This is a genomic window from Rhizobium sp. BK512, assembly GCF_014194915.1.
Taxonomy (GTDB): Bacteria; Pseudomonadota; Alphaproteobacteria; order Rhizobiales; family Rhizobiaceae; genus Rhizobium.
The window spans coordinates 1-224,335 of the sequence record NZ_JACIAS010000011.1 but is presented as its reverse complement, the minus strand read 5'-3'; the positions used below and the strand labels follow the sequence as shown (position 1 = coordinate 224,335).

The following is a 224,335-nucleotide window of genomic DNA, read 5'->3' as shown; positions in this document are numbered from 1 at the left end:
TCGAAAGCGCTCCGCGCCTCTTCCGGCTGACCCGCCTGCTCCATGCTCAGGGCAATGTAGAAACGTGCACGCGGATTGTTCGGCTCTAGGGAGAGAACCTGTTTGAGTTCATCGAGCACCTCTGCCGTCACCGTGCCATTTGAGGTGGCCATGAGCGTTTCCGACAGCCCTTCAAGACGGCGAACATTGGCTCCGTCCAGGCGAAGCGCGGTTCGATACGCCTTTGCCGCGTCATCCACCCGGCCCATCTTCAGGTAAACCGGAGCGATGATGTCCCATCCCCGCCCGTCCTCGGGGCGCTCGGCGAGATGATTCTCCATCTTCTTCACGAGGATTGCGAGATCCTCGCCCGGCTCCGCGAGCCTCGTCGCCAAAGGACGCGAGGGGATATCAGGAGAACCGAGAGAGACATAAAGAGCGATACTGAGTACGGGCAGGAACACGGCTATCCCGTGTTTGAGCCATCTGTCGGAGCGTTGCGGGGTCTGCGCCGGCCGGTCGTTATCGGCCGCCTTGAACAGCCGGCGCGCCGTCTCTGCTTTGGCCAGTTCGTATTGGTCCGGCGAGATACGCCCGAAGGCGATATCCTCGTCGAGTTCCAAAAGCTGGTCGCGATAGACCTTGCCGGCATCCGCTTTGCTGCTCGCTGTCTTCCTCCCCGTTGAAAGCGGATGAAGCAGGATGGCAGTCGCTGCGGTTGTGATTACCGCGAAAAGAACCCAGATCGTCATTGTTGCAGCCATAATGGCTGAACTCATAGCGTCAGCAGCGGACCGGACATTGACGAGGATCAATTATCTCGATGTTCGTCCCGGTCGACCGGTGAAGACATAACCGACGCCGCGGACAGACTGAATGAGATCCGGGCTCTTCGGATCATCCTCGATCTTCTTGCGCAAGCGGACGATCTGGGCGTCGATTGCGCGATCAAAGGCTTCGAAATTGCGGTTTCTCGTCAGATCCATGAGCGTTTCGCGCGAAAGAACCCGGCCGGGATTGCGCACGAAAACAAGAAGCATATCGAACTCGCCCGTCGTCAAGGCAACGTCGTCGCCCTGGGGTGAGGTCAGCCGCCTGCGCGACACATCGAGGGACCAGCCTTCGAAGGCGAGCGTTTCGTCTTCTCCCTTGGCAGCACGGGTCGCATCCGAGGAGGTGCGGCGTCGCAGGATTGTCCTCAGACGAGCCAGCAGTTCTCTCAGATGAAAGGGCTTGGCGATGTAATCATCGGCGCCGACTTCAAGGCCGACGACCTTGTCCGTGACATCGTCCTGACCGGTCAGCATGAGTACCGGCACATCGGATGTGCTTCGAAGCTCCCGGAGCAGTTCGAGACCATTCTCGCCGTTCGGGAGCACTAGATCGAGAAAAATTGCCGCGAAAGAGCTCTTGGCAAGTTCGGAACGCATCGCCGCACCGTTTGCGACCGCGTTCACCTTAAATCCGTTGTCTTCGAAGTAACGCATCAGCATCTGCCTGATCCGCGCGTCATCATCGACCACCAGAATCCTGTCCGGTTCCATTGTCCTCGTTGAGCTTGTTTCGACTTGCCAATCAGATAGCGCAGGAATTCGGCCAGCGCCACCGCTCTCAGCGCCGCATGCGATAGTTGCCAAAGAAACCTGGTGATGACCGCCTGGTAGGATTTGTCGCCACAACCTCCAACGTCATGACTTCGGACAGCTGACGCGATTGTCGCTAACAGACCTGACGCAGGAGAACGACGTTTTCAATGCGCACAGTTCGACCCTTCACGTCGACCCCGCATCTTGCCAGAGCGGCAAATGCCCTGGAAAGGGCCTCCGGCCCAAGCCCGAGTTTTCCAGCCAGAATCTGCTTCTTGTACGGAAGATGGAATGTCGCCTGAAGAGCCGCTTCCGGGCACTGCCGCAACAGGAAATTCGCCACACGTTGGATCGCAGTATGCAAACGGTCGCCAGCAATGCCATCGAAAGCTTCAAGAAGGTGGCGGGCCGATATCTTCAGCAGGTTGCGCTGGAGTTGCGGGCATTTGTCGGCCAATGCCCGCAGCGTCGCAGCTTCGAACAGCACGAGATCGCTCAGGGCGCCGGCACATGCGCCGTGCGCATAGTTACCGCCGAGCACAATGACATATTCGGCGATGAAGTCGCCTGGTTCGCAGACGCGGATATCCGCATCACGCCCGCTCGATTCGGTTCGCGTCAGCCTGACAACGCCGCTTGCGACATAGACGACATAGATGCCGGGCTCACCTTCCGAGAGAATCTCTTCGCCCAGCACATAGGTGCGCCGGCGAGCGAGGGCCGCAAGTCGTCTCGCGGTATCCTCGTTCAGCCCATGAAACAGGTCTGACCGCAAAAGCCGTTCGTTGTTAGAAAGCATCGGTCCTTTTCCGGCTGATGCTATCATGTAGCGGTCGGATCGGAATCATCATCGGAAATCACCCGCCAGGAAGCGCCCTCCAGATCGTCATACTGACCGCTCTTCAGGGACCAGAGGAACGCCGCCAACCCGAGGCCGCCCATGAAAAGTGCAATCGGAATCAGATAGATGAGCATATTCATGCGGCTTTGACCTCCTGATCGTGGATCGGCCTCTGCAAAGCCGGCGAAGAAGCGTTTCGTGCCGTAAAAGCGTTGAGACGCAGGGCATTGGTGACGACGATGATCGAAGAGGTTGACATCGCCACGGCAGCAATCAGCGGCGTGGCGAGGCCGGCGATCGCGATCGGTACGGCCAGGACGTTATAGCCGATCGCGAGTGCGAAATTCTGCCGGATGAGCGCTGCCGAGCGTCGGGCGATCCGGATCGCATCGGGCACGGCATCGAGTCTCTCGTTGAAGAAGACGAGGTCGGCCGCCTGGCGTCCTATGTCGGAAGCGCTGGACGGCGCCATCGAAACATGGGCTGCGGCGAGCGCAGGCGCGTCATTAATGCCGTCGCCGACCATCAGGACACGCCGTCCCGCCTCTCGCAGGGCCTCGCAGGCCTCCACTTTCTGCTTCGGGGTCAATGCGCCAAGGGCGCGATCGACGCCGAGGCTGCGCGCCGTGCTTTCGACGACGGATTGGCGGTCCCCGGAAAAAATCAGCGTCTGGAAACCGGCCGATTCCAGATCGGCGACCGCCTCGGCCGCGCCCGGACGAAGCGTGTCATCGAAGAAGAAGCGGGCCAGCACCACCCCGTTTGCCGAAAGCACGACTTCGGACAGCGGGCTGTCTGATGTCGCGATCTCGGCCTCGCCGCAGGCGAAGGGTGCGTTTCCGAGCCTGTAGACGATATCGCCGCGTGAGGCTTCGAGACCGCCGCCTGCGACCTCTGTCACGCGATCGAATTGCTCCGCCATGACCGCCTGGCGGGCGAGCGACTGCGAGAGCGGATGCCTGGAATGCAGAGCAAGTCCCGCGGCGATCGCAATGTTCTTAACATTGTCGGCCTCGGTCCGCATGAGCCTCGGTTGCCCGAGCGTCAGCGTGCCCGTCTTGTCGAAGGCGACGGCGTCGACCTCGGCGAGCCGCTCGAGCGCCGAACCGTCCTTGAGCATGACGCCCCTGCGAAAAAGCTCGCCGGCTGCGACGACCTGCACGACCGGAACGGCCAGTCCGAGGGCGCATGGGCAGGTAATGATGAGCACGGCAACGCCGACGAGCATCGCCTGCTTCCAGTCCCCGCCGATGATGCCCCAGCCCAGAAATGACACCAGCGCGAGCAGGTGCACGGCGGGCGAATAAAGTGCTGCGGCCCTGTCGGCGATCCGCCGGTAACGCGCCCGTCCGCCTTCCGCAGCCTCCATCAGGCCGATGATCTCGGCAAGCAGCGAGTTGCGTGCCAGCTTCGTTGTGCGCACGATGAGCGAGCCTGTCAGGTTCATGGCCCCGGAATGGACTTCCGTTCCCGGTTTTACGGCTACCGGGCTGCTCTCACCCGTCACGATCGACAGGTCGAGATCGCTCTCGCCGCTGGCGACGATACCGTCGACCGGGATGCGGTCGCCGGCCGCCACGGCAAACTCGTCGCCGACGGCGATCTCCTCAACCGCCACGAAGCGTCTCGACCCATCGGCCGCCAGCACCAACGCCCCGCGCGGAGCAAGCCGCGCCAGCCCGTTGATCGCTGCGCGCGCCTTCTCGCGCATGACGTGGTCGAGGGTCCGGCCGATCAGAAGGAAGAACAGCAGTGATACGGTCGCATCGAACCAGGCATGCTCGCCATGATGCATCGTCTCCCAGAGCGAAACCGCATAGGAGAGCGTCACGGCGAGTGAGATAGGCACATCCATGTTCGTGCGCCCGCGCTTCAACGCGTTCCAGGCCGATTGAAAGAAGAACCGGCCGGAATAGACGAGCGCAGGCGCTGCGATCATCGCCGAGATCCAATGGAACATGTCACGCGTCGCGGCATCCGCGCCCGACCAGACAGATACGGAGAGAAGCATGATGTTTGTCGCGGCAAAACCCGCGACCCCGACCGCAAGGAGAAGCTGGTTCCGTGTCTTGTCGCTTTCCGGCGCAAGCGGCGTGAAGAGATGGGCCCTGTATCCGGTCGCGCTGATCGCGGCAGTGATGCCGGTCGGATCGACCGGTTTGTTGTCCATCTCCTCGGCATAGACGCAGCTCACACGCCTGGAGGTGAGGTTCACCCTAGCCTTGCGCACATAGGGCAGGCCCGACAGAGCCCGCTCGATGGTCGATATGCAGGCGCCGCAATGGACGTCAGGCACGCTGAGATCGAGCTGACGAAGGCCTCCGCCGAGCGCATGGCTTACAAGTCCGATCTCCTCGGCGCTGAAGGCGGTCGTGCTCATCGCCAGGACGCCGTCCGCATTCATGGTGCAGCAGGTCATTGGCCGAACTCCGCAGTGTCGATGCGCACGGCCTCGTGCATGACGATCTCGCCGCTGCGGCGCGAGGTGACCTCGACGATCCAGTCGCCTTCGGCGATTACGTGATCCGCCTCGAACCGCCCTTCCGAAAGTTTGATCAGCGCAACGCGAAAATCTTCATGATCGCCGACCGGCCGCTTGAAGTTGGCCACGACGTCGTCGACAACAGCCGGCGAGCCGTCCCTGTTGCTGATGTCATAATGGATTTCGCCGCTCTTCAGCGAAAGCCTGCCCGCGATCCCGGAGGCAGCCATCGCCTTCATGGCGGCGGCCTTCTCATTGAATTCCTGGCTGGCGACATAGGTGTTTTCGACCACGAGCCCGCTCCAGCTCGATGAGGCGTACCAGGCCATCGTAAAGTTGACGGCGATGATTACGCCGAAGAAAGCACAGGTCGTCAGCAACATATGCCTGCCGGTGAATCCTTGCGCGCGGGTGCTCATCTGACATCTCCTGGGGCGTTGAATGCGGCGCGATAGGTCGCGCGGTCGGCGTGACCGGCATCTTCGATCGAAAAGAGGAATTCGTTGATCGCGTCGCCCGTCGGCTTGCGGGTGACGAATACCTTGAGTGTCGTGGCTGCGTCGGGCGCGGCGTCGATCGTGAACCGACGTCCTTCCTCCTTGCCGAGTTCAGGAATCCGCATCGTCGCGCCATCGATGCCCGACAGGGTCAGCTCGATCGTTCGCGGTTTGGGTACCATGTTGAGGACGCGCAGCGTATATCCGTTGCGGATCGATCCGTCGCTTTCCAGCACGTATTGCGGATTGCGGTCATGGACGACATTGAGCTCCAGCCGTTCGCGCATCGACAGGTGCACGAGCATGGCAATGCCGATGCAGGTCCAGACGCCCGCGTAAAAGACGACGCGCGGTCGGAAGATGATACGCCAGTTGAAGTGGCGAATGCCGTCGACAAAGGAACCGTCCGGATTTCTGACGCGCGCCGGCTGGACCGGCGTCCTGCCTGCGTCGGTGGCGATGTTCATGTTGCTCGCATATTCGCTGAGCGTCGCATAGGCTATCAGGCCGCGCGGTTTGCCGATCTTGTCCATGACATTGTCGCAAGCATCGATGCAGAGCGCGCAGGTGATGCACTCCATCTGCTGGCCATCGCGGATGTCGATGCCCATCGGACAGACCGCAACGCAGGCATTGCAGTCGACGCAGTCACCGACGGCCTGTCCCTCCGCCTGCGTCTTCTTGGCATGGCGCGAGCGCTGCTCACCCCGCCAGTCGTTATAGGTCACGACCAGCGAGTTCTCATCGAGCATGGCGCCCTGTATGCGCGGCCAGGGGCACATGTAGGTGCAGACCTGTTCGCGCAGGAGCCCGCCAAAGACGTAGGTGGTCGACGTCAGAATGGCGACCGTGGCGTAGGCGACGGCCGGAGCCTGCCCGGTGAAGAGCCCTTTGACGAGCGTCGGCGCGTCGGCGAAATAGAATACCCACGCGCCGCCGGTGAGAACGCCGATGACAAGCCAGGTCGCATGCTTGAGCAGGCGCTTGCGAAGCTTGTCGAACGTCCACGGCCCGGCGTCCAGTTTCATTCTGGCATTGCGGTCGCCTTCGATGACGCGCTCGACGACAAGAAAGAGGTCGACCCAGACCGTCTGCGGACAGGCATAACCGCACCAGGCGCGGCCGACTGCCGAGGTGACCAGAAACAGGCCGAACCCAGCCATGACCAGTAACCCGGCGACATAGTAGAACTCCTGCGGCCAGATCTCGATGAAGAAGAAAAAAAAGCGGCGCGACGACAGGTCGATCAGGATAGCCTGGTCGGACGCATAAGGTCCGCGATCCCAGCGGATCCAGGGCGCAAGATAGTAGATCGCGAGCGTGATCAGCATCACGATCCACTTGAACCGGCGAAAATGTCCTTGAACCCTCTTGGGAAAGACCTTCTTACGAGCCGCATAAAGCGGCTGACGGTTGAGCCGGGCGTTGACCGGCTCCGCATTGACGCGTTCCACTAATTTGGGATCGGGTGCTGTGTAGAGGTTCATGGGCCTGTTCCGATTTGTGACTGCCCTTCTCCTCCGTTTCCAGCTGACCATCCTTGATTCATATCAAGAACGTGGTTTGCACGGCACATACGCTGCGCAGGCAGGATGCGGCCCTGAAGGAGCCCGGCAATCGACAGGCATAGGCGGTTGCGTCCGATCGCTCCTTGCGCTTGGTCAAAGAAAAAGGGCCGCGCCCGGGAGAGAGGGCACGGCCTGGAGGACAACGGGGAGAAGCCGCTGGGACGTCCTCGTTTGCAGATTTAGCGGCTGGTCGGGTTGTGATCTTTGAGGCAGATCAAACTTACGATCGAACTGCCGATCTTTGCGGGATCTTCCTGTTCGCAGGACGGTGGTGCGGACCTTGCCCGCATCGACACACGCGAGCGGATCACCGCACGCGGGGTGCCATAGAGTTCAAGGAGCGCATTATGGTCATGGTTCGTCATCGTGCAGGTTCCTTATTGGCCGCCGCCGAGCGAGTGGACGAAGACGGTGAGTTCCTTGACGGTCGTGTCTCCAAGGCGCGCGGACCAGGCCGGCATGACGCCATGTTTTGGAGCTGCTACCTGTCTGATGATGGCGTCCTCACCCCTGCCCTTCAGCCAGATGGCATCGGCAAGATCCGGTGCGCCCATCTCCGCCTTGCCCCTGGCTTCCTCGCCGTGACAGGCCGCACAATTGTCCAGGAATACCTGCTTGCCGGGTTCCACAAGCCCTTCGTCGGATGGCTTGTTCGTCAGGCTCCATACATAGGCTGCGACCTGGCGGATCTGATCCTTGTCGATCATGTCTGCGAAAGCAGGCATTTCGGAGACATGCGTGTCCGTGTCGCCGTCGAAGCGAATGCCATGGGCGATCGTCGTCTGGATGGAATCAAGGTCACCACCCCAGAGCCAATCGTCGTCGTTAAGGTTTGGGAAACCCGGTCCACCGCTCGCACCGGAACCGTGGCACGGCGCGCAATTCACCTTGAAGGCGGAAGCGCCGCCGGCGATCGCGAATTCGCGAAGCGCCGGGTCGGCATCGATTTCCTGCACGGTCTTGGCGGCGATCATGTCGTGAAACTTCGTCTGCGAGGCCTTGGCCAGATCAAGTTCTTGCTGCAGTTCGGCGCGGCTCGAAAAACCAAAATAGCCTTTGGTGGCTGACGTGATCATGGGAATGGCCGGATAGGCGATCGCATAGCCTATTGCCCACAGGATCGTCGCATAGAAGGTCCAGACCCACCACCGTGGCATTGGATTGTTCAATTCACGGATCCCGTCCCATTCATGGCCGGTGGTTTCGACGCCGCTGATTTCATCGATATGTTTTTCCGACATCTCAATCGTCCTTCAAAGGAATATTGGCGGCATCCTTGGCGGCCTGTTTGCCGCCGGGACGGAGCGTGAAAATCACCGCTCCGATAAAGAAGGCCGTCATTGCCAGCAGGCCCCAGCTGTCGGCGAAGTGCCGCATTGCGGTGTAGGTTTCCATGTTTCACCTCATCGGTAGCCGGTGGCGTCGTCATAGGTCGAGAAGTCGACGAGCGTGCCGAGCATCTGCAGGTAGGCCACAAGGGCATCCATCTCGGTGAGCTTCTTGGGATCGCCGTCGAAGTCGCCGACCTTGGCCTTGGGATATCGCGCGAGAAGCGCCGTCGTATCGGCGTTCGGGTCGGCCTGCAGCTTCATGTCCGCCTCCGCATTGGCGATCATGTCGTCGCTATAGGGTACGCCGACATCAACATTCGCTTTCAGGTCCATGCCGACGTCCTTGACGGTGATCTCGTGCTCCTTGAGGAAGGCATAGCTCGGCATGATCGATTCCGGCACGACGGCCCTCGGGTTCGACAAGTGCTGGACATGCCACTCGTTGGAATAGCGGCCGCCCACGCGCGCGAGATCCGGGCCAGTGCGTTTCGAGCCCCATTGGAAGGGGTGATCGTACATGGATTCGGCTGCCAACGAGTAATGGCCGTAGCGCTCCACCTCGTCGCGGAACGGCCTGATCATCTGGCTATGGCAAAGATAGCAGCCCTCACGGATATAGATGTTGCGGCCTGCCAGTTCGAGCGGCGTATAGGGACGCATCCCCTCCACCTTCTCGATCGTGTTCTGCAGGTAGAACAGCGGGGCGATTTCGACGATACCGCCGATGCTGACGACGAGCAGCGAGCCGACCAGAAGGAGGGTCGCGTTTTTCTCGAGGATCTGATGTTTGTCCAGGATTGATGCCATGTGTCACCTCACTCGGCAGCCTGTGCCTGCGGCACATAGGCAGTAGGAATTTCGGCTTCGTCGCGCTGATGGCCCCGAATTGTCATGAAGACGTTCCAGGCCATCACGAGACCGCCGGCGAGGTAGAGACCACCGCCAAGCGTGCGCAATACGTAGTATGGGAACATCGCCGCCACGGTCTCGGCGAAGGAGTAGACGAGGAAGCCCTGGGAATTATATTCGCGCCACATCAGGCCCTGCTGGATGCCGGCGACCCACAGGACCGCCGCATAGACGACGATGCCGAGCGTTGCGAGCCAGAAGTGCCAGTTGACCATGCGCAGGCTGTAGAGGCGTTCGCGGCCCCAGAGCTTCGGCGTCATGTAATAGATCGCACCGAAGGTGATCATGCCGACCCAGCCGAGCGCACCCGAATGCACGTGACCGATGGTCCACTCGGTGTAGTGGCTTAGCGAGTTCACCGTTTTGATCGACATCATCGGGCCTTCGAAGGTCGACATGCCGTAAAAGGCGATGGCGACGATCATCATGCGGATAATAGGATCGGTACGGATCTTGTCCCAGGCGCCCGACAGCGTCATCAGACCATTGATCATGCCGCCCCAGGAGGGCATCCAGAGCATGACCGAGAAGACCATGCCCAGCGTCTGCGCCCAGTCCGGGAGCGCGGTGTAGTGCAGGTGATGCGGCCCGGCCCAGATATACATGAAGATCAGCGCCCAGAAGTGGATGATCGACAGCCGGTAGGAATAGACGGGGCGGTTCGCCTGCTTGGGCACGAAATAATACATCATCCCGAGGAAACCGGCCGTCAGGAAGAAACCGACGGCGTTGTGGCCGTACCACCATTGCGTCAGGGCGTCCTGAACCCCCGAAAACAGCGAGTAGCTCTTCGAGCCGAGGAAGGAAACCGGCACGGCAAGATTGTTGACGACGTGCAGCATCGCGATCGTCACGATGAAACCGAGATAAAACCAGTTCGCCACATAGATATGCGGCTCCTTGCGCTTCAGTATGGTGCCGAGGAAGACGGCGAGATAGGCGACCCAGACGATCGTCAGCCACAGGTCGACATACCATTCAGGCTCGGCATATTCGCGCGCCTGATTGATGCCGAGGACATAGCCTGTCGCCGCCATGACGATGAAGAGCTGATAGCCCCAGAAGACGAACCAGGCGAGGCTGCCGCCAAAGAGGCGCGCATGACAGGTGCGCTGGACGACGTAGAAGGACGTCATGATCAGCGCATTGCCGCCGAAGGCGAAGATCACCGCCGAGGTGTGGACGGGCCGGAGCCTGCCGAAATTCAGATAGGGAGCGAAATTGAGATCGGGGAACGCCAATTGCGCCGCAATGACGACGCCAACGAGGAAACCGACGACGCCCCAGAACACGGTGGCGATCAAGCCATAGCGGATGACCTCGTCGAAATAACCCGTTGGGTCCGCTTTCGGCAGCCGCCCTGCCGGCGAGAAATCCACGTTCCTGACGAGAAGTAGCGTTCCCGCAAAAAGGCAGAAGCTCAATATCCCCATGTGGATTGAAAATAGATGGTCGTGGGCGAAAGCAGCGCCAAGCAATGCCAGGAATGCTCCCACGGCGACCACCATGGTTTCCGTAGTATAGTTCATGATGACGTCCCCAGTGCGCAGACGACCACAGCGCGGTCGCCTTTCTCGTACTTTGAGGAACGACTGTCATGGAGACCTCGTCTGTTCCTTGATCCAGGTCAACGAAGGCGTAGCTTTGCCCGTTGTTACAGACTGTTACAGGGTCTTACCCTTTGGCACCGTCTGCTCATTCCGCTGTGACCGAACGCCTTTCTATTGGCCTCACATTCAATCAGGGCACGGGGATCATTGGGATGTTGATGCAGGGCCAGCAGGCATTCGAGAACGTCGATCTTGGCGTAAAGGCGGTTCAGGGCAATTCGTTGTCGTTGCTTTTCCAGATGTCGGCGACCGAAACGGTCGAGGCGGGAAAGGCGATCTGCTGGGAGGGTGATGCCGCACGGCATCTGTTCCAGATCACCGAAGGCGTCGTTCGGCTTCATCGCATCATCGGCGACGGGCGCCGGGTCATCACCGCCTTTCACTTCGCCGGCGATGTCGTCGGCTCTTTCCTGCAGGGCGATTTCCTGTTTACCGCCGAAGCCGTGACGGATTGCAAGATTCGCCGCCTCTCGCGCAAACAGTTCCAGGAAGAGATCGAGCGTTCCGACCTTCTGCGGCCGGCCTATATCAGCCTGCTCTGCAGGGAGACCGCGTCGGCCCACGACCAGCTCGTGCTCCTGTCCAGGAAAAATGCCGAGGAACGCCTCTGCACCTTTCTCATGAAGCTTGCGACCCGTGATGGCGAAACGCTCCATCAGGGGCTGCTCGAGGTGCCGATGAGCCGGCAGGACATCGCCGATTATCTCGGCCTGACCATCGAAACCGTTTCGCGCTCGATCAGCAAGCTCGCCCAGAGGAAGATCGTCATTCCGGACGGCCGGCACAATCTGCGCATCGTCAATCTGGCCCGCCTCGCCCAGTTGTCGGGCAACGTGGATGATTTTTCGGACAGAACCTGCCATAGGGGTAGCGTCCACTGACTCCGGAACGAATGTCTATGCCTCACCGTCTGATCTCGCCGCGCATCGCATCGCCCCAGGAACTGGACGCGCTCGTACATGTGCTCGACGGGGCCGACATCATCGTGCACCGGCTCGAAGGCACGATCACCCATTGGTCGATCGGCAGCGAGAACATGTATGGCTGGTCTCGTGAAGAGGCCGTGGGCGAATCCGTCTATACTTTGCTCGATGCGCGCTTTCCCGAGCCTATGGACACCATACGCGCGCATCTGACGACGCGGGGCTTCTGGCAAGGCGAGGTCGTTCATCGTCACAAGAACGGTCGCGACATGTACGTGACGACACGCTGCGTTCTCGTCAATCTTCCAGACGGCGATCCCGTCGTCATCGAGGCGAACAGCGATATCAGTGCCCTGCGCAAGGCGGAAGAGGCAGTGCTGGCGCGCGAGGCACACCTGTCATCAATCCTCGACACAGTACCCGATGCGATGGTTGTCATCGACCAGAACGGCAATGTCATGTCGTTCAGCAAAGCGGCTGAGATGCTCTTCGGCTTCAGCTCCGAAGAAATCTGCGGCCAGAACGTCAAAAAGCTGATGCCCGAACCCTATCGCGCAGCCCATGACGGATATATCGACCATTACATGCAGACGGGCGAGAAGCGGATCATCGGTTACGGTCGCGTCGTCACGGGCCAGCGCGCTGACGGCACCCAGTTCCCGATGGAACTTCACGTCGGCGAGGCAACGGCAAATGGCGAACGGATCTTCACCGGCTTCGTTCGCGATCTGACCAGCAGGTTCAAGATCGAGGAGGACCTTCGCCAGGCCCAAAAGATGGAAGCCGTGGGTCAGTTGACCGGCGGGCTGGCGCACGACTTCAACAATCTTCTCACCGTCATCAGCGGCAATCTGGAAATGATCGAGGACAAGCTCCCGTCAGGCCCGCTGCGCGACATGCTGCAGGAAGCGCAGGATGCCGCGGCCGACGGCGCAAAGCTCACCGGACAATTGCTGGCCTTCGGAAGACGTCAACCGTTGAACCCGAAGCAGGCCGATCTCGGCCGGCTCGTCACCGGCTTTTCCGACCTGTTGCGAAGGACGCTCGGTGAAAACATCAAATTGTCAACGGTCCTTTCGGGATCCGATTTCAACGTGCTGGTCGACAGTTCCCAGTTGCAGAACGCGATCCTCAACATCGCTCTGAACGCGCGCGACGCCATGCCGAAAGGCGGCACTCTGACCACCGAGGTTTCGCGTGTGCAGCTCGATGCGGACTACGCGAAAATGTATCCGGAAGTTCGCAGCGGCAATTTCGTCCTCGTCTCCATGAGCGATACCGGGGACGGCATGACCGAAGAGGTCAAGAAGCGTGCGATCGAGCCCTTCTTCACCACCAAGGAAGTCGGATCGGGAACCGGACTGGGCCTCAGCATGGTCTACGGCTTCGTCAAGCAATCGGGCGGCCACCTGCAAATCTACAGCGAGGTCGGTCGCGGCTCGACGATCCGTATCTACCTGCCCGCGCTTTCGAGCGCCGGCGCAAGGGATGAAGCGACGGCTGGCGGCAAGGCCGAAGCGGCACTGCCGGGTGGCGATGAACGCATTCTCGTAGTCGAGGATGATTCACGCGTCCGCAGGGTTGCGGTCGCCAGATTGGCCGGGATGGGATATTCGGTGATCGAGGCGGATAACGGCCGCCGCGCCCTTCAATTGCTCAAGGACCAGCCCGACGTGGCGCTTTTGTTCACCGACATCGTTATGCCCGGAGGCATGACCGGCGACGAGCTGGCAAGGGCTGCCCGCGTGGAACGGCCACACCTCGCTGTACTCTTCACCTCGGGATATTCCGAGCCAGCACTGGCGGCAAACGAGGTCATCACCGGAGCGCAATGGCTTCGAAAGCCGTACACTGCGCGTGACCTTGCCCTGAAGATACGCGAGCTCATCGACGCCCGGTGAGGCGGACGCGCGTAAACTCTCTCAAAAACCCAGCAACCTGCTCGCCCACCGGGACCCCCGACGGCTCCGGGAGGGCAAACCTGCACTCGCGTTGGCCCTGAAGTCAGTCTTCCCAGCAGTTGGGAGGATGCCCAACGGTCAGGAGATTGATGCCGTCATCAGCGATGATCTGCGGCCGCTCAAACGTTCTGTTACCTGTCGTCGAAAACACACCGGTGAGAGCCGCCGGTCGCTGAATTGGCACAGCCAATTTGACGGGCATCAAAGAGCGAGCCGCCTGCATGTCCTAAACCCTAGCCGAGGCCAAGGTCGGCCCCGAACGATAGGAGAAATGCAATGCGTCTGAATTTTGGACTGATCGCTGCCGCAGCGGTTCTGATGGCATCGGCAGCGCCGCTCATGGCCGCCGACCATCAGATCCAGATGCTCAACAAGGGCGCCGACGGCGCGATGGTCTTCGAGCCGGGATTCGTCAAGATCGCTCCCGGCGACACTGTCACCTTCGTGCCCACCGACAAGAGCCACAATGCCGAGACCTACAAGGGTCTTATTCCGGATGGGGCTGCGGAGTTCAAATCCAAGGCGAGCGAGCAGTACCAAGCCAAATTCGACGTGCCCGGCGCCTATGTGATCAAGTGCACACCGCATGCAGGCATGGGTATGGTGGCGCTGATCCAGGTTGGCGAAAACCCCACCAACCTCGAAGTCATCAAGACTGCCAAGCTTCCGAACATGGTGCGTAAGCGCCTTGACGCCGATCTCGCACAGATCGCGCAGGTCACCCAATAACGCAGGAGCGATCACAGGTGGCGCGCGATGCGCCCCACCTGTGGACCAGGAGACATGTGATGATCAGACACTTGGCCCTCACCGTGGCGGGCATGTTTTGCATTGCCGGATCGGCGCAGGCCCATATCACTCTCGAGCAGACCGAAGCGGTATCCGGCAAGGCCTACAAGGCCGTGCTGCGCGTGGGCCACGGCTGCGAAGGCAAGGCAACCGTCAGGATCCGGGTAAAAATCCCCGAAGGATTGCTGTCTGCCAAACCGATGCCCAAGGTGGGCTGGACGGTGGAAAAAATCCGCGGAACCTACGAAAAGAGCTATGATCTCTACGGCAAGCCGGTCAAGGAAGGCCTGACCGAGATCGTATGGCAGGGCGGCCAGCTTGCCGACGACGAATATGATGAATTCGTGTTTCGCGCCACCGTGGCGAAGGAACTGCCGGCAGCGACACGGATTTACGTCCCTGTCGTCCAGGAATGCACCGAAGGCGCGGTCGAGCGCTGGATTGACATTCCCGCTGCAGGCAAGACGTCGGATGATTATGAGACGCCTGCGCCGTTTTTCGACGTCGTCGTTCAGCCGCGTTCCTGAGATGGGTCGCCCATGGCGTGGAATTTTCCCCTATGGGCCACCCTTTGCATGCTCGCGCGTGTCGCGGGGCTGTTTCTTCTGCTGGCAGCCGGGGCAGACGCCCATGCTGTCCTGATTGCATCATCGCCCGCGAATAATGATATTCTTGCCGCCGCGCCGGAAAAAATCCTGTTGCGCTTCAACGAAGCCGTCAGGGTCGTTCGCTTCAGCGTGGCCGCAGCCGATGGCGTTGCCAGAGAGATTTCAGCGAGCTCTACGGGCGCCGAAGTCGAAGCGCCCCTTCCCCGCCCGCTTGCAGAAGGCACAGTGATCTTCAGCTACAGGGTGGTCTCTGAGGACGGTCATCCGGTCGGCGGATCCGTCGTCTTTCATGTCGGCAAGCCCTCGGCCCCCGCCAGCAGTGTTTCCGATAGACCGTCGAAGGCGTTGCATGGCGCCCTCTGGCTCGTCACCATCGGTTCGACACTCGGTCTCGCCATCATTGTCGGCGGCTCGTTTTTCAATTGCTGGCTTTCTCCGGCAGGCAGGCGCGCGGAATCTCCCGCCCTCGCTGCGGCAGCAATCGTGTTTATCCTGGCGGGGCTTTATCTTCAGGGACTGGACGACATTGGCCTGGGTCCTGGCTGGGCCGGATTAGAGCCGCTTGCCCAGGCTTTTTCCGACAGAACGGGGATCGCCCAATGCCTCAAGCTGGTGGCAATTGTGCTTGCTCTTTTGCCGTTTGTCCGTCGTCCGCAGTCCGCACGCATAGTCTCGGCTACCGCACTTGCCGTTGCCTCACTTGCCTTCGCGCTGACCGGCCACAGTTCGATTGCGCAACCGCGCTTCATCGCACAGGCGTCAATCCTCCTGCATGCCGCTATCTTGATTTTCTGGATCGGAAGCCTGCTGCCACTGCTGCGTCTCAGCCGATCTGCTGACGATCAGCATTCGCTGCGCTTCTTCTCTCGCCTGATACCGGTCCCCTTCGTCCTTATGTTGCTGGCGGGACTTGTGCTTGCCGTGATGGAAATACCCCGCATCGACATCGCATGGTCGTCGCTGTTTGCGCGCGTGCTGGCCGTCAAGATAGCCCTCGTTGCGGTCCTCTGCGGGGTCGCCCTCTACAATCGTTTCTGGCTGACTGCTCCGGCGCTGGCGGGAGAGGCTGTCGCCCGGCGCAGGCTGCGCTTGAGCATTGGCGGCGAGATCGGGCTTGCGCTTTTGATCGTCGCTGCCGCCTCGCTATGGCGTTTCGCCGGTCCTGAACAATATCAATACGCGTATGCCAAACCGCCCGTGTCACTCCATCTCCATGGGCAGAAGGCAATGGCGGAACTCGAAATGTCGCCGCAGCCTGACGGTATGGTCGATGTCCGCGTTTCGATCCTGACACCGGAATTCGATCCGATGCAGCCACGGAGCGTATCTCTGGGCCTAAGGAACAGCTTGCGAGGGATCGAGCCTCTCAAATACGGACTGACAAATGCTGCCGATGGCACATGGGCCGTGAGAAACCTGCCGCTTTCAGATACTGCGGGCTGGAGCGTGGACCTTCAGGTCCTGATCGACGACTTCAACCTCGTCCATCTCGAAGGCGACCTTCCGGCAGGAACCGAATAGACCACAGGTATGTCTCAATCACGCCACGTCGAGCTCGACCCTGGATGCCGCGTCTATCCGTCTGATGATTTGACGCTGGGCAGCGATATGCCGACGCAAGCCAGAGAAGAACGATCTGAGCAGGTAGTTGACAGCGTCGAAGGACAGCGAGCAGCGGCGACCTTGCAGCGCCTGCAGCACCTCCACAACATCCTCCCCCGACTCCAGATTGACCCGTCGGCCAGCCTCGAGGTGGTTCTCCGTCTCGGATCGCTCGCTGCCGCTCATGATCGCTCCCAGCCAGTCGGAACCGATCTGTTCCTCCAGTCGATGACTGGTCAGAAGCAGAGGAAGGAGCCCATCGGCGACCGCGCCGCAAAGGCGTTCATTGACGCGACATGGCAGGAAATCAGCGATCGCCTCAAGAAGATCGCACCAGGACAGGAGCTCGCCGTAACGCGCTTCAAGCTCGTGAAATGCCGATGTCGGGCGGTTCATCGCTTACCTCTGGAGAAAAAGGCTTGCGGCGATAGCGATCGCGGCAATGACCGCAGTCACGACACCTGTCCGTTGCAGCACGCCCATCCGGTAAAGCATGATCGCGAAGATCACGATGACAGGTGTTACTATCGAAAGTCCGATTTGCGCGTCGCTCATAAGGTCTCCTTTGCGACCGCAACATAGCTAGCCGCAACGATCGCTTCTTTGAGATCGGTCAAAGAAAGTTCTCGCTTGGCGAGCGGCCTGTCCGCGGGGGACGCGTAGCTGTTTGCGGTTTCACAAAGACGAGCACTCAGCCTCGTCATAGGCTTGGGAACATGACCTCGATGATCTCAAGCCGCGATACACGCGATACTGATAATGGCGATCTGCTGGTATGGATCCTCGCCTGGAGCGAGCTGGTCGCTTTCGGGGCGCTGCTGACGGCCTTCGTCGTCGCCTCCGTGCTGCATCCGGAAACATTCGCAGCCGGCAAGGCAAGGCTTGATCATGCCTTGCCGATCGCCAACACGGTCGTGCTTCTGGCAAGCGGCTGGCTTGCCGCCAAGGCGGCCGAACAGAGCGCAATCTCTCGCCGGCGTTTGATGCTGCTTGCGGCGGCACTGGGCGGGGTCGTTTTCGGCGTGCTCAAAGGCCTGGAATATGCATTCGAAGGCGCGTCCCTTCTGTCCGGCGATCCCTTCTCGCAGCTCTATCTTCTCATCACCGGATTTCATCTGACGCATGTGGCTTTCGGATCGATGATCCTCGTCCTCGTGGCATTTTTTCCGACGCGGGAAAACGTCCACCTGATCACCACGCTCTGGCATGTGATCGACATCGTCTGGCTCGTCATGTTTCCGGTGATCTATCTGCTATGAAGCACTCCGGTCGTCCGAACTGCTCGCGCGCTTTGCTGCTGCTTTTTGCTCTGACAGGCTCGACGTTCATCCTGACACACGCTCTGCCGAATAGCGTACCTCCGGTTCTGGTCGCTGTGACGATCGCTGTCATTGCCGTCACCAAGGTCGGGCTCGTTGTGCTGGATTTTCTCGGACTTCGTGGAGCTCAGACGCCCTTGATCGCGGCCTTGTGGTCCTGGGCGGCATTCGTGCTGTTGATCGCGGTCACGCGCGCCGCCTTGCAACTGTCCGTCTGACATTTCGCTCTGCTCTTCAAAAAGCTACCCGCGTGAGTGCCGACTGTCCGCGGCGTGCAGCTTCTCCGGCATGCCGCACATTCGTCGGCTTGCTTGCGAATGAGCAAAGAGCCCCCGGTCGAATTCCGCCATTCCCTTCCAGCGAGCCCGCTGGCTCGATTTCCGACGTCACGGCGGCACCGCCACTGACATGAAAGGATGATCAATGGCTGAACGCCTGACAAAAACCGCGGCCCGAAACGTGTTCTACGGCGGGTCGGCATTTTTCTTCGCCATATTCGTGGGCCTGACGGCCCACAGTCACTACTACATCCGCACGGTTTCCACCAATGAGGCCACGCTGACGGAAGGCGTCGCCCGCGGGAAACATATCTGGGAAAAGAACGCCTGCATCAACTGCCACACACTCGATGGCGAAGGCGCCTATTTCGCGCCGGAACTGTCGAATGTCTGGATCCGCTGGGGTGGGGACAAGGATCCGGCGAATGCCCGCGAGGCGCTCCACGCGTGGATGGCGGCGCAACCTTCCGGCATCGAGGGTCGCCGGCAGATGCCGCAATTCAACCTGACGGACCAGGAGGTCAATGACCTCGCCGATTTCCTCGAATGGGTCAGCAAGACCAACACTCAGAACTGGCCCCCGAACCAGGCCGGCTGACAGCGAGAGGCTATAGAAATGAAGTACAAGACCCAGAGCGTCGCAATGCTCTACTTTTACGGAGCTCTCGGCCTGTTCATGGCCCAGCTCCTGTTCGGCGTGCTCGCCGGCACCATCTACGTGCTGCCCAATACGCTATCGGTCGAACTGCCCTTCAACATCGTGCGCATGATCCACACCAATGCACTGATCGTCTGGTTGCTTATGGGCTTCATGGGAACGACCTATTTCCTGTTGCCGGAGGAATGCGAAACCGAACTCTACAGCACCAGGATCGCGATCGCGCAGTTCTGGATCTTTTTGATCGCGGCGGCAATCGCCGTTGTCGGCTATCTCTTCCATATTCATGAGGGCCGCGAGTTCCTGGAACAGCCCTTCGCGATCAAGGTCGGGATCGTGATCGTGGCGCTGATGTTCCTCTTCAACGTCACCATGACCGCGCTCAAGGGACGAAAGACGACAATCACCAACATCCTGCTCTTCGGCCTGTGGGGTGTAGCGATCTTCTTCCTCTTCGCCTTCTACAACCCCGTCAATCTCGCGCTCGACAAGATGTACTGGTGGTATGTCGTCCATCTGTGGGTCGAGGGCGTCTGGGAACTGATCATGGCGTCGGTGCTCGCCTTCCTGATGATCAAGCTGAACGGCATCGACCGGGAAGTGGTCGAGAAGTGGCTCTACGTCATCATCGGACTGGCGCTTTTTTCCGGCATCCTCGGCACCGGCCACCATTATTACTGGATCGGCGCCCCCGGCTACTGGCAGTGGATCGGATCGCTTTTCTCGACGCTCGAAGTGGCGCCCTTCTTCACCATGGTCGTATTCACCTTCGTCATGACCTGGCGCGCCGGTCGAAAGCACGAAAACAAAGCCGCCCTCCTCTGGTCGATCGGTTGCTCGGTCATGGCCTTCTTTGGGGCAGGCGTCTGGGGTTTCCTGCACACGCTGTCGTCGGTCAACTATTATACCCATGGCACGCAGGTCACCGCAGCTCATGGGCATCTGGCCTTCTTCGGCGCCTATGTGATGCTCAATCTCGCGGCGATGGCCTATGCCGTCCCACAGATCCGCGGCCGCGCGCCCTATAATCAATGGCTGTCGATCGCCAGTTTCTGGATCATGTGCACCGCAATGTCGGTCATGACCTTCGCGCTCACATTCGCTGGCATCATCCAGGTGCACCTGCAGCGGGTTCTCGGCCAGTCCTACATGGACGTCCAGGATCAGCTCGCCCTCTTCTACTGGGTGAGACTCGGCTCCGGCATCTTCGTATTCATCAGCGCCCTGATGTTCATCTGGTCGGTGCTCGTTCCCGGACGGACGCGCGTCGCAAGCCTAGTCGTTCAGCCCGCCGAATGAGGCGGGCCATTTTCCTGGAGAACAAAGATGACAATAGCCTTCAACCACCCGCTCAATCCTGATGTGGAGATACCGCACTACGCGCCTCAGGGGAACGAATGCGCACTCTTCGAACACGCCTGGACGCGACAGCTCCCGATCCTGCTGAAAGGACCGACCGGCTGCGGCAAGACACGCTTCGTGCAGCACATGGCCGCCCGTCTCGGCCTGCCTTTATCGACAGTCTCCTGCCACGACGACCTCACGGCTGCCGACCTCACCGGCCGATACCTCCTCAAGGGCGGCGAAACGGTCTGGATGGATGGCCCGTTAACCAAGGCCGTTCGGGACGGCGGTATCTGCTACCTCGATGAAATCGTCGAGGCGCGCAAGGACGTGACGGTGGTTCTCCATCCGTTGACGGACGACCGCCGCATCCTTCCGCTCGAGCGGACCGGCGAAGTCCTGGAAGCCGGCCCCGGTTTCATGGTCGTCGTCTCCTATAATCCCGGCTACCAGAACCTGATGAAAGCGCTGAAGCCCAGTACGCGTCAGCGCTTCGTCTCGATCGAATTCGATTTCCTGCCGCGCGAGCGGGAAATCGCCACAGTGTCCCTGGAAAGCGGCCTTGCCGAGGGCAAGGTTGCACCGCTCGTCGAGCTTGCCCGGCGCCTGCGCGCGCTCAAGGGCCAGGATCTGGAGGAAGGCGTTTCGACCCGCCTCCTGATCTACTGCGCTTCGCTTATCGACGCCGGCCTGCCGACGATCGACGCCGTGCGGGCGGCCATCATCGAGCCGCTGACAGACGAGCCGGACGTCAAGGCCGCCCTCGTCGAGGTCGCCAGGGCCGCGATCGGATAGGTGAAACATGCTGGAATTTCTGGAACTCGAGGAGACGGTAGGCCGCGCCTGGCATCGGCTGGTCGGCGATACCAGTTCATGGCCGCACCATCCGGCTGCGGCCGTTCACCTTGCCGCGCTCAGACAGCAGCTCGCCGTCTGCTTCAGGGCTTTCGGCGGGGACGCCACGCTGCAGATCCAGAGGGCACGGCAGAAAACCTCGATGCACAGGCTGCGGCTGAGACAAGTCATCGGCCTCGGCGAGGAGAGATCGGACCACCCGAGCTGGGACGGCACGGCGATCCACCTGCCGGCGGCTATCGACCTTTTCGACGACCGTTCGCTCAATCGGGATCTTTACTTCTGGCTGGCCGCCTATGTGGCGACCGCGCCGTCCGCTTTGTCCCCTGCCGATCCGGCTCTCGCCGATCTCTGGCGGATCGAAACGGGTCGGGAAAATTCCGCCCTGGTCATCCAGAGATTCCCAGGAATGGCGGCACGCTATGTGCGGCTCACCCGGGCGCTGCTTGGCTGCCGCAGGCGCGGAACGCTTCCTCAGGCCGAACGGTGGATCGAGGAATTCGCGCAACTGGCACTCACCGTTCCCTTGCATCATTCCCTTCCCGACGCCGTCCGCCCAAAGGTAACCGCCGCCCCTGCCGGCTATCTGCCTATGCTGCCTTTGCCGATCTGGCCGGATTTCAGGGGCCGCAGTGAGACGAACTCGTCAGAGCGCGATGACCTTCCGTCGGATCAGGCGGGTAACGACCAACAGGCGCGGCCATCGCATGAGGCAACACGCAAACGCGACGCCGACGATCGCAAGCGCGATCCCTTCATATTGAACCGCTTCGAGAAAATCCTCGCCATGGCGGAAATGGTCAACGTCGATCGCCCAAGCGATGACAGCGAGGAGAACGATCCGGCGGCGGCCGATGAACTTGAGGAGATCGCACTCAGCGAAACGCGCGAACGGCCGAAGTCCAAATTTCACTTCGACCTGGACCTCTCCCCGGAGGCCGCCGACCCGGCGACGATAGACGGCGAATTCACCTATCCGGAATGGGATTTCCGGAAGAGCCAATATCTTGCCGACCACTGCCGCGTGGTGATCGGCTCACCCTCCGACAAGACAGATCAGGCAATCGTCAGCGACGCCGCACTCGTGCGCAAGGTCAGGCGCCAGTTCGAGACGCTGCGCCCGAAGTGGGAACTGCGAAGGGCACAACTGGACGGAGATCAGATCGATCTCGAAGCGGCCATCCGCTCCCGCATCGACTTCATCGCCACCGGCCAGCCGGATGATCGCATCTACGGATGCGCCCGCCCTGCCAGCCACGAGCTTGCGACCTCAATCCTCGTCGATGTCTCACTGTCGACGGACTCTTGGGTCGACAATCGCAGGGTTCTCGACGTCGAAATGCAGGCGCTCGACATCCTTGCCCGCGGCCTGCAATCCTGCGGCGACCGCTTTGCCATCAAGACTTTCACGTCGCGTCGGCGCGACTGGGTTCGCGTCGAGACCATCAAGGATTTCGAAGAGACATTCTCAGCCAGGACCGCCAGTCGCATCGCAAGCCTCAGACCCGGTTACTACACGCGCATGGGAGCGGCCATCCGGCATATATCCAGGCAGCTGGAGAGCGACGGCGCAAGAAAGAAGCTGCTGCTTATTCTGACGGACGGCAAACCCAACGACGTCGATCACTACGAGGGTCGCTTTGCCCTCGAAGACAGCCGCAAGGCCGTCATGGAGGCACGCACGAAAGGACAAGCGGTCTTCGCCGTCACGGTCGACCGCAGCGCCGGTGACTATCTCCCGGCGATCTTCGGCAGATCCGGCTTTGCCCTCGTGTCGAACATCTCGAAATTGCCGAGCGCACTGCCGGCGATCTACCGGAACTTGACGGCATAGCGAGGCAAAAAGCCGAGCCTTTCACACGTAGAAACCAGGCGGAATCGCTTCCAGCGTGGTTTTTCTAACTAAAGGAGGGATGGCCGGCAGGCATATCGCTGTTGTCACCTGCCGCTTGTCAAAAAGTGGCGCTCGGACGGCGATCATGCCGCCTTGCTGTGCGTCCGGCCGAACGAGCCGAAATAGGCGTCGAAGGCCGCCGCGACGGCGCGGACCATGAAGCGATGCTCCTTCGAGACGGTGATGCGGCCATTCTCGATCGTCACCACACCATCCGACGCAAGGCTGTCTAGCCGGTCGTTCCGCTCGAGGAGAAAGCCGGCATCGTAGCCGGCCTCCGCGCCAAGCTTTGCGAGATCGACCTTGAAGTCGCACATCAGCCGTTCGATCACCCTGGCGCGAAATTTGTCCTCGTCGGTCAGCCCATAGCCCTTGGCCGTCGCGAGGATTCCGGAAGCGATCCGCTCGGCATAGCGGCCAAGCGCGACATGGTTCTGGACGTAGCCATCAGGCAGCCGGCCGATCGCTGAAGCGCCGAGCCCGATCAAGGTTTCACATTCATCCGTCGTGTAGCCCTGGAAGTTCCGCCGCAGGCTTCCCGAAAGAGAGGCGACGGCAAGTTGATCGTCGGGCAACGCGAAATGGTCCAGGCCGACACGAACATATCCGGCGCTCTCCAGCTCCCTGGCAATCGCCTCGGCCTGTTCGTTGCGTTGCGTTGCATCAGGCAGTGCGGCTTCGTCGATCAGCCGCTGATGCTTCTTGAAGGCCGGCACATGGGCATATCCGAAAACGGCGAAACGCTCCGGTCGCAGCTCGACCGCCGTCCTCACCGTTTCAATACAGGATTGGATGGTCTGATACGGAAGTCCGTAGATGAGATCAAAATTGATGCTCGTCACACCATAGCCTCGTAGCCCCGTCACGGCGGCTTGGGTCTGCTCGAAGCTCTGTATCCGGTTGATCGCCTTTTGGACCACCGGGTCGAAGCTCTGGACGCCAAGACTTGCGCGGTCGACGCCGTTCTCGCCGAGTGCGGCAATCATTGCACCCGATAGCGTCCGCGGATCGATCTCCACCGCAACGCTGCAGTCGCTCGTAAACTGGAATGCGCTCTTGAGCTTGTCCATTAGGCTTGTAAATTCGTCCGGCTTCATGATCGTCGGCGTGCCGCCACCGAAATGAACGTTTTTGACCGGAACCTCGTTTCGAGCTGCCTGCGATACGAGTTCGATCTCCTGGCTCAGGACGTCGAGATATTCCAGCACGGGCGCATCCTGGCGCGTGATCGTCGTGTGGCAGCCGCAATACCAGCACATGGAGCGACAGAAGGGAACGTGCAGATAGACGGAGACAGGTCCGGCAGCTGCGACCTCTGCGAGACCCTGCGCATATTGCTCCGGCCCGACGGCTGGCGAAAACGCAGGCGCGGTCGGATAGCTGGTGTAACGCGGCAGGCGGGCCTCGCCATATTTGGCGACCAGGGCATCGGACATTTCGGCTTCCTTCATGAGACAATCATGATGTTCATAGGCCGACGAAGGGGCAGGCTTCCTTGTCCTGGATCAACAACGACCCGTGTAAAGTTGACAATAGCAAGTTCGGCGGTGGCCAGCGTCGAGGACAACCAACAATCGCCCGGCTGTTTGCTCACTGTCAAAGTCGCCTGACCTGCATCCGGCTATCTTCCGCCTCGACACAGGATGCGTCGCGGTCCGGTCATCAGTTATCCCGCGGCAGAAGGAAACAGCCATAATGACAGATGCGCCAGCCACGCAGACCGCGATTGCGCATATCGACGTCCGGATCCTGCCACCCGTCGAACGCCATCCCCGGATCTTCGGCACGCTGAACTCGCTGACACCGGGCCAGAGCCTCCACATTACCAGCGACCACGAACCTCGTCCGCTGCAGTACCAGCTCGACACTGCCCTTCCCGGAAAATTCGCCTGGGAATATCTGGAACAGGGGCCGGATGTCTGGCGCGTGGAGATCACCCGCCTCGATGCGGGTTGCGACTGCTGCTGCGGCAGCCACTAGCGCCGGAGACGCGCCATGATGCCAGTAGGCACGACCCTGTCGCGGTGGACGATGTCGTATTTCGGCGCGGCGCTGTCTTACCTGCTGCTGGCGGAGTGCCTGCTGGCAGCAGGCGTCTGGACGCCTTCCCTTGGTATCGCCGAGCCTGGAGCGCTTGCCATCGTGCACGCCGTGACACTCGGATGGCTTTTGCTTCTGATGATCGGATCGTTGCTTCAGTTCGCGCCGGTCCTGACAGGCAATGACAGACCGGCCAGCCGCGTCGATCCGATCGTTTTCGCCGGCATGGTCGTCGGTCCGGCACTTCTCATGCTGGGATTTTATCTGATCGACCTCGGTTCCTCCGCGGCCGGTTCGGTGATGATTGCAGCGTCCGCCGCGATTTCAACCTCCATTGCTGCTGTTTCGCTATCCTTGTCTGCCTTACTCTGGCGGGGAAGACGCGTGCATGCCGCGTCCCTTATCGTCCTCGTTGGTATCGGATGCCTGCTCGTCACAACGGCCTTCGGCGCCCTTTTCGCGCTGACGATCTCCGGTCAGATGGAAACACCGGCAATCGTTGCCTATGGCATGGAAGCCGTGGCTTACCATGCGAGTTTCGGCCTTGGCGGATGGATGACCCTTGCGGCGATCGGCGTCAGTTATAAGCTGCTTCCGATGTTCCTGCTGTCCGACGATATGCGCAAGGTCCAGTTCGTTCGCCGGTCGAGCATGCTGGCGGTTCTGCTCCTGTCGGTGGCAGCGATCGCTGCCATCGGCGAACCCGATTTTGCGCGCGCCGTTTTCCTGTCGGCCGCGGTGCTGTTTGGGCTGATCGTAGCCGCCTATCTCTTCGAAATTTACGGAACATATCGCGCCAGGCGCCGCCCCACGCTCGAGCTGAATACGCTGGGATCGCTGCCGGCCTTCGCAATGCTCGGTCTCTCCGTCTCCCTTCTTGCGTTGTCCCTTTTCCTCGACGCCGAGACGCGTATCGTATCGGCGATCGTCTATCTTTTCGTGTTCGGCTGGCTCACCGGCTTCGGTCTCGCCCAGCTCCTGAAGATCGTTCCATTCCTGACCTGGATCGAAGCCTTCGGTCCGCTTCTTGGCCGCAGACCGACGCCGAAGCTTGGCGAACTGATCAACGGGCGCCGCGCCGGCGTCTGGCTTGGCATCTTCTACGTTTCGGTATTCGGCGCCGCGGCCGCGCTCTGCGCTGGATGGGACTTGGGTTTTCGTGTGTTCGCGATCGTTCAAACCGCATCGACGCTCGCTCTTATCGTCGAGCTGGTGCTCGCCCGCGCGCTCGCGAATGTAGAACCCCAGATCAAGACCGCACCCTTTCACAAACCGGCGCTGTTCGTCGCCGCAAACCACAGAGGTAACGCCAATGGTTCAGTTTCGTGAACTCGACGTCCGACAGATCCTGCGCGATGGCGGCATGCCATTCCAGCTCATCATGGACACGTTCGCCGGCCTCGATCCCGATGAGGGTCTGAAGCTGCGCGCAATATTCGAGCCCGTCCCTTTGATCCGCCAGCTCGAAAAGAGCGGCTATTCACATGTCGCAAAGCGTCTGGCAGACGATGACTGGGAAATCGATTTCGTCCCGAACAAGCCCATTCAGCGATCGGAACCCGCTATCGCCGCGACGGAAGCGGTCTGGCCCGAGCCAGTCTGGAACCTCGACCTGACCGATCTCGCCCCACCCGAGCCGATGGAGCGCATTCTGTCCCGGCTGGAGACAATGGACGACGGCGAGGTTCTGTTTGCTCTTCTCAACCGGGAACCCGTCTTCCTCTTCAACGAATTGAAAGCACGGGGTCACGAATGGATCGGCAACTTCGATTCGTCCGGCAAGACCTACCGAATCATGATCAGGACGACCACGGGAGACCAGAACAATGCTGGTGCCTGAGTTGACGCAACAGGACGTGCGCAATGCGCTGCGCGAGATAGAAGACCCCGAAATGGGAACGAGCATCGTCGATCTCGGCCTTATCTACGAAATCGATGTCACCGAGCCTGCGGTCGTGAAGATCAAGATGACCACGACCACCCGCTTCTGTCCTGCGTCCGGCTATATCGCCGACGCGGCGCGTCAGCGCGTCGAGGATATTGCCGGCGTAAGCCGAGCCGTCGTCGATCTTGTCTACGAACCGGCCTGGTCGCCTGACATGGTATCGCTCTTCGGCCTGCCGAAGGCCTGAGGCTTTGCAATCACGTTTTCCCATGGCGGACCGATCGCCCGACGAGCAGGATTGCACATCGAGTAGGGACGGCCAGTCTGCCCTCCCATTTGATTGGAAAGGCCATGAGCGAAGACTTTGCGGATAGGACGAGCCTATTTGGATTGCTGACAGACGGCAGCCCCATTGTCGAGGCTGCCGTGCTCGCAGGGCGCTTCGGCCTTACGCCCGACCTCCTGCTGGATCATCTGCGCCGGGGTTTTGTCCGTTCGAGAGTGGAGATCGGCGCCGGTGAGGACGCCGGCAAGCGGCGTCTTTCCGTCCGTATCGGCAATCGGGTCTGGATTGCGATCGTCAACGAGGACGGCTGCGTGCTCAGCGAAGAAATGCAGTTTTCGGGTGTGGTGGCGGGAGGCCGGCGCGGCTGAACGAAAAAAGGCCGCTCGTGCGGCCTTTTCGATGCCGGCAAGGTCAACCTCCCCTCATCGTCAGAGGCTTGCGCCCCGACCATAGGAGCGGCGCATGTTCCAGTGCAAACAATCCGAAAGCCGCCGTCCAGCCGATCGCCGCCACAGCAAGTATCTCGGTGCTCAGCGCCGGGATGAGTTCGGCAAGCGGTCGAACGAGGGCAACACAGCCAAGCAGGACATAGGAGACATTGGTCATCCGGCTCGATTTCAGTTTCCGCCCGGTATGGCCGCGTGTTGCCCTTGTCATCACTGCGAGCATCATCATCGAAATCGTGCCGATCGCGAAGACATGCAGCACGGCCACTTCGGGCAGCCACCCTGCGGCTTGAAGCGAAATGGCGGCAAAACCGAACGGTACGAATAGGAAAGTGGCGTGCAGGACGAACAGGATGGGTTCCCGCCAGGTGGTCCAGCCGCGCCAGCGAACAAGCCTGATCATGTTGAGGACCGCCGCGACACCCGCCGTCCCGCACGCTGCCGTCGAATCCGGCGCGCACGCCCACAGGACAAACGCGACAGCACCGATGATGATGGTTGCCGCATCGAAGCTGTTATACGGCACCGGAAAGTCCGTACGGCCGAACTGATTGATCCAGTTGCGGGTGAAACTCGGCAGGATTCGCCCCCCGACAATCGTCACGAGCAGCACGTAGGCACCGATCCCGAAACGTATGGCCAGTTCCGGACCTGCGCCGGCGATGACCTCGATGTGGAAAAGCACATTTGCGAGCGAAAGGGTGAAAAGCCCGGCGATGACCTTCAAATCCTTCCATTTTTTTCCAGCCACAACCTCTCTCGCGCAGATGAGGAGCATCACCGGCAGGAACAGGCTGTCGACGGCGGCGGCCGGCACGATCCCGATCGAGCCGCTGAGCAACATGGTGATACGGCCGGCGCACCAGATCGCAAACAGCACCGCCAGCGGCCTGCCGGCAATCGGCAGGCGTCCGGTCCAGTTCGGGATCGCTGTCAGCAGGAAGCCGGCCAGAACGGCTGGCGCGAAACCGAACAGCATCTCATGCGCATGCCAGTACAATGTCCCATAGTCCGATGCGACGGGAACGCCGAAGCTGAGATAGGCCATCCATAGGGCTATGCTTACGATGGCCCAAAGCGCCGATGCCAGAAAGAAGGGCCGGAAGCCGTAGGAGAAGAGCACCGGTCCGGTTCGCGACATGCCGCGCGGAAGATCTCGCGTGGCATCCGATGTGTTTTTCATTTCCGTGTCTCCAGATTGACGACACAGCAATGCAAAAGTTTCTTGGGGTAGTCGTTGAGATTACGCAAATAGCGGCAGCAGAACTTTGCGCTGACACAAACAGTCAGTTTGCTCCAAATCAAAGAGTCCATCGGAGTTTCTACTACCTTCCTTCTCGACCGGGCGGCATTCGCTCGCTCTTCGACTACGGGAGATTAGAAATGACGAATACTCTGCAAATGACCCGTCGCACGATGCTTGCGGGCGCTGCTGTCGCAGGAGCGCTGACGCCCATCATCATCGCGAATAACGCTGCCCATGCCGACGAGGTAGTGGCAGCGAACACGCCCAAGAAGGCGCCGACCGTCGACTTCACCAAGCTTCAGCGCGAGAAGGTCGAATTGGTCAAGCCACCCTTCGTCCACCCCCACAGGCAGAAAGCCGAGGGTGGGCCGAAGATCAAGGAATTCACGCTGACCATCCAGGAAAAGAAGATGTTGCTCGACAAGGACGGGACCGAGGTGAACGCGATGACGTTCGACGGTTCGGTGCCTGGTCCGATGATGGTCGTGCACCAGGACGATTATGTGGAACTGACACTGGTCAATCCTGAAACGAACACGATGCAGCACAATATCGACTTCCACGCTGCAACTGGCGGGCTTGGCGGCGGCGCATTGACGGTCGTCGGCCCCGGCGAAAGCACCGTCCTGCGCTTCAAGGCGACGAAGGCAGGCGTCTTCGTCTACCACTGCGCGCCTCCCGGCATGGTGCCCTGGCATGTCACGTCGGGGATGAACGGCGCAATCATGGTGCTTCCACGTGAAGGTCTCACCGACGGTCACGGAAAACCCCTCGTCTACGACAAGATCTACTATGTCGGCGAGCAGGACTTCTACATCCCGCGCGATGAGGACGGCAAATTTAAGAAATATGACAGTCCCGGCGAGGCCTACGAGGATACGCTTGCCGTCATGAAGACGCTGACCCCCACCCATATCGTTTTCAACGGCGCCGTCGGCGCGCTGACGGGCGACAATGCCATGACCGCCAAGGTCGGTGAGACCGTGCTCATCGTCCATTCGCAGGCCAATCGCGATACGCGGCCACACCTCATCGGCGGCCATGGCGAATATGTCTGGGCGACCGGCAAATTTGCGAACGTGCCCGACGTGGACCAGGAGACCTGGTTCATCCCGGGCGGCACGGCGGGTGCTGCGCTCTACACCTTCGCGCAGCCGGGCATCTACGCCTATGTCAACCACAACCTCATCGAGGCATTCGAACTCGGTGCGGCTGCCCACTTCAAGGTCACCGGGGACTGGAACGACGATCTGATGACTTCGGTGAAGTCGCCGTCGGCCAGCTGACCTTGATGGGACTGTGCAGGCCGTGAGGGCGGCCTGCACAGTTTGTTTTCTCTAAAAAGGGGGCGCATGTTGCGAAAAGGACATGACACCGCACGCCGAGACTGCAGGAGTTTCCGGCATTTCGATCGCACTTCCGCTTGTGCTTCTTGCGGTCCTTTCCGCAACGCTTGCGGTTGAGGCGGGGCTCGTGAACATCGGGCGGCGCGACGCTGCATTTGCTGCTCCCGAGGTGGTCACAATTGTACCCCACGAATTCCAGTACCGCGACGCGACCGAGTATTTCCGCAGCGGCCTGGCGGTCGACGCGCCGAAGCATAAGGTCCGTGTCCGGATGCCTCTGACGATCATGAGATATCAGACCAGCCTTTCCGAATATGACCGTTGCGTGGCCGGCGGCGCCTGCCCTGAGCCGGAGGGACGAAGCGCGACCGCCGGCAACGACACGCCGGTCACCGGTGTCAGTTACGAGGATGCGCTGCGCTATGCGAGCTGGCTGTCGCAGAAGACGGGCGAACATTGGCAACTTCCGACCGACTTCGATCTCGCCTATGCTGCCGCCGATCGTTATCCCGACGATGCACTCGGCGTCGATGCGGACAGCAAAAACCCTGCGTTGCGCTGGCTTGCAGACTATGAACGCGAGGCACGGCGCACCGCTTCGAGCGACCCGGCTCCGCAGCCAAGAGGATCGTTCGGCGTGAGCCAGACCGGCCTTGCCGATTTCGGCGGGAACATCTGGGAATGGACCTCGACCTGCAACAGGCGCATCGACCTCGACAAGCAAGCCATCGTCGACGAGCCTGATCCGGTGAATTGCGGCATCATGATCGCCGCCGGCAGGCACCGCGCTCCGATGAGCACCTTTGTGAGAAATCCCAAAGGCGGCGGATGCTCGGTCGGCAGCCCCCCGGACAATCTCGGTTTCCGGCTCGCCCGTCGACCAGGCCTCCTTGAGAGTATCGAAGACTTCACCCGCAGCGCCATGACCGATATGATCGGCGGTGCCATTTTCAGAGGAGTTCAGCGGGGCGACGATGAAAGTTGACCGTATAGTTTTGAAGTCACTGCCGCTTTTCGAGCGCATGACGGATGCCGATCTCGACGCCATGCTCGAGCATGCCACACCGCGCCGTATCGCCCAGGGCGATGCGGTATTCGAGCAGGGAGCACCCGCAAAATCGTTCTTCCTGCTGTTGCACGGCAGGCTCAAGGTCACGCAGGTCACGCATGACGGCCAGCAGATCATCGTCAGGATGGTGCATCCGGGCGACCTGTTCGGCTTCGCCATGGCATTGCGCCGACAGGACTATCCGGGCACCGCCACTGCCGCGGCCGAAAGTCTCATCCTCGGATGGCCGACCGACATGTGGTCGCGGTTCGTCGAGCAGAACCCTCGCCTGGCAATGACTGCGATGCAGACGATCGGCCAGCGGCTTGAGGAGGCGCACACGCGCATCCGCGAGATGTCGACCGAAGAAGTGGAAAAGCGGGTTGCCCATGCCGTGCTGCGTCTGTCCAAACAGGCCGGCAAGGCGGTCGGAACCGCGATCAAAATCGATTTCCCGATTTCGCGGCAGGATATTGCTGAAATGACGGGCACGACGCTGCATACAGTGTCGCGAATCCTGAGTGCCTGGGAAGGCAAGGGCATCGTCGAGGGTGGCAGGCAGAAGCTGACGGTCACCGATCCGCAGCGTCTTCTAAGACTTGCTGAAGGCGAAGACGACTAACGGCCACGCGGCACACTGCCCGGAAGGATTTGAACCGAGCCCGGTCCCGTCGTGGCTTGGCTTGCCCTAGTGGAAGGTGTCGTGCGACGCCTTCCACGCCTCGATATCGTCCTTCGATACCCTTATCCGGGAAAATGACGGGTGCGGCTGCAGGCGCATCTTGGAGGCGGCGATTTCGCATATCGTTCCGACATGCTCCTGCAGTCTTGTCTCATCGGCGCGCGGCGGATTGCTGATCTCCCGCAAGGCATCGCGATCGATGATGACCACGCGCTGTGCGCCCTCGTGCTCCATCAGCACGACACCTGTTTCTCCGGTAGATTTCAGAAATGCAGTGATGAACCTCGGCAACATCCAGGCTTCCTCCTCTTTCGTCCACGATGGACCAGAGCATAGCGGCTGGTGTTTCGACGTCTTTGATGTCCATCAAAGAGAAAGAAGGCCGAACACCGTAAAACTCAGCCGATGGTTCGCGGCGAGTGGTCGCGTTTCGGACATAAGGAAAGGAATGCCGGTGCCTACATCGCAAAAGCCCTTCATCGTCGAAATCAAAAGACGCCGACGCCGTCGTCCGGCTCGCCACGTTGACCTCACCAAGAGCCCGCCTGACAAGATATCCGACACGGTCAGGCCCGCCGGTTTTGCCTCGCGCAGCTTGCACACTCCAGGTCTGGCATCGTGACCGGTGCAGCACGTCAACTCAGAAAGGCTGCAATCCAGGCGATCGAGAAAGACGTAATCGGAACGGCCATGATCAGTGTCGCCCACACTCTGTTGGCAAGACGCGTGTCGTAAAAGGCACCGATCCGGAAGACCAAGGCTGCGGACCAGGCGGCCGCAGCAAGAACAATACCGCCGCGAAACTGATCCGAATAGGGTATGACGACGCCGTCGGAGCGCAACTGCGAGACGGTCAGCGAAAGCAGCCCGCTGAAGAGACAGGCCGCAGCAAGCGGAATGAGCGCCTGGACAATATGGTGAGGAAAACGTCCCCTCACCCGAAGGATTCTTGCGCATACCACAGCGGGAATGCCGAACATCAGCGTAGCCGCGGCGATCGAAACCGACAGAAGGATCAGAAGCGTCAAGGCATCCACCGGTGTCATGACGTCATTCGCCAAGGGATAGTCGGTCAGCATCCACCAAGGCAAACGCTGCGAAAGCGGCCAGGCCAGATGCAGATCGAGGCATCGCTCGACTAGCCACAGGCGGATCACTTGGAAGAGGCCGCTATCGGACCAATGCAAGGCGGCTGGAACCAGCCCGAGCAGAACCGGCACGATCAGAATTGTCTCCCACATGGTCGCAAGCCGGCCCGACCCGTGGACGATGTCGCTCGCCGGATTGCGCCAGCAAAGCCGGATCGCTCCGCGATAACCGGAGCACCGGCCGCACATGTGGCAAGCGCTAGCGCCTTGCATGGTCTTGATGGGGATGAGCGGCGCGCAATTGACGGCGTTCGACCGTCCCTGCTGCCCGATGCGCCAGCTGTCGGGGTCAACACGGAAATGCAAAGGCGCGATTTTCGAAACGGTCCCGAATACGCCGTTGACCGGGCACAGAAACCGGCACCAGACCCTTTTTGCCTTTCCATAGCGCGCGCCGATGACAATGGCTGCGAAGGTCGAGCCGCCAAGCAGCAGTGCGGCGGGCCTCGGATACTGGTAGATGCTTGTCAGCTGCCCATAGACCGTAGTCGAGACGAAGGACACGACCGGCCAGCCGGACCATCTCATCCATCCCGGAATTGCCCGCCCGGCGCCGCGCTGGCTGGCAAATTCCGAAAGCGCACCTTCCGGGCACAGGATCCCGCACCAGAAGCGGCCCACCAACGCGGTGGCAAGGATGATGAACGGCCACCAGACACCCCAGAAGACAAACTGTGCGAAGCGCACGGCATTGCTCCACACATAATCGGTGTGCGTGGGAAGCGGCAGCAGGAGCGGAACCGTCAGAAGCACCGCATAGAGTGCCACCATTACCCATTGAAGACGCCGGATAGCCGCCTGATGGCGGAGAAGGACATCACCGAACCTGGCAACAAGTGCCGGTGCGGCGCGAAGAGAAGACGTCATGCAGGCGCCTTGCCGGGCAGAGGAGGTGCATAGGCCAGAGACGCGATCATCCAGTAGAAGCCGATGCTCAGAAGAGGAAGAAGCTCCGGCCGGGCGCGATAGCCCACCAGACCGGCGAGAAAGGCGCCGAAACCGCTGCCATCATTGAGCAACCGGCTTGAATCCCACAGTGGTTCCGTCATCGGCGAAAGAATTCCAAGCGAAATCACCTTGTCGACGACAAGCATGGTCAGCCCGCTTCCAAGGATCAGGAGCAGCACCTCGCTGACGCGCGAAAGCACCGTCCTGGAGATCAATTTCGACCCGGCTTTAAACGCCCAGAAGCTGATCGAGGCAAGCACGAAGCCAGACAGGCCCGCGGCGACGACGAAACCGGCCTGCCAGCCTTGCGACGAAGCCATCAGTCCGAACAGGAAGACAACCGTCTCCGCACCCTCCCGGGCCACCGCAAGCGCTGCCAGCGTGGCAAGCCCGAGCCAGTTACCGGTCTTTGCGTGCCGGACGGCCCTGTTTGCGAGATCTCCGGTCTGGCCACGTTCCATCGCGCGCATCCAGAATACCATTCTGAGCATGAGGACAGCGGCGAATGCTGCCATGATCATCTGCAGGATATCCTCGCCATCCCCTTCCAGGATATCGCTCGCCCTGCTCACGATCAGCGCCAGCATCAGGGCGAGCGCGAGGCCGGCGCCAGCGCCGGCAAGGATCCAACTGGTTGCCCGTCCACGTGTCGCCGGCGCCGCCCTCGCGGACCACGTCAACAGTATCCCCACAACCAGCAAGGCTTCGAAGCTTTCCCGCCAGACCACCGAAGCGATCTCGAATGTCTGCAGAGTGAGATCCGCGCTCATCGGGCGACCAGCGCTGCAGGAGGCATGTCGAGATGGAAATCATCGAAGAAGGCATAGTTCCCTTCGCGCAATGAGCGGAACACGAGGAAACTCGATGCACCGGGTGCGAGAACCTTCTCTTTGCGCAGCGGAATGCTCTCGAACTCGATCGGGGTCGAACCGTCATTGTGGAGTTCGAGCTTGAAACGGGTGTTCGCAGGCACCTCGATGACCGATGGTGAGACGACGCCATTGCTGAAATGAACCTCGAAAACCGGATCTTCCTCTTCGGCGAAGGCGGTCTGACAAGGTGCCATCAGCGCGGCTGCAGCCAGCAGCCGCATCAACCAGCCGATGGCGCGCATCAATAACCGCCCTTCTTGCCAATGCCGGCGAAAACGAAGTCGAATTTCAGCGTAAAAGCGCCGGGCCAGGGAGCAACGCCTGTCTCCTTGTCGACGTGGCGTCCGAAAGACATCTCGCCGTGACCGCCCGGATGAACGTTGAGCTCCAGCTGATAGCGGCCCGGTCCCGACAGCTTGACGTTGTCGCCGTAATGCGGCCCGTCGCTCGCGACCATGGGCTCCAGCGATCCGACTTGCTCCTCACCATTGTCGAGGTTCCTGACCGTGTATTCCACATGCAGGTTGGGAAGCCAGTCGCCTTCCGCAAAGCCATTTGCATTTTCGGCAGTCGCGTGGATGTCCGCCTCCAGATGAATGTCGGACTCCGCTGCAGCACGCATCATGCCGGGCGGATCCATCTCGATCGGCTGCAGGTAGACCGCTGCGACTTCCATGCCCGCTGCGATCTGAGGTGAGCCGATCGGATATTCGGCAGCCTTCAGGGCAAGCGGCATTGCGATGAGAACGAGAGGAGCGGCGAATAGGCTGGCAGCGCGGAGCATGATGGCAATCCCTAAAGATGAGTGTTGCCGTCACGTTTAACAGCGCGATCGCCCTGCTCTTTGCGCTGGCGCAAAGATGCGCGGTTTAGCGTCGGGCAGGCCTTTGCCGGCCGCACGCGACCCAAATCTCATCAACGGGTCGCCCATTGCTTGACTCTGGTCAAAGCTGTGGCGGGCCGTGACCGATACATCACCTTCGCCAAAGGGGGAAAATCACGTGATCCAGTTCGTCAGCGCGTTTGGTGTCTTTCTCATGCTGCATTCGATCCCGGCGATCCCGAACATTCGCCTTCGTATCATCCGGTCGATCGGCAAGCCGACCTATATCCTTGGCTATTCCGTTGTCTCGCTCGCGGCGCTGGTCTGGCTTTTTTCCGCAGCACTTGCCCTCGACTATGTCCCGCTGTGGGAGCTGCGTCCCTGGCATGCGGCGATGACCTTCCTGCTCGCGCCGGTCGGGTGTTTTCTCGTGCTTGCCGGTCTGATGAGCGCAAATCCCCTGTCCATATCGATCCGCTCGGCGGGGCCGGCCGGAGCGGTTTCGCAAATCACCCGACATCCCGTGCAATGGGGATTTGCTCTCTGGGCACTCGGCCATGTCGTCGCCAACGGGGACTTGCGTTCGCTTCTCTTGTTCGGAGGTCTCGGGCTTTTCGCACTCGCCGGCATTCCGATGGCCGAGCGCCGGGCGAGAAAGCGTCTCGGCGCTCACTGGGAGGTCTACGCCGCGCAGACATCCGTCTGGCCCCTGGCGGCGTTTGTTTCCGGGGTCCGGCCGAAATCGGACACGGCGCTTGTGGCAGCAGCGGTGGCCACGATCGCGCTGGTCGCCTGGCTGCTCCTTGCGGGCGGTCACGCCCTGCTCTTTGGCGCCGACCCGATTTCCATCTTCGGCTGATTGAAGTCCGCCTCGCCGGACCAGGCGCTTGCCAGCGGCGCGACCGGCAGGCCCAGGAGATCGACGGCGCGACGGGCAAGGTGATCTACGATCTCCTGCACCGACTGCGGGCGATTGTAGAAGGCGGGGACCGGCGGCATCACGATCCCGCCCATTTCGGTAACTGATGTCATGTTGCGCAGATGCCCGAGATGCAGGGGCGTCTCTCGCGTCATCAGCACAAGCCGTCGCCTCTCCTTGAGTTGGACATCGGCGGCACGCGCGACAAGGCTTGTAGAAAGGCCGGTTGAAATTGCGGCCAGCGTCTTCATCGAGCAAGGCGCAACGATCATTCCTGCAACAGGAAACGAGCCGCTGGCGATGGTCGCGCCGATATCGCCATTGTCGTAGCTTCTGTAGGCCTTTGGCAGCATCCCGTCATGGGCGTCGGCCCCAGCCTCGTGCAAAAGGGTCCGCTTACCGCTTTGCGTGACGACGAGATGGACCCGCACGCCGAGCCCGCACAAGAGATCGAGGACAGCAAGGCCAATAGCCGCGCCTGAGGCTCCAGTAACCGCCAGTACGACGTCGCGCTGCTCATGAAACGATGTCACGTTTGATCCTTTCCCATGTTGTTGCTGCGTGCGCCGCGATGTCTGACGGCATGCGCAGTTCGCGACCCCATTCGCGGTCGCTCTCCGGCCCGATCTTGCGGGTGGCGTCGAGGCCCATCTTCGTTCCGAGACCCGCTCGAGGTGACGCGAAATCGAGATAGTCGATCGGCGTGTTTTCGAGGACCGTCAGGTCACGCGACGCGTCGAACCGCGTGGACACGGCCCACATGACATCCTCCCAGCTCCTCACGCCGATGTCGGCATCGACCACGATGATCAGCTTGGTGTAGTTGAACTGCGGCAGCATCGACCAGAGCCCCATCATCACCCTGCGCGCCTGTCCCGGATACCGCTTGTCGATGGAGACGACCGCCGTGCGGTAGGAACAGGCCTCTGGCGGCAGCCAGAGATCGCAGATTTCGGGAAATTGTCGCCGCAGGATCGGGACGAACAGCTCTGTCATCGCCTCCCCGAGCCTGGAAGGCTCGTCCGGCGGGCGGCCGGTATAGGTCGACAGGTAAACCGGCGAGCGGCGGGTGGTGATGGCGCTCAACCGGACGATCGGAAAGGGTTCGACGCTGTTGTAATAACCGGTGTGGTCGCCGTAGGGGCCTTCAGGCGCAGTCTCATCGATCGACACGTGCCCCTCCAGAATGATCTCGGCGCAGGCCGGCACGTCGAGCGGCACGGTCAGAGCGCTGACGACCTGCGTGCGCGCGCCACGCAGAAGACCGGCGAAGTTCAGTTCGCTCACGCCTTCGGGCAGGGGCATGACAGCGGCAAGCAGCGTCGCAGGGTCGGCGCCGATTGCGATCGCCACTGGCATGTCCTGACCGCGTCGCTGCCATTGGCGGAAGTGCTTTGCGCCGCCGCGATGGGCAAGCCAGCGCATAATCAGGGAGGAGCGGTCGCGAACCTGCATCCGGTAGATGCCGACGTTGACGTCGTCAGGATCGTCGGGATCGCAGGTTATCACCAACGGCCATGTCACCAGGGGGGCCGGCTCACCTGGCCAGCACCATTGGACCGGAAGCATGCGGGTATCGATCTCAGCTCCTCGGTAGATCACCTCCTGCGACAGGGCTGTGCGTCGATGCCTCGGCCGCATGCGACTTGCGGCCGTTAGCAGCGACAGCTTGCTCAAGGCGTCTGCAAGCGACTTTGGCGCAGAAGGGTTTCGAAGATCGGCGAGATCCTCTGCCAGTCTCCCGAGGCTACCCTGTCCGACCCCGAAACCAAGCTCTATGCGTTCCCGGGTACCGAACAGATTGACGAGAACAGGGATAGGGCTGCGCCGTCCATCGGCGTCTATCGGTGCCTTTATGAGAAGGGCCGGCCCGTTTTCCTCAAGGACATGCTGATGCAGGGCTGTCAGTTCGTGGACGAGCGACACGGGTTCGTCGATCGACAGAAGCAGCCGGCGCTGCTCGAGCTCGCGAATGAAGGATTGCAGGTCGGCATGACGTTTGATCTTGGGCGCATCGTTTAGCATGGGGATGCAATCGGCGAGGAAACCGCTCCTGTCTTTGTCTCAAAACAAACAGGGCGAATGCGACAGGCCCTAGGGTGCCACTCTCACGAGAAGAGGCCTCAATGCTTGTTCCATCCCGCTTGATGACCGCGGCCGGTATTGTGCCGTTGCCGATCGCGGCCCGCGCCGCATCCCTGCTGTTCGAGCAGGTGCTCAAATCCCACCCCCGGCTCTTCGACCGGCTCGGGGATTATCGTTATTCGTGTTTTGGCTTTGCCCCCACCGACCTTGCCTTCGAGTTCGTGATCCGGCCTGCCGGAGATAGTATCCGAACCTTCCGGCGCGGGCGCGCACCGGAAACGGACGCCAAGATCAGTGGGCCCCTGCTCCTGATGCTCGGGCTTGCCGAGGGCCGCCTGGATGGTGATGCCGTCTTCTTTGCCCGCAAGCTTGCCGTGACAGGCAATATGGAAGCTGTGCTCGCACTTCGAAATGCGCTCGACGACAGCGGAATCGATCTGGTGAAACTGGCCGGAGACATGTCGGGGCCAATTCGCCGTCCCGTGATGGCGGCACTCTCATCCATCCGGCGCCGTGCACTCAAAGCCGAAGGTGCCGGATGGAACTGATATGCCCAGCCGGAACCCCCTCGTCCTTCAGGGAGGCCGTCGATGCAGGTGCGGACGCGGTTTATTGCGGCTTTCGCGACGAAACGAACGCCAGAAACTTCCCAGGTTTGAATTTTGATCTGCAGGAGCTTCGAGAGGCCGTTTCCTATGCCGGCACCCGAGGCGTCAAGACGTTCGTGGCACTGAACACATTCATGACGGCGGGGCGGGAAGATCTCTGGTATCGCCGGGCGCAGGAAGCAACCGATGCCGGGGCCGACGCGCTGATCGTCGCCGATTTTGGCCTGATGGCCCATGTCGCCGAACGTCACCCGCATCAGCGCCTGCATATTTCCGTGCAGGCTTCGGCCTCCAATCCGGACGCGCTTGCCTACCTGGTCGAAAGTTTTGGCGCAGCGCGTGTTGTCCTTCCGCGAACGCTGACGGTTGCCGACATTGCCCGCATCGCTCGTCGCGTAGCTTGCGAGCTTGAAGTCTTCGTCTTCGGCGGCCTCTGCGTCATGGCGGAGGGGCGCTGCTCGCTTTCCTCCTACGCCACCGGAAAATCACCCAACATGAACGGCGTCTGCTCGCCGGCAAGCCACGTCCGCTACCGGCAGGAGGGTACCGACATGGTATCGGAACTGGGCGGGTTTACGATCAACAGGTTCTCCGAGAAGGAACCGGCCGGCTATCCAACCCTCTGCAAGGGGCGCTTCGAAATCGGCAAGAGCAAGACCTACGCCTTCGAGGACCCGGTTTCTCTCGATGTCATGGACCAGCTGGACGAACTCGAGGCAGCCGGTGTCACAGCGCTGAAGGTAGAGGGGCGCCAACGCGGCAAGGCTTATATCTCGCAGGTCGTTTCGACGCTCCGCGCCACGATGGAAGCCGCACCCGCCGATCGTCCCGCACTCATGGCCCGTCTCAAGGCCCTCAGCGAGGGACTGGAGACGACGCATGGCGCCTATGAGAAGCGGTGGAGGTAAGAGATGAAGCTGACACTTGGCCCGCTCCAATATCTCTGGCCGAGCGACCGATGGCGCGACTTCTATTTCGCGATCGCCGACGAAGCGCCTGTGGATGTCGTCGTCATCGGCGAGACGATCTGCTCGAAGCGTCTGCATTTCATGGAGGCCGAACTTGCTGTCGTCATCGAGCGGTTGGAGGCCGCAGGAAAAGAGGTCAGGCTTTCGACACTGGCGCTTGTTACGCTCGATCGCGAGGCGAATTATCAAAGGGCACTCGCTCAGGAGGATGTCAGGCTCGTCGAGGCCAATGATCTCTCCGCCCTCTATCTTCTGAAGGGCCGGCCGCACACCGTTGGACCGTTCATCAATGTCTATAATGCAGCGACCGCACGCGTTCTGGCATCCAATGGTGCGACGGCGATCTGCCTGCCGCCGGAACTTCCGGCCTCTTCCATCGCCGCCATTGCCCGGACCTGTCCCGATCTGGATCTAGAAGTCTTCGCCTTCGGCCGCATGCCGCTCGCCATCTCCGCGCGCTGCGCTCACGCCCGCTCGAAAGGGCGAACCAAGGACAATTGCCAGTTCGTCTGCCAGGAGGATCCTGATGGCATCACGGTCAACACCATTTCAGGCCAGCCCTTTCTCGCCCTGAACGGCGTGCAGACGCTGTCGCATACCTGTCAGGCGCTGCTCGAGCGATCCGACGAATGGACGGCACAGGGTGTCAGTTCGCTTCGGCTGTCGCCGCAGACCTGCGACATGGTCGAAGTATCCTCGACTTTTCGCGGGATGCTGAATGGAGCAATCGAGCCCGGGCAGGCGCTGACCAGGCTGCGCGATCTCTATCCGGACATTCCGCTATCGAACGGGTTTCACCACGGCAAGAGCGGCGCGGAATGGGTCGCGCGCCTGAGAAACGCAAAGGATTTGGCACAATGAAGATGAGACTGTCGGAAAGCGACGCTCCCGGCGACAGACGGATCTTCTCTGCTCTGCGTCAGATAAAGGCTTTTGCGAAGGACCCGGATTCCGACTGCAACTGCACCCTCATCATCGGTGAATTGCTCGCGCATCTGGTTCCAAGACAAAGAGCCGCCGTCGTGCAGGAGCTGTTCATGTCGGCGCTGCGCCAAAAAACGAAGGTCGGCACGCTCCTGGAACTTCTGAAGGAACTCGAGCAGTTTGGACCTGCCTCCGAAATCGGCGAGATCGAGGAAGCGGCTCTGATTTTCGACGATGTGGCAAAGCAGGCAAGAATGGGCTCTCAGCTGCTCAGAGCCTTCGTCGCCAATCGGCGAGACATTCTTGGTGCCCAGCAAACCCTTCTCGCGAAAGAGGCCGGGGAAATTCCATCATGAAGGCAGAAAACCGCCGGGATCGGCACGTCGACGTGCTCGAGGTCATAAGCTGTGGCGGCTCGCCCGGCGGGGAATCGCGCGCAGCTCTCGAAATGTTTCTCCTGCAGACACGGCCGACCTTCGCGCCGGAGCCGACTGCCGGCGACCAACTGAACGGTCTGCGTATTGGCGTCAATGAGGCGGGCGGGAGGCCACGTCCGTGAAAGCCAGCCAGTGGTCGACCGGTATTGTCACCGACATCATCGCATTTGCGCCAGATCAATCACGGTCGAGGCTAATGGTTTATGCTCGTCATATTGCAAGGAGTGATCGGAATGGGAAGTTTTAGCACCTGGCATTGGCTAATCGTCCTTGCCATCGTCCTCATCCTGTTTGGACGCGGCAGGATCCCAGAACTCATGGGCGAGGTGGCACATGGCATCCGGGCCTTCAGGAAGGGATTCGACGACGAGCAGGTCAGCGGAAAGGACAGGCACGGCGATGCAGATCGGCCTTGATCCTGACCGACACAACTGTGCTGGATGCCGGGGAGCGCATGATGGACTACGCGATCATCTCGGCTCGGTTCGACGACGCAGAAAAATGCGGTCGAATCGATCTTCAAATCGCGAACCAGATCAGGCAGTTGATCGTCACCAGGCGATCGCTGCTGAGTGTTGCATCGCCACCGCGCGCGACCGAGGCGCGGCTTTTCCAGTTCCAGCATAACTTTTGCGAAATTGCGCTCGCCTATGGCAAATGCGACCGGAGGCGGACGGAAACGCTGGTCGTCACAGCAACCGACGTAAGGCGCTGGCGCCGCGGTCATTCACAGTCAGAACCGCTGTGGACGTGGCATGATGTCGGCACCATCACCCCCGTTCCCCGCCCGACCGAACCTACACCCCGGCTACGCGCTTCGGCCGAAAAGCGCGAACGCTTCGTGGGCGCATAGTTTCCCGAGACGGCCTCGTCCTGATCGCGCGATATCGCGAAGCTCGGTCTCGAGCAGTTCTCATTCGTTCGCGCGGTTGCGATTGAGACATGGCGCCTTTGAAAGATCGTCAGAGATGCAGAACGTGTCTTCGGGTGCTTGATAGATCTCTCTTAGGAGCATCGCTGGAGAAGCTGCTCGGCAAAACGGGGAGCGCATGTGCCTGCATGACCGGCGAAATGCTATCGCCCTCTGGGAGCTCGTCCTCGATCAACCTCGATCCACCCGGAGCGGTCCTCGAACTGATACAGATCAAAACGATCCGTCAGAATCCATGAGAAAGGGTTTAGACAATCGAGGACCGGATCTGATGAACCTGCCTACATTCGCACTCGCCGTCTTATCGCTGTTGATCCTCCCCGGCCCAACCAATGCGGTTCTCGCCTTGGCGTCGACAGCCCTAACGCTCCGGCGGTTCCTATCGCTTATCTTTGCAGTCTTGCTCGCTTACCTCGCAATCATCGTTCCGGTGTCAGGGATCGCCGCTCCGCTCCTTCATGGCCATCCGACCATTGCCAGCATCGTCAAGCTGATTTCGGCGATCTGGGTTCTTTATCTTGCGCTCAAGCTATGGGCTCCGGCACGATCGGGCGGCCGTAACAGGCTCAGCCTCGGTCCATTCTTCATCACCACGCTGCTCAATCCGAAGGCCGTCATTATCGGCCTCTCCCTCGTGCCCGCTGTCCAAGCCGGCGTACCTGCCGTAATGGCAACATTCGCCTGCTGCGTGGTGGTGACCTCAGCGATCTGGCTAGGCCTTGGCAGTCTCATTGTTGGACACCATGCGCAGATGCCAACACTTGCGCGGCAGTGTGGTTGCGCAGCATTGGTTGCCTTCGCCGTGATCCTTGCCGTCGGCGCCTTATTGGACCTGAGAGCGATCTGAGTTTTTCAGGGCGATATCAGAAACACCGCAGTCGGTTGCGAGGTTTGACATCTTGGTCGGCGATTAGACGGACTGCCCTATCCTGTCATCAGCGGCGAAGAGCAGCAGGACTTCTTGCGCAAATGGCAGAAGGGACAAGCTGACGGCAATCGGCCCATCCTATCCGACCTGCCAGTGGCGGACAGCGATCCTCGGCGCTCTTGATGTGCTCGACGGCAAACAGGTGCCGGGTCCAGAATGGATCCTGCCTCAGCCGGCGATCACGCAGGAGACGCTGGCAAGCTATATCGACGAGCGCATGCCGCCGTTAGATTCCAGGCTTTGCGGCTGCCAGGACCTGCCTGGCTATCCGGAGCTTTGGGGTGGCAAGAAATAGGTTGTGAACGACAGCAGCCCCGGCGGAAACGCCGGGGTATCCCGCATTGGCCGGCGTCGCCGGCGGTAATGAGGAGTTTTCCATGCGGCAACCGACAATTGCGCCAGTCAGAGGTTCTGGGGTTGTGGCTGAAAGAATCGGCTCCAGGTCGTCCACCTCTGCGGCCAAAAGCGGAACCCGGCACAAAACGGCCCGGAGCTGAAGCTGCGCGCCTGCCCGCCTCCAACAATCAATCGCTGTCCACCAGACGATGCACGGCCTGTCATTTCGCCGGTTGAGACCTCGCACTCAGCTTGTTGCCGTCAGGATCGCGAAGATATGCCACGAATGCCCCGTTCGGACGCTCCGAAGGTGGGCTCTCTATTGCCGTGCCTCCATGCGCGGTACCGGCAGCATGCCACGCTAGAACGTGGTCGCGGCTCGCGGCGACGATACCGATCGTTCCACCATTGGCCGCGGTCGCAGGCTTCCCATCGATCGGTTTCGTGATCATCAGCCGGCCGCCTTCGTGTGCATAGATCAGCCGCCCTCTCGCATCCATCTCGCCGGGCTTGCCGCCTAACGCCGCGAACGTCGCGTCGTAGAAGCTTCTGGCCCGCTCCAAGTCGTTGCTGCCGATCATGACGTGCGTGAACATGCTTCATCTCCTGTGGGATGCTTGTGTAATCTGATTCCTGCCTGTTATCGGTCCAAGTTTCTTAAATATTTTGCTGGCGACGCGCCGAGCGCTTTCTTGACCGTGGTGATAAACGCAGAGATGGATTCGTACCCGAGGTCGGCAGATACCTGCTGAACCGTCGAAGGCGCCTTCTTCTGCGGCAAATTCAGCTTCGACCTTGTAGGGTGGCAGGCTCTCCTGATTGCGGACTTGATAAGCGTTAACCTTTCATTAACCATAGCTCCCTAGCTTCCGGAAAGAGAAGCAAGAATGTCCGGCAATTTTCGAGGAGGACGCCATGTCGCTCGTGACGGTGCCAGGTAAAATTCGCTTGTATGGCGGTCATGCCATTCTGATCATGACGGAAGGAAATCTACATCAGGCCGTTTGCATCACCGACGATGCTATGCCTGCCGGTGAAGGCGACATCATGCAAGGCCTCCTTCAGTGCCTTCAAGTCTATGAGGGCATCGCCGATCGCAAGTTCTCGGACGGTGAACTGGCCTATGATGGACGGGTGTGGATTACTTCATCCGATATCACCCCACATTGAGCAATCGTAACACCCGTGGCTATGCCGAACGCTTCGTCAGAGCCGCAGCGTCCACGTGGTTGGCAGCTTTAGGCCGATAGCGCGATGGTCGACAACCTGTTACGTGGGCGCTCTCATGAATTAGGTAACCAGTGGATCGTCCAGATGAGTAAGGGGAAGCCGGAGCTTCGCCGCCAGCTCTCCGGCTAGTCAGGTCTTGCCGCTTCCGCCATTGCTGCGACGAAAATCGTTCCATCACCCTTTCTCCACCGAAAGTCAGGTCAACGACCCCCGGTCGTTTTGTTCGACGATTTCCTCACGACAATGCCGAGTTTCCGTGCAAGCTTACTTCGAAAAGCATCGATGGCGGATCCACTTCACCCAGGATCCGGATAACCCGCTCGCAATAGCTCGGCCCTGCGAGCGTCAGCTCTATCCGCCTTGGGCCGGCGTCATTATCGGCGGCGCGCGTTGGACCCGGTACCGGCCTGTCGCGCGAAATCTCTGTCTTCGGCGTGATAGTGAGCGAGCTGCCGGCAAGCACGGCATCAAAACCCGTCGCTTCGGCTGCCGCGCCGGTGAACTTTGCAGTCAGCGCATCATCACTCCCCGGAAATTTTACAGACACTGTACCGCCATCGTTTTTCGCAACTGAGATGTCACTTTCGCTGAGCGCAGCACCGTCAATGAACTGGTATTCCGTTGATTCACGGAAGCTGTCTCCCGCTCCGCCATGGTATCCAGCAACGCCGACACCCCCCTCAATTGCGCTCGATAGGCGGGAGCAACCTCGTCCTTTTCGATCTTCGACATGGTGATGATCGGGACGACCAGGCTGAAATCATACATCGCTTCGCTGGCAAAGACGCTTGTCGCCGTTTCGACAGCGACCGAAAATCCTTCACCTTCCAACATGTCCTTGACGATTGCAGCGCATTGCTCCGGCTCATGCCCGATCCAGCCGTCCCAAACGATAAGTGCTTCGCGCATCGTAGAACTCCTCAGTGAGCGGCCCGGCCGATGTCTTGCATTGCTTCCGCGGTCGCGTCCCCAGCCCCATCTTCCAGCCACCGCACTTCTTCGGGGGACAGTTGGATGGCAGAGGCTGCAAGACTGTGGCGAAGCTCTGCGAGGCTTGCCGGCCCAATCAGGGGAATGACCGGCCAGGGTTGACTGAGGACATAGGCGAGCGCGATCTGGATCGGATCCTTGCCAAGGCGCCTGCCGAGCTCTTCTGCGCGGCCCTTACGCTGAAAATTCAGGTCGGAATACCAGGCGCGAGCGAGGTCCCGATCGTCGAATTTCCGTGGCCCGGACCTGTCCGTAAAGAAGCCGCGCGCCTGGCTCGACCAGGCAAAGTTTGTGACCCGTCGCTCCCTCAACCAGCTCTTCCAGCCGGCGTCGGAAGAAGCGATGCAACCCGCCCAGACCGGATCGACCATCTCGGCCAGCGAGAAGTTGTTGGACAGCACGCTTGGTCTGGTCCTGCCTGTGCGTTCGGCATAGGCGATCGCCTCGTCCATGCGTTCCCGCGTCCAGTTCGATCCGCCGATCGGTCCGCGAATGCGCCCGGCCTTCACCTCCGCATCCATGGCATCAACGAACTCGCCGACAGGCACGTCGGGATTGTCGCGATGCATGAAATAGACGTCGACATGGTCGGTCTGCATCCGCTCCAGGCTGGTCGCCAGCTGCTTGGCGATCACGTCGGGATAGCAGAGCGGCGAATGCGCCCCCTTTTCGATGATCACTACCTCATCCCTCACGCCTCTGCTGCGAACCCATTCGCCAATCAGCCGGTCCTGCGTGCCGCCGCCATACTGGAAGGCGGAGTCGATGAGATTGCCGCCGGCTTCGAAGAATGCATCGAGAGCGATCGAGGCTGCCGGGAAGGTCGAAAACAGCATCATGCCGAGAGCCAGCATCGATGTCTCCTTTTCCACCCCCTGAATATGTCCCCTTGGAACGATCACATCCTTGCGGCGGAGCTGTTCCCCGGTCAGTGTCCTCGTTCTGACGGCCGGCGTTTCCAGCGCATATTCAAGCCCGATGGCGGCGCGCCACTTGTCCATGACCTTGAGATTACCAAGCGTGTCGGCAGCTGACATGCCTGGATAGGCAAATTCCTGGCGTCCTGCACGGATCGCCTCGGCCGCCGCATCCACTTCGAAACTGTAGACGTGCCGCGGCTCGTCGACGTCGATGTCCTGCCGTTTGCCGGCCGCATCGAAGAGCCTGATGACCGCAGTGCCGCCCTGTTTGCCAGCGGCAAACCAGAAATGATCGATCTCGATCGATCCGGCAGTCCCGAAGATCCGCAGCACGTTGTCCTGGACAAGTGAGACCGAGCAGGCGACTTCAGCAATGATGCCGTTCGGGAAACGCAGGATGGCCGCACTCCATTCGTCGATGCCGGTTGAGCCGAGATGCCCGACGCCGAAGACCTGGTCCGGCTCGAGGATGCCGCCCGCCTCGTGGATGCCGGCGATCAGCCTTGCCATCGAGACGGGATAGCCGCCGACATCGAGAATGCCGCCACCGGCAAGATCATTGGCAAACAGCCGGTGCTCCTGTTCAAACGGCTTGGCAAAACCGAAGCTCGACTTGATCATGCGGACATCGCCGATCGCCTTGGCCTCGAGAAGCTCGATCAGCTTCAGCGTCAACGGGTGCAGCCTGTACATATAGGCTTCGCCGAGGAAGGTGCCGGCCTCGCGCGCGGCCGTCTGCATGGCTTCCGCCTCTGCTGCCGACAGGCCGATCGGCTTCTCGCAGAGCACATGTTTTCCGGCCTTTGCTGCCTTGATTGCCCATTCCGCATGCGTCGGATGCGGCGTCGCAATATAGACCGCATCGATTTCCCCGTCTGCTAGGAGCGCCTCGTAGCCCTCGAGTATCCGTGCACCGGGGAAGCGCTCGGCAAGGCCTGCTCGGCCCGGGTCGCGAGTGGCAATTGCATCCACCCGGCCTGTCCTCGATTGCGTGACACCTGCAAAGAAGTCGCCAGCGATCCTGCCGGGGCCAAGGATGCCCCAGCGAATTCTATCCATATCGGTCATGTCGTTTTCCTACCCTTCAGGTCGGTCGGCGTTCTCAGCCACAGTATGTCTAGGAAAGCTGGACCACGGCGCAGCCGTAGCCCTCGAGTGAGAGGTGACCATCGACCGGCTTGCCGGCATCGAGCAGATCGACCCCGGCCGCAACATGTGACAGGACGGTCGGCTTGTCCGTGTAATTCTGGATGAAGAGGAGCCGGCGATCTGCGTTCATCCGCATCGTGACTTCGACGCCCTCCGGCAGGTCGGCGATTAGCGGTTCGATACCGGCCTCGCCAAACAGGCGCTCCGATAGTGCCTCCGTCAGGTCCGGCGTGAGATAGGTGCCGAGATAGACGACCCGGCCTTTGCCGACGGTGTTTGAGGTTGCCATCGCCATTCCGTCGGCGTAGCGGTTGGACCAGACCGCGATCGTCTCGACGCCGGCGTCGACGGTCAGGTTTTCGTAGAAATAACCGGCCGTCAGTTCACGATTGCCGATTTTGAAGCGACGTTCGCGGCGATGGGATTCCGCGGGTCTGTTCGGAGGCACGACCAGACCGCCGGAGCGCTCCATGACGTCGAAGAGGCCCTTCGCTCCGGGTGCGGCAAGCCGTCCGAAATCCTCCACCTGCACACCCGTCAGTTTCGAAAGCGAAGTTCCAGGTGCGGTCTGCCTGATGACGTGATTGTTCTCGTCGCGGGTTCCCGTGCGGGCGCCGACCACGACGGTACCGCCCTTCTCCGCGAAGGCCTTCAGCCGCTCGGTCCATTCGTCCTTCCACATCACCCAGTGCGGCACATAGAGAAGCTTCAGCTTCGAAAGATCGTCTTCCGGATGGATGAAGCCGCAGGCAATGCCGCGATCATAGCAATACTGGTGAAGCAGGACCGCATCGTCCTGCGGGCTCGGCAAACCGATCGGATAGGTCTTGTGGGCCTCCTGGTTGTCGAAATCCGACCCGGCGATGCCAACGTCCATGCGCACATAGGTGCCGAGGATCTTGTCCTGCAGCGCCGTCATCTCGATGGCGAACTGTTTCGCCTCCTCGTAGCGGTGGCGAGGGACGTCGTCGTGATCGATGATACCCATCCAGTAGATCTCAGCGCCGAAATGGGCGGGACGCCAGCGGAAGAACATCAAACCGTCCGCACCGCGGGCAACCGAAGACATCGCCATGCGCCGCATCTCTCCAGGTTCCGGCGTCAGCGTGCAGAAGCCCGGCTGGCTGCCGAAGTTCGACTGCTGTTCGGGCACGATGTAGTTGCCCGAAAATCCGCGGCAGATGTCGAGATGAAGCGCCTGGACCTTGGCGTGATTGCCGATGCGCTGGAACTCGTCATAGAGTAGCGGATAGATGTCGTAGCCGACGAAATCGAGATCAGTGGTGAACTGTCCGCGGAAATCGATGTCGCGCAGGCCTCCAAGGTTGTGGAAGACGAACCAGGACGATTTGACGGCGCGTAGGATCTCGACCTGGTCGTGCTGGAAGCGGGCCGTCGAAAAGGCCAGGAAGCGATGGTAGTCCTGGAGATGGCCGGGGCTTGGAAAGGTCGGCCCGAATTCGATCGGCAGAACGACCTGGTCGAAACCCTGATAGGCGGTTGCCCAGAAATCTCCGCCCCAGGCGTGATTGAGCTTGTCGATCGTGCCGTATTTGTCGGAAAGATATGCTTGGAATTCGCTGAGTGTCGCCTTTGAGAAACTCTCCGGCATGCTCGTGTTAAGCTCGTTGTCGGTCTGCCAGCCGACGACATGGGGATTGTCGCGATAGTGTTCGGACATTGCCCTCGTAATGCGGCGGCTATGCTCGCGAAACACCGGGCTTGCCGTATCGCAATGCTGGCGCGACCCGTGGCTCATTGACCGCCCCTTCCCGTCCACGCGCAGGATTTCGGGATGGGCGGCCGTCAGCCAGCGTGGCGGGGTCGCCGTCGGCGTGCACATGATCGTATCGATGCCGTGGCGAGCAAGAACGGCGATCGCCCGGTCGAACAGGTCGAAATCGAAGCGCCCGAGTTCGGGTTCGAGAATATGCCAGGCGAATTCGGCCATTCGCACGACATTGAAGCCGGCCTTGGCCATGCGCTCGGCGTCGCGCTCCCAGTAGCTCTCGTCGACATGCTCGGGATAGTGAGGGGCGCCAACGAGGAATCGATCGGTCTTGACCGGGTTCCAGGCGGAAATTGTCGCAGATTTCTGTTCAGACACGGCGAGGATCCTGATTGCTATTTGTCGATGATTGCCTTGCGGGCGCTGATCGTGCGTCCGCCATCCGGCGCGAAGAGATAGAGTTCGGTCGGATCGAGCTTGAGCGTCACCGGCTGATCGGCCTTGAAGGGCGCGACATAGCTCAACTGAACCGTGATATTTCCCGTCCCGCTTTCCGAAGCGACGGTCCTGAGTTCGCCGGCATCCACGTAGAGGATCGTCTCCCGACCCAGATGCTCGACGAGACGCACCACGCCGTTCAAGGCCCCCGGCTGCCCGTCGGAGACCACGGAGATGGTTTCGGGACGTACACCGAGCGTCAGTTCCGTACCTTTCGCGAGCGCTGAGGGTTCCGACAGTTCGACTGTCAATGGTGCAAGGCCCGGCGCGGAAACGCGGATCTCGTGGCCCGATACGCGGTCGACCGTGACGGAAAGAAAGTTCATGCGCGGCGCCCCGAGGAAGCCCGCGACGAACAGATTGTCGGGATTGCGATAAAGCTCGAGAGGCGAGCCCACCTGCTCGATGATGCCCTGGTTCAGGACGACGATCCGGCTTGCCATCGTCATGGCCTCGACCTGGTCGTGGGTGACATAGACCATCGTTGCACCGAGCTCGGCATGCAGGCTCGAAAGCTCTACACGCATCTGCGTGCGCAGCGCCGCATCGAGATTCGACAGCGGCTCGTCGAACAGGAAGACCTCGGGCGAACGGGTGATCGCCCGTCCGATTGCAACACGCTGGCGCTGGCCGCCGGAGAGCTGCTTGGGGCGTTTGTCGAGCTGGTCGGTGATGCGCAGGATCCTGGCGGCGCGGGCCACCGCCGCGTCGATCTCCGCTTTCGGCCGCTTGGCCATGCGGAGGCCGAAACCCATATTCTCGGCGACCGTCATATGCGGATAGAGCGCATAAGACTGGAAGACCATGGCAATGCCGCGGTCGCCAGGTTCCTTGCGGCTGACGTCGCGTCCGTTGATGCGGATCTCGCCGGAGGTGATGCCTTCGAGACCGGCGATCGTCTTCAAGAGGGTCGACTTGCCGCAGCCCGACGGGCCGACCATGACGATGAACTCGCCTTCCTCCACCGAAAGATTGATGCCGCGCAAGGCGTGATAGGCGCCGTAATTCTTGTTTATCTGTCGCAGTTCGAGGCTGGTCATGCTTCCTGGCTCTCTGCTTTTCGAGATCTAAGGTGCGGGTTCGTGGAGGCAATCATCCCTTGACCGCTCCCATCGTCAGGCCCGCGATGAAGTGGCGCTGCATCAGGAAGAACATCACGACCGGTGGCACGGCGACGACGATCGTTCCGGCCGAGATGAGGTTCCAGGCCGAGACCCATTCGCCGCGAAGATTGGCAAGGCCCGCCGTCACCGGCTTGACGGAATCGCTGACCGTCAGCACGACGGCCCAGAAATAATCGTTCCAGATGAAGGTGAAGAGCAGGATCGCGAGTGCTGCAAGTGCTGGGCGCACCAGCGGCACTGCGACGTGGATGAGGGTCTGGAAGGGACTTGCGCCTTCAGCCCTTGCAGCCTGGAAGAGTTCATCGGGCAATGCGGCGATGAAATTGCGCATGAAGAGGGTGGCAAAACCCGTCTGGAAGGCGACGTGAAAGATGATCAGGGCCGTCGTCGTGTCGATCAGATCGAGCCTGACCATCAGATCGCGCACCGGGATCATCATGATCTGATGCGGCAGGAAGTTGCCACCGACGAAGAGCGCGAAGATCAGCATGTTGCCGGGAAATCGATATCGGGAAAGCACGAAGCCAGAAAGCGTGCTCAGGACGAGGACGCCGATAACCGAGGGGATCGTGATCGTCAGGCTGTTGATGAAATACTGTGCCATCGGCGTCTGGGTGAAGACGGCTTTATAGTTGTCGATCAGGCCGAACTCCGTCGGCCAGCCCCACAGGTTGCCGCCCATGACATCGCTCGTCGAGCGGAACGACGTCAGGATGATCGCAAAGAGCGGGCAGAGCCAGAGCAGGAGCACGACCAGGACGGCGAGGAAGTAGAAGCGGCGCTGCCAGACGGCCGTCTCGGGAATTGGACGAGGATACATCAGCCGCCCCTTTCTTCCGTGCGGACGATCCGCGACAGATACCAGATGATGAAGGCCGCCATGATCACGAAAAGGACCGATGCGATCGCCGCGCCATAGCCGAAACGGTAGGAAAAGATCGATTGCTCGAACATCTGATAGGCAAGCACCGATGAGGAGCCGAACGGTCCGCCGCGCGTCATCACCGACACCATGTCGAAGGAGCGAAGTGCGCCGACGACAGTGACCGCAATGGCGATGAAGGTCACCTGGGTCAGTTGCGGCAGGACGATATGCCAAAGCATGTTCCAGCCTCGGGCGCCATCGACGCGCCCCGCACCGATCAGCTCTTCGCTCAGATTGTTGAGGCCGGCGAGATAGAGCACCATGCAGAAGGTGACCTGCGGCCAGAGCGCCGCGATGACGATCGCGAAGGTGACGAAATGTTCGTCGGAAAGCACGGCGGGTGCGGTCGCTCCAAACGCCTTGAAGATCAAGGCAAGCAGCCCGAATTCTGGTGTATAGACCCACGTAAAGACGACGCCGACCGTCACCGAGGCGAGCACCAGCGGGATGAAGAACAACGACTTCAGGAAGCGCATGCCGCGGATCTTCTGATTGACGAGCAGCGCGATGGCCAGCCCCAGCGGCGGTGCCGCCATGAACATGAGGAGCCAGATCAGATTGTTCTTCAGCGACGTGTAGAATTGCGGATCGTTGTAGAGCTCGACGTAATTGCCAAAACCGATCCACGTCATCGGCCCCATCCCGTCCCAGTCATGCAGACTGATCCAGAGACTGCGGACGGCCGACAGAAGAATGACCGTAAAAAACAGGAGGATCGCGGGAGCGATCAGCAAAGTCGGGGTGAGCCACCATCGCTGGCGGCGCCATAACATCAACATTGTCCAGAACCTCTAGAGGAAATGAGGGAGCGGAACCGCAATTCCGCTCCCCGGTCGTCGGGAGGAGAACTAGATCTTGTAGATACGCTTGCGCGTGCCTTCTAGGCGCTGCAGGATCGCCTGCCGACGCTCAGGCTTGGCCATGAATTCCTGGAAGCCGACGAGACCGGCCTGGGCCATATCAGGATCGCTGTCGCGGTCGTAATATTGCGAAGTGCCCTTCACCTGCTTCAGGGATTCCACTGCTGCATTGACCAGCGGATCCTTGCTTGGCGGCAGGTCGCTGCGCGGCGGCACATTGCCGCCCGGCTCCAGATAGGTCGCGAGATTTTCCGGCTTGTAGAAATAGGCGAGGAATTCACGCGCGCCCTGCTTGTTCTTGCCGTTTGCCGGGATGTGGACAGAGTTCAGCGAGAATTCCTCAAAGCGCGGAACGCTGGCGTCAAGCGTCGGGAATGGTGCGAAAGACAGCTGCGGCAGATCCGCCTCGGTGAAGGCCGCCCTCAGGAACGCTCCGAGATTCATCATCCCGGCCTTCTTCTGGGCAAGCAGGGCCGCAGCCTCCTGCCAGCCGAAGGACGTGTGATTCGGCGTGAACACTTCCTTCTTGATCATCGCTTCCCACTGGTCAAAGACAGGCGTCAAGGCCGGATCGAGATAGCTCATCTGGCCGTCCATCAGCGCCATGTGCTTGTCGAGACCATTGATGCGCAGGTTCATCTGGTCGAACCAGCCGGCGGCAGGCCAGAGCTCCTTCGTACCGATGGCGATCGGCGTTAGGCCGGCACCCTTCGCCTTATCGCAATAGGCGGCAAATTCATCTGCCGTCGTCGGCACCGTCAGCCCGTTCTGGTCGAAGACGTCCTTGCGATAGAACTGCCCCCAGAGCGTGCCACCGGTCGGCAGGCCGTATTGCTTGTTGTCGACTGTGACGGCGCCGGTGCTGGCACCGAGCACGTCCTTGTACTTTTCCTTCTCGAACAGATCAGAAATGTCGTCGAAGAGGCCGCGCTTGACGAAGGCGCGCATGCGATTGCCTGAAAACCAGAAGCAGACATCAGGCGCGCCGGCAGTCAGATAGTTGCGGATCGCGGTCTTGTGGGCCTCGTGGTCCATATTGTTGATGACGACCTTGGTCCCGGCCTGCTTGCCGAAGTCTTCTGCGATCTTTTTCAGTGCTTCGAGCGCCTTGCCGTTGCTTTCGGCCGAAATCACATTGATTTCCTGGGCCTGGGCAATGGCCGGAATCGGAAAACTGCCTGCGACCGCGGCAGCGGACATGACGCCGGCGCTCTTCAAGAATGTTCGTCTTGTGGTCGATGTAAAATGCTTGGAAAATGCCATTGAATTCCTCCCAGTTGAGCTGATCAACACGTCCCGGCGTCCGTCCTCCAAAACGGAGACGCCGGGCATTCAACGTGCCGACCGCTTCATTCCGAGTTGATCGACGGGGCAAATTTATGCATAGATCAGACAGGGTCGCAATAGTTTATTTAAAAAATAAAGGAACTCTGCCGTGAAGCTCAAAAGTGACCAGACGACCGCCAGGGCCATGAACCGCCGTCTGATCCTGAACCTGCTCAGACAAGATGGGCCAAAGAGCCGCGCAGAACTCGCGACGATAACTCAGCTCAGTCCTGCCGCCGTTACGTTTGTTGTCGCAGATCTTATGGGAGAAGGTGTTGTCATCGAGGGAAAGGCAGTCTCCGGTTCTACCGGCCGTCGACCGACACCGGTGCAAATTGACTACGATCATGGAGTGGCGATCGGCTTCAAGCTGATGGCCGATACAGTGGAGTGCGTTGCAACTGATCTCGCGACAAATCCCATCGCTGCGATCCGCATCCCGATGCCAAGCAAGGCACCCGATGATGTCGCCGATCTACTGGCGGTGACGGTGCCGCGGCTGATCGGGCTTGCCGAACGCCCGCAAGCAAAAATCGCCGGCATCGGCATATCGATGCCGGGTGTCATCAATCACGAACAGACGATCTGCGTCAGAAGCCATCGGTTCAACTGGGACAACGTCCCCCTCGCCTCGCTGCTTGCCCGGCGAGTCAACGTCCCCGTCTGGCTGGAGGACGACACGAATGCCTATGCGATCGCCCAGCAGCTTTTCGGTCTTGGACGCCAGCATCGCAACATGGCGGTGCTGGCAGTCGGCGTCGGCATAAGCTGCGCCCTCGTCATCGAGGGAAAGCTCTATCGCGGTGCCAATGGCGCGGCCGGCAAATTTGGCCACACGCTTTTTGAAGAAAACGGACGTCTTTGCGAGTGCGGCAAGCGCGGCTGTCTGATGGCCTATCATTCCGAAGCATCGATCCTGCGACGATGGAAAGAGGCAAGAGGCGGAGGCGAGGACCTCGGCGCACCCGAATTGCGCCAGGCACTGGTTGCCGAGGATCCGGCCGCGGTTGCCATTGTCGGGGAGGCTGGCCGCGGGATCGGCACGGCGCTCGCAAACCTCGTCAACGTCACCGACCCGGAAGTGATTGTCGCTGGAGGCGAAGCGGTTTCGCTCGGAGAATATTTCCTGGCGCCGTTACGTGAAGCCTTTTCGCTGCGCACCTTTCGCAGTCCCCCTCCAATCCTTCCGGACTGGGAGGATAATTCGTGGGCGAGAGGTGCCGCTGCGCTCGTCACGCAGCGAATGTTCGACTTCGAGTCGTCCGGCGGCATTACTGGTATCGGCGAGAATGGATACGGACCAGCGCGGGCATCGTAGGGGAAAGTTCCCGAATGAGGACGGGCGGTGATGCCCGTCTACATCTGCTGGAAGGCAAGCTCAGGAACAGGCATCCGTATATTTTGCGGTCTCATTGGTATCAGACAATGCCGGCCTCTGTCTTCGGCGTGATAATGAGCGAGCTGCCGGCAAGCTCGACATCAAAACCCGTCGCTTCGGCTGCCGCGCCGGTGAACTTTACAGTCACCGCATCATCACTCCCCGGAAATTTTACAGACACTGTACCGTCATCGTTTTTCGCAACCGAGATGTCACTTTCGCTCAGCGCAGCACCGTCAATCCCGTTACGTCGTATTTCGAGTGTCCCGTTGATTTCGACGAGGTCATGGCCATCGCCTTCGAACATATCGACGGTGGCCCGCCCTCCGGGTGTGTCAAGAATAAGATGATCGTTTCCTTTCCCCCCGGAGATATAGGTGGCAGTAGCAGCGATGTGTATCGTGTCGTCGCCGTGGCCGCCGTCGATGAATGCGGCGCTCAGGGATCGAATCGTCATGTCGTCGTCCCCTTCCCCGCCATCGACGTACCAAACCGTGTCCTGGGCCTCGACGAAGACTTTGTCATTGCCATCACCACCATCTGCGATGAACACATCGTTTTCGCTTCGAAGGTAGATCTCATCGTCGCCGTCTCCGCCTTCAGTGCGATTGATCCCGGACATGCCCCAGTCGATGCCTGATGCGTTCGATATGAAGATCCTATCGTTGCCCGATCCGCCTTCGGTGCGATCGACGCTTCCGTTACCGGAAATGACGAGGACGTCATCGCCCTCGCCACCTTCCGTTCGGTCAATCAGGCCATGACTACTGACGTTGATGATGTCCTTGCCCGCTTCGCCCCGAACGAGGTCCACGGACGACACCAACATGCCGTCAGAAAAAGCGTATAGGCCCGACGTCTTGACGGTGATGCGATCGTCGCCGGCACCGGCCTGCACCGTGGCCCAGGCCGCCTCTACCGATATCGTGTCATTGCCGGAGCCGGTCTGGACCGACGCCTTTCCGTCATCGATACGCACTGTAACGTCGGCATTGCCGAGGGCATCGAGGATGATGCGCAAGAATCGTGTCTTGGTGTCGCCGATGGCGAGATCCAGCGCCAGATTCGGCAATGTTGTCGTCGACACGGCGATAGAGTCAGGGTCGCGATCGGTCGATGCCTGCAGGAGTTTCAAGGCATATTCCTGTTGGCTCGCAATCTTCGCATCAATCCGGTTGTCCATCATGTGTCGGCTCCATGTGCGATCAATCTGAAGGTGTGGTGCTTCTTCCGAAGAATAAACCCCAGGTCGCTTGCTTGAAGCTGAATTCAACGACCGTTTGCGGCACGACGAACAGGCGCGTCTGCCAATCTTCTGACACCCCTCACCTGCCCGGCCGTGCGAGCGACCGGGCAATATCAATGATATCGTCGCGGCCGGCGGTCGGGTCCTCCCGGTTCCAGGCGACCCCGAGCCCGATCTTGAAATCGATGCCCCTCACCTTTTTGAACTCGCCCCCGGTTCGGCACATCCTGCGTCCATTCCGGCACCAAGCCGATGCCAAGACCGACCGAGACCAGCGACACCAGCGAGAAGGTGTCGTCGCAGGTGTAAGCGACATTGTCGGTCAGATCGTGTTCCTCGAACACTTCCGCAAAATAGCGCTCGCTGTAGGAGAGGTTCTGACGGGAAAAGGAGATGATCTTCTCACCAGATCCTCGAGATCGATCTCGCTCTTAAATGACAGCGGGCTCTCCTTGGCGACAGCCAACAGATAGCGCTCATGGGCAATCGAGAAGAAACGCAACGAGCCGATATTCTCCACCGGCCGGAAGAAGCCGAGATTGATGCGGCGCTCCTCGATATGGCGGATGAGCCTCTAGATGCGATTGGCAAAAAATCGATCGTCCTTGTCGATAACGAATTTTGTCGTACGTCTATGGATGTGAGGCGAACAAGCAGTTCAAGGGAGAAATCACATGGACATGGGCGAATTGAGACCGGCAACGGAGCTAGCCGCGAAACGCGCAAGCAGGTTCGCAAACGAAACAGCCGACTACGCCAAGGCAAGAATGGCGCTTTTGGCAGAAGAGATCGAAGTTCGGCGGCATCTGACGAGGCTTGCGGAGCAACGCAGGCGGCTGCCTCCCGGCCCGGTCGTCGAAAAGAACTATCGCTTCAAGGACGAGAACGGCAGCGAGACCGGTCTGGCCGAAATGTTCGGACATCACGATACGCTCGTGACTTATTTCTGGATGTTCGGTCCGCAGCGCGAACGACCCTGCCCGATGTGCACAAATTTCCTGGGCGGAGCGAACGGCAACGGCGCCGATGTCAAGCAGCGGGTCGCGTTCAAAATCATCGGTCGCAGCCCGGTCGAGAGGCAGCGCGCGTTCGCAATGGAGCGCGGCTGGCGCGACCTCGATTTCGCTCAGACCGTCGGCGACGACTATGCGAGAGATCTGGGTCTGCTCGACGCCAAAGGCAACGAGTATCCGGGGCTTACCGTCTATCAGAAGGACGGAAACGAGGTCCGCGTGTTCTATAGTGCCGAAATGCCTGCCGAGGCGGCAGATCCCGGACAGGATCCGAGAGGAGCCGTCGACATCGCGCCGCTCTGGAACATTCTGGACATGACACCAGCCGGTCGCGGTACGAACTGGTATCCGAAGCTCACCTATTAAGTACTCGCAGTTTGCGCAGTGCGAGCTTCGGCTACGACCCGGCGCGCCTGTCGGCCCGAACCGGATCAGCGTGCGAGGGTTCTTTGCCCCCACATAGAGGCAAACCCGTAACGGTCTCGCCACCGTCGCTTACCGACGCAACGGCCCGACGTTTTTCCATTCATACGGCCCACTGGCGTTGCGCTGGCTGGCCTGGTGTGTTGGATGCTTCTTATCGTTCCTGCCGTTTATTTCGCACTCCCGGTTGGGCTTGATCCCGCATGCCAGCATCACTGCGACAGCAGCGCACGCGCCCTCGCGACGACAGGCGCGTCGATCATCTTTCCGTCGAGCGAAATGGCACCCTTGCCGGCTGACCCGGCGATCTCGGCAGCCTCGATGACACGGCGCGCCCAGTCAAGCCTTTCCGGGCTCGGCGAAAAAGCGGCGTTGAGAATGGCAACCGCGGAAGGATGGACGCAGCTCGCTCCATCGAAACCATGGCGCCTGGCCTCCTGCGCCGCGGCGTCGAGCGCTTCGAGATCACCGTAGTCGGCGACCGTCGTAAGCGTGCCGAAGGAGAGCTTGCCCTCGGCCTTTGCCGCCATATGCACCATCAGCTTCGGCAGGCGCAGCACGTCCGGCGACGGTTCGCCCCCCATGCTGGCGGCCAGATCCTCGCCGCCCGCGGCAAGGGCAAGAACCCGCTGACAGCCGGCAAAGGAGCGCGCATCGAGCACGGCGGCGGCATCCTCGATGAGCGGCACGAACCACGTCTGCTCGCGGCCGAGTTCGCGCTCCAGCGTCTGCAGGTGATAGGCAAGAAGGTGCAGGCGGCTGAGCGAGCGCGTCTTGGCGACGTAAAGGCCGAAGGCGCCGGCCCGGCAGGCGGCCTCGGCGTCCGGCATCTGCAACTCGGGTTCGGAATTGATGCGGACGAAGACAACAGCGCCATTGCGCCCGACGGAGGCGACGGCCTCGGTCAGCCTCGCGCGGGCGGCCTCCTTCTCGGCGGGGGCTACTGAATCCTCCAGATCAAGAATGATCGCGTCCGCCCCCCGCTCATGCGCCTTGGCGATGAACCGGTCGGAGGAGGCGGGCACATAGAGGAGCGAACGAAATCTCATGCACCGCTTCCCTTCACGATGGCGTCGATCGCAGCGGCATCAAGGCCGGCTTCGGCAAGCACTTCCGCCGTATGCTGACCAAGTGACGGTGCCGGCCGGCGCCAGACGCCCGGCGTAGCGGAAAGACGGGGGACGATATTGTGCATCGGCAGGCTGCCGAATTCACCGTCCTCGGCATCGACGATGATCTCGCGCCCGGAAAAATGCGCGTCTTCGGCGGCATCGGCGATGCTGTAGATCGGGCCGACGGTGGCGCCGGCATCGCGCATGATCTGCAGTGCCTCGTCATGATCATGCCCTGCAAACCAGCCACCCACGGCTTCGTCCACCAGCGCGCGATTGTTCACGCGCGCCGAATTGGTGGCAAAGCGCGGATCGTCATTCATGTCGCTGCGGCCGATGATGTCGAAGATGCGGCGGGCGACCTGCGGTGTCGATCCCGACAGCGCCACATATTTACCGTCGCGACAGCGGTAGACATTGCGGGGAGCGGCGGTGTTCGAGGCGCTGCCGACGCGTTCCTTGACCTTGCCGGTGACCTTGTAGATCGCCGCTTCCGGCCCGAGCACCGAAAACATCGGCTCCAGCAGCGAGAGATCGATCACCTGGCCGCGCGACAGGCCGCGGTCGCGGGCAAACAGCGCCGTGACGGTCGCCGAACTGCCGTAGACGCCGGCGATCATGTCGGCAAGTGCGAGCGGCGGCAGCACCGGCTCGCGATCGGGAAAGCCGGTGCGATAGGCAAAGCCGCTCATGCCCTCGACGATCGTTCCGAAGCCGGGAAACTGCGCATAAGGCCCGGTCTGGCCGAAGCCGGAAATGCGCACGATGACGAGATCGGGATTGCGGGCATGGAGGACGTCAGGGGCAAGCCCCATTTCTTCCAGCGTGCCGGGACGATAATTCTCAATGAAGACGTCGGCCGTTTCGATCAGCGCCCAGAGCGCGTCCATCGCCGGTCTCTCGCGCAGGTTCAGCATGACCGAGCGCTTGTTGCGGCTATAGGTCTTCCAGTAGAGCGAGTGGCCGTCATCCTTCCAGTCGCGCAGCGGATCGCCTGAAGGTGGCTCGATCTTCACCACATCCGCGCCGAAATCGGCAAGCTGCAGCGACAGCATGTTGCCGGCGACGAGACGGGAGAGGTCGAGCACCCGGATGCCGGCAAGCGGGCCTTTCGCTGCAGGGTCGAACTGTCTTTGGGAATGTCCTGTCATCGGATGCGCTCGCCGGTCGCCCTGTCGAACAGCAGCACCTTGTCGATATCGATCGACAGCTTCACGTCCTGCCCGGCCGAGAGCAGCCGACCGCCGTGAACGACGACGGAAATGTCTTCGCCCCCCATGTCGACCACGAGTTCCTGGTCCTCGCCAGTCGGCTCGACGAGGCTGATCCGGCCGGGCACCCCATCCGTGGCAAGCGTGATATGTTGCGGGCGGATACCGTAGACGATGTCCGAGCCCGGCCGCAGCGGGTTGGTGAGCGGCAGGGCGACGCCGCTTGCCGTCATGGCCGCCCCTTGTCCCATCGTCGCCGGGATCAGGTTGATCTCCGGAGAGCCGATGAAGCCGGCTACGAAGAGATTGGCGGGGTCGTTGTAGAGCGTCAGCGGCGCGCCGACCTGTTCCACCTTGCCGCCGTTCAGCACAACGATCTTGTCGGCCATGGTCATTGCCTCGGTCTGGTCGTGGGTGACGTAGACCGTGGTCTTGCCGAGGCGCTGGTGCAGCTTCTTGATTTCGCTGCGCATCTTGACGCGCAGCTTGGCATCGAGATTGGAGAGCGGTTCGTCGAACAGGAAGGCGCGCGGATCGCGCACGATGGCGCGACCCATGGCGACACGCTGGCGCTGACCGCCCGAAAGCTCGCGCGGCAGGCGGTCCAGCAGTTTTTCAAGGCCGAGGATGCCGGCAGCCTCCTCGACCCGTTTGCGGATTTCCGCCTTCGGGGCGCCGGCAAGCTTCAGGGCGAAGCTCATGTTTTCGGCGACCTTCATGTGCGGATAGAGCGCATAGGACTGGAAGACCATGGCGATATCGCGCTCTTTTGCCGGCATGTCGTTGACGACCTTGCCGCCGATGGTGATCTCGCCGGCGGAAATATCCTCCAGCCCGGCAATCATGCGCAGCAGCGTGGACTTGCCGCAGCCCGAGGGGCCGACGAGGACGACGAATTCGCCGTCGCCCATATCGAGCGAGATATCGTTGAGCACGGCGACGCTGCCATAGCTCTTGCCGACATTCCTGAGTTCGATCTCCGACATGTTCTTCCTCCCCTTGGCGCTACAGCTCGACGATCTCGAGCCGGCCGATCGACATGCGGCCGGCCGAGGCCATGCGCAGCCCCGCCATGCCGTAGCCGAACGCCTGATCCTCGGCTTCGAGAACCAGGCTGCCGTCGATCGACAGGGCGAGCCTGTCGCCGGTGACCGTCAGATTGACCTGATAGTCGCGACCGTATTCCGCCTTGAATGGCGCCCGCGCCAGGATGGTCGTGCCGTGGTTTTCGGCCAGGATCACCGCTTCACCGTTCTGGAAGCCGCCGGCGTAGAAACGACTGGTCCCTTGCGCGCGGGCGACGACGAGATGCGAGGCGCCGGAGAGCGGTCTCAAATCCGCGTTGACGCGCACATCCCGCAGATAGGCATTGCCGGTCCAGGCATCGGCGTCGCTTGCCGTATGGGCATGGATGCGGCCCTGCTGCAGGCTCCAGTGGCCGCGGTTCCAGGTGAAGCGGGTGATGCCGCCCCATTCCAGCACTTCCTTGGCCGGGTCGATCACCGTGCGGCCCTTGCCGGAGACGGAGAATTCCGAGAGGAAGAGACGGCCGAGGAATTTCAGGCGGCCGAAATACTCGACGAGGATGCCGATTTCGTCGATCGCCTCGCCCTTGCCGTCGGGAATGGTGAATTCATAGTCCTGCCAGCCCTCGGAGGAGGGAACGTGCCAGGCGCCGGTCTCCTCGATCGCGCCGGTCATGGCGCGGCGGATATAGGGGGCGACGCGCAGATGGCCGTCGCCGTTCCACGGGTCGAGCCAGAGCTTGAACCTGACCGTCTGGCCGTCATCGGCAAGCGGCGTGAACATCGGCCGGTAGCGCTCATCGTCGAAATCGGCGCGGCGATAGAAGGGCTTCCAGAAGATGCGGCCGCCCTGCCCGCGCTCCAGCCGATCGAGCAGGATTTCGAGCGAGCCTCTCGCATCGTCCGTTTGGCGCTCGTTCGAAGCCTTGACGGCGATCTGGTTGAAGGGCTCGGTGCGGAAAGCGTGTGTGGCACCCGGCGCATCGAAATCGAAGCGCACGCCGCGGCGCTCGAAATCCTCGACCCAGAGCGCCGGCGGCTCCTTGCCCTGCAGGCGCAGTGCAAGCACGGTGAGTTCGCGGGCGAAGGAGGGAATATCGACGACGTTGATCGTGCCGGTCACGCCGGAGGCGACGACGAAATCGTTGATCGGCTTGCGGTACTTGTCCCAGCCCGGCTGGACCTGCTGAAAGGTGCCGACGATCGCGCCGGCATTGCCGGCATTGCAGTCGGTATCCCAGCCGGCCATGGTGGCGATCTCGGCGGTGCGCGGCAGGTCGCCCTGGCCGTAGATCAGCGCCATGAAGACGACGCCGGCATTCGGAATGATGTGGCAGACGCCGGGATAGCGGTCATAGCCCCATTCGGCCGTCAGCATGTCGCGGCAGGCGCGCCAATCACCGGGATTGTCCTTGTGGAAGGCGAGGACAGCGCGGGCAACCCGGGCATAGAGCGAGCTTGCCGGGATCGTCGAAAGACCCGTTTCGATGATCTCCTCGATACTCTTGGCGACAAAGGCCTGGGCGATCGCGGCAGCGCAGAAACGGGCGCCGTTCAGCCCCTCGCCGTCATGGGCGACACTTGCCGCACGCGCGGAGGCATCGGCCGCCTTTTGCGGTTCGCCGGGATGGATCCAGCCCCAGCTGTCGATGAAGATCTGGCCGCCTATCTGTTCGGCAACGGTCGTGCCGTTCTGGGCGATCGAACCCGATTGGGGAGCGGGAATGCCGGCGCGCAGGTTCTGGTAGGCGGTGTGTTCGGTGGAATTGCCGAAGCCGCCCCACCAGTACATGCCGTGCTCTTCGGCCGCATAGTTCAGCCAGGTCTTGCCGACATCCTCGGCGGTGGCGCCGAGCCCGTAATCGCGCAGCGCGCGAATGAAATAGACCGGACCGTTGGTGTCGTCATCGGCGGCGAAATTCTTGAAATCGCGCAGATATTCGGTGACCTCGCCATAGGTGCCGCGAATGCGGTCATAGCTCCAGATCGTCGGCTCGACGGGGGCGCCGAGGCGCACGCCGATCGCCTTGCCGATGAAGCCGGAATAAATGCGTTCGAAAATCTCAGTTGTGTTCAACATCGTCCTGTCCAAAATTTATAGGCGTTCAAGCTGAGTTTGATCCGCAAGGCCGACGAGCCCATTGCGCGCCCTGATCTTGGCGGCATCGCGCGCGTGCTCGGCCGTCTGGATCGCGATGACCGTTTCGGTGAAGGCATCGGCAGACGTGAAGAGATCAAGCCTGTTGACCCGGTCGAGCTGCGCGGCAGCGGCCGCGTCGATCACGCTTTCACCGTGCAGGGCGCCGAGGATCGCGCCGGCCATGACGCCGATCGAATCCGTGTCGCGGCCGGAATTGATGCCATCCTGAATGGTCTTGTAGAAATCGCCGTCGTTGAGGATGGCAAAACCGAGCGCCAGCGGCAGTTCCTCGATCGCGTTGAGCCGCGACGGCTGATAGGCGTCGGAGGCGATGCCGGCCTTCTGGGCGGTGTGATTGACGTTGTCGCCCATCGGCGAATAGCGCGCGATGATCTTGTGGAATTCATCGACCACGGTCTTGTAGTCGGCATGTTTGAGGATGCGGGCGGCATCGACGATATCGGCAATGGCAGCGCGCGTGCCATCCTTGGCCACGGCGAGCGCTTCATCGATGACGGCATCGAGCGTCGTGCCCGGCACGAAAGCGGCTGCGATGGCAGCGGCCAGCACGCCGGCGGCTTCGAGGCCGAAGCTCTGCTGGTGGCCGGAGGCGAAGGCGATCGCCTCGTCATAGGCAGCCTTCGGATTGCAGGCGTTCACGACGCCAACGGGCGCGATATACATGGCTGCACCGCAATTCACCATATTGCCGATCCCGCCCTGGCGCGGATCGCAATTGGACAGCTGGTGGCGCTGGAAGATCCATTTTTCCGGATAGAAAAGGCGCTCGATCAGCATCGCCTCGCGCTGCAGTTCCGGCACCCAGCGCGGCGTCCAGGCGATCTCGCGCACCATGCCGGAGGCCATATCCCAGGCATCGACATGGCGCTTGACGTCGCCATAGATCGACATGAGGCAGAGCGTCATCAGCGTATCGTCGGTGACGATGCCGCTGCCGCGCACCCGGCCGTTGCGGGCGCTCTCGCTCTGGCTCATGCGGTGCCATTCGGTATCGAGCGAGGTGACCCTGCCGTAACGCTCGCGGATTTCGGCAGCGGAGAGTTTTTCGACCGGCGCCCCGAGGGCGTCGCCATAGGCGACGCCAAAGAGAAGCGCACGGACCCGTCCCTTGAGGGAGAGCCCCTTTGCATCATTTGCCATTCAGTACCGTCCTTGCATATTCGGTCATGTGTTCGCCGCCGGCACTGTTCCATTCGGACACGAACTGGTCCCACTGATCCATCTTGGCTTCGCCGGAGATGAACTTGTAGACCCAGGCCCGGTAGACATTTTCCGTGGCGTCGATGTCGGTGGCGTAGTCTGCGGGCCAGACGAAGGCATTGTCCGGCTTGAAGTTGGCGGCGATCGTCTTCAGCGAGCCCTGTGCGGCGTCGCTCATCCACTGTACCGGCGGCTGCCAGTTGGCGGCGACGAGGAAGCGGGCATACCAGGTGGCGATCTTGTCGGTCGTCTTGATGGTGTTGCCGTCCTTCGTGTACTGCTCGCCCTCGAAGCCGAGGCGTTCGATCGCCTGGCCCTCGGGGCTGGCGATGAAGTCGAGCAGCTTGACGACCTCTTCCTTGTGCTCGGAGGTCGTGGCGATGGCGAGACCGCGCGCTTCCTTGGAAACGTCGAGCGCGATCAGCCCCTGGCCGGCCGGACCCTTGGGCGGCGCCAGCAGCGTCAGCGTCGGGTTCTGGTCGGGATGGGCCTGGCGCATCTTGCCGCCATAGATATCGATGACCTCGGCGGACGAGCCGAAGACCACGCCGGCGCGGCCGGAATAGAACTTGTCTTCCTTCACGTCCCACTTGGTGGTGATGTATTCCGGGTCGTAGAGGCCCTTCTCCTTCAGCGAGGCGTAGAAGGCGATCTTGTCCTTCTCCTGCTTGGAGCTGCGCGCAGCGATCCATTCGCCGGCGTCATTCTTCATCCAGGTGCCAGTCACGCCGAAGGCTTGGTTGAAGATGGAATCGAGTTCCTGCGTATTGTCGGCGGTCGTCACACCATACGTGTCGGCCTTGCCGTTGCCGTCGAAATCGCCGTCCTTGATCGCCGTGAAGAGCTTGACGTAATCATCGACCGTCTGCGGGGCAGCGACACCGCTCTTGGCAAGCCAGTCGGTGCGGATGACCGGCTGTGGAATGCGCGGCGGATAGACATAGAGCAGGTAGGGATAGTTCTTCAGGCGCTCGACATTGTGCGGGAAGAGCGCGTCCTTCAGATAGGTCGTCTTCGGCAGCCAGTTGTTCCAGTCCTCGAGAACACCCTGTTCGGCCATCTTGGCGTCGCCGCCCTGGAAATAGATGAGATCGGGAATATCGCCGGAGAGCAGCATGGCGCTCAGCTTGTCGGCATAACCCGAAGAGGGAAGATCGACGATCTGGATGTGGATGTCGGTGCCCTTGGCCTTCAGCGCCTCCTCGTACTTCTTCACGAGCTTGACGTCGTCGGGATTGGTGGTCAGCAGATCCTTGGAAACGACGCGGATCGTCACCGGATCGGCAAGAGCGGGAATGGCGGTCCCCGCCGTCAGCGCCATGACTGTCATGGCCCCCAGAAGCATTCTCCCAAGCATGATTTCCTCCTTATATGCTTTGGTTTCGTGTCTCAGCCCTTCAGCGCACCGCTCATGGTGCCCTTGGTGAAGAACTTCAGAATGAGTGGATAGATCGCCAGGATCGGCACGATGGTGAGCAGGATCATGCCCGCCTTCAGCGCGCGGATATTGATCTGGCTGGCGCCGGTGTAATTGTTGGAATTGTCGACGCCGACCATGGCGAGCTTGTCGCCCTCGACGACGAACTGGCGCAGCACCACCTGCAGCGGCCATTTCGACTGGTCGTTGAGGTAGATCATCGCCCGGAAGAACTCGTTCCAGTGGAAGACGAAGTAGAAGAGCGCGATCGTGGCGAGTGCGGACTTGGCGAGCGGCAGCGCCACGTGCCAGAAGATCTGGAACGGATTGGCGCCGTCGAGCTCGGAGGCCTCCAGCAGTTCCTTCGGCACTTCCTCGAAGAAGCGGATCAGGATGATCAGGTACCAGGCATTGACCAGCTTGAAGAGAATGACCGACCAGTAGCTGTCGAGCAGGCCGAGACGCTTGTTGACGAGGTAATCGGGAATGATGCCGGGATCGAAGACGATCGTGACCAGCATGAGGACGAAGATGACCCGCCGCCCGGGCAGGCCGGGACGTGACAGCGCCCAGGCCATCAGCGCCGTCAGGACGACGCCGAGAAAGCTGCTGACGAGCGTGATGAAGATCGAATTGACGACGCCGCGCAGCACCGCCGGATTGTTCAGAAGCAGGCCCCAGACATCGGTCGAGAAGCCGTTCGGCAGCACCGTCAGCCCGCTCATGCCGGCGACCTCGCTCGGATCGGAGAGCGAGATGGCAAGCAGGTTGAGGAGCGGCTGCACGGTCAGCACGACGAGGAAGAGCAGCGTCGAGACGATGATCGCATATTCGGCGCGCTCGAGCGGTGTGCGACGGATATTATAGGCGGCCATTACCACACTCCCTTGCCGGTCAAGCGTTTGGACAGGAGATGCGCGCCGACGATCATCAGCATGCCGAGCACGGCCTTGAAGAGCCCTGCTGCCGTCGCCAGCGAATATTCGCCGGTCTGCAGGCCGATGCGGTAGACATAGGTGTCGATGATATCGATCTTGCTGCGCACGACGTCATTGGAGAAATTGATGACCTGATTGAGGTCGGCATTGAGGAACATGCCGGCATTCAGGATGAAGAGCGTCGCAATCGTCGGCACGATGCCGGGGATGGTGACGTAGCGGATCTTCTGCCAGCGATTGGCGCCATCAATCTCGGCGGCGGCATAAAGCTCCTGGTCGATGGCGATGATGGCGGCGAGATAAAGCAGGCTGTCCCAGCCGGCCGAACGCCAGATTTCCGAGAATACCAGCACCCAGCGGATCGAGCCGGTATCGGTCATGAAGGAGACCGGCTGCATTCCGAAGACGCCGAGCACGTCGTTGACCGCGCCATCGCTTGGCGAGAGCACGGCGATGAAGACGCCTGCTATGACCACCCAGGACAGGAAATGCGGCAGGTAGATCGCCGACTGGATGAACTTGCGCAGGGAACCGCCGCGGATTTCATTCAGCAGCAGGGCGACGACGATCGGCACCGGAAAGACGAAGATGATCTTCAGCGTCGAGATGATCAGCGTATTGGCGAGCACCTGCCAGAAGATCGCCGAGGCAAACAGCGTCTGGAAATGCTTGAGGCCGACCCAGAGGTTCGGGCCGATGATGCGCAGCTGCTCGAAGGCGATCTTGGCTTCCCAGATCGGCAGGTAATGGAAGATGACGAAGAAGACGAGGCCGGGCGCCATCATCACATAATAGGGCCACCATTGGCGGATGCCCTTGCCGAGGCGGCTTCGACGAACTGCGGGAACGTTCCCACTTTTGGACGTCGAAAGCGACATCGGCATATTGTTGCTTACGGTCATGGCATTACCTCCCTGCCGCCACCCTTATGGGTGCCGGAACCGACAGATCGGCGAGTGATCCTCGCCCTATGAGCCGGCATGGCATATAGACCCGGCCGTGTTCGGGGCGGCCGGCAATTTCATCGAGCAGACATTCAACGGCGCGAACGCCGATCAGCCGCCCGGGCTTTTCAATCGTCGTCAGGCCCGGCCAGGAAAAGGCGCCGGCCGGAATGCCGTCGAAACCGAGGATCGACACATCCTCCGGGCAGCGCAGGCCGGCTTCGCGCACCGTCATCATGGCGCCGAGCGCCATGAGATCGTTGGCGGCAAAGACGGCCAGATGGCCAGGGCCTCTTCTCGCCAGCAGCCGAGCCATGCCCTGCCGCCCGCCTTCGACCGTATATTCGGCCTCCTCGATCGGCAGCAGAGCTGGATCGAAATCGCGCTCGACGCAATGTTCGTGCACCGTGCGCAGGAAACGGGCCCGCGCCAGGCGCGAACGCGGTCCGAGCAGCAGCGCAGGCGCCGCATGGCCGCGCGCCGTCAAGACATCCATGCCGAGACGCACCGCCTGGGGAATATCGGAGCCGACGCTCGACGTATCGGGAAAGCGCTCGGCGCTGGAGCCGATCAGCACGAAAGGCAGGCCGAAACGCCCGAGATCGTCGAAACTGTCGGCCACCGGATTGATGATGGCGCCATCGACGCGGGCGCGACGCAGCGCCCGCAGATGCCGCGCTTCCTTCTCCGCATCCCAGTCGGAGGAAAAGACGAGAAGCGAGATATCGTCCTTCGCCGCCCGGTCCTGCGCGCCGCGCGCAACTTCTGCCCAGAACGGGTTGGTAATATCGGGAATGACGATGCCGAGCAGGCCGCTGCGCCCGGAGCGCATGCCGACGGCGAGATGATTGGGCTCGTAACCGGTGGCGGCGACAGCCTTCATGACGCTATCGCGCGCCTCGTCGGAGATCCGCCCCGAACCGGCCAGCACGCGCGCAACGGTGCTCTTGGAAACACCCGCCCGCTCCGCCACATCGATAATGGTTGCCCTCCGCAGAGGCTTCTTCTCCATCGGCCTCCTCCATTCGCGCGACAGCAACACGGCCAGAGCCGATATATGGGAACGTTACCACAAAAATTGAGATTTGCAATGCCGAGGACGGCCAATGGGACAAAGACGGCAATTGCATTCACCGGGATTGCCGCAGCGTCTGCCCACCCGCGAAGCGCCACGTAGCCATCCAAATCACTTGGAGGCCGTGAGATACTCATCTCCCGGCCTTTCCTCATCAATGTCCGGCTATACAGCGACACCGGCCTTTAGACTTGTGAGAAGCGTAACGAGGGCCTCGGCTCCGGCGGTCGACGATGCCGGATTTTGTCCCGTGATCAGCCTGCCATCAGTGATCGCGAAGCTCTCCCAGTTTGCCTTCTTCTCGTAAAGACCGCCGAGCCGCTTGAGTTCGTCCTCAACCAGGAACGGTACGACCTTCGTGAGTTGCACTTCTTCTTCCTCACCGTTGGTGAAGCCGGTCACCCGCTTGCCCTTGACAATCGGAGCGCCCTTATAGGTTACGCGGTGCAAGACGGCGGGCGCGTGGCAGACAGCCGCAACGGGCTTACCGCTATTGTAGAAGGACTCGATCAACTTGATGGACACGGGGTTGTCAACCAGATCCCACATGGGACCGTGACCGCCAGGATAGAAGATAGCGTCGAAATCGTCAGAGCGCACGTCACTTAACCTGGTGGTGGTCGAGAACACCCTTTGCGCGGCCTCGTCGTGCTTGAACCGCGTCATGGCAGGCGTCTGGTTCTCCGGCAGATCGCTCTTCGGGTCGATCGGCGGTTGACCGCCCTTGGGTGACGCCAGCGTCAAATCGACTCCGGCGTCGCGAAAGACATAGTACGGGGCGGCGCCCTCTTCGAGCCAGAAGCCTGTCTTGCGCCCTGTGCTTCCGAGTATGTCATGAGAGGTGAATACCATGAGGATCTTCATTGTTCAGCTCCATCCAGTTCTGTCCAACAGCAGAATAGCTGCACACAAGGACTACTGAGGATCGAGGCATTTCACACTTGGACCATGGTATCGCCGACACGTTGGTATTGGTATGACCGGCGAGGAGGATGTGGACGGTTGTCAGCCGAAGCGAATGACGGGGAACCGTGGCGACCATTCTTTCACTATCCCAATGCGTGACGAGAAGGCGTCTGTTTCTTAGCTGGGCCTTCGCATGAACGGAAGCGATCAGCGCCCTTCATTGCTAGGTGCGGGCGTATGTTCGCAACAACACTGTTGGCCGCCAGCGGGCAACAACAATCGATACCTTAGTTCACTTACCGCGAGCGATTGAACCGTCTACCTCTGACGCGTCGCCCTCATTCGGGCTGGGCAAAAATTCGGAACAGGCAAAGGCTCTCGAGCTCCCAATCGACTGAAGCGCCTGCTGCTCTCGCAGGACTGCGGGGCCGCTGCGCGCCCGGTGCTCGTTGTGTTCCGTTGGACCATCGCATCATTATATACTGGAGGAACTGGAATGAGATCTCGTCCAACAGCAATGTTCGTAGCTGCTGCTCTGTTTGCTATGCCGGGAAGCGCGATGCTGGCAGAAGACGGCGCCACACCAACAGGGACAATAGATAGGCTGTACCACATTGACTGTGGTCACTCCCTGGCAAACGACGAGTCTGTCTGGACACCCGGTCAGAACGTAGGCAAGTCCATCGCATTCTCATCGACGTGCTATCTGATAAAGCACGGCTCAGACATACTCATCTGGGACACCGGGGTGCCTGAAGCCACCATTGACGATCCAAACGGCTGGTCCACACTTCCCAGTCTCATCGTCTACCATCTTGACAAGACGATATCGTCGCAGCTCGCGCAGATCGGGCTGACCCCGGCAGATGTAAAATACGTCCTTGTTTCACACACGCACGGCGATCATATCGGAAATATCGGCCTGTTCCCGGACGCCACCGTTGTTATGCAGAAGGCGGAGTACGACTGGATAAACTCGCCTCCCCCGGCTGATCCCAACATCAACACGCTTGTAATCCTTGCAAGGAAGTTGCTTGGCCAACCTCGGCGATTAGAACTCGTCACTGGTGACATCGACTTTTTTCGCGATGGAAGCGTTAGGCTCATTTCAACGCCTGGCCATACTCCCGGCAGCCAGTCACTCATGGTTCACCTGGCCAAGACAGGGTACGTGGTTCTCTCGGGCGACGTCGTGCATTTCGAGAGCAATTTCGAACATGACATCGTTCCCGCACTCAACGTCGACAAAGCAAAGTCGATCGCCTCGATGGATCGTGTGCGGGAATTGATGAAGCAGTACAATGCGACGATGTTCATAAACCACGATAAACGGCAGACGGATACATTGAAGGTTCTTCCGGACTTTTACGACTGAAGAACAGCGATCCCGCTTATCCCGCGCAGATCCATCAGCAATGGCCGCGGGCGACCGGAGGCACGTCCGGCATCCATCCTCTGGACGTGGACATGATCCCGCCCCCGCACGATGGTGATCTCTCTGCATTTCGCATGACCGGGATACCACTCATCGCCCGTGTCACACATCGAACTTTGCGGCACACTGTCGAGCACCTGACTTGAAGGAGAAGCGTCATTTGCACTCGCGCATTTCCAGGCGCGGAGGTGGTCTTCGACGTGACAAACGGTGGCGTGCCTGTGAGCTTTGCTGACCGCCACCGTCCGAGGTCAGCAAACGCGCGGCATGAGCGGTCTTAATATCTTGCTCTGACGACTTCCTGAAGCCGTTCCCGGCTCGGAACTCCGGTCTGGAGCCAGCGAATTATATCCCGTGCCACGGCCTCCGCTTCCTCGCTTTTTCTGTTGCAACGTCGAGCTTCGCAGTACTCCTTCAGGACGTCTGCGGCCAACGACACCTCCTCCGGCATGAGCGGGCGAAGACACGGCCTATCGATTGGGCTTGGCATGATTGTTTTTCCCTTGGCAGCTCAAACTGGGTCCGACACAGCGGCGGTCGCTCCGGAACCAACGGAAGCCGAAGGTACCCAGACACGGGTCGGTGCTGGCCGATCGCCGATGGCAATCAAAACCCCGACGATCGCAACCATGGCAATTACGATCGCAACAAGCGGAAAGCTTGAACTCGCAGCGCGGTAGATCATCATCTGCTCCCGATTTTTGACCGCGGTTGATCGCAACTGCCGGCTTCGACCGAGACTATGTCGGCGAACCGTCAGGAAGGCATTTGCACCTTGGTATAGGGGATACGTTTTTATAGGCGATACCATCGTGCAATAGCGCTCCGCATGGGCCAGCCTCAATGTCTCCGGGTACGGATCGACAGCAGATCTCGGTACGAAAGGCCAGCGCAAACACTCTCGGAATCCTGATCGAGAGCGCCGCCTTAACCCAGGATAAGCAATGACCATCGGAGACTGGCGCAATGTTCAATTTCGTACCCGCAAATCTCACACGTCGATCGTTCGGCAGCGTTACACTCGCTATTGCCGCGGCGGGGGTCCTCGGCGAAAAGACGACCCAGGCATCTCAGGCGACCACGCGTGTGGACATGCCGACAGCTGCTGACGGAGCCACTCTCGAAGCAAACAAGGGCGTCGAGGCAGGAGACTTGTTCGTCTCGTATGCCGACATAGGACCGGCGACTGGATCACCAGTCTTGCTGCTGCACGGCTGGCCCTACGACATCAACAGCTTCGCGCAGGTCGCACCTCTCCTTGCCGACCGAGGACACCGCGTCATCGTGCCCTTCCTGCGGGGTTACGGGGGCACGCGCTTCCTATCGGCGGAGACGAAACGCAACGGCCAGCAGGCCGCAATTGCAGTCGACATCATCAAGCTGATGGACGCCCTAGGGATCAAGCAGGCTACGATTGCAGGCTTCGACTGGGGAGCGCGGACAGCCGACATAGTCGCGGCTCTTTGGCCGGAACGCTGCAAAGCCCTCGTATCGGTCAGCGGCTATCTGATCGGGAACCAGTCTGCCGGAAAGGCGCCACTGCCGCCGACCGCCGAACTTCAGTGGTGGTATCAATTCTATTTCGCCACTGATCGCGGTCGCGAAGGCTACGAGAAATACACGAACGACTTCGCCAAGCTTATCTGGCAGCTCGCCTCCCCACATTGGAAATTCGACGACGAAACGTTCTCGCGAAGCGCCGCTGCATTCGCCAATCCCGACCATGTGGCGATCGTCGTCCATAACTATCGATGGCGTCTCGGACTGGCACCCGGCGAGGACCGGTTCGACGAATACGAGGCCGTGCTCGCCAAGGCCCCAGACGTATCGGTCCCGACAATCACGCTCGAAGGCGACGCGAACGGGGCACCTCATCCGGATCCCAAGACCTACGCCGCGAAGTTCAAGGGAAGATATGAACACCGTCTGATCACAGGTGGGATTGGCCACAACCTTCCGCAGGAAGCGCCAGACGCCTTCGCGCAGGCGGTGATGGACGTCGATGCCTGGGCATGACGGGAACTCAGCGCCCCTTCACGTGGGAAGCACCCATCGAATTTATCGATCATTATCATCCTAATAAGGAGGGTGGCGCGGCGCTGGCGGAAGTAGGATGAAAGGCGCGTATCTGTCGCTGTGCATCGCCCAACTTGCGCCCGGCGGAAACTTCACCTTGAAAGGATCCGACATTGGAAATCGGTATCGATAGTTTTGCAATGCTCCTGACCGACCCCGCCACGGGGCGATTGCAGTCAGCCATCGATCGCATGGAGAGCGTGCTTGCGGAGATCGAGCTCGCAGATCAAGTCGGCCTCGATGTCTTCGGAATGGGCGAACACCATCGAGAGAACGCGCTCGATTCAGCCCCGGCCGTCATCCTTGCGGCCGCCGCGGCACGCACGAAGTCGATCCGACTGACAAGCGCTGTTGCAGTCCTCAGCGCCGCCGATCCCGTGCGGCTCTTCCAGGAATTTGCCACACTGGATCTGATATCCGGCGGAAGAGCTGAAATCGTGGTCGGTCGCGGCTCTTCGGTCGAGGCGTATCCGCTGTTTGGATTCGACCTGCGGGACTACGATACGCTGTTCGCGGAAAAGCTGGACCTGTTGCTGAAGATCAGGGAGCAACCCAACATCAAATGGCAGGGTCGCTTTCGTCCTGCGATCAATGGCGAGGGTGTGTTTCCCCGTCCACATCAGCCGAATTTGCCAATCTGGCTGGGCGTCGGCGGCACACCCGAATCCTTCGTCCGAGCTGGAACACTCGGTTTGCCGTTGATGGTCGCCATTATCGGCGGAAGCTTCGAGCGGTTCCTGCCTCTGGTCGATCTCTATCGCCGCGCATGGGATGCCGCGGGTCATCCCCGGCAGGGCCAGAAGGTCGGCGTCCATGCCCTCGGCTTTGTGGGAGAGACGGACGCGGCTGCGAGGGAAGCGTTCTTTCCGGGTTGGTTCCAAATGTTCTCCGACGCTGGACGGGAACGCGGCTGGCCGCCGCCGACGAAGGCCCAGTTCGAGCAGATGTGCGGTCCGAACGGCGCATTCCTGGTTGGCAGCCCGCGGACGGTTGCGGCCAAAATCCTGCATATTAACGAGACCTTGCGCGGCGTCTCTCGCATCACCTTCCAGATGAGCACCGCTGCCCTGGAGACCGAGGCGATGCGCCGCTCTATCGAGTTTCTCGGCACTGATGTCGCGCCTCTCGTTCGCGGACAACGTCCTTAGCTGGGCCGTCAAACGACGCGAGCTTCAAGGGAAGCCACGAGCACCGCCAGATCACCGGTAGGATGGGTCGAAACCTTCTGATGGAAGCGCCAACGCGTTCCCACAGGCGATCCAGACGCCGGCTTGATGAACCGACGTTGTTTCGGCCTTTGGTCAAGACAATCATACGCGATCACAGAGCCGCATGCGTGCTGGCGCTGTGATCATTTGCTGCTGCCGAAAATCAGCTTCTGATAGTCTGCTAGCATCTCCGGATCCTCGACGGAGCCGTGATGATGGAGTTGCCTCCAGGCGCCGTCCATCCGAACGAACCAGCGGGTTGTGCGGAAGGCGACATCCAGACTGTCGCCGGCGGTGCGGCACTTGCCCCGCTCGCGACCGACGAAGAGATGCCACTCTCGTCCGCCCTGGCTGGTGAAGTCGTGGAACGTGACGTTCACTGTGGCGGCGCCACCGAACAGCTTGGCATAGCCCCCCGCGATCTCATTCCAACCGCGACGGATCCCACCGATAGGGTTGTCCATGCTCGGAGTCTCCCCGGGGAACCAGACCCCTTCCAGGCCCGCCATATCGGCCGAATTAAATGCCCTGTAGAATTCGATCAGCGCATCCAGGGGGCCACCATCCCCTGCCTTCTGTTCCGCGCCCGTGATCTCCTCGAAACGTTCGTTCATGTCGAAAACCTCTTTCCGGATTCGTTTGGCGAGCTACGCCGACCTGCTGGCAGTCGGTCGCCTTGCGGAAGGAGAGAACTTGCCCCTCACACTCAGTGACCGTGCCGACGAAGGCAGCATGCGCGGCGATAGTGGCGTAATCCATTGTACGATGGTGTCGGCGCAAACCTATCGCCCTCCATCGCATCTGAGCGACCGCGTCGTGGCGGGTCTATTGCACCTCATATCTGACACCCGATCCAAAGGTATCGGGGACACCTTCGTACAATAGTGAGACGCAGCAATCCGCGAGATGGTGTCGTCACGGCGGCTGGCGACGATCGTTCCTGTCCGCAACAGCAGAGACATGACCTTGAAAATCCTGGCGAGCCCACCGTGCCTCGGCGGGCGAGGAATCCCGTGTGTCCAAAAACGGAGGTGCGAAATGAGCACGCGTAAGACAATCCTGATCACCGGCGCGTCGCAGGGGATCGGGGCCGGACTGGTCAGATCGTTCATCGCGAGAGGCTACAATGTCGTCGGCACATCGCGACGCGCCACTCGGGCATTGTTGGCCGACACGATGGAATACCTAGAACTGGTCGATGGCGACGTGGGCGATCCGGCGACCGCCGAACGCGCGGCCCAACGTGCGATCGAACGCTTCGGATCGATCGACGCGCTGGTGAACAATGCCGGTATCTTTTTCACCAAGCCATTCCTCGAATACACGATCGACGACCTTCGGCAGCTTACGGCGACGAATGTCGAAGGATTCGTTCATTTCACCAAGCACGCGATCCGGCAAATGCTCCGCCAGGGATCGGGCGGAAGCATCGTCACGATAACGACTTCGCTGACGGACCACCCGATCGCCGGCGTGACCGCGTCGTTCGCAATGATCACCAAGGGCGGCCTGAATGCCGTCACGAAGAGTCTCGCGATGGAGTTCGCCAAGGACAATATCCGGGTGAATGCCGTTGCTCCCGGCATCGTCGACACGCCGATGCATGAAGACGATCCGAAGGACTTTCTGAAGTCTCTCTCGCCAATGGGCACGATCACCGCCATCCAGGAGATCGTCAACGGCGTCGTCTATCTGACGGAATCCACCAATATCACCGGGGAGGTGCTGCACGTCGACAACGGCGCACATCTTGGAAAATGGTAGTCCCTGGCGCTGACGCACGATTGCTGGAACTTGATATCGAGCTCCCTCCCCCGCCAACACCTTTCGGCGCCTATGTCGAGGCGGTCCAGGTCGGCCCGCTTCTCTTCCTCAGCGGAATGCTCCCCGTGATCGGACACGAGGCCATCTACCACGGGCGCATTGGCGAGGGTCTTTCGGTTCTTGAAGGATACGACGCCGCCCGTGCTGCTTGCCTCAGCGGGCTCGCCGCAGCGAAAGCGCAGCTGGGGTCGCTGAACAAGATCACCCGTATCGCCAAGCTCGGCGTCTACATCGCATCGCCCGGCGATTTCCAGGAACACCCAAAGGTGGCTGACGGAGCATCCGAGCTTCTGCGGGATGTCTTTGGCGCGTCGTCGGTTCCGCCCCGCATCGTCCTCGGCGTCTCCAGCATTCCGTTGGGAATGCCGGTCGAAATCGAACTCGTGCTCGAGATCGAATCCTAGCGACATCGTTCGCAACAACCTGAATGGAGGTATTCATGAAAGTCAGATCACCCATCTCGACGAGCGCAATGATCGCATCGTCGAAGTTCCTGACGGCTGCGGCAGTGCTCATGCTTCCCGCGCTCGCGCTTTCCGGACAAACCATGGTCGCGGAGAAGACCGATCGTCCGGCCGACGCCAAGTCACAGCCTGCGAGCGAGAAGCCGCAGATCCGGATCGAGAAGCGCACGCCCGCATATTGGCGTGTCACCTTCGACAATCCGCCTTTCAACATATTCGGGCCGGAGACAATTCCGCAAATGGAGAAGGTCGTCGAGGAGATCGAAGCGGACCCGAACCTGAGAGTTGTTGTCTTCGACAGTGCTGTGCCGGGCTTCTTCCTCACCCACTATAACTTTACGCCACCGCTCTCCGAATCCACGAGCCTTCCGTATGGGAAGACCGGCCTCCATCCCCTGCCGGACATGCTCGTTCGCATCAGCAAGGCGCCCGTTGTCTCCATCGCCCTCATCCGCGGGCGAGCCACGGGCGTCGGCAGCGAATTGGCGCTCGCCAGCGACATGCGGTTTGCCAGCAAGGAGAATGCAATCCTTTCCCAATGGGAGGTCGGAGCCGGCTTCGTTCCGGGTGGTGGTCCGATGGCGCGCCTCCCGCGTCTGATGGGCCGCGGCCGTGCGCTCGAAGTGCTTCTCGGGTCTGATGACATCAACGGCGAACTCGCCGAGGAATACGGCTACGTCAACCGTTCGTTCGACGACGACAAGCTCGACCCGTTCGTAGATGCACTCGCCGCGAGGATTTCCGGTTTCGACCGCCAGGCGATCGCCGATACGAAGCGGCTCGTCGATTTCGCCAGCCTCCCGAGCGATCCGGAAATCGGAGCTGGCTGGGACGCCTTCATCCAGTCCGTCCAGCGCTCCGTGGCGCAAAAGAACATCGGCCGCCTGATGGAAATGGGGCTTCAGACGAACCCCGACATTGAAGCGCGCCTCGGGCACTATACGCAGACTTTGGCCGACAAGTAGGCCGGAGCCGCGCCCGCGCGTCGGAACGGCAGGTCGCGCGGGCGCACACCTCATCCTGCCAGTCGTCCAATCAGAGAAATCGCGCGGCTCCCAGCCGCGGTGATGAAGGCGCGGTCTTCCGCACGAACCACCCAATCAGCCATGGAGACGTCACATGCACAGCATCGAAAACCAGATCGTCGATTCCAGCTTTTCGGCGATCATCAATGCCCCGATCGAACAGGTGGATATTCCGAAGTGGTGCTTCACCCTGCCCGAGAAGGAATACCAGGGATGCTCTCCGGCGCACATTGCCGCGGGCTTCACGACGGCGCCCGACGGCACGCGCATGTCGATCAATGTCGAGACGATCGGTGGAAGCCTGATGGTCCAGCATTACCTCGAAACCCTCGGTGAGAAGGATCATCTCATTCTCGACTCGGATTCCGACGTGTTCACGCCGAATGGCCGCGTGACGATCCATGTCACCTGGGAGCTCAGCGTCAAGAAGCTCGACGCGGGTCGATGCGAATTCACCAACCGGGTCAGGTCCTATGCGACGGACGAGATGATGGCCTCGCTCGATCGCCAAGGCATCCCCTTCGACATCTTCCGGACCCAGCGGCAACCGATGTCGATTGCACACAACAAGGGCGAAACGCCCCTATTCGCTGCAAGCATTGAGCGGGCGGCGTTGAAAAACGCCACCTCCACGAAAGCGGCCTGAGCATCCGGAGGAATACCCCATGACCCAACTGACTTTCGACCGGAACAACACCGGCCTTCTGGTGGTCGATCCATACAACGACTTCATTTCCGAAGGCGGGAAGATCTGGCCAAGGATCAAGGAGGTGGCGGAGGCGAACAACTGCGTACCGCACATGCTCCAGGTGCTGAACGCGGCACGCCAGGCGAAACTTCGCGTCTTCTATGCGATGCATCACCGGTATCGCCCCGGCGACTATGAGAATTGGAAGTTCATCGCTCCTATCCAGCGCGCGGCATGGCATCGCAAGAGCTTCGAGTTCGGCACCTGGGGCGGAGAATTCCGCGCCGAGTTCGTGCCGCAGGCGGGTGAAGTCGTCGCCTCCGAACACTGGTGCTCCAGCGGCTTCGCCAACACCGATCTCGATCTCGAACTGAAGCGGCATGGAATCCAGAGGCTCATCGTGATCGGGCTCGTTGCCCATACCTGCATCGAGGCGACGGTCCGCTACGCCGCCGAACTCGGCTACGACGTGACCGTCGTAAAGGACGCGGTCGCCGACTACTCGCATGAGATGATGCACGCCGCCCTGGAGATCAACATGCCGAGCTACGCAAGCGCCATCGTCGATACGAACGAGATCCTTTCGGTACTGTCGGTAGCTCAGGCTGCCTGATCCTGAAGGGCAACAAAAAACCCGGCGGACCATAAGGGTCGGCCGGGTTTTTCCTTGTCATTTGCGTAACCTCTGGAGCAATGGAGAGTTGCGGAGCCCGTCCCTGAACTCCGCTCACGACCCTCCAAGCTTCGGTCGCTTTGGCGGCCATAGTGGCCTTTGTCCACCAGACCAGCTCATCGAGCGCAATCTTGGCCGATCTCAGGAGATTTGCTTCGATCCCCTGGATCGGCTCTTTGCCGCCCATAGGGAACATCGCAAAGAAATCGCCGATGTGAACGGCTGTGCGCGTGGAAACCATCTGCAGTTCCACGCCGATACCCCTGAGATGTTCGAGCGCGCGCGACCCGCCAGTGCTGCCATATGCGTGGCGGTGAACGGCTTGCGGTTCCACTCCGTTCCTGGAACCCGTTGAACAAAGGTATCGTCGATACCTTGGAAGGAGCTTTCCGGCCTATCCCAGATTGGAACCAACACCATGGGACAATGGACGCGACCGGTGCGCCAGAGCATCGTCACGCCCGCTGCGGACGGTCCGCAGAGATCACATAGAGGGAAAGCAAATGACCATTCAGGAGCACAACACGCAGCCTGCCACCGCCGCCAATGACATTGACATGAAACTCGAGGTAGTCGTGATACCGGTCTCCGACGTCGATCGCGCAAAGTCCTTCTACACGGGCCTTGGGTGGAGGCTAGACGCCGACGTCTCCGGCGCGGACGGCTTCAGGGTCGTCCAGGTAACGCCTCGCGGATCGCCTTGCTCGGTCATCTTCGGTAGTAACGTTACTGCGGCCGTCCCGGGATCAGCGCAAGGCCTGCACCTCATCGTCTCGGATATCGAGATGGCCCATGCGGCCCTTGCCGCTCACGGCGTTGAAATGAGCGATGTCTTCCATGATGCAGGTGGAGTGTTTCACCACAAGGGCACAGACCAGCGGCTCCACGGCCCCCACCCGTCTCGTGCCAGCTATGGCTCATTCGCCTCGTTCACGGATCCGGACGGTAACGGATGGCTCTTTCAGGAAGTTACCACAAGACTACCGGGCCGGGTCGAAGCTGCAACATTCAGCTCCGCCGCCGATCTTGCGAACGCCCTTCGTCGCGCCGCCGAAGCGCATGGCGAACATGAAAAACGCACGGGCGGGAAACATGACGAGGCATGGCCGGACTGGTATGCCGAATACATGGTGAGCGAACAGTCGGGGAGCACTCTCCCGACCTGACCGTCGATGCGCGGTCGAGCAGACTGAGTCCAGTTGAGACGACCCTGTCGCGCTGAGTTTTTCATTCGGCGCGAAGTATAGCCCGTAGAAGGGGTTCTGAGAACCTTGCCCGGTCATGCGAGCGGCGAGCTACATACGAAGATATCGGCGATACCATGGTGCAATAGGTCAAACGCGCTTTCAGTGTCAACTTCCTCCACATCAACCCACACATAGGAGGATACCATGTCCCGCATACAGACTGAGCTCACACGTCGAAAGCTTCTTGCCGCAGCCGCTACTGCGGCGGCGGTCGGGATGCTTCCGGGCACGCCGGCCGCTTCGGCACCGAGCGCCGACATAAGGCAATTCAAGTTTTCCGCGACCGACGAGCAGCTGAAGGATCTGCACCGGCGCGTTGCCGCAACCCGCTGGCCGGACCGCGAGACAGTCTCCGACGATACGCAGGGCGTGCGGCTCGATACGATCCAGAAAGTCGCCAAATACTGGCGGGCGCATGACTGGCGCAAGGTCGAGGCACGGCTGAACTCCTTCCCGCAGTTCATGACCGAGATCGATGGGCTGGACATTCACTTCATCCATGTGAAGTCCAAGCATGAAAAGGCGTTGCCCATCATCATCACGCATGGCTGGCCGGGTTCGATCATCGAGCAGATGAAGATCATCAAGCCGCTGACCGACCCTACCGCCTTTGGCGGCACCGAAGCCGATGCCTTTGATGTCGTCATTCCCTCGCTGCCGGGCTACGGCTTCTCGGGCAAGCCGAAGGAAGCGGGCTGGAACCCGCCACGCATCGCCAAGGCCTGGGCCGTGCTGATGCAGCGCCTCGGTTATACCAAATACGTCGCCCAGGGCGGCGACTGGGGCAATGCGGTGACCGAGCTCATGGCGGTGCAGGAGCCTGCCGGCCTCATCGGCATCCATACCAACATGGCAGCCACGGTGCCGCCCGACATCGCCAAGCTGCTGTCAGCAGGGGCGCCGGCGCCGGCCGATCTGACGGCCGATGAAAAACGCGCCTATGAACAGCTCGACGATTTCTACAAGAACGGGCTCGGTTATGCGATCGAGATGAACAACCGGCCGCAGACGCTTTACGGCATCGTGGATTCGCCTGTTGGCCTCGCCTCGTGGATGCTCGACCACGACATCCGGAGCTACCGGATGATCGCCCGATCCTTCAACGGAGAAAAGGAAGGCCTGACGCCTGACGATGTCCTCGACAATGTCACGCTTTACTGGCTGACCAACACGGCGATCTCGTCTGCGCGGCTCTATTGGGACAATGCGCATTTCCCCTCCGGCGGCTTCTTCGATCCGCGCGGCATCAAGATCCCGGTCGCCGTCAGCGCCTTCCCGGACGAGATCTACCAGGCGCCGCAGAGCTGGGCCGAAAAGGCCTATCCGAAGCTCATCCACTACAACAGGCCGGCCAAGGGCGGGCATTTCGCCGCCTGGGAACAGCCGGAGCTGTTTACCGACGAGCTGCGCGCCTCCTTCAGATCGCTGCGCGACCAGATCTGAAAACGATCAAAACGACACCTGTCCGCTTTATTGGCAGTGTCCAAACCGGGTTGCCGCTTTTGGCGGCTGCCCGCTCTCTCGCGGAAATTCGAATCGCGTCGTGTACGTGATGCTACTGGAGGGCACCGGGCTTCACCGGCGCCCGTCCTGCAATCATTGGAAGCCTAAAAGTCCACCGACCCTGGGGTTGATCGTCACGAAAGAATGCCACGACGTTTGCGTTCTTTTGCCTTTCTAACATCCACGATCACTTGCAGATCCTAAGCTTTTTGAGAGCTTTGCCCGGACAACTCCGCGCGGATATCCTCCAGCCGACGCAATTGCCTTCCTTCTGCTCCAAAATTGTCAGGAGAGAGCCAATCCTCGAATGCAGCCTTGAGCGTAGGCCACTCATTGTCGAGCATCGAAAACCAGGCAGTATCGCGATTGCGCTGCTTCGAGATCATATGCTGGCGGAAAACGCCTTCGAAACTGAAGCCATAGCGCGCGGCCGTCGTTTTGCTCGGCTCGTTTTTATTGTCACACTTCCACTCGTAACGGCGGTATCCAAGGACTTCAAATACGTGCTTTGCCAGAAGATAGTGCACTTCGGTGGAAAGCGGGGAGCGCTTCATTCCAGCTCCATGGGCGACGCCCCCTATTTCGACCACGCCGTTTGACGGGTCAGCGCGCATGAAACTCGCCATCCCCACGATTTCACCTGTAATGTTGCTGCGGAAGATATGTGTCAGCCAGCCATTATTCTTGACCTCCTTCAGCCACCTGCCGAAATCGTCGACTCCGCCAAAATCGTCCTGGACAAAATACAGGAGCAGAGGGTTTATCCCCATCCCTCCCAGTCCATTCCACAATTTCTGGAGATGCAGGTCGTGAACATACGGTTCGACCGTGCCGTGGCGACCCTTCAGTGTCACATAGTCTGGCGGGGCAACTTTATAATCGTGGAGATTCCGCATCGAGATTACTCCTGAAAGCTATATTGGCGAGCCGCCTTTGCGCGGCAAGCTGGCCTCGCATCGGTCCGTCGCCGAATTGATTGTGAGCAGCGCGCGTGCTGCAAACTCGCCGCCATCTTGCGGGAAATTGTCGTCTCGTAAATAGAAGACTCGGCGTCAAAATATCGACCGAGCACTAGACGTCACCGGCTATCAATGCCTTCGCGCGCAACAGTCGCGGTGCGGTAAGGCCTTCCGTGAAACGTTCGTAAATGGGCAGGAGGATCTTCCGGGCCGAGCGACGTTCGCCGAGACCAGCAAGGTGTTCGACTAGACTGATACCGGCCGTCAGTTCCCAATATAAACTGCCCTGGGCGGAAGCTTTTTGGCTGGCCTCTTCAAATAAATCCATCTGCAGACCTGCACCGGCTCGTTGTGTCACGACAATCTCGGCTTTTCTGCGCAGCAATTCGGGGACCATCCAGTGATAACCTTTCTCGGATGAAAACCTCAATGCCTCGTGAATTTGATTGAAGCCTTCATCCGAACGCCCTGCTCCGTGTAACGCGGCTGCGAGTTCAGACATGAAAAAGGGGTAGAAGAGCAAGTATGTCGTCTCACGCATTTCGCGAAGTCCCGCACACAAGTCGGCGATACCGTCCGCGGGCGAACCCGAACGTGACGCCAGAGTGCCACGCACGCACACACCAACAGCGTGAAATGGTCTGAGATTGTGCTGCACCGCATGCTCGATCAGTTCTTCGCTCCATTCTTTGGCTTGAACAAAATTTTCGAGGTTCAGGGATAGGAAAGCGGAAGCCCAGGCCAAAGCGACACAAGAGACAAAGGGTTGTCTCGTCGAGCGCGCTTCAAGGATTGAATCCTGCGCTGTTCTCAGGGCAGTGTCGAGTTGACCCCGCGATATCATGTTGACCGTGTTATGGGCCATGGAAGACGTTCGAATGTCTGCACCGAGCCTCAGCATGTCTCGGCGACGATTGTCGGAAGACGAATGTCGGGCAGCCCAATCGAGCCTGGCCTGCGCCTCCAAGTGCTCGGCTTGATAGGTTTGAGGGATGCCTATCAACCAAGCTGCTGTTGCCCTTTCGTCCTGGCCACTGGCTCCCCGCTCATATTCGCGCGCATAGAAAAGGGCATCGTCTAACTCCATCGAACGAGCGCAAAAAAGCCAGAGGGCACAAGTTACGCGTTGCAGGTAGTCGCGATCATCCAGCGCTCTCGCAATCGACAACGCCCGGATCAGCACATCCTTTCCTCGTTCGCTCATCCCTTCTGTATAAATCAGCGCAAATCCAAGGGCGCATTGAAGGACCATTTCTGATCGGCTGCCTTCGGTGCGTTGAAGGTAAGGGAGAGCCTTCTGTGCCCATTCACCGGATTCGGACACAAGACCGAGGGCGATCCAGAAATCCGATGCAACGGCTGCTAGTTTGGCTCCCAACGTCCCGTCACCACCGGGCGAAAATGCCCAGTTCAAAGTTGCCCGCAGGTTGTCGATCTCCCGTCTAAAGGGGCCAAGATGTTCGATCGCTGCGTGTAGCGAACTCTCGTTTGAAAATGGCTGGTAGAACGATGCGAAAAACGCCACACATCGCCGCATCGTCACGTGATAGTCGGCACCCGTTCCCAGCTTCTCGAGGGAGTAGACCCTTACGGTCTCTAGCAAACGCCATCGAGGCGCAGCGCCCGTTCCTTCGAAGGTGACCAGCGATTTTGAGACGAGATTTGAAAGCCCGGAAGCGGCTTCACCTTCTTGCTGTCCGCTCGCCGCTGTGGCAGCTTCCAACGTGAAACCTGAGGGAAAGACGGCGAGCTGGCGAAGGAGGAAACGTTCACCTTCCGGCAACAGCTCATAACTCCAGTCGAGTGCGGCTCGCAGGGTACGATGTCGGGGCAGCGCCGTTCGTCGTCCGCCGGTCAGGAGGACGAAACGATCATCCAGACGACCGGCAATCTGTTGAAGGCCCAAAGTGGCCGCACGTGCAGCTGCAAACTCTATGGCCAAGGGAATTCCATCGAGATGCCGGCAAATACCCGCAATCACCGAGATCTTTTCCCTGGTCACGTTAAAATCAGATTGCAGCGCCTGGGTTCGAGCGATGAATAACTGGATTGCGCTGTGTTGAAGCAGATCGGCTTCTTGTTCCTTGGCCGGCACTTCAAGCGGCGGCACTCTATATGCGAATTCGCCTTCGATGCGAAGAATTTCTCGGCTGGTCGCGAGCACGGATACGTTCTGACAAGCACGCAGGATCGCCTCCACCATCTCGGCGGCGGCGTCGACGACGTGTTCGCAATTGTCGATCACGAGCAACATCCTCCGGCTGCCTATGGCTCTTGCCACGATCTCGGTCGAGATGTCGTCGCCTTGGAGGCGCAGGTCGAGGGCCTGGGCGAGAGTTGTCGGAACCAGATGGGGATCGGACAGAGACACGAGCTCGACAAAATACGCATCACCGCCGATCGACTGCTGGAGATGGCGGGCAACCTCGGACGCCAGCACGGTCTTACCAATTCCACCCGGTCCCGTCAGGGTTACAACACGATAGGCCGACATGAGTGTGTGAATTTGCGAAACCGAGGCCTGACGACCTATAAGTTCAGATGCTGCTGAAGGGATGTTTGAGACAAAATCGCCTCGTTCGCCCACCTGCTTTCGAGGCGCAGGCACCGGTTCGGCATATTGCGACTCGGGCTCGACCCATTCCCCGAGCAACCGATAACCCCGACCGGAAACGGTGCGCAGCAATTCGCGATCCTTTCCCAGCGCCCGCCGGATCGCTGAGATATGGACCTGCAGGGTATTGTCCTCAACCGCAAGTCCTGGCCAGACGCGCTTCATCAGGTCGACTTTAGTGACCATCCCACCCGAGGACAGCGCAAGGGTTTCCAAGATATCGAAAGCTCTACTGCCGAGCGGGACCGGAGCGCCCATGGCGCGCAACTCCCGTTTCTCGAGATCAAGCTCCCATCCGGAGTACTCGAAGCGGCCAATCTCAATCTGTCCCAATGCCAGCCAATTCTATCCGTTTCAAATCGTAGTGATAAAACCATAGAGGGGGAGATTGAGCCAACCATTGTTCCGCAACCCGCGGGAGAATATTTCAGTTTTTTTCAGGTTCCATCACGCCACTTAAGTCGCAGCAGGCGGGCTGTTCGTCTAAAACGACCGCAGAAGCTCTTTTATCAAAACGTCTACCTCAAGTCTTGCATCGCAACAGCGCGAACATAATCGGCGTGGGAGAATGACATGTACTATACTCGACACCTTACCTCCTCCGTAAAGCATCCGAACAGACCGACCAGCGACCCGCTGGTGGCGATCCTGAGCAATGCCTCCGACGTCTGTACGGCCCTGCTCGGAGATTTTTCTCAGTCTGGGTGGCAGCCAGAATTCTATCACTCGGCGGATAGCTTTCTCAGATTGGTGCAGGTCGGCACGCATGCCTGCATCGTCGTTGATACGACAACCGCAGAACTGACAGTTTCAGATCTCACGGATCTTATCTGTTCGCGTGCTTCGTATTGCCCCGTCATCGTGCTGACTGCAGGGGCCAGTGGGGCGATGACTGTTGCAACCAACAAATTCCGTGTGACATTCATGGCCAAGTCTGTTGATCGCCTCAATCTTCTGGAGGAGATCGAGGCAGCCGTAAGTGCGGTGAAAGACGCCAGCCGTCTGGAAGCGTATTTTCTGTCGCTTACACCTCGGGAACGTCAGGTAATGAAATTTGTGGCTGAGGGCCTGTTGAACAAGCAGGTGGCATTCAAGCTGAATATAAGCGAGATAACTGTAAAGGCGCATCGAGGACAAGTCATGAGGAAAATGAGAGCAAGGTCTCTCCCCGACCTGGTCCACATGGCAGCGAAGCTGGGACCGAACACCGAACCTCTACTCGACTGTGCTGCAGCACTCTGAAAAACGGAATGGGTGCCAGCCGTCTCTCGATCCGGTTCTCGCCTGCTGAGAGCGACGGATTACCACCTTCTCGTCGTCGCCGTTGATCAGTGGCGTCTTGGGGCGATCAAGGCCGGTGTCCGTCTCCCGGCTTCGGCGTTCAAAAGATTTGAAGGACCGCGTCCGAGTTCGTCTGGCTGTTTTAGCGTTGCCGGCATTCATTTTCGCGCCGGTTTATGAACCTTGTGTCCATGCGCCCAGGCCGTCCGTAGCGCGTTGTTGAGGTCGTCTTCGCTAAGGCCCGACAGAATACCTACAGTCCATCCCTTCTTGCCCCAGGCATTAGGAATGGGAGAAAAAACCTCCGGCAGTAGCATGCATTTCAACGCCTGCTCATCCGGCGTGAAGTGGAAGTTGGCCGTCAAGCGATCGGCCGCAATTGTCGCGTAGATTCGCGCCACTTTGAAAGCGGCTCGATCAAAATGTGGCATCTCAGTCGTGCCTTCCAGCAACAAAGCCAAGCGCCGTAAATCCTTCTCGCTCGCCATTGCGTCCTCTTGTGGCTGATCGGACCGAGAGCAGTTCATAGCAGCTCCTCGGTGCCGTGACACATCGAGACGGCTGGCTTGGTCAACATCCAGCAGATAAAATTGAAGCATGGAGGATCAGGTTGGCGAGGTACGTTGCCCGATGGCAGAACAGTGGTTGTTAGACATTATAGTGGTGAAAACCTCAAATGGATCTGACCTGCCCGAGAAGGTGCCTATCTTCGACCTAGCCAACGTTTCGCCCAATAAGCCCTCTGTATCAACGAGGACGGCTCAGCGGTGCCGCAGCCGTCAATGCGCATGAAAAATCGCGCTTATGGCCATGCGCGTGGGGCCGAGGAGGTTTAAGTCTCTCCGTTGCTGCCTTGTTTTCTTGCAGCAACGTGGTCGATCTGTTTTGGCGGCGCCCTTTCATCATTCTCGACACGATCACGGTAAAGAGCAGCACGCGCAAGCATCATCAGAGTAACCGGCGTCGTCGCGGTTACAAAAATCCCGATGAGGATCTCGTGAATCTCAAGTCGTCCTAAACCGACTGAGAAGAAGATCATCGAGGCGAGCATGATCCCGCCGATCCCCCAACTGGTTGCGAGCGTTGGCGCGTGAATACGTTCATAAAATGTTGGAAGGCGCAGGAAGCCTATCGCTCCGATCAATGCCAGGGAAGCGCCACCGAGAAGAAGGAAGGCGACAAAGATGGCCGCCCACAACGGGATATCTGCAGCCGCAGTCATTCTATCACCTCACCCCGCATCAAAAACTTGGCCAGCGCGACGGAGGAGACAAATCCCAAAATCCCGATCACCAATGCCGCTTCGAAATAGAGGACGCGACCCGTGCCGACGCCAAAAGTCACAAGCAACAGCATGGCGTTGATGTAAAAGGTGTCGAGACCGATAATCCGATCTTGCGCGCGGGGCCCGATGACCATGCGCACCGAAACAATCGCCATCGACGCGACCAGCATCAACTGAGCGATCGAAACGGCGCTGAACAAGATAATTGCGCTCACGCGAAGATCTCCATCAGCAGTTTCTCATATCGATTTTTGATCGTGTCTCGCCACACCGTCTCGTTCTGCAGATCGAGGATGTGGAGAAGAACGGAATTCTCGTTGGAATCGTATTCAAGCCAGGCAGATCCGGGCGTACTTGTCAGGATCACTGCAAGAACGGCCAATGCGAACGGGCTTCTCATTTCGAGATGAATGGTCAGAAATCCGGGATCGTGCCGGCGCGAACCGCTCCGGATAATAATGCCCGCGACCGCAATGTTGGATTTGAGGATGTCGTAGAGTACGACGAAAAAAAGTTTGGGCAGCAGGTACCACTTCACCAATCGCGGCTTTTGCGGACGCAACGACGCCATCGCCCAACTGGCGAACACGGCGACGAAGATACCCAGAATAAGATGACCGACCGTAAAGCCGTTGAGCAACAGCCACATGACGAGCAGCGACAGCGAAAGAACGGGATAAGGCAGCATCAGTTGCTCTCCGTTCCGCGCGCGGCCGGGCCCTGATAGCCCGGGACCTGAACCGCATTGTGGACCGCATCGATATAGTTTGCAGGCTTGCTCAGCGTGCGAATGGTCAAGTCCATATATTGCAGGACCGGCCCTGCTTGCACGGTCAAGGCAAGGGTGAGCACCAGCAAAAACAGCACGGGGACGATCTCGATCACAAGGACACGCGGAACTGTGCCTTCGATCGAGCTCCAGAAGGTACGAATGCCGGCGCGCGTCATGGAAATCAACGCCGCGATACCGGAGAGGATGACGAGCACGATCAGTGTCCAGATTGCCGCCGTCGGCGGCACCCCGATCGCACCCGTGCCCATCATTGCCGACAGCATTGCAAATTTGGCTATGAAACCGGAAAGCGGCGGCAGACCGGACAGCAGGATCCCGCAGGCAGCAAAGCAAATGCCCAGTATCGCCATCGTCCCGGGCATGGTGACGCCCTCTTCTTCATCGGCGGTTTGCTCGTCGGCGTCCCCGTAGGCTTCCATCGTTACCGCAAGGACGTTGGCGCCGGCGTCCTGTCCGCGCTCGACAAGTTCAATCAGCATGAAGAAGGCACTGATCGTCAGTGTTGAACTGACGAGATAAAGGAGCGCACCGGATGATACGGCACCGTCATTGATGCCGAGAACCATCAACAGGGTGCCCGACGAGACGAGTACGGAAAATCCTGCGAGCCGGCCGAGCGCCTGGGATGCCAGCACACCGATCGTCCCGAAGACAAGCGTCGCCACACCACCGTATAAGAGCACGTTGGCGCCAAATCCGGCCAGCGGCCCCTCTCCGAACAGAAGCATCGTCAGGCGCAGGATTATGTAAATCCCGAGCTTGCTCATGATGGCAAACATTCCAGCCACTGGAGCTGATGCCGCACTATATGCTGTCGGCAGCCAGAAGCAGAGCGGCCACATCCCCGCCTTGATGAGGAAGACTACGCCCAAGATCGCCGCTCCTGCCTCCATGAGCATCCGGCGATCGGGCTCCATTTCGGGAATGCGCGCCGCAAGGTCCGCCATATTGAGGGTCCCGGCCGTGCCGTAAATCAGACTGACACCGATGAGGAACAACAGGGCTGCCACCAGATTGACGGCGATGTAGTGCAGGCCCGCCTTGACCCGAAGCGGACCGGAACCATGCAGGAGCAGACCATAGGACGCCGCCAGCATGATCTCAAAGAATACGAATAAATTGAACAGATCACCGGTGAGGAAGGCACCATTGACGCCGACCAACAGGATCTGGAACATGCTGTGGAAATGCGCGCCGACCGCGTGCCAGCGAGCGAGCGAGAAGATCAGCGCAGGAACGGCCAGCAATGCCGTCAACAGCAGCATCAGCGCCGACAGTCCGTCAAGTACCAGGACGATACCGAAAGGGGCCGCCCAGTTACCGAGCAGATAGATGCCATCAAAGGCGTTTGGGCCGCTTTCAATGCGAAACAGGCAGATGGCGATGGCTGTCAGAACCAATGTCGATGCAAGACTGATCATCGCCTTGGCCAATCGTTGACGCTCGTCCACGAGCAGCAACAATGCGCTGGCGACCAGTGGTACGAGTACCGGAGCAATGATCAGATGATGGGCCCAGGCATTCATCGCGGCTCATTTCTCCCGTCGACATGGTCGCTGCCGGTCAGACCGCGCGACGCAAGGAGCACGACCAGAAACAAGGCGGTTGTCGCAAAGCCGATGACGATAGCGGTCAGAACCAGAGCCTGCGGAACCGGATCGGCCAGAGGGCCTGCCGCATCGTCAGCAAGAATAGGCGGGACGTTTGCCTTGACGCCGCCGACCCCGAAGATGAACAGGTTGACCGCGTACGAGAGCAGTGAAAGGCCGATGATCACCTGGTAGGTTCGCGGGCGCAGGATAAGCCAGACACCACAACTGGTCATCACCCCTATGGCAATCGACAGGACCAGCTCCATCACGCCTCCTCCGATTTCGCCGCGTCGATCATCCGCAGCCGGTTGATGCGCAAGGATTGGTGTGCGAGTGCGACAAGAATGAGCACCGTCGATCCGACGACAAGGCAGAAGACACCCAGATCAAAGAGCAGCGCAGTGGCCGCGGGCACTTTTCCGATCAGCGGCAGATCGAGGTAGCGGGAGTGCGAAGTCAGGAAGGGATAACCAAGGAACCAAGCCCCGACCCCGGTTGCAACGGCAGTCAGCAGGCCCGCGCCCATCCAGCGGAGCGGCAGGATGCGGATGCGATCCTCTGCCCAGCGTGTTCCTCCCGCCAGATACTGCAGCAGGAAGGCGATCGACAGTGTCAGGCCCGCCGAAAAGCCGCCGCCCGGCAAATCGTGTCCGCGGATGAAGAGGTAGACTGAGAAGGTGATGATGACTGGAAAAAGCCACTGCATGATGACCGATGGCACCAGCAGATAGTCGCGCACGGTATCGCCGGCAGACCGCTCGGGACGCTCCTCGTCAAAGCGGTTTTGCGCTTGCTGCTGCTCTGGTGCCCTCATGCTGTCTTCGGCAGGCCGGAAACGGCGCAACAGCCCGTAGACGGTGAGCGCAACGACACCGAGAACGGCGATCTCTCCCAACGTATCGAAACCGCGGAAATCCACCAGAATGACATTGACGACGTTGCGGCCACCGCCCTCGGAATAAGCATTTTCCAAAAAGTAGTTGGCAATCGCGTCCGGCACCGGCGTCGTCATCACGGCATAGGCGACGAAGGACATGGCGACGCCGCAGAGAACGGCCAGTGCAAGGTCGCGAAACCGGCGAAACCGTGCTCTCAACGTCATCGCCTCGCCAAAACCCTCAGACCGTTTGGGCAGCCAGCGCAGGCCGAGAAGGATCAGGACGGTCGTGACGATTTCGACGAGCAACTGGGTGATTGCGAGATCGGGCGCCGAAAGCCATATGAACGTGATGCAGACGACGAGACCGACACCGCCGAGCATCACCAGTGCGGCCAGGCGGTGGTATTTCGCCGTATAGGCTGTGCCAAGCGCAAGGCACACGCCGATGATCCAGATCGCCGTGAAGGCGGGATCGACGCTCGCGTAGGTAACCGGCCGGCTTTCGAAGCCACTCAGATAAAGCGGCAACGTGCCTGCGGCAAAACCAGTCACGATCAGCCAGCGCAGCTGGGGTTGCAGCTTGCGTGTGCCCAGGCGCCCCTCGGCAAGGCGCGCCCATCGCCAGGATAGTTCGACAATTACGCGCTCGAAGACCCGTTGCCCCTTGAGCCCGCGAAACAGCGGCGGACCGTCATCGCAACGACTGAGGTAATCCTTCAGCAAAAAATAGATGAGCGCGCCACCGACAAGAGCGATCGCGCTCATTACGAGCGGAAGGTTGACGCCATGCCAGATCGCCAGGCTGTATTCGGGAGTAGCAGTCCCGAGCACGCTGACTACGGCGCTGTGAAGAAACGGACCAATCGATATAGCCGGAATGATGCCCACGATCAGGCAGACGATGACGAGGAACTCGACCGGAAACCGCATCCATCTGGGTGGCTCGTGTGGACGGTTGACCGGCAGATCGGTCGGCGGCGGACCAAAGAAAACCGTGTGAATGAACCGCAGCGAATAGGCCACGCTGAAGGCGCCGGCGAGGGTCGCGACATAGGGAAGAATACGGTCGAGGATCGAATCGGCATGGGTCTCCACTGCCTCGGCAAAGAACATTTCCTTGGACAGGAACCCGTTGAGGAGTGGCACGCCAGCCATTGCGGCACTTGCCACGATCGCCAAGGTCGCTGTGAACGGCATGAAGCGGAAGAGACCGCTGAGCTTGCGCATGTCGCGTGTGCCGGTCTCGTGATCTATGATGCCCGCTGCCATGAAGAGCGACGCCTTGAAGGTCGCGTGATTGAGCATATGGAAGATGGCGGCCACGGTCGCCAATGGGCTGCCGAGGCTCAGCAGTGTCACGATCAATCCAAGATGGCTGATGGTCGAATAGGCCAGGAGGCCCTTCAAGTCGCGCTGGAACAGCGCAAAATATGCGCCCAGCAGCAGGGTTGAGATCCCGGCGACGCCGACGATCCAGAACCATTCGTACGTTCCCGAAAGCACCGGCCAGAAACGCACCAACAGGAACACACCGGCTTTGACCATGGTCGCCGAGTGAAGGAAGGCCGAAACCGGCGTCGGGGCAGCCATGGCGTTGGGAAGCCAAAAATGGAATGGAAACTGCGCGCTCTTTGTCAAAGCGCCTAGCAATATGAAAATCAGCGTTGGCAGATAGAGAGGATGACTGCGAACGATGTCACCGGAATCGAGTATCTTGTCGACGTCATAGCTACCGACCATATTGCCGAGCAGAATGAAGCCGATCAACAAGCAAAAGCCGCCGATCCCGGTAATCGTGAGTGCCATTCTGGCGCCATCGCGCGCATTGGCATTGTTATGCCAATAGCTGATGAGCAAGAACGAGAAGATGCTGGTCAGTTCCCAGAACACGGACAGCAGGATCACATTGCCTGAGACGACAATGCCGAGCATGGCTCCCATGAAAGCAAGAAGGAACGAGAAGAACCGTGGAACCGGATCTTCCTCGGACATGTAGTAGCGCGCATAAAGCACGACGAGAAGGCCGATTGCGGTGACAAGCATGGTGAAAATCCATGCAAAACCATCCATGCGCAACGCGAAGTCCAGGCCAAACTGCGGCAGCCATTCCGCCCGAAACCGCACCACCCCGCCGTCTGCCACCGCCGGATAAAAGCTTCCCGTGAGCAGCAACAAAGCGGTGACGATGATAGCTGCCAGACCTGCAGGCAGGCGTGGCGAAGTCGTCTTGAGCAAGAGAATGGAGAGGAGGCTTCCGACGAAAGGCAGAAGCAGCAGAACGAGAAGCAAAAATGGTTCGGCTGTTATCCCAACGCCTCAATCCTCCAAAATCGGTACCCATCGCTTGGGGCAACAGTTCAACTGCCGTCTAGCAATCGGGGCTTTGTTGCTCTATATGGCTTATATCAACCAATATGGGCGACTCTAAGCGATGGGTCAAGCAAGCGGGACAACGATTTTGACACCGGAGCTGTGCCGCGCTGCACGCGGTCTCCTGGACTGGACACAAACGGACCTTGCCGAACGCGCGGGCGTATCGCGCAGCACCATCAGAGACTTTGAAGGTGGCCGGCATGATGTCCATCGTGCCACCGCAGCGCAGTTGCGCCTTGCGCTCGAAGTTGGAGGAGCGGTTTTCATTCCCGTCGAGGGCGGCAAGATAGGGTTGTGCACCGGCTGACCTTGCTGGGGAAGTGCAGACCGGACATTTCCTTTGTCTATTGGGCAGGAGTTGCAACGGAAGGCCCAACAGCTTGGCAAGCCTGCTAGCCTTGATGTTTTTGAGGGCGGCGCACACGACTTTTTCCTGAGATCAGGGACGCGGAACGCTGACAAAGCTCACCAGAGTGCCGCCGAATTTCTGTCGTCGACTTTATTGCGGCGATGACCGCATCGGGCCGAAAGCGGACAAAAGCTGCGGCTCTTGAAAGGACGCGAACCTGCGATCTAGGTCATCCATGAATATCAATGAGAATTCACGGCTCAGCGCTCAGTGTATCATCGGATCGCCAAAGGCGTTCGGAGGAAGTATCCTCATAACCGAGCCTAGTGAAACTCGCGACCTCCAGAATGAGGCCCCATGGAGCACGGAAGTAGATCCAGTTGAACCCGGCCAACGGCCCTGCATCTACCAGGTTGGGGCCATCGAGCAACTCCACGCCTTGATCACGCAGCCTGTCAGCGGCCGCGTCGACATCGTCGACTTCGAAGCAGAGATGCATGCCGCCCACTTCAGATGATCGTTTGGGCGCCGACACACTCTCCCCTTCGTATTCGAAAAGCTCAACGCTGGTCCCGTTGCCGCAGCGAAGGAACACGAGGTCACGGATTTTGGAATGCCTCGCAGCTCCGAGCTTGTTTTCCATGAAGTCCTGATCGACATCGAAGGGTCCAGTGCGAAACACCTCGACGGCGCCAAACACCGCTTTGAAAAACGAAATGCCTTCCTCGATGTCCGGCACGGTGATCCCGATGTGGTGCATGCCGCGAACTTTGTTTGTCATTTCATTTCTCCCGAGACAAACGAGTGGTTCCAACCCGTGCCCGTCCGGCGAACACGAAGACGATCGCATTGGTGCTTCCTGCGTTATGCGGACCGGCGGCGGGCGGCAGAGTAGATGAGAGCCGCGATCACGATGAGCGCCCCTTGAAAGAGGTACTGGTAGGTCTGCGTGAGGCTAAGAAACGTCACCGCACTGAGAACCTCAGTCAGCAATACCGCGCCCATGATGGTGCCTACGAACGTCCCTCGCCCGCCTGCCAGGCTGGTTCCTCCGAGAACGACGGCGGTGATGCTGGACAACGTGTAGGCCACGCCTTGTCGCGGATCCCCGACGCCAATCTGCGTCATCAGCATGACCGCACCCAGGCACGTGAGCATGGAGCACAGGATGTAGCCTCCGACATAGGTCAGGTCGACCCGGATGCCCACCCTGCGTGCGGAGTCCTCGTTGGAACCCACAGCACGGAGGCGCCTGCCGGCTCTGGACCGACGCAATGCGTATTCCCCGAGCAACGTGACGCCCACCAACACGAGGAAAGCCACCGGGAACGGGCCAATCTGCCAATTCACCCAATCAGTGACGGTCGAGTTGATGTAACCGTCAGGGTTCTCGCGGAGTAGGAAGCTCAGGCCTTGGATCGCTATATACATCGCAAGGGTTGCCGCGATCGGCGTGAAGTTGGCAAACCGGATGAGAATACCGTTGATCGCTCCCGTTACGAATGCACCGACGGCCATCAGCAGGAACCCTGAGGCCATCACCCCCGCAGACATGTCTTCATTCACGAAGAATGAGGCGATCACAACAAGGAAGCCGGCAAGCGGCCCGACGGACAGATCTATCCCACCCATCAGAAGCGCTATCGTCTGGCCCATGGCTATGAAGCCCAGAGCGGTCGCGAGCAGAAGAATGTTCGAAATGTTGTAGGCCGACAAGAAGTTGTCGTTCTGGCTGTTGACGAAGAGGCCGAGCAAAATCGTCACGAGGGCCAGTGGAACCACCGGCGCGATGTCCGATTCCATGAAATGCCTCAGGCGCGACATGCTCTGCGGGCTCCCAGAGCTTTCGTGGCCGATGTCATGCGCCTCGGACCGGACGGCTGCGGCAACGATCCGCTCCTCGGTGATCTCCTCCCCTACAAGAGTTTCGACCACCTGCCCTCGCGACATCACGATGACCTTGTCGCAAATGCCTTCTAACTCGACCGCGTCGGAAGAATTGACGATAACGGGCGTTCCTGCCTTGGAGACGCTCCTGAGAATACGATAGATCTCGAAACGTGCCCCGACATCCACGCCCTGCGTGGGCTCATCGGCGATCACGATGCCAGGCTCGGACAAAAGGGCGCGCGCCATCACGACCTTCTGCTGATTGCCGCCAGACAATGCTTGGATCGACGCCTCAAGGCCCGGCGTCTTGACCGCGAGATCACCGAAGATCGACCTGACCTTCTGATGTTCAGCAGTCTTGCTCAAAATCCCGCCGGTCGCGAATTTTTCGAGGGCCGAGAACGTTGCGTTCTCACGAACTGTCAGTCCGTTTGCCACACCTTCAAGATGGCGATCGGAGGGCATGAAGGCTGCTTCGTCCAGAAGCTCCTTCTGACCGAGTTGACGCCCATGCAAGATTGCGGCGCCCCGCGTCTGATGAAGGCCTGCCAGAGCGCGCATCAGCTCAGATTGGCCGTTCCCCGAAACACCAGCAACACCGAGGATTTGTCCGCGCGCTACGCTGAAGCTGACATTGCTGAACCCATCGCCGCTCAGTTCCTCGACCTTGAAAACAGGCGAAAGATCGCCAGCTTCAGACTTCGGTGGGAAAGCCGCTTCGAGGGTGCGGCCGACGATCATATTGACCAGCTCGCCGTCGGTGATCTCGCTGACTCTGGCTGCACCGCGGATGCGTCCATCGCGCATAACCGTGACGCGGTCAGCGATCTGCCGGATCTCTGCCAGTCGATGAGTGATGTAGATGACAGCAGTGCCGTTCTTGGCCGCGGTCCGAATGAGACCGAACAGCATCTCAGTTGCCTCCTGATCCAACGAGGCAGTAGGCTCGTCGAGGATCAAGAGCTTGGGGTTCACGGCAATTGCTTTACCGATCTCAAGCAGATGCTTCTGGGCCACCGTCATATGACCAGATCGCATGTTCAAAGGCAGGTCGAGACAAACCGATCTCAAGGTCTGCTCAGCCAAATCTCGCGTCGATCGATTTCGCAGCACCGAAGCGGGCAGAGCTACACTCAGGTTCTCCAAGATCGAGAGATCGTTCAGGATGGCCGGATGCTGGAAGCATATGGCAATTCCAAGAGAAGCCGCCATGTCGGGCGACATCTGCGGGACCTTCTGTCCCTCGAAGATGATCTCGCCTTCGGTGGGTTGCAGCGTACCAGCGATGATGTTCATCAGCGTGGACTTACCTGCACCGTTTTCACCCAGGATGGCGTGGACCTCGCCCGGCTTGAAGTCGACATTGATGTCGCGCAGCGCCGGGATCGCAGCGAAATACTTCGAGATTCCGGCCAGCCGGATCGTCTCTTCGGTAGTCGCCGATGAAAGTGTCTCGTATGCGTTCATTTCAACTGCTGCCATGGTCCACGATCCAATTCCAAAGGATGACCTGCTCAAAGTACTCGCTCCGAGCAGGTCTCAAGACGATTGGCTATTTTCCAACAGCCTTGGCTTGCTCTTCCGCAGGAAGCTCAGACGATAGGTAAATCGCGCCGGGCAGCTCCTTGCGGCACTGGACTGGGTTCGGCTTCCCCGAAACGGAGTCCTCGAAACCCGGCGCCTTGAACACCTCGTCCTTCGGTGGCGTTCCGCCCGTTGCCAAAGCCACGGCCCATTGGACCGCCAACCTGACATTGTCGTTGCCAGTGGCAACGGTGAACAACTTGAAGTCGGGGTTCTTGTCCTTGTTCTCCTGCCAGAAGCAGCCCAAGGAGTTGCCGTCAGACGTCGCAAGGGCCGGTACCGACTTGCCCTGCTTTTCGAACAGCGGAAGCGCACCAACCAGCGAAGGTCCGAAGTCGGAAATGATAACGTCGATCTTCGGGTTCTTCGCGATTTCTGCCGTGAGCACCTTTTGCGTCAGCGCCGGATCCCAGTTCGTGACTGCGAAAGGCGCCTGGTTTACGAAAACATATTCGGGACCGAGCACCTTCTTCAGACCCTTCAGCTCGTCGAGGCCTTGGCTGTTTCCGGCTGGACCGCTCAAGAACAGCAGATTGCCTCCCTTGGGCAAAATCGTCTTGATCCAGTTGCCCCAGCTCTCGCCATCGTTCTCGAACGATGCGCCAACGAACTTCGAGTAGTTCTTTCCATCGGCGCCACCAACGGCCACGCGATAGGGAACGACGACCTTTCCGGATTTGAAGACGCTCGTGAGGGCTGGCAGAACGGCAGGTCCTGCATCACCGAAAACGACCAGGGCATCCAAACCCTTTGCGGCCATGCTCTTGATATCCGAAATGGACTTCATGGTATCGCCTTGGCCGTCGGCGTATTCGTACTTGGTTATGCTGGGGCACAGCTCAACCGTCTGCTTGCCGGAAGCAGTCGTGACCTGGCGCCAACTGTTGCCGCCATAGCCGTCGAGCAAAGCAAGTGTCGCTTTCTTTGGTCCGCACCAGGACGGCGCTTCTGCCTGAGCCGCTCCCGCAATCGCAATCCCGCTGAGCGCGGTCGTCACTGCCAGTCCGAGATAAGTTGCAAGTTCCCTATATTTCATTTTGCGTCCTCCACTTTTGTTGCTGAAGTTTTCCCACCTTGGTTCATCGACCAACGGATCGAATAAACCGCGATACCGAAGCCCAGAGCGAGTGCCTGGATGATTGTCTGAGCTGAAAAGGGCACGCCGATCGTCAGCGCGAACAGGCTCAGGTGATTTAGGAAAAATGCTGCGATAACCGTCGAGATTGGGAAGCCCCGTCCCCCGAGCAGCGATGTTCCGCCTAACACCACGACGGCAACCGACGGCAGCAGCAGGCTATCGCCCTGAAAAGCGGTCGGCTCACGTGTTATTCCCGCGATGAGCGTCCCGGCCAGGCAGTAAAGAAGCTGAGCATAGATGTAGGCCATCATCTGATGGAGGCGCACGTTCAAGCCAGCGGCCTTGCCAGCCAGGGGATTGGCACCGATCGCCTCGAACCTGCGACCGGCCACGGTCTTCTTGAGCGCGAACGAGACGACAGCCATAGCGCCAAGTGCGAAGAGCACCGAGTTCGTCAATCCCAACGTCTCGCCGCCTGCGATCTCGGCCAGAAGATTGGTGGTGATGGATGGCACGCCGCCCGACACCGCGAAAACTGCACTGTATAAAAGGGCGTTGGTGCCGATCGTCGCAATGATTGCATTCAGCCTGAAGAAGCTCACCAAGGCGCCGTTGAGAATGCCCGCTGCGACACACAGTCCCGCAGAAAGAAGCACGGCCTGGAAAAGCAACCCGTCGTCCTGCTGGGGATAGTGCGTGGCGATGACCACGGATAACGACACGGCGCCGGGGAGAGACAGATCGAAACCACCCTGCTGCACGACGAGGAGTTGGCCTAGGCCCACGATGGCTATGATTGCAGCAAACGGAAGGCTCCCCGAGAGAGCGCCGCTCGAAAGACTGCTCGGAGCAAACAAAGCACACAGGACTACGAGCACGAGCGTCGAGAAAACGACCGTGACGAAATTTCGCGTGAAGGGAATCCTCAAAGTTGTCTCCCTGGGAAGTCCGATGTCGGCGATGGGCGAAGCGTTTGGCATCAAGCTTTCTTTCGCTCAAAAGGGCACTGTCTTCCCGGCGGGCTCGCGGCATAAATCCGGGCCTGGTCGGTTGGGTTTGGAAAAAGAAGGAGCGGTCAGATCAGAGCGCGGTCAGTTCGCGCGAGACTGCAAAAACCTGTCCCGATCATGGAGTAGATTTCGTAAACGGTAGGCATTGGCCTCCCCGTCGCGCAGCTCGCGATACTCTACGAGGATGCCGCTACAGATGCTTCCCGCCTCTGCGATCCAATCGAGAATGTCGTTCAAGGTAATAGCTGTCACCGCTTTCATTTTCTCTCCTCCTTAGAAAATCAGCAGATCAATCCCGTTCGCGAGCGAGCCTAGCCACGACCTCCAATCGTGGGGCGCCACTCGTAGATCGCAACATCGCGGTAGATGCCGTGGACAACAAAGGGGTCCGCCGAGCTGAAACGACGCATTTCTTCGAGAGATCCGACGTCGGCGACGACTACCCCGCCCTCGCCTGATCCGCCCTCGTTCAATATCGGCCCGGATTGGATGATCGAAACTTCTCTCGATCGCAGGTACCGCTTGTGTTCCTCGAGGTAGATTTCGCGCAGGGAGTCCTTGTTCGGATCCGATATCGCGAAACGGACTGCGAGCATTTCTCCACCTCCCAAATTATCGGCGATTCCTCACAATACCGACGATATTTGATTTCGTATTATCGATGGTAGCCTGATGGTGCAGGAAGAAAACAAGGGAATTATCCATTTCGGATGTTCCAGTATTATCCCGCCTCCGCGTTGCCTTCTGACATCATTCGAGCCTCGGCTCATCTCCGCGGAAGGCGCGTTCCAGTAGTTGAACAAGGGCTCCGCGATCGAGTGCTCTTGGATTCCAATAGGCGTTACTAAGAGCCTGATCTGCCGCCGCTTCGATACTGCCGTCGGGCATACCTAGATCTCGTAACGACATCTCGGCGCCCAGACCTTTTGCAAGTTTATGAAGCGCCATCGCAGGATCAGGCGCGGCCAGTGCGCGGCTTAGCCTCTCCATCGCAGCCGATGTAGCAGACGCATTGTAGGCCACAGCATGAGGCAAGACTGCTGTATGCAACTGCGCATGCGGTAGATTGAACATGCCACCGAGCGTATGGCAGAGCTTGTGATGCAGAGCCATTCCTACGGATCCGAGGCACACGCCGCAGAGCCAGGCGCCGTACAAAGCTGAAGAGCGTCCTTCGACGTCCCCTTTGTCGGCATGTATGCGAGGAAGCGCGCGCACGATGGCACCGATCCCTTCCTCCGCCATCAGAGAGACGACGGGATTTGCCTCCTTGGCGTAGAGCGCCTCGACCGCATGGGCGACGGCATTGATCCCGCTCGTCACCGACAACGGCACGGGCAAGGTCAGGGTAAGATCGACATCATAGACGATGACCTCTGGGAGTATCCGCGGATCTGACCTGGTGACCTTGCGCCCACCATCGGTCTCGCCGAGGATGGGCGTCGCCTCAGAGCCAGCATACGTAGTCGGGACGACGATCTGTGGGAGGTCGGTTCGCAAGGCAATGGCCTTGCCCAGTCCAGTCGTCGACCCGCCACCAACTGAAAGGAGCGCGTCGATATCGTGGCGTTCCACAGTCTTCATCGCGTCGGCCGTTACCTCGACAGGCGTATGCATCTGCGCTTTGGAAAAGGTCGCAACGACGCGCGCTCCCAGGCTCTTGGCAATGTCTGCCGCTTGCGACGCCTGCTCTGGCGTCGAGAGCACTAGGATGCGGCGGGCCTTCAGCCTGTCTGCTTCCTCAGGAAGGCTAGCGATCGTGCCCTGGCCAAAAACCACCCTGGCGGGATTTCCCGTATAAAGGAACCGTTCCACCTCATCTCCTATCGGTCTGCCGTGCGAGCACGAAGTCGAAGTCGGACCGCCAGAGCGTCTCGCCATCCTCCACCTTCGTGAAGGGCGCGACGAGCGTCTGCTTCACGCCGAAAACCGTGTCGGATTCCAAATACGGATCGCCGCCAACGAACGTGTGGGTGACCAGCTTCTGAAAGCCATCCGCTCGCACCATGTAATGCATGTGCGCGGGACGAAACGGGTGGCGGCCGAGGCTTGAGAGCATCTGTCCGACAGGACCATCGTCCGGGATAGGATATGAAACCGGCTTGATCCCAACGAAGCTGTACTCGCCGTCGGCAGCGGTGATGAATACACCCCGGTTATTCCACTTCGGCTGGATGTCGGGCTGCTGGACGTCGTAATAGCCGTCCGCGTTGTCCGACCATACGTCGATCCGGGCACCCGAAACCGGATTGCCTTCCAGATCGACCACCCGTCCAATGAAGAGGCAGCTTTCGCCCTTGCCGTCGAGGCAAATCTGTTCACCCATCTTGCGGATCGGGCACCCCTCCACATGGAAGGGTCCGAAGACCGTGTTTTCCGTCGCACCAACTGGGCGTCTATTGTTGATCGCATCGACCAGCATGGACATTCCAAGCGTATCGGAAAGAAGGATGAACTCCTGTCGTTCCTGCGTGCACATCTGCCCGGTGCGGGTCAGGAAATCGATCCCGAACTCCCATTCCGCTTGCGTCAGCTCGATTTCACGGGCGAAGCTGTGAAGGTGCTTCACAAGGCAGGACATGACCTCCTTAAGCCGGGGACTTATATCTTCGCCCATTCGGGCGTTCACTGCCTCGACGGAATTATCTTCGGAAAAAAAACCAGCCGTCGAGGTGATCGCGGTTTTGCTTTTGGCCATGTCCAGTCCTCGAGACATCTAGGGAATGATGCGGTCCAGCCGCAAACGATCGAAGGCATCCGTGAAAGATCGGGTTGTGTCTTGATATTCAAGGAAGCCCAGTTCTCGGCTGCGGCCCATATCGTTGAACGTCTCGATCTGGCGCCCGAGATCTGCGTCCGAGTGCCAGAACGATGCCACGCGGGTTAGAGCATTTGGTTCCAGCGCGTATTTCGCCACCATCCCGTCCCAGATCGGACCCGCCTCACGCATCTGCTCTTCGAGCGGGGTCGGGCTCCCCGGATAGGCGCCGGCTTCAAGACCAAAATAGGCAGCAAGACGTGGCCACAGCCACTTCCATCGAAACACCTCGCCATTGACGACGTTGAAGGCGAGATTAGCCGCCGCGCTGGTGGTTGCCGCCCATTTGAGGTGCTTTGCCAGGAGCCGGGCATCAGTAACGTCTGTCGCCGCTTCCCATTGCTCCGGTGATCCTGGGAACATGAAAGGTCTACCGGTTTCACGGCAGATGGAAGCGTAGACGGCCAGTGTCGCCGCCATGTTCATGGCATTGCCAACCGCATAGCCGATAAGAGTGTGAGGACGATGCACGGACCAGGTGAAGCCGTCCCTCGCGGACGCAGTGAAAATCTCGTCTTCCTGGACATAGTAGAAATTCTCTCCAGGAAGGCGCTCCTGCTCCTCTCTGAACGGGGTTTCCGGCTTTGTCTTCGCGTAGGATTCGAACGGTCCGAGATAATGTTTGGTGCCCGTGGTAAGCGCAACGTGTTCAACGCCTCGGCCGGAAACGGCATCGAGCACGTTGCGAACGATAGCGCCGTTCACTCTGCAGTTCTCCACTTCGGTATCCTGGCGTGACCAGGCCGTGATGAATACGTGGCTGGGGCGTTCTTCCGCGAGAGCAGCTTTTACCGATTGACCGTCAACGAGATCGCAACTCAGCGTCCGCACGCCGGGAAGCTTGCTTTGCGAACGTGACAGGCCTGCCACGGTCCAGTCACCGCTCGCCAGGAGGTTTTCCGCAAGATTGCTTCCGGTGATGCCGGTCGCGCCTACGATGAGTGCCTTCTTTGTCATCTCTTATCCGTTCACCAGTGTGATCTTGATGCTCTTCGTCGGATCCTGTCCGAATGAAAACGCCTCCACAGCGTCGGTGAGAGCGTAGTCGTGGGTTTGGATGGGCGACAAGTCGATCCCCGTGCGCTCAAGGAAGCGAATTGCAGCAGGCCACACACCGGGAGAGCCGATGCAGCCGCGCACCGTCAGGTTCTTCATCTGGATCTGGCCGATCGTCACCGGCACCTTGCGTCCGATGTTGATGCCAACCATGGACATCCTTCCTTCCTCGCGAGCGTAATCAAAGGCCGCAGCGAGAGATGCATCATGGCCTGACGCCTCGATCACGAGGTTGGCGCCGTGCCCCCCGGTCAGCTCACGAATCCTGTCTGCGGCGCCTCCGTCGGAAGGATCGATAGCTTCGTCGGCGCCGAGGCGCTTGGCGACTTCGCGGCGTGTTGCCAGAGGATCGACCACGATGACCCTCGCCCCCATACCGATCGCTGCTGCGGCCGAAACCAAGCCAATTGTGCCGCCGCCCGACACGACGACCGTCTCGCTTGCGTTCGTGCCACCAGACCTCATCACCGCATAGTAGCCACATGTGAAGGGCTCGATCAGCGCCGCCTTCTTGTTGTCGACGGCATCAGGAAGCTTGTGGAGCCATTCAGGATTGACGGCGAAGTACTCACGGTCGGCTCCGCTCATGGAGAAACCGAAATGATGGAGACGTTCGGGCGTGCGGACGACGCATTCGCCCACGACGCGCTCGCCTTTCTTGAATCCCTTCACGTTTCGGCCGACTTCCACGACCTCCCCGCTCCATTCATGTCCGGGCGTCACCGGGTAGGAGATCGGGATGATGTAGCGGCCAGCGAGGAGCTCGTAATCCGAATGGCAGATCCCAACCGCCTTGGTGTGGACGAGTACCTCGTTGGGCGACAGATCCGGCATCCCGACATCTGCGATAACCGGCCGTTCCGGAGCTTCGAAAACTAGAGCTTTCATTATCCTTCTCCTTAAATCTGTTCCAACAAGCCAGTGTTGGCGGCGCGTACGATTGCTTCCAGCAGGGCAATGTTGTTGATCAGGTCTTCCCCGGTGATCGGATATGAGCCCTCACCTCTCACAGCGGTGGCGAAGGCCCGCAGATTGTCACGAACTGGTTCAGCGGGCGGCAGCTCCTGAACCGTGATCGGCTTGTTCTTCCACCCCTCGGTGACGACCCACCCATCCGGCGCCTCGACGTGAGCCTTGTCGCGGACTTCGATCCATCCCTCGGTGCCGAATACCGCGAAGCGGGAAATGAACGGCGTCGCGAGCGTTGCCGATATGTAGGCGGTACCACCGCCGGAGAAACGAATATGAGCACTCATCGTGTCGCCTTGCGGGATCGAGGAGGCAAGGTTCTCGCACACGACGCGCACGTCCTTGGCAGGCCCCATCAGCTTCACGGCCAGGTCTGTAAGATGAATGCCCGTCGCCGTCATGCCTCCGGCGGGAGCCTGGTCTGCCTTCAAGCGCCAGTTCGAAGGGTCGAGACCGAGAAACTTGTCATGGCTGAAATTGGCTTCGATCTGCAGAAGGCGCCCCAGCTTACCGGAACTTGCTGCGTCGAGGATTCTGGCAATGGGCGTTTCGAAACGGCGCTCGTGCCCCATCCCAAGCACCAGGCCAGCCTCTTTGCAAAGCGCCACCGACGCTTCCGCACCCGCCTTGGTAAGGTCGAGGGGCTTCTCGCAGAAGACATGCTTGCCTGCAGCAACGACGCGCGCGATCTGTTCACGATGCAGCGAGTGCGGCGTTGCCAGCACGACAGCCTCGACCGACGGATCTGCAAGCGCGTCCGCCATGTCCTGAGAATACTGCAACCCCATCTCAGCAGCGAAAGCGGATGCATCGGGATTCGGATCGACGCCATGGGTGAAGTGCATTCCGGCCCCGCCGGCGCTGACGAGGGCGGCCATCTTGCGCCCCCACCAGCCAAGACCAACGAGAGCTGCGATGACGGGTTTTTCCTCGCGAATGGTCATCGATTATCCACCCGCTTGTTGAAGGGATGGATATTGACCGTTTTCCATACGCCGGCCTTGGTGAACGGGTCGGCGCTGTTGAAATCGACGATCTCTTCCTTGGTGTCCGCCTCGAAAACGAACAGGGAGCCGATCATGGTTTCGTTGTCGTCGGCCAATAGCGGCCCGGAGATCACGGTCTTGGTTTTGCCCGTTGAAAGATACGCCTTGTGGGCATCATAGTTCGCCAGTCGTTTTTCGACGGCGCCCTCATGGTCGAGGCAATGAACAACGAAATGCATTCGATAATTCCTTTCAATTCAGCGGTAGCGTCGCGGCAGCGACAGCTCGCAAGCGATCAGGCCTTCATGTCGACAAGGATTTTGAGATGGGTCCCCGCGGGGTCGAGAAGTGCTTCGAAGCCCTTTTCGACGACTTGCTCGGGAGCAATCTGAGCGGTGACGATCTTTTCGACCGGGAAGATGCCAGCCCCGATCATCTGAGCGATCCTCGGCCAGATTTGAACAGGGTAGCACCAGGTGGCTTCGACGGTTATGTCCTTCAGCGCCCACAACATGGCGTCAATGGATGCTGGCCGGACATGAAGTCCAACCTGGACTACGGTTCCTTGGCGGCGGACCGCCTTGGCGCACAGATTGAGCGAAGCTTCGGCGCCGACACACTCCAAGGCAACGTCTAGGCCCACCCCCTCCTCCGTATGATCGCGAAATAGCTGGTCGGTATCGGTCTCGCGCGGATCGAAGACGATCGCCTCGGGAACAAGTGCCTTGGCAAGTTCCCTTCGATTGGGGTTCAGCTCGGATACGAAGATCTTGGTCGCGCCTGCAGCCCTGATCGCGAGCAACACGAGCGCGCCGATCGGTCCTACTCCGGAGACGAGGACCGAGCTTCCCGACGTAACGCCTCCACGATCGACGCCGTAAACGGCCACGGCTGCAGGTTCGATCATCGCCGCCTGAACGTCCGAGACCGTGTCAGGAACCGGAAAAACGTTGTAACCGTTCACGACGGCGCGCTCGCCCATTCCACCCCAGTCCCACGAGAGACCGACACAGGCCATCTTTTCACTGAGATGGAACAGCCCACGACGTCCATAGTAGTCGTCGCGAGGCGAAATCAGGGGCTGGATGGAGACGCGGGATCCGGGAACGACGTGTGTCACGTTCTTGCCGACCTCGATCACACGAGCAGAAAACTCATGCCCCAGGATCTGCGGCAACGTCGCCCCGGAATAGACGTGGGGTGTCGCCGGCGTGACGATCGGGCCCGCGATATATTCATGGATATCGGTGCCACAAATACCGCACACAAGGGGCTCGACGAGCACCATGTCGTCGCCAAGCGGTCCCTCGGGGGCTTTCACGTCCTCGACCCGAATATCCTTCTTGGAGTAGTATCTAACAGCCTTCATTGCTCTGTCCTTTGCGTGTTCTGCTCCGCCATCTCCTGACGGTCGAATAATTCTCGCCCCTAAGCGCGCCGTCAGATCAGGACCATCCCGCCATCGACCATGATCGTCTGCCCGGTGATGTAGTCGGACGCCGCTGAGGCGAGGAACGTGGTCACGCCGCTGATGTCTGCGGGGAGAGACACCCTTCCCAAGAGGATCGACTGCGAAAACTCATTGATCGCTTGTTCAGGCTTTGCGGTGAGGCCGTGATCCATGAACTCACGGTCAAGCTGCTCCCAGAGCTCGGTCTTCACGACACCGGGGCCAAAGCAATTGACGGTGATCTTGTGTTCTGCAAGCGAACGGGCGGCAGCCTGCGTGAGGGCCACGACTGCAAACTTCGAAGCGCAATAATGCGCGAACAAGGGATAGCCCTGCTTTCCGGCGATGGATGCCGTATTTACGATCTTCCCGCCGGTGCCTTGTGCGATCATCTGCTTGGCGGCTTCCTGGGTACCTATCAGCACGCCTCGGCCATTAATCCGCATGATCCGGTCGAAGTCGTCATCAGTGACCTCGAGGAAGGGGCAGGTCTGGCTGATTCCGGCATTGTTGAACATCACGTCGAGGCGGCCGAAATGCTCGACGGTCCTTGCGATCAGCTCCTGCACGCTCTGTCGATCGGAAACGTCGACCCCAACCGCGATGGCATCGCCGTCGCCGGTTGAAATCTTCGCCGCAGTCTGTCTCGCCGTTTCCTCATTCAGGTCTGCGATGACAACTTTAGCGCCGTTCTCGACCAAGTTGGCTGCGATGCCCGCACCGATGCCTCGCCCGGCACCAGTCACGATGACGACCTTGTTTTCAACTGATCCCGTCACGACACACCTCCCTGAATTCCATATTCCACCACCCGTTAGCCGGCGCATCGGGGAGCAGGTCGTTGGTCCGCCTAATTCGCCAATGCAAGGAAGCCATCAGCTACAGAACTCCTTCGCGCAAACCGGTGGCTTGCACGTGTTCTCATTCGACTGACGGCTTGGTTCCTCCCACAGGAAACGCCGTGCGATCCTAGACGAACGCTAGAGGATGGACCCGCGGCTCGACAAATCTTTAATTATCCGAAACGGATATTTTGAATGCAGCAATCCTTCTCGGGCTGAAGCTACTATTTCTGTGGGAGGAGATGGCGCTTGCGCCGAACAGACGCATGCAGCCGATTGTCAGGCTCTCCTTCGACATAGCGGCAAGAAGTATCTGGACGGCAGACGCCGCCAGGGAAGGAAGGTTTTGCAATGAGCGAGACATTGAGAGTGGGCTGGGCTGGCATTGGCAAGATGGGCGCCCCGATGAGCAGACGTGTGCTCGAGAACGGATACCCCGTTTCCGTTTATGAACCGCTCCCCGAAAATCGCGCCTCAGTGGTGGCTCTTGGTGCAAACGTAGCTCATAGCCTTGAAGATCTGGTGGAAACATCGGACGTGGTGATGCTCACCATTCCAAACGACGTCATTCTGCGCACTCTCATACTGGCACCAGCCACCCTCGCCGAGCTATTGAGGCCCGGTCAGATAGTAGTCGAGATGAGCACCGTATCTCCCGAGCTCTCAGCCGAGGTTGCGGACGCACTATCCCGAGCCGGTGTCGCATATCTTAGGGCTCCGGTATCAGGCAGCACGGTTACCGCGTCTTCCGGCATGCTTTCTGTCATGGTCTCCGGCCCAGAGGATGCCTATCGCAAGGTCGAGCCGATTCTCGCCAGTTTCTCCACAAAGCAGTTTTACCTGGGAGATGGCGAGGAGGCCCGATACCTGAAGCTCGTCCTGAACGCGCTCGTTGGTGCGACTGCCGCTCTCCTTGGCGAAGCTCTCACACTCGGACTGAAAGGCAATCTGTCGGTTGAAACAATGCTGAACGTCATTTGCGAGAGCGCTGTTGCCTCACCGCTGATCGCATACAAGCGCGACCTACTGGTAAATCGTAACTTTGACCCCGCCTTCTCGGTCTCTCAAATGATGAAGGATTTTGACCTGATCCTTGGCGCAGCGAAGTCTGATCATGTGCCCATGTACCTCGCCTCCGTGATCCGTCAGCAGTACGAAGCCGCATTCGCCGATGGCTTGGCGGAGAAGGACTTTTTCGTTCTCTTCGAGCAATCCGAGCGCCTAGCGGGTCTCAGCCGAGAGAAGAAAGCCTCCTGAGCAAGAGCGTCCGCGTCATGGCTGGTGCAAGCATGGGCGGCAGGCTAGTCTGACTGCCAATAGCGACGGTTGGGAGGCCGACGTGAACGAATACGAAATGCTGCGCATCATCGACTTCATTGAAAAGACGCGCCGACCGTTCAGGGAGGTAATCGATGCCGCCAACGAAGATGCGGTCTGGCTGATCGTCATGTTTTTGATCAAGTCGCATATCTTGAGCCAGCCTGTATCGATCTCCACTCTTGGCCAGGAGTCGGGTCTCCCCTATGCAACATCAATGAGATTGATCAATCGTCTCATTGACGCCGGCCACATAGTCAAGATTTCCAAGGGCCCCTCTGGCCAGCGCTTCGCTTTGCAGCCAAGCGACCAGCTCATTCGCTCGTTCGAGTCTTACGCTCGCAAGACGAAATCGCTACTTGCACAAACCTTGGGACTGCGAACCGGAGAAGAGGAAGACGAGTACTACTTCGGAGGGACACCGCTCGGCTCGCAGATCATCCCACCAATGCGCCTTGTCCAGCGTCGGGCCGAGTCCCAGATCGAGCTCCGTTTTCTCCTGAACAACGACAACTACTTCTCCGCCATGCGGAACATGTGGGCCGACTTCCGCAGCAATCTTGCCTCGCGAAAGAACTTCGACCTGTTACCGCTTCCCGAGCTTTATAAACGCGCAAGGGAAAACGCGGCCAAGAAGCTATCCGACTACGACGTAATTGCCATCAATATGCCGTGGCTCGGAGAGTTCGCCGAAAGCGGGATCGTTCGTCCGATTGACCAGTACATTCAAAAAACAGGCATTAACCCTCTCGACTTCCATCCAACCATTTGGTCATCGGCGACATGGGATGGCAGAGACTATGGCGTTCCCGGATACTGCACGGTAGAATTCCTGGCCGCCCGCAAGGACCTTCTCTCCGAAGCCGGCGTACCCTTCCCGAAAACCTTCGACGAAGTAATCAAGGCCGGCCGCAAATTCCACCAACCCGATGACGGCATGTACGGTACGGTTTGGGATGGCGCTCGCGGCATGCCGATAGCATCAAGTTTCCTCTTCTTCATGGGCGCGTGCGGACAACCAGCAATATCGCTCCGCAGGACGCGATCCGGTTTTACGCTCGATGGTCTCGATCCGGATGAGCTCACCTGCACTATCCTCTCAGACGCAGGATTTGCCGCCCTGGACTATATGCGCCGGCTCATGGAGATCTCACCGCCTAAGATCTTGGAGATGGCCTGGGACAAGACGCTCGACGTCTTCCTTCGCGGTAGAGCGAGTCTTGGCTATTTCTGGACGATGCGCGCCGCGCGGTTCGAGTACGATGTTCAATCGGTGGTGAAGCGCAGGGTCGAGTATCTCCCACAGCCCTCGGGACCCGGCGGCACACGCGCTTCGCCGATCGGCGGCTTTCTCTTCTGCATCCCCACAAACCTTCCTGAAGAACGTGTCGAAATGGCCGCTGATGCGATCGCGTGGATGGCCTCAAGGGAAGCTATGAAAGCACATGTGAAGAACGGCTTTCCCGTAGCACCGCGTTTCTCCGTGAGCGCGGATCCGGAAGCTGCCGCGAGCTCCCCGATCGTCAGGTTCGTTGATCAGCTTGCGAAGAAGAGCCTGCTACACACGTGGCAGCGTCCAAAAATTCCGCAGTACACAATGATCGAGAAAGTCCTGGGTGAGGAAATTCACGACGCATTGCTAGGCAACAAGACACCTCGCGCGGCACTCGAGACGGCTGCTTGTCAAATAGAGGCAAGCCTAAGAGTGGGAAGTCATCACCGTCGAGAAGTTCGGAGCGTTTGAGCACCTCCACCTGTCCCCGCTCAGAAGAACAGCCGCCTCAAGGCGGCTGCGATCGTGGGGGTCCAAACACTAGGCCGGAACGGCCTGGTCCGTTCTGATCAACAGACCGGAGTTATCCGGTTGGGCCAGGAGCACCCCCTTCTCGATATCCAAAGCGACCTGGACAACGCGTTCGTTCACGGGCGCCTTCCTTCCGTGGCGCGCGAGTATGTCCACAACCAGACCATTTACCTCCTGCACCTCTGCCCGACGGCCCTTTCGCCAATCCTGGAGAGAAGTGGTGAGCGTGTCGGCTTGGGAAAACGTCTTTAGGACTTCTTCGAAAATTTGGTCCACGTACCGTTCCGGATGGTTGGTTGTGACGGCAGACATGCCGATGATCGGGATGATCTGAGCTCCGTCGGCCAGCGCTGCCTGCATCGCTTCGTATCCCGCCTCCCGCATTACTTCCAGCATCCCCGGATGCCGCGCGGCGTCAGCCAGTGGAAGGTTGACGATCGCGGAGGGGATAAGCTCCGCTGCGTTCACGACCAGCTTCATCCACTTCGCCGAATGAATGTCGTCCAGCACTTCGACGCGCCCAGAGTTTCTTAGAAGCTCGGCAACATGTTCCACCCGGTCCTGGTTTGCCCGATCCAAGGCGCCAAGAGCAAACCACGAGGTGTCATGATCGTTCTGGCGATTTGTAATGCCGGGGACGAACATGTTGGACGCTATCTCGATGACGGCACCAACGGTCCGGTGTCGACCTACGACATCGGCGATGTCCTCGTGCGTCATGCCATTCTGGAGACCGATGACCAGACCATCGGAAGCGAGGCACGGCTTGATCAACTGACATGCCCATTTCGTGTCATAAGCTTTGACGACCAGGAAAACCAAATCGAACGGCTCCTTGATCTCTGCTACCTGGCACAGGTGCAACGCTGGGACTCGAACATTTATCGTACGAGACGGCAGATTGACCGTGATGCCGTCGCGACGAATTGCTTCGACGTGTTCCGGCCACTGCTCAATGAACGTGACGTCAAGTCCCGCAAGAGCGAAATCTGCACCAATGGAGGCCCCTTGCGCGCCCGTTCCCAAGAACGCGATCCTTGGTCTCTTATCAGCTCCGGTCATCCTATGTTCTCCCAACATTTTCGCGCCGCTCAACAGCTTCGCGCGATCAGATAGGACGATCGTAATGCCGATCGTAGAAACTTAAACGACGGTTTTATCCAATCTGGATGTAGCTGACTTCGGGCTGTCTACAGGAAAAGTGGAGCTCTCTAGATGGGAGGCTCCAAATCCCTTTATTACGATGACAGTCTATCACTGCGAAACGAGACGCAATTTGAAAGGCTGTCCAGACTGACCCTCTTGACGATATTCGGACCGCAGTGTCGTGAAATGAATCAAGATCTATTCGAACACCGAGATATTCGTTCAGGTGCGTGCCAGATCGCCTCGATTTGCGTTCACTATCGCGGTGGGTCAATCCCGACGGATTGATCGTAGGTCATCTGTTGATCGACGGTCGGCTGGAGTCCCCTCCCCTTCCCATATCGAATAGCCGCGGAGCCGTATGCGCTCGTTACGTCGAGACTAGGCAGGCGCTTGGAACGGGTTCGTTGTCGGCTTTCCGCGACGTGTTCCCTTGCGTGCCCGTGTGTCGTGGCCATTGCGATGTACTCCCTTCCGCTTTTCTGTCGAGGAGATGATCATATGCTCACCACTACCAGCCCGATTTCGGAAAAAGCCGATTCCGATCGCTGCCCCAAATCGTTGAACGAGGACACGCAAGACGACGAGCTTCCCGAAACCAACGTGGACGACCGTCAATGAGCAACAGCCGGAAACCGGCGACAGCGTCGCGGAGGCCGATCCGAACCGGCAGGGCCGACGCGAAGGATCACATCCCGGCCCCGCAACCTTGCGACACTTGACAGGAAGGCCGGCTGCACGTCGATCACGGCGGGATCGACCTCCCCGTTAAACGCGGCTCATTTCGAGATTGGTAGTCGCTCGCCCGCTCTCACCGCGCCCTTCAGCCGATTGCCCGACGGCGCTAATGGACAAACATAACGGGGCGAGTAGGCGCAAGAAGGAAAATAGGAAAAGTTGAAATCGAGTACTAGCACGCCGCCTGCTCGGACAACTCCGAGGTCCGCTCCTTTGATGGTGTCGAGGAGATATCGGCCGCCACCATACGTCTCCGTCCCCGAGGTCCCGTCTACAAACGGCAGGAACACGCCACCACCGTATCCTTCAATCCAGTAAAGGGTCAATTCGCCGCCTAATCTGTCTTCCAGCCCTGCGGTGCGGGCGAACGCATGCATCGACAGATCACCGTCCACGCCTGTTGCGATGGTTATCCGTTCCGATGTTTCCGGTACAAGCTGAACCGTCAGACGCAACAAAGGATCATAAGGAAATAGGGTCGGCCCTCCGAACCCCTTGCGATCCGCCTGTTCGATAGGTGACTGAGGATGGTCGCGAAACAGGGTCGAACGGGTGTCGCACCAAAGCCTCCAGGCAGCAACTGCGTCCGCACTGGAACGTATCTCGTAATAGAGATTTGAGATCCTTTCCCGCCATTCCCACAGTTGTAGATCCTCGTTCAAGCCACACCTTCCATGTCCGAAATTAAGCCGGCTTTTATCATCGTGATGACGCTCGCCCATTCATCGCGGCGCACCACTGCGTAACAATATGCAGCCCACGTTTGGGTGCATGTCAACAATAACCAGACAGAAGCATATCGGAGCTTTCAGCATAGCGGCCGCGCCAAAAGCGCGGGAAAGCGGGAATTCGCGTCACAGGCGGGCGTGAAGAAGGGCAGCCGCAGGAGCGCCAGCGTCGGAGATCCGAAGAAGAAGCGGGACCGACTACCACGACCGCGTGTTCCGTTTTCGGGCCGATCTCCCTCCCAGAGCTCGGCCTGCTCATTCGGACAGGCAGCATTTGCCGCGATAGTGCTCTGGGCCTTCGTTGCGCGTCGCCTTCAACAGACGCTCGGCCTCGAAGATCGCCTCGTCGATGCGGTCAACCATTCTGTCAGACCTCAGATTTTTCTCGGCGATCGGTCTGGCAGACTTCAAAACTTGAAGAGTGAGTTCCAATCGTTCCTGCATGACATCTCCATGCGAATGGAATCCTGATTGAAGCGTAGCATTCGGCTCACTGTGGTGACCCTATGCTTTCGACGGTGGTGACGGGTATGGCAGTGGCACAACGCACCGCCGCAAATCCTTCCACGAGGTCACCTGCCCGGCAGCACCAACGATCGGGCGATATCGATAATATCATCGCGCGAGGCGGTCGGATCCTCCCTGTTCCAAGCGGCACCGAGCCCGATCTTGAAATCGACGCCCCCACCTTCTTCAGCTCGAAACCCCGGTTCGGCAGATCCTGAGTCAATTCCGGCACGAAGCCGATGCCAAGGCCGGCCGAGACCAGTGACACCAGGGAGAAGGTATCGTCGCAGGTAGGTAACGATCGCCGCAATCACGACGTCGTCGTGCTGCTGGCGGCAGGCCCTGACCGGCTAAAGTTCTATGATGCCGCGCTTTATTCCGAGTGCCACGGCGTGCGCGCGGTCATTCGCGGAGAGCTTCGAGAGGATGCTCTTGACGTGACCTTTGACCGTCTGTTCGGTAATGGCCAGATGCTCTCCCACCGACCGGTTCGAATTACCGCGAGCAATCAGAGCGAGAACGGCGATTTCCCGGGGCGTGAGCGCGTCGTCGGTCGCATGTATAGCGAGATTGGTCGCCACCCCGGCGTCGACATGTTTCTTCCCCCTCACGACCGACCGGATGGTATCGATAAGCTCGCGCCTTACCGAGCTCTTCAGCAGGTAGGCCTGGGCACCCGACGCGATCGCCTTGGCCGCCAGTTGCTCGGTATCGTAGGTGGTCAAGACGATGATCCGGGCCCCTGGGTGCCGCTCCTTGATTGCCACCAGTGCCTCCAGTCCCGTCAGATTCGGCATCTGCAGATCGAGCAGCAGGACATCGGGCCGAAGTTCATCGAAGCGCGCGATTGCTTCATGTCCATCGGATGCTTCGCCGACGATGACAATGTCGGGCTGTGCAGCCATAAGCGCGGCGAGCCCCTCCCGGATGAGGGGGTGATCGTCGGCGGTAAGCACTCTGATCGGCTGCCCTGTCATTGATTCTGCCACCTCCACCAGCGTTTCCACGGGAATCCGGGCCGCGCCTTGAGGGTGAGCTCGACCGAAGTGCCCTTGCCCGGAGTACTCTCGATGGCCAGGTCGGCACCTATCTTCTCTGCCCGCTCCTTCATTCCGGCCATGCCCCAACGTTTGCCAGCCCGGTCATGAGCACCCCGGACGATGCCCAAGCCGTCGTCGCAAACTCGAATTTTCAACCCACTGGCGTCATAGTCGAACTGGCACCTTATGAGCGAAGCGCCCGCGTGCTTGAACGCGTTCCGAAGAGCTTCGGACGTAATGCGATAGACCTCCTCCTGAACATTTGGCCGAATATCCGTCGGGCGCCCGCTAAGGTCGAGCCGAAACGCCGGGGACGGTACAACAGACGCGGCTGAGGCGAGTTCCTGGCCGACAGTCCGCACAGCCTCGACCAGGTTTGTGTCGATCCCTTTGGTGTCACGCAGCGCCTGCACGGCGTTTCTGCCTTCGATGATCGCGTCGTCGCTCTTCTCCAGAACGAGATCGAGCATGCGCGCAGCTTCCTCGGGCTGCTTTGGCAAGAGATGCCGTGCGGCCTGAAGCCGGAAAGTCAGGCCCTGAAAGCTCTGAAGCAACGTGTCGTGAAGATCGCGTGCCACCCGGTTTCGCTCTCCCACACGCTCTTCGAGTCGTATGCGGTATTGCGCTGCGACCTTTGCCACCCGATACCGATACAGGGTCGCGAGAGCCGTGACGGAGAGCGCAAACGTCGTACCGTAGAACCACCACGTATCCCACCAGGGTGGCAGCACCATAATTTTCAAACCTGCTCCCGGCATATTCCAGTCGCCGCGTGTGGTGGCTGCCTGGACCGTCAAGGTGAAGTCGCCCGGCGGCAATACGGCGTAGCTGATCGTCCTCTGATTGCTGTCGGCGCTATGCCAGTTGGTGTCCAACCCTTCCAGCCTATAGCGATAGCGCGTGCTGTCGGGACTCCTGAAGCTCAACGCTGAAAAGGAAATCGTCATGTTGCGTGCGCTATATGGCAGCGTGAAAGACGCCTGCCCGGTGCCTGACAAGGTCGCCGGGCCCGCTTGCGCCGGTCGATTTCCGGCCTGAATTTCGGTAAATACGACAGGCGGAACAAACGGCTTTCGAGCATCGTCATGTATCTTGACAGTCGCCCCGGTGAAGCCGCCGAAATAGAGCCGGTCGCTCCCGCCGTTAGCACAGGCGTTCCATCCGGTCAGGTCCTCGCCAGGAAGACCGTCCGAGGCTGAATAGGTCTGGAACGTGGCAGCCGCTCTGTCCATCCGGGAGACACCACGATTGGTGCTCATCCATAAATCACCTCTATCATCGCTGAGCAGGCAGCTGACCGCATTGCCCGCCAGCCCGTCCCGGTCGAAGAACGCTTCGAACTTGCCCGTTTCGGTATCCAGCTTGTTCAATCCGTTCTGCGTCCCGATCCAAAGCTTCCCATCGGGCGCAAGGTAGAGGCTGTTGACGGTGTTGTTGCTCAGGCTGGAGTTGTCACCTGGAGTGTGCTTGTAGGTCGTGAAGGTTGCGCCTTTCGGATCAAAGCGAACCAGGCCGGCCGTGGTGCCGAGCCAGAAGGAGCCTTTTCCATCCGGGACAATGGAAAAATACGCTTCCGCGCTGCTCGCCGGATCGCGCTTATAGGTCGTGAACTTACCGGTCGCGGGATCGAACTTGTCCAGCCCATTCCACGTCGTTAGCCACAGGTCACCCGACTCCGCGACGTGGATCCTTGTCACGATATCGCTGCTGAGGCCATCGGCATCGTTTTGGCTATAGCGATACGACGTGAACCGGCCGGTGCTCGGATCGTAGGAATACAAGCCCGCTCCCAACGTGCCGATCCATAGCGTTCCCTTGGTATCCTCCGTGATCGCGAGCACTTCTACCGAGGTTCCGGTGCCCAGAGGCTCCAGAACCTGTAGCGTCTTGCCATCCGGATCGATCCGGTTCAGTGCACCTCCTGCCCCGATCCAGACAGCACCGTCTCGATCTTCGAAGATCGTGTTTACCAGGCTCTCTCCGAGTTTGTCGACGTGACCGGGAAATGGCCACACCTTCAGGAAGGGCGGCGCATCACTCGGGAAGACGTTTGGCGGCGTTGCATGCAGACCCGTCCAGATGTTTCCTTCCCGGTCCTCGAACAATGCGATCGCCCGATTTTCCGCCAGGCTTCGTGCGTCGCTCGGATCATTGCGATAGCGGATGAACCGCTCGTTCTCCCGATCGAATTTCAAAAGACCAGCGCCCATGGTGGCAAACCACATGTCGCCGTTCGTCGTTTCCAATGCCGCGAATACTCCCGACAAGCCGCTTTCTGTCGCTTCGTCCTCGAAGGCATACCTGATGAGGGTATTGGTCTTCCGGTCATAGATTCCCAACCCGTTCCCCGAACCGTAGATGATCCAGAAAACGCCGTGCGAATCCTCGTGAAATGAGAACTCGCGAACCTCCTGACGCAATGGAATCCTGACCTGCACCTGGCCCGTATCCCGATCGAACGCCTCGAGGCCGCCGCTAGACGCGACCCAAAATACTCCCTCCCGGTCCTCTCCCGTGGATTTGATGTCGCTGCTGGAGAGACTGTGGGGGTTATTCTGGTCGTGACCAAATCTCTTGGTCTCACCGCTTGTCCTGTCCAGCCGATACAAGCCTTGGCTGGTTGCCAGCCAAAGGAATCCTCGCCTGTCTTCGCTGATATGAATCACCGTCGGGTTCGACTCATCCACCGAATAGTGCCGAAAGGTGCCCGTTCTGTTGTCGAAGGCATCGAGAAACTGGTCGCTTCCCACCCAGATCGTTCCTGAACTGTCCTTGAACAGGGCATAGATGAAGACCCCGCTCAGGCTTCCCCGGTCACCGCGCACATGCTTGAAGACATGAAATCCATAGCCGTCATAGCGGCTGACGCCATGCTGCGTGCCAAACCACAGGTAACCGTCATCATCCTGGATAATCTGCGAGACCCGCGTTTGCGACAGCCCTTCGGAGAGCAACAATCTGCGGAATTGTATGTCGTTTCTGTCCTCGACCTGAACGTGCGTAAATGCAGGCGCAACCTTCGCGACCATCACATCAGCAAGTGCCTGTCCCGGCATCACCGTCGTAGTGGCGGGGAACAGGATGGCCACCAAGACCGCGAGCCCCGCCCACGTCATCTCAGCGAGCCTGCTTGCGCGCTGCCCCATCGACATCGTGTTCGGTTGCTGGACTTTCACTGCAAGCTCCCGACCACCCCCACCGATTGAAGCGCATTCTACTTATCCGCATGTTCCATCCGGGCAATCAAGGCCTGAAGCTCGACAACCTGCCTCGTCAGCCGTGTTGTCGTTCTCTTCGCGGCTTCGAAGTCGGGCAAACGACGGTTAATCCATCGGTAGTTTGCATGCATACCGATCAGCATTGCTCCTATAAGTAGATTGATCTCGTGGACCTCGTTCGTCAATCCGCTTGGAAGCGACAAATGGGTCTGGTCGGTGTCGCGGTGGTCTGGATCCGCATCTGGGTCGTGTACGACATCGAGGGAGTCCATCGGGGCGGAATGTCGCTCCAAGCGACTTGTGGCAGGTGTAAGCATTTTCATCCCACTCTTGCCTTTCGCACGCTGTCACAAGCCATCATCGGCCGCTTCGGAGGTACGAGGTGTGATGCCGGATTGCCTGGATCGATCAGCCCCCGGTGAGCTACACTCTATGTATATGCGACTTGCGTCCACCCTCCAAAGAGGGGGAGCAAGGCGATAGGTACGCACCCGCCCCCCTCTCGACCCGGTAGAATGATTTAGCTGGTGAACCTTTGGAGAAGATCGGGCCGCCGGCGGCAATATCCAAAACATCACTTGACGTGCCCCCGTTAAATTAGGCCATTTGGAACTGGGATTTTCCACTTATGATCCCTGTTGGGAAGAAGAGGAGAATTCGATGAAGGCCTCGAAGTTTTCAGAAGCGCAGATCGCTTTCGTTCTGAAGCAGGCGGAGGGCCTACATGCTGCCTCCCATCCTGGCGGATTTTTCCAACGCCTACCCCCAATATCGACGTCGAGATCCTGACGGGCACGCGCCTGTTCAATCTCGCCCAGCGAGAGGCCGACGTCGCCTTTCGCATCGTTCCGTTCAACACTGCCGATGTCGTCCAGCGGCGGCTCTTCAGGCTCCAATACCGCGTCTACATCGCCGAGGATTAGCCTATACGGACACACTCGCGCGCTTCTATGGTGCGATCATCCAGGGCATGTCCGCACAAGCCTGCGACGGAGCCTGCAATGCCCTTTTGAAACGGATGATCGACCTTTCCCTCGCCGCGTGGCCGGGGAAGCGCGGCATCTAACGGGCGGCCCTTAAGATACGTTGACTGCTCTTGCTGAGGGATCGAACCGGCGTCGCGCTACTTTTCAAACGGCGTATGTTGTAAAACGCGGCCCGGCGGCCCGCTTCGCAGACCTCTTCGGCCAGCGGCTCAGCCAACATCCTCCACCAGAGAATATCCAAAGACCGTGCGCCGCGCAAATCGGCGATAGAAAATATTCCGACGAGGTTGTGATTTTGGCGACGGTCATTGAAGATGGTTCGGGCAATTTCGCCGCCCGAGAAACGGTGGTTGAATTCTGCAACGCGTCAACGCTGATCAGCCGGCTGTATTGCTCTTGAGGAGAGGCAGCAGGGCGGGCGCCGATGTACGCTATTCCGGAGTCATACGCGAGCATGGAACGGGCCAGCAAACTAGACGGCAATACATACTGTTTCGGCGATTATCGATTCATCCCAGCGCAGCAGCGGCTGATGCTTGCCGACAATCCCTTGCGGGTGGGAGCGCGGGCTCTCGATCTGCTACACATACTCGTCGTTCGCGCGGGTGAAGTCGTCAGCAAAGAAGAGTTGATAACGCGCGCTTGGCCGGACACCTTCGTTCACGAAAGCAACCTGAAGGTCAATATTGCCGCCCTGCGGCGTATCTTTGCGCGGACGGCGCCAGGAATATCATTCATCGCAACCGTGAACGGACGCGGTTACCGCTTCATCTCGCCGTTGCGCGTTTATGGCGGAAACGGGCCACGATTGCCATCTCTGTCTGCCGAAGCTGCCTTCCGCAAGCTGCCAGATCTCGCAGGCGTCGTTGGCAGAGATGACATCATTGCCGATCTCGCCGCGAAGTTTCTGGAGCGTCGGTTCGTGAGCGTTGTTGGGTCGGCCGGGGTCGGCAAGACGACCGTGGCCATAGCTTTGGCAAAAGAGCTTACAGCGCGCTATCGGGACGGCGTCTGCTTTGTCGATCTCACGGTTATCGGCGACCCCCAGCTCACTGAAGCGACGATAGCGGCGTCGCTTGGCGTCAGCAGCAAATGGACAAATATCCTCGCCGGTATCGTCGAGGCGCTGCACGGTCGCGAACTATTGCTCGTGCTTGACAACTGCGAGCACGTCCTCAGCAACACTTCCGCCATTGCAGAACATCTAACGATGGCAATTCCCGGGTTGCGCATTCTCGCGACAAGCCGCGAACCACTCCGATCGCGATCGGAAACAATCTTTCGCTTGTCCCCGCTCGCTTATCCGGACGATCAACACGGAAAAAGCTGGACAGACGCCATGGCTTTTCCAGCCATGGATCTTTTCGCCAGGCGAGCAAGTGAGGTCTGCGGCTATCGTCTTGATGATGCAGACGCGCCTTTCGTGACGGCCATCTGCCGACGTGTCGACGGAATAGCGCTTGCGATCGAACTGGCGGCATCGCGGCTCCAGGCCTTGAAGCCGGCAGCCTTGCTCGAACTGCTTGAACACAGTTTCGAACCTCTCAATGCCGGATCTGGTCGAAATGCGACCCGACATGAGACCCTCTTCGCGACTCTTGGTTGGAGCTACCAGCTTCTTTCCATCGACGAGGCCAGGATCCTGCGGATTCTATCGGTTTTCTCTGGCAGTTTCTCCGTCTCCGATGCCTACGGCGTCACCAGTCATTTTGGCAGAACCGCGGAGGAGATAACGGAGTGGGTGACAAGCCTTGCATCGAAATCGCTTTTATCAGTCACCCACGAAGATGGTGCACCCATCTATCGCCTTCTCGACAGTACGCGCAGCTTCGCGTTCGCGCTGCTGGAAAAAAACGGAGAGCATTCCGACGCGCAATCCTGCCATGCGCGTTACCTCCTCCGTCTGATGGAGAAAGCCGAGGCCGAGTGGCAATGGCGACCGAGGAGCGAATGGACTGCTTCCTACGAACCGCGAATGAATGACTTGCGGAAGGCCATCGATTGGGCGTTTGGCGATGGCGCGATTGCCGAGGTGGGTATTCGTCTCACCAGCGCCGCAGTTCCGCTCTGGGACGAATTATCGACGGTTGCTGAAAGCCGGCGACGTGTCGAACGGGCATTGCAGTCGGTTCAAGCCCTGTCTCGCTGTGATCCTGCCGTCAAAATGAAGCTGATCGCATCCTTCGCGTCCGGCCTCAATTTTTCCAACCACTTCGGGCCCGATGCAGATGCCGCATGGACGGACGCCAACCGGCTCGCCCGCGAAATTGGCAATGTGGACTTCCAGTTTCGCACCTTGTGGGGCCTTGGGATCCTGCAAAGTTTCACCGGGAGGCACAAAAAGGCCATCGCGACGTTAGAGCAGTTCGCACAACTCGCTGATCACGAGAATGAACGGCCTGTCGTTGCGGAAGGAGAGCGGGTGAGACTTACAGCCGTCTTTTACTGTGGCAATGTCCGACGTGCGCATGATGGCCTGAACAGGCTCATGCACGAACATGCGCTCTCCGCAAAGCACTCCGGCGTTGCCCGATTCCAAATGGACCGTTTCGTATCGATCCGGGTCGCGTTGGCAACGGCGGCCTGGGTCGCCGGCGCGCGCGGAGAGGCGGCGGCTGCGCTCCGAGAGGCGCTAGACCACAGTGTGGCACTCGATCATTTGGTTTCACATTCCAATGCCCTTGCCCAGGCGGCTCTGCCAATCGCGCTTTGGTCCGGGGACACTGAAACGTCCCGCAACCATGTTGCAACATTAGCCCGTAACCTTAGCTTGCGAGACATTCCCATCTGGCGCCCCGTCTGTCATTTCTATGAGGGCGCCGTCATGAGCATAGACGGCGATGTCAACGGCATCGGCATGATGAGCTCTGCGATAGAGCAACTCATCACCAACAACTTTGTCGTCCGGGTGCCATTCTATCTCGCGATGCTGGCTGAAGCATCAATACATCACAAGCAGGTTGCGCTCGCTCGTGACAGCCTAAGCGCCGCCTTCGAGCGCGCCGACCGGCAAGGAGAGTACTGGTCTCAGCCAGAACTGCTGCGCGTCCGCGGGCTGCTGCGTTGGCTGGACGGTGATCTGCCCGGCGCCTCAGAAACGCTATCGCTGGCCACGGAAACCGCGACGGAAAGTGGCGCGCTCTTTTTCCGGCTTCGGGCAACGACGGCGCTAGCAGAACTCTGGGGCCAGACCGACCGGCGCGGGCCAGCTGCGGAATTGCTGTCGCCCATCTGCGATGCATTCGATGATGTATCTCCCTGCGCCAATATCGCCAAAGCCCGTCACCTGCTCGAGAGCCTTCGTCAGCGGGCTTCCGACGCAATTTGAATGCCTTAGCCGTTCTTGTTTGCGACCAGCGCGGGCTCAAGGACAAAAGCAGTTCGCTCCGCGAGATCGTTGATCTTCGACAGGTAGTTCCTGTAATGGGGCGTCTCTCGGTGCGCTGCCACTGCCGCGTTGTCCACATAGAGTTCGTCCAACGCAAAGCGGTCCGCTTTCGCCTGGTCTCGCCATACATCCCATCTTAGGTTTCCCGGCTCCCCCCTGCAGGCGGGGGCCATGCTGAAGAGCAATGCTTCAAGCTCCTCCGTCTTGCCGGGCCGGGCCAACAAAGTCGCCATGACCTTGATGTGACTCATGATCGTTCCTTTCAGTTTGCTATTTGGCGCCAGCGACGGTTCCTATGAAAGCGGCGACCTCATTTGGATGGGAGAGCATCACCGTATGACCGCGATTTCTGTGATTGTGGTTTTGGCCCGCTTTGCGAATGCCCGCTGGAAGGTCGGTGGGATCAGCTTGTCTTTCGTGGTGACCATGAAATGGGATGGCTTGGCTTTCACGCCACCTTGGTGATCGGAGTCTGTACGGCTTCCAGGCCCGATGCGCGTGGCATTGGAGCCCATCACCAGCACTTTTCCCTTGCTCATAGAAGACCCTCCCGGTGTTTTGCGACAAATGGCGGATCGATGAACGATCCCGCAACTTCGAGGAGGATATCGCGGAGACGCTGCGAGGGTTGGTTAAAAGAGGTTAAGACAGCCCTACGCCCCGACAGTCAAAGTCGGTCACTCGACTTCACATAGCTGTCCGATTTTCGATGGGTTGGATAGGGTCCGAGGAAAAGAACCGCTGCTGCGCCACCCACTAGCAGGAGTGCGCACGCTTCGAGGATCCCTGAATAGGTGCCCGTCCTGTCAAAAACATAACCGAACAGGCTGGGTCCTACAAAAGCGCCCACCACGAAGATGCCATACAGCGTGGCATAGGTCACGGCATAGCTGCGCATCCCAAGGTAGCGGGCAACGAGATAGGACATCAGGTCGAATTCCATTCCTGAGGTCAGTCCGAGCAGCACGATTGCAACGCCGGCCACGGAAAAACTCACCTGACCACCTGAAAGGATGAGGCAGGAGAGCGCGCCCATCATCAATATTACCGCACAGATGGCGGGCGCCCAGAAGCGATCGGCCAGAACGCCGCCAAGCAGGCGGCCGGCCACGGCGGCGATACCGACGAGCGAGGCGAGTTGGACGACTTCGCGGGGTGACAGGTCCAGCGAGCGAAGTATATTCTCGATATTGGGGAGCGGCGCGGCGATGGCGAGCGACATCGGGATAAAGACGATTGCCAGGAGCCAAAATTGGCGGGAGCGGAAAGCCTCTCTGGCGGACATGCCCTCTTGCCTCTCGGTCATCGTCCGAGAAATGCCTGGGGTCCCAGTCTGCAACCCCGCAAAGCCCCAGAGGACCAAGGGGCACGCGATGACCATGGGCATTGCACCGATCACAAGGATCGCGACGCGCCATCCAGCGGTTTCGATCAGGAGCTGAGCGAGCGGTTTCACCGCGAAGGCAAACAGGCCTGCGCCGGAAAGCGCGATTCCAAGCGCCAGTCCTCGGTGCCTTTCGAACGCGCCGTTGATCACTCTGGTAAAGACGACGGGCGTCGCGCCCAGCCCGGAGATCGCGATAGCCAGCCATGAGATATAGTATTGCTGGATTGAGCCGTTCGATGCGGCGAGCGACATATAGCTCAAGCCCAAACACGACAGAGAGATCGACGCCACAATGCGCGGTCCGAACTTATCGATAAGCGCTGCGAAAAATGGACCGACGATCAGAACGGCACCCGCCAGCAGCGATAGGCCGCCAAAAATGGTGGCGAAAGACCACCCGAATTGTGCCACGAAAATCGGCGCGAAGATGCCAATGGTGTAAAATGGGATGGCCGGCATTCCGAGAGTGGTACCTAGCAAGCCGGCTAGCACGACCCGCCATCCGGCCCTGAACTCGCCAATGTCCGTCCCGTCCAATTGGATCCCCTATTTATGGAGGCGATATTCGCCAAAGCCATGGATGTAGAGAGGCACGATCCGCAATCGTGTCGCGGTGTTTCGCCGATGCAACAGTCGCGAGCATCTTAGACACTTGTGAATACACTGTTGCGAGCGCGACCCACTGCAAGGCAACGTTGTTCCCCGCCTGTCTGGTGTCAGAATCTTGCCACGACCGAACACATGAAGCAATTGAGGGCGCGTAGCCGCCATTCATTGATGCGCTTGTGTATCGCAATGGACGCGGTCTGGGCGTCAGATGACATTGCTCTTGCGCGGATCGAGGTCAAAGACCCACTTGTTGAAATTCAACCGCATCAACATGCTCTAAGCCGGAGCGGTTACGGGGTTGACGGCGCTGCGCGGGTCCGTGCCTTAACGAGGACAGCCATTGAATGGAACTAAAACCGGGTTCTGTTCATATCGCCTTACCGTGACAGATTAACCTTTTTTAACCGGCCATGTCGGTACTGCGGTGATATCAAAGTAGCGGGCTGATCGCGTGATCGAGTTCATTCAGTGCTCGCGTAGGATTGCCCTTATTCAACAGGTTCAAGCTTCCAGTGGTCGTTGTTGGCCATGGCTGGTTGTGCCTGAGCCCGAGGTGATCGAGGAACCCACTATGCCCCGCGCGCTGAGCACACTCACATTGTCGGACGCCAAGCAAATGCTTGAGGCGGGCGAGGCAAAGGCGGCAGAGCTCGGCATCCCTTACAATATCGCCATAGTCGACGTGGGCGGCGCACTGATTAGTTTCGTGCGCCAGGACGGCGCGCTCGAAGGGAGTATCGATCTTGCCATCGGTAAGGCGAAGACCGCGCGGCTGTTCAACAAGACGACCGAATATCTCGCTGAACTGGCGCAGCCTGGAGCTCCTCTGTTCGGGATAGAGCAGAGCAATGCCGGCAATGTCGTGATTTTCGGTGGAGGCCTGCCCGTGACTGTCGAGGACCAGATCGTCGGCGCCGTCGGCACCAGCGCCGGTTCGGTCGAACAGGACATCGCGGTCGCCGAGGCGGCCGTCGCTGCGATCACAAGAAATCCAAAAGCCTGAAGGAGGCCAGTGATGAAAGCTGCGCGCATTCTCGAATACAAAAAGCCCCTCACCCTTGAGGACGTTAAGGTTCCGGACATTCAGCCTGACGAGGTTCTCGTGAAGGTCGCCGCTTGCGGCATGTGCCGCTCGGACGTGCTGCTGATTGATGGCTTCTTCCAGGGCTATGGCGATATTCCGCCCCCCGTCATTCCTGGTCACGAGATTACAGGGACAGTCGAAAAGATCGGAGGCGTCGTAGCCAAGGCTGCGGGACTGGAGGAAGGTGACCATGTTGTTGTGTCACCTGGGTGGGGTGATGGCGTCTGCAAGCATTGCCAAGTCGGCAACACCCATATCTGCCCCAATGTCCGCTGGCCCGGCTTTGGTGCTTATGGCGGCTTTGCCGAATATATTCCGGTGCCGGCCCGTTACGCGATCAAGGTCGCCAAACACCTCAAGTTTGAACAGCTTGCCCCCCTCACCGACGCCGGGCTGACCCCTTATCGTGGGCTCAAGAAGATCCGTGATGCAGGCGGGCTCGGTCCGGATAAGGTGATCGGCGTGTTCGGTATCGGCGGCCTTGGTGCCTATGCCGTTCAGTATGCCAAGCTGCTGGGAGCGGGCGGGCCTGTTGTTGCCGTCGCGCGCAACGAAGAAAAGCTCCAGGTCGCGAAGAAATACGGCGCCGACCACATCATCGCAATCGAAGGCAAGTCCTCCGAAGAGGTCGGAAAGGAGCTAAAGAAGGCGACCGGTCAAGATAAGTTCGATGCGATAATCGACTGCGCGGGCGCAACCGAGATGATGCAGCTCGCCTTCTCACGCCTCGCGATCAGCGGCCATTACGCCGATGTCGGTTTCATCGGTGACCGGATCAACGTTCCGTTGTTTCCACGGGTCTCGGGCGAGCAGACCTTTCACGGCTCGTTCTGGGGAAACAACGCCGATCTGATCGAGGTCATGGCACTCGCCGCAGAAGGCAAAATTCAGCACACGATCAAGACGATCTCGTTCGACGATATCAACGAATACATCGATCTCATGCGAGACAATAAGGTCGTTGGGCGCGCCGTTGTCACATTCTGACGGCGTGGATCGCTTGAACAAGTTTCAAAGTGTTTAGGAGACAATCATGACCCAGCATGTCCTGTTTATCGTCACGAACGCAGCCGTGATCGGTCCGAAAAGCCGCAAGACAGGTTTCTTCTTCGCAGAGATCGCGCATCCGTTCGAGGTACTCGATGCCGCCGGCATTGCGGTGGAATTCGCTTCACCCGCCGGCGGATGGACGCCGTATGATGCCTACGATGACAACGACCCGGCGCAGAAGGCGTTCTTCGAGAGCAAGGCCTTTCGCCGTCTAAACCGCAGCCGTAAACTCTGCGAGGTGGATGCGGCTGACTACGATGCCATCCTCATTCCAGGCGGCCTCGGCCCTATGGTCGACATCCAGCGCAATGCGGAGGTCCAGCATTCGATCGTGCGCGCCTGGACGACCGGTAAACTCGTCAGCGCCGTCTGCCACGGGCCCTGTTCTCTGCTTGGCGTGGACCTTGGCGACGGCGCGCCGTTCGTGCAAGGCAAACGGATCACATCCTTTTCCAAGAAGGAAGAATACGATTATGCGCGCGAGGACGTGCCTTACGAGCTCGAGGATGCGCTGAGAGCTGAGGGCGCGCAATTTTCATCGGTCGAAAATTGGCAGCCACATGTTGTCGTCGACGGGCGGCTTATTACCGGCCAGAATCCCGCCTCGGCAGGCGAACTCGGCAGGAAGCTGCTCGCGGCCCTGCGGGAGGTCGCAGATCCTGTCTGAAGGGCCCATCCGAACGGGAGAACCAACATGTCATAGTCACCCGTGAAAATCACAGCCAGCCATCAGGGCAAGGCGGACGAATTGCGCGCGCTTCTGCTTTCCATGGCGCCACATCGCCGAGCAGAACAAGGCAGTCTGCGCTGGGATGTCTGAACGATACGTACTTGGCGAGCTTTATCGCGACGCGAGGCTGCCGAAGTGCATCGCAGAACTCCGCACTACCAGTCCTATCTCGCCAGCGTTCCCGCCTTGGCGGACCGCTCAGCGCTCATTCTCGAAGCCGTCGCGCTTGAAGAATAGCAACTGTTTGGAGGGTCTCATGCTTGAGGTCGTGCAAGCCTATGATCGCGAACATATCGCCGAATTGCCCACGGACGATGCCGCGGCAGTTGAACGGAAGCTGATCGCTGCGCGCGAGCGCTTTGAGGATCGAAATGGCTGGCTGCAGCCGCATCAGCGCATGGCCGTGCTGCATCGGCTTGCAGATCTCGTCATCCAACGGCGCGAAGCCTTCGCGATGCGTATCGCCTGTGAAGGGGGAAAACCCTACAGCGACGCATTGGTCGAAGCCGACCGCGCCATCGACGGGATACGCACCGCCGCCGACCTGCTTCGCACCCGCGGCGGTGCCGAGATTCCGATGGGACTGACGCCAGCCAGCGAAGGGCGACGCGCCTGGACGATCCTGGAACCCATCGGCGTGGTCGCTGCGATTTCGGCGTTCAATCACCCATTGAACCTCATCGTGCATCAGATTGCACCGGCGATCGCCACGGGCTGCCCGATCATAGTCAAGCCTGCGGCGGCGACGCCGCTTTCCTGCCTGGAACTCGTAAAGCTCGTCCAAGAAGCAGGAATGCCGGAAGGCTGGGTTCAAACCGTGCTCCCCGAGAGCCGCGGCCTGTCGAGCGCTTTTGCGAGCGATCCGCGCGTGGCCTTCCTGAGCTTCATCGGCTCTGCCACGGTGGGCTGGCATCTGCGCGCCAATCTGGCGCCGGGAACACGCTGCGCTCTCGAGCATGGCGGCGTGGCGCCAGTGATCATCGACCGGACGGCCGATATCGACGCGATCATCGAGCCGCTTGCCAAGGGCGGCTACTATCATGCGGGTCAGGTCTGTGTCTCGGTTCAGCGGATCTACGTCCATAAATCCTTGAAGGATAGTTTCGTCGAGCGGTTCGCCGAACGTGTCGGCCGCCTGCACGTCGGTGACCCCCGGCTTGCCGAAACCGAAGTCGGTCCGCTAATTGAACCGGCTGAAGCCGAGCGGGTCGCGACCTGGATAGCAGAAGCTGCATCGAGAGGCGCGCGGCTGATCGGCGGTGGACGTCTCAGCGAGACGACGCTGGCACCGGCTATTCTCGTCGATCCGCCAAAGACATCGAAGGTCGCACGCGAGGAGGTGTTCGGCCCGGCAACCTGTATATTTGGTTTTGCCGATCTCGCTGAAGCTATCCACGAGGCGAATTCGCTGCCGGTTGCATTTCAGAGCAGCATCTTCACCCGTGATCTTGCCACCGGTCTCGATGCAGCCGAACGTCTCGACGCCTCAGCGGTCATGGTGAATGACCACAGCGCCTTCCGCACCGATTGGATGCCATTCGGCGGTCGAAAGACATCCGGCTATGGGGTCGGCGGCATTCCCTTCACCGCCCGTGAGATGACGGCGGAGAAAATGATCGTTTTCAAGCAGTGAATGGGGGTTGAGGTCACGTCGTTCCGCTCTGCTGGATATCTCAAGCAAGGAGAAAGAGATTGAAAGCCGCGGGACGAACTATCCCACGACAGCGTGCCCGCTCCCGGGCCGATCTCGACACCAGTCGCAAGATTCTCGACCAATAGCCGGCCTCCTCCACCCTCACCGGCTTTATCCCACAAGCGACCGACCGATATCAATGATGCCGCCGCGACATCAATCAGAGATGGCCTAGCCGAAGTCCGCGCAGGCTCGACACGATTTTCTGCAAAGCCATTTCCAGTTCGTCATCCGCGATCGTCAATGGAGGCGAAAAGCCTATCGCGTTGGCCCCCTTCATGGTCGTCGAAACCCCGTGCTCGAGTAGCATGTCGACAAGCCCACCATCATCCGTGTCGAACTGCGATCGATCAATTTCCAGGGCCAGCAGAAGTCCCCTGCCCCTTACGCCCAAAAGCGATGGTTCAATGAGCGCCAGGTCCGCAACACGAGCGCGCACCACATGTTCGAGATGGGCAGCGCGATCGGCCAGACCATCACGAAGGATGATGTCGACGGTGGTCAAGGCAGCCCTTGTCGTCATCGGATTCTTCTCATGTGTGTAGTGTCCGAGAGAAAGCTCAGGCGCGATATCGAGGCTTGCATCCGCAATAACCGCTGCGATCGGCAGGATGCCGCCACCCAACGCCTTGCCGAGCACGACGATGTCCGGGATCGCTTCGAACTGCTCAAAGGCAAAGAAGGTGCCGGTCTTGCCAAGGCCGGAGGGGATTTCGTCAAAGATCAGCCTGGCGCCGGCCGCATCGCAAAGTCTGCGTACCTCGGGCCAGAGACCATCTGGCGGCACCTGGAAATTGGAACGCATGGGTTCGGCGATCACCGCCGCTATGCCACCGTCCGTCTCGTCTAGAGCGGCTCTCAAATCCGAAATCATTGCGTCGGCACCGCCCTTGCTCCAGTAGGGGCGAATGTGCACCCGGTCGGGCAGGAAACTGCCAAGGCGAGGATCGGGGTTGGCGCGCGACAGTCCAAAGGAGCCGAACCCGTGGCCATGATAGCAGCCTTCCAGCGAAACGGTGGCGCTGCGTCCGGTGGCGACACGGGCGAGCTTGACGGCGATTTCGATCGCATCCGAGCCGCCGGTTGCGAACAGAACCTTGGCCTTGCCGCCAGGCCATTGCCCGACAAGACGTTCGGCCAGCAACGTCGCCGGTTCGTTCGTGTAGCGGCGCGGTGAAAACGGCAATGTGTCAAGCTGCGCCTTGAGTGCAGCGACAAGCTCCGGATTGGCGTGACCGATATGGTGCGTCGTATTGCCATGCAGGTCGATAAAGCGCCTGCCATCAAAGTCCTCGATCCAGATGCCGCAAACCCGCTTCAGCGCCGCAAGACACGGGCTCGATCCCTCTTGGTGGAAAAAACCATCGGCATCGCGCGCAACGAGTTCCGCATTGGCAGAAGGACCGTTGTGATCACGTTGATCGTCCATCAAAAGGTTCCTCCCATGCCGGTCACTGTCAATTGCGTTCCATATCGTTTGTCTGCGGCAGGATCGGCTGCCAGCCCCTGTGCGCGCCGCGTGCTTTTCTCGATCCACCAGACCGTGCCCATGGCCAGAACCGAGACGACGAGCAGCCCGACGCTCTTTGCGGCCGCATAGCCGTAGCTGGAGTCCTGCGCCGCATTGAAGATCGCAACCGATGCAAGCTGGACGTTGCCGCTGACGAGGAAGATGATCGACGACAGCGTCGTCAGGCCATCGACGAAGACGTACAGCACGCCGAGGAGGGCTGCGATGCGCAGCATCGGCAGCGTCACCTCGTAGAAGCGTCTGATCATGCCAGCGCCCAAGCTCTCCGCCGCCTCGTCGACCGCCTGATCAATGCGCTGCAAAGCGGCACGCGCAGCCAGCACGCCGACATAGAGATTGCCGAACATGATGTTGATGATGAGGATCGCCTGCGTGCCGGACAGCGACAGTGCCTTGATGCCGAAAGGTGCGTTGAAGGCGATAATATAGCCGACGCCGAAGATGATGCCCGGAAGGATCGCCGGGATCATCGCCTGGAAGGCGATCATGTCTCCGAAGGGCGCACGCATCCTTTCAGCAACATAACCGATCACAAGCGCAAGCAGGCCGCCGATCGGCGCGGCAACAGCCGCGATCCGGACACTGTTCCAGACCTGTTCAAGACCGCCGCTTGCCGATCCGTAATTGGTGCCGGCAAGACCGGATCCGATGCCGTCCGGCGTAAAATAGGCAAGCGTGAAGCTCCAGTCGACGCCCCAGATACGTGTCACCGAGCCCAGAATGACGACGCCATAGATGGAAAGAATGAGCAGGCAGAAAATACCCGCAAGCCCCGTAAGACCCGCCCTGACGAGGAGTGGCTGAAATACTTCGGCTGGCGTGCCCGCATCGGCGCTGACATAGCGCTTGCGTCGGCCGATCTGCTCGAGCGCCAGATAGAAGATGAGCGACGGGACGATCAGCCAGAGGCAGATCGCCGACGCAAGCGGCGTATTCTGGAAACCGGTGATCTGGTCGTAGATGACGCCGGCAAGAACTGGCGTATCGCGTCCGAGGATCATCGGATTGCCGAAATCCGTCAGGCTCTGGATGAAGACGAGCACGATCGCCCGCTTCAGGCCCGGCCAGCTCAGCGGGAAGGTGACATTGAAAAACAGCGCCAGCCGTCCGGCGCCAAGCATCATGGCCGCCTCATCCAGCCGTCCGTCCTGGCGCCGCATGACATTGTCGAGAACGATCAGCGTCGTTGGCAGGAAGGATAGCGTCTGGGCTATGATGATGCCGAAGGGTCCATAGAGATTGAAGGCGTCGGCGTCGGTCAGGCCGAGCGTCTGGTCGAGCAGGGTAAAGGTGATGAGCCCGCGCCGACCGAAGAGCATGGTGGTCGCAGTCGCCACCAGCACCGGCGGGGCGACCAGCGGCAGTAGGAGTATTGTTCGTGTGAGGGCAGGCCGCGCGATGCCGCCGCGATTGAGCCCGTAGGCGATCGCATAGGCAATCGAGACCGTGAAGAAGACGGAAACCGCGGCCAGCCAGAGGCTGTTGAGGGCGGCCTTGCGCAGATAGGGATCGGCGAGGACGGCGACATAGTTGTCGAGCCCGTAGCGCGCGGCTTTGGCGGTGCGCAAAAGATCGAATTCGGAAGGCGCCAGCGTGTCGCGCACGGCAAAGGCAAGCGCTATGCGCTTGTGCAGCATGATCTGGGCGACCGGAAAGGCGGCATCAACAGCCGCCCGGTCGGACGGTGAGAGGCTCGAGAAAGCCTTCTCGATCGCTGCCTGCTGCTGGTCGAAGGGCTGATCCGTGCGCCAGGTAACTTTGGCGCCGGCAAGCTCGTAAGCGGTCGCGGTCGCTTTGACACGTTCGGCTTGCGTCGCGTCGGTCACCCATTTGTCGATTGCCGCCTGCCGTTTGTCAGCGGGCAAGAGGGCGATGGCGTGCTGTGTCATCTCGGCGAGACGCCAGGCCGGCAAGGGGCCGGAATTGTCGAAGCTCTTGATGAGCACCAGCGTCACAGGCACTACGATGAAGGTCAGCAGCAACAGCATGACGGTCACGGCTGCCGCAATTGCCGGAAGACGGCGCAATAGATGTCTGTTCATGAGATCGGCCGATCGAGGAGAACGAGCTGCGCAAGATCGGGCTTGACGGCAATTGCAGCGTGGCGGTGAAGACCAGCCCAAGCCGATGTCGAGGGCTGCTCGGCGATGAGCTTCAGATTGCCGGGGCACTTAATGACGACGCGCAACGTGGAGCCGAGAAAGGTGACGGCTTCGACCGTGCCACAAACCGCACCGGGATCATCAAACCCACATGGCAGCATATGCTCGGGGCGGATCATGATGGTGACGGACTGGCCTTCAACGACGCTTCCCGGAAGGGCAAAATCCCACAGAGCATCATTGACGACAACACCGCGCCTGGCAGCCATACCATTGAGAATATTCGACACGCCGATGAAGTCGGCAACAAAGCGCGAGACAGGCTGATGGTAGATCTCGTTCGGAGTGCCGATCTGTTCGATGCGCCCGGCACGCATGACGGCGACCCGATCGGACATGGCAAGCGCCTCCTCCTGATCGTGGGTCACGTAGAGCGTCGTGATCCCCAGTCGATCGACGAGACCGCGAAGCTCGGCTCGGAGCTTAGCGCGAATACGGGCATCGAGTGCTGACATCGGTTCATCGAGGAGCAGGATTTCCGGCTCGGCGGCAAGCGCTCTGGCAAGCGCCACGCGCTGCTGCTGGCCGCCGGACATCTCGTGCGGGTAGCGGTCGAGCAATCGGTCGATTTCGACTATTTCGGCGAGCTCCCTCACCCGTCTACGGATTTCGCCGCGCGGCCGACCGGCCATGCGGGGGGCAAAGGCAATGTTCTGCTCGGCGGTCTTGGTCGGGAAGAGCGCATAGGACTGGAAGACGAAGCCCATGCGACGCGCAGCGGGCGCGAGATAGGTGACATCCTCACCGTGGCGCAGGATCCTGCCACCGTCCGGTGCGGCAAAGCCCGCGATCATGCGCAAGAGTGTGGTCTTGCCGCAGCCGGAATCTCCAAGCAGCGTGACGAATTCGCCAAGCCCGATTTCAAGATCGACGCGGTCGACAGCTCTAAAGCCGCCGAAGCGCTTGGCAAGACCTTCCACGACCAGATGCGGCCCGCCTCTATCGACGGGTCGCTGGCTGGCAATATGATCGGCGCGCTGAAGCATCAGCCGCCATTCAGGAAGCGAGCGGAAAATTCCTTGCGGAAGTCGTCCATGTTGACCGGACGGCGCATCGTCCAGGTGCTGACCTGATCGAGATCGACGAGACCATATCCCGGCACGGCGGTAGCGCCGACCAGTTTGCCGAGGACTTCGGCCGCATCCTTGCTAGCCATGAAATCGAGGAAGAGCTTGGCCTCTTCCGGATGCGGAGCACCGGCGAGAAGTCCGCCGCCCTCGCTGGTATTCGGCGTGATCCGGCCGAAGACGATATCGACAGGCCGCCCGGCGGACTTCGTCGCATAGCAGGTCGTGTCGTAGGAAAGGCCGATCGTCACCTCGCCCGTCCCGGCAAGCTGGGCGCCGCCAGAACCGCCGTCGGAATACTGGTAGACGTTCTCGTTGAGGTTTTCGACGAAAGGCCAGCCGAATGCATCGACAAAGGTCGTCAGGATTGCGCCGCCCGTGCCGGACTTCATCGGCGACGGAAGCGAGATTTCCTTCTTGTAGACCGGCTTGATCAGATCTTCCCAGGTCGTCGGCATTGGCAGATGCTTTTCGGCGAGACGGTCGCGATTGACCACCATGCACATCGTCGTCGCGAAATAGCGGGTATAGAAATTGTCGGGATCACGGAAACTGTCTCTGATGTCGGTGCCCGCAGCCTTGTAGGGTTCGAAGGCGCCGGCATTTTTCAGCTGCTCGAGCGCGTCGCTGTTGACGAGATAGACGAGGTCGGCCTGGGGATTGCCCATTTCGGCGATGGCGCGCTCGGCGATCGGCCCGGTCGATCCGGAAACGACCTGAAGCTTGATGTCTGGATATTTGGCGCTGAAGGCGGCCGTCAGCGCGTTGCTGACATTTTCAGAGGCGTTGTAGATGACAAGGTCGCGGGCTTCGGCCTGTGCCGAAAACAGAAGAGCGACGGCGCCCGCCGCTGCAAATTTGAGTGTGTTCATGTCGGTTCTCCAATATTTTTGGCGAGACGGTGGAAAATTCAAAATGCCCGGGAGTTGCCGAGCCGCTATAAGTTTGATCTATAGTTAAGATGCATGAATTAAGTGACACTTATTTGACGATGGATATCGGATATGAATTTTGCGCAGTTGCGAGCCTTCTACGCCGTCGCTCAGCACGGCACTTTTTCTGCCGCCGCCCAGGCGCTCAGCGTCAGCCAGCCGGCGGTCACCCAGCATGTGCGGGCGCTTGAAGAGGCGATCGGCAACAGGCTGTTTCACCGGCGCGGCTCTGGCGTGGAACTGACGCCCGATGGTGTCGACCTGCTCCCGCATATCCATCAGATCATCAAGGGGTTGGAAGATGTCGCCGCCAGGATCGAAGGTGGCAAGGAACTGCGCACGGGGCATCTGACTGTCGGGCTCTGCAGCCCGCATGTCGCAATGCCGCTGATCCGCAGGTTCCGCATGACGAGGCCGGGCATCCATATCGATACGCGCATGTCGAATACCGGCACCCTGCTCGATCTCGTGTCCCAGCAGCGCGTCGATGTCGCCGTCGTGACCCTGACCGAGCCTCGCGACGATCTCTACTGCCATCGCCTGGTGGGACAGGAGGTGCTGGTCGTCGTGCCGGTCGATCATCGATGGAGTGGGCGGGAGGCGATCGGCATCGATGAACTCCAGGACCAGCCCTTCATCCTGCGCGAGGCAGGCTCGATGACGCGACAGATTTTCGAGCGTGCCCTTGCCGACAAGAACATCCGCATCCGTCCGGAATTGGTGCTGGCAAGCCGGGAGGCGGTCAAGGAAGCCGTCGCCAATGACCTCGGCCTCGGGATCGTTCTCGATAAGGAACTCGGCAATGACGAGCGTCTGGTCGGATTGAGGATTGCCGGTGCATCGGTCGCGGCAAACGAATATCTCATCGCGCATCCCGAGGTCAGCGACCTCGGCGCCGTCAGGGAATTCATCTCGTCAGCACAGCACGGCCCCACAGACGAATTGGTGGAGTGATCCGATTGCGGAGTTCGGCTCTCCTATCAGACAGGCCCGGCACTCCCGGTCACTCTCGTCCCGCGACTGGCTGGCCTACCCATCGCGTAGGCCATCTGTGCCAGACTAGTGATTTCGTTGGTCGCCGCAACGCGCCGCCCTCAGCAGGTTCTCGGCCTGACGGATTGCCTCGTCGATGCGTTCGACCACTCTGCCATGCACCGGGTTCTTCTCGGCAATCGGTCGGGCAGACCTCAAAACCTGAAGAATGAGCTCCAATCGTTCCCGCATGTCACCCCCATGCGAATGGAAACCGGATTGGAGCGTAGCATTTCGGTTCATTGCAGTGACCCTGTGCTTTCGAGGGTGCCGGCAGGATTATGCGCATCGAATTCGCCATGGGAGTGACATAACGCATCGCTTGGGGCCCTCACCTGCCCGGCCGCACCAGCGACCGGGCAATATCGATGATATCGTCGCGGCCGGCTGTCGGATCTTCCCGGTTCCAGGCGACACCGAGCCCGATCTTGAAATCGACGCCCCTCACCTTCTTCAGCTCAGACCCGCGGTTCGGCAGATCCTGCGTCGCCTTTGGTTAGACGGCTTAAGCGATATCTCGCTCCCAGTACCAGGCGACATACATCGACTTTCGATCATGCTTGCGGCTCTTGAGGAGGCTGCGCACTGACCGGGCGCCTTCCTTTTCGCAGGCAACCCAAACGAAGGTATTGTGAGCCGAGGCGACAATCGCGGCTTTCGCCTGATCCGCCAAAATATCCTTTGCACCCGGGGGATAATGTCTACGATGCAACCAACGCACCTTGAGAGTGCCCTTGGTCGGCAAGGGCTGCTCCTCGAGGCTATCTTCTACTTCAATGATTGCCTCAATGTCTGCCCCTGGAGCGACTTCGGCGATGATGCGTGCAATCGCCGGCAAAGCGCTTTCGTCGCCGACGAGCAGCATGCGAGACGACATCGGCAAGCTGCCGCTGCCCGGTCCGAGCAGCGCAAGGCGATCGCCGGGCCGGCAATTGCGGGCAAAATCCGCACCGGGTGTCGTTACGTTTGGCATCGGATGTTGGAAGAAGTCGATCCACAGTTCCCTACGTTCAACATCAACGGCGCGGATCGTGTAAGCGCGCACAAGAAGCTCATCCTCACCATCAGGCCATGCAATGCGGCCATCCGTGCGATAGCGGGGCCAAACTGGCTGCCGTCCCTTCGGCGGCACGATGACGCGGACATGCATGTCGCCACCGACGAAGGGAGTAATGTCAGCACAGCTCACCTTAACCCGCCGCATATGGGGCGTGACATCCTCTACCGCGGTCACCATGACCTCGTGCATATCCGGCAGCCGCGCAGCCGACACGGGCTCCGACCATGCGAGGTCAAACGCCGTCTCGCCGGCGAAGAAGAACAGGTGCTCGGCGATACTGGTGCGAACCATCTGCAAACTGTGTTCCGACGGGCAATTCAGATCAATCAGCAGTCTTTTGTCCTGAAGGTGAATGCTGGCCGTGCCGAATGAGCTTTTCAACACAGCACGGTCGGCGTTTCGCAGTACCTCGGCATGTTCGACGAAGTGTTCACATATCTCATCGAGCATATGGGCCGGGTCGCGCGGATATGCGATGCCCGAAAGCTGGAACTCATGAACCGTGCTCATGCGCGTTGCGCCTCTCTTCTGTGTTTAGCCAGCCGATGCCGCCCGATCGGCAGCATCATCGGCCGGTCGGAGACGGGGTCGGTGATGATCTCGCTTTCGAGCCCGAAAACGTGGCGGACGGTCGCCTGCGTCAAGACCTCTTCCGGCGCGCCGCTGACCTCCACTCGCCCGTCGCGCATGGCGACCAGGTAATCCGCATAGCGCGAGGCGAGATTAAGGTCATGTAGCACCATGATCACGGTTGTGCCGCGTTCCCGATTGAGATCGGTCAGAAGGTCCAGCACTTCGACCTGATGGCTGATGTCGAGGAAGGTCGTAGGCTCGTCCAGCAACAGGATGTCGGTTTGCTGGGCAAGCGCCATGGCGATCCACACACGTTGGCGCTGTCCGCCTGAAAGTTCGTCCACCGACCGTTCAGCGAGGTCGCCTGTCCGGGTCGCGGTCAGCGCGCTTTCCACCGCTTCATCATCGCTCTTCGTCCAGCGCGAGAACAGGCCTTGATGCGGATGCCGGCCGCGGCCGACCAGGTCGGAAACGGTAATGCCTTCGGGGGCGATCGGCGACTGGGGCAGCAGGCCGAGCGTACGCGCCAGTTGACGTGGCGCGGTCCGATGGATCGATTTGCCGTCGAGCAGCACTTGGCCCTCTCGGGGAAACAATAGCCTCGACATAGCACGCAGCAAAGTGGACTTTCCGCAGGCATTCGCGCCGACGATCGCAGTGATGCGACCCGGCGGCACGGCGAGATCGAGGCCATGAAGCACTTCTGTATCGCCATAGCCGGCCGAAATACGGCTGGCGTTGAGGGTATGCGCAGTCATAGCGAGCCTCCAGAGCGGTTGACGCGTATGATCAGGTAAATCAGGTAGGGCGCGCCGAGGGCACCGGTCACGACACCGACGGGATAGCGGTTCGGCAACAGGAATTGGCCGACATAGTCTCCGCCAAGCACAAGGATCGCGCCAATTAGCGCCGATGGGATCAGCAGCGATCCACTGGCGCCAATGATGCGGGCGGCAATCGGACCGGACAGGAAGGCAACAAAGGCTATTGGGCCGGTAACGGCTGTCGCTGAGGCGATCATGCCCACAGCAGCGATGATCACCAGTATTCGGGTTGCCGAAATCCGGACGCCGAGGGCCGCAGCCATGTCATCGCCCATACGCAATGCATCGAGCTCACGCGCCCGGCTGAGCAACAGCGCCGCGAAAACGGATAGCGCCAGCAACAATGGCAAGGCCTGGCCGAACTGGGAACCATTCAGACTGCCGGTCAACCAGCGCATGGCCTCCTGCAGCGTCCAGGAAGGCGCGATTGAAAGAATATAGGCGATGATGCTTTCCAGCATGGCCGAGACGCCAATGCCGACAAGGATCAGGCGCGTTCCCGACACGCCGTTTCGAAACGACAGCGCGTAAACCAAAACCGCGACGCCGAGACCGGTGGTAACCGCCAACACCGACACCGTCGGGCCCTTCATCGCTAGGACGACAATGGCGAAGACGGCGGCGGCACTCGCTCCTGATGTGATGCCGATAATATCGGGGCTCGCCAGTGGATTGCGCAACATTGTCTGGAAGGCGACGCCCCCGAGCCCGAAGCTGAGGCCGGCCAATATGGCAATTATCGCTCTCGGCAACCGCAACTGGCCAACGGTAAAACTGGCACCGGCAACATTGTCACCCATCATGACCCTGATGACATCGGCAATCGGTGTGTAGGATTGCCCAAGCGACAGTGTCAGGACGAAAAGGGCAACGACAATCATGAGAAGCGCTGCGACAACCATGGCATAGCGACGCGAACGACGTCGCCGGGCAGATACGATCAAATCGAGAGTGGAGGCCATGATGGTCATATATCGCGCACCCGTTGGCGCCTGAGGATCCAGATGAAGAACGGTGCTCCGATGAGTGCGGTGACGATGCCCACATCGATTTCGGAGGGCCTCGCGACGATGCGCCCGGCGATATCGGCAAGGGTCAGCAGGCAAGCGCCCCCAACCGCCGAGAACGGCAGAAGCCAACGGTGATCGACACCAATCAGCAGCCGGCACAGATGCGGGACGACCAGTCCGAGAAAGCCGATTGGGCCGCAGACCGCGGTGACGGCACCGCATAACAGGATGGCACCCAGCGAGGCGATGGCTCGCGCCACGGCAACCCTTTCTCCAAGCCCGGCGGCGAGTTCATCGCCAAGCGCCAGCGAATTCAGCTTGCGTGCGGACAGAAGGCTGACCGCAAAACCCACGGCGAGGAACGGCAACACGGGAAGAACGCGTTCAAAGGTTGCGCCGCCGACACCGCCGATCTGCCAGGAGCGGATGCCGCCGGCAATATCGCCGCGCGGCAGTACGACCGCGATCACCATGGCCGAAAAAGCCACCGAAGTCGCAGCCCCCGCAAGTGCGAGCTTCAGTGGTGTTGCCCCGCCACGTCCGAGCGATCCGATGGTGTAGACGAACAGAGCCGCAGATCCCGCGCCCAGGATCGCGGTCCATATGTAGGCATCGGCCGAGTCCATACCGAACCAGGCCACGCCAATCACCACAGCAAGCGAGGCGCCCATGTTGACGCCGAGTATGCCGGGATCGGCAAGCGGATTGCGCGTGACGCCCTGCATGAGCGCGCCGGCGAGACCGAGTGCCGCGCCGGCCAGCGCCGCAAGCAGCGTCCGTGGAATACGCAGCGCCACAGCCGCCTGCCCGATCGTTTGTGTTTCACCGCGCAGGGCCGCGACGATATCCGTCCATGCGACGTCGCGGGCGCCTGTCGTGACCGACAGGACGCAAAGCAGGACAAGCAGCAGGAGGAGGCAAGACAGCCAGAGACCGCGTCCTCGATTGGATCGCGCGATCGCGCCGCTACCATGGCTGTCCGACTTTACAACTGCAATGCTCATTTTGACTTGCTGGCCGACTTCTTGGCGGCCTCGGACAGCAGGGCGACGTAATCCTTCAACACCCAGGATACTGAAAGCGGCGTCGGATTTGCGCCATTGCCGATCGGGTTGTTGCCCAGCATCACGAGCGAGCGATTGGCGACGGCCGGCATCTTTGACAGGAGTGGGCTGGCATCCAGCGCATCGAGGAGTTTCTGTCCACCATAGGTCACGAGAATATCGACATCGTCGAAACTATCGACATGTTCAGCGCTTACCGAGCCAAAGAACTTGCCGGGTTGCGAGGCATTGACGACGCTCGTTGGCGACGTCAGCCCGAGATCGGCAAAATACTTCACCCGCGTATCGTTGGTCGTATAAAAGTTGACGATGCTCAGATCCGTTGCGTTTAGATGGGTGATGAACATCGCCGATTTCCCCTTGAGTTCGGGATGTCCGGCAATCGTTTGCGCGATCTCACCTTCGATCTTTTCGATCAGAGCTTCGCCTTCCGCGGCCATACCCATTCCAGCGCTGTCCAGCCGTATCGTTTCGCGCCAGTCGGTCGAATATGGCGCCTCCGGGTAAGCGACAACAGGTGCGATCTGGCTCAGCGTCTCGTAGTCGGCCTGGCTGATGCCGGAATAGGCGGCAAGGATGACATCTGGCTTCGTGGCCGCAACCGCCTCGAAGTCGATGCCGTCGCCTTCGTCGAACAATACAGGCGTATCGGCATGCAGTTCCTTCAGCCTTGCCGTATTCCAGGGCAGCACGCCATCGCCGTCGTCGTCACCAAAATTGGCCCGAGCCATGCCGACGGGAACGATTCCGAGTGCAAGCGGCACCTCATGGTTTGCCCACTCCACCGTTGCCACACGCTCAGGCTTCTTGGTGATGACGGTTGTTCCGAACGCATGTTTGATCGTGATCGGATAGGTCGCGGCCTCCGCCGCCCACGTCATTGCAGGCGCGAGGCCTGAAAAAACAGTGAACACCGCCCATACTGCAGACCATAACAATCGCGTCATCACACTCGCCCATCCAGTCAATAACTTGACTTTCAGTTTCAGGTTAGTCCTGTCCCGTCAACACAGAGAGTGTCGTTCCAGCCACAGAGGCGCGATTTTTCCGTGGGTTCGTACAAGGCGATAGAAAGTTACAATACTGGATAGCGACACTCAAGTTAAGAGCAGCGCTAGGGCATATCACGCAAGACCGAGGACGCACCACGAGCAGTCTTGCTCACACGGTGTCGTCGGCAGCTTGGGCGATCCTTTCGACGTCAACTTTTGGAACTTTCATCATGGATATCGACACAACGGGCCGCCGCTCGAGCCAAATTTCCCTACGCTGCCGGACTGCTTTTCTTCTCGGCTGCACAGCGGTCGCCGCCTTGGCGCCGACTTTGCTCTGGGGCCAGGAGGCAAATGGTGACGGTTCCGTCACCTCATTGGAACCGATCATTGTCCACGGCGGCATGCAGGGCGTTCTCGATACCGAAAATGATTCAAAGTCGGTTGTCGCGACGGAGACAACCGGCGTCGGCAAAATGCCGACCGACATTTTGACGGCACCCGCCTCCGTCTCGGTCATCACGTCCAAGGAAATCAAGGAACGCGCCGCTGAGACCGTCGAACAGGTCGTGCAGTACAGCGCCGGTGTATCGAGCGATTTCTATGGCTCGGACGATCGTTATGACTATTTCGATATCCGCGGCTTTGTACCCTATACCTACCGCGACGGGCTGGCGATCGGCCGCACCTTCGCCGGCGTTCGCGAAGAACCCTATGCTTTCGAACGCATCGAGGTGCTGAGGGGCACCAGCTCCGCAGGCTTCGGCGTGGCCGAGCCCGGCGGCTCGGTGAACTACGTCACGAAGTTGCCGAAAAGCGAGCGGTTCGGCGAAGTGTACGGCACAGCCGGGTCTTATGCGCACAAAGAAGCTGGTTTCGATTTCGGCGACAACATTACCGAAGACGATACGCTGTCCTACCGCCTGACCGGCAAGTTCCAGAATGCGGACGCGGAATACGACTACTCCAAGGATAACGAGAAATTTCTCATGGGCGGCGTCACCTGGCGCCCGACCGACGCAACCAGCCTTTCCTTCGTCTTCGATCACCTTGACAAGGCAGGCGTTCCCGGCAGCGGCGGCCAACCTTACGGGACCGACTTTGACAGAAGCGAATTCTTTGGCGAGCCGGACTATTATTTCAGCAATACGAACCGCAACTCCTACAGCCTGCTGTTCGATCACGATTTCGGCGACGGCCTGAGCTTCAGCTCGAATGCCCGCTACAGCAAGTCCGACCTCGACTTCGGCAGCGCCTACCTCTCCAACACCCGAACCGACGGGTCGTTTCTGGCGGATCGTTACTATTTCGGCAGCGACACGGCCAACGAGCAATTCGTGATCGATGCGCATCTGATGTACGAGGCTAGTATCGACAGCGTCGAAAGCCGCACGCTGGCGGGTCTCGACTACAATCATTTCAAGTCGAAGAACTACGGCCTCTATCTGCCCGGCGCCCCGCCAATCAACTGGTTGGACCCGGTCTATTCCGGTGGCCCCAGCTCGACCGAGCCCACTTACGGCACGAGCAACAATCAGAAGACGACAGGGCTCTATCTCCAGCAGGACCTTACCTTCCTCGACAGGGTGACGTTGAGCCTCGGCCTGCGCAACGACTGGCTTGATCTCAGTGAAACAGACCTTTTCACCGATGCGAAAACAGCCGACACGCATAGCGAATTTTCCAAGCGTATCGGTGTGAGCTACAAGATTACCGATGAACTGGCGGCCTTTGCGAGCTACGGTGAATCGGTCGCGCCCCCGGCAATAGGGGCAGACCCTACCACCGGCAAGCAATATGAGGTCGGCGTCAAATACCGGCCGGATGCTTTCCCCGCCCTGTTCACGGCATCGATCTTCGATCTGACCAAAGGCAACATCACAACCTACGATTCCGTCACCTACATCCCACAGACGGTCGACAAGGTCAGGCATCGCGGCCTTGAACTCGAGGCCAAGGCCGAAGTCACCGACAATATCGATCTGATTGCGGCTTACACCTATATCAATTCGCGCATCGACGAGCCGGGCGGCGCGAATGATGGCAATCGCCTCATGCATGTTCCCGAACACATGGGATCGGTCTGGGGAACCTACACGCTGGTAGGCAACGGAGCGCGCGGCGACATGACATTCGGCCTCGGCGCGCGATATGTCGGCTCGTATTTCACGGATCTCGCCAATACCGAGTCGGCGAAATCCGAAAGCGCGGTGCTCGTCGATGCCTCGTTTTCCTATAAGATCCAGGAAAATACGACCCTCCAGCTCAACGCCAGCAATCTCTTCGACGAGAAGCACCGCGTTCATCAGGACAGCGGCGGCATTTTCTACAATCCTGGCAGAACGGTCATGGCGACACTGCGCCAGAGCTGGTGACATCTGGAGCCTGCCGGCAGCCTCTGTCGGCGGGCCTACCTCTTTGAAGGCACGACGGCAACGTCAGGAAAAGTACGAAGCGGGCTGCCCCCGGTACTCCAGACGCAAAAAGTGGGAGCGTTCTTTTTATCGCAGAAAACTCTATTGCGCGTCGTGGAAGCGGCGCCATGCGGCCGGCGTGTCGCCTGCAACCTGCCTGAAAACCCGCGTGAAATGCGCCTGATCGGAAAAGCCGATCTGTGCGGCAATCGCGGAAATCGTCATGTTGGTCTCGGCAAGCAACCCCTTTGCGCGATCGATCCGCTTGGCGAGCTGCCACTGCAGCGGCGTTTTTCCTGTCGTTTGCTTGAAGACATTCGAAAACCAGCTCTCCGACAATCCGACCGCCTGTGCCATTTCGGCGACCGTCAGCCTGTCGTCACGGAGTTCATCAACGCGCGACAAGAGCTTGTTCATCTGAGCCTGGGTGAGGCGACCCGCCGCCTGCCCGTCGTTCTGTTCATGAACATGAAGCAAGCTCGCCACAATGCTGCTCACCAGGCTTTCGATGTAGAGGGCATGCTTCGAGGGCTCGGAAAGTTCGTTCACGATCAGGCCGGCCAGCACCTCTATGGCCTCAACGTCGTAAATCTCGACAGGCCGACGAATGGCGGCAAGAGCGGCCGACGAGCCGATCGAGGGCGAGAGAAATCGCAGGAGACGATTTTTGTGAAGGTGCAGGTTCAAATGTGAAAAGCGGTGCGTTGTGGTGCTGCCGGTCCACACAGGAACGCCCGGCGGGACATAGATGGCGCGCGGCATTGGCCGGAACTGCCGGGCAAACTGGCCGTCATGGTTTGAAATTCGGAACTGGTCCGACATGTCGGTGAAGAAGACCATGATATGCGGGTGCCCGGCCAGATAATAACCGCGAGCGCCTGCTTGGCTTTCTGCCTCCCAGAACGCACTGACCAAACCATCACCCCCCCGCCACCGCACCGGAGCAATCGGCCGAATACCTTCGGTGCGCCAGATCATCGACTGCAAGAAATCCAATATTCCGACCCACTCTCGTCATCATTCTACCAGGTGCGATGCAGTGTGGAAGATAACGTTGCCAGCTGACCTTCCGTTTATCGCCGCAGCAGATAAAGATGAGTGCTTTTATCATATTTATAAGGATAAGCAATGTCGGGCTGCAAGCGACACCTCTGAACTCACCTGCCCGGCCGCGCCAGCGACCGGGCAATATCGACAATATCGTCGCGGCCGGCCGTCGGATCTTCCCGGTTCCAAACAACACCAAGCCGATCTTGAAATCGACGCCCCTCACCTGCTTCAGCTCGAAGCCGCGGTTCGGCAGATCCTGCGTCCATTCCGGCACGAAGCCGATGCCCAGTCGGGCCGAGACGGCTCGCTGGAGGGAGAGTTCACGAAGGGATGCGAGAAGACCAGAATCGACCGGCAGCCTTCTCTCGCGAGGTAGCGCAAGGGACGATATCTGGTTCTTCCGCGGCTAAGCGAGTGGAGTTCCCGCAAGAGGCCGGAACGATGTCTCTATTGGAGATCTAGAAATAGGAAGTAGACAAAGTGCGCCTCACACGCGGCTCATCTCAGTCTCCACCCAGTGCGCGTAATCCTGCAACTGCTCGAGCAGCGCAACGGCGTCGGTGATCAATATGAAGCGACCACCGTATTGTGCGAGGTCCTTGTTGCCAAGTATTCGCGAGAGCCTTGTCTCCTGGGATTTCGGCAGTCGGTTCCCCAATGCCTCACGCAACGTCTTTACCAGCGCGGAATGGTCCTGTTGGTTCACCTTTTTGGCGAAGGTTGCCGTCAAGGCATCCGTATAGGCTATGGCAGCGTTGACGATCGCTGATGCTATTGGATTCCCGAGCGTCCCGGTTTGGCGGCTGCAACCTGGTCTTCGGCGGACTTCAGGAAACTCCGCGCGATAATGAGGCGATTTTTGCCGTGTGCAGGATCGACGGACTTGGAGGGGCCGCTTCTGGTCACGCTATGGTTCCGCGTCAGATGATAGTTTCAGGCCGGCGACCCATTATCATAAGTCCCTCGTTTACAAAGGCTTGCCACAACGGATCATCGCTGTCTCGAAGGCGCCGCAGATCAGACGGCGAAAGAGTGTTGAGCGACGGGGCATAGTTCAGCTTCTCGCCTTGCACAACGAGCAAGTCAACACCCTCATTATGAACGCCGCCGACGTGCTCCTCGCTTGCAATGAAAGCAATGTCCAGATCACTTGTCGCGTGATCCTCGCCTCTGGCAACGCTGCCGTAAATCCAGGCTGAAATCACCCGACCTCCGAGCATCAGTGCACAGGCCCTAATCGAATCGAGAACGGCTTCAAATCGCTTTTCCTCCGCCTCGTATAGGGTCCGAATTATTTCCGAGAAAGGAGATTTATCACTGAGAGAAAACAGTCGGGCGTGTCCGTCGCCAGCTTCGGATACGATTCCGAGCTGTGTCAATTCTTGCAATGCAGCTGCCACAGGTGGAAGCGTCACATTCGTCCGGCGAATGAGGCCCGCCAGGCTCAGTTGGCCGCCATGGCGTGAAAGCTCCCTGAGAACGCGGATGTTCACCTCTCTTCCCAAGATGGTTGAGAGCGGGAAGCGCAAAGTGCTTTGGTGACGTGGACGGCCCATCACAGATTTTCCCAGTAGTATTATATATGTTTCTATATATTTCATATAGCAATACATAGCAACCATATAGATATCACCTCGCCCCGCGTGGGAGTAGCGTCCATACTGTGATTGATATCGCTCATTCTTTGACGACCGGCCCGCCCCACGAATTTTCGGAGTTTCTGAGACAACAACCAACGAAAAATCCGGGAATCATAGACCTCTTCAAGGCATAGATGTCATGAATCCTTCATTTGACATGTGATCTATATCACTCATACTTTGAGCGAAACAGATCACGAAGGACAGGCAACCGTGCTCACCGCAGCTCAAGACCGTCAGGCAAGAATCGTTGAACTCCTGAAAGAAGAGCAGTTTCTGGGCACCGGGATGCTCACGGAGCGGTTCGAGGTGTCTGTGGCAACCGTCCGTCGCGACCTCGGGGAGTTGGAGGAGGCGGGCCTCCTGCGCCGCACGCATGGTGGCGCAGTCAGCATCAACCAGGTTGCCCTCGACAAGAGCAACGCAGCCCGCTTGATCTGGAAACAGGCCGAGAAGGCGGCGATCGCTGGGGTTGTTGCGGACATGATCGCTGATGGCGACACAGTTCTCCTCGATGCAGGCACGACGGCGCTCGAAGTTGCCAGAAGGCTCGCCGGACGAAGCAGCCTGACGTTCATTTCGAACGGCCTCGATATCATTGCCGAGCTGACACGCTTCGACGGCCAGAACATTTATTCGGTCGGCGGCGAATACACCGAAACGAACCGATCCTTCCGCGGGCCTTTGGCAGAGCAATTCATTCGCCAGTTCAATGTCGACAAGCTCATTCTCAATGCCGCATCGATCGACGTCGATCGCGGCCTTGTCTGCACCGTGGAACCGGTGAATGCGAGCGTGGCGCGCGCCATGATCGAGGTATCGCGCCGCGTGATCGTCGTTGCGGACCACTCCAAGTTCACGAAATCCAGCATGTCGGTCGTTGCCAAGATCGAAGACCTCGGCGTCGTCGTGACCGATGCGGGCACGACATCCATCATCGACGCGGCTCCCGAGAGGCTGCGCAAGAAGTTCGTCATCGCGAACTGAGCAAAATCCAACATTCCATCAACAGCATCTCGCCAGGAGAAACAGATGCTCAAGACAAGCCGCAGAAAGTTCATGATCGGCGCAAGCGTTGCAGCGCTTGCCTCGACGACAAGTGCCAGGTTTGCCTTCTCAGCGGAGCGCCGCGCGCTGAAGATCGGTGTCAACGGCATTCCCGTGACGCTGGAGCCGATCAATGCCATCAGCAATGTCGGCCCCCGCATTGTCAACCAGCTTTTTGACACCCTGCTCGCGCGTGACTTCTTCGGAAAGGGCGCATCGGGCAACGGCATCGATCTGATACCGTCGCTGGCCGAGAGCTGGGAACGGATCGACGACAAGTCCGTGCGCTTCAAGCTGCGCCAGAAGGTCATGTTCCACAATGGCGTCGAAATGACTGCAGACGACGTCGCCTATACGTTCTCCTCCGAACGGCTGTGGGGACCCGAAGCAATCAAGACGATTCCGCTTGGTGGCGCCTATTCGCTCGATTTCGACGAGGCTCTCGTCGAGGATAAATATACGGTCGTCCTGCGCACGAAGACGCCGACCCCATTGACTGAATCCTACGTCGCATCGTGGATGGGGCGCATCGTTCCCAAGGACTACTACAAGTCGCTCGGCACCGTCGCCTTCGGAAACAAGCCGATCGGCACCGGTCCCTATAGGTTCGTCGAGTTCGTCGCCAACGATCGTGTCGTCATCGAAGCCAATGACGCCTACTGGGGCGCAAAACCGACAGCGTCGAAAATCACTTACCAGCTCGTCGCCGAACCGGCGACGCGCGTTGCCGGCCTCATCAGCGGCGAATATGACATCGTCACGACGCTGACGCCGGACGACATGGCGATGATCAACGGTTACTCGGACCTCGAGACCCGTGGAAGCGTCGTCGAAAACTTCCACATGTTCACCTTCAACATGAACCAGCCGGTCTTCCAGTCGAAGACGCTGCGCCGCGCGCTGGCTCTCGCGGTCAACCGCCCGCTGCTGGTCGAGTCCCTCTGGCAGAACAAGGCGATTATCCCGCACGGCTTCAACTTCCCGAACTACGGCAAGACGTTCGACCCCGATCGTCGCGCGCTCGCATATGACCTCGAGGAGGCAAAGCGCCTCGTGAAGGAAAGCGGCTACGACGGCTCACCGATCACGTACCACACGATGGGCAACTATTATGCAAACGCCACGCCTGCATTGATGATGATGATCGAGATGTGGAAGCAGATCGGCGTCACGGTGGTACCGAAAGTCTACGCTCCGGGTGCAGCTCCGAAGGACCAGGACAGCTACATGCGCAATTGGTCGAACGGTCAGTGGCTGACCGACGCCTGGGCGACGATGGTCTGCGAGTTCGGCCCCAAGGGCCAGGTTCAAAAGCGTTGGGGCTGGAAGGCTCCGGCGGAATTCAACGAATTGTGCACCAAGGTCTCACAGATGCCCGATGGCAAAGAGCGTTTCGACGCCTTCAATCGCCTGCGCGACATCTTCGAGGAGGAGGCGCCCGCCGTCATCCTCTACCAGCCGTTCGACGTCTACGCTGCCCGCAAGGACGTGCACTGGAACCCGATCAGCTTCGAGATGATGGAGTTCCGTAACAACCTCAGCTTCGGCTGACGCCAACGGAGCGGACTTGCGGTGCGCATTCGTGCGCGCCGCACTCTGGAGACAGCCATGTCCAATTTTCTGACCGTTCGCGACCTCGTCATCGAGGTGCCGGCACGGAATATCAAGATCCTCGACGGTATCAGCTTTTCGCTTCAAAGCGGACAGACGCTCGGTCTCGTCGGCGAATCCGGCTGCGGCAAGTCAATGACCTGCTACGCCGTCGCCGGCATGCTGCCGCGCGGCATCGTCCGCACAAGCGGCAGCGTGAGCTTCGAACACAGCGGTCAAACCGGGGCGAAGTCTAAGGCCCCGAAGATCGCGATGATCTTCCAGGATCCGACCAGCAGCCTCAATCCGGTTCACACGATCGGATACTATCTGGAATCGTCACTTTACCGCCATCAGGGCCTGAAAGGGAGCGACGCGCGGTTCGAAGCGTTGCGGCTTCTGGAGCGCGTCGGGATCGATCGTGCCAGGAGCCGGCTTCGCGCCTATCCTCATCAATTCTCCGGCGGCATGAACCAGCGTGTCATGATCGCGCATGCGCTTGCCGCCAGGCCCCAGTTGCTGATTGCCGACGAGCCGACGACGGCGCTTGACGTCACGATGCAGGCCCAGATCCTGCATCTGCTCGAAGAACTGAAGGCTGAGACCGGCATGGCCCTGATGATCGTGTCCCATGATCTCGGCGTCATCGCGCGCCTCGCCGATAGGGCTGCCGTCATGTATTGCGGCAGGATCATCGAGACGGCGCCAGTGGCCGACCTGCTTCAGCGACCCGCGCACCCTTACGCGCGCGCCCTGATCGACTGCATGCCGGGCATCGATCCTAACGACCTCGAACCGCCGGCTCCTATCCCTGGATCCGTGCCCCTGCTCGACGACCTTCCCGCGGGATGCCATTTTCATCCGCGTTGTCCGCGGACAAGCGCCGAATGCTTCGTTCGTTTCCCCGCCCCCGCCACTATCGGCCCCGTCCACGAAGCCTCCTGTTACCATCCGGTGGCTGCATGAGCGTGCCTTTCCTTCAAGCCAGCGGGTTGAGCAAGGTATTCCGCCACAAGACCGGTTTGTTCGCAAAGCCAACGAACCAGCTTGCGGTCAACGCGATCAACCTCGAGCTCGCGGCGCGCGAACGCATCGGCGTGGTCGGAGAATCGGGAAGCGGCAAGTCCACGCTTGGCCGACTTCTGCTCGGGCTGACGGAACCGACAGAAGGCGGGGTCTGGTTCGAGGGCGTCAATCACAAAGAGCGTCAGACCCAGGATTGGACAGCGTTCCGAATACGCACCGCGTTGGTACAGCAGAATCCGCTTTCAGCTCTGAACCCGCAGATGACCATCGGACAGCAGATCGGCGAGGGTTTGCTTGTCCATCACATCACCGGTCGGGCCGGTGCCCGAGACCGCGCCGCATCCATGCTCGAGCGTGTCGGGCTGTCGAGCGCGATGATGAACCGCTATCCTCACCAGATGTCGGGAGGCCAGCGACAGCGCGTGGTGATCGCCAGAGCGTTGATCCTCGAGCCGAAGCTGGTCATCTTTGACGAGGCCGTCTCCGCGCTCGACGTGTCCGTTCAGGCTCAGGTCGTCGCACTCCTGCGGTCACTCCGGCAGGAGCTCGAGCTCGCCTATGTCTTCATCACCCACGACCTGCGTATCGTCCGCCATCTCGTCGACCGCGTCGCTGTCATGTATCTCGGCCGGATCGTGGAGACCGGCGATATCCGATCCGTCTACGAATGGCCGCGCCACCCCTATACACGTGCGCTGCTCGCCTCCGTCCCCAGCATGGACCCGACGGTTCGCAATATAGAGCCGCCCATCAAGGGGGAACTCGACGGATCGATCTTATCGACGGGCTGCACTTTTCGCACACGCTGCCCATTCGCACTCGATCGATGCGTGACGGAAACGCCCGGGCTCCGGTTCGTGGCCGGCCGACAGACCGCCTGTCACCGTGCCGAGGAATTTCCCCAAGCGATCGCAAAGCAAGGTTCGCTGACCCGGAAGGAGATCGCGCGATGACCGCCTTCATCCTTGCTCGTCTGATCCGGGCGCTCGCGGTGCTCCTGTTCACGGTTACGCTCGTCTTCGTCGTTCTGCGTTTGAGTGGCGACCCCGCGCAGCAGATGCTCTCAGATAATGCAGGTCCCGAAGCGCTCGCCGCCTTCAATGCCAAATGGGGCCTGGACCGGTCGATCCCGGAGCAATACCTCTATTACGTCGCCAACGTCCTGCATGGCGACTTCGGCGTTTCCTTTGCTGACGGGCGTGACGTCTTCACCGTCGTCAGCGAACGTATTCCCAAAACTTTGGTCGTAACGATTTCGGCTTTCATCCTCAGCATCGTGATCGGTGTGCCGGCCGGGATCATTGCTGCGGTGCGGCGCGAGTTCGCTCTCGACAAAGGCGTCATGGCCGCTGCCGTTCTGGGCTACAGCGTTCCGAACTTCCTGCTCGGCCTCGTCTTCATCTTCGTGTTCGCGGTCTGGCTTCGCGTGTTGCCGAGTTCGGGCAGCTCGACCTGGAACCATGCGATCCTGCCGGTCGCAACCTTTGCCCTGTTCAACGCAGCTGCAGTCGCGCGCTTCATGCGCTCCACCCTGATCGACGTGCTTGCTCAGCCCTATATCGCGGCCGCCCGCGCCGACGGAATTCCGCACCTCGAGATCGTTCTCCGCCACGCCCTTCCCAACGCCGCAATACCGATGGTCACGACGCTCGGCTTCGTCGCCGGCGGCCTGCTCGGCGGCTCGGCGCTGATAGAGCCGGTCTTCTCCTGGCCCGGTCTTGGCAGCGGCTTCGTCAATGCGACAAACACCGGCGACCTTCCCGTCGTACAGGCGATGATCGTGCTCTTTACGGCCTTCATGGTGGCGATCAACCTGATCGTCGATGTCCTCTATGCGGTCCTTAATCCGAAAATCAGGAAGCATTGACATGACGGCAACGACATCATCCCGTCCGGCGCGCGGCACGCTTTCGGTTCAGTCTGTCCGCATGCCGGGCAGCATCGCCCTTTGCTGCGCATGGATAGCCATCGTGGTCACCATCGGCATCACCGCCCGATGGTGCGCACCTTACGATTACACCCACCAGGACCCGCTCGCGCGGTTCGCCCGGCCGCTTGCCTCCCTCGCCCACCTTCTGGGGACCGATTATCTGGGACGGGACGTCGTCAGCAATCTCATGATCGCAACCCAGACGACATTGATGATTGCGCTCATTGGATCGATTGTCTGCGCCTTCATCGGAACGAGCCTCGGACTGCTTTCTGCCCATTTCGGCGGCTGGATCGACAATGCCGTCATGGGTTTTGCCGATGCGATGGCAGCGGTGCCCTTCATCATCGTGGCGCTCAGCGTCCTGGCATTCTTCGGCTCCAGCCCGCTTCTCTTTGTCTTCCTCGTCGGTTTTGCGAGCTGGGAACGCTATGCGCGATTGACGCGCGGCCTCGTCATCAGCGCCAAGGAAGAGGGCTATGCGGAGGCCGCCCGTATCGTTGGCGTTCCACCCATGCGCATCTACCTGCGCCACATGCTGCCGAACATTGCAGGCCCGCTTATCGTGCAATTCACCGTCAACTTCCCGGAAATCATCCTCTTGGAAAGCGGCTTGAGTTTTCTCGGGCTCGGCATCCAACCGCCGGAAACCAGTCTCGGGCTGATGGTGGCCGACGGCCGCAGCTATCTGGCGATCGCATGGTGGCTCGCAGCCTTCCCCGGCGCCGTCATCGTGCTCACGACCCTGTCGATCAGCCTGCTCGGCGATTACCTGCGCGACCGGCTCGACGCGCGCCTGCTTTAGTTGAAAGGACAAAGACATGAACCCGCTTAGAATGACCGTTGAAAACATGCGCCTCGGCGGCCACCGCGGCCATAGCGCAGGTGCGCCGGAAAATACGCTCGCCGCGTTCCGAAAGGCCTTCGAGTATGCCGGTCCTCTTACGACCTGCGAGACCGATCTCGCCGTGACAAGCGATGGCGAACTCATCCTGATGCACGACCAGACCGTCGACCGGACCACCAACGGCCACGGCATTGTCGACAAGATGACCTATTCGGAGATTTCCAGGCTCGATGCCGGTAGCTGGTTTGATAACGCGTTCGCGGGAGAACGTGTCCCGCTTCTGCGGGATGCCCTCGAGCTCGCCCGTGACCTCGGCATCATCTATCAGCTCGAGCTCAAGATCTATGATCGCAACGAGATCCTTTTTTCGAAACTGCGGGCATTGATCGACGAATTGGCCTGCGCCGATCTCCTGCAGTTTTCCTCGTTCGACTATGTCCAGCTGAAGGCGGTGAAGGAGGCAATCCCCGAAGTGCCGACCGTCGGTCTGATGCACTCCCGCCTGATCGACCCCGCTGCCATCGCAAGGCAGGCCAATCTCGATGCCATGAACATCGAAGTCTACCACTTCCCGAGCGGCGAGGCCCGCCAGCTCCATGACGAGGGTTTCGCCGTGTTCACCTATCTGCCGGCCGGATATCATGAAAAACTGATGCAATATGGCGTCGATGTTGAAGCCCAGATCGTCCAATGGATTCGCGACGGCCAGCTCGACCAGCTTCTCGGCGACAACGTTGCGCAGGTTACCAGGCTTAGGGATGTAGCCCGTGGTTGATATTGATGCCTCTGCCACGTCTGCTCGCGCAGACGCGGTCCTCGTCGAAGACATTGCAAGGCAGGCAGGCGAACTCGCCCTGGCCCATTTCCAGTCTCTCACTAACCTTCCGGTTGAAAGGAAGGGTCACCTCGATCTGGTGACCGCGGCCGACAGGCAGGTCGAGGAATTCCTGGTCGCCAAGCTCCGGCAAGCCTTTCCCGATGACGGGATATTCGGCGAGGAAGGTGGCGAGATCTCCGGCACCTCTGGTCGGATCTGGGTGATCGATCCGATTGATGGCACATTCAACTTCGTCCGGGGCGGTCAGAACTGGGCGATCTCCATTGGCCTGTTCGAGAACCGGCATCCCACATTCGGGGTGATCTATGCCCCGGTCCGCGGGCTGATGCTAGTGGGGGGACAATCCGTCGAGGCAAGGTTGAATGGCACACGCATCAAACCGTTGCCGGCGCTTGACATGTCGGCTGCATCGATCGGTTTCAGTTTCCATCCTTCGATCCCGACATCGGAGCGCCTCGAAGTCGTCCGCTTCCTTTCGGACGAGTTGCAGATCAGCTTTCGTCTCTGCGGTTCGGCTACGCTGTCGCTCGTCGAAGTCGCCATGGGAGAGACCGATGGCTATATCTCGCTTGGGGATTCGACCTGGGATGTGATGGCGGCCCTCCCCATCCTGGAAAGCCTTGGCGTTTCCCATACGATCGACTGGGATCGCACCGAACTTTCGGAAAAATTGCGGTTCGCATGCGGAAACACCGAGCTCGTGACGATGCTTCGACCGCTTTTGTTGAGCGTCACGCGAACCGCATGAGATACGCCGTGGATCCGCAAGCGTCGAGACTATCGAAATTGCGTGCAGACCCCTGGGTTCTTTTCAACAAAGCGCTGGACACTTTCGAGCATGGAATCGCATTGTTGAGATACCTCCGCTTGCTGTTTCCGAATGGGATTGAATTCCCCCTTTGAACCCCCGCTCTTGCGCAGTACGATTGCTGCATATTCCGTTGCAAATGCGGGGCAGACCTTGGTCAGCCGTTGCCAATCCGCTCCCACGCCGGTTCCGGCGACGTCGCTGGTTGAATCCGGACATTTTTTATTGTGGCTTTTCACGATTTTGCAGGTTAGGTTCCCCTGGAAAACGGGGAGCATGCAGTCGCGCTTCTTGCTGGTATAAAGCTCAAAGAGCTTTTTCAATTCGGGGCTGGCTGTATTAACGCCCCAGGACGTCTGAAAGAGCCCAGCCTCCGCGCTGCCGGCCTCAGCGAAGCACTGGCTCACGTCCCGGCCTTCACAATATTTGCCCGAACTTTCCATCATCCCGAGGCCGATGAGCAACGCATAGGCATGCCGGAGAGTATCGTTACCTGGCTTGCCATTATCCATGCCGTTGTCGGCGAAAATCTTGCTGTAGTGCGTCAGTCCGTCGGTCTTGCCGTTGGCGGATTGGGGCGCAGCCGACACGACCGAGGCACCGGCGGCGTCCGGTTGGCAGACCGCCCGTGCGAACACCATTGCCATGCCTTTAATGTAAGATTTAGGCGCGAGCCCGCGCGCTTTCCAATCCTTCGTCGCACAATCCGAACCACCCGCTATCTGTTCGATATCCTTCAGCGATTGCGCGACGGCGGCATGCTCAGTGCTGAGCACAGCAACAGCGATCCCAAACACCAGAATTGCGATATTTCTGAAGCTGTTCGTCAAGTGATCCTCCCTCTTTCGACAAAATACAGACATGAACAACTGTGGCGAAATCCGATCTCGATTGTTCGATACAATCGATCGTCAGCACTCGCTTCTGGGGACCGCACGAACCCGCCGCCTTGAGAAGCAAGAAATCGCTCGCAGCCCACTTAACCTTCCACCACAGACGACGTGTCCGTGACTGCCCCAACGACATTCGTAGCCATTGTTTTGGGGGTCCTGATCCCATGACAAGAGAGTGGCTGTGCGTACCGGCGAGTGCCGGCCCCTCGTCATAACAACCACCCCGACGACGCCGAGACCGGAGCTATCTTACAATGCGCTATACAATTAAAGCGTTTAACCCTAACATATGCAATTTTTCACTTCGCGGGAAGAGGGATGCTTTACGCAACTCCTTCACGAATACTGTCGGTCACCCACAGACCAAATAGCGCTCTAAAAACGATATTAGATAAAATCAAATATGCTCCTTAAAGTACCACCTCTCATTGCACGCCTTAAAGTTTATGACTTGTCAAAAAACAATCATTATAGTATATCTTCGCTCCATATCTGATTTCAGTATTTGCAGATTCTTGCGGGGGCGGAAGATGCTACACAAGCTGAAGACGCGCGAATACAAGTTGTTGTTGAGGCCGGATCGTTTCTCGGATTCGACGTTCGAGAAAGTCGATCAGTTCTGGAGCCACAGGATGAAGCGGCTCATCGACGATGAACTTGGAGACGATCAAGGGGGCCCGCGGCACCAAGGACGATTCTCGCTCGAAGAAGACCGTATCGTAAGATATTGGGACACGAATGACTGTCTCCTAACCCGTGCCGATCTGACGTTGCGAGAACGTCGGCAAATCGACAAGCCAACAGCTTCCGACGTGTGTGAGATCACGTTGAAGTTGCGTATGCCAGACATGTTCATCGTCGCCGATACTGATCTCGATGGAAACGGGGCCGGCCCGGACGTCAAATTCGAGGAAGACATCGCGCCGCTAGAGGTTGAAAATTCGGCAGGTGGCGGGGAGCCGGTCACCATTTCCCCTGCTCGCTCGATCCGCAGCCGATTTTCGCTGTCGACGACGAAAAACAGTCGTTGGAGCGAGGCAATTGCCAGCCTTGGGACCGCCAAGACCCTGTTCCCAAATCTTTCCCATCGCTCTCTGCTTGGAACGGAATTCGTACCACAAGCACCATTGACGGCCGGTCCGTCAATCCGCGAACTGGTCTTCGAGAACGCACAGGTGCGGTTTGGCGACGACGTGACCGGAAAGTTTGCGCTGACGCTCTGGTTTTTCGACCAGACCGCTCCGAAGGTCGCGGAAATATCCTTCAAATGCAGGACGCCAGGCGGCGAGATGCCGGGGAAGGCAGCGCGCCACGCGTTCAGGCTTTTCATCGGCATGCAGAGCCAGCTTGGCGACTGGATCAATGCGGACTATTCGAGCAAGACCGCGCTCGCCCTGCCGGGAAACTGTGGCCGATCAAGCGGATAAATGCATCGCATTCAGACCTTTTCGGTGAGACACCAAAAATGGTCGGCATCAGCATTCGAGCACCCTCATCAAACTGCGCTGCCGATTGTTGTCACAGGGAGGATGACGGTCATGAGAGTCTACGAACGGATATGGGGCGCGACCAGAGGGGTAACGGCATCAAGCCGATCCTGTCCGAGATGGATCGAGCTCCGGCACCAGTTATGTCTGCCGTGCGACAAATCACGCTCCCGGCCAGGACGGCATCAAGCTTCGATCAGACGTCGTGATACCGGAGCGCAGTCTCGCGCGTCTTCCGGTCCAAGGGAGGTGCTATGAAATGAGAATTCCGGCGGAAAACACGATCATGCGCGCTCGTGCCATCGCAGGCACCTACGTCGTCACACTTGCCTGGGACTTCCAGGTTGGCCAGGAAAGCAAACTCAACGGTCTCATGGGATTTGCGATCGAACGCGCCCAACTACACGGGGAGACCGTTGTCGAACGTTACTGGATGCGAGGCATCAAGCGGTTTCGTGACAAGGATCGCGGAATTGCTCCCGGCACTCCAGTCAGCACTGCCGATCACCCGGTTCAGTCTTTTCAGTGGGCTGACTACACCGCTGAAAAAGAAAGCCATTATCGCTACCGCATCGTACCAGTCTATGGCGCGGTGAAAAATCTCACACTCGACGACGCCTCGGCCGTTACCCTCGATGTCACGACCGAAATCGAGTTTCTGCTGAATCCTGATTTGAACAATGATGCGGCGCGCCACGATGTCTATTTCAATCGAGGTGTCATCGGCTCGCAAGCTTTTGCGCGCCGCTTCGGCAATGCCAATCCCAAGGACAAAAGTCCGACGTCGGAAGAGCTGAAATGGTTGTCGCGCGGCCTCTACGAAGCCCTTGTAAAATTCATCGGACTTGCGACGGATCATCGTTTCGCCCTTCGGGCAGCCCTCTACGAATTCCACTATCAGCCGGTCGCCAACACATTCGCCAAGGCGGTCCAAGCGGGTGCAGACGTCAAGATCGCCTATGACGGTGAGAGTTCCTACAAGGTGGAAAGCGAACGAACCATCGCCAATGCCGGGCTCGACCAGATGGGCGCGGTCAAGGCACGCACTGTCAGCGAAGGCATTCGCCACAACAAGTTCATCGTGCTGATCGAAGACGGACAGCCGATTGCGGTTTGGACCGGCTCCACGAATGTGTCTGAAGGCGGCATATTCGGGCACTCCAATGTCGGTCATATCGTCTGGGACAGGACGGTCGCCGAAGCCTACCTTCATTACTGGGAACGGCTGGCGGAAAATCTCACGCCGAGCAAGATCCGCCAGCCGAACCGGGCCGCCTCCCCGCTGCCGGCCGGACGACCGGCGCCAGACAGCGTCACACCGGTCTTCAGTGCGCGCGACGAAAAGGACAGCAGCGGCACGCTCCAATGGTATGCCGACCGGATGGCCGAGGCCGAAAAAATCGTCTGCTTCACCGTGGCATTCAACATCGACAAGGTGTTTCAGCAGGTCCTGAACCAGGAAAACGACGTGCTTCGCTATGTTGTCAAGGACGACGACCTCGGCGACGGCGAAATCATCAAGGCCGACAATGATGTGCTGTTTGCCGCCGGCGGTTATCTCGGCGACGGGGCTCTGGCAAACTTCCTCAAGGAACGCGACAATCCGCTCAACAGCAACGACTATATCCATGACAAGTTCATGCTGGTCGACCCGCTGGGCAACGACCCGATCGTCATCACCGGCTCGGCGAACTTCTCGCAGCCGTCGCAGCGCGTCAATGACGAGAACATGCTCGTCATCCGCGGCGACACCCGCGTGGCTGATATCTATTTCGGCGAGTTCATGCGCATTTTCGACCATCATTACGCGCGCTACCTCGTCAAGAAGCTGACGGAGACGGGCAAGCACGATCCCGACGCAGGTTACCTAAGGACCGAGCCGAATGAGTGGATCGCCTCGCACTTCAACCCGCAAAGCTACAAGTCCAAGCGCAGGCGTTACTTCCTCGGGATTTAGATGCAGAAGCGCCTGTGAACGACGAGCCGATCCTCGATTCGATGCCGATACACAAAGCGAAGCACGCATTTACATCACGAGTAGGCGATGAATTGACACAAATGTCCGGGCTACGTTGCACCGTTGCCCCCGCCTGCCAAGGCAGCGTCTACGCTTAGCGAGATGAATTCAGAGTAACTGGCAAAATCCCGGACAATACAACTCTTATCTGAGGGTAGAATGGGAAATAAAGATCAGATTAGCAAGCGAGGAACAACACATGTCGCAAAACGAGAACAATACTCCTGATATTGATGAAATCCAACGTCTAACAGACCTCTGGAATAGCGTAGCTCAGCAGATACCGCCGACGCACACTGCGGCCAAAGCACCAATACTAGGGTTTAACCTCCGACTGGATGTGATGAAAGCTCTTCAGGCCACATTCCAGACGGCAAAAATTGCAGCAAAGGTTGTCGCAGCCACGCACACTCCATTTGATCCCATCACCTGGATCGGCATCAGCATTGAAGTATGGGCGGCCACGCAAACGATAATCGCAGCACTCGTGCAGAAGATGCAGCCGATAGACTACATTAGCTACGTGATCTTATCGCAATCACCGGAGGGTATCGAAGCGGGGGCATTTAAGGAAGCCGTCGCGGCGTTTGTGGAAGAGCCGGACCTCACTGTCTTTGCCCCGTATCTCGGTATGACCGAGGAAAAAGCGATGCAGGCGGCCGAGGTTATCAAGCAGACATCGTGGTTTGAAACCGCAACGAATAGGCTCCAGCAAAACAATATGGCCAGGGTCGAAAATGGACGCTGGTACTTTCAGGCGCGGAATTTCACGTTGCGCGGCGAGGGATGACATACTCATTTTGATAGGTCGAGGAGCCTAGGGCGATGTTTAGTCCGAGCCTGATAACGATCATGCTTCACACGATTGACCGGGAAGCGCTGGGGGCCTCCAGGCTGACAACATTCGCGTCGACAAAAGAGATTGCCAACGAACTCGATGCAATATCGAGGCAATGGAACACGGCATACAAGACGGTGCCGGTAGTGGGACGGAATCGTCAGCCATTCGAGATCGTGCAGGAGCATTTCGCGGCTGCAGAGCCCATTCCATCCGACATCGCCTTCGACCGGATAGGTGAATTTGCGATGTTCTGGGGTCGCATCCCATTGGATCGCCTCATCGCCTATTTCGTTCGCTATTGTGATCAGGATCCGTCCATCGAGTACCTCGATCTCGGTACTCCGATGTTCAAGCTTGGCTCTGGATCTACGTATGATCAGATCTGCAAGGTCCAAATGTCTCAGACCGCGCAACTTGCCGCAGCAACCGTCGGAGCTGCAATCGTCGACATGGGTGAAAACGACATCGGTTGTCATCCCGATGATTATGGCGGCATGCTCCGACATGTCGTCACCAAGGACATAAAAATGTCTGACCACGCCGAGAAGGTTCTTTCAGTTCTTCTGGAGCGACTGAAGAAAAATTCCGGTCTCAATCACACAGCAATCAGCTGTTCGCTGGTTCGTCCTCCTACTGCCTTTGTCGGAACCGGCCTGTCCGCTTTCGACCAGGCGTGTTCACCCGAAATATTGACTGCAGTCCAAGCTTTAGGTGTGACCCTTTCAACCGATAACCTTCCCGCATGCGTGAACTTCTCGCTGGGTACACATGTCGGTCCGCATAATGGCGATTCTCCTCTAGAAGAATACATTAGGACAATATCGTCGAAACAAGATCTATACGTCGTGGCGGCTGCCGGCAACGAAGGAGGCGCCGGGCACGCCGCGAGATGCACATTGGAGGGCAGCGAACCAGAGTTTTTAACGATTAGAACCGGGCCGCTTTGCGAGCAGTTGCTGGTCGAATTCTGGTGGGATGACCTCGTTACACTTGATCTAGCGATTGATGTCGATGTCTGGGAGACTACCGTTTCTCCAAGTGGGACCCGCCGTACCAATCATGGCTCTTTGCGCATCGATAGGAACACAATAGGTACATTATCGGTGGCGCCAGCGGGCCTACCTCGGTCAATGATCATGCATTCGCTGTTCGGATCCCGATGCAAGGGCAACTTCAGTTGTGTAGCTTTCGCGATCAGTGGAAAGAATGGTTCCCAACTACCCTCACTTGAAGTCGATCTGAAACTGCAAGCGACAGCACTTCCGGCAAACCAGAAGGCATTCGTAAATGGCTGGATAGTAGTGGCGGAATCGGATCCGCTGACGGCTTCTACGGCTTTCATTGAGGGCGGTGCGGAAGGAAGTATGATGGTACCCGCCAGCGACCCGACGGTACTCAGCGTCGCCGGCCTTGATAATAGTGGCAACATATGGAAAGGCTCTTCACGGGGTCCCGCGGCCGTTTACGACACCACATCGATGATGAAACCGAGCCCTTTGATGGCGCATGTGTCGTACCTGGGCAGCGACGTAGGCACCAGTTTTGCAAGCCCCCGTGCTTGCGCTGATGCCATCGCAACTTTAGCAGATCCGAACAAGCGGACACAGTGTAGAGACGCTCTATCTCTGTTGATCGAGACGTACGGCCTGCATAACCTCCCCAGTTGGAACGCGCGCTTTGGCTATCACAAGGCACAGTAACCTAGATCTTGAAAAACCAGTTCGATTAATGAAACGATAGGCAGGTGACATTGTCGATCAGATCGAAGCGTGCTCCTCGAACTTTTCTGCGAAATATCGCTCGCTCCCCCAGAGGCCGCCGCTAGCTTAGACCTGAAACGCCAGTCTCTGACGATTAGATGCCGAAGTCGTTTTAAGTCAGTCAAAATCCTTCGCAACCGGGGAACTCGTCCCCGTATTCAGCGCACGCTCCGATGCCGGGAAAGTTCTCGTATTCAACCGATTTCGAAATCTCGGCTTGAGCCTCCGCCATCTTGCCGGAGAGTTCTTTCTCGATCATCCATTTCACACAGGACGCGTCAGCATAAGGATCGGACATGCTTGTTCGGTAGGACAACTCGTTGTTGCTGTCGGCGAAGATCATATTGCGGGACGGGCTGCATCCATCAAACGCCGAGTTTTCGATCTGATCCTTCGTTCCCCTTGAGAGCCTCCATCCGAGTGGAAGGGCCTCCCGCTTTATTCTAAAATTCTTGTACAACAGCGTGAGGTCATCACCACGTGCACTGAAAATGTAGGCGCCACGAACCCTCTTGAAGGCGATTGGATCGGCTGAGCCGTAGTCGCGGTCGAGCCTCTCCGTTGCCGCATTAACGGTGTCGACAAGGCGTGCCTGTCGAATACCCGCAAGGGTGTCTATGGGCGACAGGATTTCGGCGAAACCGGAAAGAGCTGATCGGCTCGAAGCATCCAGTTTGAGATCCTTTGCAGTCGGCCGCCTCACGTCCAGCATGAGCAGGTTGATCTGCACCTGCTCCAGGACTTTGGGATCAGTCGCCCGCTCTATTGAATCAATGATATCTAACGCAGTGGCCACTCCCGAATTGTCATTATAGCCGCCATCGACGAGCCGCAATCGTACCTTCTCCAGCACGTTTTCGCCGTCCTCGCCCGTCAAAGGCAGCTCGGCCGTCACTGTTGCAGGCGGAGTGACGAAAGGAAACCGCGCGCTTATGCTAGCTGCTGTAGCCAAAGATAAATTCTGCGGAGCGTTGAGGTCGACTAAATAATCGATCGCGAAATGACGGTTCGAGTAGGCTTGGATTTCGCCCTGGTACTGCTCGTTCACCCCCAGCCGCTGTGCAGGCGAGAGGTCTTCGGGATGCCATTTTGAGAAGGAGATGGTGAGAGGCGAAATCACCACGCGGCTCCCAGTCTCCACGTCGGTGGCGTTTAGAAACAGAGCCGGCCGCGCGGTGTCGGGGGACCAGTGGCCCATTGGCGACAAGTAGGGGTTGGTCTTGTTCGGAAATATAGACGACCACGAAATTTCCAAAGACCGTTCGAGCGATCTCGCGCGGTCAAGGCTCTCGATGGGTAGCGGAATGAAACGCTGAACAAAATCTGGAAAGAGAGTGGCGGCGAGCAAAGGCGATAGGAAGTCTTCAGAAAAAAATTCTCTGGTATACTCCGTCAATTCGCTGCGTTCTGGCTGGCTGCTTGTGCAGCCAAACCTGTTATCAGTGCGAAGGGTGGGCTCAAGGATGCTGTAAAACAGCGAGGAACCTACACTTCCGCCCGAGACAGCACTGATCGCAAAGATGTGGCTTGCGAAACCGGGGCATTCGTCCTGCATTTTTGCAAGGAAGATTGCGGAGTAGTAGCCCGCGTATGCGCCGCCGCCGGCTGCCGCGACAATATAGACTGGATATTTGGTTTCGGCGAATTTCGACCTGTCCGGGCGTTTGTCTAGCCATTCTGAGAAGTCATTGGTAGATGGCCGCTCGGACTGCGATGCGACGTTGTCCTGGAGAACATCGGGACCGACAGACCGGACCTGATGGTTGTCGTTTAAATTTAGAGCTGACGATACAAGCGCTATCACCACGAGGCCCGAAATTCCGGGTATACCTGTTTGCGCTGTGAACATCACCAAGAAATTCAGGGCCACGACCAGGCAGAGGCCGAAGCAAAATAACAAGCCGACCGGAGCGATCACGCTCGGCACGAAAACAGGGGAGATCAGAAACAGCAAACAAAATGCGGAGAAGGGCGCGACGGCAGCCAGCAGGACTATGTGTACGCCAGACGCCACAAGTCGCAGCTTCGGGAAGCTGCGAGAGCGACGAAACACCCACCATACTAGAACAATCGCTTGTACGGCAAAAAACGCGGGAGGGCATGTCGCGACGTTCACCAAGAACTTGGCAAACTGCACCAAACTCGAATCACCCGCTACGGTCAGATAGACAAGACCAAGGCCAGCTGGGATTGCCATCCAGAACAACCGGGAATGACAGACCATACATTGCTGAGGACCGTAGTGCTTTCCGATGATGCTGGGCAAGAGCCCCAGTGCAGCACTCAATAGCACGACAATGATTGGCGTATGATGCTGGACGAGCGCGTCGAACGCTCCCTGTAGTTCATCTTGACAGGTGACGCTCGTAGCCTGGACGAGACTCAGTAAGGGTAGGAGTCCGAGAGCGACGCTCAAGCGCCACGGATCGATTGGCCAACGCAGCTCCCCGTTCCCCAAACGCCTATCTCGATGCACGCAAGCAGCGTAAGTCGTGGCGGCGAATCCGACGAAGTAGAGTGTAACCGTCACGGCCACAGAAACCATGAACGCAAATTTCGTCTGCAATTCTGCGGACCTGTCGAGGTATGAAACCAGAACCTCTTTGGTCTGGTCCGGCACGATGATTGCACTCGTGATGATGATTGAGACCGCGATGGCCCCGCGCAATCGGCCCAAGCAAGCGAATATGTTTGCAACCCTCATCTATAGCCCCAGTGTTCTTGCATTCAATCAAAGCGTGCGCGTCGAAGGAGCTCCGCCCCGAAACACCGCTATTGGGTGTGCAGCCAGACGCAACCTCTGCGTCTAGGGATAGCGAGGATTGGCGCTACGCGGGTGTCTGCGTGCGGGCAACCGGAGGATCGCAAGCGGATCGGTCCTATCGAAAGGCGGGACCGACTGCCCACGAACTCGTTTTCGGCTTTTTGGCGCCGCGGTCAGCACGATAGTGACCGCTCAACTTACAAATGGCGCACAGTTTCAGAATCACGCCGTATGACACCAGTTAGAAACGGAGGCATTAACTCACGACAAGACCCTGTGTTGTCGCCTGCTCGCCTAACTTCGAGTCAGTCACTGTCATGGACCAAACACCGTTCTCCTGGTCGGTGGCGATCTCCAGCTTGAACTGAACGTTGTTCGCGCTCGCCTTGATGGCAGTGGCCGCAACCTGCTTGCCGTTCCGCGTAAGCTTCACACCGGTGATGCGCTCGAGGCCGCTTCCTTCTATTGTGAAGTTCTGAGGACCATCGCCGCGTTTATATGTGGAGGGCGTTATAGTCTCGACGAGAGGGACGGTGATGTTCGGCATACGATCCGCCGATTGAAGCACAGCCTTCGATCCAAAATAGAAGCTGCAGATGGAAGTCACAAGCGTGCCGACGAGTACGAGCAGCTGCTTGGCGAAATCGACACCGTCGGATGACGCGGCTCTCTGCAACCACACTTCGAAGCGCTGACCGTCAACTGCGACACTCAGGACATTGCTCTCGCCATACGTGTTCACAAGCGTGTCACGCACTGCTTTGTCAACGACGCCCAAATGGCTCGTCTGACCGCTTGCAATGCTGCCGTAAAGGTAGATGGAAAGGATGGCGAAAAGGACGATGAGCATGAGAGCGATGACCGCGCGGATCGATCCTTCCGGTAAGGCCAAAGCTTGCGCCTTGTCCTGCAGGTCGAATGAGGCGAACACCACCGCAGTCAACGTTAGAATAATCATTAACAAAACCACCGCCCCGATCGACAGCATCGGTAGGCCGACAACTGCGGAAATGTGGCTGGCTTGCAGGAAATACACGGCGGCTCCGATCAGAACGATCACAACCACGCCACTCAGTATCAGTATAGTATTCCTCATGTACTCGCTCATGGACAGATGCCCTCCCACGTCGACAACGAACTTGTATTCAGACGGCGCCGCTAGCAGGTGACTATCCCCCGTGGCGACGACTTTTTTGTCAGTATAAATAAAATGGTTCTCGATACAATCTAGACGAAGAAACGCCGATGATATACAATCATCATACAGCTGTGAAGAAATCGTAATACCCGTCACTGTTGAGATTTAGCATGATCTCTGCAGCAATTTTTATTTCCTGCGTTTACAACTTGCCGGCGGGAGAAATACACATCGATACAAAATCCGTTGTCGTTTATTCGGTCAAGACGACACCGTCTTGCCTAGATGTGAAAGTGAAAGTATCGTTTTCTGCACGTAGTTGCGAATATGGATCCTTAGAATGGCACGCACATACTTTTATATATTTTATGGCAGATGCAAATATATGAGACTTTCCTCAAAAAATCCCAGAAACGCAAAATTATACTATTTTTTAATGGCGCGGCTGCAGTCGAATTCAATCAGAAACCAAAACAAGGTTTCACATCAAGTTCAACATTCCCGAAACTCATGGCCGCTACGCGCTTCGCCATGTGCACCAAATGACGTTTCGCCGTGTCGAGCTTCCAGACGAACCGATAACCTCGCGTAAAGGATACCTTGGTGAAGGAGCGAGGTCGTCCCGTGAAATGATCATTGAAGATTTACCCGGCGGCGGTCTCTCGGTAGTGCGCGGTGCGCTGGCATTCGTGTTCTACCGCAACAGAAGCGCGATAGCGCGCCGCGATGTTTCTGACACCGGCAAGGTCGGAACATATCAGCGTCCGATGACGGGTCTGCTCTCCTTGCTGATCAAAAGCCCGTCGTTGGCTCCGTACGCCTTCGGGGTCATCTGCTTCTCAGGTTGGAAGGTTTGCCGCCCGAGACATGTTCATTGTGACTATCGATGTTGCCGGCCGTGAGTGGGATGGAGACAATCACCGATGCGCAAGCCGCTGACTATTTTCGCAATTGTTGCTGCAACAATTGCCACGGTTATCTATCTGCTCTTGATGTTTGCGACTGGCCCGCTCTCAAATGGAATTCTCGCCAACGCGGTCGGGCCGGAGGATTTCGAGCTTCCGCCGACCTACTATCCGATGAGTTTCGCCGCTGAAGATGTTCAGGTCGTCGGCGGCCAAGCGGCGGGCTTGGATTGCAGCCTGCCTTGGGGGATCAGTCCCGTAGCGTTTCCACGTCGTGGAGGCGCGGCAAATATCGCGCTCCAAATGCGTCAGGCATGCGTCAATCATGACTATTGTTACCGTCACGGCAACGCCACCTATGCGCTGTCGCAGGCCGAATGCGACTTCATGCTCCAGGAGCAGGCGTTCCGACTGTGTTCACAAATCAACGCGATGAAGGGGATTCCGACATGCGAAACCGAGGCCCGCAAAGTCACGCTAGGCGTTAGGGTGGGCGGTGCGGGAAGTTTCCGGCGCGCTGATAGTCTCCAGGATCCATCGACATATTTCGAATATGATCCAAACCCGACCGCGGCGAAGGAGTTTACGATCTTGCGTGTCGCCGACACGCCATTGATAGATGCTGCCGCAGACTTCGAGCCAAAGGCTCTCTATCGGTTTCGCGTTAGACAAAGCGGTGCTCTGCTTCGGATCGTCGCGTTTCGTAAAAAAGGTGGCACCGCGTGTATCGAATTCGCGTTTCCGGGTCGTTTCGGCTCCATTACCTCACTTCCTTCTGTCAGTCGGGAGGGCGTCGGGACCGAGTGGTTGATATGGTGGCAACGCGACAGAGAGGACACAACCGGCGGCGGCGTTGACGGCATCGCTCCGGGCAGGGCTACGCTCAGCGAATGGATAATGCTCGGCGCGGTGACCGGGCCGGGGTACGGTGACCCGTCATGCAGTCTGCGGATACTAGAGGCGAACCCCGTGATTCCGGCAGGTAGCGCGGCCTTTGCTAACGTCCGATTCGAAAATCGCTTTGGCCAAAGTGGCGACGGCCTTGTGCCCGAATTTCATCCGATCCAGTCGAAGGAGCCGTCAACCGCTGCCGGAGAATTAGTGCTTCTGGGTCTCACGTCTCATGGATGTAGCAAGGATGCCAAGGACCAGTCTACTTGCGTTGGCCGACTTTCGGTCGATACGTTGGCGGGAAATGCGTCCTTTGAGCCATTCCGTACGCTCGACCCTAACTGCAGGGGCGACAATCGGCAGTCGGGGTGCGATCGCTACCGCAACTATGCCGCGCATCCCCTCGTCTTGAAACGAGATGGGACTGTCGGCTTGGCGTGGCTCCGCCGCGGATTCTCAACGGCGTTCTCGTATAGTGACGGCGCGACCTTGAGGTGGGCTCCTATACGCAGTCCCGTGAACGACCAACCGAACTACGTCGAATGGGACATCGATCTTGCGGAGCGCGATGAGCCGGTCGCCCTAGCGTCTAAAGGTAACGTCAACCAGTTGGTCTCGCTGCACAAGAATTCGAGCTGCAAACATGGTTTGGCTGTCACGCGTTTTCGCCTCGAAGCAACGGACAGACACCCCCAAGCCGACGAGAAATGCCTCGCCGATCTCACCGATGAATGGGTCGCCCGTCCCTACTTTGTGGTGGATCGACGAAAAATCGTGTTCGTACAGGGGGGCTTCCAGGAAGGCGCGGACGCCACTGAACGATCGTTCACAGTCCAGTCCCTGACTGTTGATCTTGAGAGCCTCGTTGTGTCACAGCCTGAAGAGCCCCGGGAGGCTTTCCGCGTCCGTATCTGTCGAACCAAGAGAGGCGACGCGACGGCTTTTCTGGCCCTCTCGAATTGTGAAAGCCCAAGTTCGCGATTTGGCCGTATCCGTCAAGACGGAGATATTGCAAAAACTCTCGCCCGCCTTGCGAACAGGACCGCAATAGTCCCAGCGACGATCGGGGCCGATGGTAAGATCAGTCTGGTGATAGTTGCGCCCGCGGAGTTCGGCGCGGTTGCCAAGCTCGACGGAGAAGGGCAGTGACTTGCCGCTGGTCGATGCTTCGCTCCAAGTTTGGCAAAGGGATCGACAATGCATTGTCATAGGCGTGCGCCACGCTCTTAGTTCCGCTTTCCGGACGAGCTCGCCATAAGTAGCTGTTTTCGCAATCGACGACCGACCTCTAATCTCCTCACCTTCCCGGCCGCACCAGTGACCGGACGATATCGATGATGTCGTCGCGGCCAGCGGTCGGATCTTCCCGGTTCCACGCAACGCCGAGGCCAATCTTGAAATCGATCCCCCTTACCTTCTTTTCATCGAGGACTTCATGAGCAGCCAGCTCGACGCGGTCCAGCACGACCACCCCAGGCAGCGGCATTCGTGCTCAGACGTTTAGGCGTCAGTTATAGTCCGGATAGGCTGACTAAGAGCTCCTCCACCTTCGCCGCGTCAGGAGCGCCTTGTTACGTTTATCGCCGGCATAGTAAGTCTCGCCCCTCTCGACAAGCCGATGCTGCCCTTGGCAATTCTCGAGAACAGGAAACGCCGCCCATTCCCGTGCAAGCGCTTTTCCGAAATCGGCCATGAAGGCTTTGCCGGTCATGAACTTTTCATAGCCCCGTTTTTCGAGCAGCGCATATCCAAGACGGTCCTGCAGGCTCTCCGAGAAGAGCTCGGAACCATCGAGCTTTTCTGCCATTCTGAGTTCCTTGAGCGTCGAACTCATAAATTGATAGCGGCCGCAGGCGGAAGATCCATACTGGGCGCTCCACGTCGGGCCTGCCGCCATAACCTCGTCGAGGGTCATGGCCGTAAGCGCCTTGTCGAGCTTGTTCTGATTGTTGCCATATTTTGTCCCATAGCCGGCGGGGGCCTCGACGCTGGCGATGAGATCCAATATTTTACGCCCCGGCTCGGGAATCAGAGCCGCCGCAACTGGCTTTGGTTCATTGTCTTGAAGCAGCGTGCTCCAAGTACGTGGTCCAACCACGCCGTCGCTGCGAAGACCGTGGTTCAATTGATATTGCCTGACGGCCGCTTCGGTCGCGGCACCGAATTTTCCATCAGTGCTCACACCGACCGCTCTTTGTACAATCAGGACATCATTTCCTTGAGCACCCCGCTCAAGTGTCATCTTCCCCGACGCTGCATCGGACGCAGGAACAATGGGCCTTGTCGCAAGTCCTCGCCACCCACATCCTGAAGCAGACAGGTTCGTATGAACAGGCGAGCTATGCGATTCAGGATGCTCTAGACATCATCCAGCAGCACTGCGGCCGTTTCCTGCCGCAAGACAAGGCAGCGCTCGCGGCCCGTATTTTGAACCAAGTCTGGGAGGCGGCCGCTTAGGTACTCGCGCTTCAGGCTGACGAAAAAACTGACGTCAGCCTGGCGGTTTGAATAGGTCCGAACCCTTGTCCTTCCCATCTCCGATTTGTTCAGCGCGTTGATACCTACGACAATTTTCTCACTCGTTAGCAGAGCGGCGAGCATGACCGCGTCACCTTCGACGAATTGATCCAGACGGAACTCACGGCGATGGGCGCAGACCCTGAAGGCGTGACGGCCGACGGGCCGTCGGGCATACGCTTGCGCTCCTCGACGGTACAGACACTGGCGATGGGCATCCACGAGCTCGCAACGAATGCTTCGAAATACGGGGCGCTCATGCAACCTTTAGGCCGCTTGGACATTCGATGGTCATTCGAGCCAGTCGGTGCCGATGGGAAGCCATGGCTTCGTATCGATTGGCGTGAGATGGGATTGACGATGCCGCCGATCGATGCGCCACCGCGCGGAACGGGTCAAGGACGGGAATTAATCGAGAAAGCCTTACCATATCAGCTCGGTGGCGTGACGTCCTACGCTTTCGAGCCGGACGGCGTCCACTGCACGATCTCGGTACCGGTGTCGACAAAGAAAGCGGATCGCGAAGATGTCTGAACAAACTTTCAGGGGGCGTCGCGTCCTCGTCGTTGAGGACGAGTATTTGCTTGCAGAAGAACTACGCGTCGAACTTGAAGAGGAGGGAGCAGTGGTGATCGGCCCGCCGGCAGGCTCGACGCAGTCTTCGGACTCCTCGAAAGCGTCGATCGAATTGATAGCGCAATCCTCGACGTTAATCTCGGCGGCGACGATGTCTTTCCGATAGCCGAGGCCCTGGCTGCTCGACAGGTGCCCTTTGTATTTGCGACCGGGTATGAGGCGTCGACCATTCCGGCAAAGTTCCGCTCTGTGCCGATCTGTGACAAGCCGGTCGATATGCGCAAGCTCCGAATGCTCCTGCCAAGCGGCTGAAGACCCACCACCAACAGTTTAGTCAGCTGCTGGTCGATGACAGGTACCCTCTTGTCAATGGTAGACGATTTGGAGTCGCAAATCCTCGAAACCCGTGTCTGCAGCCGACTGCGGCGGCGTTTCACGTAGCGCATGGCGCCAGTTCTGACGCCGGCTGATCAGAATGCCCGTCAGGCGACGGACTGGGCAGACCTTGTTGTGATTGCACAGCGATGAGTGGTCAATCAATCAGCCGGACGGCATGAGCGATAGGCGCGCCTTCTATAACTCACAAAACATGCCTATTATGAGCTATATAAAGGGATTCTATAACTCATGGATTGGAATTGGGCTCAAGTCGACTGGCCGAACTTCACGTATGACCGGGATGCCCTCGAGCCCCTAGGTTCACCATGAATATTTGTGAACCAACACGGTTCGTAAAGGTTCAAAAGTCGAAGTGCTCTCGCCTCAGGGAAATCGATTTCCGAGCCGACACCTCAGGCACAGCCTAGCGGGTTCGGAGGCTGCAACCAAAAATGTCAGCGTGCCAAGGCATCCCTCGGAAACCCGGCAGCCAGGCTGTCGATGAACTTGCGCACCGCCGGCGGAAGACCCCGGCGTGTCGTGAACACGAGGTGGACGAGTCCCTTCATGCCACGCCAGGCCGGCAGCACATGAACGAGCTTTCCCTCGTCGATGGCCTGGCGGCAGGTATGGTCGGGCAGGAGTGCGACCCCAAGCCCGGCAATCGCTGCGGCCCTGACGGCAGTGAAGTCCGCGCAGCCCATGCGCGGTTCGTGGCGTAGCGTATGGGTATGCCCGTCATCGGTTTCGAGAAACCAGTTGACCTCTCCCTGGTCATCAGTCGTTGAGAGCGTCGATTGATCGGCGAGCCCGGCGATGTCGCCGATCCGGCTTGCTATCTGTGGGCTTGCGACAAGAATGCGAACCGAATTTCCCAGCGAGCGCATCGTCAGTGATGCGTCGCCATCGAGCGACGTTCGCACACGCAGCGCAACATCTATGCGTTCTTCGATCAGATCCACCGGACGGTCGATCGCGACAAGCTGAAGGCGTACCCTCGGATGTTGCGCCAGAAACTGCGTGACGAGACCAGAGATCGGTTCGACGAGGCCGGTCGGACAACTCATCCGGATCAGGCCATGCGGCTCCGACTGCGCCTCTGCAACCAGGGCTTCGGCGCGCTCTGCCTCTGCCAGCATCGCCTTGCAGCGCTCGTAGAAGGACTGCCCGACATCGGTTACGCGAAAGCGCCGGCTCGAGCGCTCGATCAATCGGACACCAAGGCGTGCCTCAAGGCCCGCGATCCGCCGGCTGAGCTTCGATTTCGGCTCGCGCAGCGCCCGGCCCGCCGCGGCAAAACCGCCATGCGCCACGACTTCGGCAAAATAAACCAGATCGTTCAGGTCGGTCCGCATCATCGTTCTCCATTCAGAACGCTGGGTAACAGATTTGCTGGCTACTGGCACCAGCGTTCTACTGGCATATTCCTTCTCAACGGCAACCGGCCGCAAACAAGGAGCAAGGCAATGACCAAGAAGTTCGAGAACAAAGTCGTAATCGTAACCGGCGGCACAAGCGGCATCGGGCTGGCGACAGCAAAGGCCTTCTCTCAGGAAGGTGCATCGGTCTTCATCACGGGCCGCCGGAAGGAAGCGCTTGACGCTGCCGTCAAAGACATCGGGGGCAGGGTGACTGGCGTGCAGGCCGACATGAGCAAGCTCGTCGATATCGACCGTCTTTATGACGCAGTCCAGCAGAAACACGCTCAGATCGATATCCTCTTCGCCAATGCCGGTGGTGGCGAGATGGCGCTGCTCGGGGCGATCACTGAAGAACACTACGAGAAGACATTTGCGACGAACGTGAAGGGTACGCTCTTCACCGTCCAGAAGGCGCTGCCGCTGCTACGCGATGGTGCGTCGATCATTCTCACTTCCTCGACAACGAGCATTTCCGGCACGCCTGCCTTCAGCGTCTACTCGGCAACGAAGGCGGCCATCCGCAACTTTGCGCGCAACTGGATCCTCGACCTCAAGGACCGCCATATCCGCGTCAACGCGGTCAGCCCTGGCGTTACTGATACGGCAGGCCTCAATGAGCTGTTCGGCAATGGCGACCAAGCGGAGAACACGAAGAACTACCTTGCGAGCCTCATCCCTGCCGGTCGCATCGGCAAGCCGGAAGAGATCGCCAAGGCTGTCCTCTTCCTCGCATCCGACGATGCCTCCTTCATCAACGGCGTCGAACTGTTCGTCGATGGCGGCCAGGCTCAGATCTGACACGGTGACATGAAGGAGAGCCGTCATGGTAGATATCGCAACGTTGCTTGAACGCAATCTGCAGGGCATCTTCGGGGAGGGCGACGAGGCCCTCCGCCGGACGGTGGCCGAGGAGATTTTTCATGAAGACGCCGTATTCGTCGAGCCGCACGGAACCTACCGCGGCCGCGAAGAGATCGTCCGCATTGCCGGCGTCATCCGTGCCATGCATCCGGAGTTCAAATATACGCCGATCGCGCCGGCCGAAGTGCTTCACGAGGAGGCAGGACGGATGAGGTGGGTGTCCGGCAGCCCAGGCAAGGCGCCGTCCTACGCGGGAACGGATTTCATCGTGGCAAGGGATGGAAGAATTGCTGCCATCTATCTGTTCTTCGACGGTCAACCTGATCCCACCAGTCCGCCGATACCGGCATGATTCTGAACAAGTGGCGTGGCGCCTAGCACCCTGCCCTATTCGCGGCCTGCCCAGGAAAGCAGGTCGCGCCACCGCTTCACATATCCCACGACGATGAGGTGATGCATGCCGGACATGACAAGTCGCTCCGACAGTATTTCGGGATCGAAAGTGGCTATGGGCGTATCTTTGGCATAATGGCGAAGCGTATAGGTGAACATCTCTTCCCAGCTGCGGCGTACACCCACGGTCTCGTCAGCCAGACATGGCCGGTATCGATCGATCAGCTCTCCCAGCGTCACGTGGCCTCCTTCCTTCCATCCACGGCATCAAAGCACCTGGCCGATAGCAAACCTTTCGCACAGCGCTGTTTCGCCGGCAATTTTACTCCCCTCTCCTATTCCCAGCCTGAACAGATCACTCGACGGAAGATTGCGTGACGGGCTCAGCGCCTTTCACGGAAGGCCGGAACGCTCATCCTCAGTTATACCTTCCCCCAAAAACGGTATAATAAGGCTGGCGCATAGGTGAAACCGATCGATCTCATATATCAGACGATGCTCGCCGAACTCGGCCAGCGCTCGCTTGATGCCGCATGGATGGCCGACTTTCCCCCGAAGGACGGTTCACGTCCGTCACCGTCAAAGCTCGCAAATACAGGTATTTCGATATCGCGGACGGCAAGGGCGGTCGGACACGCCACTGTGTCGGTCCTGCCGACGACCCGGATATTGCAGAGCGTGTTGCAGCCCATAAGAGCGACAAGGACGATCTCAGAGCCCGCCGGCGCATCGTGTCGTCGCTGACACGCGAAGGCGGAATGATCGCAGCAGACACTATGACGGGAGACGTTTTCGAAGCCCTGGCCGCAGGCGGCTTCTTCCGGTTGCGCGGCGTGTTGATCGGCACGGTGGCATTCCAGACTTACAGCGGCCTGCTTGGCGTTCGCCTGCCTATGGCCGCCATCCTGACGGGCGATGCGAATATCGCCCAGGATCATGCCGTCTCTTGCGAGGTCGAGGACAGCCTTCCACCAATCCTTGATCTTCTGCAGGGCATTGACCCCTCATTCAGGGCGGTCCCACACCGTTCAGACGCCGCCGCCTCGTCTGCATTTCAGACCAGAGCGGCTACAGGGTAGAATTCCTGACATGGAACCGCGGAACAGACGACTATCTTGATCAGCCCGCAAAGATGCCGGCGCTCGGAGGCGCCAGCGCCGCTCCGCTTCGCCTCCTCGATTTCCTGATCCGTGATCCTGTCCGGACGATGCTCCTGCACAAGAGCGGTGTCCCGGTGACCGTCCCCGACCCATCGCGCTTTGCTGTCCACAAGCTGATTGTTGCAAGCCGCAGGCACACCGACGGCCAATCGGCAGTCAAACGGGCTAAGGATATCCGCCAAGCGGCACTGCTGTTCGAAGCCCTCCTGCAAACAAGGCGAGCCTCTGACCTTGCTCTTGTTTACAACGAGGCCTGGGAACGTGGTTCGTCATGGCAAAGCGCAATTCGCGCAGCCGCTGCCATGCTGGATGCGGGCGGTAGAGGCAATATCGCGACCTTTCTCACGACGGGTTCGAAGGAGATCGCCGAGAACGTTGTCCTGCCCTTCGAAGCGAGCCCTTGAGACAAGATCCCTTTGTCGAAGAAAGGCGGGCCCGGTCGGCGTCGAACGATTGCTTCGATCCCTGGTTGCCGTGGCAAATGTCGGTCGCTAGATTGCACGCGCGATCAACTGCAAACATACGAGGGTTTCATGCCGACCGGTAAAGTAAAGTTTTTCAACGCGGACAAGGGTTTTGGCTTCATCACGCCGGAAACGGGCGGTGCCGACGTGTTCGTCCACGTATCTGCCCTGGAATACGGCAATGTGTTGAAGGAAGGCCAAGACGTATCCTTCGACATCGGTCAGGATCGAAAGACCGGCAAGTCGAAGGCCGAAAACGTCAGGCCGCTCTGAGCCAAACTCTTTCGAGAGCCTGTTCCAGCGGGGCGCGGTCGATCGCGCCCCGTTTCTTCCGATACCCAAACCGCTCGCCAGTGTTTTCCGCAGTGTTTGGTGACGCCGGTGGTGATCTTCGCAGCCGACGGCGATGGCGTGGTCGTCGGAGCGATCTGAGCGCCGCCTTTGGCTTTGCCGGCAGGCTCGGACTTCGCGAGCAGTTTCGGCCCTGCGGGCCACGCTTCTTTACCCGGCTGTTCTTGACCGCGCCGCCATCCGCCTCGGCGCTTGCGGCAATTTCCTGGACGCCTGCGGCCAGTATTGCATGTCTTCCCCGAGCGGCCGGCGCTCCTGCTCCCAGATCTCGTAGACGCGCTTTCCAATACGGTCTTCGTTTGCTGCCATCGGGGGCTGGCCTTGACGCTTTCAGTTTATGTCGTTCGGAAGCTCAGCCCGATTTTCCAGGTAAAGCCTGTTTGCGGTGACGGAATGAGATCGAGAGATCATGGATATTCCAAACAATAGATTCCGCGATAGCAGGTACGTTCCGGTGAACAACGGGTTTGTCATCTGCCAAGAACAATCTTGCCGCGGCCAGCAGTACGGCCATATAAGGCGCGATGACTGATTCAAAGATTTTTGTCGGCCTGAGACCGATCCGAAACAAGCCGGCTGAACGTCGCGATCCAGGCGGTCCGACATGCCAATGGGATGGATGTGACAAACAAGGCATGCACCGCGCTCCCGTTGGAGCGGATGCTGAGGGCCTGTATCTTCTCTTCTGTCGTGGCCACGCAAAAGAGTATAGCGAAGGCTACAATTACGTGACGAAGCTCTCGAACCCTGTCACTGCCCGTTATCAGAGGGAAGCGGCAAGCGGCAGCCGGCCGACCTGGGGCGTCAGGGTCAATCACGCTTCCGCCGCACCCCTCCCTTCCTCAGTTCGCTCCGGGACCGCTAAGGCGATCAATGCAAGGAAAAACGCTGCGCGCAGCCACGCGGCTTTGCAGTCCCGAAAGCTTAAAGTTCTTGAAGCGAAAGCATTCGAAACGCTCGATCTTTCCGCGGATGCCACGCCGGAAGAAATCAGAAGTCGCTACAAGCAGAGGCTCAAGATGCACCATCCCGACGCAAACGATGGAGACCGCGCGTCAGAGGAGGCACTTCGGGCGACGATCGAGGCCTATAAAATCCTGAAGCTCAACGATTTCTGTTAGATCGGTGGGCATTGGGCGTATCGGCCGGATTCGAGCCGACCTCCAGCTATTATGAAGGCTTTTGGTCTGAACGCGCCAACAGGCTCGTCGTAGACCTGCCCGCTCAGGATCTTGGCGTCGCTCGTACACCTATGCGATTCTGATTTCTCTGAAGGCGACGCCTTCATCACGAGCATGTGGGTGGCCTCTTCCCTTCCGAGAACTCGGCGACTGCTTTCCGCGCGCGTGACGACGACGTCCGCACGCGACAAGTCGAGGCCGACATCTCGATTTTCAGCTTCGATAAGGCTGCTGGCGCAGGGCGCCCTTGTAAGATTGTTGGTTGCGGTCGGTCGAGTTTTGCGCTGGCGAGATGTCCGCAGATTGCTAGGATCGTGACGCATCCGCCGCCGACTCGGTCTCATTTCAAGTTTTGATTTCAAGGCGAGGACGAAATGAGGCTTGTTTTATTCAATTCGGCGGGTGCATTCGGAACGTGCTGGAGGAGCGCTTGATGAATTCGATTGACTTGAAAGACAGAGTGACCGTCATCACCGGCGGCGCACAGGGGATCGGTTATGCCATCGCCGAACGGGTGATCCAGTCCGGCGGGAAAGTTGCTCTCTGGGATTCAAATGGCAATCGCTCGGCCGATAGTGCCAGCACACTCGGACCGAATGCCCACGCATTCCAGGTCGACGTGACGGATTTCGATCTCGTCGGCAGGGCGGCTTCGGCGACAGAGGAGGTTTTCGGACGGATCGATTGCCTGGTGAATTCGGCAGGGATTACGGGGAAGGTCAAACCGACGATCGAATACGATGTCTTGGAGTGGCGAAGTGTCGTAGACGTCTGCCTGACGGGCACATTCAACTGCTGCCGCCATGTCGTGCCGGTCATGTTGAAACGAGATTACGGTCGGATCGTCAACATCTCATCGGTGGCCGGAAAAGAAGGCAACCCGAATATCGCGGCCTATAGTGCTGCCAAAGCAGGCGTGCTTGGCTTCACCAAGTCTTTGGGCAAAGAACTTGCGAAAACCGGAATCGCCGTCAACGCCATTACGCCCGCCACAGCGAAGACGCCGATCCTCGATGGCCTCACGCCCGAATTCATTGAATACATGCTGGTCAGGATTCCGCGAGATCGCTTCGCCGAGCTTACGGAGATCGCGGCGATGACGGTATGGCTCCTGTCGGAGGAAAACTCGTTCACGACGGCGTCCACATTCGATCTCAGTGGCGGAAGAACGACTTACTAAGTGCATCAATTGCCCCTTGCGGCACCGCATTGGCTGAAGGCGCCTTCTCCCGCTCACGTGCACGGACGGCGTGAAGCCCTTGGCCAAGCCGGTGGCCGATAACAACAACAGCGTTGAGAGAACTATCCGGCCAGTCGCTCTTAATCGTAAGAATGCTCTCTTTGCCGGACACGATGCCGGAGCAGAGAGTTGGGCGACGACCGCTTCCCGAAGCCGCCTTGCGAGGTGACTTTGCCTTCAAGATGTGGACAGCCCTGCAGGATCCTAGACGGCCCCACTGACCGCGTCGTGATTGATACCCCTTATTACCTGAAAGACACTTCGACGTTTTGACGGTCCTGCGCGATAACGCGGCAACGGGTTTCGAAGCCTTCGCCGCGGATTACCAGATCAAACTCCGGCGGTATGCCTGAGGTGTTTGAAAGGACCAGCCCTGCGCCGTCGCTTCCAAGCGACTTAACCGTGCAGTCGATTACTGAACGCCGCTCGTTGAACAGGATGGAGGCGCTTTTCAGTACCCTGCGGCGCTCTCCTCCGTTTGCACCCTTGAGATCATGCCATGAGACGCAGCGATTTCGTCCTCCGCTTTTGGCGGCATACATCGCCGCGTCCGCCTGGGCTATGAGCGTATCGGTGTCACGGCTGACAATTGAAAGGTTGGTCGATCCGATACTGGCGGTCACACTCACGCTGCCGAAGTCGCCGTTCACAAGGGACCCCGCGATAGCGTTCCGCAACTTCTCCGCAACAGCTGCGGCTGCGGCCTTGTCGACATGGGGAAGTAAAAAGGCGAATTCCTCGCCCCCTAGACGTCCAATTAGGTCTCCTGCCCGCAGGCTGCCCCTACATGCACCACTAACAGCTTTGAGAACCTCATCGCCGGCAGAATGGCCGTAAGTGTCATTTACCTTCTTAAAGTGATCCACATCCAATACAAGGCATGCGAGATCATGCTGATGCCTCAGTGCCTGCGCGATTAATTTCTCGCTTTCGGACTTGAAGGCTTTTCGTGTGAGAACGCCCGTCAGACCATCTGTCGCAGCAGATTGAAGCAGCTCAATGCGTTCCATTGCAAGTCCAGCGAGCTCCTGAAGAATAGCAAGGTCCCTCGCCCCAAATGACTTGGGCCGACGGTCAATGGCGCACACCGTTCCCAAGACAAACCCCTCGCGCGTTTGGAGCGGCATGCCAGCATAGAAACGGACATGAGCTTCGCCAGTCACCGAAGGATTGTTTGCGAACCTCGCGTCCTTTGACGCGTCCTGAATGATCATCGGCACTCCCGAGTCGACGATCAACGTGCAGAAGCTTTCTTCTCGTGGGACCTCCGAATTCGGCAAGCCGACACAGGCTTGATAACTTTGACGATGTGCGTCGATGACAGACACAATCCCGATATCGACTGAAAATATCTCTTTGATAAGCCGAACGATTCGTTCGAAGCTCGAATCCCTTGGCGCGTCCAACAAGTCAAACTGGTCCAGTGCTTCGAGCCGCGCGCGTTCGCGCTGAGCTCGCTCCGCCGTCAATTTTCCGAATGTCCGTAAAGTGTTCATGTAGCCCACCATATCAAGCAGGTGGATCATGGGAGCGATAAATTAAATTTCGATTAGACGGCTAGCTACGCATACTCTGGATAGCGCTTGCTTGAAACTTCGCCACTGGCTCGCAAGCTTTCCTCTAAGGAATACCAGCGCATCGCCCAGGAGCGCGAACAGAACGGAGATAGTCCTATGCGCATCAAAGCAATGCACACGGCTTAGAACCACTTCACCAGATAATGTTCGCTGGTGGGACGCATATCGCCTCGCCGTCGATATCGAACCGCAGGAGTTCACCCAATCCTCTAATTCGGCCTGGAGTAGCATGACGCGAGATACCTTCAGGGCGCGGCAGTCAGTTCGTCCAAGACCCCCATTTTCTTCAACGAACTCACGACGCCGGTGAGCGCAACGACTGCTACGAAGAGCGCGACAAGTACCATCGCGTAAGAAAGCTCCTCAGGCGATATTGAATCTGCCGCCAGTCGATAGAATTCAGTTGCCAACAGGGCGATCAATGTGGACGACATCGTTGAGTAATCCTTGGCAATGACGCGCTTCGCATTGAAAGCCATACCTTCCGTTGACGACGAAAACGCGCTCAGCTTAAGCCCCCATCTGGATACGTCCCGGCAATAAGCGCCATATGCCTCGCCGAACTTGTTCGCGAGGAATTCCTCTTCGGCATAAATGATGCACTGGTAGATAAGGCCGAACAGTAGGCATCCGGCAACGACGACCACCGGATTGCCGTGGAACAGAAAGAGCCCGGAGTAAATCAACATGTTCCCGACATACAGGGGGTTGCGGCAAACGCCAAACATGCCTTCCGTCACCAAATCGCTGGCATAAACCCGCTTATTGAGGCCACCGCGCTTGATATAGGCATATCCGATCACGGTTGCGCGCAGTACCAAACCAGCGATGACGACGAGCAACGCGATGATGTTTTTCCATCCTTCGAGCGCAGCACTACCGAAAAACGTTGTGGCCGGCGGGCTAGAAACAAACAGTGCGACGATTATGAGCGGGAAAGCCTGGTTTCGGTATTTGAAAAAGAAGCTGCCGATCGCGAGGGAGACTCTGTTCATGGCTTTTCGACTCACTTGACCGCGACGATGCCGCAGAAATTGTACCAGCGGAAGAAGACCTCGGTGCTCTTGAAGCCTACCTCCTTGAGCAACTGGATGTTCTCCTCGAGGCGGTAGGGAATGAGGACATTTTCCAGTGCCTCTCGCTTCTTCGAGATTTCGATCGAGGAATATCCGTTGCGCCGCTTGAAGTCATAATAGTGGTCGATGAACAGTCTGTTGAACGTCGTGTCCTCGCTGGTCAACTTCTCGATCAGCAGCAGGCATCCGTGCGCCTTGAGCCCGTTGAAGATCGTCTTCATCACTCTTTCGCGAAACAGTGGACGCACGAACTGAAGCGTCAGAAGCATTGTCACGACGCTAGCATTTTCGATCGTAAAGCCGCGGTGGAGGTCGCTTGTGACCAGATCGATTGATCGGTTTGTTCCCGATTCCTCAATCTTTTCCGCCGCCTTCTTGAGCATGTCCGGCGCGTTGTCGATTCCGACGAAATCAAGTTGATTGTCGACGACGTGGTCCAATGCCAACAGGGTGGTGGCCGTCGAGCAGCCAATATCATAGAGGGTCGAATGAGGTTGGGCGAAGTCACGGGCCAATTCGCAAACCATCCGCTGCATCTCCCCATAGAATGGGACTGAACGGCTGACCATGTCATCGAAAACGTTTGCGACGGTGGAATTGAAAGAAAAGTCCGCAACCGAATTGCGTTCGTCGGCAAAGACCTCGTCGCGCGAATTCATATGCAAGACAAGACGGCTAGACTGGTCGGTCATACCCGCTCCTAATTTATAGCAATTTCAGGTGGGAGTACTTTCCCCGAGCACACCCGGCGCTGTGCGATGTGAGCACAGGAGTCTGACAATAACCTGAAAGACGATCTGCACTCACAACAATGGCGGGGGAAACGGCTAGAAGTGATCCTGCCTACGTGAGGCCGGCTCGCAACCAGTCGCTATCATTACAATCCACGCCGCCCCTTCCCTCACCTCCCTGCCCGGCCGCACCAGCGACCGTGCGATATCGATGATGTCGTCACGCGAGGCGGTCGGACGCACCGCCTCAGGCAGAAGCAGCCGCACCATTCGGGGCATGGCCATAACGCTTGCGGTATGCGTTGGAGAAATACTGGCTGGAGTTGAAGCCGCAGGAAAAGGCAATCTCCGTGATGCTGCTACGCCCCGGCGTCTTCAAAAGGCGCGAGGCCTCTTCCAGCCGCAGATGCTGCAGATATTGCCGCGGCGTCATGTTGGTCAGCCGCTTGCAATATTCCGAAAAACGGGTGCGCGACAGACCGCATTCTTCGGCCATGGAATCGAGCGTCCAGTCTTCGGCAAGCGCGAAAGCCAGCCGGCGCAGGAAGATCGCCACCGTATGCTGCGACGTCGAAAGATCGGGATCGAGCTTCGGCGCCTGCTCCGTCATCCGGTCGATCAGGCTCAGCATGATCGTATTGATCGCCACCTTCAGCCGAGTTTCGCCATCTTCGGGCGTTCGTCCGAGCAGGATCGAGGGCACGGCCTCGAAGGCGCGGCACAGATCAGCGCCACCATCCCAGACCGGCTGGTTGTTCTGCGTCAGCAATTCGCCGAGCGTGCGGGCTTCCTCGCTTGAAAACACCATCCAGCTCGGCCATCCCCAGGCTTCGCTCGGACGCCTTAGCCCCGCATCGAGAATGATCCACAGCAGGCGGCTCGCATCGACGCCGGGATTGCCGATCGAATGCAGCTGCCAGGGACGGATGACGATGAACTGGCCCTGCTCGAAATTGTAGGTCTCGTCATCCACGACGAGATTGAGGTTCCCGCGCGCCAGATAGGCGATTTTGAACCCTTCATTGCAGTGGCGGCCGAGTCCCCAGCTTTGCGCATAACGCGCATCCCAGAAGCCGACCGTACGGATCCCCGGCAGCCGGTCTCCGAGCGACTGGCCGGGATAACTGCCGCGGGTCCACGCGTGCAACTCGACTTCGCCACGCGCGGCGGCAGCCTGCAACTCGCGGCAATTGTCGGCATACATCATCGAATCCGGCTGACGAAAGACCGAAGGACGACGAATGTCGGCTGGCTTGATGATTGTGTGCTTATTCATTTCGCGCGCCTCCCAACGCAGAAAATGACTTAAGAAATTTACCACTGTTGTGGGGCGCAAGTTTTACCGAGTCAAGTCTGCCAAGTATCCACCCCGAGGATGGGCAACCATGCCGCGGGACGACGACGTGACTGCCGCACGGGAAGGAGAACACGTGAAGATCGCATTCAACTTACTTGTGCTCGGAGCGGAGATCACCACGGCGCATGGCCGTCAGCTCGAGCGACTGAAGGCGCTGGGATATGACGCGGTCGAGATCCCTGTCTTTTTTGGAAAGCCGGATCACTACGCTGCCCTCGGCAAGATGCTGCGCGATATCGGTCTCTCCGCCGGCGCCGCTGCAGTCGCGACCCAGGAGGCCAATCCCGTGAGTGCAGATCCTGCGATCCGTCGACGCGCCCGCGACCATCACAAGTGGATCGTCGACTGCACGCAGGCAATGGGCGGCGAAGTGATCGCCGGTCCGCTCCATTCCCCCGTCGGTGTCTTCACCGGCTTCGGTCCAACGTCGAATGAGCGCGGCCGCTGCGTCGAGGCGATGCGGGCGCTGGCCGAATATGCCGCATCTGCAGGCATTCGCATCTCCGCCGAAGCCGTAAACCGTTTCGAATGCTACCTGATGTCGACGATCGCTGCCGCCTCGGAGATCTACGGCGAGGTTGGTCACCCGAACTATGGCTACATGTTCGATACCTTCCACGCCAATATCGAAGAAAAGGATCCGCCGGCAACTTACGAACGTTACCACAGGGAAATCAATCACTACCATGTTTCGGAGAACGATCGCGGCATTCCGGGGACCGGTCACGTGCCCTTCGCAGCGCATTTTGAAGCGCTGCGCCGTTGCGGATATGACGGCTGGCTCACGGTCGAATCCTTCAGCCGTGCCCTACCCGAGCTTGCGGGAGCCACGCGCGTCTGGCGGGATCTTTTCGACGACCTGGACACGCTCTTTGCCGAGAGCATCGCCTTCATCCGCAGGGAATGGGACATTGCCGGAGAACGCGCCCCATCGGGCTCGAAGGGGCCGGCGCAATGACGCTACCCGCACTTGAAATGGCCGGCATCACCAAGACTTTCCCCGGCGTGCTCGCACTTGACGAGGTGGATTTCGACTGCCGTCCCGGAGAGGTGCACGCAATCTGTGGCGAGAACGGCGCCGGAAAGTCGACGCTCATGAAGATCCTCGGTGGCAGCTATCGACCGGATGGTGGAGAGATTCGCATTCGCGGCCAATCCGCAGATTTCGCCCACCCGCAACAGGCCAAGGCGGCTGGTATATCCATCGTCCATCAGGAACTTAGCCTGTTGCCCTATCGCAGCGTTGCGGAAAATATCTTCGTGGGCCGCGAGCCCTCGCGGCGCGGCGTTCTCGACCGGCGCGAGATGCGTCGCCGCAGCATGGAGTTATTGCAGCGTCTCGGCGCCGGTATCGATCCGGACCGGCAGGTTTCGACGCTTTCGATTGCGGGCCAGCAATTGGTGGAAATTGCCAAGGCGTTGCTGCTCGATGCGCAGATTCTCGTCATGGACGAGCCGACGGCGGCCCTTGACGAACGTGACGCCCAGGCCCTGCTGCAACTCGTGCGCGGCCTGCGGAGTGAAGGCGTCTCGATCATCTACATCTCGCACAGAATGCCGGAAATCATGGCTCTTGCCGATCGCATCACGGTGCTGAAGGACGGCCGTAGGATCTGGACGAAATCGCGGGAAGACGCCGATATTGGCGCGATCATCAGGGCGATGGTCGGTCGTGATCTCAAGGACTTCTATCCATCGCCGCCGGCCGGCAAGCCCGGTCATTCGTTGCTCTCGGTAGAACAGGGCGGAAATACCTACCTGCGCGGCATCGATCTCGATCTCCGGGCCGGCGAAATCATCGGCGTCGCCGGGCTGGAAGATTCCGGAAAGGCATCGCTCGCACAGGCAATTATCGGCGATGAGCCGCTGACAGCAGGTACGATACGACTTGGCGGCGGTCCGCAGGCAATCACCTCGCCGCGCCGCGCGACGAGCCGCGGCATCGGCTATCTGCCGGGCGATCGCAAGCGCGAGGGACTGTTGCTGCGGCAGTCCGTTCGCGACAACGCACTGTTGACGCTCCGATCCATGTCGAATTTCTTCACCCGCCCCGAAAGCGGAGCCTTCTCAAGAGACCGCATCGACGAGGTGCTGCGGGTGACGGACGTGCGAGCTGCCGATTTCGGCCAGGCGGTCGATTCGCTTTCCGGCGGCAATCAGCAGAAGGTCATCATTGCCCGCTGGCTTGCGCGGCAATCGAATATCCTCGTTTTCGTCGAGCCGACCCGAGGCATCGACATCGCCGCCAAGGCAGCGATCTACGAGGCGATGCGAAGCTTCGCCAATACCGGCCGCGGCATCATCGTCGTTTCTTCTGACATGCCAGAACTCATCGGCATTTCCGACCGGATTCTCGTGATGCATCAGGGCCGGATCGCCGGCGAGTTGCCGCGCGGCGCAAGCGAGGAAGCAGTGATGGCGCTGTCGCTCGGCATCGATATACGCCAGAAGCAGGAGGCCCTCACATGAGTGGCGAGACCCTTCCGGCGACAAGCCGTACCCGTCACCCGATACGCCTTTCCGTGGCCGCCGTGCTCGTGCTGGTTTCGGCCTGCATCTTTGTCATTGCGGCGATAGCGACGGGGGAGACAAGCCAGCTGAATCTTGAAGGGCTGGCCGGCCTGTTTCAACGGATGGTCGCTCTCGGCCTTGTCGGGCTCGGCCAGACCTTCGTCATTCTCGTCGCCTCGATCGATCTTTCGGTGGCGGCGCTAATCAGCGCGGTCGCGGTCCTTGCCTCGTTCATCATGCAGGCAAATCCGGCAATGATCCTGCCGGCGATCCTTGCGTGCCTCGTCCTCTGCCTGATCGTCGGCGCCATCAACGGACTGCTCGTCGCCTATTGCGGCATAAACCCGCTGATCGCAACGCTTGGCACAGGCCTGACAATCCAGGGATTATTGTCGGCATCCTTCACTTACCTCCAAGGTTCGGTCGCGCCGTCCTTCCAGGCCTTCGCCTATACCAGTCTTCTCGGCATTCCCTACCCGGTCCTGCTGTTCGTCGCACTTGCCGCCGCGGCAAGCCTGTTGCTGACGCGCACCGTATTCGGCGCGCGCATCTACGCCGTCGGCGGAAATCCGCAAGGCGCCCGTCTGGCCGGCATCCGCACGGAGCGCGTGGTGCTCGCTGCCCATGTCATCGCAAGCTTCTTTGCCGGCGTTGCGGGGCTCTATCTGGCGGCCCGGCTGCAGTCAGGTACGCCCTGGATCGGCCGCGACGGCATCTATGACCTGGAATCGATCGCGGTAACCGTCATCGGCGGGACCATACTGGCCGGTGGCAAGGGGGGAGTGGCGGGCACGGTCGCTGGCGTCCTGCTCTTTGCCACGCTTGACGCCAGTTTCAATATGCTCGGTGTCGATGCATTTCTCAAGCAGGTGATGCGCGGTGCGATCGTGATCGCCGCTGTTGCCATCCACGCCATACGTCACAAGGGGCATGTCGCATGACCCCGCTTTCAGAAACGACACCGATGCGTCGCCCGGTCATTTCGCTTGCAAAGATCAACTTCGGCCTGATCGTCTTTATTATCCTCTATGCCGCTATCGCGAGCCTTCAGCCGAACTACCTCGAAGCCGGCCTTTTCATGAACTTCCTGCGCCGCGCAGCGCCGCTGATCATCCTCGCCGTCGGGCAGCTCTATGTCGTTCTGACCGGTGGTTTCGATCTCTCCGTGGGGGCCATCGTCACCCTCGTCGTTCTGGCAGCTTCCATCCTGATCAATGGCGACCCCGAGATGACCTGGCCGATGATCGGCGTCCTCTACCTCATGGGTCTCGCTGTTGGCCTGGTGAATGGTCTCGTCGTCACTTTTCTGAAGGTGCCTTCGATTATTGCCACGCTTGGCACCATGCTGCTCGTCAACGGCCTAGCGCTGGCCTGGTCGGGTGGTGCGGCGCGCGGCGATCTGCCGGACAATTTCCGCGATCTCGGCCGTCTCCTGATGCGCGATGTCTGGCTGATCGGTAGCCTGCCGCTCGCAGTCATCATCCTCTTGCTTTTTCTCGTGGTTGCCTGGTGGGGACTGCACGGCACTGTCTACGGCAAACGAGCGTTGGCGATCGGCGACAATCCGAGGGCTGCGGAACTCGCAGGCTTGCCGGTCGCCGCCACCCGCATCGCCGCTTTCGTTGTGTCGGCACTGGCGGCGGTCACCGCCGGCATCCTCGTCGGTGGCTTTTCCGGTGTGTCCGTCAACGCCGGCCGCGGCATGGAACTGCAGGCGATTGCCGCCTGCGTCATCGGCGGTGCCCAGCTGCTCGGCGGCCGCGGCTCGCTATGGAGTGCGTTATTTGGCGCTCTTAGCCTTTTCGCGCTCTTCACCCTACTCAATCTCGCCGGCCTGCCCCAGGCGCTGCGCGACAGCATCCAGGGGGTGATTCTGATTGCCGCCGTCGGCGCCAGCGCCTGGCGAGATCGGAGAAAGACCTGATTGCTTGCAGGGAGAGACAAGCGATGAACCGCCGGTACGCCGGCACAATGGAGGAGGAAGAAGATGCAATACAAAGCAGTTGTTGCAGCACTGATAGCGATGGCATTTGCCGGCGTTAGCTATGCGCAGGAATTCAACGATCCCGCTGAATTCAAGAAGCAGCGCGAGCAGCTTTCGATGACGCCGCAAGGCCCTCAGGGCAAGCCGTGGGAGCAGCATCTTGGGGACGGAATGGTCGATGCCGCCAAATACAAGAAGGACGGCCCGGTCACGATCTGCTTTTCCAATGCCGGGATATTCAACCCCTGGCGCGTCGTTGGCATGCACAATCTGCAGGCCGAGGCCGAACTGCACAAGGATCGCATCAAGGAACTGGTGGTCGTCGATGCCGAAGGCAAGGACGATAAGCAAATCTCCGATATCGAAGCCCTGGTCAGCGGCGGTAAGTGCGATGCGCTGATCGTATCGCCGAACACGACGGCGGCGCTAACGCCGGCTGTGGAGGCAGCCTGCGCGAAATTGCCGGTCATCGTCTTTGACCGCGGCGTCGCTACCAAGTGCCCGGTCACCTACATCCACCCGGTCGGTGGGTACGGCTTCGGCATCACCTCGGGCGAGTTCATCGCCAGCAAGCTGCCGAAGGGCGCCAATGTTCTGGCACTGCGCATCATGCCGGGTGTCGACGTACTTGAGACCCGCTATTCGGCAGCGAAGAACATCTTCGACGAAGCCGGCCTGAAGGTCATCGGCTCCGAATTCACCGGAAGCGATCGAGCCAAGACCAAGGCGGTCGTCGAGGACTACATCAATCGCGGCGAAAAGATCGATGCCGTCTGGATGGATGCCGGCGATACGTCCACCGCAGCACTCGAAGCATTCGAAGATGCCGGACTGCCCTACCCTGTCATCAGCGGCGAAGACCAGCAGGACTTCCTGCGCAAATGGCAGAAGGACAAGCTGACGGCAATCGGCCCATCCTATCCGACCTACCAGTGGCGGACAGCGATCCTCGGCGCTCTTGATGTGCTCGACGGCAAACAGGTGCCGGGTCCGGAATGGATCCTGCCGCAGCCGGCGATCACGCAGGATACGCTGGCAAGCTATATCGACGAGCGCATGCCGCCGTTACACTACAGCCTTTGCGGCTGCCAGGATCTGCCCGGCTATCCGGAGCTTTGGGGTGGCAAGAAATAGGCTTTGAACGACAGGAGCCCCCGGCGGAAACGCCGGGGCATCCATAGTGATCAGAAATAGATCGACATCACCAGATCCTGGTCGAAATCGCCAAAACCCTTTCCGAAAAGGTTCATGCCTCCAGGGTTGTCGGCCTTTTCGTCGATTCCGATACGGAAGCGGATCGAGTGACGATCGGCTATGCCGAGGGAGGCGATGGTCTGGGTCGAGACCATCGCGCCGTCGATCCAGGTGCCTGTCTCATCGATCGTCCAGGTCTTGAGCTTGCCGTATTGGGAGCCCGAGAGCTTCCACCAGGACGGCGAATACATGCCGCGGCGATCGCCGAAATCGCCAGGCGAAGTCCAGTGTCCGGCCTTGATGCCGTTGACCCAGATGGAAATGTCGGATGGCCAGTTCGCGTTCGTGGCCGGGGTCTCGGAGCTCAGCTCGGCTGAGAATTCCACCTTGCGGATCTTCTTGCCCGAGACCTTGGCATTGTTCGGGAATTTATATTCGACATAACCGCGGGTGAACCACAGCAGCGCCGCCTGCATGCGTTGCGGATCGAGGAAGACTTCCTGCACATCGAGCATGCCGATGACGTTGTTGACCGAACAGAGGCCGCAGGGGGCGCCGACGTCGAATTCCGTGAAGAGGCCGATCGGCATGCTGACGGTCACCACATCCTGGCTTGCCTTCGTGCCGTTGGTATCGAAGCGGATCAGGATTTCGTCATAGATGCTGGAGCAGATCTTCTGATTTCCCTTCGTCGCCTTCATCGTCTGGGTCTGGATGAGACCCGCCTGCTCCAACGACTTCAGATTGGTTGCCGTCGTCGATTGCGGCAGGCGCATCTGTGCCGCGATGTCGTTGACATTCAGCGGCCCTTTCTGGCGCAAGAGGTTGAGGATTTCGATGCGCGTCGGAGAACCGAGTGCCTGCACGACGTCAACGTCACGCATCGGATCGACGGTTAGAAGTTTCGTCTCCATGCCCTGATACTGGTTCTCCAGTCTTTCTGGTTGGTTTGAGCTAATATCACGGCGTCATATCCGATGTCGCCGCTCTTTTTTGATCGCCGGCCCGCGCCTCGGGAGAGCTCTCGCGGACCGGCTGGGGCCTTCTCACCTCGGCCCGGAAACAACCCCTGATGCATTATCCCTTGATGCCGGATGACAGCATCAGGGCCTGTGTCACGCGTTTCTGGAACAGCAGATAGGCAAGAGCGACCGGCATCGCTGCAAGGATGGCGACAGCCATATCGCGCGCATACTTGACGCCGAACGCATCCCGCGTCTGGGTGATGCCGACGGTGATCGTCATCATGTCGTCGGAACTGGTGACGAGGAACGGCCAGAGGAAGGCGTTCCAGGCCATGATGTAGGTGATGATCGCGAGCGCGGTTGTGATACCCCAGTTCAGCGGCAAATAGAGCTTGAACAGGATCTGGAACTCGCCGCAGCCATCAAGCTTTGCGGCCTCGCGCAGCTCCTTCGGCACGGAATCGAAGAACTGCTTGTAGACGATGACGACAACGGGAACGATCAGCTGCGGCAGGATGATGCCGCCCCAGGTATTGATCAGGTTCAGCTTGTGCATCAGCACGAATTGGGAGATCACGAGCGCCTGCGAGGGCACCATGAAGCTCGCCAGGATGATGCCGTAGAGAAGCCGGCGGCCGGGAAAGACGATCTGCGACAGCGCGTAGGCGCACATCACGCTGATCAGGATGACGACGACGGTTACCGTCACCGAGGTGACGATGGAATTCAGGTACCAGGTCGACAGCTTCGTCTCGAAGAGCGCGTAATAATAGCCTGAGAAATTCAGGACGTCGGGAATGAGGGTGGTCTTGTTGACGACGTCCTGTTCCGGCTTGATGGATGTGACGATCGCCCAATAGATCGGGAAGGCCCAGGTGCAGGCGATCACCACCGTGAGGAGCAGCAGCAGCGCGTTGCCGATTGTCTTGCCGGGCATCTCAGCGCTCCCTCACTCGCAACAGCTGGTATTGCAGCACCGAGACGACGACGATGATCAGAAACAGGATCACTGCGACTGCGGAGCCGAGACCACCATGGTTCGATCGGAAGGCTTCACGATAGACGAGCTGCAGGAGCACATAGGTGGAATTGAACGGCCCGCCCTCGGTCAGAAGATAGACCTGGTCGAAGATTTTGAGCTGCAGGATCAGCTGCAATGTCAGCACCAGCGCGGTCACCGGCCAGATCAGCGGCCAGGTAATGCGCTTGAAGCATTGCCAGCGCGTCGCGCCATCAAGCATGGCCGCCTCGTAATAGTCATTGGGAATGTTGCGCAGGCCTGCGATGAAGAGCAGCAGGTTGAAACCGTTGGTCCACCAGACGGTCACAAGCGCCACCATCGGCATGGCCCAGACCGGATCGCGGAAGACGCTGACGCGCGAGCCGGTGACGGCCTCGATGACGAATTGGGCGATGCCGAACTGCTGATCGAGCACCCATTTCCAGATCTGGGTCACGACGGAAACCGGAAGAATATAGGGAATGAAGAAAAGCACGAGCACCAGGCTCTGCATCCAGCCCTTCAGACGCACGACCATCAGCGCCAGTCCGAGGCCGATCAGCGTATTCGGGATGACGGTCAGAACGACGAAATAGCCGGTGTTCCACACCGAGGTATAGAAGAGCTTCTGATGGAAGAGCTTCACGTAATTGTCGAAGCCCACCCATTGGCCTTCGCCGACGAGCGGCGCGTCGGTAAAGCTCAAGGCGAACATCTTGTAGACCGGATAGGCAAAGACGGTCGCATAGGCGATCAGGAACGGCGCGATCATGACGATCGCCGTCAGCGTCTTGCGTCGCTTTTCAGTGTTGACCACAGATCATCTCCCTGGACGAAGGACTGGCCGGAGGCTGGCTCCGGCCAGTGTCTTCCTACTTCTGGCTTTCCAGCTCTTCGCGCATCTGGTCGATAGCATCTTCCGGATCGAGCTGACCGTTGAGTGCGGGAACCACGAAGTTCTGGGTTGCCTCGTAAATCGGACCGGCAACACCTGCGAGCTTGGAAACCGGGTCGAAGGCGGCGGTATCGGCCAGCTTTGCATAAGTGGCGTTCGGCTGCATTTCCTTGAATTCCTTGCTGTCCGTGACCGGCTTGAAAGCAGGAATGTGGCCGGCACTTGCCCAGGAGATCGAGTGCTCATTCATCCAGGCAATGATCTGCAGCACGGCCTTCAGTTTTTCAGGGGTGATCGGCTTGCTCTCGCTGTTCGGGACAGCGAAGGAATGCGAGTCCGCCCAGGTGGCCTGCGTGCCCATCAGGTTCGGAATTTCGATGGCACCCCATTCGAAACCGAGTTCGCCCTTCTTGGCAAGATCGGCCATCGTCGGCACTTCCCAGACGCCGTTGACGTGGAGAGCTGCCTTGCCGGAGGTGAAGAGCGCGATCGAGGCTTCATAGGAGATCAGCTTCGGCGAATAGCCACCGGAAACCCAGTTCGCCATGGTCTTCAGGGCTTTCACGCCGGCATCGCCCGGCAGGATCTGGTCCCCGTCGATGAACTTTGCCCCCTGCTGGGAGAGCAGCGTATAGAAGACGCGCCACATGGAGCCGCCTTCATCCGTGTGCAGCGACAGCGGATATTCGACCTTGCCCGTCGCCTTGATCTTGTCGAGGGCGGCGTTGAAATTGTCGAGCCCGTCGAAACCTTTCGGCAGGCCGTCGTCGCCGAGCAGGCCGGCTTCCTTCAGGATGTTCTTGTTGTAGTAGAGAACGATCGAATGCACGTCGAAGGGAATGCCGTAGACCTTGTTGTCGAAGGTCGCCTGCTTCCAGGCCGCGTCCACGTAATTTTCCTTCTTGATGCCGGCCGATGCCAGCTCTTCGTCGGTAAAGGGACGCAGGATGCCGGTCGGCACCGCCAGCGGATAGCGCGACATGTGATAGGTCATGATATCCGGCTGCTGGCCGACGGCGGCCGACGTCTGCACCTTGGTATAGAAGGGCACGCCCCATTCGAGCGTCGTGGCATTGATCTTGATGTCAGGATGGGTGTCGTTGAATTCCTTGATCAGCGCCTTCATGCGAACGCCGTCGCCGCCGCTCAAGAAATCCCACCAGGTAATGTCCGTCTGCGCAAATGCCGCCGCCGAGGGCAGCAATGCGATGGCTGCCGAGACGGCGAGTTTTAAGATCTTTCTCACGTTTGTTCCTCCTCTAAAGCATGGGTTAAGGTCACCCCGCGGCACGGGGCGTCTCTCGCCGCGAACCTCCTCCAAAGGCGCGCGATCAGATGTCCTGCATTTCTTTCGGTCGCCGGATCTGATCCGGATTCCGTTTCAATCAACTGAGCCTTCTGCCTTCGGCGTCGAAAGCCAGCATTTCAGGCACTCTCAGGGAGAGGCTGATCTTCTCCTTCGGCTGAGGCCTGCTTTCGCGGCACTCGACCGTCATTTCCGCATTGGTTGCGGTCAACACGTGAAGATATCCTGTGCCACCGAGCTCCTCAGTGAACTCGGCGGTGGCAGGCAGCGTCAGGCCGCCATTTGAGGCGCCAAGGCCGATATGCTCGGGCCGCACGCCGACATTGATGGCTGCACCCTCGGCGACCGGACTGCGTGTCGGCAGGTCGAAGGCCTGGCCCGGCGCATCATCGAGCTCGACACGGGCAGAGCCCTGGCCAGCGGACACGACCCTGCCCTTCAGAAAATTCATGCCCGGCGAACCGATAAAGCCGGCGACAAACATGTTCTGCGGATTGCGGTAAAGTTCCAAGGGTGCGCCGATCTGCTGGACGACACCCTCCTTCAGCACGACGATCTTGTCGGCGAGCGTCATCGCCTCGACCTGATCATGGGTCACATAGACCATCGTGGCCCCAATCTGGCGGTGCAGACGGGCGATTTCCATGCGCATCTTCACGCGCAATTCGGCATCGAGGTTGGAGAGCGGTTCGTCGAACAGGAAAACCCTCGGTTCGCGCACGATGGCGCGGCCGATTGCCACGCGCTGGCGCTGACCACCGGAAAGCTGGCTGGGTTTGTGCTGAAGATAGTCAGTCAGGCGAAGAATATCGGCGGCCGCCTTCACCTTCGCTTGAATCTCTGCCTTCGGCCGTTTGGCGATCGACAGGCTGAAGGCCATGTTTTCGAAAACCGATAGATGCGGATAAAGCGCATAGGACTGGAAGACCATGGCAACGCCGCGCTTCGACGCTTCCCTGTGGGTGACGTCCTCATCCTCAATCTTGATCTCGCCGCCGCTCGTTTCTTCAAGCCCGGCAATCATTCGCAGCAGCGTCGACTTTCCGCAGCCGGAGGGGCCGACGAAAACCGCGAACTCGCCCTGCTCGATCTCGATGTCGACGCCGTGAATGACGGCGAAGGAGCCGAACGACTTCCTGACATCAGTCAGTTTTATCCCAGACATACATCCTCCCGATTGGCAGTCCGAACGGGGCAGCCTCCTCCGCTGCCCCGATAGCGATCAGCTCATGCCGAAGCGACTGACAGCAGGATGAAATGATAGGATTTCGCCGGCAGCGACCCGGTGAGCCTGCCTTCATCGGTGACCTGCAGGCCGGATCCTGCCTTCGGCACGATGCGGTTTTGATCCTCGACGGAGTTGCGGGCCTTCAGGTCATCGCCGACCATCGCATGATGCTGGACCACCTTGACGCCCTTGAAGCCCTGCAGGTCGATATCGAGGTCGATAGCCTCATCGAGGCTGCGGTTGATCGCAAAGAGCGCGATGCTCTTGCCATCCTCATGCAGCACCGCCGAAAGATCGAGATAGGGAACGTCCTGTGCGACTTCGCAATCGTAAGTCGGGCCGGATGAAGACACCGCCAGTGCAGTGCCGCGGCCGTACTTCGAAGCAAACTGCAGCGGATAGTAGATCGACTGGCGCCAGGCCGGGCCGCCCGCCTTGGTCAGGATCGGCGCGATGACGTTGACGAGCTGTGCCATGCAGGCGATCTTGACGCGGTCGGAACGACGGATGAAGACGTTGATCAGCGAGGCGACGAAGATCGCATCCTCGAGATTGTAGAGCTCTTCCAGGAGCGGCGGCGCCTCCGGCCAGTCCCAGTTCTTGTAGCGCTGATCGTCTTCCTTGCGGTCGTGATACCAGACGTTCCATTCGTCGAAGCAGATCTTCACGTCGCGCTTGGAACGCTTCTTCGCCTTGATGTAGTCGATGACGCCGCCGATCGTGACGATATAGCGGTCGAGTTCGATCGCCTTGGCGTAGTAATTCAGCGTGTCGTTTTCCTCGTTGCCGAAATACTTGTGCAGCGAGATGTAGTCGACGCTGTCATAGCTTGCGTCCAGAACCTGCGCCTCCCACTCGGGATAGGTCTTCATCTTGTCATTCGACGAGCCGCAGACGACGGTTTCGAGCGTCTTGTCGAAATATTTGAACGCCTTGCTGACGTCGTTGGCGAGCAGGCCATATTCGGTCGCGGTCTTATGGCCGACCTGCCAGGGGCCGTCCATCTCGTTGCCGAGGCACCAGATCCGCACATTGTGCGGGTCCTTGTAGCCGTGCTTGGCGCGCAGGTCGCTCCAATATGTACCGCCAGGATGGTTGCAATATTCGAGGAAATTGCGGGCATCGTTCAGGCCGCGCGAACCGAGGTTCATGGCCAGCATCATCTCGGTCTTCGCGAGCTTCGACCAGTCAGCGAATTCATTGATGCCCATCTGGTTGGTCTCGCGGGTCCGCCAGGCAAGGTCGAGACGCGTGGGGCGCTGGTCGCGCGGACCGATGCCGTCTTCCCAATGATAGGCCGAGACGAAGTTGCCGCCCGGATAGCGCACGATCGGCATATCCAGGTCGCGCACCATATCAAGAACATCGGTACGGAATCCGTCCTTATCAGCTTTTTCGTGACCCGGCTCATAAATCCCGGTGTAAACGGCGCGGCCCATGTGCTCCAGGAAGGAGCCGTAGACACGCTTATCGACGTTCGAAATGGTGAATTCCCTGTTCAGGGTCGCCTTAGCTCGCATGAATGTTCCTCGTTTATTGAATTTGATTTTTGAAGAAGCTATTCTGACAAGTTTTTTTTATCAAGTATTTTGTTTTGTATCCATAAATCGGTTTTGATATCGCACGCGAGATGCGAAGCCCATGAAAAATCTGGGAAAACCATTCATGTGGTGGGCGGTGGGAGCAAAGGCGCCCCTTAAAAAAAGATGGGAAACGGAATTCTGGTGGCCACCGCGCCGCAGCGGCATATCCAAGCGCGAAATTGGGGCGTTCGCGACGCAAAATGAGAGCTCTCTCACAATACCGATCTCACGCGCCGCTCGCGGGCTGCGGTTTTGACATGAACCTAAGCTGAAGAGCGTCTTCAGAAGGAGTTCATGGCGCAGGGGCCAGCCTTGGTCACAACTACCAAGGAGAGAAACTATGAAAATCACTCATTTTGCCGTGGCAGCCGTTCTCTCGCTCGGCTCGGCCTTGGTCGCGGCAGAGCCTGCAGCGGCGATGCCTCGATCGGCGGCGCCGTCCGCATCGGTGGAAAAGAGCGCGGTCGTTCAGGTCCGGCACCGCCACTACCGCCATCATCGTGATTACGACCGGTATGGCTGGCATCACCGCCGCTACTATCGAGATCGCGACTATCGGGATTGGCGCGCAGAGCGGCGCTGGCGGGACGATCGCGGCTGGCGATACCGTGACCGTTACTACGGTGATCGCTACTATCGCCCACATCGCAACGGCGTGTATTTCCGCCTGGATCTCTAGAGCAGGACCGCCCCAGGATTGCCAACGGATCGCGGCCGGTCGCCGCGTCCCTGCAGTAAGTCGCTAATAGAGATATCCTCGTTCAGGTCAGTCCAGGGCCCATTGGGCTGACCTGAACTTTGCGCAGCTGATCCGATGTCGCGTTCAAGAACTGTGGAATGCAAGCCAAAGGCACACTGAGAGTGCGCCCATCATCTATTGAAATCCACATTGAACCGCTCCTTCCAAGATGACGCGACAGGGACGCCGGCCCGCAGGACGCGTGGACCCTCCATTGGGCGTCAGCGGAACCGTTTGCCGAGAGCATCCGTTTTCCGTCGCCTGCTTCCCGTTGAAGCCCTAAACCTCGCCTCTCTCGGAGCCTTCGATGCCCGCATCGCTCGCCAAGGATCGCTCACTTCTGGCGCTTGCCGTCCTGAACTTCTTCCTGGCTGACGCCCGCGACGGTCTCGGACCTTTTCTCGACGGCTTCCTCGCCACCCGAGGGTGGTCACCTATGGCGCTTGGCCTCGTCGCCACGATCGGTGGCGTGCTTGGCATAGTCGCCACGCCATTCTTCGGTGCCTGGGTCGACGCGACGCACCGCAAACGCACGCTGATCATCCTGCCGGTTCTGTTGGTGACGGCTGCCGCTCTCTGGACGCTTGCAAGCCCCGGCAACGCCGCCGTCTTCGGCGGCCAATCGGCAACCGCAATCGTCGGGGCGGTCGTCGGCCCCGCTCTCATAGGGCTGACGCTCGGGCTTGTCGGCGAACGCCGCTTTTCCGGGCAGGTCTCGCGCAACGAATTCTGGAACCACGCCGGCAACGTCGCATCGCTTGCTGGGGTCTATCTCGCGTCGCTCGCTTTCGGGCTGAAGGGCGTCATTGCCATGATGGTAATGACGGCCACAGCGACCATTCTGGCTGTTCTTGCGGTCGATCCGCGCGGCATCGACCATGAGGCCGCCCGCGGTCTTGCGCACGACGACGGAGCGCCTGGTCCCTCCGGCTTCTCCGTTCTATTTGCCAAGAAGGGTCTCGTCCTGCTCGCCGTCGTGCTGATGGTCTTCCATTTCGGCAACGCCCCGATCAGCCGCCTGATCGCCCAGGATTTCTCAATCCAGCTCGGGACACCCTTCCGAACCACCGCGGTCACGACAGGGGTGTCACAACTGTCCATGATTGCGATGGCGCTCGCCGCCCCCTTGATGATCCGTCGCTTCGGCCTTGGCACCGTCTTTATCATCGCGCTTTCCGCCTTGCCTGTTCGAGGCCTGATCGCCGGCGCCTTCACAAACTTTGCCGCCATCTTCCCAGTCCAGATCCTCGACGGCGTCGGTGCAGGCCTCATCGGCATCGCGACACCGATCGCCGCAGAGCGTATCCTGTCAGGCACCGGGCGCTTCAATGTCGGTCTGGCCGCCGTCATGACGGTTCAGGGCATCGGCGCATCTCTCAGCAACATTGTCGCCGGCTGGCTGACGGATCTTGGCGGCTACAGCCTTGCCTATTTCGTTCATGGGGGAGTGGCACTCTTCGCCGTTGCGATCTTCTGCACCGCTTTCGGCTCCATCGCGCCATCGCCGGCAGATGAGGATGACACGTCGGTCAATGGTTCAAACCGGGTTGATCTCGCGGAAGGCGAGGGCTAGGTTGCCGCCCCGCAACACGTACAAACACATGAGGACGTCATGCCGACTGGCAAGGTTAAGTTTTTCAACATGGACAAGGGCTTTGGCTTCATCACGCCGGAGACGGGCGGACCCGATATCTTCGTCCACGTCACCGCGCTTCAATATGGCGATGGGTTGAAGGAAGGGCAGAGCGTTTCCTACGATGTAGGCCAGGACCGCAAGACCGGCAAGGCAAAGGCGGAAAACGTCAGGCCGCTCTGAGCTGCGACACTCGCTTAAAAATCACAAGCACTAGCTGGGCGCCCATGAGGCGCCCTTCTCATTTAGAAGTTTATCTCTGTCGGCTGCCTGGAAGCGCCATAAGGATGGGACCGAGCACAAACTCCCCGTGTTCGGCTCGTCTCGTCAGGTCGCGCAGACAACCGCCGACCGAATTGACTTGGCCTGTCCGCTCCAGGATGCAGGCGATCACGGTCGCCCGCATTTTCCGCGGGCGATGAGAACTTGCTGCCCGCCGCATAGGAAGGGATTTCAGGACGCTGCCCGTCCCCCTTTCTGCCGTCATACCCTTGCTGCAGCGGGTGCTGCCATGCTTCGGCAACACCCGCCGCACCGGCAATTAACGAGAATAGAACGTCATGCCGCCGTCCGCAGCCTGTTCTGCGTCGACGATATTGGAGACCTTCACGCCATCTCTTTCGAGCCTTGCGACAAGCGGGCCATTTGCTTCAATGGCAGCCTGAATTCCCTGAATGGCGTTCTCCGAGCGATCCGAAACGGAAGACCCACGTGTGGTATGCTCGGGCGACTGGTCCCAGTTACCAAGTACGTGGACGTCGAAATCGGACGAGAAGGTGCGAAGGGTGTTTTCGAGGGGGCCCGGGGCATTCATGTCAAGGCTCTCTGCGTGGCTGACAGTTGCGAAGCCGAACGAGGAAACGAGGACGACGGCGGCGAGGTTAAGAACGCGGTTCATCGGAAAATCTCCGTAGGGGGTTACGATAGGTCTTCTCGTCGGTCGCTTCGAAAGTGCTTGGCGCTCCGGTGTGAAGACATATTTGAGGTAGGGCCTCGCACCAGGGATCGACACTAGACGGCAATTCACTTGTCACTAGACTTTGGTCTAGGTTGTCGCAACGGGTTGATTGTTGGTGGCCCGATACTTTGCTGCCGCAAGAATTCTGCGGCGTACTTCATTACAGACGAAACATATTTCCGGAGAACTGAAACGATGCTGCGGTTTTGCAGCAGCACTTCTCCCTGCGACTTGGCCCCTGCTTCTATGTCTGAAGATGGACAAGTCTTTCATCCGTTTGCCAGCAAGCGCATTGAAGAGAAACCGATGACCGGGCGATTTCGTTCTTCTGTGACCACAATTTCCACCGACGCCGCATGGCGCGTACCGCCAAGAACCTTGCGCGGGCGGCTGCTGTTCATCCTGTCCGTCGGTCTCGTTTTTGCTCATGGCGGTCTGGCGGTCGGCCTCTACAATGAGGTGCGGCACCCAGCCCAGCCGAACGGGGCCGAACAACAAGTGTTTGCCGTACCGACCGAACTTGCAGCGCTCGACGATCGGCAGACGCCGCTGCAGGTCATACGGGAAGAGGCAAGCGCTGATGGGGCGGGGATGCTGGAGAGCAGCGGCTCAGATGCTGTTTCGCCTCCCCCGCCCGAGATTTTGCCCCCTCGGAAGATTCTCGTAGCCGGTAACACAGAACGCCAGACCATGGGACCGGCGATGACTATGATTGCAAGTCATGTTGTCTTCCTGCTGGTGTCTGCAGGCATGTTTGCCTACGCCGTCAGAAAGTCGATTTTGCCGCTGACCCAAATCACTGCGGCAGTGGAGGCGCTCGATCCAAATCGCCCGGGCGAACCGTTGAAAGAGGGTGGCCCTCTTGAGGTTGCCGCGGTGGCGAAGGCCTTCAACGCCATGCGACACCGAATCTCGCAACAGTTGGACGAGCGCATACAGGTTCTGTCGGCATTCTCCCACGACATGCAGACCCCGATTACCCGCATGCGACTGCGCGCTGAATTGGCAAGCGATTTTCCGGAAAAGGAAAAGCTCCTCAGAGATCTCGATGAGACTGAGCGGCTGGTCCGCGAAGGCATTGCCTATGCCAGGAATGCGCATGCGAATGAAGAGGGCTTCGCACTTGTCGATTTCCGCTCATTCATCGAATGCCTCGTGCTTGATTATCAAGACACTGGCCGGACTGTTTCCATCGCCAATTCCGTTACCGGTCCGATCGTGACCAAGCCGCGGGCCTTGAGACGAAGCCTTTCGAACTTCATTGATAACGCGCTAAAATTCGCGGGAGCCGCCGAGGTCAGCGCCATCCGCTCACATCGCGATGAGATCATAATTACCGTATTGGACCGGGGGCCGGGGATCGCCGACGAACTGCTGGAGGCTGTCAAGAAGCCTTTCGTGCGGGGTGGCCAGATCGCCAGCGAGGGAATTCCCGGCAGCGGTCTCGGTCTGGCGATCGCCCAACAGTTAGCCGCGACGTTCGGAGCAAGCCTCAATTTGCGAAACAGGCCGGACGGCGGCCTGATCGCAGAATTGGTGATAGCGCCGGCTGTCGACGGTTAGGAGCCCCAAACGGCTGGCAATGCGAAGGGCTGTCTTGAGAGCGCGACGCGTCTTTTCGTCGGTTTGATTGTTCGGGTCGAGCCGTGAAATCTCATTTCATCATGCTTTGCCGGCGATGGGCGCAAGCAATGTTCTTCCAAGCGTGAGGGAGCATCGGCCAGAGAGGCAACGCTACCCAGCGCGGCACAGCCGACAACAAACAGCGCCCTCAATGCTCTCGCAGAACCGCTGGGCGATCGATCTAAAGGCTCTGTGCCAGGCGCCGGTAGGACCGCGCGTAGAGCGCGTTTCCGAAGTTGCGAAGCACCAGATTTCGGACAATATCTGCCGCGCCTCTCAGCTTGTCGCGCGCATGACATTGCTGCTGGACCCATTCTACACGCCCCTTTCGCCGCTTGTAGAATTCCTCCAGGGCTTGCGCGACTTGACCATTCTGAGCCAGGCAGGCGGCAAGCACGATGGCATCCTCCAGCGCCATCGCCGCGCCTTGAGCCATGCTCGGCGACGAGGCATGCGCAGCGTCGCCGACCAGCACAAGCCCCTGGTCAATGAAACGACCGGCTGGAATCTCTTCAAGTCTTGCAGTGTGGGCTGTGACCTTATCGTCGAGAGCAGCGATGATCGAGCCCAGCGGATCGCCAAAGTCGGCAAAGCGTGCCCGGAGAACGCCAATCGATCCATCGCCGAACTGTTCCACCGGACAGTCGGCATAGATATAGAGCTCGGAGCGGCTCAAAGGTATGGCAAGGAGCGTCCGTCCTTTTCCCAGCATAGCCGTCCAGGCGTCCACCTGATTGTGGTTTTCGACCACCAAGCGCCAGCAAGACATGCTGAGGGGGCGCGGTGTCCTCCCGCCAAAACCGAATTCTCGCACGGCCGAGCGAATTCCGTCAGCGCCAATGACGAGGTCGTATTTGTCGATGCTGCCATCGCTGAAGTGCACTTCTCTGATGCCATCCCGCAATCGGGCCGCGGTGACGGAGATACCGTAGGACACTTTCGTCGTGCTGATCGACGCCTGGAGCGCATCAATTAGCTTGTGCCGCGGCAGTGCGAGGCAGGGACCGCAGTCGCCCCAGACCGTCTGGGTGGCGACATCATTGATGACGACACCGCGTGACGTCAAAATTCTCTGTGCCTCGATTGGAAAGGCGACATCAAAGACGTCCCCCAGTACCCCAAGCATTGCCAGGGCGCGTGATGCATTGCCCAAGAGGAAGATGCCCTGACCGGTCGTGGGGGAGATACTGCGCCGCTCGACGATGTCGACCTCAAATCCTTTCAGCTCGAGCGCTCTTGCCGTAGCAAGTCCGGCAATGCCGGCCCCGACGATCAGAATCTTCATGACTGGGTTCCCATTGTCGCGCGGCCAGAATGACCACTTTGCAATACGCCTAGGTTAGGATGAAATGTTGCGCCGTCGCTTCAAAAACCTGCCTTGGTATTTCATCTGTAGCAAATTGCCGCGTTCGGCACAGATTCGAGGGGATTTGGCTGTCGGACGAAGGGAATTGGCCTTCGGATAGTACGGTTCTTTCATCTGTAACCGAATTTCACTTTTCCCGCAGGTACCATCGACGTTAGGAGCCTATACGCTCCATCAAGGCCCAATTGGCGTCGCATCGAAATTGACCCGCTCAGAACAAACCGAAGCCGACACGCAATGGAATCGGCATTCGACCCGTCCCTCGAGGCGCCGAGACGTGTTTCGGATGCTTTGTCTTGCGTCCGCTGGCGGGGCTCTGGAATTCTATGACTTTGTAATTTTTGTCTTCCTTGCCGAGTCGATCAGCGTGCTGTTCTTCCCGCCTGATATGCCGACATGGCTGGCGATGATACAAACTTACGGCATATTCGCCTCCGGCTACATTTTCCGGCCTCTCGGAGGAATAGTGCTTGCCCATTTCGGCGACATGTTTGGCCGCAAGCGCGTCTTTGCATTCTCAATTCTGTTGATGGCCGGCGCAACGCTCGCGGTCGGGCTTTTGCCGACCTATCAGAGCGCCGGGATTGCCGCGCCCTTATTGCTCGTCGTCCTCCGCATATTTCAGGGTATTGCGATCGGCGGGGAAGTGCCCGGCGCCTGGACATTTGCGGCCGAACACGTTTCCTCGCGTCGTGTGGGCTTTGCATGCGGCCTAGTGTGCGCCGGGCTCGGGGTTGGGATTTTCCTGGGCGCATCCCTTACGGCACTGACGACGATGATTCTGCCGCCTGCCGACATGTTGAGTTACGGGTGGCGGTTGCCTTTCATTCTCGGTGGTGTCTTCGGCCTCATCGGGATGCGGCTTCGCCGCATGTTGCATGAAACGCCGGTGTTTGTGGCTCTAAGAGCAAAAAAACAACTCGTTCCCGAATTGCCTCTCGCCGTGGTCGTGAAGACCTATCGGCGGAGCATCGTTATTTCTGGCCTTTGCACCTGGATCCTGTCGGCTAGTGTCGTGATGCTGACGCTGATGGTCCCAACGATCCTGGAGGGATCTCACCATGTCGACCATCAAGTTGCGCTGATCGCGACAACGATAAGCGCGATGTCCCTCGTGGTCGGGGTGGTTTCAGGCGGACTGCTTTTCGATCGGATCGGCGCGGCGCGGTTCTTCATGGTCGGAGGCCTTTTTTTGGCCATCGGCGGCTTTGCTTTTTACAATATTTCTACGCCAGCCCAGGTCTTTCTTTCGAGCGCCATAATCGGCTTTTCCGGCCTTAGTGCCGTTGGAGCAGCCGTTGTCATGGTCTCATGCTTTCCGCCCCCAGTCCGTTTTTCGGGCGTATCTTTCTCCTACAATGTTTCCTACGCATTTTTTGGTGGCCTGACACCGGTAACGCTCGCCACGTTCTTGACGATCTCGTCGCTTTCGCATGTGTTTTACCTGCTCTTCGTCAGTGCGCTCACGATGGGCCTGGGTGTTTACTTCTTGGTTCGGCCCGAGGCCTTGACCGACCGGCAGCAAGTCTCGAGCGCTCAAAGGTAAAATACTTTATCGGAAACCTGACCGGCTATCGGGGGACCTCGGGGCGCGGTTGCTTGTTCCCAATCAATTCGAACAGCGTAGCAGCAAGGCGGTTGGAACTGATGGGTTTTCGCAACATTGATATGTCGGCAAAGACGCGATGATCGGCACCGGCATGCTCCGGCTCAACGATAAACACCGTGGTGGTCTGCCCGAATTCGCCGGCGATATGTCGCAGGTCCGGCATGACTTGCCATAAATCGAGATCGAGAAGGATCAGGTCGGGCGCGCGCGCGCTTTCCGACACCCAGTCCTTGAGCGCTGAGAGGCTCTCAAAGCCGACAGGTTCATATCCGAGCGCGGCAATCTTTTCCTCGTACATCAGACGCAGATTGTGATCGCGCTGGCCAAGCAGAACCATTTCGCCATTGCCAAGCGGAACCGTCCTCTCATTGAAAAATTGTTCCAAAGGAACGGGTGCTGCAGCGCTCACCGGGAAATAAAGATTGAAGGTCGTGCCTTCGCCCTGCCGACTTTCCACGTCGATCCTGCCGTCCATCGCAGTGACAAGGCCGTGAACAGCGGCCAGACCGAGGCCGGTTCCGCCTCGATTCACTCGGGTCGTGAAGAAAGGCTCGAAGATGTACGGGAAAAGGCCGGGTGCGATACCGGTTCCATTGTCTGTCAAGCCGACAAGGACATAGCGCCCGGCGGTAATATTGCCGTGCGAAAGGGCAATGTCGGCAGAAAACTCTACCATCTGCGCCGAAATTTGAATTCTTCCATTTTCGCCCGTCGCCTGCGCGGCGTTCGTGCAGAGGTTCATGATGACCTGCTGAAGCTCGATCGGATTGCCGGCGACCGCCGGCATGTTCGGCGCGATAGTGCTCGCTAGCTGGATAGTGTCCGGAATCGACATTTTCACGAGCGGTACGATGTCGTCGATAGCCTCCTTGACGTCGAAGGGCCTGCTTACCCTCTCGCGCTTTCGGCTGAAAGTGAGAATTTGATCGACAACATGTTTGGCACGCAGGCCGCTCGAGACAATCTCCTGAATATATTGGCGCGTACGTGATGGTGCCTGGTTGAGCTCCAGCGCCATTTCCCCGTAACCCATTATCGCGCTAAGCGCGTTGTTGAATTCGTGCGCAATGCCGCCCGCGAGCGTTCCGACTGCTTCCAACCTTTGCGCATGCTCAAGGCGCCCCTCCAGCTCCTGCCTTTCCTTGCGCTCGCGCTTTCCCCTCAAACTATGTGAGAGTGCGACGATTGCTTGCCCGAGCAATCTTATTTCGTCGCTACCCGGTTTCTTGCGAATTTCGGCATGTTCGAGGAAGAGCAATCCGACTTTTCCGGCGTCTATGCTCGTCGCAACGACTGAACCGGCACTCAGCGAACCTTCGGGAAGTGCCTGCATCTCCGAGCGCTGCAGATTTTGGTAAAAGAAGCGATCCCAGTGAAGCTTCTCCGCCATGGTCGAAGCCGATATCTGGTCCGAAAATCGGGCTGTAAGACCGGCCAAAGTTGGCGCCTCCACATTTCCGAAGCTCTCAACAACCGATCGAGAACTCGTGTCGACGACGACGAAAGCATATCGGCTTGCATCAAAAAACTCCGCCACGATGACAAGCGAGTCCATGACAGCATTCGCGACCGAGTCGAAATCATCGCTGAAACGCTGCTTGATATCCGCTATCAGATTTTCGAGATCGAGTTGCTGGGTCAAACGATTGGTCTGACTGCGCAATCGGTACACGAGGATCGCGACGTAGATGCACAGCAGAACGGAGATCGAGCCCAGCAAGATCCTGCTCCAGGCCGAGCGAACGCTGATGACGCCGAAGGCATCGAGATAATGCTTCTGCAGGAGTTGCGCCTCGACGGGCGTTTGCGATGCCTGGATCGAGGCGATCGTGCCATCGACCGCCGGCAGCGTCGCGAGGATCATGCGGGCATGCGCGACATAGGTTCTGACTTCGGCGACGTTTGCGGCATCGGAGCGAAGTATGGCGCCAAGTTGGTCCTGGATCGAACGAGCCAGCCGCTCGCCGGGATCGGCTTCAAAGCGCATCATCATATTGCCGAGATCGTTTGACCGCCCCAGCGCCTGTTGGATTGCAGGATCAGTGCTGGCATGCAATTCGCTGAGCAACTGGTTTGCTATCGTAAGAGAGTTCTGCAGGATCGCGTTGTCCGTTTTGAAACGCTCGACCAATGCCTCGTCCCGGTCGATCGACTGGGCGAGCGCAGTCAGTTCCCGATCGAGGTCGGAGACGTTCTCGACACCGCTTTCCGGGAACGTCGCCCTCAGCCTGCTGAGCGCAGCATGAAGGTTGACGATCGATTCGACCAACGGATCATAATTCCTGAGCAGCCCTGCTCTTGCCCGCAGCACGTCGCGCTGCAACGAAGCATGATTGACATCGATAGCCCTCAATGCCGTCAGTATCGCTTCGTGCGTGTCTCGTGACGGAACGCGTCCGATTGCCAGCAGAGCGAAGCAGAATGCACCGATGACGAGTACGGCGATACGCCATAATTCAATCGTTGCTCGACGCTGGGGCCGGCTGGAGCTTGTGTCCATTGTACTCGCCCGTAAGAGTGTTCAGGAACGCCACTAGGGACTCCACATCGCGCTGACTGAGCGTGCGCCCAAGCTGGCTGCGAGCCATGATTTCGACTGCATCCGACAGTGAAGAGACGCTGCCATTATGGAAATAGGGTGCCGTAACGGCAACGTTGCGCAGGCTGGGGACGCGGAACACGCCTTTATCTGCATCAACTCCAGTCAGTGTGTAGCGCCCGAGATCTCCATCGTTGTCGGGATCAATTGAAGGCGGAGGAGCAAAGATCCCAAACTTCTGAAACATGTTTCCACCGACGTTCGACCCCTGGTGGCAGGATGCGCAACCAAGGTCCTTGAAGAGACGGTATCCTTCCAGCTCCTTCTCCGACAGAGCGTTGAGATCACCGGCAAGGTATCTGTCAAACGGCGCGTTGGGCGTTGTCAAGGACCGCTGAAAGGTCGCGATGGCATCAAGCAGGTCCTCGCGCTGCACCGGACGGCCATAAAGGCTCTGAAACCTGGCCGAATATGCCGGATTCTGGCGTAGCCGCGCGAGCAGATCCGGCCACGTCGCGGCCATGAGGTTGTCGTCGAGCAATATTCGTTCGTTCTGATCCTCGAGCGACGTGAAATCTCCTCTCCAGCCGAGCCGATAGTTATTGCCGACGTTGAAAATCGTCGGCGCGTTAAACCGGTGAACGCGACCCTTGTAGCCGACCGTTCGCCTGACGTTGACGGTTCCGCCGGCGGTCAGGTCGTGGCAACTCACGCAGGCAAGCTTGTTCATGCCCGACAAGATAGGGTCAGAAAACAACAACCCGCCAAGTGCAACCTTCTCGGCATCAAGCCCTTCAGGCACAGTCAGTGGGGCAAGCGGCTCACGGGGATTGGGATTGCGATCGATCGCGTGAACCGCTTCAACGCCAAAGGAAAGACCCAGCGCAATCACCGCAAGAACAGCCTGACGGTTTCGCCAGGTCGCCCACATGCGGAACCTGGCGCCCCGTCGAGAACCGATCACTTGGCTCGCCTGCGCGCTTCAACAACAACGTCGGCATCGAATATGTAGCCGGCGCCGCGCTCGGTACGTATCAACTTCGGCGCCGAGGCGTCGGTTTCCAGCTTGCGTCTGAGCCGCAGGATGAGCACGTCGATACTGCGATCGAAAATCTCCTCGTCATGCACCCTGCTTGCCGACAGAAGCTGCTCGCGCGACAGCACCTGGCGGGGCATATCGAGGAACGCCGTGAGCAGATTGAATTCACCGGCGGTCAGCTTGACCTCGCTTTCTTCGTTCGAGATCAATTGCCGTCTTTTGACGTTCAGGATCCACTTGTCGAAGTAATAGATCTTGCGATCCTTGCGATCGCTCGCCACCGGGTGAACGCGCAATGCTGCTCTTACACGGGCCAGAAATTCCCGAAGGCCGAAAGGTTTGGTGATATAATCGCAGGCGCCGAGCTCCAGCCCGACCACCTTGTCGGTTTCGTCGAGCCGGTCTCCGCTGATAATGATGATCGGCGCGTCCGATTTGCCCGATAATGTCCGCACGATTTCCAGCCCATCCTCGTGGCCGAGGTTGAGATCGACAATAACGAGATCCACCGGTTCGGCTTGCAGCACCTGGCCGAGCTGATGACTGTCCTTCACGCCGGTGACACGAAAGGCGTGTTGCGAGAAATAGTCTATCAGAAGGCCACGAAGCTTACTGTCATCATCGACGACCAGAATGTGTTTCACGTTGTAACCCCCAGACACCACTCGAATGAATTCGGCCTAGCTTCGCGTATTGCTGCACGAGATTTCAAATGCATTACAGCCGGCGCGGCTTTGTTACAATTGAAACGCTGGCTGTCGACAAGCGCCAGTGAGACTCAATTTGCACCGCCTTGACGCCAAACCTGGAGCATCCGACGGAATCGCGGTCAACAGTGGCTCTCCATTTCCTCACAGGCGCAAGCAAAATCCGGCCGGAATTGGCGCCAAAGCGAACTCTTCCTGGCGTGGCCGGCTGAACGTCCAAGAATCGTGGCCCGTGCTATCGGCCCCCGGCAATTCCGATCGGCAGCATCGCCGACGGAATTGCCGGTCTCATGACCCTTCAGAGCCGGGTTTCGAAGGCGGTCGGGGTCGCGACGCTGCCTGATATTTCCTTCAGCAATATCTGCGCGGCCCGCTCACCGACGACGACACAGGGTGCCATCGTGTTTCCTGTCGGAATGCGAGGGAATACCGATCCGTCGGCGATCATAAGATTGTCGATGCCGTAGACTTTGAGCTTTGCATCCACGACGGACCATTCGTCCCGCCCCATCTTGGCCGTGCAGGTCTGGTGCCAAAAGGGAACGGCGCTCTGCCTTATGAATAGGTCGAGGTCGTTCTTGTAGGCGCTCCCGGGAAAGGCCTCACGTTTTGTCAGCTCCTTCAAGTGCGCCTGGGCACCGATTTCCCGGCTGAGTTCGACCGCTGCCCGTGCAGTCGCCAGGTCTCGCGGATCCGACAAAGCGTTGAGTTGCAGCACGACGTCATCGCGTGGATCGGCGCTGCTTAGTCTGACCCTGCCTCGGCTGCGAGGCTGCGCCAATCCTGCGACCAGTGACCAGGCATTTTGGGGAACGGAATGCTGTTTTGCAAGTTCGGGGCTGCAGACCGGGAATTCGCCCTGGCACATCAGCACATCCGGTGAAGCGCTGTCGGAATGAACCGATGTGTAGATTGTCGCTTCGCTGCCATTGCCCCGTGCTGGCTGCGGCTCGTGATACTCAAAAATGCTCGGGAAACAAAGGTGATCCTGCAGGTTCTCGCCGACTCCGGGAAGATGCTGAACGATCGGAATTCCGAGCCGCTTCAGTTCAATCTCGTTGCCGATGCCGGATTGCATCAAAATGCGCGGCGTGTTGATGGATCCGGTGGACAGCACGATCTGCTGTGAGGCAGCGAAGCGTTGCGGTAGGCCGTCGAGCAGAACATCGACGCCGACTGCTCGTCCGGATTCTGTGACGACGCGCTGCACGACTGCGCCGGTGACCAAGGTCAGATTGTCGCGACCGAACACCGGACGCAGATAGGAATCGAAGATGGTTACCCGCTCCAGCCCATCGGCTCGCACGTCCGAGATGGCACAACCGCTCTTCGCCTCCATCATGTAGCCGTTGGGATTTCGGAATTCGGGGATCCCGACAGACTTTGCGGCAGCTACCAAGGCTGGCGCAATCGGATGAGGTCGCGCCGGCTGAAAAACCGCGACGGGACCGCCTTTCCCACGCGCCATGTCCGGGCTGCCGCGGTAATCCTCGATCGTGCCGTAAAGCTTCAAAATCGCTTCATAACCCCATCCGGCATCCCCCGTTTCGCTAGCGAAGAAATCCCAATCGTGGCGATGACCTCGCGCCCAGATCATCGCATTGATGCTGGAGCTGCCACCCACAACCTTGCCCATCGACATCAGCAGCGATCTGCCGCCCAGACCCGCCTGCGGTTCGGAATGGAACGCCCAATCGTGAGGGCCGCCGATATTTTCGGGCCATCGCGTGGCGGTCTCGATGGTGTCTGAATAAGTTATCCATCCGCATTCAAGCAGTAGGACGTTGAGATCTGGATTGTCGGACAGACGACGAGCAACGATCGAACCAGATGTCCCGGAACCACAAACGATGACATCGAAGGAATTGGCCAGCGTTTTCGGGATAGATGCGTCAGGCATTGTGTGTTGTCTCCGTGGAAATGGCATTTGCACCCGGCACCATGGAGGCTCCCCGCGCGAATTTTGCGCTGGTTACCTCTCGGCGCCGGTGACGGATATTGCGAAACCAGGTGTCTGCCCGGTTATCGATCAGGGGATTGCGGTTACATCTGCAAGGATATGAGTGCCGGCTAAAGCCTGCGCAGCTTGCCCAACGTCACGTAGTCATCGACGAGCCGCCGTTCGGCGGCGAATGGGTGATATTCCCATCCTTCATGTCCAAATCCGACAATGGTAACCGTTGCGTTGGGATATCTGTCCAGCACGCTGGCGATCACGATGATGCCGCTGCTAGGGACGACATAGGGCGCCGGGTGGTAGGACTGCAGCACGTCATCGACCCAATCGTGCGTGCGTTCATCGATGACGAAGCAGCGCTTGCCGCTTTCCAGGCAGAACGCATTGAATGCCTGCGTGCCGTCGTCGCAGAAATCGTCTAGTTCCGGGTGAAGCACCGCAATGAGGGGTTTCATCGCGGCAAATTTCCTGGGATCACGTACACACCAGATCTCCTCCGCTTGAGCGACAGCTGGATGTGATCGCCAGACGTCTGAGCCCAGCATCGATTTGGCTGGTCGACCGGTGTTGCAAACCGCAACGACGTCGGTGCGTAGGCCACTGGCGCCACTGGAACGGCAATCATTGAACCGGACAACCAGGTCCGCGGACTCGATAATCGGCGCGTAGCGGCAATCTACGGCGCCATTTCCTACGATCATAATGCGGGTCATGTAAATTCCTCGATTGGATGGCTCCGTCCGCGAAGAGGCCGTAGCCCAATGAGGCAGCAGATCGTCGGGGCGAAGCGGGCAATGGACGGCTAACCGGTCCGTGCCGGCCTCCTGGAGAGGTCGCAAAGCTTGGTTCGGGTCATGAACGCTTCATTGCAAAATCAGAGGAAATCATTGTGTTCGTAACATCGCCGTGAGCAGACCCGGAGCACGGAAATCAATTATTACGATCGTAAGACGATTGGCCTGAGAAGAAGCGTCCCTGCCCTATTCAGTTCGCTTGTCCGGAGATAGTCTGCGAGTCGGCTCCAACGCGGATCCACCCTGGAGCCGCCCCATCGCAACGAGACTGTTCGCTAGATGCCCGCCTCTCTTCGAAGCCCAGTTGGTTTTTCACGGCGACGGAAAAGACGTGGTGACATCCGCACAGACCGCTCGGCCTTGGAGATCACGTCCCTGCCTCCACTCTGGATTGCCACAGTCGTTGCCCTGGTAATCGACCGGAAGGAGTGCTCGTTGTGAACAGTGCCTTGTGGCTGATTTGCGCAGTCGTAGCGGCGATTTTGATCCTGGCTGCTTGGGGCCGCAATCATCGCCGCGTCAGTCTCGAGCAGTGGGCGCTGGGCGGGCGGCGATTTGGGCCCGTCCTGGTCTTCCTGCTGATGGCGGGGGAAATCTACACCACCTTTACATTCCTTGGTGCAAGTGGATTTGCCTATGGCAAGGGCGGCACAGTATTTTACATCCTGACTTACACCTGCCTGGCTTTTGTCACATCCTACTGGCTGCTTCCGCCCATTTGGCGTTTTGCCAACGAGATGCGACTGGTCACGCAACCGGATTTCTTCGAGCAGAAATACGACAGCCCCGGTCTCGGTTTTCTGGTCACTGTCGTCGGCCTCGTGGCCCTCATTCCCTATCTCATCCTGCAACTCAAGGGCCTTGGTATCATCGCCGAAACCTTGTCCGGGGGCGAGATTTCGAAGTCCAGGGCAGTGATTTTAGGCGCGGCGGTGATGGCCCTGTATGTCATCGCTTCAGGGATGCGCGGTTCTGCGTGGGCAGCGGCGGTCAAAGACGTAACGATCTGGATCATCTGTGCGTTTCTCGGGCTCTATCTTCCCTATCACTATTATGGGGGGATTGGAGCGATGTTCGATCAGATCGAGATGGCAAGGCCCGGCTTCTTGGCGCTTCCGAATACCGGCGAAACGATCGTTTGGTATTGCAGCACCGTCGCGCTTTCGGCCCTCGGCCTTTATATGTGGCCGCACACCTTCTCCTCCGTCTACACGTCCAGATCGGAGGGTGCATTTCGGCGGAACGCTGTGCTGATGCCGCTCTATTCGCTGGTTATGCTGTTTGCAATGCTCGTCGGTTTTGCGGCCGTCCTCAAGATCCCCGGATTGCAGGGCGACGAAATCGACCTGGCGCTCTTGAAGCTGTCCATTGCCACATTTGATCCCTGGTTCGTCGGCGTGATCGGGGCCGCAGGCGTGCTTACGGCACTTGTGCCGGGTTCGACCATCGTCATCGTCGGATCCACTCTGATCTCGACGAATATTCTGAGAAAGCTGGCACCTTCGATTTCTGACAGGCTGGTCACCGGTTTTACGAAGTGCTCGGTTCTGCTCATGACAGCCATTGCCGTACTTTTCACCTTGATGGGTGGAGAAAGCATCGTTGCCATCCTGATTATGGGTTACAGCATCGTGACCCAGCTCTTTCCGGCTCTTCTTGCGAGTCTGCTGCCGAAAAACCCCTTCACGAAGGAGGGGGCAGCCGCGGGGATAATCGTCGGCGTCGGCACAGTCGGCATCGTCGTCACGACTGGCTTGACGATCGCCAGCTTCTTTCCAAATGCTCCGGCGACGGTAAAGCAGATCAACACCGGTTTCATCGCACTGACTCTGAACGTGCTCGTCGCACTGCTGGTCAGCGTTGCGACTGCCCAACGACAAACGTCTTCGGCGCGCTTCAATCCATAGCTGCGAACATAGGAGTCTCGCGGTGCGCTTCGGTGCAGTTTCCCCGAGGCTTCGCGTGTCTTCAATCCCCTTGCGATTGCCTCCGCATTACCGGACAGAATTGGGCGATAGCACCATGCTCGCCGCAATCGCGGCCGGTCTCACCTCGTGCTGTCAGGCTGATTAGACGTCGATTCAAGGTCCTTTGAGCCCGTACACATTTTGATACATATCGGCGCCTCCCTGAAATTATGCGGATACAATCGCCAGCAATCGTGGCTTCAGATCATCGGTCCGAAAGGAGTCCAAATTGAAGCCCGCACTCCCTGGCATATTTGTCATTTCCGCACTTGCATTTGGCGCCGTCGCTTCCTTTTGCGCGGCGACGCAGTCAGCTCCTGAAAATGCTTCTCCGATCTACGGGGTTACCATTCCGGAAGGCTACAGAGACTGGAAGTTCATAGCGCCGGCTCAGGAAGCGCCGCCGCTTGATGAACTGCGCTCGGTGCTTGGCAACGACATCGCGGTCGACGCCTACAAGAAGGGTACGCTGCCCTTTCCGGATGGTTCGATTCTGGTCAAGCTCGCCTACAAGCGCAAGCAGTCGACGGAGTTCGCGCCTGCGACCGTTCCGGGCGCCGCGACGACTGTGCAGGTCATGGTGAAGGACTCGAAGAAATACCCTGACAGTCATGGCTGGGGTTTCGGAAGGTTCGTAGACGGCAAGCCGGTCGATATTGCCCAGCACGAAACCTGTCTTTCCTGTCATGTCAGCAACGTCGTGGACCACGATTACGTGTTCACACGATATGCGCCTTGAGCTTCCGGCCAGACAGGCGAGGCGACGCGGCGATCGCCCGCGTGATCATTGACACGGCCCGATACGACAGGATTGCGTCAGGCGAGGCGATCATCCCGTGACGGGACCGGTTCTTCAAAAGCGACGATTTGATGTCATCACTCAGGTTGATTGACTAAGTCTGTAACGGTTTGGACGATTGCTGTAATAGCGCGGAAACGAGGTTCACCGATCCTGCCGATAGATATCAGCAGGAGGGCATATGCCCGGATTTTTCGACAAAGCCGGTTTAGGCTTACCGATATGTATAGCCGGTGCTGGCGCGATAGGGATTACGGTTGCAGCGCGCCTATCGATCGCCGGCTTTCATGTCCGGCTGGTCGCTCGGGGCGACAGCCTCGCTGCCATCAACAAGCAGGGTATTCGCTTACTGGACAGCGAAGGCGACCATCGTGCGCGCGTCGAGGTCGGCCAGGCGACGGACTTCGGCCCGCAGCGGATTTTATTTCTCTGCTCCAAGTCTCATGATCTGGCCGACCTGGCGGCCGTTCTACAGCCGCTCATTTCCGCCGAGACCATCATTGTTCCAGTCGTCAACGGCATACCCTGGTGGTATTTCGACGGCGATGAGGGTGATTGGACCGGTCAAGTCGTGAAATCGGTCGATCCCGATGGGAGACTGAAGAGACTGATACCCTCACGACAGATAATCGGCACGACCACGCTGATCACTGCCGAGCGCACGTGCCCGGGAACAGCGCGAACCGCCAACCCGCTGCAGATGACGATCGGGGAACTTGATGACCGATCCTCTGAGCGCACAAATGCCCTGGCAAGCATGCTGAACGCCGCCGGGATTAGCGCCAGGATCGCGCCTCGTATTCGAGATGCAGTTTGGACCAAGGTCGTTCGCAATCTCATTTCCAACCCGGTAACCGCCATCACGGGAGCCACATTGCGCGAAAACTTCGGCAATCACTACCTTGCAGACATCAGCCGACAGATGTTGCGGGAAGTCATTCCTGTGATCGATGCCTATGGCGCCAGGCTTGAAGTCGACCCGGATATCATCCTCGAATCCGGACGAAAGCTTGGAGATGTGAAGACCTCGATGCTGCAGGACTTTGAGAAAGGGAACCAGCTGGAACTTGCATCGATTTGCGATGCCGTCATCGAACTCGCCAACCAGCGCGGGATCCGAATGCCGGTTACAGAGGCAATCACCGGCCTCGCACATTTCAGAGACACCGCTGAACGGTCACATGCCGCCTAGTCGCCGACTACCTTTGCCCGCTTGAACGCCCGACATGCGTGGCCGACAGATCGATCCGCCTTCCGCTAGTGCTTTCCCATCCCGCCGGCCATTTCTCACATCTGAAACAAACGGGGCCCGCTGTGAAACATTCCTGCATTCGCACGGCGCGATAGCTCACGCTCTTCTTTTGTCTCAGACATCGAGGTGACTTTGATGCGTATCGTGTTTTCCGGACATACATTCCCGGACATGCCCGACTATTTAAAACGATCGCTTGCTGGCGAGCACGAGATACTCCTGTGGGATGGTGAACTCGCAACTATGCCTTCCAAGATCGATGTCCTGATCCCGCGCGCTCAACGGATCGGAGCGGTCGAAATGGACCGCGGTAGTGTGAAGTTCATACAACAATTCGGTGTTGGCCTTGATGGCGTTGACCTCGCCGCCGCGCGTTGCAGAGGAATCCCCGTCGCAAACGTTCCGGGAACCGGGGGGAACGCGGATTCCGTTGCTGAGCACGCAATTCTTCTGCTGCTAATGCTCTTGCGCCAATGCAATAAAGTTCGAGAAAATATCCGAGACGGAATTCTTGGAGCTCCCATCGGGACCGCGCTGGCAGGTCGTAGCGTCTGCTTGTACGGTCTTGGCGCTGTTGCGAAATCGCTTGCGAAACGTCTCAAGGCGTTTGACGTTCGATTGCTCGGCTTGACGAGAGCGCCCAGCGCGGGAAAAGCATCCGAATATCACCTCGATCGGTGCTACTCTGCTGAAAATGCAGAAGCTTGCCTTTCACAGTCGGATATCCTGATCGTTTGCGTAAAACATACATCCGAAACGACAGGGCTTGTTCAAGAGCAGCATTTGCGATGGCTGCGTCCCGGTGCCGTCCTCATCAATATTGCACGCGCCGGGCTAATCGACAGGAAGGGGCTTGAGGCCTGTATCGCAGACGGCCAACTGGGAGGAGTGGGCCTGGATGTATTCTGGACGGAACCCGCCGACGCGCTCGACCCTCTTCTTGCGCATCCAAATGTCATTATGACCCCCCATGTTGCCGGCATTACCGACAGATCCCTGGCCGACATCGCACGAGCGGTTGCGGAAAACATCGAGCGTTTTGCCGTGATGCGGCCCTTGCTGAACACAGTGGACTAACCCGGATCCCCGGCTTTCACCCGTCGGTTTCAGTTGAAACCAACGAGCCTCGCTTAGAAACCGGCCAGAAGTCCCGATAAGACAACGCTGCAAAGCTCGGACCCGGCCCATGCCCATCGGACGAATATATTCGAGAATTGCGCCATCAGGCAAAGGACGAAGGCAAATGTCCAAACTTTCAAAAACCGAAGTAGTCACCTCCCACGGCGTCATTGCTGTAGAGGAGAACTCCGCACACGGCCCGAAAGTACTTTTTCTTCACGGCAACTCGACCTGTCGCGCGGTCTTTCGGAAGCAATTCATGGACGACATCCTCGGATCATACCATCTCATCGCGCTTGACTTGCCGGGCCACGGAGAATCCGGCGATGCGGTGGATCCGAAACGGACCTATTCGCGGCCAGGATTGGCGGATGCGTGTCTGGAGGTGATGGCTGCGATGGGCATCAGAAGCGCCGTTATCGTCGGTTGGTCACTCGGCGGTCATATAGCAATCGAGATGCTATCCCGCTCGGCAGGAATCGACGGCATCATGGTGACCGGTACCCCACCCGTCGGGGACAACATCGCCGAAGGATTTCGCCGCAGGCCGCTCGGCGGACTGGCCGGCGAGGCAGAGCTTACGTCGGAAGAGGCGGTCGAATTTGCACACGCCATCATGGGCCCACATCTGGAGCCTTTCATCCCAAACACAATCAGGCGAACGGACAAACATTTTCGGCCCTTGCTCGTGAGCGGAGCCATGAAAGGCCAGGGCGCAAACCAGCGGGACGTGCTTTCTGCAACCAGCGTACCGACAGCAATCGTGAACGGCGCGTTGGATGACATTGTCAACCTGGACTACGTCAAATCCGTCCCCTACGGAAATCTGTGGAACGACACATGCGTCCGGATCCCACGCGCCTCGCATGCTCCCTTTTGGGAAGTTCCCGCCAGTTTCAACGCCCTGCTCAGGAACTTTCTCGATGACGTTCATCAATGACCGATGATGACAGAGGCCTTCATCCTGATGCTCGCGTACGGGCCGAAAGTGCCGCATTCTGGCCAACACGGTCAGGAAACGGTCTCGAAGCTCCGCCGATGAGATGAAGCAATTTTGGCCGGACTGCTTCTGCTTTCGACGCAGTTCCTTGGAAAGGCTTCCACTTCGGCGTGGCCATGTTAAAGTAGCGCTCTCCGACGAATTGCGGATATGGGGGAGCGATGCGATTTCTGATTGCGGTCATTGTCGTTGCCTCTGTTTTCGCGGGAAATGTGGCCTTCAACGACAGCACCACTTTTCTCGGCTATCCTTTGTTCTTCGTTTGGAACATTTTTAGCGTGGTGCTCATCACCTGCGGAATGGGGCTCATTTTCGTTTTGGACCCAAAAAATAGGCGGAGCGCAAATCCGGACGCCTGAAGTTTCGCTCCCTGACAGGCCCGACGCGGTTCATAGCATGCATCTCGCAACGGTTGGCTTGCCGTAATTGGCTTCGAATGCATCGGGCTTGCATGCGGCACCGGCAAAAGCGTGGAACCAATCTTCACGCTGCATGTTCGAAGACCTGATGGGTTGCGGAATGAGCAATAGGGAGGTCACATGCCGGCAAGCGAACTGGATGAAGTCCTGACGAAGCTACCGCTGCGTATCGGCGTATACGTTCCCGACGACCTGCTGGAGGATTGGTTTGCGCCTGGCACCGGAATGAACCCCGTGGGAAGCAAGGCGCTCGATGCAGCGGCCGCCTATGGCAGAGCATTCGAATGCGAGTTCAAGCACTATCCCGACCGCAAGGAAGGCGTCTTCTGGAAATGGGTGCCTGCGATCTGACGGTGATCGGTGGGAGTGAGCAAATCATGACCCGTCGGGCTGCTTGAGGCGCCGTTCGCGCGACCGAGCGCTTTTCCTTGCCTCACGCAGTTCGTCGAGCGTCGGCTGCCACCAGCCGCGCGATCTTTCATCGTCTCCGGTCCGGGTTCTTGACGGCCAGGTATGTACAAGTTCGTCCAGGGTCGGGCTTCTCCATAATGCCCAGACCGCCTCCTTCGAGTAAGGATAGAACTCCTGCGCAATTTCGGGATCGACAATTTCGCCCGTGACCTCGACGATCAGGACAATTCCGTATGCATTTGTGGCGACAGGTCTCCCGAGCGGCGGCGGATCGTTGCCTGCAACCGGCAACCTGTGTCGACGTCGCTCGGCCGCACGCCGTCGTCTATCTGCTTCCTCCTGCGTCCCTTTTCGCGCAGCCGCGCGTTTTCGTCTTTCGTCCGGTTCATTGCGCAGCGCGGCCTCTTCGATGGTCTTCCAACGTCGCAGAAGTTCGTCATAGGACGAAAAGGGGACAAGCCAGGCGCGCTTCGCACTCTCCCATCTTGCAAACGGGACCTGCCGGAGTTCCTCCACCGCCGTCCGAGAATAAGGCGTGCGTATCCAAAAACCAATGTCGCCCACGTTCAGGTAGGGACTGAGAATAGGCTCGAAATTATATGCGTCGCGCCCCCTCTCATCCGCGAAGGGCTCGGTTCGGGATGCTTCGCGCGCAAGCCATCGGTCGATACGGCGCCGCGCCGTACTTCCGGGTACGAACCAGGCCTTTTTCTCCTCGCTCCAGCGCGCACGCGGGAACGTCTCCCGGAACCGTTGCGCTGCCATCCTGTCGAAGGGAAAGGACACTGCCTCGCCCGTCGTCGCATCGTCCATTCTTCGATCTTCATCGTTGCTCATTGGAGGTCTTCCCGCTCTCAGCAAAACGCAGAAGCGACCCGTGAGGTTCGCGATGACCGCTATCGTTTCAATCTGGGGGTTCGGAGACCTCGCCGCGATTGCAGCGATCCGTTTTTCAAGTTGCCGCTGGATCGAGAAAAAAGCGCTGGCGAAAAGGACTTACCGTCGTTTCTACCTTCCCGCCCTTCCCGTCGAGAGATGGGGCAACGGAGAGATGGAACGCCTGTTGGGCGATTATTCCCAAAACTGTTGCATCGAGCGGAGGCCGAACTGAGTCGTCAAGAAAATGAGAACTCCGACGGCCCCGATATAGTAAAGGCCGGAGAGCTGGAACATCTCCACGACCTCTACGGACACGAGCCCTGAAACGGCTCCGATCACAACCGTCGCCAGCAGGGGCATTTCTCGCGATTGATCCACAGCGAGCACCTCCGTCATTTGATGGGAACGACTGGGCGGAGAATTGGTTCGCGCACCAACCAGATTATGGCTACCAAATGGTTTCCAGAAGGATTGGGTAGGTCTTGACCAGATAACTCGCCGTCGTCTCGGCTGCTCAGCGAGGCCAACTTCCTGTCTGGCTGCCACGACGTGAAATAACAACTGCCCAAAAGCGTTGTCACGATGTCGGCAAACTGCTCCTGGAATGGATCTGCTACGCCGCACCAATTGAACTTTTCGTTGATGAGATCGGTTCTCTGGAGGTGGACTGAAAACGGTGATGGAGGAAGCATGGCTCGTCACGGCGGATGCTTGTGTGGCGCGGTTCGATATCAGGTGGAGGGCGAGCCCTATCGCATCGGCCTTTGCCACTGCGCTGATTGTCGAAAGGAAAGCGGATCCTCCTTCACAACCTTCGCCCACTGGCCGCGCGACGCATTCTCATTTTCTGGCGTCACCGGGATCTATAAGGGCCGCAGCTTCTGCCCTCTGTGCGGAGGCAGGCTGTTCTGCCTGAATGAACAGGATGTCGAGATCCGCCTGGGCTCACTCGACGATGCGCCTGCCCGGCTCTTCCCTGACATCGAGGTTTGGACGAAGAGGCGCGAACCCTGGCTGCACGCGATAGAGGGAGCGACCCAGCATGTGGAAGACACGCCTAGCGGGGAGAGCGACCGAACGGGTTCCTAGTTCGACGCGTCTGGTCCGGGCGCAGTGTTCGGTATGCTTGCGTTGGGCAGGCCCGCCGCGACACCTGGAAATTGCCTGACAAGAGGAACCAAACACACCTTGGTGTGATAGCCTGTATAATACGCGAATGGTATATTTCCGCGGATAAATTCTTCCAGCTTGATACCGAGTAAGATCATGACGCGCGATCTGACCGATAAAGCCTTGGTTCACATTGTCGATGACGACGAATCTGTAAGATACACGCTCTGTCAACTTCTGCGGTCGGTTGGTTTACACGCCCGCACCTACGGATCCGTCACCGAATTCACGAGTGAACCTTTGCCCGACAAACCCGGTTGCCTGGTGCTGGATGTTCGCCTACCCGGAGTGAGTGGCTTGGAATTCCAAGGTCAGCTCAATGATCTTGGCATCTTCCTCCCTGTCATCTTCATGACCGGCCATGGCGATATTCCGATGTCGGTACGTGCCATGAAAGCGGGAGCCGTCGACTTCCTGCCCAAGCCTTTTCGAGATCAAGACATGCTGGACGCCATAAGCTCGGCAATTGACCGTGACCATGACCGACGCGCCAACACGGATCAGGCTGCGGATATCTATGATCGGTTCACGCGCCTTACGCCGCGCGAGCAGGAAGTGATGATGTTCGCAACGTCTGGAAAGATGAACAAGCAAACAGCTGGTTACCTGGGTATCAGCATAGTCACGGTCAAAATCCATCGCCGCGCTGCGATGACGAAGATGGAGGCTCGAACACTCCCGGATCTCGTGCGGATGGCCGACATGGTCAGGCCAATGCTCGGCGTAGGCTACAGGCAATAAACGCGCAGGACGGGCGCCCATAAATCGAAACAGAAAAAGGATTTCACGAGTGGTAGCGGTAACGTTGGTCGGAATTGTTGACGACGATCGATCACTGTGCTCGTCACTCGTCCGTCTTGTTCGCTCGATGGGATACGAGGCTCGTGGCTTCGAATCGGCCGAGGAATTCATGAGATCCAGCACGCTCGACGAGTGCTCCTGTCTCATCACAGATGTCCAGATGCCTGGCATCAGCGGCATCGAGTTGACGAAATTCATGACTGTTCAACGCTCGACCGTGCCCGTCATCGTCGTTACCGCTCATGCGGCGCCTGGCCTGGAAGACAGCGCGCTTGCAAACGGGGCGTGCTATTTCCTGAGAAAACCCATCGATGACGACCTTTTGGCCGCCAACCTCTCGAAGGTGATAACCTCTCAGGTGGCCTGCGGTTGATCGGACGCGAACGCTGCTCTCAAGCTGGTACGATAGGCAAATTGACCGAGAAGCAGGCGCCGCCGATACTGCTGACGGTATCTGCGGTTATTTCCCCTCCGTGAGCTTCCACGATGGACTTGCATATTCGCAGGCCCATTCCCATTCCGGTTTCCTTCGTGGTGAAAAAGCTCTCAAAAAGCCGATTGGCCTGACCGGGATTGATCCCTGCTCCATTGTCCTCGACGGTGAATACCGCCCTATTGCGAGCGGAGGTCCCTGACCGCACGACGATGTGTGGGTTGCTCCGTTGGGGACGTGGGGCTTGAAGTGCGTTTATCGCCAGGTTCACGATGACCTGGTGCACCTGTGTGCGGTCCCCAGCTATGACGAGCGGCTGCCGCGATTTCTCATGGGTCACTATTGCGGAACGTGCCTGGATCTCGTGGCGTAAGAACTGCAGCGCTTCCTGTATGACTTCGTCCAAGTCGAGTTGCGTCCGCTCCGGAGGCTTCCCGTTCGCCATTGCTCGAATTCGGCCGATAAGTTCGGCTGCCCGCTTGGCATCATCCAACATCGAGCTCAGAGAATCTCGCACTTCGTCAAGGTCGGGGTTCGGACGGTTTATCCATCGCAATCCGGCTGCCCCGGCGTTGGCGATTGCGGCCAGCGGCTGATTGATTTCGTGAGCTATCGACGCCGTCAACTCGCCAAGGACAGACAAACGGGCAGCATGCGCGAATTCCGCCTGAACCTGCTGCAGGCGCCGTTCAGCCTCGACCCGGGCAGAGATATCAAGGACACCGACGAGGCTGGTATCAGGGTCTTTGGAGAGACCAACGCGCGCTGTTGTGAAAAGCACGTCTACGATACGTCCGTCGAGCGTCACCATCTTGGTTTCTTCTTCGAAGTTGGTATTCCCTCGATAACGGGACACCATTGCGCGTCGGAAGGTCGCCGAGCTCTCTTCAAAGGTGCCGACAACGGACTTGCCTTTGAACTCGTCCGCCCCACGGCCACCGAACATCTGGACGCCACGTTCATTTGCTTCCTCGAAAATCATAGCTTCCATGCATGACCTCAGGAATGCGGGGTTCTCGTCGAAATAGGCGTCCAGATCCGTCACGCCGTCGGATCTGAGCTGCTTGAACTGGGCAACCAGATTGCTGGCGTTAAGCTGCCATAGCGCGATGGGCATCCGGTCGAACAAATAGCGGTACCGCTGCTCGCTCTTTTCCAGCTTCGCATAGGCCTCTTTCTGAGCGGTGATATCCATGACTGCGCCGACGAATTGGGGACTGTTCTTGCTGCCGAAGTCACATCGGGCAACCACGCGAACATGTTTCACATCCCCATTTGGCATCAGAAGACGATGCTCATGTCGAAAGTCGCGCCGATCGGCATGGGCTTTGACAAGAAGATCTCGAACAACAGGCAGATCGTCCGGATGCGTCCGCTCCAGGACAAGAGCCATTGATGGCCTTGCTCCTTCTTCCACGCCAAATATTCGAAAGGTCTCGGCCGACCAAAAAAGCTCGCCAGTCGAGAGGTTCCACCCGAAGCTTCCTGTGTTGCTGAGCTTCTGCGCCTCAGCAAGATAGGCCGCCTGGCTCCTGTTCAGCTCGCCTTCAGTACGTTTGCGCTCACTGATATCGGTATTGCATTCCAGCGTCCCGACACTGTTCCTGCGATCTTCGAGCCGGTGTGACCACCGACTGGAAACTGAGATCCGCCTGCCGGTGCGGGTCGTGCGGATCAACTCGCCTTCCCAACGCCCTGAACGACGTAATGCATCGTTTATCTCGAGAAGCGATACCTGAAACCTTGTTTTCAGAAGTTCGTGGGCGACCTTTCCTATGGCCTCGTGACGGGACCATCCATACAGCTCTTCCGCGCCACGGTTCCAATACGTGATGATGTCGTCGGCATCGCGGACAAACACGGCGTCACTTGTCAGATCGAGTAAGCTTGCCTGTTCACGCTCCGACACGCCCAAGCTGCGAACCAGTCTGATAAGGCATGCGGCAAAAAGCGAAGACAGGAGAAAGACAATCAATGTCGCGAGGTCGTGCCTGCTGCCGATGATGAACGTGTGCAGCGGGCCAACAAACCAGAAGTTCAAGCATCCGACAGCAAGAACCGAAAAGAAGACCGATGAAATGCAGCTGTCGAATAGCGCGAGGAATATAACGACCAATAGGAGTACAAGCGCAGCAGGCGTCAAGTTGAAGCCAAGAGCTGCGCAAGCCAGGCTGAACAGGCCTATAGCCGCACCTCCTAATAGCCAGAACGCAAGAAGCCAGCGATGGCGCTCAATCCGTCCGGCTGCCAGCAGCGGCACTGCGCGGCGTCGAAACAGTTCAAGAGTGCTCACGACACCACCATCGTTGCGCACCAACGCATTGCCGCTACCGGTACGAAAGCCATCCACTGCCCTGTGAACATGTCGCTCTCCCTCGATAAACTGCTCCCGTCGCATGACGGTATCGAACGAAGTCAATGACATCAGGGGATGTCGTATACGAGTTTAGTATTGTGAATCGTTGTGAACGCCCTTCGCTGTGTTAACCCCGGGCTCGATTACTCGACAGATGCAGGAGCGAGCTAAAGGCTTGTGATGGTTGCTCCGTCAACGATCGCTAGCGCCTTTTCGTTAGTCGCACCGCGCAAAAGGTAACCCCGATGAGATATTTTGAGTGCGGCGGAGGTGTGCTGTTCCACCATGAGCACGGCGACCCCTGATCGGTTAATCGCCTGGATCTGATCAAGAATGCGCTCGACAAACCGGGGGGCCAGGCCCGCCGTGGGTTCGTCCAGCAGCAAAATCCTCGGCCTTGGCATCAAGGCCCGCGCCAGTGCGAGTATTTGACGTTCACCCCCGGAGAGACTTCCCGCCTTTTGGCGGCGCCTGTTGATTTGCACTGAGAGCTGACCCGGGATTGCGGGAAAATATCACTGAGAATTGACCCATGTTTCAATCATCCCCTGTGGTTTCAGCGGGGG

Annotated in this window: 208 protein-coding genes and 14 pseudogenes; 98 read left to right on the top strand and 124 right to left on the bottom strand. The window is 59.1% G+C overall.

Annotation, left to right across the window (positions count from 1 at the left end; translation table 11 throughout):
- The 12 genes from ccmI to ccoN all read right to left on the bottom strand — a co-directional run.
- Positions 1 to 731 (bottom strand): c-type cytochrome biogenesis protein CcmI (gene ccmI / locus FHX06_RS31700; RefSeq protein ID WP_183882146.1); only part of this gene is annotated, 731 nt, incomplete at its 3' end.
- Between the two features lie 63 nt (positions 732 to 794).
- Complete coding sequence (locus FHX06_RS31695; protein ID WP_112971429.1) at positions 795 to 1,523, bottom strand: response regulator; 729 nt, start codon at positions 1,521 to 1,523, stop codon at positions 795 to 797.
- A 175-nt stretch (positions 1,524 to 1,698) separates the two neighbouring features.
- Positions 1,699 to 2,364 (bottom strand): Crp/Fnr family transcriptional regulator, encoded by a 666-nt coding sequence (locus FHX06_RS31690; RefSeq protein ID WP_113212910.1) that lies wholly within the window; start codon positions 2,362 to 2,364, stop codon positions 1,699 to 1,701.
- A 23-nt stretch (positions 2,365 to 2,387) separates the two neighbouring features.
- Positions 2,388 to 2,546, bottom strand: coding sequence for a cbb3-type cytochrome oxidase assembly protein CcoS (gene ccoS / locus FHX06_RS31685; protein ID WP_112546969.1), 159 nt, complete (start codon positions 2,544 to 2,546; stop codon positions 2,388 to 2,390).
- Complete coding sequence (locus FHX06_RS31680; RefSeq protein WP_113212909.1) at positions 2,543 to 4,825, bottom strand: cation-translocating P-type ATPase; 2,283 nt, start codon at positions 4,823 to 4,825, stop codon at positions 2,543 to 2,545. The genes ccoS and FHX06_RS31680 overlap by 4 nt, the downstream gene beginning before the upstream one ends.
- On the bottom strand, positions 4,822 to 5,307 hold the full coding sequence (locus tag FHX06_RS31675; RefSeq protein WP_113212908.1) for a FixH family protein: 486 nt from the start codon (positions 5,305 to 5,307) through the stop codon (positions 4,822 to 4,824). Before FHX06_RS31675 ends, FHX06_RS31680 begins: the two co-directional genes overlap by 4 nt.
- Positions 5,304 to 6,872: a cytochrome c oxidase accessory protein CcoG gene (ccoG, locus tag FHX06_RS31670; RefSeq protein ID WP_113212907.1), complete on the bottom strand. Its 1,569-nt coding sequence runs from the start codon at positions 6,870 to 6,872 to the stop codon at positions 5,304 to 5,306. The genes FHX06_RS31675 and ccoG overlap by 4 nt, the downstream gene beginning before the upstream one ends.
- A gap of 260 nt (positions 6,873 to 7,132) precedes the next feature.
- The gene (locus tag FHX06_RS35795; RefSeq protein ID WP_112546973.1) at positions 7,133 to 7,318 is read right to left on the bottom strand and encodes a hypothetical protein; all 186 of its coding nucleotides are present in this window, start codon (positions 7,316 to 7,318) and stop codon (positions 7,133 to 7,135) included.
- Positions 7,319 to 7,330: 12 nt separating this feature from the next.
- Positions 7,331 to 8,194, bottom strand: coding sequence for a cytochrome-c oxidase, cbb3-type subunit III (ccoP, locus tag FHX06_RS31665; RefSeq protein ID WP_112971432.1), 864 nt, complete (start codon positions 8,192 to 8,194; stop codon positions 7,331 to 7,333).
- A gap of 1 nt (position 8,195) precedes the next feature.
- Positions 8,196 to 8,348, bottom strand: coding sequence for a cbb3-type cytochrome c oxidase subunit 3 (locus FHX06_RS31660; protein ID WP_112546975.1), 153 nt, complete (start codon positions 8,346 to 8,348; stop codon positions 8,196 to 8,198).
- Positions 8,349 to 8,356: 8 nt separating this feature from the next.
- Complete coding sequence (gene ccoO / locus FHX06_RS31655) at positions 8,357 to 9,091, bottom strand: cytochrome-c oxidase, cbb3-type subunit II (RefSeq protein ID WP_112971433.1); 735 nt, start codon at positions 9,089 to 9,091, stop codon at positions 8,357 to 8,359.
- A gap of 8 nt (positions 9,092 to 9,099) precedes the next feature.
- Positions 9,100 to 10,722: a cytochrome-c oxidase, cbb3-type subunit I gene (gene ccoN / locus FHX06_RS31650; protein ID WP_112546977.1), complete on the bottom strand. Its 1,623-nt coding sequence runs from the start codon at positions 10,720 to 10,722 to the stop codon at positions 9,100 to 9,102.
- A gap of 233 nt (positions 10,723 to 10,955) precedes the next feature.
- On the opposite strand from ccoN, the gene FHX06_RS31645 reads away from it, so the two are divergent.
- The 5 genes from FHX06_RS31645 to FHX06_RS31625 all read left to right on the top strand — a co-directional run bounded on the left by FHX06_RS31645 (position 10,956) and on the right by FHX06_RS31625 (position 16,605).
- Positions 10,956 to 11,684 (top strand): Crp/Fnr family transcriptional regulator, encoded by a 729-nt coding sequence (locus tag FHX06_RS31645; RefSeq protein ID WP_113212906.1) that lies wholly within the window; start codon positions 10,956 to 10,958, stop codon positions 11,682 to 11,684.
- A gap of 17 nt (positions 11,685 to 11,701) precedes the next feature.
- Positions 11,702 to 13,627 carry a PAS domain-containing sensor histidine kinase gene (locus FHX06_RS31640; protein ID WP_112546979.1) on the top strand — a complete coding sequence of 642 codons (1,926 nt, stop codon included), beginning with the start codon at positions 11,702 to 11,704 and terminating at the stop codon, positions 13,625 to 13,627.
- A 336-nt stretch (positions 13,628 to 13,963) separates the two neighbouring features.
- On the top strand, positions 13,964 to 14,416 hold the full coding sequence (locus FHX06_RS31635) for a pseudoazurin (protein ID WP_113015190.1): 453 nt from the start codon (positions 13,964 to 13,966) through the stop codon (positions 14,414 to 14,416).
- 59 nt (positions 14,417 to 14,475) lie between these two features.
- Positions 14,476 to 15,003 (top strand): YcnI family protein, encoded by a 528-nt coding sequence (locus FHX06_RS31630; RefSeq protein ID WP_113212905.1) that lies wholly within the window; start codon positions 14,476 to 14,478, stop codon positions 15,001 to 15,003.
- Between the two features lie 48 nt (positions 15,004 to 15,051).
- Positions 15,052 to 16,605: a copper resistance CopC/CopD family protein gene (locus tag FHX06_RS31625; protein WP_183882144.1), complete on the top strand. Its 1,554-nt coding sequence runs from the start codon at positions 15,052 to 15,054 to the stop codon at positions 16,603 to 16,605.
- Between the two features lie 18 nt (positions 16,606 to 16,623).
- Here the strand turns inward: FHX06_RS31625 and FHX06_RS31620 are convergent, their stop codons facing one another.
- Together FHX06_RS31620 and FHX06_RS31615 are read right to left on the bottom strand one after the other, a co-directional pair.
- Positions 16,624 to 17,082, bottom strand: coding sequence for a hypothetical protein (locus FHX06_RS31620; RefSeq protein WP_113212903.1), 459 nt, complete (start codon positions 17,080 to 17,082; stop codon positions 16,624 to 16,626).
- Positions 17,083 to 17,085: 3 nt separating this feature from the next.
- Positions 17,086 to 17,241 (bottom strand): hypothetical protein, encoded by a 156-nt coding sequence (locus tag FHX06_RS31615; protein WP_183882142.1) that lies wholly within the window; start codon positions 17,239 to 17,241, stop codon positions 17,086 to 17,088.
- A 161-nt stretch (positions 17,242 to 17,402) separates the two neighbouring features.
- On the opposite strand from FHX06_RS31615, the gene FHX06_RS31610 reads away from it, so the two are divergent.
- The 6 genes from FHX06_RS31610 (at position 17,403) to FHX06_RS31585 (ending at position 22,974) form a co-directional block, all read left to right on the top strand.
- Positions 17,403 to 17,945, top strand: a complete 543-nt coding sequence (locus FHX06_RS31610) for a cytochrome c oxidase subunit 3 (protein ID WP_113212902.1) — start codon at positions 17,403 to 17,405, stop codon at positions 17,943 to 17,945.
- The gene (locus tag FHX06_RS31605; protein ID WP_113212901.1) at positions 17,942 to 18,223 is read left to right on the top strand and encodes a cytochrome C oxidase subunit IV family protein; all 282 of its coding nucleotides are present in this window, start codon (positions 17,942 to 17,944) and stop codon (positions 18,221 to 18,223) included. The genes FHX06_RS31610 and FHX06_RS31605 overlap by 4 nt, the downstream gene beginning before the upstream one ends.
- Positions 18,224 to 18,428: 205 nt before the next feature.
- A complete protein-coding gene (locus FHX06_RS31600) occupies positions 18,429 to 18,881 on the top strand; it encodes a c-type cytochrome (protein WP_007823770.1) in 453 nt (150 codons plus the stop codon).
- 18 nt (positions 18,882 to 18,899) lie between these two features.
- A complete protein-coding gene (locus FHX06_RS31595; RefSeq protein WP_113212900.1) occupies positions 18,900 to 20,240 on the top strand; it encodes a cbb3-type cytochrome c oxidase subunit I in 1,341 nt (446 codons plus the stop codon).
- Positions 20,241 to 20,267: 27 nt separating this feature from the next.
- Complete coding sequence (locus tag FHX06_RS31590; protein ID WP_112546987.1) at positions 20,268 to 21,080, top strand: CbbQ/NirQ/NorQ/GpvN family protein; 813 nt, start codon at positions 20,268 to 20,270, stop codon at positions 21,078 to 21,080.
- Between the two features lie 7 nt (positions 21,081 to 21,087).
- The gene (locus FHX06_RS31585; RefSeq protein ID WP_183882140.1) at positions 21,088 to 22,974 is read left to right on the top strand and encodes a nitric oxide reductase activation protein NorD; all 1,887 of its coding nucleotides are present in this window, start codon (positions 21,088 to 21,090) and stop codon (positions 22,972 to 22,974) included.
- Positions 22,975 to 23,117: 143 nt separating this feature from the next.
- Here the strand turns inward: FHX06_RS31585 and hemN are convergent, their stop codons facing one another.
- Positions 23,118 to 24,470, bottom strand: a complete 1,353-nt coding sequence (gene hemN / locus FHX06_RS31580) for an oxygen-independent coproporphyrinogen III oxidase (RefSeq protein WP_113204086.1) — start codon at positions 24,468 to 24,470, stop codon at positions 23,118 to 23,120.
- A 259-nt stretch (positions 24,471 to 24,729) separates the two neighbouring features.
- On the opposite strand from hemN, the gene FHX06_RS31575 reads away from it, so the two are divergent.
- From FHX06_RS31575 to FHX06_RS31555, 5 genes are all read left to right on the top strand, one after another.
- Positions 24,730 to 25,014: a DUF2249 domain-containing protein gene (locus FHX06_RS31575; RefSeq protein ID WP_112546989.1), complete on the top strand. Its 285-nt coding sequence runs from the start codon at positions 24,730 to 24,732 to the stop codon at positions 25,012 to 25,014.
- Between the two features lie 15 nt (positions 25,015 to 25,029).
- Positions 25,030 to 26,403 (top strand): hypothetical protein, encoded by a 1,374-nt coding sequence (locus tag FHX06_RS31570; RefSeq protein ID WP_183882138.1) that lies wholly within the window; start codon positions 25,030 to 25,032, stop codon positions 26,401 to 26,403.
- Positions 26,387 to 26,914, top strand: coding sequence for a DUF2249 domain-containing protein (locus tag FHX06_RS31565; protein WP_113212897.1), 528 nt, complete (start codon positions 26,387 to 26,389; stop codon positions 26,912 to 26,914). Before FHX06_RS31570 ends, FHX06_RS31565 begins: the two co-directional genes overlap by 17 nt.
- Positions 26,901 to 27,206 carry a metal-sulfur cluster assembly factor gene (locus tag FHX06_RS31560; protein WP_113212896.1) on the top strand — a complete coding sequence of 102 codons (306 nt, stop codon included), beginning with the start codon at positions 26,901 to 26,903 and terminating at the stop codon, positions 27,204 to 27,206. The genes FHX06_RS31565 and FHX06_RS31560 overlap by 14 nt, the downstream gene beginning before the upstream one ends.
- A gap of 104 nt (positions 27,207 to 27,310) precedes the next feature.
- Positions 27,311 to 27,613, top strand: coding sequence for a DUF6522 family protein (locus FHX06_RS31555; RefSeq protein ID WP_113212895.1), 303 nt, complete (start codon positions 27,311 to 27,313; stop codon positions 27,611 to 27,613).
- Between the two features lie 43 nt (positions 27,614 to 27,656).
- Here the strand turns inward: FHX06_RS31555 and FHX06_RS31550 are convergent, their stop codons facing one another.
- A complete protein-coding gene (locus tag FHX06_RS31550) occupies positions 27,657 to 28,874 on the bottom strand; it encodes an NnrS family protein (protein ID WP_113212894.1) in 1,218 nt (405 codons plus the stop codon).
- Positions 28,875 to 29,074: 200 nt separating this feature from the next.
- On the opposite strand from FHX06_RS31550, the gene nirK reads away from it, so the two are divergent.
- The 3 genes from nirK to FHX06_RS31535 all read left to right on the top strand — a co-directional run bounded on the left by nirK (position 29,075) and on the right by FHX06_RS31535 (position 31,953).
- Positions 29,075 to 30,223: a copper-containing nitrite reductase gene (gene nirK, locus FHX06_RS31545; protein WP_113212893.1), complete on the top strand. Its 1,149-nt coding sequence runs from the start codon at positions 29,075 to 29,077 to the stop codon at positions 30,221 to 30,223.
- A gap of 82 nt (positions 30,224 to 30,305) precedes the next feature.
- Positions 30,306 to 31,268: an SUMF1/EgtB/PvdO family nonheme iron enzyme gene (locus FHX06_RS31540; RefSeq protein ID WP_183882136.1), complete on the top strand. Its 963-nt coding sequence runs from the start codon at positions 30,306 to 30,308 to the stop codon at positions 31,266 to 31,268.
- The gene (locus FHX06_RS31535) at positions 31,258 to 31,953 is read left to right on the top strand and encodes a Crp/Fnr family transcriptional regulator (protein WP_113117620.1); all 696 of its coding nucleotides are present in this window, start codon (positions 31,258 to 31,260) and stop codon (positions 31,951 to 31,953) included. The genes FHX06_RS31540 and FHX06_RS31535 overlap by 11 nt, the downstream gene beginning before the upstream one ends.
- Positions 31,954 to 32,019: 66 nt before the next feature.
- Here the strand turns inward: FHX06_RS31535 and FHX06_RS31530 are convergent, their stop codons facing one another.
- From FHX06_RS31530 to FHX06_RS31510, 5 genes are all read right to left on the bottom strand, one after another.
- Entirely contained in the window at positions 32,020 to 32,307 is a 288-nt protein-coding gene (locus tag FHX06_RS31530) for a hypothetical protein (RefSeq protein WP_113212891.1), read from the bottom strand.
- A 341-nt stretch (positions 32,308 to 32,648) separates the two neighbouring features.
- The gene (locus FHX06_RS31525; protein WP_113204047.1) at positions 32,649 to 34,028 is read right to left on the bottom strand and encodes a 4Fe-4S binding protein; all 1,380 of its coding nucleotides are present in this window, start codon (positions 34,026 to 34,028) and stop codon (positions 32,649 to 32,651) included.
- Entirely contained in the window at positions 34,025 to 34,879 is an 855-nt protein-coding gene (locus tag FHX06_RS31520) for an FTR1 family protein (protein ID WP_113204048.1), read from the bottom strand. The genes FHX06_RS31525 and FHX06_RS31520 overlap by 4 nt, the downstream gene beginning before the upstream one ends.
- The gene (locus FHX06_RS31515) at positions 34,876 to 35,223 is read right to left on the bottom strand and encodes a cupredoxin domain-containing protein (RefSeq protein ID WP_113204049.1); all 348 of its coding nucleotides are present in this window, start codon (positions 35,221 to 35,223) and stop codon (positions 34,876 to 34,878) included. The genes FHX06_RS31520 and FHX06_RS31515 overlap by 4 nt, the downstream gene beginning before the upstream one ends.
- On the bottom strand, positions 35,223 to 35,765 hold the full coding sequence (locus tag FHX06_RS31510; RefSeq protein WP_113204050.1) for an iron transporter: 543 nt from the start codon (positions 35,763 to 35,765) through the stop codon (positions 35,223 to 35,225). The genes FHX06_RS31515 and FHX06_RS31510 overlap by 1 nt, the downstream gene beginning before the upstream one ends.
- Positions 35,766 to 35,982: 217 nt before the next feature.
- On the opposite strand from FHX06_RS31510, the gene FHX06_RS31505 reads away from it, so the two are divergent.
- A complete protein-coding gene (locus FHX06_RS31505; RefSeq protein WP_113204051.1) occupies positions 35,983 to 36,663 on the top strand; it encodes an NnrU family protein in 681 nt (226 codons plus the stop codon).
- Here the strand turns inward: FHX06_RS31505 and FHX06_RS31500 are convergent.
- Both FHX06_RS31500 and FHX06_RS31495 read right to left on the bottom strand, forming a co-directional pair.
- Positions 36,618 to 37,256 (bottom strand): UbiX family flavin prenyltransferase, encoded by a 639-nt coding sequence (locus tag FHX06_RS31500; RefSeq protein ID WP_113204052.1) that lies wholly within the window; start codon positions 37,254 to 37,256, stop codon positions 36,618 to 36,620. The genes FHX06_RS31505 and FHX06_RS31500 overlap by 46 nt on opposite strands.
- Positions 37,240 to 38,748 carry a UbiD family decarboxylase gene (locus FHX06_RS31495; RefSeq protein WP_183882134.1) on the bottom strand — a complete coding sequence of 503 codons (1,509 nt, stop codon included), beginning with the start codon at positions 38,746 to 38,748 and terminating at the stop codon, positions 37,240 to 37,242. The genes FHX06_RS31500 and FHX06_RS31495 overlap by 17 nt, the downstream gene beginning before the upstream one ends.
- 122 nt (positions 38,749 to 38,870) lie before the next feature.
- Here FHX06_RS31495 and FHX06_RS31490 point away from each other — a divergent pair, with 122 nt between their 5' ends.
- The 8 genes from FHX06_RS31490 to FHX06_RS31455 all read left to right on the top strand — a co-directional run bounded on the left by FHX06_RS31490 (position 38,871) and on the right by FHX06_RS31455 (position 43,523).
- Entirely contained in the window at positions 38,871 to 39,356 is a 486-nt protein-coding gene (locus FHX06_RS31490; protein ID WP_246715713.1) for an SCP2 domain-containing protein, read from the top strand.
- A complete protein-coding gene (locus FHX06_RS31485; RefSeq protein WP_183882130.1) occupies positions 39,347 to 40,324 on the top strand; it encodes a peptidase U32 family protein in 978 nt (325 codons plus the stop codon). The genes FHX06_RS31490 and FHX06_RS31485 overlap by 10 nt, the downstream gene beginning before the upstream one ends.
- A gap of 3 nt (positions 40,325 to 40,327) precedes the next feature.
- Positions 40,328 to 41,245 (top strand): U32 family peptidase, encoded by a 918-nt coding sequence (locus tag FHX06_RS31480; RefSeq protein ID WP_183882128.1) that lies wholly within the window; start codon positions 40,328 to 40,330, stop codon positions 41,243 to 41,245.
- The gene (locus FHX06_RS31475) at positions 41,242 to 41,664 is read left to right on the top strand and encodes a hypothetical protein (RefSeq protein WP_112547009.1); all 423 of its coding nucleotides are present in this window, start codon (positions 41,242 to 41,244) and stop codon (positions 41,662 to 41,664) included. The genes FHX06_RS31480 and FHX06_RS31475 overlap by 4 nt, the downstream gene beginning before the upstream one ends.
- Positions 41,661 to 41,867, top strand: coding sequence for a hypothetical protein (locus tag FHX06_RS31470; protein WP_183882126.1), 207 nt, complete (start codon positions 41,661 to 41,663; stop codon positions 41,865 to 41,867). Before FHX06_RS31475 ends, FHX06_RS31470 begins: the two co-directional genes overlap by 4 nt.
- A gap of 111 nt (positions 41,868 to 41,978) precedes the next feature.
- Positions 41,979 to 42,161: a twin-arginine translocase TatA/TatE family subunit gene (locus tag FHX06_RS31465; protein ID WP_183882124.1), complete on the top strand. Its 183-nt coding sequence runs from the start codon at positions 41,979 to 41,981 to the stop codon at positions 42,159 to 42,161.
- The gene (locus FHX06_RS31460; protein ID WP_183882122.1) at positions 42,158 to 42,598 is read left to right on the top strand and encodes a hypothetical protein; all 441 of its coding nucleotides are present in this window, start codon (positions 42,158 to 42,160) and stop codon (positions 42,596 to 42,598) included. Before FHX06_RS31465 ends, FHX06_RS31460 begins: the two co-directional genes overlap by 4 nt.
- Positions 42,599 to 42,947: 349 nt before the next feature.
- Positions 42,948 to 43,523 (top strand): threonine transporter RhtB, encoded by a 576-nt coding sequence (locus FHX06_RS31455; protein WP_183882120.1) that lies wholly within the window; start codon positions 42,948 to 42,950, stop codon positions 43,521 to 43,523.
- Positions 43,524 to 44,161: 638 nt separating this feature from the next.
- On the opposite strand, the gene FHX06_RS31450 is transcribed toward FHX06_RS31455, so the two are convergent.
- Entirely contained in the window at positions 44,162 to 44,536 is a 375-nt protein-coding gene (locus tag FHX06_RS31450; protein WP_112547013.1) for a VOC family protein, read from the bottom strand.
- Positions 44,537 to 44,580: 44 nt separating this feature from the next.
- Positions 44,581 to 44,706, bottom strand: a pseudogene (locus FHX06_RS35790) (AraC family transcriptional regulator); the annotation flags it as partial.
- 149 nt (positions 44,707 to 44,855) lie between these two features.
- On the opposite strand from FHX06_RS35790, the gene FHX06_RS31445 reads away from it, so the two are divergent.
- Complete coding sequence (locus tag FHX06_RS31445; RefSeq protein WP_112547014.1) at positions 44,856 to 45,110, top strand: hypothetical protein; 255 nt, start codon at positions 44,856 to 44,858, stop codon at positions 45,108 to 45,110.
- Positions 45,111 to 45,405: 295 nt separating this feature from the next.
- On the opposite strand, the gene FHX06_RS31440 is transcribed toward FHX06_RS31445, so the two are convergent.
- The 8 genes and pseudogenes from FHX06_RS31440 to FHX06_RS31405 all read right to left on the bottom strand — a co-directional run bounded on the left by FHX06_RS31440 (position 45,406) and on the right by FHX06_RS31405 (position 54,628).
- Positions 45,406 to 45,717: a hypothetical protein gene (locus FHX06_RS31440; protein WP_183882118.1), complete on the bottom strand. Its 312-nt coding sequence runs from the start codon at positions 45,715 to 45,717 to the stop codon at positions 45,406 to 45,408.
- 51 nt (positions 45,718 to 45,768) lie between these two features.
- A pseudogene (locus FHX06_RS31435) lies at positions 45,769 to 46,079 on the bottom strand (ThuA domain-containing protein); the annotation flags it as partial.
- Positions 46,080 to 46,090: 11 nt separating this feature from the next.
- Entirely contained in the window at positions 46,091 to 48,148 is a 2,058-nt protein-coding gene (locus tag FHX06_RS31430; protein WP_183882114.1) for an aldo/keto reductase, read from the bottom strand.
- A gap of 49 nt (positions 48,149 to 48,197) precedes the next feature.
- Entirely contained in the window at positions 48,198 to 50,336 is a 2,139-nt protein-coding gene (locus FHX06_RS31425; protein ID WP_183882112.1) for a beta-galactosidase, read from the bottom strand.
- A 17-nt stretch (positions 50,337 to 50,353) separates the two neighbouring features.
- Positions 50,354 to 51,496 carry an ABC transporter ATP-binding protein gene (locus tag FHX06_RS31420; RefSeq protein ID WP_183882110.1) on the bottom strand — a complete coding sequence of 381 codons (1,143 nt, stop codon included), beginning with the start codon at positions 51,494 to 51,496 and terminating at the stop codon, positions 50,354 to 50,356.
- A gap of 52 nt (positions 51,497 to 51,548) precedes the next feature.
- A complete protein-coding gene (locus FHX06_RS31415) occupies positions 51,549 to 52,400 on the bottom strand; it encodes a carbohydrate ABC transporter permease (protein ID WP_113204067.1) in 852 nt (283 codons plus the stop codon).
- Positions 52,400 to 53,284 carry a carbohydrate ABC transporter permease gene (locus FHX06_RS31410; RefSeq protein ID WP_113212882.1) on the bottom strand — a complete coding sequence of 295 codons (885 nt, stop codon included), beginning with the start codon at positions 53,282 to 53,284 and terminating at the stop codon, positions 52,400 to 52,402. Before FHX06_RS31410 ends, FHX06_RS31415 begins: the two co-directional genes overlap by 1 nt.
- 69 nt (positions 53,285 to 53,353) lie before the next feature.
- On the bottom strand, positions 53,354 to 54,628 hold the full coding sequence (locus FHX06_RS31405; protein WP_112971470.1) for an ABC transporter substrate-binding protein: 1,275 nt from the start codon (positions 54,626 to 54,628) through the stop codon (positions 53,354 to 53,356).
- Between the two features lie 172 nt (positions 54,629 to 54,800).
- Here FHX06_RS31405 and FHX06_RS31400 point away from each other — a divergent pair, with 172 nt between their 5' ends.
- Positions 54,801 to 56,009, top strand: a complete 1,209-nt coding sequence (locus FHX06_RS31400; RefSeq protein WP_113147655.1) for an ROK family transcriptional regulator — start codon at positions 54,801 to 54,803, stop codon at positions 56,007 to 56,009.
- A gap of 100 nt (positions 56,010 to 56,109) precedes the next feature.
- On the opposite strand, the gene FHX06_RS31395 is transcribed toward FHX06_RS31400, so the two are convergent.
- A complete protein-coding gene (locus FHX06_RS31395; protein ID WP_113212880.1) occupies positions 56,110 to 57,255 on the bottom strand; it encodes a calcium-binding protein in 1,146 nt (381 codons plus the stop codon).
- Positions 57,256 to 57,394: 139 nt separating this feature from the next.
- Positions 57,395 to 57,886: pseudogene (locus tag FHX06_RS31390) on the bottom strand (LysR family substrate-binding domain-containing protein); the annotation flags it as partial.
- Between the two features lie 103 nt (positions 57,887 to 57,989).
- Between FHX06_RS31390 and FHX06_RS31385 the strand changes: the two are divergent.
- Complete coding sequence (locus FHX06_RS31385) at positions 57,990 to 58,694, top strand: DUF899 family protein (RefSeq protein ID WP_113212879.1); 705 nt, start codon at positions 57,990 to 57,992, stop codon at positions 58,692 to 58,694.
- A 269-nt stretch (positions 58,695 to 58,963) separates the two neighbouring features.
- Here FHX06_RS31385 and FHX06_RS31380 read toward each other — a convergent pair whose 3' ends face one another.
- The 10 genes from FHX06_RS31380 to FHX06_RS31335 all read right to left on the bottom strand — a co-directional run bounded on the left by FHX06_RS31380 (position 58,964) and on the right by FHX06_RS31335 (position 70,698).
- The gene (locus FHX06_RS31380) at positions 58,964 to 59,800 is read right to left on the bottom strand and encodes an HpcH/HpaI aldolase/citrate lyase family protein (protein ID WP_183882108.1); all 837 of its coding nucleotides are present in this window, start codon (positions 59,798 to 59,800) and stop codon (positions 58,964 to 58,966) included.
- Positions 59,797 to 61,014: a CaiB/BaiF CoA transferase family protein gene (locus FHX06_RS31375; protein ID WP_183882106.1), complete on the bottom strand. Its 1,218-nt coding sequence runs from the start codon at positions 61,012 to 61,014 to the stop codon at positions 59,797 to 59,799. Before FHX06_RS31375 ends, FHX06_RS31380 begins: the two co-directional genes overlap by 4 nt.
- Positions 61,011 to 62,060, bottom strand: coding sequence for an ABC transporter ATP-binding protein (locus FHX06_RS31370; protein ID WP_183882104.1), 1,050 nt, complete (start codon positions 62,058 to 62,060; stop codon positions 61,011 to 61,013). The genes FHX06_RS31375 and FHX06_RS31370 overlap by 4 nt, the downstream gene beginning before the upstream one ends.
- 19 nt (positions 62,061 to 62,079) lie before the next feature.
- Positions 62,080 to 64,179: an ADP-ribosylglycohydrolase family protein gene (locus tag FHX06_RS31365; protein ID WP_183882102.1), complete on the bottom strand. Its 2,100-nt coding sequence runs from the start codon at positions 64,177 to 64,179 to the stop codon at positions 62,080 to 62,082.
- Between the two features lie 15 nt (positions 64,180 to 64,194).
- Entirely contained in the window at positions 64,195 to 65,400 is a 1,206-nt protein-coding gene (locus FHX06_RS31360) for an ADP-ribosylglycohydrolase family protein (RefSeq protein WP_183882100.1), read from the bottom strand.
- The gene (locus FHX06_RS31355; RefSeq protein WP_246715711.1) at positions 65,390 to 66,817 is read right to left on the bottom strand and encodes an extracellular solute-binding protein; all 1,428 of its coding nucleotides are present in this window, start codon (positions 66,815 to 66,817) and stop codon (positions 65,390 to 65,392) included. The genes FHX06_RS31360 and FHX06_RS31355 overlap by 11 nt, the downstream gene beginning before the upstream one ends.
- 32 nt (positions 66,818 to 66,849) lie before the next feature.
- On the bottom strand, positions 66,850 to 67,752 hold the full coding sequence (locus FHX06_RS31350; RefSeq protein WP_183882098.1) for a carbohydrate ABC transporter permease: 903 nt from the start codon (positions 67,750 to 67,752) through the stop codon (positions 66,850 to 66,852).
- On the bottom strand, positions 67,752 to 68,717 hold the full coding sequence (locus FHX06_RS31345) for an ABC transporter permease (RefSeq protein ID WP_246715709.1): 966 nt from the start codon (positions 68,715 to 68,717) through the stop codon (positions 67,752 to 67,754). The genes FHX06_RS31350 and FHX06_RS31345 overlap by 1 nt, the downstream gene beginning before the upstream one ends.
- A gap of 4 nt (positions 68,718 to 68,721) precedes the next feature.
- Positions 68,722 to 69,771 (bottom strand): LacI family DNA-binding transcriptional regulator, encoded by a 1,050-nt coding sequence (locus FHX06_RS31340; protein ID WP_183882096.1) that lies wholly within the window; start codon positions 69,769 to 69,771, stop codon positions 68,722 to 68,724.
- Positions 69,772 to 69,999: 228 nt separating this feature from the next.
- The gene (locus tag FHX06_RS31335; RefSeq protein ID WP_183882094.1) at positions 70,000 to 70,698 is read right to left on the bottom strand and encodes a type 1 glutamine amidotransferase domain-containing protein; all 699 of its coding nucleotides are present in this window, start codon (positions 70,696 to 70,698) and stop codon (positions 70,000 to 70,002) included.
- 601 nt (positions 70,699 to 71,299) lie between these two features.
- Between FHX06_RS31335 and FHX06_RS31330 the strand changes: the two genes are divergently transcribed.
- The 3 genes from FHX06_RS31330 (at position 71,300) to FHX06_RS31320 (ending at position 75,399) form a co-directional block, all read left to right on the top strand.
- Positions 71,300 to 72,115, top strand: coding sequence for an N-acyl homoserine lactonase family protein (locus FHX06_RS31330; protein ID WP_246715707.1), 816 nt, complete (start codon positions 71,300 to 71,302; stop codon positions 72,113 to 72,115).
- A gap of 1,026 nt (positions 72,116 to 73,141) precedes the next feature.
- Positions 73,142 to 74,191: an alpha/beta fold hydrolase gene (locus FHX06_RS31325; RefSeq protein WP_183882090.1), complete on the top strand. Its 1,050-nt coding sequence runs from the start codon at positions 73,142 to 73,144 to the stop codon at positions 74,189 to 74,191.
- A gap of 173 nt (positions 74,192 to 74,364) precedes the next feature.
- Positions 74,365 to 75,399, top strand: coding sequence for an LLM class flavin-dependent oxidoreductase (locus FHX06_RS31320; protein WP_112971481.1), 1,035 nt, complete (start codon positions 74,365 to 74,367; stop codon positions 75,397 to 75,399).
- Between the two features lie 203 nt (positions 75,400 to 75,602).
- Here FHX06_RS31320 and FHX06_RS31315 read toward each other — a convergent pair whose 3' ends face one another.
- The gene (locus FHX06_RS31315) at positions 75,603 to 76,073 is read right to left on the bottom strand and encodes a YybH family protein (RefSeq protein WP_183882088.1); all 471 of its coding nucleotides are present in this window, start codon (positions 76,071 to 76,073) and stop codon (positions 75,603 to 75,605) included.
- A 424-nt stretch (positions 76,074 to 76,497) separates the two neighbouring features.
- Between FHX06_RS31315 and FHX06_RS31310 the strand changes: the two genes are divergently transcribed.
- From FHX06_RS31310 to FHX06_RS31290, 5 genes are all read left to right on the top strand, one after another.
- A complete protein-coding gene (locus FHX06_RS31310; protein WP_183882086.1) occupies positions 76,498 to 77,223 on the top strand; it encodes an SDR family NAD(P)-dependent oxidoreductase in 726 nt (241 codons plus the stop codon).
- A complete protein-coding gene (locus tag FHX06_RS31305) occupies positions 77,217 to 77,687 on the top strand; it encodes a RidA family protein (protein WP_112547041.1) in 471 nt (156 codons plus the stop codon). The genes FHX06_RS31310 and FHX06_RS31305 overlap by 7 nt, the downstream gene beginning before the upstream one ends.
- A gap of 35 nt (positions 77,688 to 77,722) precedes the next feature.
- Complete coding sequence (locus FHX06_RS31300) at positions 77,723 to 78,712, top strand: enoyl-CoA hydratase/isomerase family protein (protein WP_183882084.1); 990 nt, start codon at positions 77,723 to 77,725, stop codon at positions 78,710 to 78,712.
- 154 nt (positions 78,713 to 78,866) lie between these two features.
- On the top strand, positions 78,867 to 79,418 hold the full coding sequence (locus FHX06_RS31295) for a hypothetical protein (RefSeq protein ID WP_112971484.1): 552 nt from the start codon (positions 78,867 to 78,869) through the stop codon (positions 79,416 to 79,418).
- Positions 79,419 to 79,437: 19 nt separating this feature from the next.
- Complete coding sequence (locus tag FHX06_RS31290) at positions 79,438 to 80,073, top strand: isochorismatase family cysteine hydrolase (RefSeq protein ID WP_112971485.1); 636 nt, start codon at positions 79,438 to 79,440, stop codon at positions 80,071 to 80,073.
- Between the two features lie 130 nt (positions 80,074 to 80,203).
- Here FHX06_RS31290 and FHX06_RS36230 read toward each other — a convergent pair.
- Positions 80,204 to 80,469: pseudogene (locus FHX06_RS36230) on the bottom strand (NADPH-dependent FMN reductase); the annotation flags it as partial.
- Positions 80,470 to 80,636: 167 nt separating this feature from the next.
- Here FHX06_RS36230 and FHX06_RS31285 point away from each other — a divergent pair.
- Both FHX06_RS31285 and FHX06_RS31280 read left to right on the top strand, forming a co-directional pair.
- On the top strand, positions 80,637 to 81,299 hold the full coding sequence (locus FHX06_RS31285) for a VOC family protein (protein ID WP_183882081.1): 663 nt from the start codon (positions 80,637 to 80,639) through the stop codon (positions 81,297 to 81,299).
- A 225-nt stretch (positions 81,300 to 81,524) separates the two neighbouring features.
- Positions 81,525 to 82,823 carry an epoxide hydrolase family protein gene (locus tag FHX06_RS31280; protein ID WP_183882079.1) on the top strand — a complete coding sequence of 433 codons (1,299 nt, stop codon included), beginning with the start codon at positions 81,525 to 81,527 and terminating at the stop codon, positions 82,821 to 82,823.
- Positions 82,824 to 83,083: 260 nt separating this feature from the next.
- On the opposite strand, the gene FHX06_RS31275 is transcribed toward FHX06_RS31280, so the two are convergent.
- Together FHX06_RS31275 and FHX06_RS31270 are read right to left on the bottom strand one after the other, a co-directional pair.
- Complete coding sequence (locus FHX06_RS31275) at positions 83,084 to 83,779, bottom strand: GNAT family N-acetyltransferase (RefSeq protein ID WP_112969752.1); 696 nt, start codon at positions 83,777 to 83,779, stop codon at positions 83,084 to 83,086.
- Between the two features lie 175 nt (positions 83,780 to 83,954).
- Complete coding sequence (locus tag FHX06_RS31270) at positions 83,955 to 86,789, bottom strand: ATP-binding protein (protein WP_183882077.1); 2,835 nt, start codon at positions 86,787 to 86,789, stop codon at positions 83,955 to 83,957.
- Between the two features lie 240 nt (positions 86,790 to 87,029).
- Here FHX06_RS31270 and FHX06_RS31265 point away from each other — a divergent pair, with 240 nt between their 5' ends.
- Positions 87,030 to 87,698 (top strand): response regulator transcription factor, encoded by a 669-nt coding sequence (locus tag FHX06_RS31265; RefSeq protein WP_183882075.1) that lies wholly within the window; start codon positions 87,030 to 87,032, stop codon positions 87,696 to 87,698.
- Between the two features lie 197 nt (positions 87,699 to 87,895).
- On the opposite strand, the gene FHX06_RS31260 is transcribed toward FHX06_RS31265, so the two are convergent.
- The 7 genes from FHX06_RS31260 to FHX06_RS31230 all read right to left on the bottom strand — a co-directional run bounded on the left by FHX06_RS31260 (position 87,896) and on the right by FHX06_RS31230 (position 94,594).
- Complete coding sequence (locus FHX06_RS31260) at positions 87,896 to 88,225, bottom strand: MmcQ/YjbR family DNA-binding protein (RefSeq protein WP_183882073.1); 330 nt, start codon at positions 88,223 to 88,225, stop codon at positions 87,896 to 87,898.
- 344 nt (positions 88,226 to 88,569) lie between these two features.
- The gene (gene mnhG, locus FHX06_RS31255) at positions 88,570 to 88,959 is read right to left on the bottom strand and encodes a monovalent cation/H(+) antiporter subunit G (protein ID WP_183882072.1); all 390 of its coding nucleotides are present in this window, start codon (positions 88,957 to 88,959) and stop codon (positions 88,570 to 88,572) included.
- Positions 88,956 to 89,237 (bottom strand): K+/H+ antiporter subunit F, encoded by a 282-nt coding sequence (locus tag FHX06_RS31250; RefSeq protein ID WP_112547637.1) that lies wholly within the window; start codon positions 89,235 to 89,237, stop codon positions 88,956 to 88,958. Before FHX06_RS31250 ends, mnhG begins: the two co-directional genes overlap by 4 nt.
- On the bottom strand, positions 89,234 to 89,710 hold the full coding sequence (locus FHX06_RS31245; RefSeq protein WP_112547636.1) for a Na+/H+ antiporter subunit E: 477 nt from the start codon (positions 89,708 to 89,710) through the stop codon (positions 89,234 to 89,236). Before FHX06_RS31245 ends, FHX06_RS31250 begins: the two co-directional genes overlap by 4 nt.
- On the bottom strand, positions 89,710 to 91,341 hold the full coding sequence (locus FHX06_RS31240; protein WP_183882070.1) for a monovalent cation/H+ antiporter subunit D: 1,632 nt from the start codon (positions 91,339 to 91,341) through the stop codon (positions 89,710 to 89,712). The genes FHX06_RS31245 and FHX06_RS31240 overlap by 1 nt, the downstream gene beginning before the upstream one ends.
- Positions 91,338 to 91,673: a Na+/H+ antiporter subunit C gene (locus FHX06_RS31235; RefSeq protein ID WP_113148129.1), complete on the bottom strand. Its 336-nt coding sequence runs from the start codon at positions 91,671 to 91,673 to the stop codon at positions 91,338 to 91,340. Before FHX06_RS31235 ends, FHX06_RS31240 begins: the two co-directional genes overlap by 4 nt.
- Positions 91,673 to 94,594, bottom strand: coding sequence for a monovalent cation/H+ antiporter subunit A (locus FHX06_RS31230; protein ID WP_312866608.1), 2,922 nt, complete (start codon positions 94,592 to 94,594; stop codon positions 91,673 to 91,675). Before FHX06_RS31230 ends, FHX06_RS31235 begins: the two co-directional genes overlap by 1 nt.
- A gap of 124 nt (positions 94,595 to 94,718) precedes the next feature.
- Between FHX06_RS31230 and FHX06_RS31225 the strand changes: the two genes are divergently transcribed.
- Positions 94,719 to 94,967: a helix-turn-helix transcriptional regulator gene (locus FHX06_RS31225; protein WP_112547632.1), complete on the top strand. Its 249-nt coding sequence runs from the start codon at positions 94,719 to 94,721 to the stop codon at positions 94,965 to 94,967.
- Between the two features lie 295 nt (positions 94,968 to 95,262).
- On the opposite strand, the gene FHX06_RS31220 is transcribed toward FHX06_RS31225, so the two are convergent.
- The 14 genes from FHX06_RS31220 to FHX06_RS31155 all read right to left on the bottom strand — a co-directional run bounded on the left by FHX06_RS31220 (position 95,263) and on the right by FHX06_RS31155 (position 108,677).
- On the bottom strand, positions 95,263 to 95,823 hold the full coding sequence (locus tag FHX06_RS31220) for a VOC family protein (protein WP_246715705.1): 561 nt from the start codon (positions 95,821 to 95,823) through the stop codon (positions 95,263 to 95,265).
- Positions 95,824 to 95,873: 50 nt separating this feature from the next.
- The gene (locus FHX06_RS31215; RefSeq protein ID WP_210300673.1) at positions 95,874 to 98,381 is read right to left on the bottom strand and encodes an ATP-binding cassette domain-containing protein; all 2,508 of its coding nucleotides are present in this window, start codon (positions 98,379 to 98,381) and stop codon (positions 95,874 to 95,876) included.
- A gap of 70 nt (positions 98,382 to 98,451) precedes the next feature.
- Positions 98,452 to 99,519: a substrate-binding domain-containing protein gene (locus FHX06_RS31210; RefSeq protein WP_113013689.1), complete on the bottom strand. Its 1,068-nt coding sequence runs from the start codon at positions 99,517 to 99,519 to the stop codon at positions 98,452 to 98,454.
- On the bottom strand, positions 99,516 to 100,541 hold the full coding sequence (locus FHX06_RS31205) for an ABC transporter permease (protein ID WP_183882068.1): 1,026 nt from the start codon (positions 100,539 to 100,541) through the stop codon (positions 99,516 to 99,518). The genes FHX06_RS31210 and FHX06_RS31205 overlap by 4 nt, the downstream gene beginning before the upstream one ends.
- A gap of 111 nt (positions 100,542 to 100,652) precedes the next feature.
- Positions 100,653 to 100,832 (bottom strand): hypothetical protein, encoded by a 180-nt coding sequence (locus tag FHX06_RS31200; protein ID WP_113013690.1) that lies wholly within the window; start codon positions 100,830 to 100,832, stop codon positions 100,653 to 100,655.
- A 50-nt stretch (positions 100,833 to 100,882) separates the two neighbouring features.
- Complete coding sequence (locus tag FHX06_RS31195) at positions 100,883 to 101,167, bottom strand: YciI family protein (RefSeq protein WP_183882066.1); 285 nt, start codon at positions 101,165 to 101,167, stop codon at positions 100,883 to 100,885.
- Between the two features lie 154 nt (positions 101,168 to 101,321).
- Positions 101,322 to 102,386: a maleylacetate reductase gene (locus FHX06_RS31190; protein ID WP_312866607.1), complete on the bottom strand. Its 1,065-nt coding sequence runs from the start codon at positions 102,384 to 102,386 to the stop codon at positions 101,322 to 101,324.
- A gap of 1 nt (position 102,387) precedes the next feature.
- Positions 102,388 to 103,269 carry an intradiol ring-cleavage dioxygenase gene (locus FHX06_RS31185; RefSeq protein WP_113211743.1) on the bottom strand — a complete coding sequence of 294 codons (882 nt, stop codon included), beginning with the start codon at positions 103,267 to 103,269 and terminating at the stop codon, positions 102,388 to 102,390.
- A gap of 18 nt (positions 103,270 to 103,287) precedes the next feature.
- Positions 103,288 to 104,346 carry an SDR family oxidoreductase gene (locus FHX06_RS31180; RefSeq protein WP_113211742.1) on the bottom strand — a complete coding sequence of 353 codons (1,059 nt, stop codon included), beginning with the start codon at positions 104,344 to 104,346 and terminating at the stop codon, positions 103,288 to 103,290.
- A gap of 3 nt (positions 104,347 to 104,349) precedes the next feature.
- A complete protein-coding gene (locus FHX06_RS31175; protein WP_113211741.1) occupies positions 104,350 to 105,333 on the bottom strand; it encodes a zinc-dependent alcohol dehydrogenase in 984 nt (327 codons plus the stop codon).
- A gap of 11 nt (positions 105,334 to 105,344) precedes the next feature.
- Entirely contained in the window at positions 105,345 to 106,358 is a 1,014-nt protein-coding gene (locus FHX06_RS31170) for a Gfo/Idh/MocA family protein (protein ID WP_113211740.1), read from the bottom strand.
- A complete protein-coding gene (locus tag FHX06_RS31165; protein ID WP_113013697.1) occupies positions 106,355 to 106,639 on the bottom strand; it encodes a YciI family protein in 285 nt (94 codons plus the stop codon). The genes FHX06_RS31170 and FHX06_RS31165 overlap by 4 nt, the downstream gene beginning before the upstream one ends.
- A 56-nt stretch (positions 106,640 to 106,695) precedes the next feature.
- The gene (locus FHX06_RS31160; RefSeq protein WP_113211739.1) at positions 106,696 to 107,769 is read right to left on the bottom strand and encodes a 2,3-butanediol dehydrogenase; all 1,074 of its coding nucleotides are present in this window, start codon (positions 107,767 to 107,769) and stop codon (positions 106,696 to 106,698) included.
- Between the two features lie 71 nt (positions 107,770 to 107,840).
- The gene (locus FHX06_RS31155; RefSeq protein ID WP_113211738.1) at positions 107,841 to 108,677 is read right to left on the bottom strand and encodes a glucose 1-dehydrogenase; all 837 of its coding nucleotides are present in this window, start codon (positions 108,675 to 108,677) and stop codon (positions 107,841 to 107,843) included.
- Between the two features lie 366 nt (positions 108,678 to 109,043).
- Between FHX06_RS31155 and FHX06_RS31150 the strand changes: the two genes are divergently transcribed.
- Together FHX06_RS31150 and FHX06_RS35785 are read left to right on the top strand one after the other, a co-directional pair.
- Positions 109,044 to 109,949, top strand: coding sequence for an NAD(P)-dependent oxidoreductase (locus FHX06_RS31150; RefSeq protein WP_112547617.1), 906 nt, complete (start codon positions 109,044 to 109,046; stop codon positions 109,947 to 109,949).
- A gap of 82 nt (positions 109,950 to 110,031) precedes the next feature.
- A complete protein-coding gene (locus FHX06_RS35785) occupies positions 110,032 to 111,753 on the top strand; it encodes an extracellular solute-binding protein (RefSeq protein ID WP_113211737.1) in 1,722 nt (573 codons plus the stop codon).
- A gap of 69 nt (positions 111,754 to 111,822) precedes the next feature.
- Here FHX06_RS35785 and FHX06_RS31140 read toward each other — a convergent pair whose 3' ends face one another.
- From FHX06_RS31140 to FHX06_RS31110, 6 genes and pseudogenes are all read right to left on the bottom strand, one after another.
- Positions 111,823 to 112,875 (bottom strand): ketopantoate reductase family protein, encoded by a 1,053-nt coding sequence (locus FHX06_RS31140; protein WP_113211736.1) that lies wholly within the window; start codon positions 112,873 to 112,875, stop codon positions 111,823 to 111,825.
- 863 nt (positions 112,876 to 113,738) lie between these two features.
- Positions 113,739 to 114,359, bottom strand: a complete 621-nt coding sequence (locus FHX06_RS31125; RefSeq protein WP_246715703.1) for a DUF1684 domain-containing protein — start codon at positions 114,357 to 114,359, stop codon at positions 113,739 to 113,741.
- A 638-nt stretch (positions 114,360 to 114,997) separates the two neighbouring features.
- A pseudogene (locus FHX06_RS35780) lies at positions 114,998 to 115,224 on the bottom strand (LysR family transcriptional regulator); the annotation flags it as partial.
- A gap of 58 nt (positions 115,225 to 115,282) precedes the next feature.
- Positions 115,283 to 115,927 (bottom strand): response regulator transcription factor, encoded by a 645-nt coding sequence (locus FHX06_RS31120; RefSeq protein WP_210300672.1) that lies wholly within the window; start codon positions 115,925 to 115,927, stop codon positions 115,283 to 115,285.
- Complete coding sequence (locus tag FHX06_RS31115) at positions 115,906 to 119,148, bottom strand: sensor histidine kinase (protein WP_183882064.1); 3,243 nt, start codon at positions 119,146 to 119,148, stop codon at positions 115,906 to 115,908. The genes FHX06_RS31120 and FHX06_RS31115 overlap by 22 nt, the downstream gene beginning before the upstream one ends.
- Positions 119,149 to 119,186: 38 nt before the next feature.
- The gene (locus FHX06_RS31110; protein ID WP_113211732.1) at positions 119,187 to 119,513 is read right to left on the bottom strand and encodes a hypothetical protein; all 327 of its coding nucleotides are present in this window, start codon (positions 119,511 to 119,513) and stop codon (positions 119,187 to 119,189) included.
- 395 nt (positions 119,514 to 119,908) lie between these two features.
- On the opposite strand from FHX06_RS31110, the pseudogene FHX06_RS35775 reads away from it, so the two are divergent.
- The 4 genes and pseudogenes from FHX06_RS35775 to FHX06_RS31095 all read left to right on the top strand — a co-directional run.
- A pseudogene (locus FHX06_RS35775) lies at positions 119,909 to 120,110 on the top strand (LysR substrate-binding domain-containing protein); the annotation flags it as partial.
- Between the two features lie 8 nt (positions 120,111 to 120,118).
- A pseudogene (locus FHX06_RS35770) lies at positions 120,119 to 120,256 on the top strand (TetR/AcrR family transcriptional regulator); the annotation flags it as partial.
- A gap of 20 nt (positions 120,257 to 120,276) precedes the next feature.
- A complete protein-coding gene (locus FHX06_RS31100; protein WP_183882060.1) occupies positions 120,277 to 120,576 on the top strand; it encodes a hypothetical protein in 300 nt (99 codons plus the stop codon).
- 54 nt (positions 120,577 to 120,630) lie between these two features.
- Complete coding sequence (locus tag FHX06_RS31095) at positions 120,631 to 123,504, top strand: ATP-binding protein (protein WP_162738523.1); 2,874 nt, start codon at positions 120,631 to 120,633, stop codon at positions 123,502 to 123,504.
- Positions 123,505 to 123,509: 5 nt separating this feature from the next.
- Here FHX06_RS31095 and FHX06_RS31090 read toward each other — a convergent pair whose 3' ends face one another.
- The 3 genes from FHX06_RS31090 to FHX06_RS31080 form a co-directional block, all read right to left on the bottom strand.
- Entirely contained in the window at positions 123,510 to 123,815 is a 306-nt protein-coding gene (locus FHX06_RS31090; RefSeq protein ID WP_113211730.1) for a putative quinol monooxygenase, read from the bottom strand.
- A gap of 78 nt (positions 123,816 to 123,893) precedes the next feature.
- Positions 123,894 to 124,103 (bottom strand): hypothetical protein, encoded by a 210-nt coding sequence (locus FHX06_RS31085; RefSeq protein ID WP_113211729.1) that lies wholly within the window; start codon positions 124,101 to 124,103, stop codon positions 123,894 to 123,896.
- Positions 124,104 to 124,231: 128 nt separating this feature from the next.
- Positions 124,232 to 125,410, bottom strand: coding sequence for an MFS transporter (locus FHX06_RS31080; RefSeq protein ID WP_113211728.1), 1,179 nt, complete (start codon positions 125,408 to 125,410; stop codon positions 124,232 to 124,234).
- Between the two features lie 721 nt (positions 125,411 to 126,131).
- Between FHX06_RS31080 and FHX06_RS31075 the strand changes: the two genes are divergently transcribed.
- From FHX06_RS31075 to FHX06_RS31055, 4 genes are all read left to right on the top strand, one after another.
- The gene (locus tag FHX06_RS31075; RefSeq protein WP_113211727.1) at positions 126,132 to 126,563 is read left to right on the top strand and encodes a GlcG/HbpS family heme-binding protein; all 432 of its coding nucleotides are present in this window, start codon (positions 126,132 to 126,134) and stop codon (positions 126,561 to 126,563) included.
- 12 nt (positions 126,564 to 126,575) lie between these two features.
- Complete coding sequence (locus FHX06_RS31070; protein ID WP_113211726.1) at positions 126,576 to 127,631, top strand: NAD(P)-dependent alcohol dehydrogenase; 1,056 nt, start codon at positions 126,576 to 126,578, stop codon at positions 127,629 to 127,631.
- Between the two features lie 46 nt (positions 127,632 to 127,677).
- Complete coding sequence (locus FHX06_RS31065) at positions 127,678 to 128,361, top strand: type 1 glutamine amidotransferase domain-containing protein (RefSeq protein WP_113211725.1); 684 nt, start codon at positions 127,678 to 127,680, stop codon at positions 128,359 to 128,361.
- Between the two features lie 319 nt (positions 128,362 to 128,680).
- A complete protein-coding gene (locus FHX06_RS31055; protein ID WP_183882058.1) occupies positions 128,681 to 130,057 on the top strand; it encodes an aldehyde dehydrogenase family protein in 1,377 nt (458 codons plus the stop codon).
- Positions 130,058 to 130,277: 220 nt separating this feature from the next.
- Here the strand turns inward: FHX06_RS31055 and FHX06_RS31050 are convergent, their stop codons facing one another.
- The 4 genes from FHX06_RS31050 to FHX06_RS31035 are packed head-to-tail and all read right to left on the bottom strand — an operon-like array spanning position 130,278 to position 135,749.
- Positions 130,278 to 131,546 carry an aminotransferase class III-fold pyridoxal phosphate-dependent enzyme gene (locus tag FHX06_RS31050; protein WP_183882056.1) on the bottom strand — a complete coding sequence of 423 codons (1,269 nt, stop codon included), beginning with the start codon at positions 131,544 to 131,546 and terminating at the stop codon, positions 130,278 to 130,280.
- Positions 131,546 to 133,690, bottom strand: a complete 2,145-nt coding sequence (locus FHX06_RS31045) for an ABC transporter permease (RefSeq protein ID WP_183882055.1) — start codon at positions 133,688 to 133,690, stop codon at positions 131,546 to 131,548. The genes FHX06_RS31050 and FHX06_RS31045 overlap by 1 nt, the downstream gene beginning before the upstream one ends.
- Complete coding sequence (locus FHX06_RS31040; RefSeq protein WP_183882053.1) at positions 133,687 to 134,796, bottom strand: ABC transporter ATP-binding protein; 1,110 nt, start codon at positions 134,794 to 134,796, stop codon at positions 133,687 to 133,689. Before FHX06_RS31040 ends, FHX06_RS31045 begins: the two co-directional genes overlap by 4 nt.
- Positions 134,796 to 135,749, bottom strand: a complete 954-nt coding sequence (locus FHX06_RS31035) for an extracellular solute-binding protein (protein WP_183882051.1) — start codon at positions 135,747 to 135,749, stop codon at positions 134,796 to 134,798. The genes FHX06_RS31040 and FHX06_RS31035 overlap by 1 nt, the downstream gene beginning before the upstream one ends.
- A 132-nt stretch (positions 135,750 to 135,881) precedes the next feature.
- On the opposite strand from FHX06_RS31035, the gene FHX06_RS31030 reads away from it, so the two are divergent.
- Complete coding sequence (locus FHX06_RS31030; RefSeq protein ID WP_113211719.1) at positions 135,882 to 136,763, top strand: LysR substrate-binding domain-containing protein; 882 nt, start codon at positions 135,882 to 135,884, stop codon at positions 136,761 to 136,763.
- 105 nt (positions 136,764 to 136,868) lie between these two features.
- On the opposite strand, the gene FHX06_RS31025 is transcribed toward FHX06_RS31030, so the two are convergent.
- The 7 genes and pseudogenes from FHX06_RS31025 to FHX06_RS31000 all read right to left on the bottom strand — a co-directional run bounded on the left by FHX06_RS31025 (position 136,869) and on the right by FHX06_RS31000 (position 142,319).
- Positions 136,869 to 137,033 carry a hypothetical protein gene (locus tag FHX06_RS31025; protein ID WP_183882049.1) on the bottom strand — a complete coding sequence of 55 codons (165 nt, stop codon included), beginning with the start codon at positions 137,031 to 137,033 and terminating at the stop codon, positions 136,869 to 136,871.
- Positions 137,034 to 137,172: 139 nt separating this feature from the next.
- Positions 137,173 to 137,337, bottom strand: a pseudogene (locus FHX06_RS35765) (LysR family transcriptional regulator); the annotation flags it as partial.
- Between the two features lie 9 nt (positions 137,338 to 137,346).
- Complete coding sequence (locus FHX06_RS31020) at positions 137,347 to 138,411, bottom strand: DUF2218 domain-containing protein (protein WP_183882047.1); 1,065 nt, start codon at positions 138,409 to 138,411, stop codon at positions 137,347 to 137,349.
- Positions 138,408 to 139,232 (bottom strand): ABC transporter ATP-binding protein, encoded by an 825-nt coding sequence (locus FHX06_RS31015; RefSeq protein ID WP_183882045.1) that lies wholly within the window; start codon positions 139,230 to 139,232, stop codon positions 138,408 to 138,410. The genes FHX06_RS31020 and FHX06_RS31015 overlap by 4 nt, the downstream gene beginning before the upstream one ends.
- Positions 139,229 to 140,269 carry a FecCD family ABC transporter permease gene (locus tag FHX06_RS31010; RefSeq protein ID WP_183882043.1) on the bottom strand — a complete coding sequence of 347 codons (1,041 nt, stop codon included), beginning with the start codon at positions 140,267 to 140,269 and terminating at the stop codon, positions 139,229 to 139,231. The genes FHX06_RS31015 and FHX06_RS31010 overlap by 4 nt, the downstream gene beginning before the upstream one ends.
- Complete coding sequence (locus FHX06_RS31005) at positions 140,266 to 141,312, bottom strand: FecCD family ABC transporter permease (RefSeq protein ID WP_183882042.1); 1,047 nt, start codon at positions 141,310 to 141,312, stop codon at positions 140,266 to 140,268. The genes FHX06_RS31010 and FHX06_RS31005 overlap by 4 nt, the downstream gene beginning before the upstream one ends.
- Positions 141,309 to 142,319: an iron-siderophore ABC transporter substrate-binding protein gene (locus FHX06_RS31000; protein ID WP_183882040.1), complete on the bottom strand. Its 1,011-nt coding sequence runs from the start codon at positions 142,317 to 142,319 to the stop codon at positions 141,309 to 141,311. The genes FHX06_RS31005 and FHX06_RS31000 overlap by 4 nt, the downstream gene beginning before the upstream one ends.
- A gap of 275 nt (positions 142,320 to 142,594) precedes the next feature.
- Between FHX06_RS31000 and FHX06_RS30995 the strand changes: the two genes are divergently transcribed.
- Positions 142,595 to 144,739: a TonB-dependent siderophore receptor gene (locus FHX06_RS30995; RefSeq protein WP_183882038.1), complete on the top strand. Its 2,145-nt coding sequence runs from the start codon at positions 142,595 to 142,597 to the stop codon at positions 144,737 to 144,739.
- Between the two features lie 141 nt (positions 144,740 to 144,880).
- Here the strand turns inward: FHX06_RS30995 and FHX06_RS30990 are convergent, their stop codons facing one another.
- The 4 genes and pseudogenes from FHX06_RS30990 to FHX06_RS30975 form a co-directional block, all read right to left on the bottom strand.
- The gene (locus FHX06_RS30990; RefSeq protein ID WP_113211711.1) at positions 144,881 to 145,774 is read right to left on the bottom strand and encodes a helix-turn-helix domain-containing protein; all 894 of its coding nucleotides are present in this window, start codon (positions 145,772 to 145,774) and stop codon (positions 144,881 to 144,883) included.
- 161 nt (positions 145,775 to 145,935) lie between these two features.
- Positions 145,936 to 146,144 (bottom strand): annotated as a pseudogene (locus FHX06_RS30985) (LysR family transcriptional regulator); the annotation flags it as partial.
- A 171-nt stretch (positions 146,145 to 146,315) separates the two neighbouring features.
- A complete protein-coding gene (locus tag FHX06_RS30980) occupies positions 146,316 to 146,558 on the bottom strand; it encodes a hypothetical protein (RefSeq protein WP_246715700.1) in 243 nt (80 codons plus the stop codon).
- 190 nt (positions 146,559 to 146,748) lie between these two features.
- Positions 146,749 to 147,321 carry a nucleotidyltransferase domain-containing protein gene (locus FHX06_RS30975; protein WP_312866606.1) on the bottom strand — a complete coding sequence of 191 codons (573 nt, stop codon included), beginning with the start codon at positions 147,319 to 147,321 and terminating at the stop codon, positions 146,749 to 146,751.
- Positions 147,322 to 147,681: 360 nt separating this feature from the next.
- On the opposite strand from FHX06_RS30975, the gene FHX06_RS30970 reads away from it, so the two are divergent.
- Genes FHX06_RS30970 through FHX06_RS30935 form a run of 8 tightly spaced genes read left to right on the top strand, consistent with a single transcriptional unit; the run spans position 147,682 to position 155,494 of the window.
- On the top strand, positions 147,682 to 148,455 hold the full coding sequence (locus tag FHX06_RS30970) for a DeoR/GlpR family DNA-binding transcription regulator (protein ID WP_183882034.1): 774 nt from the start codon (positions 147,682 to 147,684) through the stop codon (positions 148,453 to 148,455).
- A 45-nt stretch (positions 148,456 to 148,500) separates the two neighbouring features.
- Complete coding sequence (locus FHX06_RS30965; protein ID WP_183882032.1) at positions 148,501 to 150,066, top strand: ABC transporter substrate-binding protein; 1,566 nt, start codon at positions 148,501 to 148,503, stop codon at positions 150,064 to 150,066.
- Positions 150,067 to 150,123: 57 nt separating this feature from the next.
- Positions 150,124 to 151,071, top strand: a complete 948-nt coding sequence (locus FHX06_RS30960) for an ABC transporter ATP-binding protein (RefSeq protein WP_183882030.1) — start codon at positions 150,124 to 150,126, stop codon at positions 151,069 to 151,071.
- Positions 151,068 to 152,084: an oligopeptide/dipeptide ABC transporter ATP-binding protein gene (locus FHX06_RS30955; protein WP_183882028.1), complete on the top strand. Its 1,017-nt coding sequence runs from the start codon at positions 151,068 to 151,070 to the stop codon at positions 152,082 to 152,084. Before FHX06_RS30960 ends, FHX06_RS30955 begins: the two co-directional genes overlap by 4 nt.
- Complete coding sequence (locus FHX06_RS30950) at positions 152,081 to 152,998, top strand: ABC transporter permease (protein ID WP_183882026.1); 918 nt, start codon at positions 152,081 to 152,083, stop codon at positions 152,996 to 152,998. Before FHX06_RS30955 ends, FHX06_RS30950 begins: the two co-directional genes overlap by 4 nt.
- Before the next feature lies 1 nt (position 152,999).
- Positions 153,000 to 153,866 (top strand): ABC transporter permease, encoded by an 867-nt coding sequence (locus tag FHX06_RS30945; RefSeq protein WP_113211705.1) that lies wholly within the window; start codon positions 153,000 to 153,002, stop codon positions 153,864 to 153,866.
- Positions 153,867 to 153,882: 16 nt separating this feature from the next.
- Entirely contained in the window at positions 153,883 to 154,683 is an 801-nt protein-coding gene (locus tag FHX06_RS30940; protein WP_113211704.1) for a glycerophosphodiester phosphodiesterase, read from the top strand.
- On the top strand, positions 154,676 to 155,494 hold the full coding sequence (locus FHX06_RS30935; RefSeq protein WP_113211703.1) for an inositol monophosphatase family protein: 819 nt from the start codon (positions 154,676 to 154,678) through the stop codon (positions 155,492 to 155,494). Before FHX06_RS30940 ends, FHX06_RS30935 begins: the two co-directional genes overlap by 8 nt.
- A 29-nt stretch (positions 155,495 to 155,523) precedes the next feature.
- On the opposite strand, the gene FHX06_RS30930 is transcribed toward FHX06_RS30935, so the two are convergent.
- Positions 155,524 to 156,384 carry a hypothetical protein gene (locus FHX06_RS30930; protein ID WP_183882024.1) on the bottom strand — a complete coding sequence of 287 codons (861 nt, stop codon included), beginning with the start codon at positions 156,382 to 156,384 and terminating at the stop codon, positions 155,524 to 155,526.
- A gap of 491 nt (positions 156,385 to 156,875) precedes the next feature.
- Between FHX06_RS30930 and FHX06_RS30925 the strand changes: the two genes are divergently transcribed.
- From FHX06_RS30925 to FHX06_RS30910, 4 genes are all read left to right on the top strand, one after another.
- A complete protein-coding gene (locus tag FHX06_RS30925) occupies positions 156,876 to 157,874 on the top strand; it encodes a hypothetical protein (RefSeq protein WP_246715699.1) in 999 nt (332 codons plus the stop codon).
- Between the two features lie 319 nt (positions 157,875 to 158,193).
- Positions 158,194 to 159,891 (top strand): phospholipase D-like domain-containing protein, encoded by a 1,698-nt coding sequence (locus FHX06_RS30920; RefSeq protein ID WP_113211700.1) that lies wholly within the window; start codon positions 158,194 to 158,196, stop codon positions 159,889 to 159,891.
- A gap of 259 nt (positions 159,892 to 160,150) precedes the next feature.
- Entirely contained in the window at positions 160,151 to 160,741 is a 591-nt protein-coding gene (locus FHX06_RS30915; protein WP_113211699.1) for a hypothetical protein, read from the top strand.
- Between the two features lie 62 nt (positions 160,742 to 160,803).
- Positions 160,804 to 162,492 carry a hypothetical protein gene (locus tag FHX06_RS30910; RefSeq protein WP_162738519.1) on the top strand — a complete coding sequence of 563 codons (1,689 nt, stop codon included), beginning with the start codon at positions 160,804 to 160,806 and terminating at the stop codon, positions 162,490 to 162,492.
- 181 nt (positions 162,493 to 162,673) lie between these two features.
- On the opposite strand, the gene FHX06_RS30905 is transcribed toward FHX06_RS30910, so the two are convergent.
- Both FHX06_RS30905 and FHX06_RS30900 read right to left on the bottom strand, forming a co-directional pair.
- Entirely contained in the window at positions 162,674 to 165,256 is a 2,583-nt protein-coding gene (locus FHX06_RS30905) for a hypothetical protein (RefSeq protein WP_113211697.1), read from the bottom strand.
- A 316-nt stretch (positions 165,257 to 165,572) separates the two neighbouring features.
- The gene (locus FHX06_RS30900; protein WP_113211696.1) at positions 165,573 to 166,424 is read right to left on the bottom strand and encodes a hypothetical protein; all 852 of its coding nucleotides are present in this window, start codon (positions 166,422 to 166,424) and stop codon (positions 165,573 to 165,575) included.
- A 953-nt stretch (positions 166,425 to 167,377) separates the two neighbouring features.
- Here FHX06_RS30900 and FHX06_RS30895 point away from each other — a divergent pair.
- Positions 167,378 to 169,399: a hypothetical protein gene (locus FHX06_RS30895; RefSeq protein ID WP_183882022.1), complete on the top strand. Its 2,022-nt coding sequence runs from the start codon at positions 167,378 to 167,380 to the stop codon at positions 169,397 to 169,399.
- 148 nt (positions 169,400 to 169,547) lie between these two features.
- Here FHX06_RS30895 and FHX06_RS30890 read toward each other — a convergent pair.
- A pseudogene (locus FHX06_RS30890) lies at positions 169,548 to 169,670 on the bottom strand (LysR family transcriptional regulator); the annotation flags it as partial.
- A gap of 111 nt (positions 169,671 to 169,781) precedes the next feature.
- Complete coding sequence (locus FHX06_RS30885) at positions 169,782 to 170,492, bottom strand: peptidoglycan-binding protein (protein WP_183882020.1); 711 nt, start codon at positions 170,490 to 170,492, stop codon at positions 169,782 to 169,784.
- 38 nt (positions 170,493 to 170,530) lie between these two features.
- On the opposite strand from FHX06_RS30885, the pseudogene FHX06_RS30880 reads away from it, so the two are divergent.
- The 3 genes and pseudogenes from FHX06_RS30880 to FHX06_RS36225 form a co-directional block, all read left to right on the top strand.
- A pseudogene (locus FHX06_RS30880) lies at positions 170,531 to 170,707 on the top strand (hypothetical protein); the annotation flags it as partial.
- Between the two features lie 189 nt (positions 170,708 to 170,896).
- Positions 170,897 to 171,301 (top strand): sensor histidine kinase, encoded by a 405-nt coding sequence (locus FHX06_RS30875; RefSeq protein ID WP_113211693.1) that lies wholly within the window; start codon positions 170,897 to 170,899, stop codon positions 171,299 to 171,301.
- Positions 171,294 to 171,509 carry a hypothetical protein gene (locus tag FHX06_RS36225; protein ID WP_312866605.1) on the top strand — a complete coding sequence of 72 codons (216 nt, stop codon included), beginning with the start codon at positions 171,294 to 171,296 and terminating at the stop codon, positions 171,507 to 171,509. The genes FHX06_RS30875 and FHX06_RS36225 overlap by 8 nt, the downstream gene beginning before the upstream one ends.
- Before the next feature lie 667 nt (positions 171,510 to 172,176).
- On the opposite strand, the gene FHX06_RS30865 is transcribed toward FHX06_RS36225, so the two are convergent.
- The gene (locus tag FHX06_RS30865) at positions 172,177 to 173,079 is read right to left on the bottom strand and encodes a LysR family transcriptional regulator (protein ID WP_210300670.1); all 903 of its coding nucleotides are present in this window, start codon (positions 173,077 to 173,079) and stop codon (positions 172,177 to 172,179) included.
- Positions 173,080 to 173,187: 108 nt separating this feature from the next.
- Between FHX06_RS30865 and FHX06_RS30860 the strand changes: the two genes are divergently transcribed.
- Positions 173,188 to 173,940, top strand: coding sequence for an SDR family NAD(P)-dependent oxidoreductase (locus FHX06_RS30860; RefSeq protein WP_183882018.1), 753 nt, complete (start codon positions 173,188 to 173,190; stop codon positions 173,938 to 173,940).
- 25 nt (positions 173,941 to 173,965) lie between these two features.
- Complete coding sequence (locus FHX06_RS30855; protein WP_183882016.1) at positions 173,966 to 174,355, top strand: nuclear transport factor 2 family protein; 390 nt, start codon at positions 173,966 to 173,968, stop codon at positions 174,353 to 174,355.
- Positions 174,356 to 174,390: 35 nt separating this feature from the next.
- Here the strand turns inward: FHX06_RS30855 and FHX06_RS30850 are convergent, their stop codons facing one another.
- Positions 174,391 to 174,636: a hypothetical protein gene (locus FHX06_RS30850; RefSeq protein WP_162709975.1), complete on the bottom strand. Its 246-nt coding sequence runs from the start codon at positions 174,634 to 174,636 to the stop codon at positions 174,391 to 174,393.
- Positions 174,637 to 174,861: 225 nt separating this feature from the next.
- Here FHX06_RS30850 and FHX06_RS30845 point away from each other — a divergent pair.
- Positions 174,862 to 175,960 (top strand): annotated as a pseudogene (locus FHX06_RS30845) (GSU2403 family nucleotidyltransferase fold protein).
- Positions 175,961 to 176,089: 129 nt separating this feature from the next.
- Positions 176,090 to 176,293: a cold-shock protein gene (locus tag FHX06_RS30840; RefSeq protein ID WP_112542180.1), complete on the top strand. Its 204-nt coding sequence runs from the start codon at positions 176,090 to 176,092 to the stop codon at positions 176,291 to 176,293.
- A gap of 228 nt (positions 176,294 to 176,521) precedes the next feature.
- Here the strand turns inward: FHX06_RS30840 and FHX06_RS36335 are convergent, their stop codons facing one another.
- The gene (locus FHX06_RS36335; protein ID WP_112969726.1) at positions 176,522 to 176,680 is read right to left on the bottom strand and encodes a DUF2934 domain-containing protein; all 159 of its coding nucleotides are present in this window, start codon (positions 176,678 to 176,680) and stop codon (positions 176,522 to 176,524) included.
- A gap of 215 nt (positions 176,681 to 176,895) precedes the next feature.
- Here FHX06_RS36335 and FHX06_RS30830 point away from each other — a divergent pair, with 215 nt between their 5' ends.
- The 3 genes and pseudogenes from FHX06_RS30830 to FHX06_RS30820 all read left to right on the top strand — a co-directional run.
- Positions 176,896 to 177,492, top strand: coding sequence for a J domain-containing protein (locus FHX06_RS30830; protein ID WP_112969725.1), 597 nt, complete (start codon positions 176,896 to 176,898; stop codon positions 177,490 to 177,492).
- 493 nt (positions 177,493 to 177,985) lie between these two features.
- A complete protein-coding gene (locus tag FHX06_RS30825; RefSeq protein WP_112542178.1) occupies positions 177,986 to 178,732 on the top strand; it encodes an SDR family NAD(P)-dependent oxidoreductase in 747 nt (248 codons plus the stop codon).
- Positions 178,733 to 178,832: 100 nt separating this feature from the next.
- A pseudogene (locus FHX06_RS30820) lies at positions 178,833 to 178,940 on the top strand (transposase); the annotation flags it as partial.
- A gap of 97 nt (positions 178,941 to 179,037) precedes the next feature.
- Here the strand turns inward: FHX06_RS30820 and FHX06_RS30815 are convergent.
- From FHX06_RS30815 to FHX06_RS30800, 4 genes are all read right to left on the bottom strand, one after another.
- Positions 179,038 to 180,288 carry a sensor domain-containing diguanylate cyclase gene (locus FHX06_RS30815; protein ID WP_183882152.1) on the bottom strand — a complete coding sequence of 417 codons (1,251 nt, stop codon included), beginning with the start codon at positions 180,286 to 180,288 and terminating at the stop codon, positions 179,038 to 179,040.
- Between the two features lie 326 nt (positions 180,289 to 180,614).
- Complete coding sequence (locus FHX06_RS30810) at positions 180,615 to 181,364, bottom strand: methyltransferase family protein (protein ID WP_183851232.1); 750 nt, start codon at positions 181,362 to 181,364, stop codon at positions 180,615 to 180,617.
- An 11-nt stretch (positions 181,365 to 181,375) separates the two neighbouring features.
- Positions 181,376 to 182,137: a carboxy-S-adenosyl-L-methionine synthase CmoA gene (gene cmoA / locus FHX06_RS30805; protein WP_113211127.1), complete on the bottom strand. Its 762-nt coding sequence runs from the start codon at positions 182,135 to 182,137 to the stop codon at positions 181,376 to 181,378.
- Between the two features lie 286 nt (positions 182,138 to 182,423).
- Entirely contained in the window at positions 182,424 to 183,452 is a 1,029-nt protein-coding gene (locus FHX06_RS30800; RefSeq protein ID WP_183851231.1) for an AraC family transcriptional regulator, read from the bottom strand.
- A 154-nt stretch (positions 183,453 to 183,606) separates the two neighbouring features.
- Here FHX06_RS30800 and FHX06_RS30795 point away from each other — a divergent pair, with 154 nt between their 5' ends.
- From FHX06_RS30795 to FHX06_RS30775, 5 genes are all read left to right on the top strand, one after another.
- The gene (locus FHX06_RS30795; protein WP_183882014.1) at positions 183,607 to 184,491 is read left to right on the top strand and encodes a sugar phosphate isomerase/epimerase family protein; all 885 of its coding nucleotides are present in this window, start codon (positions 183,607 to 183,609) and stop codon (positions 184,489 to 184,491) included.
- A complete protein-coding gene (locus FHX06_RS30790) occupies positions 184,488 to 186,002 on the top strand; it encodes a sugar ABC transporter ATP-binding protein (RefSeq protein ID WP_183882012.1) in 1,515 nt (504 codons plus the stop codon). Before FHX06_RS30795 ends, FHX06_RS30790 begins: the two co-directional genes overlap by 4 nt.
- Positions 185,999 to 186,985 carry an ABC transporter permease gene (locus tag FHX06_RS30785; protein ID WP_183882010.1) on the top strand — a complete coding sequence of 329 codons (987 nt, stop codon included), beginning with the start codon at positions 185,999 to 186,001 and terminating at the stop codon, positions 186,983 to 186,985. Before FHX06_RS30790 ends, FHX06_RS30785 begins: the two co-directional genes overlap by 4 nt.
- Positions 186,982 to 187,968, top strand: coding sequence for an ABC transporter permease (locus tag FHX06_RS30780; RefSeq protein ID WP_183851227.1), 987 nt, complete (start codon positions 186,982 to 186,984; stop codon positions 187,966 to 187,968). The genes FHX06_RS30785 and FHX06_RS30780 overlap by 4 nt, the downstream gene beginning before the upstream one ends.
- A 63-nt stretch (positions 187,969 to 188,031) precedes the next feature.
- Positions 188,032 to 189,162, top strand: coding sequence for a substrate-binding domain-containing protein (locus FHX06_RS30775; RefSeq protein WP_183882008.1), 1,131 nt, complete (start codon positions 188,032 to 188,034; stop codon positions 189,160 to 189,162).
- A 50-nt stretch (positions 189,163 to 189,212) separates the two neighbouring features.
- On the opposite strand, the gene FHX06_RS30770 is transcribed toward FHX06_RS30775, so the two are convergent.
- The 6 genes from FHX06_RS30770 to FHX06_RS30745 all read right to left on the bottom strand — a co-directional run bounded on the left by FHX06_RS30770 (position 189,213) and on the right by FHX06_RS30745 (position 196,136).
- Positions 189,213 to 190,136, bottom strand: a complete 924-nt coding sequence (locus FHX06_RS30770; protein WP_112542169.1) for an ArsR/SmtB family transcription factor — start codon at positions 190,134 to 190,136, stop codon at positions 189,213 to 189,215.
- Between the two features lie 163 nt (positions 190,137 to 190,299).
- Positions 190,300 to 191,124 carry a carbohydrate ABC transporter permease gene (locus FHX06_RS30765; protein ID WP_018114220.1) on the bottom strand — a complete coding sequence of 275 codons (825 nt, stop codon included), beginning with the start codon at positions 191,122 to 191,124 and terminating at the stop codon, positions 190,300 to 190,302.
- Between the two features lies 1 nt (position 191,125).
- On the bottom strand, positions 191,126 to 191,959 hold the full coding sequence (locus FHX06_RS30760; protein WP_112542218.1) for a carbohydrate ABC transporter permease: 834 nt from the start codon (positions 191,957 to 191,959) through the stop codon (positions 191,126 to 191,128).
- A 100-nt stretch (positions 191,960 to 192,059) separates the two neighbouring features.
- Positions 192,060 to 193,328, bottom strand: a complete 1,269-nt coding sequence (locus FHX06_RS30755; RefSeq protein ID WP_183882006.1) for an ABC transporter substrate-binding protein — start codon at positions 193,326 to 193,328, stop codon at positions 192,060 to 192,062.
- A 139-nt stretch (positions 193,329 to 193,467) separates the two neighbouring features.
- A complete protein-coding gene (locus tag FHX06_RS30750) occupies positions 193,468 to 194,553 on the bottom strand; it encodes an ABC transporter ATP-binding protein (RefSeq protein ID WP_183882004.1) in 1,086 nt (361 codons plus the stop codon).
- 62 nt (positions 194,554 to 194,615) lie between these two features.
- The gene (locus FHX06_RS30745) at positions 194,616 to 196,136 is read right to left on the bottom strand and encodes an alpha-N-arabinofuranosidase (protein ID WP_113013716.1); all 1,521 of its coding nucleotides are present in this window, start codon (positions 196,134 to 196,136) and stop codon (positions 194,616 to 194,618) included.
- Between the two features lie 403 nt (positions 196,137 to 196,539).
- Here FHX06_RS30745 and FHX06_RS30740 point away from each other — a divergent pair, with 403 nt between their 5' ends.
- Entirely contained in the window at positions 196,540 to 196,878 is a 339-nt protein-coding gene (locus FHX06_RS30740; RefSeq protein WP_018114821.1) for a hypothetical protein, read from the top strand.
- An 82-nt stretch (positions 196,879 to 196,960) separates the two neighbouring features.
- Here the strand turns inward: FHX06_RS30740 and FHX06_RS35760 are convergent, their stop codons facing one another.
- Complete coding sequence (locus FHX06_RS35760) at positions 196,961 to 197,089, bottom strand: DUF2442 domain-containing protein (RefSeq protein ID WP_246715695.1); 129 nt, start codon at positions 197,087 to 197,089, stop codon at positions 196,961 to 196,963.
- Between the two features lie 156 nt (positions 197,090 to 197,245).
- Here FHX06_RS35760 and FHX06_RS30730 point away from each other — a divergent pair, with 156 nt between their 5' ends.
- Positions 197,246 to 198,511, top strand: coding sequence for an MFS transporter (locus tag FHX06_RS30730; RefSeq protein WP_183882002.1), 1,266 nt, complete (start codon positions 197,246 to 197,248; stop codon positions 198,509 to 198,511).
- A 39-nt stretch (positions 198,512 to 198,550) separates the two neighbouring features.
- The gene (locus FHX06_RS30725) at positions 198,551 to 198,754 is read left to right on the top strand and encodes a cold-shock protein (protein WP_018114823.1); all 204 of its coding nucleotides are present in this window, start codon (positions 198,551 to 198,553) and stop codon (positions 198,752 to 198,754) included.
- Positions 198,755 to 198,824: 70 nt separating this feature from the next.
- On the opposite strand, the pseudogene repC reads toward FHX06_RS30725, so the two are convergent.
- Both repC and FHX06_RS30715 read right to left on the bottom strand, forming a co-directional pair.
- Positions 198,825 to 198,971, bottom strand: a pseudogene (gene repC / locus FHX06_RS30720) (replication initiation protein RepC); the annotation flags it as partial.
- 141 nt (positions 198,972 to 199,112) lie between these two features.
- Complete coding sequence (locus FHX06_RS30715) at positions 199,113 to 199,469, bottom strand: hypothetical protein (protein ID WP_018114824.1); 357 nt, start codon at positions 199,467 to 199,469, stop codon at positions 199,113 to 199,115.
- A gap of 306 nt (positions 199,470 to 199,775) precedes the next feature.
- Here FHX06_RS30715 and FHX06_RS30710 point away from each other — a divergent pair, with 306 nt between their 5' ends.
- A complete protein-coding gene (locus FHX06_RS30710; protein WP_183882000.1) occupies positions 199,776 to 201,092 on the top strand; it encodes an ATP-binding protein in 1,317 nt (438 codons plus the stop codon).
- A 241-nt stretch (positions 201,093 to 201,333) separates the two neighbouring features.
- On the opposite strand, the gene FHX06_RS30705 is transcribed toward FHX06_RS30710, so the two are convergent.
- On the bottom strand, positions 201,334 to 202,437 hold the full coding sequence (locus FHX06_RS30705; RefSeq protein WP_113115611.1) for an FAD-dependent oxidoreductase: 1,104 nt from the start codon (positions 202,435 to 202,437) through the stop codon (positions 201,334 to 201,336).
- A gap of 367 nt (positions 202,438 to 202,804) precedes the next feature.
- Here FHX06_RS30705 and FHX06_RS30700 point away from each other — a divergent pair, with 367 nt between their 5' ends.
- Positions 202,805 to 204,064: an MFS transporter gene (locus tag FHX06_RS30700; protein ID WP_183882150.1), complete on the top strand. Its 1,260-nt coding sequence runs from the start codon at positions 202,805 to 202,807 to the stop codon at positions 204,062 to 204,064.
- A gap of 25 nt (positions 204,065 to 204,089) precedes the next feature.
- Here FHX06_RS30700 and FHX06_RS30695 read toward each other — a convergent pair whose 3' ends face one another.
- The 5 genes from FHX06_RS30695 to FHX06_RS30675 form a co-directional block, all read right to left on the bottom strand.
- Positions 204,090 to 206,627: a two-component system VirA-like sensor kinase gene (locus tag FHX06_RS30695; protein WP_113211112.1), complete on the bottom strand. Its 2,538-nt coding sequence runs from the start codon at positions 206,625 to 206,627 to the stop codon at positions 204,090 to 204,092.
- Entirely contained in the window at positions 206,584 to 207,597 is a 1,014-nt protein-coding gene (locus FHX06_RS30690) for a cytochrome-c peroxidase (RefSeq protein WP_210300669.1), read from the bottom strand. The genes FHX06_RS30695 and FHX06_RS30690 overlap by 44 nt, the downstream gene beginning before the upstream one ends.
- Before the next feature lie 29 nt (positions 207,598 to 207,626).
- Entirely contained in the window at positions 207,627 to 208,349 is a 723-nt protein-coding gene (locus FHX06_RS30685; RefSeq protein WP_113013725.1) for a response regulator, read from the bottom strand.
- Between the two features lie 361 nt (positions 208,350 to 208,710).
- The gene (locus tag FHX06_RS30680; RefSeq protein WP_183881996.1) at positions 208,711 to 210,312 is read right to left on the bottom strand and encodes a GMC family oxidoreductase; all 1,602 of its coding nucleotides are present in this window, start codon (positions 210,310 to 210,312) and stop codon (positions 208,711 to 208,713) included.
- 170 nt (positions 210,313 to 210,482) lie between these two features.
- The gene (locus FHX06_RS30675; protein WP_113013836.1) at positions 210,483 to 211,070 is read right to left on the bottom strand and encodes a Urease operon accessory protein; all 588 of its coding nucleotides are present in this window, start codon (positions 211,068 to 211,070) and stop codon (positions 210,483 to 210,485) included.
- 530 nt (positions 211,071 to 211,600) lie between these two features.
- Here FHX06_RS30675 and FHX06_RS30670 point away from each other — a divergent pair.
- The 6 genes from FHX06_RS30670 to FHX06_RS30645 all read left to right on the top strand — a co-directional run bounded on the left by FHX06_RS30670 (position 211,601) and on the right by FHX06_RS30645 (position 218,070).
- Positions 211,601 to 213,070, top strand: a complete 1,470-nt coding sequence (locus FHX06_RS30670) for a sodium:solute symporter (protein ID WP_113211139.1) — start codon at positions 211,601 to 211,603, stop codon at positions 213,068 to 213,070.
- Positions 213,071 to 213,359: 289 nt separating this feature from the next.
- The gene (locus FHX06_RS30665) at positions 213,360 to 213,869 is read left to right on the top strand and encodes a cytochrome P460 family protein (protein WP_018114834.1); all 510 of its coding nucleotides are present in this window, start codon (positions 213,360 to 213,362) and stop codon (positions 213,867 to 213,869) included.
- Between the two features lie 241 nt (positions 213,870 to 214,110).
- Complete coding sequence (locus tag FHX06_RS30660; protein WP_113211109.1) at positions 214,111 to 215,121, top strand: ketopantoate reductase family protein; 1,011 nt, start codon at positions 214,111 to 214,113, stop codon at positions 215,119 to 215,121.
- Between the two features lie 195 nt (positions 215,122 to 215,316).
- Positions 215,317 to 216,258 carry an NAD(P)-dependent oxidoreductase gene (locus FHX06_RS30655; protein ID WP_113211108.1) on the top strand — a complete coding sequence of 314 codons (942 nt, stop codon included), beginning with the start codon at positions 215,317 to 215,319 and terminating at the stop codon, positions 216,256 to 216,258.
- A gap of 166 nt (positions 216,259 to 216,424) precedes the next feature.
- Positions 216,425 to 217,240, top strand: coding sequence for an alpha/beta fold hydrolase (locus FHX06_RS30650; protein ID WP_112542153.1), 816 nt, complete (start codon positions 216,425 to 216,427; stop codon positions 217,238 to 217,240).
- Between the two features lie 599 nt (positions 217,241 to 217,839).
- Positions 217,840 to 218,070 carry a hypothetical protein gene (locus FHX06_RS30645; RefSeq protein WP_018114839.1) on the top strand — a complete coding sequence of 77 codons (231 nt, stop codon included), beginning with the start codon at positions 217,840 to 217,842 and terminating at the stop codon, positions 218,068 to 218,070.
- Positions 218,071 to 218,094: 24 nt separating this feature from the next.
- Here FHX06_RS30645 and FHX06_RS30640 read toward each other — a convergent pair whose 3' ends face one another.
- The gene (locus FHX06_RS30640; RefSeq protein ID WP_113211106.1) at positions 218,095 to 218,967 is read right to left on the bottom strand and encodes a hypothetical protein; all 873 of its coding nucleotides are present in this window, start codon (positions 218,965 to 218,967) and stop codon (positions 218,095 to 218,097) included.
- A gap of 52 nt (positions 218,968 to 219,019) precedes the next feature.
- On the opposite strand from FHX06_RS30640, the gene FHX06_RS30635 reads away from it, so the two are divergent.
- The 4 genes from FHX06_RS30635 to FHX06_RS30620 all read left to right on the top strand — a co-directional run bounded on the left by FHX06_RS30635 (position 219,020) and on the right by FHX06_RS30620 (position 221,353).
- A complete protein-coding gene (locus FHX06_RS30635) occupies positions 219,020 to 219,241 on the top strand; it encodes a hypothetical protein (protein ID WP_162738500.1) in 222 nt (73 codons plus the stop codon).
- 458 nt (positions 219,242 to 219,699) lie between these two features.
- Positions 219,700 to 220,098: a GFA family protein gene (locus FHX06_RS30630; protein ID WP_113202342.1), complete on the top strand. Its 399-nt coding sequence runs from the start codon at positions 219,700 to 219,702 to the stop codon at positions 220,096 to 220,098.
- 177 nt (positions 220,099 to 220,275) lie between these two features.
- Positions 220,276 to 220,920 carry a response regulator transcription factor gene (locus FHX06_RS30625; protein ID WP_113115601.1) on the top strand — a complete coding sequence of 215 codons (645 nt, stop codon included), beginning with the start codon at positions 220,276 to 220,278 and terminating at the stop codon, positions 220,918 to 220,920.
- 49 nt (positions 220,921 to 220,969) lie between these two features.
- Entirely contained in the window at positions 220,970 to 221,353 is a 384-nt protein-coding gene (locus FHX06_RS30620) for a response regulator transcription factor (RefSeq protein ID WP_183881994.1), read from the top strand.
- A 19-nt stretch (positions 221,354 to 221,372) separates the two neighbouring features.
- Here the strand turns inward: FHX06_RS30620 and FHX06_RS30615 are convergent, their stop codons facing one another.
- On the bottom strand, positions 221,373 to 223,838 hold the full coding sequence (locus FHX06_RS30615) for a PAS domain S-box protein (protein WP_246715693.1): 2,466 nt from the start codon (positions 223,836 to 223,838) through the stop codon (positions 221,373 to 221,375).
- A 98-nt stretch (positions 223,839 to 223,936) separates the two neighbouring features.
- Entirely contained in the window at positions 223,937 to 224,254 is a 318-nt protein-coding gene (locus FHX06_RS30610) for an ATP-binding cassette domain-containing protein (RefSeq protein WP_312866604.1), read from the bottom strand.
- Positions 224,255 to 224,335 lie beyond the last annotated feature (81 nt).

Coding starts and splice junctions, on each gene's coding strand:
- FHX06_RS31015 (WP_183882045.1), bottom strand. CDS start 139,232: ATGACTGCGCATACCCTCAACGCCAGCCGTATTTCGGCCGGCTATGGC.
- FHX06_RS31380 (WP_183882108.1), bottom strand. CDS start 59,800: ATGAGATTTCGTTCGCTCCTCTATGTGCCCGCCTCCTCCGACCGGTTC.
- ccoP (WP_112971432.1), bottom strand. CDS start 8,194: ATGTCGGAAAAACATATCGATGAAATCAGCGGCGTCGAAACCACCGGC.
- FHX06_RS31195 (WP_183882066.1), bottom strand. CDS start 101,167: ATGCTCGCAGTCCGTTTCGCGATATCGGATCCGAACAAGGACTCCCTG.
- FHX06_RS31555 (WP_113212895.1), top strand. CDS start 27,311: ATGAGCGAAGACTTTGCGGATAGGACGAGCCTATTTGGATTGCTGACA.
- FHX06_RS31600 (WP_007823770.1), top strand. CDS start 18,429: ATGGCTGAACGCCTGACAAAAACCGCGGCCCGAAACGTGTTCTACGGC.
- FHX06_RS30745 (WP_113013716.1), bottom strand. CDS start 196,136: ATGCGAGCTAAGGCGACCCTGAACAGGGAATTCACCATTTCGAACGTC.
- FHX06_RS31275 (WP_112969752.1), bottom strand. CDS start 83,779: ATGCGGAATCTCCACGATTATAAAGTTGCCCCGCCAGACTATGTGACA.
- FHX06_RS31565 (WP_113212897.1), top strand. CDS start 26,387: ATGGTTCAGTTTCGTGAACTCGACGTCCGACAGATCCTGCGCGATGGC.
- FHX06_RS30660 (WP_113211109.1), top strand. CDS start 214,111: ATGCCCGGATTTTTCGACAAAGCCGGTTTAGGCTTACCGATATGTATA.
- FHX06_RS31490 (WP_246715713.1), top strand. CDS start 38,871: ATGACCGCGGCCGGTATTGTGCCGTTGCCGATCGCGGCCCGCGCCGCA.
- FHX06_RS31395 (WP_113212880.1), bottom strand. CDS start 57,255: ATGATGGACAACCGGATTGATGCGAAGATTGCGAGCCAACAGGAATAT.
- cmoA (WP_113211127.1), bottom strand. CDS start 182,137: ATGACCGACCAGTCTAGCCGTCTTGTCTTGCATATGAATTCGCGCGAC.
- FHX06_RS30810 (WP_183851232.1), bottom strand. CDS start 181,364: ATGAACAGAGTCTCCCTCGCGATCGGCAGCTTCTTTTTCAAATACCGA.
- FHX06_RS30915 (WP_113211699.1), top strand. CDS start 160,151: ATGTCGCAAAACGAGAACAATACTCCTGATATTGATGAAATCCAACGT.
- FHX06_RS31495 (WP_183882134.1), bottom strand. CDS start 38,748: ATGCTAAACGATGCGCCCAAGATCAAACGTCATGCCGACCTGCAATCC.
- FHX06_RS31640 (WP_112546979.1), top strand. CDS start 11,702: ATGCCTCACCGTCTGATCTCGCCGCGCATCGCATCGCCCCAGGAACTG.
- FHX06_RS31065 (WP_113211725.1), top strand. CDS start 127,678: ATGACCCAGCATGTCCTGTTTATCGTCACGAACGCAGCCGTGATCGGT.
- FHX06_RS31215 (WP_210300673.1), bottom strand. CDS start 98,381: ATGGCAGCAGTTGAAATGAACGCATACGAGACACTTTCATCGGCGACT.
- FHX06_RS31280 (WP_183882079.1), top strand. CDS start 81,525: ATGTCCCGCATACAGACTGAGCTCACACGTCGAAAGCTTCTTGCCGCA.
- FHX06_RS31285 (WP_183882081.1), top strand. CDS start 80,637: ATGACCATTCAGGAGCACAACACGCAGCCTGCCACCGCCGCCAATGAC.
- FHX06_RS31045 (WP_183882055.1), bottom strand. CDS start 133,690: ATGAACAGACATCTATTGCGCCGTCTTCCGGCAATTGCGGCAGCCGTG.
- FHX06_RS30905 (WP_113211697.1), bottom strand. CDS start 165,256: ATGAGGGTTGCAAACATATTCGCTTGCTTGGGCCGATTGCGCGGGGCC.
- FHX06_RS31365 (WP_183882102.1), bottom strand. CDS start 64,179: ATGTTGAACACAACTGAGATTTTCGAACGCATTTATTCCGGCTTCATC.
- FHX06_RS31330 (WP_246715707.1), top strand. CDS start 71,300: ATGCTGGCAGAAGACGGCGCCACACCAACAGGGACAATAGATAGGCTG.
- FHX06_RS31430 (WP_183882114.1), bottom strand. CDS start 48,148: ATGACCGATATGGATAGAATTCGCTGGGGCATCCTTGGCCCCGGCAGG.
- FHX06_RS30790 (WP_183882012.1), top strand. CDS start 184,488: ATGACGCTACCCGCACTTGAAATGGCCGGCATCACCAAGACTTTCCCC.
- FHX06_RS30950 (WP_183882026.1), top strand. CDS start 152,081: ATGACCGCCTTCATCCTTGCTCGTCTGATCCGGGCGCTCGCGGTGCTC.
- FHX06_RS31690 (WP_113212910.1), bottom strand. CDS start 2,364: ATGCTTTCTAACAACGAACGGCTTTTGCGGTCAGACCTGTTTCATGGG.
- FHX06_RS31360 (WP_183882100.1), bottom strand. CDS start 65,400: ATGGCAAATGATGCAAAGGGGCTCTCCCTCAAGGGACGGGTCCGTGCG.
- FHX06_RS30645 (WP_018114839.1), top strand. CDS start 217,840: ATGCCGGCAAGCGAACTGGATGAAGTCCTGACGAAGCTACCGCTGCGT.
- ccoN (WP_112546977.1), bottom strand. CDS start 10,722: ATGAACTATACTACGGAAACCATGGTGGTCGCCGTGGGAGCATTCCTG.
- FHX06_RS31350 (WP_183882098.1), bottom strand. CDS start 67,752: ATGGCCGCCTATAATATCCGTCGCACACCGCTCGAGCGCGCCGAATAT.
- FHX06_RS30910 (WP_162738519.1), top strand. CDS start 160,804: ATGCTTCACACGATTGACCGGGAAGCGCTGGGGGCCTCCAGGCTGACA.
- FHX06_RS31175 (WP_113211741.1), bottom strand. CDS start 105,333: ATGAAAGCTCTAGTTTTCGAAGCTCCGGAACGGCCGGTTATCGCAGAT.
- FHX06_RS30885 (WP_183882020.1), bottom strand. CDS start 170,492: ATGACACTTGAGCGGGGTGCTCAAGGAAATGATGTCCTGATTGTACAA.
- FHX06_RS31530 (WP_113212891.1), bottom strand. CDS start 32,307: ATGTTGCCGAGGTTCATCACTGCATTTCTGAAATCTACCGGAGAAACA.
- FHX06_RS31030 (WP_113211719.1), top strand. CDS start 135,882: ATGAATTTTGCGCAGTTGCGAGCCTTCTACGCCGTCGCTCAGCACGGC.
- FHX06_RS30740 (WP_018114821.1), top strand. CDS start 196,540: ATGAAAATCACTCATTTTGCCGTGGCAGCCGTTCTCTCGCTCGGCTCG.
- FHX06_RS30780 (WP_183851227.1), top strand. CDS start 186,982: ATGACCCCGCTTTCAGAAACGACACCGATGCGTCGCCCGGTCATTTCG.
- ccoS (WP_112546969.1), bottom strand. CDS start 2,546: ATGAATATGCTCATCTATCTGATTCCGATTGCACTTTTCATGGGCGGC.
- FHX06_RS30730 (WP_183882002.1), top strand. CDS start 197,246: ATGCCCGCATCGCTCGCCAAGGATCGCTCACTTCTGGCGCTTGCCGTC.
- FHX06_RS30900 (WP_113211696.1), bottom strand. CDS start 166,424: ATGAGCGAGTACATGAGGAATACTATACTGATACTGAGTGGCGTGGTT.
- FHX06_RS30995 (WP_183882038.1), top strand. CDS start 142,595: ATGGATATCGACACAACGGGCCGCCGCTCGAGCCAAATTTCCCTACGC.
- FHX06_RS31300 (WP_183882084.1), top strand. CDS start 77,723: ATGAAAGTCAGATCACCCATCTCGACGAGCGCAATGATCGCATCGTCG.
- FHX06_RS30680 (WP_183881996.1), bottom strand. CDS start 210,312: ATGCCTGACGCATCTATCCCGAAAACGCTGGCCAATTCCTTCGATGTC.
- FHX06_RS31245 (WP_112547636.1), bottom strand. CDS start 89,710: ATGCTGCCTTATCCCGTTCTTTCGCTGTCGCTGCTCGTCATGTGGCTG.
- FHX06_RS31370 (WP_183882104.1), bottom strand. CDS start 62,060: ATGTCGGAGATCGAACTCAGGAATGTCGGCAAGAGCTATGGCAGCGTC.
- FHX06_RS31090 (WP_113211730.1), bottom strand. CDS start 123,815: ATGAGTCACATCAAGGTCATGGCGACTTTGTTGGCCCGGCCCGGCAAG.
- FHX06_RS31180 (WP_113211742.1), bottom strand. CDS start 104,346: ATGACAAAGAAGGCACTCATCGTAGGCGCGACCGGCATCACCGGAAGC.
- FHX06_RS36225 (WP_312866605.1), top strand. CDS start 171,294: ATGTCTGAACAAACTTTCAGGGGGCGTCGCGTCCTCGTCGTTGAGGAC.
- FHX06_RS30945 (WP_113211705.1), top strand. CDS start 153,000: ATGACGGCAACGACATCATCCCGTCCGGCGCGCGGCACGCTTTCGGTT.
- FHX06_RS31630 (WP_113212905.1), top strand. CDS start 14,476: ATGATCAGACACTTGGCCCTCACCGTGGCGGGCATGTTTTGCATTGCC.
- FHX06_RS30725 (WP_018114823.1), top strand. CDS start 198,551: ATGCCGACTGGCAAGGTTAAGTTTTTCAACATGGACAAGGGCTTTGGC.
- FHX06_RS31420 (WP_183882110.1), bottom strand. CDS start 51,496: ATGACCAGCCTCGAACTGCGACAGATAAACAAGAATTACGGCGCCTAT.
- FHX06_RS31340 (WP_183882096.1), bottom strand. CDS start 69,771: ATGGAGAAGAAGCCTCTGCGGAGGGCAACCATTATCGATGTGGCGGAG.
- FHX06_RS31575 (WP_112546989.1), top strand. CDS start 24,730: ATGACAGATGCGCCAGCCACGCAGACCGCGATTGCGCATATCGACGTC.
- FHX06_RS31485 (WP_183882130.1), top strand. CDS start 39,347: ATGGAACTGATATGCCCAGCCGGAACCCCCTCGTCCTTCAGGGAGGCC.
- FHX06_RS31610 (WP_113212902.1), top strand. CDS start 17,403: ATGACCTCGATGATCTCAAGCCGCGATACACGCGATACTGATAATGGC.
- FHX06_RS30775 (WP_183882008.1), top strand. CDS start 188,032: ATGCAATACAAAGCAGTTGTTGCAGCACTGATAGCGATGGCATTTGCC.
- FHX06_RS30750 (WP_183882004.1), bottom strand. CDS start 194,553: ATGTCTGGGATAAAACTGACTGATGTCAGGAAGTCGTTCGGCTCCTTC.
- FHX06_RS31625 (WP_183882144.1), top strand. CDS start 15,052: ATGCTCGCGCGTGTCGCGGGGCTGTTTCTTCTGCTGGCAGCCGGGGCA.
- FHX06_RS30700 (WP_183882150.1), top strand. CDS start 202,805: ATGCTTTGTCTTGCGTCCGCTGGCGGGGCTCTGGAATTCTATGACTTT.
- FHX06_RS31295 (WP_112971484.1), top strand. CDS start 78,867: ATGCACAGCATCGAAAACCAGATCGTCGATTCCAGCTTTTCGGCGATC.
- FHX06_RS30650 (WP_112542153.1), top strand. CDS start 216,425: ATGTCCAAACTTTCAAAAACCGAAGTAGTCACCTCCCACGGCGTCATT.
- FHX06_RS30640 (WP_113211106.1), bottom strand. CDS start 218,967: ATGAGCAACGATGAAGATCGAAGAATGGACGATGCGACGACGGGCGAG.
- FHX06_RS31265 (WP_183882075.1), top strand. CDS start 87,030: ATGTACTATACTCGACACCTTACCTCCTCCGTAAAGCATCCGAACAGA.
- FHX06_RS31155 (WP_113211738.1), bottom strand. CDS start 108,677: ATGCGCCGGCTAACGGGTGGTGGAATATGGAATTCAGGGAGGTGTGTC.
- FHX06_RS30785 (WP_183882010.1), top strand. CDS start 185,999: ATGAGTGGCGAGACCCTTCCGGCGACAAGCCGTACCCGTCACCCGATA.
- FHX06_RS30865 (WP_210300670.1), bottom strand. CDS start 173,079: ATGATGCGGACCGACCTGAACGATCTGGTTTATTTTGCCGAAGTCGTG.
- FHX06_RS31140 (WP_113211736.1), bottom strand. CDS start 112,875: ATGACCGGAGCTGATAAGAGACCAAGGATCGCGTTCTTGGGAACGGGC.
- FHX06_RS31375 (WP_183882106.1), bottom strand. CDS start 61,014: ATGACAGGACATTCCCAAAGACAGTTCGACCCTGCAGCGAAAGGCCCG.
- FHX06_RS35795 (WP_112546973.1), bottom strand. CDS start 7,318: ATGACGAACCATGACCATAATGCGCTCCTTGAACTCTATGGCACCCCG.
- FHX06_RS31075 (WP_113211727.1), top strand. CDS start 126,132: ATGCCCCGCGCGCTGAGCACACTCACATTGTCGGACGCCAAGCAAATG.
- FHX06_RS31110 (WP_113211732.1), bottom strand. CDS start 119,513: ATGAAAATGCTTACACCTGCCACAAGTCGCTTGGAGCGACATTCCGCC.
- FHX06_RS31010 (WP_183882043.1), bottom strand. CDS start 140,269: ATGACCATCATGGCCTCCACTCTCGATTTGATCGTATCTGCCCGGCGA.
- FHX06_RS31080 (WP_113211728.1), bottom strand. CDS start 125,410: ATGCCGGCCATCCCATTTTACACCATTGGCATCTTCGCGCCGATTTTC.
- FHX06_RS31035 (WP_183882051.1), bottom strand. CDS start 135,749: ATGAACACACTCAAATTTGCAGCGGCGGGCGCCGTCGCTCTTCTGTTT.
- FHX06_RS30675 (WP_113013836.1), bottom strand. CDS start 211,070: ATGATCGTAGGAAATGGCGCCGTAGATTGCCGCTACGCGCCGATTATC.
- FHX06_RS31680 (WP_113212909.1), bottom strand. CDS start 4,825: ATGACCTGCTGCACCATGAATGCGGACGGCGTCCTGGCGATGAGCACG.
- FHX06_RS31695 (WP_112971429.1), bottom strand. CDS start 1,523: ATGGAACCGGACAGGATTCTGGTGGTCGATGATGACGCGCGGATCAGG.
- FHX06_RS31050 (WP_183882056.1), bottom strand. CDS start 131,546: ATGGACGATCAACGTGATCACAACGGTCCTTCTGCCAATGCGGAACTC.
- FHX06_RS31290 (WP_112971485.1), top strand. CDS start 79,438: ATGACCCAACTGACTTTCGACCGGAACAACACCGGCCTTCTGGTGGTC.
- nirK (WP_113212893.1), top strand. CDS start 29,075: ATGACGAATACTCTGCAAATGACCCGTCGCACGATGCTTGCGGGCGCT.
- FHX06_RS30920 (WP_113211700.1), top strand. CDS start 158,194: ATGAGAATTCCGGCGGAAAACACGATCATGCGCGCTCGTGCCATCGCA.
- FHX06_RS31635 (WP_113015190.1), top strand. CDS start 13,964: ATGCGTCTGAATTTTGGACTGATCGCTGCCGCAGCGGTTCTGATGGCA.
- FHX06_RS30655 (WP_113211108.1), top strand. CDS start 215,317: ATGCGTATCGTGTTTTCCGGACATACATTCCCGGACATGCCCGACTAT.
- FHX06_RS35760 (WP_246715695.1), bottom strand. CDS start 197,089: ATGTGGATTTCAATAGATGATGGGCGCACTCTCAGTGTGCCTTTGGCT.
- FHX06_RS31260 (WP_183882073.1), bottom strand. CDS start 88,225: ATGGCGAGCGAGAAGGATTTACGGCGCTTGGCTTTGTTGCTGGAAGGC.
- FHX06_RS31605 (WP_113212901.1), top strand. CDS start 17,942: ATGAAGCACTCCGGTCGTCCGAACTGCTCGCGCGCTTTGCTGCTGCTT.
- FHX06_RS31480 (WP_183882128.1), top strand. CDS start 40,328: ATGAAGCTGACACTTGGCCCGCTCCAATATCTCTGGCCGAGCGACCGA.
- FHX06_RS30875 (WP_113211693.1), top strand. CDS start 170,897: ATGGGCGCAGACCCTGAAGGCGTGACGGCCGACGGGCCGTCGGGCATA.
- FHX06_RS30625 (WP_113115601.1), top strand. CDS start 220,276: ATGACGCGCGATCTGACCGATAAAGCCTTGGTTCACATTGTCGATGAC.
- FHX06_RS31660 (WP_112546975.1), bottom strand. CDS start 8,348: ATGGAAACCTACACCGCAATGCGGCACTTCGCCGACAGCTGGGGCCTG.
- FHX06_RS31570 (WP_183882138.1), top strand. CDS start 25,030: ATGATGCCAGTAGGCACGACCCTGTCGCGGTGGACGATGTCGTATTTC.
- FHX06_RS31020 (WP_183882047.1), bottom strand. CDS start 138,411: ATGAGCACGGTTCATGAGTTCCAGCTTTCGGGCATCGCATATCCGCGC.
- FHX06_RS31645 (WP_113212906.1), top strand. CDS start 10,956: ATGTTGATGCAGGGCCAGCAGGCATTCGAGAACGTCGATCTTGGCGTA.
- FHX06_RS31585 (WP_183882140.1), top strand. CDS start 21,088: ATGCTGGAATTTCTGGAACTCGAGGAGACGGTAGGCCGCGCCTGGCAT.
- FHX06_RS30770 (WP_112542169.1), bottom strand. CDS start 190,136: ATGGAGACGAAACTTCTAACCGTCGATCCGATGCGTGACGTTGACGTC.
- FHX06_RS31455 (WP_183882120.1), top strand. CDS start 42,948: ATGAACCTGCCTACATTCGCACTCGCCGTCTTATCGCTGTTGATCCTC.
- FHX06_RS31315 (WP_183882088.1), bottom strand. CDS start 76,073: ATGAACGAACGTTTCGAGGAGATCACGGGCGCGGAACAGAAGGCAGGG.
- FHX06_RS31345 (WP_246715709.1), bottom strand. CDS start 68,717: ATGACCGTAAGCAACAATATGCCGATGTCGCTTTCGACGTCCAAAAGT.
- FHX06_RS31325 (WP_183882090.1), top strand. CDS start 73,142: ATGTTCAATTTCGTACCCGCAAATCTCACACGTCGATCGTTCGGCAGC.
- FHX06_RS30825 (WP_112542178.1), top strand. CDS start 177,986: ATGAATTCGATTGACTTGAAAGACAGAGTGACCGTCATCACCGGCGGC.
- FHX06_RS30855 (WP_183882016.1), top strand. CDS start 173,966: ATGGTAGATATCGCAACGTTGCTTGAACGCAATCTGCAGGGCATCTTC.
- FHX06_RS31475 (WP_112547009.1), top strand. CDS start 41,242: ATGAAGATGAGACTGTCGGAAAGCGACGCTCCCGGCGACAGACGGATC.
- ccoG (WP_113212907.1), bottom strand. CDS start 6,872: ATGAACCTCTACACAGCACCCGATCCCAAATTAGTGGAACGCGTCAAT.
- FHX06_RS30940 (WP_113211704.1), top strand. CDS start 153,883: ATGAACCCGCTTAGAATGACCGTTGAAAACATGCGCCTCGGCGGCCAC.
- mnhG (WP_183882072.1), bottom strand. CDS start 88,959: ATGACTGCGGCTGCAGATATCCCGTTGTGGGCGGCCATCTTTGTCGCC.
- FHX06_RS31540 (WP_183882136.1), top strand. CDS start 30,306: ATGACACCGCACGCCGAGACTGCAGGAGTTTCCGGCATTTCGATCGCA.
- FHX06_RS31070 (WP_113211726.1), top strand. CDS start 126,576: ATGAAAGCTGCGCGCATTCTCGAATACAAAAAGCCCCTCACCCTTGAG.
- FHX06_RS30615 (WP_246715693.1), bottom strand. CDS start 223,838: ATGTCATTGACTTCGTTCGATACCGTCATGCGACGGGAGCAGTTTATC.
- FHX06_RS31185 (WP_113211743.1), bottom strand. CDS start 103,269: ATGGCCAAAAGCAAAACCGCGATCACCTCGACGGCTGGTTTTTTTTCC.
- FHX06_RS30765 (WP_018114220.1), bottom strand. CDS start 191,124: ATGCCCGGCAAGACAATCGGCAACGCGCTGCTGCTGCTCCTCACGGTG.
- FHX06_RS30815 (WP_183882152.1), bottom strand. CDS start 180,288: ATGAACACTTTACGGACATTCGGAAAATTGACGGCGGAGCGAGCTCAG.
- FHX06_RS31415 (WP_113204067.1), bottom strand. CDS start 52,400: ATGTATCCTCGTCCAATTCCCGAGACGGCCGTCTGGCAGCGCCGCTTC.
- FHX06_RS31240 (WP_183882070.1), bottom strand. CDS start 91,341: ATGAATGCCTGGGCCCATCATCTGATCATTGCTCCGGTACTCGTACCA.
- FHX06_RS31410 (WP_113212882.1), bottom strand. CDS start 53,284: ATGTTGATGTTATGGCGCCGCCAGCGATGGTGGCTCACCCCGACTTTG.
- FHX06_RS30830 (WP_112969725.1), top strand. CDS start 176,896: ATGACTGATTCAAAGATTTTTGTCGGCCTGAGACCGATCCGAAACAAG.
- FHX06_RS30715 (WP_018114824.1), bottom strand. CDS start 199,469: ATGAACCGCGTTCTTAACCTCGCCGCCGTCGTCCTCGTTTCCTCGTTC.
- FHX06_RS31405 (WP_112971470.1), bottom strand. CDS start 54,628: ATGGCATTTTCCAAGCATTTTACATCGACCACAAGACGAACATTCTTG.
- FHX06_RS31160 (WP_113211739.1), bottom strand. CDS start 107,769: ATGAAGGCTGTTAGATACTACTCCAAGAAGGATATTCGGGTCGAGGAC.
- FHX06_RS31095 (WP_162738523.1), top strand. CDS start 120,631: ATGGAACGGGCCAGCAAACTAGACGGCAATACATACTGTTTCGGCGAT.
- FHX06_RS31470 (WP_183882126.1), top strand. CDS start 41,661: ATGAAGGCAGAAAACCGCCGGGATCGGCACGTCGACGTGCTCGAGGTC.
- FHX06_RS30705 (WP_113115611.1), bottom strand. CDS start 202,437: ATGAAGATTCTGATCGTCGGGGCCGGCATTGCCGGACTTGCTACGGCA.
- FHX06_RS31590 (WP_112546987.1), top strand. CDS start 20,268: ATGACAATAGCCTTCAACCACCCGCTCAATCCTGATGTGGAGATACCG.
- FHX06_RS30960 (WP_183882030.1), top strand. CDS start 150,124: ATGTCCAATTTTCTGACCGTTCGCGACCTCGTCATCGAGGTGCCGGCA.
- FHX06_RS31550 (WP_113212894.1), bottom strand. CDS start 28,874: ATGAAAAACACATCGGATGCCACGCGAGATCTTCCGCGCGGCATGTCG.
- FHX06_RS31305 (WP_112547041.1), top strand. CDS start 77,217: ATGGTAGTCCCTGGCGCTGACGCACGATTGCTGGAACTTGATATCGAG.
- FHX06_RS31450 (WP_112547013.1), bottom strand. CDS start 44,536: ATGTTCACGCACGTCATGATCGGCAGCAACGACTTGGAGCGGGCCAGA.
- FHX06_RS31310 (WP_183882086.1), top strand. CDS start 76,498: ATGAGCACGCGTAAGACAATCCTGATCACCGGCGCGTCGCAGGGGATC.
- FHX06_RS31200 (WP_113013690.1), bottom strand. CDS start 100,832: ATGAAAGCGGTGACAGCTATTACCTTGAACGACATTCTCGATTGGATC.
- FHX06_RS30760 (WP_112542218.1), bottom strand. CDS start 191,959: ATGATCGCGCCGTTCCTGATCGCCTATGCGACCGTCTTTGCCTATCCG.
- FHX06_RS30860 (WP_183882018.1), top strand. CDS start 173,188: ATGACCAAGAAGTTCGAGAACAAAGTCGTAATCGTAACCGGCGGCACA.
- FHX06_RS31385 (WP_113212879.1), top strand. CDS start 57,990: ATGGACATGGGCGAATTGAGACCGGCAACGGAGCTAGCCGCGAAACGC.
- FHX06_RS31560 (WP_113212896.1), top strand. CDS start 26,901: ATGCTGGTGCCTGAGTTGACGCAACAGGACGTGCGCAATGCGCTGCGC.
- FHX06_RS30965 (WP_183882032.1), top strand. CDS start 148,501: ATGCTCAAGACAAGCCGCAGAAAGTTCATGATCGGCGCAAGCGTTGCA.
- FHX06_RS31000 (WP_183882040.1), bottom strand. CDS start 142,319: ATGACGCGATTGTTATGGTCTGCAGTATGGGCGGTGTTCACTGTTTTT.
- FHX06_RS31355 (WP_246715711.1), bottom strand. CDS start 66,817: ATGCTTGGGAGAATGCTTCTGGGGGCCATGACAGTCATGGCGCTGACG.
- FHX06_RS31005 (WP_183882042.1), bottom strand. CDS start 141,312: ATGAGCATTGCAGTTGTAAAGTCGGACAGCCATGGTAGCGGCGCGATC.
- FHX06_RS31520 (WP_113204048.1), bottom strand. CDS start 34,879: ATGAGCGCGGATCTCACTCTGCAGACATTCGAGATCGCTTCGGTGGTC.
- FHX06_RS31040 (WP_183882053.1), bottom strand. CDS start 134,796: ATGCTTCAGCGCGCCGATCATATTGCCAGCCAGCGACCCGTCGATAGA.
- FHX06_RS31235 (WP_113148129.1), bottom strand. CDS start 91,673: ATGGAGCTGGTCCTGTCGATTGCCATAGGGGTGATGACCAGTTGTGGT.
- FHX06_RS30840 (WP_112542180.1), top strand. CDS start 176,090: ATGCCGACCGGTAAAGTAAAGTTTTTCAACGCGGACAAGGGTTTTGGC.
- FHX06_RS31535 (WP_113117620.1), top strand. CDS start 31,258: ATGAAAGTTGACCGTATAGTTTTGAAGTCACTGCCGCTTTTCGAGCGC.
- ccoO (WP_112971433.1), bottom strand. CDS start 9,091: ATGGCATCAATCCTGGACAAACATCAGATCCTCGAGAAAAACGCGACC.
- FHX06_RS31510 (WP_113204050.1), bottom strand. CDS start 35,765: ATGCTCCGCGCTGCCAGCCTATTCGCCGCTCCTCTCGTTCTCATCGCA.
- FHX06_RS31170 (WP_113211740.1), bottom strand. CDS start 106,358: ATGACCATTCGCGAGGAAAAACCCGTCATCGCAGCTCTCGTTGGTCTT.
- FHX06_RS36335 (WP_112969726.1), bottom strand. CDS start 176,680: ATGGCAGCAAACGAAGACCGTATTGGAAAGCGCGTCTACGAGATCTGG.
- FHX06_RS31150 (WP_112547617.1), top strand. CDS start 109,044: ATGAGCGAGACATTGAGAGTGGGCTGGGCTGGCATTGGCAAGATGGGC.
- FHX06_RS31055 (WP_183882058.1), top strand. CDS start 128,681: ATGCTTGAGGTCGTGCAAGCCTATGATCGCGAACATATCGCCGAATTG.
- FHX06_RS30695 (WP_113211112.1), bottom strand. CDS start 206,627: ATGGACACAAGCTCCAGCCGGCCCCAGCGTCGAGCAACGATTGAATTA.
- FHX06_RS30895 (WP_183882022.1), top strand. CDS start 167,378: ATGCGCAAGCCGCTGACTATTTTCGCAATTGTTGCTGCAACAATTGCC.
- FHX06_RS31335 (WP_183882094.1), bottom strand. CDS start 70,698: ATGAAGATCCTCATGGTATTCACCTCTCATGACATACTCGGAAGCACA.
- FHX06_RS31210 (WP_113013689.1), bottom strand. CDS start 99,519: ATGAAATATAGGGAACTTGCAACTTATCTCGGACTGGCAGTGACGACC.
- FHX06_RS30690 (WP_210300669.1), bottom strand. CDS start 207,597: ATGTGGGCGACCTGGCGAAACCGTCAGGCTGTTCTTGCGGTGATTGCG.
- FHX06_RS31525 (WP_113204047.1), bottom strand. CDS start 34,028: ATGACGTCTTCTCTTCGCGCCGCACCGGCACTTGTTGCCAGGTTCGGT.
- FHX06_RS31615 (WP_183882142.1), bottom strand. CDS start 17,241: ATGAGCGACGCGCAAATCGGACTTTCGATAGTAACACCTGTCATCGTG.
- FHX06_RS31465 (WP_183882124.1), top strand. CDS start 41,979: ATGGGAAGTTTTAGCACCTGGCATTGGCTAATCGTCCTTGCCATCGTC.
- FHX06_RS31225 (WP_112547632.1), top strand. CDS start 94,719: ATGGGTCAAGCAAGCGGGACAACGATTTTGACACCGGAGCTGTGCCGC.
- FHX06_RS31595 (WP_113212900.1), top strand. CDS start 18,900: ATGAAGTACAAGACCCAGAGCGTCGCAATGCTCTACTTTTACGGAGCT.
- FHX06_RS31025 (WP_183882049.1), bottom strand. CDS start 137,033: ATGCGGGAACGATTGGAGCTCATTCTTCAGGTTTTGAGGTCTGCCCGA.
- FHX06_RS30800 (WP_183851231.1), bottom strand. CDS start 183,452: ATGAATAAGCACACAATCATCAAGCCAGCCGACATTCGTCGTCCTTCG.
- FHX06_RS31165 (WP_113013697.1), bottom strand. CDS start 106,639: ATGCATTTCGTTGTTCATTGCCTCGACCATGAGGGCGCCGTCGAAAAA.
- FHX06_RS30630 (WP_113202342.1), top strand. CDS start 219,700: ATGGCTCGTCACGGCGGATGCTTGTGTGGCGCGGTTCGATATCAGGTG.
- FHX06_RS30955 (WP_183882028.1), top strand. CDS start 151,068: ATGAGCGTGCCTTTCCTTCAAGCCAGCGGGTTGAGCAAGGTATTCCGC.
- FHX06_RS31515 (WP_113204049.1), bottom strand. CDS start 35,223: ATGCGCGCCATCGGCTGGTTGATGCGGCTGCTGGCTGCAGCCGCGCTG.
- FHX06_RS31620 (WP_113212903.1), bottom strand. CDS start 17,082: ATGAACCGCCCGACATCGGCATTTCACGAGCTTGAAGCGCGTTACGGC.
- FHX06_RS31675 (WP_113212908.1), bottom strand. CDS start 5,307: ATGAGCACCCGCGCGCAAGGATTCACCGGCAGGCATATGTTGCTGACG.
- FHX06_RS30710 (WP_183882000.1), top strand. CDS start 199,776: ATGTCTGAAGATGGACAAGTCTTTCATCCGTTTGCCAGCAAGCGCATT.
- hemN (WP_113204086.1), bottom strand. CDS start 24,470: ATGTCCGATGCCCTGGTCGCCAAATATGGCGAGGCCCGCCTGCCGCGT.
- FHX06_RS31445 (WP_112547014.1), top strand. CDS start 44,856: ATGTCGCTCGTGACGGTGCCAGGTAAAATTCGCTTGTATGGCGGTCAT.
- FHX06_RS30635 (WP_162738500.1), top strand. CDS start 219,020: ATGACCGCTATCGTTTCAATCTGGGGGTTCGGAGACCTCGCCGCGATT.
- FHX06_RS31085 (WP_113211729.1), bottom strand. CDS start 124,103: ATGAGCAAGGGAAAAGTGCTGGTGATGGGCTCCAATGCCACGCGCATC.
- FHX06_RS31205 (WP_183882068.1), bottom strand. CDS start 100,541: ATGCCAAACGCTTCGCCCATCGCCGACATCGGACTTCCCAGGGAGACA.